This window comes from Winogradskyella sp. J14-2 (genome assembly GCF_001971725.1).
Lineage (GTDB): Bacteria > Bacteroidota > Bacteroidia > Flavobacteriales > Flavobacteriaceae > Winogradskyella.
Genome location: NZ_CP019388.1, coordinates 1,038,086 through 1,268,771 on the forward strand (window position 1 = coordinate 1,038,086; position 230,686 = coordinate 1,268,771).

Here is a 230,686-nt window from a genome sequence, read left to right on the forward strand (position 1 = left end):
CATTAACTCCGTCACCATTTGGTGAAAATTCATTATAGATTGTTAGACATATTGGATCTACCGTTGCTGTATCTTCATCATTTGAAGGATTAATGTCATTACCGCCATCTGCATTATTTACAAATGCTGTGTTGGCATAATCACCAATGCCTAATACCTCTACAGTTATTTCAAGAATTTCTACCTGATCAGGATCTAACTGACCAACTGTCCATTCGCCATCAAACTCTGAATATGTTCCTGCAGTCGTAATTGCAGAAACAAACATGTAACCCGTTGGAATTTCTTCACTTATAATGACGTTGGTAGCTGTTACGTTACCAATGTTAGCTACTTCTATAGTAAATGTAACTTCGTCTCCTACTACTGGTCTTACTTCATCTACAACTTTAGTTACTTCTAAATCAAATATTGAATTAACTGGTGTTACGGTTGGATCATCTGGTTCACCATCACCGTTATCATCATTATCATTAGCATCATTAGGATCATCACTAGTATCTCTTACATCATCTGTTGGATCACCTAAATCGCCACCTGGACTCTCAGCTGTTACGTTTGCAGAATTTATTACAAATCCTGTATCTAAATCAACTTGAGTAATCTCATAAGTCGCTGTAAATGTTGTACTGTCAACATCACCAGGAAGCAACTGTGCAATAGGTCCGCCAACTAAGTTTATACCTGGCAACAGGTCTTCAACTTCAATATTAGTTAATGTAACATTACCTGTATTCTCAACTATAAATACATATGAAATTTCGTCACCTAAACTTCCTTCAATACCATCGCCATTTGTATCTGCAAGTGGTAAGGTAGTTTTGATGAGACTTATCATAGGAACTTGGATAATCTCAGTATCGGTAGGATCATCCGTACCTGTTGGATCTGTTGGGTCATCACTATCATCAGCTACTCCGCCACCTAATGGATCAGAACCATTGGCTAGAGCCTGATTTGTTACTATACCTGCATCAATATCTGCCTGTGTAAGTGCATATGTTGCCGTAAATACAATTGGATTCTGAGGTGAAACAGCAAGATCATCTATTTGTGAATCTCCATCTTCGTCACTACCTCCACTTTGATAGACTGGTATTGGTAATATTCCTGTTCCAGTAAAGTCAGCTGCATCCTCAGTAACACTAACATCAAATACTGTTGTATTTCCTGTATTGGTAACTGTATAAGTATATGTTATTATATCACCAACAGTTGCTATACCATCTGCACCTAAGTCTAAGCTACTAGTCTTCTCAATAGCCAAACTAGGATCTTGTGGAATCGTCGTATCTGTTGGATCATCTGTACTAGTAGGATCTGCTGGATCATCACTATCATCAGTTACTCCTCCACCTAATGGATCAGTTCCATTGGTGCTAGCCTGGTTTGTTACTATACCTGCATCAATATCTGCCTGGGTGATTGCGTAGGTTGCAGTATAAACTATAGTTCCTGAACCAACAACCATATCTTCTAAGTCAGATTCACCATCTTCATCACTACCACCACTTTGATATACTGGTGTTGGTAATGTTCCTGTTCCAGTAAAGTCAGCTGCATCCTCAGTGACATTAACATCAAATACTGTTGTATTTCCTGTATTGGTCACTGTATAAGTATATGTTATTATATCACCAACAGTTGCAATTCCATCTGCACCTAAGTCTAAACTACTAGTTTTCTCAATTGCTAAACTAGGATCTTGTGGAATCGTCGTATCTGTTGGATCATCTGTACTAGTAGGATCTGTTGGATCATCACTATCATCAGTTACTCCTCCACCTAATGGATCGGTTCCATTAGCTATCGCCTGATTTGTTACGATGCCGGCATCAATATCTGCTTGTGTGATAGCGTAGGTTGCTGTATAAACTATTGTTCCTGAACCTACAATCATGTCTTCTAAGTCAGACTCACCATCTTCATCACTACCACCACTTTGATAAACTGGTGTTGGTAATGTTCCTGTTCCAGTAAAGTCAGCTGCATCCTCAGTAACATTAACATCAAATACTGTTGTATTTCCTGTATTTGTAACTGTATAAGTATATGTTATTATATCACCAACAGTTGCAATTCCATCTGCACCTAAGTCTAAACTACTAGTTTTCTCAATTGCTAAACTAGGAGCTTGAATAATAATGGTTTCCGTCGGATCGTCTTCCGTGTTGCCATCCGTGTCATCTCCATCATCACTCGTGTCATCGACATTGGTATCCGCAGGACTGTCTCCATCAGCTAATACACTGTTGCTAAAGCCTCCGGCATCTACGGCCGCCTGCTCGATAACATAGGTCGCTGTATACGTCGCTGTCTCGCCGACTAATAAGTCGCCTTCTAAACTGCCGGCATCTGCACTCACGAACGTTGGGCCGGTTAATAAGGTCAGTGGGTTGCCGTTGGCATCCTCGAACGTGTCCACAATACCGACTCCATCTAAGGTCACATTTCCTGTGTTGGTTACCGTGATCGTATATTCTACCGTATCTCCTAAACTTGCTCCTGCTGGTGCTACATCATTGGTGATCGCTACGGTCTTGACCGCCTCGATACTTGGGGCTTCCGCGATGGTCGTCTCTGTCGGATCGTCTTCCGTGTTCCCATCCGTGTCATCACCATCATCACTCGTGTCATCGACATTGGTATCCGCAGGACTGTCTCCATCGGCTAATACACTGTTGCTAAAGCCTCCGGCATCTACGGCCGCCTGCTCGATAACATAGGTCGCTGTATACGTCGCTGTCTCGCCGACTAATAAGTCGCCTTCTAAACTGCCGGCATCTGCACTCACGAACGTTGGGCCGGTTAATAAGGTCAGTGGGTTGCCGTTGGCATCCTCGAACGTGTCCACAATACCGACTCCATCTAAGGTCACATTTCCTGTGTTCGTTACCGTGATCGTATATTCTACCGTATCTCCTAAACTTGCTCCTGCTGGTGCTACATCATTGGTGATCGCTACGGTCTTGACCGCCTCGATACTTGGGGCTTCCGCGATGGTCGTCTCTGTCGGATCGTCTTCCGTGTTCCCATCCGTGTCATCACCATCATCACTCGTGTCATCGACATTGGTATCCGCAGGACTGTCTCCATCGGCTAATACACTGTTGCTAAAGCCTCCGGCATCTACGGCCGCCTGCTCGATAACATAGGTCGCTGTATACGTCGCTGTCTCGCCGACTAATAAGTCGCCTTCTAAACTGCCGGCATCTGCACTCACGAACGTTGGGCCGGTTAATAAGGTCAGTGGGTTGCCGTTGGCATCCTCGAACGTGTCCACAATACCGACTCCATCTAAGGTCACATTTCCTGTGTTGGTTACCGTGATCGTATATTCTACCGTATCTCCTAAACTTGCTCCTGCTGGTGCTACATCATTGGTGATCGCTACGGTCTTGACCGCCTCGATACTTGGGGCTTCCGCGATGGTCGTCTCTGTCGGATCGTCTTCCGTGTTCCCATCCGTGTCATCACCATCATCACTCGTGTCATCGACATTGGTATCCGCAGGACTGTCTCCATCGGCTAATACACTGTTGCTAAAGCCTCCGGCATCTACGGCCGCCTGCTCGATAACATAGGTCGCTGTATACGTCGCCGTCTCGCCGACTAATAAGTCGCCTTCTAAACTGCCGGCATCTGCACTCACGAACGTTGGGCCGGTTAATAAGGTCAGTGGGTTGCCGTTGGCATCCTCGAACGTGTCCACAATACCGACTCCATCTAAGGTCACATTTCCTGTGTTGGTTACCGTGATCGTATATTCTACCGTATCTCCTAAACTTGCTCCTGCTGGTGCTACATCATTGGTGATCGCTACGGTCTTGACCGCCTCGATACTTGGGGCTTCCGCGATGGTCGTCTCTGTCGGATCGTCTTCCGTGTTCCCATCCGTGTCATCACCATCATCACTCGTGTCATCGACATTGGTATCCGCAGGACTGTCTCCATCGGCTAATACACTGTTGCTAAAGCCTCCGGCATCTACGGCCGCCTGCTCGATAACATAGGTCGCTGTATACGTCGCTGTCTCGCCGACTAATAAGTCGCCTTCTAAACTGCCGGCATCTGCACTCACGAACGTTGGGCCGGTTAATAAGGTCAGTGGGTTGCCGTTGGCATCCTCGAACGTGTCCACAATACCGACTCCATCTAAGGTCACATTTCCTGTGTTGGTTACCGTGATCGTATATTCTACCGTATCTCCTAAACTTGCTCCTGCTGGTGCTACATCATTGGTGATCGCTACGGTCTTGACCGCCTCGATACTTGGGGCTTCCGCGATGGTCGTCTCTGTCGGATCGTCTTCCGTGTTCCCATCCGTGTCATCACCATCATCACTCGTGTCATCGACATTGGTATCCGCAGGACTGTCTCCATCGGCTAATACACTGTTGCTAAAGCCTCCGGCATCTACGGCCGCCTGCTCGATAACATAGGTCGCTGTATACGTCGCTGTCTCGCCGACTAATAAGTCGCCTTCTAAACTGCCGGCATCTGCACTCACGAACGTTGGGCCGGTTAATAAGGTCAGTGGGTTGCCGTTGGCATCCTCGAACGTGTCCACAATACCGACTCCATCTAAGGTCACATTTCCTGTGTTCGTTACCGTGATCGTATATTCTACCGTATCTCCTAAACTTGCTCCTGCTGGTGCTACATCATTGGTGATCGCTACGGTCTTGACCGCCTCGATACTTGGGGCTTCCGCGATGGTCGTCTCTGTCGGATCGTCTTCCGTGTTCCCATCCGTGTCATCACCATCATCACTCGTGTCATCGACATTGGTATCCGCAGGACTGTCTCCATCGGCTAATACACTGTTGCTAAAGCCTCCGGCATCTACGGCCGCCTGCTCGATAACATAGGTCGCTGTATACGTCGCTGTCTCGCCGACTAATAAGTCGCCTTCTAAACTGCCGGCATCTGCACTCACGAACGTTGGGCCGGTTAATAAGGTCAGTGGGTTGCCGTTGGCATCCTCGAACGTGTCCACAATACCGACTCCATCTAAGGTCACATTTCCTGTGTTCGTTACCGTGATCGTATATTCTACCGTATCTCCTAAACTTGCTCCTGCTGGTGCTACATCATTGGTGATCGCTACGGTCTTGACCGCCTCGATACTTGGGGCTTCCGCGATGGTCGTCTCTGTCGGATCGTCTTCCGTGTTCCCATCCGTGTCATCACCATCATCACTCGTGTCATCGACATTGGTATCCGCAGGACTGTCTCCATCGGCTAATACACTGTTGCTAAAGCCTCCGGCATCTACGGCCGCCTGCTCGATAACATAGGTCGCTGTATACGTCGCCGTCTCGCCGACTAATAAGTCGCCTTCTAAACTGCCGGCATCTGCACTCACGAACGTTGGGCCGGTTAATAAGGTCAGTGGGTTGCCGTTGGCATCCTCGAACGTGTCCACAATACCGACTCCATCTAAGGTCACATTTCCTGTGTTGGTTACCGTGATCGTATATTCTACCGTATCTCCTAAACTTGCTCCTGCTGGTGCTACATCATTGGTGATCGCTACGGTCTTGACCGCCTCGATACTTGGGGCTTCCGCGATGGTCGTCTCTGTCGGATCGTCTTCCGTGTTCCCATCCGTGTCATCACCATCATCACTCGTGTCATCGACATTGGTATCCGCAGGACTGTCTCCATCGGCTAATACACTGTTGCTAAAGCCTCCGGCATCTACGGCCGCCTGCTCGATAACATAGGTCGCTGTATACGTCGCCGTCTCGCCGACTAATAAGTCGCCTTCTAAACTGCCGGCATCTGCACTCACGAACGTTGGGCCGGTTAATAAGGTCAGTGGGTTGCCGTTGGCATCCTCGAACGTGTCCACAATACCGACTCCATCTAAGGTCACATTTCCTGTGTTGGTTACCGTGATCGTATATTCTACCGTATCTCCTAAACTTGCTCCTGCTGGTGCTACATCATTGGTGATCGCTACGGTCTTGACCGCCTCGATACTTGGGGCTTCCGCGATGGTCGTCTCTGTCGGATCGTCTTCCGTGTTCCCATCCGTGTCATCACCATCATCACTCGTGTCATCGACATTGGTATCCGCAGGACTGTCTCCATCGGCTAATACACTGTTGCTAAAGCCTCCGGCATCTACGGCCGCCTGCTCGATAACATAGGTCGCTGTATACGTCGCTGTCTCGCCGACTAATAAGTCGCCTTCTAAACTGCCGGCATCTGCACTCACGAACGTTGGGCCGGTTAATAAGGTCAGTGGGTTGCCGTTGGCATCCTCGAACGTGTCCACAATACCGACTCCATCTAAGGTCACATTTCCTGTGTTCGTTACCGTGATCGTATATTCTACCGTATCTCCTAAACTTGCTCCTGCTGGTGCTACATCATTGGTGATCGCTACGGTCTTGACCGCCTCGATACTTGGGGCTTCCGCGATGGTCGTCTCTGTCGGATCGTCTTCCGTGTTCCCATCCGTGTCATCACCATCATCACTCGTGTCATCGACATTGGTATCCGCAGGACTGTCTCCATCGGCTAATACACTGTTGCTAAAGCCTCCGGCATCTACGGCCGCCTGCTCGATAACATAGGTCGCTGTATACGTCGCCGTCTCGCCGACTAATAAGTCGCCTTCTAAACTGCCGGCATCTGCACTCACGAACGTTGGGCCGGTTAATAAGGTCAGTGGGTTGCCGTTGGCATCCTCGAACGTGTCCACAATACCGACTCCATCTAAGGTCACATTTCCTGTGTTGGTTACCGTGATCGTATATTCTACCGTATCTCCTAAACTTGCTCCTGCTGGTGCTACATCATTGGTGATCGCTACGGTCTTGACCGCCTCGATACTTGGGGCTTCCGCGATGGTCGTCTCTGTCGGATCGTCTTCCGTGTTCCCATCCGTGTCATCACCATCATCACTCGTGTCATCGACATTGGTATCCGCAGGACTGTCTCCATCGGCTAATACACTGTTGCTAAAGCCTCCGGCATCTACGGCCGCCTGCTCGATAACATAGGTCGCTGTATACGTCGCTGTCTCGCCGACTAATAAGTCGCCTTCTAAACTGCCGGCATCTGCACTCACGAACGTTGGGCCGGTTAATAAGGTCAGTGGGTTGCCGTTGGCATCCTCGAACGTGTCCACAATACCGACTCCATCTAAGGTCACATTTCCTGTGTTCGTTACCGTGATCGTATATTCTACCGTATCTCCTAAACTTGCTCCTGCTGGTGCTACATCATTGGTGATCGCTACGGTCTTGACCGCCTCGATACTTGGGGCTTCCGCGATGGTCGTCTCTGTCGGATCGTCTTCCGTGTTCCCATCCGTGTCATCACCATCATCACTCGTGTCATCGACATTGGTATCCGCAGGACTGTCTCCATCGGCTAATACACTGTTGCTAAAGCCTCCGGCATCTACGGCCGCCTGCTCGATAACATAGGTCGCTGTATACGTCGCCGTCTCGCCGACTAATAAGTCGCCTTCTAAACTGCCGGCATCTGCACTCACGAACGTTGGGCCGGTTAATAAGGTCAGTGGGTTGCCGTTGGCATCCTCGAACGTGTCCACAATACCGACTCCATCTAAGGTCACATTTCCTGTGTTGGTTACCGTGATCGTATATTCTACCGTATCTCCTAAACTTGCTCCTGCTGGTGCTACATCATTGGTGATCGCTACGGTCTTGACCGCCTCGATACTTGGGGCTTCCGCGATGGTCGTCTCTGTCGGATCGTCTTCCGTGTTCCCATCCGTGTCATCACCATCATCACTCGTGTCATCGACATTGGTATCCGCAGGACTGTCTCCATCGGCTAATACACTGTTGCTAAAGCCTCCGGCATCTACGGCCGCCTGCTCGATAACATAGGTCGCTGTATACGTCGCCGTCTCGCCGACTAATAAGTCGCCTTCTAAACTGCCGGCATCTGCACTCACGAACGTTGGGCCGGTTAATAAGGTCAGTGGGTTGCCGTTGGCATCCTCGAACGTGTCCACAATACCGACTCCATCTAAGGTCACATTTCCTGTGTTGGTTACCGTGATCGTATATTCTACCGTATCTCCTAAACTTGCTCCTGCTGGTGCTACATCATTGGTGATCGCTACGGTCTTGACCGCCTCGATACTTGGGGCTTCCGCGATGGTCGTCTCTGTCGGATCGTCTTCCGTGTTCCCATCCGTGTCATCACCATCATCACTCGTGTCATCGACATTGGTATCCGCAGGACTGTCTCCATCGGCTAATACACTGTTGCTAAAGCCTCCGGCATCTACGGCCGCCTGCTCGATAACATAGGTCGCTGTATACGTCGCCGTCTCGCCGACTAATAAGTCGCCTTCTAAACTGCCGGCATCTGCACTCACGAACGTTGGGCCGGTTAATAAGGTCAGTGGGTTGCCGTTGGCATCCTCGAACGTGTCCACAATACCGACTCCATCTAAGGTCACATTTCCTGTGTTCGTTACCGTGATCGTATATTCTACCGTATCTCCTAAACTTGCTCCTGCTGGTGCTACATCATTGGTGATCGCTACGGTCTTGACCGCCTCGATACTTGGGGCTTCCGCGATGGTCGTCTCTGTCGGATCGTCTTCCGTGTTCCCATCCGTGTCATCACCATCATCACTCGTGTCATCGACATTGGTATCCGCAGGACTGTCTCCATCGGCTAATACACTGTTGCTAAAGCCTCCGGCATCTACGGCCGCCTGCTCGATAACATAGGTCGCTGTATACGTCGCTGTCTCGCCGACTAATAAGTCGCCTTCTAAACTGCCGGCATCTGCACTCACGAACGTTGGGCCGGTTAATAAGGTCAGTGGGTTGCCGTTGGCATCCTCGAACGTGTCCACAATACCGACTCCATCTAAGGTCACATTTCCTGTGTTGGTTACCGTGATCGTATATTCTACCGTATCTCCTAAACTTGCTCCTGCTGGTGCTACATCATTGGTGATCGCTACGGTCTTGACCGCCTCGATACTTGGGGCTTCCGCGATGGTCGTCTCTGTCGGATCGTCTTCCGTGTTCCCATCCGTGTCATCACCATCATCACTCGTGTCATCGACATTGGTATCCGCAGGACTGTCTCCATCGGCTAATACACTGTTGCTAAAGCCTCCGGCATCTACGGCCGCCTGCTCGATAACATAGGTCGCTGTATACGTCGCCGTCTCGCCGACTAATAAGTCGCCTTCTAAACTGCCGGCATCTGCACTCACGAACGTTGGGCCGGTTAATAAGGTCAGTGGGTTGCCGTTGGCATCCTCGAACGTGTCCACAATACCGACTCCATCTAAGGTCACATTTCCTGTGTTGGTTACCGTGATCGTATATTCTACCGTATCTCCTAAACTTGCTCCTGCTGGTGCTACATCATTGGTGATCGCTACGGTCTTGACCGCCTCGATACTTGGGGCTTCCGCGATGGTCGTCTCTGTCGGATCGTCTTCCGTGTTCCCATCCGTGTCATCACCATCATCACTCGTGTCATCGACATTGGTATCCGCAGGACTGTCTCCATCGGCTAATACACTGTTGCTAAAGCCTCCGGCATCTACGGCCGCCTGCTCGATAACATAGGTCGCTGTATACGTCGCTGTCTCGCCGACTAATAAGTCGCCTTCTAAACTGCCGGCATCTGCACTCACGAACGTTGGGCCGGTTAATAAGGTCAGTGGGTTGCCGTTGGCATCCTCGAACGTGTCCACAATACCGACTCCATCTAAGGTCACATTTCCTGTGTTGGTTACCGTGATCGTATATTCTACCGTATCTCCTAAACTTGCTCCTGCTGGTGCTACATCATTGGTGATCGCTACGGTCTTGACCGCCTCGATAGCTGGCATCTCAATACCATTAACCGTTTCAATATCATCACTATCTACCGGTGTATCACCAGAAGCGTCATTTGTTGTATCTGCAGAACCATCAGCTTCAGCAGTATTAGTATAAGAGCCATTATCTAAATCTATTTGTGTAACCGTGTGAGAAACAGTGTATGTCCATACCTCATCTACTTCTAGAACTGCATCGTCATTACCTGGTGCATCAGCTCCTCTAACTGGCGCTGTATCTGCAGTGGTATCTACCATTGTTGGATTATAGACGTCAACATTTCCAGAGTTGGTTAATGTGATTGTGTAATTGATAACCTGATTAAGAGCACTGTACTCTGTAATTAAAGGATCACCATTTATATTTAGAAATGTTTTTACGGTAGTTATGCTAGGATTAATAACACAACTTGTTGCAACACTTGGATCAGTGACAGCTGCGTTGGTTCCTGTAGAGTAGTCCACACCTGTTTCTGTAACTAGACCTGTATTAGGATCAACTAATGCGGGATCTGGCTCCCCAAATTGTCCACCATCAGAACCTGAGACAAAAGGATTATCGTAGGCCTCATTTGCGTCTGGACAACTATCACCATCACTATCAGTATTTTGAAAATCGAAACTACCGTCACTACCTGTATCTATTGGTGTTGTTGCTTCTGCTGTATCATCTGCACCATTTCCATTTCCATCATTAAAAGTTGTGTCATTAGAATCCAAGACTCCATCATCGTTGGTATCTAAAGTGCCATTTCCTGCTTCATCAACATCATAAATACCATCATTATCGGAGTCTAAATCAAAAATATCATCAACTCCATCACCATCAGTATCTAATCCAAGACAATATTCGAATTCATAGAATTGTAATTCAACATTTCCTGCATTACCATTTTGTTTTCCGACCGTGACCACAATGTCAGTAACTGGTCCTAATATTTCTATTTGTATACTATTAAAAGGAGCGTTAGCGTTAGCCGAAGAACCGGTTACTGCACTTTGCCCATTGATAGTTAAATTAGCACCTACATTTATATCGGAAATATTTACTGGTATATTTTGTAAGCCATTTGTTGCCGTAAAATCTGCTCTATCAGAGTCGTCTAACCCACCAACTTTAAAGTTTACGTTGTAAACAGGTTCAGTAAATGTAAAATAATAGTTTACAACTTCACCATTTGGAAAATCTGTTCCGTCTGGTATTGTATTGATAAACGCACCATCCGGTAAAATTGCCCCATTATTTTGACTTGAAACTCCACCGTTCCAAGCAACACCTCCTCTTAACTCGTACCCAAAAGTAACACTAGCACCATTATAGGGGAACAAGTTTGGAATAAATTCTGGATTAAAGTTTGAACCTGTAGCGTCGGCAAAAGTCTGCCCTAAAGCTATTGGGCCTGCAGAACAATCTAGCTCATTAATGTCTAGAATACCATCATTATCATCATCTACATCACAAATATCTGAAACATTATCACCATCATTATCATCATTACCTGAAATCGTAGCATCACATGGGTTACATGCTGGAGAAAGCAATGGGTTTACAACTGCGGTATTTGTGCCAATACTATAATTAACATCTCCATCTATGACTAGGCCATTAGCATCGACATTGGCAGGGTCGGGTTCTCCAAACTGACCGTTGTCTGTACCTGCCGCATTTACGTTACCGTAGGCTTCGTTTGCATCGGCACATCCATCACCGTCACTATCTGTATTTTGATAATCGAAACTACCATCGTTTAACGTATCTATTGGTGTTATTCCAGTTCCGGCAGTTGATGGTATCCCTGTTACAGGATCTACAGCTCCATCTGCCATGCCATCGTTATTTACATCTATGCCACCTACTTCATCTACATCAAAAATACCATCATTATCTGAGTCTAGATCGACGATATCGTTAATACCATCTCCATCTGTATCTATTGCGACACAGTACTGCATTTCATAGAATTGTAATTCTACATTAGCAGTTTCATCCCCATTTTGTTTACCAACAGTAATAACGATTTCTGTTACAGGCCCTACAACTTGTATGGCTATACTATTTGCAGGTGCATTTGCGCTTGCAGACGCACCAGTGACTGCGCTCTGACCATTTATAGTGAGATTTGCACCTATATTTATATCTGATAAATTTACTGGTACATTATCTGAACCATTGGTTGCAAAAAAATCAGCTCTATCAAAATCATCAAGACCACCTAATTTGAAATTGACATTATAAACTGGCTCTGTAAAGGTAAAATAATACCTAACAACTTCATTTTCAGGAAAAGTTGTACCATCTGCTATTGTATTGATATATTCCCCATCTGGTAATATACCAGCGGTGTTTTGGTTGGAAACACCACCATTCCACGCTGACCCGCCAAATAACTCGTATCCAAATGTTGCGCTTACACCGTTATAAGCATAAACGTTTGTTATAAACTCAGCATTAAAATTGGATCCTGTATTATCAGAGAAAGTTTGACCTAGTGCTAATGGTCCAGAAGAACAGTCTATATCATTGACATCTAAAATACCGTCATTATCATCGTCTTGGTCACAATAATCGGTTATACCATCACCATCAGTATCTAAACCTCCAGAGGCCAAGGCATCACATGGGTCTATATTTGCTACAACAATAGTCGCAACTGCAGTATCACAAACTGTATTGTCTGCTTGTAAGCATATTGTGTATTCCACGAAATATGTACCATTTGGGGTATTTGGTGGTATAACTATAGTACCATTGTTATTAATAACAACACCTGTCATACCTCCATCATTACTTATACTAATATTATTTGAGATATTACCATTAGTAGCTGCAACACCGTTTGCTAAATCTGTACCACTGCTATTATCTGCAAACACACTAGCTGTTGTTGATCCAGGTATTAAACTATTTATTGGTGTCGCAGAGAAGTCATCATCGTTAGCAGTAATTGTAAGACAACCTCCATCTAAAAGTGTAAAAGCATCTGAACTAATATTTTGACATGAAGGAGAACCAATATATCTTACTGCAGCGTTGTATGTTCCAGGACCAACATTGTTAAACACATTGGAAGCTTGCCATGGACCTGCGGCTCCATTAATACTATATTCTAATGGACCACCACCATTATCTGTTGCATCTATGGTAATTGTACCTTCATTTGCTGGACACACTGGTTGTGTAAAAGACGTGGACAAAGAAATAGTAGGCGGAGGTGTTAAGAAAAATGGATCGTATACTATAAATACTTTACCATCACCACCATCACCACCACTAGCACCAGATTGGGTTAAACGTACACCATTGATTGGTACATTAGGACCCACAAAAGCCGTTAGAGGATATATAGTTGCAAAAACCTGCTGTCCGTTGTTATTATTAACTCCAGTACCAATATATGTAGTTGGCCCATCTGCTCCGCTAACCTGATTGATTGGTTGTGGCGTACCGATTACGTTTCCTGTTGCATCAATTGCCTGAACTTCCATAGTGTTATTACCACCACGCTCTGTAATAATAACATACCTATTAGAAGCAGCATTAATATCATAGTTAAACTCGAAATTCACATAATCTGTTGCAAAAATATTACCATCATTTCTGAAATAATGGTTTAAATTTCTATCTGTATTTGCTGCAATTAGAGCAGGATCGAAAATGGCTGATCCATCTGTAATATCGGCTCCATCTACACCATTTTCTATAATACTTTGGTTTGTTGCTGTGGGCGTAGAGTAAGAATACGAAATATTGTCTGGTACTAATAAATCCGTAAAAGGATTTGGTTCACCAGCGATTGATATAGAATTAAATATTTTTGGAGAGCTATTGCCCGCAGGATTAGTGATATTAAACGAAACATTACCCGCTACCAAAGGGGCCGCAGGGCTACCAGGTGGAATAACATCTGGACACTCATCGTCACTACACTCAAAAGGTGCATTAACAACCGAATTATTAGTTAGCGTACAAGCACCATCATTAGAAAACGTTGCTGTTAATGAAATTGCACTACCATTAGCAGGCAGAGTCACACCTGTAAATGTATGTGGTGAGGTTAAACCTACCACAGAAACAGAAGCAGTACCATCACCAGATAAATCTAGAGTACCGACTCCAGGTGCATTAGTAAAAGTTACTGTTATATCTGCCGTAAAGGTATCATCACTAATATTATCTGGTGTTAGGTTATCATTACAAACAGATTCATTAGAAGAACTTATTGCTGTGATATCACAATTTGCTACTAATTCGATGATTACATTTGCTGTAGTACATATAGTTTCATTTGGAGCATTTAAACAAATCTCATACGTTACTGTATAAGTTCCTGCAGTTGCGCCTGCTGGCACATCTATTGTTCCGTCTGTATTAATAGAAACACCTGTTAAGCCTCCATTGTTACTAATATTTATATTATCATTAATATTTGCGTCTGTTGCTGGTGAACCATCCGATTCATCAATACCATTCCCGTTGTCTGCAAAAACACTAGCGGTAGTACCGCCAGTAATCGCATCAAATGGTGAACCACTAAAATCATCATCTAAAGCTAAAATTGTTGGTTGAGATCCGCAAAGCTCTACTGTTGCAGGTATAACACATTCAAACACATTTCCAGATCCTGTGGTTAAACCACCGGTACTTCCACTTGTAATATGTCCCACAAAACAAATTGAACCACCACCAGCTCTATTGAAAAATGTCATTGCATGACCACCCACGCTCACGTAAACTGGATCGTCTACACCGACATTGAATGACGGAGGAATAGTTGGATTTTGAATAACAGCATTGCCACCTTGACCGATAGAGTTTTGATTATTCCAACCCCAACTATATATGATATAAGGATCAGAGGGTAACGCTGGTTCAACAAGTACTGCAGCTGCAGCCCATTCTTCCGAAGTATGTGTGGTTGATAATTGGATAACTCCTATAAGATCACTCATGCCCGAATTATCTTGTATTGCCGTCCATGAAGTAACAACACCAGAACCCGTAGTTATTAATTCTCCAAGTGTATTATCTCCTACACCATAAACTTTTGTATCAGTTGCCAACAATAATAGACCTGTATCACCATCATTGTGTGTAAACGAAGATATTTCTTTCACTGGTGCTGGTGGAGTAGCCATTAAAGTTGCAAAGTCTAGGTTTTGAGCGGGACTACCATCACCAATTACCACATTATCTCCCCATGTATAAATATCACCATTAGACAAAAGTGCATAACCAGCATATTTATTACCAGTTATATTGATTACTCCAGTAAGAGGAACTCCAGCAGATGTCTGTACCTGTTGCCAAATATTTCCATTGGTACTGTTATTACCACTTGGTGCTGTCGTGCCTGTTGTAGCAACCCAAACTTCTCCTGCAGCAATTACAAAAAGCACATCTGAACTGGCATGCATTTGTGTAATGTCAGCTGAATTAAAAGGTAGAGTCTGAGTAGCATCCATATCATTAAACCCTATTCCAGAGACAAAGTCACCATCAACAACTTCGCCAACACCACCCCAAGCATACAAACTAACAGTAGTAGCTAAGAAACCTTGCCCATCTGAATTACCAGAGAGTGCAAAGTGCAAGGGAGTTCCCGAGTAATTGTAACCATTTGCTGGTGTAACTTCCGTAATGACATTGGCATTACCTCCGTTTGCAGCCATATCTTCACCCCAAGCCACAATACCAGTAGTGGTTTTAGCCATCGATTGATGATAAGAGGTCATCAGTACATCTGTTTCAGGATTAAATATACCGTCTTCATTAATAGTTGGACAGCCTTGGGCTTTAATTGTAATAGAATGGAAAAAGACAAATCCTAAACATATGTAGGCTAAGCTTAAATTAGAGAATCGAGTAGAGATTTTCATATTATTATGTAGTTGATGTGTAATTCAAATTTTATTAAATCAATGTTTTGATTTGTCGATAAAATGCAAATATATCCGACAAAGTGTAAAAAACAAATTTTTTTTGTAAGATTTTTACATAAAAAACCTTTGAGTTATTCTTTTATATCTTTTAAGACACTAAAAATTGTCTTGATGTCACTAATAAAAACTAAATAAATCTAGGTGAAGAGATTCGCTATTAATCAACTTCGAAGCTTACTTAGTAAGAAAACTAATCTTAAAATTTTCTTAATGTAAAAGTACAAAAAGAAACCATTGTTTTTATGTCCGAAAGATAATTACAAAAATTACGAATTAATATACTTCCATTTCTCTTTTAGTTGAACGACAATTATTTAAGTTAAATGGAAACCGTATATCGATGAACTCACTTTTATTTGTTGCAGATCTCTTGTAATTATTATTTTTGCAACTGATAATTATTTATGAGTTTTAAAGAAGAAATAAATAGAAGACGAACATTTGGAATTATATCGCATCCAGATGCTGGTAAAACTACATTAACAGAAAAGCTATTACTTTTTGGTGGTGCTATACAAGAAGCCGGAGCCGTAAAAAGTAATAAAATAAAAAAAGGTGCTACGAGTGACTTTATGGAAATAGAGCGCCAACGTGGTATCTCTGTGGCTACCTCTGTCTTGGCTTTTGAATATAATGGTATTAAAATCAATATTTTAGATACTCCTGGGCACAAGGATTTTGCCGAGGATACTTTTAGAACCTTAACCGCTGTGGATAGCGTAATTGTAGTTATTGATGTAGCCAAAGGTGTCGAGGAACAAACCGAAAAACTGGTTGAAGTTTGTAGAATGCGTAACATCCCAATGATTGTTTTTATTAACAAACTAGACCGTGAGGGTAAGGACGCTTTTGACCTTTTGGATGAAGTTGAACAAAAACTTGGCCTAAAAGTTACACCTTTAAGTTTCCCTATTGGTATGGGTTACGAATTTAAAGGCATTTATAACATTTGGGAAAAGAACGTTAATCTTTTTAAAGGAGATAGTAAGCAGCATATTAACGATACTGTTGAAATTTCTGATTTAAATTCTAAAGAGTTAGATAAACTTGTTGGTGAAAAAGCAGCGCAAACTCTAAGAGATGAGATAGAATTGGTAGAGGGTATCTACCCTGATTTTGATAAAGAAGCCTATTTAAATGGTCATTTACAACCTGTATTTTTTGGTTCTGCATTGAATAATTTTGGTGTGCGTGAATTATTAGATTGTTTTGTTGAAATAGCGCCTAAGCCTAGAGCTAAAAAAAGTGAAGAACGTTTAGTACAACCCGAAGAAAAGGAATTTTCTGGTTTTGTTTTTAAAATTCATGCCAATATGGACCCAAACCACAGAAACAGATTGGCTTTTGTGAAGATTGTTTCTGGAGAGTTTAAACGAAATACTCCTTATTTACATGTAAGGCACGATAAAAAACTTAAATTCTCTAGTCCTAATGCTTTTTTTGCTGAAAAGAAAGAAATTGTAGACATTTCATATCCCGGTGATATTGTTGGTTTACAGGACTCTGGAAACTTTAAAATTGGAGATACTCTTACAGAAGGTGAGGTACTCAATTATAAGGGAATTCCAAGTTTTTCACCTGAACATTTTAGGTATATTAATAATGCAGACCCAATGAAAGCTAAGCAACTTTATAAGGGTATTGATCAATTAATGGACGAAGGTGTTGCTCAGTTGTTTACCTTAGATTATAACGGTCGTAAGGTCATTGGCACTGTTGGAGCGCTTCAATATGAAGTTATTCAATACAGATTAGAGCACGAATATGGTGCAAAATGTACTTACGAAAATCTTAATGTGCATAAAGCTTGTTGGGTACAAACTGATAATGATAAAAGTGATGAATTTAAAGATTTTTTAAGGGTGAAACAACGTTATTTAGCTAGAGATAAGCAAAATCAACTGGTTTTTTTAGCCGACTCAATGTTTACCCTACAAATGACACAACAAAAATATCCTAGTATAACATTTCATATGACGTCTGAGTTTGAATAAAACCATAGCTTTCATCGATTTTATTAAAAATTAAATGTGTTTTGTCGATGTTATTTGCTTTTTAACGGTATTTTAGTTATTCTTGATCATCACTATTTAATTAATAATAAGATTAACCCCAAACTAATCTGCTTATTATGGATGCAAAAGCAAACGTTTACAGCAATAAGGATATTACTGTAACATACGAACCGCGTTGTTGTGTAAATGCTGGTATTTGCGCTAAACAACTTTCAGAAGTATTTAGGAATTCTGTGATTCCATGGATTGATTTAGATGGCGCACACACTGATGTGATTGTAGACCAGATTAAGAAATGTCCATCAGGTGCATTAAAGTATCATCTAAACCAAAAAGATGTGGCCTAAAATATATGATCTACAAAAAAGATCCTTACAGTTATTAACTATAAGGATTTTTTATTTTCGACGAATTCTATCTAAAAATAGAAAATAATTTATTTTAAAAGATTTAAGAGTGTTTTATAAATTTTTGAAGGATATATATAAAAAAAACAAAAAATACATTTATACTTATCTAATTTAACCAATTACAATTACTCTTTTCAATAGAATGTTTTTTTTCTATTTACATTAACTATATCGGACCAATCTTGGCCTGTTGGTCCAAAATTCAATGGAATTGGTGGTTGCTCTCATAAAAAAATTTCGAGCAACTCAAATTCTAAATTTAGGCTTGGCCTGTTGGTCCAAAATTTAATGGAATTGGTGGTTGCTCGTAATCTTTGATTTCACCATGGGCTTTTTCAAATCGCGCTACATTATCACCTAATGCTTTTAGTAAACGTTTAGCATGTTGTGGTGTTAAAATTATTCTAGACTTTACCTTACTCTTAGGTGTACCAGGCATAATACTAACAAAATCAACAACAAATTCTGAAACCGAATGATTGATTATTGCTAGGTTAGAATAAGTACCCTCTGCAACCTTTTCATCTAACTCTATATTTATTTGTCCTTTTTTTGGATTCTTTTTTTCTTCTGACATAATATTAATTTTAAAATTAAAAAAGCCTTCGAACTATAATAGAATGAAGGCTTTTGTTTTATGGGCTCCTAAATGAAGCTTTAGGATAAATTCAACTTACAAGTTTATCTTTGCCTTAGGCTTAATAAACATGAGTCTCATTTAGTTAAAGTTCATTTCTTCTTTAGCCTTCATCATCTGGTCAAACTCTTCTTTAGAACCTACAATGATATTATCGTATTCTCTAACACCTGTACCAGCTGGTATTCTGTGTCCTACAATAACATTTTCCTTAAGTCCTTCTAAAGTATCAACTTTACCATTTACTGCAGCTTCGTTAAGAACCTTAGTTGTTTCTTGGAAAGATGCAGCAGAGATAAACGACTTAGTTTGTAGTGAAGCTCTGGTGATTCCTTGTAATATTGGTGTAGCAGTTGCAGGTTGCGCATCTCTAGCTGTTACAAGGTTTTTATCTTCTCTACGTAATATTGAGTTTTCATCTCTTAGCTGACGTACAGTTACGATTTGACCTGATTTTAGATTCTCGGAATCACCAGCATCTTCAACAACTTTCATCCCAAAAATCTTATCATTTTCTTCAATAAAATCTGATTTATGAACTAATTGATTTTCTAAGAAAATAGTGTCTCCTGAATCTATGATTCTTACCTTACGCATCATCTGCCTTACAACAACTTCAAAGTGTTTATCGTTAATTTTCACACCTTGTAATCGGTATACTTCTTGCACTTCGTTTACTAAGTACTGTTGTACAGCAGATGGCCCTTTGATATTGAGGATATCGTTTGGTGTTACAGAACCATCAGATAGCGGCATACCAGCTTTTACGTAATCATTTTCTTGAACAAGGATCTGGTTAGACAACTTAACCAAATATTTCTTCACCTCACCTAATTTAGACTCGATAATGATTTCACGGTTACCTCGCTTAATCTTACCAAAAGACACCACACCATCAATTTCACTTACTACAGCTGGGTTAGATGGATTACGCGCTTCGAATAACTCAGTTACACGCGGAAGACCACCTGTAATATCACCAGCTTTAGCAGATTTACGAGGTATCTTAACTAAGATTTTACCTACTTCAATCTTATCTCCATCGTCAATCATAATGTGAGCACCAACTGGTAAGTTGTATGAACGGATCGTTTCCCCTTTCTTATCTTCAATCAATAATGTTGGTATCAACTTCTTGTTTCTAGACTCTGAAATTACCTTTTCTTGGAAACCTGTTTGTTCATCAATCTCTACCTGGTAGGTGACGCCTTGCTCAATGTTTTCGTATTTTACTTTACCTGCAAATTCTGAAATAATTACACCGTTATATGGATCCCACTGACAGATAACATCACCTTTCTTCACTTTAGCACCTGGCTTAACAAAAATATGAGAGCCATAAGGAATGTTATTTGTACTTAAAACAATACCTGTTTTAGCATCTGTTAGCTTTAATTCTGAAGTTCTGGAAATAACGACATCTACTTCTTTTCCTTCACCATCCTTAGTTTTCACGGTTTTAAGATCATCTATTTCAGCAATTCCGTCAAACTTAACTGTTAACTTATTTTCTTCTGAGATGTTACCTGCAATACCACCAACGTGGAATGTACGCAGCGTAAGCTGTGTACCAGGCTCACCAATAGATTGAGCAGCCACAACACCGACAGCTTCGCCTCGTTGTACCATTTTACCAGTTGCTAGGTTACGTCCGTAACACTTTACACAAATACCTTGCTTCGCTTCACAAGTTAGTGGTGAGCGAACTTCTATGGTTTCTATGGCTGAATCTCCAATCTTTTTAGCGATATTATCATCAATATGCCCACCAGCTTCGATAATAAGTTCTTCAGTTAATGGATCGTAAACATCATTTAATGATGTTCTACCAACGATTCTAGCTTCTAACTTTTCTACGACTTCTTCATTCTTCTTAAGTGCAGAAACTTCAATACCTCTTAATGTACCACAATCTTCTTCATAAACGATAACATCTTGTGAAACATCCACTAAACGACGGGTTAAGTAACCAGCATCGGCAGTTTTAAGAGCTGTATCTGCAAGACCTTTACGAGCACCGTGAGTAGATATAAAGTATTCAAGAATTGAAAGACCTTCCTTAAAGTTAGAAAGAATAGGGTTTTCAATAATCTCTCCACCACCTGCGTTAGATTTCTTAGGCTTTGCCATTAATCCACGCATACCTGTTAACTGACGAATCTGTTCTTTAGATCCACGAGCTCCAGAGTCTAACATCATAAATACTGAGTTAAAGCCTTGTTGATCCTCACGGATACGCTTCATAGATAATTCAGTTAATTCAGCATTGGTAGATGTCCAGATATCAATAACTTGGTTGTAACGTTCGTTATTAGTGATTAGACCCATATTATAGTTACCCATAATACCATCAACTTGCTTGTTGGCAGCATCAATCATAGAGTGCTTTTCTTCTGGGATAATAATATCACCTAAACTGAATGATAATCCACCTTGGAAAGCAAACTTGTAACCTAATGTTTTTATCTCATCGAGGAACTCAGCCGTTTCAGGAACTGAAGTAACTTTTAAGATTTTACCAATAATATCCCTTAAAGACTTTTTTGTTAAAACTTCATTAACATAACCTGCTGCTTCTGGCACTTTTTCATTAAAAAGTACACGACCAACAGTAGTCTCAATGATTTGCGTTGTTAATTCACCTTCTTCGTTAAAATCTTTTGTTCTTACTTTAATACCTGCATTAAGATCTACCTTCTTCTCGTTGTAAGCAATAGTTACTTCTTCTGGTGAGTAGAATGTTAATCCTTCTCCTTTAACAGTGTATTCTTTATCAGTCTTACGCAACTTGGTCATATAGTAAAGACCAAGTACCATATCCTGAGAAGGTACGGTTACAGGCGAACCATTTGCTGGGTTTAATATATTATGAGAAGCCAACATTAATAATTGCGCTTCTAAGATTGCTTCTGGCCCTAAAGGTAAATGCACTGCCATCTGATCACCATCGAAATCCGCGTTAAATGCCGTACAGACTAACGGGTGTAACTGAATCGCTTTACCTTCGATAAGCTTTGGCTGGAATGCTTGGATACCAAGTCTATGAAGTGTAGGAGCACGGTTTAGTAATACTGGATGTCCTTTAAGAACATTCTCTAAGATATCCCAAACTACAGGCTCTTTTCTATCTATAATTTTCTTTGCAGATTTTACCGTTTTTACAATACCTCTTTCAATTAATTTTCTAATAATAAAAGGCTTGTAAAGCTCTGCTGCCATGTTCTTTGGCAATCCACATTCAAATAATTTTAATTCTGGTCCTACAACAATTACAGAACGTGCTGAATAATCTACACGCTTACCAAGTAAGTTTTGACGGAAACGTCCTTGCTTACCTTTAAGTGAATCTGATAATGATTTTAATGGTCTATTAGAATCCGTTTTTACTGCAGACGACTTACGTGTGTTATCAAATAATGAATCTACAGATTCTTGTAACATACGTTTCTCGTTACGCAGAATCACTTCTGGTGCTTTTATCTCAACCAAACGCTTCAAACGATTGTTACGGATAATTACACGACGGTATAAATCATTTAAATCTGAAGTTGCAAAACGACCACCGTCTAATGGCACTAAAGGTCTTAATTCTGGTGGAATTACAGGAATAGCTTTCATGATCATCCACTCTGGTCTATTCTCTCTATTTTCATTAGATTCTCTAAATGCTTCAACAACTTGAAGGCGCTTTAAAGCTTCTGTCTTACGTTGCTTAGATGTTTCGTTATTAGCTTTATGTCTTAAATCATATGATAACTGATCCAGGTCAATTCTTGCTAATAAATCGATAAGACACTCAGCACCCATCTTAGCGATAAATTTATTAGGGTCTGTGTCTTCTAAATATTGGTTTTCTTGTGGAAGCGATTCTAAAATATTAAGATATTCTTCTTCTGTTAAGAAATCCATTTTTTGTACTGGTTCACCTTCTGCATTCATGGCATTACCTGGTTGTATAACCACATAACGCTCATAATAAATGATCATATCTAATTTCTTAGATGGTAATCCAAGAAGGTAACCAATTTTGTTTGGTAATGAGCGGAAGTACCAGATATGCGCCACAGGGACTACAAGATTTATATGTCCTACGCGATCTCTACGTACTTTTTTCTCTGTTACTTCTACACCACAACGGTCACAAACGATACCCTTATAACGTATTCTTTTATATTTACCACAAGCACACTCAAAATCCTTTACAGGACCAAAAATACGCTCACAGAACAAACCATCACGCTCAGGTTTGTGCGTTCGATAATTGATAGTTTCTGGCTTTAATACTTCACCTCGAGAAGCTGCTAAAACAGATTCTGGAGACGCTAAACCAATAGAAATTTTGTTAAATTTCTGTACTGTATTCTTATCTTGTTTTCTTGCCATGTTTTTTATAGTCTTCAGTTTGCAGTTTGCAGTCTTCAGTCATTTGATTTGCAGCTTATCACTGCTTAATGACGACTGCATACTGCCGACATAATTTTTACTCTTCTAATCTAATATCTAATCCTAAACCTTTTAATTCATGCATTAATACATTAAACGATTCAGGTAGTCCTGGTTCTGGCATTGGCTCACCCTTAACGATTGCTTCGTAAGTTTTTGCTCTACCAATTACGTCATCTGATTTTACAGTTAAGATCTCACGTAGAGTACTTGATGCACCATATGCTTCGAGTGCCCATACCTCCATCTCACCAAAACGCTGACCACCGAACTGTGCTTTACCACCTAATGGTTGCTGCGTAATTAATGAATAAGGCCCTATAGAACGTGCGTGCATCTTATCGTCGATCATGTGACCTAGCTTAATCATATAGATTACACCTACAGTTGCAGGTTGGTCAAATCGATCACCTGTTCCTCCATCATATAAGTAAGTGTGTCCGAATCTCGGTACACCAGCTTCATCTGTAAAGCCATTAATCTGATCTAGAGTAGCACCATCGAAGATTGGAGTTGCATAAGTTCTATTTAACTTTTGACCTGCCCAACCTAAAACAGTTTCATAAATCTGACCAATGTTCATACGAGAAGGTACACCAAGTGGATTTAATACAATATCTACAGGTGTTCCGTCCTCAAGGAATGGCATATCTTCTTGACGAACAATACGTGCAACAATACCTTTGTTACCGTGACGACCTGCCATCTTATCACCTACTTTTAGTTTACGTTTCTTAGCAATGTAAACTTTAGCTAGCTTAATGATACCTGCTGGCAACTCATCACCAACAGATATTGTAAACTTCTCACGTCTTAATGAACCTTGAAGATCATTTTCTTTGATCTTGTAATTGTGAATTAAATCAGCAACGAGCTCGTTTGTATGATCATCAGTTGTCCATTTCCCAGAGGTTAAGTGCGTGTAATCATCAACAGCATTTAACATTTTTAAGGTATACTTCTTCCCTTTTGGTATAATTTCTTCACCTAGATCGTTATAGATACCTTGGGCGGTTTTGCCATTTACTATTGCAAATAGCTTTTCGACTAAAACTGCTTTTAAATCATCAAAATGCTTATCGTAAGCGTCCTCTAGCTTTTCGATGTCTTCTTTATCTTGGGCTCTCTTACGCTTATCTTTTACTGCTCTTGCAAATAATTTTTTATCTATAACAACACCATTTAATGAAGGAGATGCTTTTAAAGATGCATCTTTTACATCACCAGCTTTGTCGCCAAAAATGGCACGAAGTAATTTTTCTTCTGGAGTTGGGTCTGATTCCCCTTTAGGTGTAATCTTACCAATTAAGATATCGCCAGGCTTAATCTCTGCACCTACGCGAATCATACCATTTTCATCTAAATCTTTAGTTGCTTCTTCAGAAACGTTTGGTATATCATTAGTTAACTCTTCGTTACCTAATTTTGTGTCTCTAACTTCTAAAGAGTACTCATCGATATGGATAGATGTAAAAATATCATCGCGAACAACTTTTTCTGAAATTACAATAGCATCCTCAAAGTTATACCCTTTCCAAGGCATAAAGGCTACTTTCATGTTTCTACCAAGTGCTAACTCACCGTTTTGAGTTGCGTAACCTTCACATAAAACCTGACCTTTAGAAACTTTATCTCCTTTTCTAACAATTGGTTTTAAGTTAATAGAGGTACCTTGGTTTGTCTTTCTGAATTTTACTAATGGATATTCTTTAACATCACTGTCAAAACTAACCATTGCTTCTTCTTCAGTACGCTCATACTTTATAACTATTTTTTCTGCATCTACGTATTCTACAATACCTTCACCTTCTGCATTAATTAATACTCTAGAATCTGATGCTACTTGGCGCTCTAAACCAGTACCAACAATTGGTGCTTCTGGTCTTAATAAAGGAACAGCCTGACGCATCATGTTAGATCCCATTAAGGCACGGTTTGCATCATCGTGCTCTAAGAATGGAATTAAAGATGCAGATATAGAGGCGATCTGGTTTGGTGCCACATCTGTATAGTTTACGTTTGAAGGCTCTATTACAGGAAAATCACCTTCTTGACGCGCAATTACTTTATCATGCTGAATTTTACCTTTACCATCAACTTCTACTGTGGCTTGGGCAATCATCATTTCTTCTTCTTCCTCTGCACTAAGATATGTTGGTGCATTCTTTATATCCACAACACCATTTTCAACTTTTCTGTATGGAGTTTCAATGAATCCCATGGCGTTCACTTTGGCATATACCGAAAGTGAAGAAATAAGACCAATATTTGGCCCTTCAGGTGTTTCAATAGGACATAGGCGACCATAGTGCGTATAGTGAACGTCACGCACTTCGAAACCTGCTCTTTCTCTAGAAAGACCACCTGGCCCTAGTGCTGATAAACGACGCTTATGAGTAATCTCTGCTAATGGATTAGTTTGGTCCATAAACTGAGACAGCTGGTTAGTACCAAAGAACGAATTAATTACTGAAGATAATGTCTTAGCATTAATTAAATCTATAGGAGTAAACACTTCGTTATCACGAACGTTCATACGCTCGCGTATGGTACGTGCCATACGAGCTAAACCAACACCAAATTGAGACGATAATTGCTCACCTACTGTTCGTACACGACGGTTAGATAAGTGATCTATATCATCAATCTCTGCTTTAGAATTGATTAGCTCAATTAAATATTTTATAATAGTTATGATATCCTCTTTGGTAAGTACTTGTTTGTCCATACCAATATCTAAACCTAATTTCTTGTTCATTCTGTAACGACCTACTTCACCTAAAGAATAACGTTGGTCTGAGAAGAATAATTTGTCAATTATACCACGTGCAGTTTCCTCATCTGGCGGCTCTGCATTACGTAATTGACGATAGATATGTTCAACAGCTTCTTTTTCAGAGTTTGTTGGATCTTTTTGTAATGTATTGTGAATAATTGCGTAATCTCCTTGTTGTGCACTTTCTTTGTGTAAAAGAATTGTTTTTACACCTGCTTCAAGGATTTCTTCAATATTATCTTTGTCAACTATTGTGTCACGATCTAAAACAATTTCGTTACGCTCAATAGATACAACCTCACCTGTATCTTCGTCCACGAAATCTTCGTGCCATGTGTTAAGCACACGTGCAGCAAGTTTGCGACCAATAACTTTCTTTAATCCAGATTTAGAAACTTTCACTTCTTCTGCAAGATCAAAAATTTCTAAAATATCTTTATCACGCTCAAAACCGATAGCACGGAAAAGCGTAGTAACAGGTAATTTTTTCTTTCTATCAATGTAAGCGTACATCACACTATTGATATCTGTAGCAAATTCTATCCAAGATCCTTTAAAAGGAATAACTCTTGCAGAATATAGCTTAGTACCATTAGCATGAAATGACTGGCTAAAGAATACACCTGGTGAGCGGTGTAACTGAGATACAACCACGCGCTCAGCCCCATTGATACAAAAAGTACCACTAGGCGTCATGTAAGGGATTGTACCTAAATAAACATCTTGAACGATTGTTTCAAAATCTTCGTGTTCCGGATCTGTACAGTATAGCTTTAATCTAGCTTTTAAAGGAACACTGTATGTTAAACCTCTTTCTATACACTCTTCTATGGTATAGCGTGGTGGATCGATAAAGTAATCTAAAAATTCTAATACAAATTGATTACGAGTATCTGTAATTGGGAAGTTTTCCATGAAGGTATTGTACAATCCTTCATTTTCTCTTGCTTCTGACTTTGTTTCTAATTGGAAAAAATCCTGGAAGGATTTAATTTGAATATCCAAAAAGTCTGGGTAATCTGTTCTATTTACAATAGAAGAGAAATTAATTCTTTCAGCCTTTTTTGCTAACATTGATGAACGAGATTTTATTAAATAAAAACTAAAAATGTATATAACGTTTATATACACAAAAGGGTTTAGGTCTTAGAGGAACACTCCAGACCTAAACCATATGTTGTAGGTTAAGCTGAGCTTACTTAAGCTCAACCTCAGCTCCAGCTTCTTCCAAAGAAGATTTTAAGCCTTCTGCTTCATCTTTAGAAACACCTTCTTTAATTGTACTTGGTGCTTCATCAACTAAACCTTTAGCGTCTTTCAATCCTAAACCAGTTAATTCTTTAACTAATTTTACAACTGCTAATTTAGAAGCACCTGCTGATTTTAATACTACATCAAATTCTGATTTTTCTTCTGCGGCTTCACCACCACCTGCAGCTCCACCACCAGCAGCAACTGCAACTGCAGCAGCAGCCGGCTCAATACCGTACTCATCTTTTAATATAGTAGCTAATTCGTTAACTTCTTTTACCGTTAAGTTAACTAATTGTTCTGCGAAATCTTTTAAATCTGCCATTTTTCTATTGTTTTAATGTGTGTTTTTTATTTTAATTTCTAAGTGTGTTCTTTTTATTATCCTTCTCTTTCAGATAATGTCTTAACTAAACCAGCGATTGTACCTCCACCAGATTTAAGCGCCGAGATAACATTCTTAGCAGGCGATTGTAATAATGTAACAATCTCACCAAGTAATTCTTCTCTTGACTTAATTTCAACTAAAGTATCTAATAAATCATCGCCAATATAAATTGCTTCTTCAATGAAAGCTCCTTTTAACAGAGGTTTTTCAGATTTCTTACGAAACTCTTTTATAACCTTAGCAGGAGCATTTCCTGTTTCTGAATACATAACAGAAGTGTTTCCTTTTAAAGTAGATGGTAAGTCACCGAAATCTTTTTCAGAGGCTTCCATAGCTTTTTCTAAAAGTGTATTCTTTACTACAGCTAACTTGATGTTAGATTTAAAACAAGCTCTTCTTAAATTTGAAGTTGTTGCTGCATCTAATCCTGAGATATCTGCTAAATAGATATTAGTATTATCTGCTAATTGAGCAGTCAACTCTTCAATTACTACCGATTTTTCTTCTCTTGTCATAATATTCTTAGTTTAACTACTATCCTATTTTTGTGTCTATTGCAATACTCGGACTCATGGTACTAGACATGTATATACTTTTCATGTAAGTACCTTTTGCAGCAGTTGGTTTTAACTTCATTAATGTAGTTAACAACTCATTTGCATTGCCAACTAATTTTTCTGCGCTAAATGACGCCTTACCAATTGGTGCATGTACGATGCCTGTTTTATCTACTTTAAAATCAATTTTACCAGCTTTTACTTCACTTACAGCTTTTCCAATATCCATTGTTACTGTTCCTGTCTTAGGATTTGGCATAAGACCTCTTGGTCCTAAAACTCTACCTAATGGTCCTAACTTACCCATGACGCTTGGCATTGTAACGATAACGTCTACATCTGTCCAACCATCTTTTATTTTTTGTAAGTATTCATCTAATCCAACATAATCCGCACCAGCTTCTTTAGCTTCTGCTTCTTTATCTGGAGTAACTAATGCAAGAACCTTCATATCTTTACCTGTACCATGTGGTAGTGAAACTACACCACGAACCATTTGATTGGCTTTACGTGGATCTACACCTAATCTTACTGCTAAATCTACCGAAGCATCAAACTTAGTGTATGTGATTTCTTTTAGTAAAGCTGAAGCTTCTTCTAAAGAGTAAAGTTTATTTTTATCAACTTTAGCTCTTGCTTCTTTTTGCTTTCTTGTTAATCTTGCCATTTGTAAAAATTTAGTTTGGAGCTTCACCTCCTTTAACAGTGATACCCATCGATCTTGCAGTACCAGCTACCATTTTCATAGCTGATCCGATTTCGAATGCATTTAAATCTTGCATTTTATCTTCTGCAATTGCTTTAACTTGATCCCAAGTTACCTTTGCTACTTTGCGTCGGTTAGGTTCTCCAGATCCTTTCTTTACTTTGGCCGCTTCTAATAATTGCACTGCAGCTGGTGGTGTTTTGATTACAAACTCAAAAGATTTGTCTTTGTAAACAGAAATTACCACAGGTAATACTTTACCTGGCTTATCCTGAGTTCTAGCGTTAAACTGCTTACAGAACTCCATGATATTAACTCCAGCGGCACCTAAAGCGGGTCCAACCGGTGGCGATGGATTCGCAGCACCTCCCCGAACTTGTAACTTAACTACTTTGTCTAGTTCTTTTGCCATTTTTTAAAATTTAGTGCGTCTCGTCTATGTTGGAAGCTAAGACTAACGCTATCTTTATTGTAACAATTATTATAACTTTTCAACTTGCATATAACTTAATTCTAATGGTGTTTTTCTTCCGAAAATCTTAACCATTACCTCAAGCTTACGCTTTTCTTCAAATATTTTTTCGATAGTTCCATCAAAACCATTGAATGGCCCATCAATAACCTTAACAGTCTCTCCTTTTGTGAATGGAATCGCAATATTAGCATCTGCCTCAATTGCCAATTCATCAACTTTACCTAACATCCTATTAACTTCAGACTGTCGTAATGGCACAGGATCTCCACCCTTAGTTTCCCCCAAGAAACCAATTACATTGGTGATTGACTTAATAATGTGAGGTATCTCACCGCTTAAGTTAGCCTGTATCATTATATATCCGGGAAAATAAACTTTTTCCTTATTTATTTTTTTTCCGTTACGGATCTGAATAACTTTTTCTGTAGGAACTAAAACTTGATCTACATAATCTTCTAGACCCAATCTTGCAATTTCGTTTTCGATATAGGTCTTTATTTTATTTTCTTGACCACTTACTGCTCTAACAACATACCACTTTTTATCTGACATCTCCCTTGCTGTATTTTGTTAGTTTAATAAATCGAAATATGCTTTAACCGCTCTACTGAAAACAGTATCAACTCCCCAAATAGCTAAAGAAAAAATAATTGAAAATACTGCTACAATCACAGTCAATCTCTGAGCTTCTGGCCAAGGTGTCCAGGACACATTGTTTTTTAACTCGTCGAATGATTCTTTAATATATGTTATTAATCCTGCCATTTGTATATTATTTAGAGGTTATTTTAACCTGTTATCTAACTCTGCACGGGTTGAGAGACTCGAACTCCCGACACCTGGTTTTGGAGACCAGTGCTCTACCAACTGAGCTAAACCCGTAAATAATAATCAAGGCATCCTGAAATTTCAGGACACCTTAATTAATTTATTTCAACTATTTTGTTTAGTCTAAAATTTCAGTTACCTGACCTGCACCAACTGTTCTACCACCTTCACGGATAGCGAAACGTAAACCTACGTTCATTGCAATTGGTTGAATTAACTCGACAGTTATAGTTAAGTTATCGCCAGGCATTACCATCTCAACACCATCTGGAAGAGAAATATTTCCAGTTACATCAGTTGTACGCACGTAGAACTGAGGACGGTAATTATTGTGGAATGGAGTGTGACGCCCACCCTCTTCTTTCTTAAGAATATAAACCTCAGCTTTGAATTTTTGGTGAGGAGTTACAGAACCAGGCTTAACGATCACCATACCTCTAGAGATTTGAGTTTTCTCAATACCTCTTAATAAGATACCAGCGTTATCACCAGCTTCACCTCTATCTAAGATTTGACGGAACATTTCGATACCAGTAATAGTAGATGTTAATTTCTCAGCACCCATACCAATAATCTCAACAGGGTCACCTGTATTAGCTACACCAGTTTCAATACGACCAGTTGCTACAGTACCACGTCCAGTAATTGAGAATACATCTTCGATTGGCATTAAGAAAGGCTTATCCATATCACGTACCGGCTCTTCGATCCAGCTATCGCAAGCTTCCATAAGCTCCATTACAGTATCAACCCACTTTTGCTCACCGTTTAATGCACCTAATGCAGAACCAGCGATTACAGGACCATTATCACCATCATACTCGTAGAAAGATAATAAATCTCTAATTTCCATCTCGACTAATTCTAATAACTCTTCATCATCAACCATATCCACTTTGTTCATGAATACTACGATGCGAGGAATACCTACCTGACGACCAAGTAAGATATGCTCACGAGTTTGTGGCATTGGACCATCTGTTGCAGCAACAACTAAAATAGCACCATCCATTTGAGCAGCACCAGTAACCATGTTCTTTACGTAATCCGCGTGACCTGGACAGTCCACGTGAGCGTAGTGACGGTTTGCTGTTTGATATTCTACGTGAGAAGTATTAATTGTGATACCTCTTTCTTTTTCTTCTGGTGCATTATCGATTTGATCGAATGCTCTTGCTTCAGATAAACCTGCATCAGCTAATACTTTAGTAATAGCAGCAGTTAAAGTTGTTTTACCGTGATCTACGTGTCCAATAGTACCTATATTTAAGTGTGGTTTTGAACGATCGAAAGTTGCCTTTGCCATGTTTAATTTATTTAATCTTATTTAATATTAGTGTTCAATTGCTATTCTAAGTTTCTCTTAGAAAAAAGAGCCAATGACGAGATTTGAACTCGTGACCTCTTCCTTACCAAGGAAACGCTCTACCCCTGAGCTACACCGGCGTAAAGTATTTAACATCTCTAAAGAGACACCTGCCTTCGCAGGTTTTTTTTTAGAGCGGGAGACCGGGTTCGAACCGGCGACATTCAGCTTGGAAGGCTGACGCTCTACCAACTGAGCTACTCCCGCCTTTATAATTAAGCTTTCTTAATTAATGGTTTTCAATATTTCAAAGCTAGGATTACCTCGCCGTGCTCGGTGATCCGTGAAGGGAGACCCTTCACAAAATATTTTGAAGCACTATCTTACAAAAGCAAACTTTTGACGACAGCTTATTCAAAATATTTGTGGGGAGAGCAGGATTCGAACCTGCGAAGTCGAAAGACAACGGAGTTACAGTCCGTCCCATTTGGCCGCTCTGGAATCTCCCCAAATTTCATTTCATTATTTCAAAATAAAACACTTTAAAATCCTAGTGTTTTTGAGCCGATAGAGGGACTCGAACCCACGACCTGCTGATTACAAATCAGCTGCTCTAGCCAGCTGAGCTATATCGGCTTTTCTACCTCTTTATTAGGACAACTTCTTGCCATAAAAAAGTCCGCTATTTCTAACGGACTGCAAATGTAGTATTTTATTTTTTTATTCAAAACATTTTCTAAAAAATTTTATGCTTTTGTTCTGGCTCTTAACTTTTGCTTTCGCTTTTTAATTTGCCTCTCTAATGAGGCAATGGCTATATCTGCTCCTTCCTCGAAAGTTTTGCATTGTTTTTTAACTATAAAACTGTCGCCAGGAACACGTACTTTGGCTTCAAAAACTTTGTTTTCTTTATCGCTCGTATTTTCAACCTTTAAATAAACATCGGACTGTATTATTTTGTCATAAAACAAATCTAATTTATCCATTCTTTTCTGAATGAAATCAATCAACTTTCTGTCTGCTGTGAAATTAACGGATTGGGTGTTTACTTTCATACATTACTTTTTAGGTTAAACATTTGTATTGAATGGCATGAGTTTTCAATACTTTCTTTAATGTTAAGTTTGGCTCTTAACTTTTATTTCTTGGATGGGATTTAGCATATACTTTTTTTAACTCTGATATACTGTTGTGCGTATATACTTGCGTTGCTGCTAAACTGGTATGCCCAAGAAGTTCTTTTACTGCATTTAAATCTGCTCCTTTGTTTAATAAATGTGTTGCAAATGAGTGCCTTAATACATGAGGACTACATTTGGCCTTTGATGAAGCTAAACTAAAATACTTATTTATTATTCTATAAACAAGCATTTCGTAAATCTTAACACCCTTTTTTGTTAAAAATAAATTCTCCTTATCTGGTATTATGGATAAACTATTTCTGTAGGATGTGTAGGTATCAATGCTTTTAATTAATGAATTTAGCAGAGGTATATAGCGCTCTTTGTTTCTCTTGCCAAGAACCTTTATTTGTTTTTTACTAATATCTACATCGGCCATCTTCAAGTTAACCAATTCGATTCTTCTAATACCTGTTGTATATAACAACTCTATGATTAGTTTATCTCTTGCGCTTTCAAAATCTACTACTTCGATAGAATTTTCTAAAACCTGTTTTAGCTCTTGTTCAGAAAAAGGTAATTGCACCCTCTTACCCACCTTTAAAGCTTTATGCTTTCTTAAAGGGTTGGTTTCTATTTGTTGGGTTTTTTGTAAAAATTTATAATATGAATTGAGTGAAGATACTTTTCTATTTATAGTTCTATTTGAAACACCACTACTAACCAACTCTACAATCCATTGTCTTATTTCTGAATAATCTACTTTTTCAATGGGTTCTGAGTCGTGATTTTCATTTAAAAACTCTTGAAATATTTCCAAATCTCTAATGTATGCCAATACTGTATGCTTCGAATAATTCTTTTCTAATGCTAAATATTCTGAAAAGGCTTGTATGCTCATAATACTTCTTGACAACTAAATATACCTTTTTTGTTTTGATTGCTCTGATTGAAACATAAAAAATCCTGCTTAAAGCAGGATTTTAAAAATTTGTAATCACACTTTATGTTGCTGGCTTATAAGACTTTTTATCAATAATAATTTTTGAAAGAATTTCTTTTAGAATTTCTGATGTTCCTCCACCAATAGGTCCCAAACGGCTGTCTCTAAAGATTCTTGCCAGAGGATATTCTTCCATATAACCATAACCACCTAAAAACTGTAAGCAATTATACGCAACCTCATCTGCCATTTTAGTAGATTTTAACTTAGAAATAGTGGCTTCTTCCACAACGTATTCCCCTTTGTTTAAACGATCTGCGACCATGTAATTGTAGTATTTGCATAATTGCATGTCCGCATGCATATCTACATACCTATGACGCAAGGCTTGATATTTATCTAGGGACTGTCCAAAAGTTGTTCTTTCAGACATGTATTGTAATGTATATTCTAAAGCAAACTCTGCTCTGGCATGAGCGTTTATTCCCATTATAAGTCTTTCTAATGCGAAGTGTTGCATAATGTATGCAAACCCTTTACCTTCTTCTCCCATTAATTGATTTGCTGGAACTTTAACATTGTCAAAGGCAATTTCACCTGTATCTGATGCTCTCCAACCTAGCTTATCTAATTTTGTTGCTGAAATACCTTCAGATTTGCTATCTACTACCAATATGCTTATGCCTTTATTACCTGCCTCTGGATTTGTTTTAGCAGCAACAATCATATAATCACTGTAAACACCATTAGTTATGAATGTTTTAGAGCCATTTAAAATGTAATGATCGCCTTCCTTAATTGCCGTAGTTCTCATACCTGCCACATCGCTGCCACCAAAAGGTTCTGTAACGCAAAGACATCCTATTTTGTCGCCAGAAATGCTATCAGCTAAAAAAGTTGATTTTATTGCATCATCGCCTTCCGCGTTGAGGTGTGTCATTGCTAAATAAGCATGCGCCCAAATTGCAGCCGCAAATCCACCAGAATTGATTCGCTGTAATTCTTCTAAAAGAATTACGGTGTAAAACAAATCTAAATCTAGACCACCATAGGCCTCAGGATAAGCCAAACCAAAATAACCCATTTCTCCAAACTTTTTCCAAATAAAGCGCTCAATGGTTCCGGTCTTTTCCCACTTATCGATATGAGGTACCACCTCTTTTTGCAAAAAATCTCTTAAGCTTTCTCTAAATAAATTGTGTTCTTCGGTGAAGTATATATTTGACATATATTAGGTTTTTCTTTATAAACGCAAATATAATTTAATTATCTCTATTTTTTTTACAGGAAAATCTTCAATTTTTGTTAATTCTTCAAAAGAACTAAAACCTTCCCTTAGTGTTCGTTCTTCAATAATACTATTTGCTAATTCGTAATCTATGTATTTTATAAGCACAAGTTCATCTCGTGTAGCAGAATTAAGATTGTATGTTGTTATTGCTTTAGGGGTTTTAACCGTAAAGTCATTTTTTATTCTATCGACCACTTCTGGCATTAAACCATAGACCTCTGTTAACTCTACATCTGCTACAAAACCATTGTATTTGTTTCTATAGTTGATTATGCGTTCTGATAGTTTTTCTCCGACACCATAGACTGATTTAAGTTGACTTGCCGTTGCTGTATTTAGATCTATTTTTTCATCAAAGGTTTTTGGCTTGCTCTTACTAGAAAAAGAGTTGCTGTAACCATTTGACCTTGGCTTTGGATTGGTAACCCACTCTGGAAACTTAAAGTAAGGTGAAATTTTGTTCAATAATGAATCTGATACTTTTGTGACTTGCTGAAATTGTTTGGCTGAATTCACCCATTGATTCTTCTCTCTAAATTGGTGAAGCCTGTTAATCTCTTCATTAGACATACCCAAGGTATACCCTTTGTAGTCAGTAATATAATTAGGATTAAATGGATAAATCTTCGGTTTATTATTTTCTATTTCTATTAAGCGCAGAGAGTCGAGCTCTTTTCTAAAAGCCTCAATTTCTTCGGTTTCTACATAAGCGTTATCGTCAGAAAAATCTAAAAAAGTGTTTATACATTGTAAAGCTATGATAATGATGAGCAATGAAAAAATCCCATTCCGTTGTTGGTTAGAAAACTGGAAATGGGATTTCATATGTAAAGTGTTTTTGTGTTATAAAACCTCGTTTAAATCGTCGGCGCCTTCTTCAATGGCTTCCTCTTTAACGTTTATGGCTTTATAATACTTTTTCAATTCATTTCTAATAATTGGTGATAATAAGATAACACCAATTATGTTTGGCACCACCATAGCAAATATCATAGCGTCTGAGAAATCAATGACAGCACCCAGGCTTATTGAGGCACCAATTACCACGAAGATTAAAAATAAGATTTTATAAGCCAGATCTGAAACCTTTCCTTTTCCAAATAAGAATACCCAACCTTGCATACCATAGTAGGACCAAGAAATCATTGTGCTAAATGCAAATAATATTACCGCTATTGTTAATACTACTGAAAAATGTGGTATAACAGTATCAAAAGCTGTTGCTGTAATTTCAACACCTTCTTTAATCTCAACACCATATTCCATAAATGAACCATCAAAATTTGTGATAACAATAACCAAGGCAGTCATTGTACAAATTACAACAGTATCTACAAACGGCTCTAATAAGGCTACGATGCCTTCGCTTGCTGGATATTTTGTTCTAACAGCGGAGTGAGCAATAGCCGCAGAACCTACACCTGCCTCGTTTGAAAACGCACCTCTTCTAATGCCCTGAATCATTACACCAACAAGTCCACCTGCTATACCAAGACCAGAAAATGCACCTTCGAATATTAATCCAAAAGCATCATCGATAAGTGTGAAGTTAGCACCCAATATTATTAAAGCAGCTAATACATATATACCTGCCATGAATGGAACAATTTTTTCTGTTACCGAAGCAATACGCTTTATACCGCCAATTATAACTACTGCGACTAAAGCGGCCATTACCAAACCAAAATACATGCCAGCGTTATCACTTTCGAAATTAAAAAGTTTAGTAAACTGAGCGGCTGCTTGGTTAGCTTGAAACATGTTTCCACCACCGAATGAGCCACCAATAACAAAAATTGCAAATAATACTGCTAAGACCTTACCGAAGCCACCCATTCCCTTAGATCTTAATCCTTTTGTTAAGTAATACATTGGCCCACCGTAAACAGTACCATCCTCACCTACATCTCTATATTTTACGCCAAGTGTACATTCTGCAAATTTTGATGCCATACCCAAAAGACCAGCTATAATCATCCAAAAGGTTGCACCAGGACCACCAATAGATAATGCTACTGCAACACCTGCAATGTTACCTAGACCTACAGTAGCAGACAATGCAGCAGTTAATGCTTGAAAATGTGAGACTTCACCATCTGCGCCTTCATCTCTAATAGTTTCTATAATATCACCGGCTTCGTTTGGTGTACTATCGCCATACAAGGTATCAGCACCGTGCTTCTCTATATCTTCGTACTTTCCTTGAACAACCTTAATGGCCGTTCTAAAACCAGTAACATTGATGAACTTAAAATAGATAGTAAAGAACATTGCACCACCTACTAATACAATAAGAACCCATGGAATACTGGCGTAAGGCGATGTAGCCATTAGTGTTACGCTCTGATTGGATTTCAATTGTTTATTAGAAAGTACGATACTGTTTTTGTCTTTTACAAAAAGTTTAGTATCTGATAGTATATCTATTTCGGTAGCAATTCTATTGCTTGGAAGTCTTATTTCTGTAATATAAATTGAATCATTTTCAATTTTCTTGTTGTACTTAAAAGGATCTGTTTTTGTTAAATCTAAAGTAACCTCTTCATTTATTTCACCAAAAGGTATTTCTGCAAAGATTCCTTCTACAAACCATCCTGTGTATTTTTTAAAAGCATTATCAATCTTTTCGGATGTAGTTTCTTGGGCAAAATTTACAAACGGTAATATTAGCACAAAAAGTGACAGAAGATATTTCTTCATGAGTTTAGTATTAGTTAGTTTTATTAAATAAGGCTGACAAGATGCTAAAAAAAAATGAGTTTTTAAAGCATGTTGCGTTAAAAAGGCTATGTGTCTTGTTCTATATTAAACTCGGAGTTGAGTTTATTTATTTGCTCTGGGCGACCTAAAACAATAATTTTTGAACCTGGAACAAGTCTTGTATCTGCCTCAGGGTTAACAATATATTCGCCTTTTTCATCCTTAAAACCAATAACAGTACATCCTGTTTTTTTTCTTAGATCTAACTCTCTAATTGTTTTTACGGCATCTAGGCTATAAAGTTGTTCTACCTTAACCTCTTCAATATTTATATTACGCTCACCTACAATACCTAAATTATCAATAAACTCTACTAAATCTGGTATAACTACCAAAGATGCCATGTGATCGCCACCTATTTTATCTGGCAAAATAACGTTGTTGGCACCTGCTAATTTTAATTTGTTATACGAGGTTTCTTGAGAGGCTCTACTAATTATACATAGCGCTTTATTGATTTGCCTCGCAGAGAGCACAACAAATAAGTTATCTGCATCGCTTGGCAATGCTGTTATTAAAGTACTTGCACGCTCTATACCAGCTTGAATTAATGTTTCGTCTTCATTGGCGTTACCAAATACATAAGGTAATCCGTCTTCTTGTAAACGTTCTATAATATCCTTATTACGTTCAATGATAACAAAGGGTTTACCGTAATCTTGTAGTTTTATTGATGCTTGCTTTCCGTTGCGTCCAAAACCACAAATAATAATATGGTTGGACATGGCTTCAATTTCCTTTTGCATTTTACGTTGTTTTATGTCTTCAAAATTATTTCTACTTAAAATATATTCTGTAATTATAGATATGGCATAACCTACAATGACCACACTGGCTAATATTAAAAACACAGTAAATATTTTTGACTGCGTATCTAATGGGTTTACTTCTGCAAAACCTACCGTTGTTATTGTTATTACAGTCATGTAGATAGCATCAACCCAATCGTAGTCTGAAATGAACCTATACCCAACAATGCCAATAAACATAAGTATTAAAAGCAATATTAGTGCAGTATATATTTTAGACCTAAATAATCTTAACAATGGATTACTCATAAACTATAAATCAAAAACCGAAGAACGTTTTGTGTAAATTATATCTTTAATTCGCATCCAGAATGCTAAAAACAAATACAATGCAAAACCAAAACCCACGGTTACAAAGGTAAGATACATAAATGATGTTCTAACAATTTTAGCTCTAATACCTAACCGATCAGCGATGCGTTGGCATACATAGTATCCTCTTTTCTGAAAAAAATGAAGTAATTTATAAAACAAATTCATGGTAGCAATTTACTTAATTTTTAACTATTAAACTATTTCCAATAGCGCAATGAAGGCACCTATTTTTGTTGCAATAATTTTGTTTTAGTTGCAATAAACCTTGAGAACTTAGAGCATTTTTTTTTATTGGTTTGAGTTGCATGTATTTATTTACAATGCTGTTGGTTTCTTGCTTAATTTCACTGAGTAAATTAAATAAATCGTCGTTAATATTTCTACCTTGATGCTTGGCATAACTAAATTTTAAGGGGATAATAGTATTTATTACTACAAGATCTATAAGAGGTTTTGTAATTACTTTTTTTAATGCCTTTGACTCTTTACCAAAGGTATAGTGTGTCATCCAAAAGCTTGTAACTCCTTTACTTAAGAGATTATAAAATTCGTTTTTGGTTTCTGCAGACATAATTTTTGAAAACAATTGACGCTCTGAAACATAAAGGTTAACAAATTGCGATAAGCGAATTGTTGGAAAATTTGGAGGTCGCAATCTAAAAAATTGCAACGGCAAAACACCTTGGTTGTTAAGTTGAAATTTTTGAGCTAGAAATTGGTACCGCTGTTTTAAATCTAAAAAATAAGACTCCTGCGCATCACCATCTAGCAAACCTGACTGACCAAATAAAAGTGCTTCTAGATCTAAGACATTATGTTGCAATTTTCGTATAACAGCATAATCAACGGAATTTGCAAGACTCAAAAAAGCCTCACCATTTACTTTTAGCCCAAAGTTTTTTAACAGCATTTTAAACAAAACTGCCTCCCAGTCGTTTTTAGATTGCTTTAAAAGCTCTAAAATGTCATTCGATTTTCGTTCTAAGCGTTCTATGTATAATCTTTCAATCCAATTTTCTAATACAAAATCGTCTACTTCGGGATAATGTGTTTGGCAATTAATCCACGATTTAGAAGACATTAATGTATAATAATTAGTAATTAGATTTCGGTTAACAATTGGCTTTAACTCTAATGTGGGAACTACTGAATTATCACTTCTAAATACTTCTGTATCATGTTCCCAAACTACATGTAAAATTACATTATCATATGCCTTGTCTTTTTCATGACCATGCACATACCAATCTGAAGATTTTATATGAATTTCAACATTACCAGCCCATAACTGACCATCAATACTTAACTGGGCATTAAAAAAATCTGGACCTGAATTATGATTATGATGCCCTAATTTTAAGATAACAATAGATGCACCACTTGTAGTTTTAAGCGATGTTGAAGAAAAAGCTTTTTGCTTCCAAACGTAATGTAGAAAGTCTTCTTGCATGCTCTAAAATAGAAAATCCTGAGAAAAATTCAGGATATCTAGTCAATTTGTTATGTTCAAAAATACGGGAAGTATTTTTTTTAGTCAATATACCCTTTTTCGCGCATCCAATCGTCATTGAACATCTTACCCACATAGCGACTTCCGTGATCATGAAACAAGACAACCACGACGTCTTCAGGTTTAAAATGTTCTTTTAATTGAAGCACACCTTTTATAGCAGCACCAGCAGAATTACCCAAAAACATACCTTCTTCTTTTGCTAAACGTTGTGTGTACACCGCAGCATCTTTGTCAGTTACTTTTGTAAATCCATCAATAATACCAAAATTAACATTTGCCGGTAAAATGTCTTCACCAATACCTTCGGTTACGTAAGGATAGATTTCGTTTTCATCAAAAATGCCGGTTTCATGATATTTTTTAAACACAGAACCATAAGTATCCACACCCCAGACTTTAATGTTTGGGTTTTTCATTTTTAGATAACTTCCCACACCTGAAATCGTACCTCCTGTACCTACTCCAACTACAAAATGTGTTACTTTTCCGTCTGTTTGTTCCCAAATTTCTGGACCAGTAGTTTTAAAATGAGCTTTACAGTTACTTGGATTGTCGTATTGATTTACATACCATGAATTTGGCGTTTCTTCACCAAGTCTTTTGGACACTGAATAGTAACTTCGAGGATCATCTGGCTCTACGTCTGTAGGGCAGACAATAACTTCTGCACCTACAGCTCTTAAAACATCCATTTTTTCTTTAGACTGCTTATCGCTTATAACAAAAATACATTTATAGCCTTTAACTATGGCTGCTAGAGCGAGTCCCATACCTGTATTTCCTGATGTCCCTTCGATGATAGTTCCGCCAGGCTTTAAGCGTCCGTCTGCCTCTGCATCTTCAATCATTTGCAATGCCATACGATCCTTAACTGAGTTTCCTGGATTAAAGGTTTCATACTTGGCTAAAACCAAACATGGTAGCTCCTCTACTAATTTATTCATCTTTACCAAAGGTGTGTTACCAATGGTTCCTAATATGTTTTCTACGTACTCCATAGTTTTATTTTGCGATGCAAAATTAAGTATTAAGTGTTAAGTACAAAGTTAAAAGTGGGTATTAATTAGATTACAAAGAAAATTCAAAATATTAACCAAACCCATTCAATATTCATTCTCTTATGGTAAAAAACTCAAAAACATGGGTTATGTCACTAAAGATGCGAAGTCGCTTAATCAAACCGAATGGCTTTTACTGGCGATATCTTAGAAATTATAACCGATGGTATTAAAAGCATTAATAAACATGCAATAAAGGTTCCGATATTTAGAATCAAAATATAATCTAAACTTATGTATACTGGCGCTTCACTTACATAATAAGTATCTGGATTAAGCGGAAAAAGCTTGAAATACTTTTGAGCAAACAACAAGCCTAAACCTAGTAAATTTCCCCAAAGCAAACCTAAACCAATAAGATAGGATGCGTTGTACAAAAACACTTTTCTTATAGACCAGTTAGAACTACCTAAAGCCTTAAGAATACCTATCATTTGGGTACGCTCTAAAATTAAGACCAACAAGGCTGTAATCATGTTTATTCCGGCAACAATTATCATAATAGCTATAATGCCATAGGTATTGTTATCAAAAATTTTTATCCACTCAAATACGGTGTAATACTTTTGGTTTACTGGTGTAGCATTTAACAAGGAGGGGATTTCTTTAAACACAGCATTATAAGTTTCTTCTATGTTTGAAAAGTCATCAACAAACACCTCAAAACTTCCAATTTCATTAGCTTCCCATTTATTTAAACGTTGAATATGACGCAAATCTGCAATACAGAATTTTTCATCTAGTTCCTGAAAACCAGAATTATAAATACCTACAATTTCATAATTAATTATACGAGGCATTTTATTAAGATTTTCACCAAACAAGGTTTGAAATGTATCACCAACTTTAAAACCTAATCGGCTTGCTAAATAGCTTGAAATTAATATTTCCTCATTACGTTTTCCTGAAAAATCTGGTAATCGACCTTCTACCAAAAATTCTTTAAAATAATCCCATTTATAATCGGCTCCTACGCCTTTAATAACGACGCCTTCAAAATCAGTATCGGTTCTAATTACTGCGAATTTTGTAGCAATACCTTGTATGTGCGTTACTTCTTCTACAGCATTGAAGTTTGGATAAAAATCCTGATCTGAAGAGATTGGCACCTGAGATTCATCTGAAGCATTGGTATCATAATTTGTAATTTCTATATGACCATTAAAGGCAACTACCTTATCTCTAATTTTTTGCTGAAGCCCTAAACCGGTTGCAATAGCAATAAGCATTACTATAATACCGATAGCAATTGCCGCAATACCAATTTTAATTATTGGTGCCGAAACACTACTTTTATACGCTTTATTGCCAATAATGCGTTTAGCTATAAACAGTTCGAAATTCAAATTTTCTTTTATGCGTTTTAAGGTTTTCAAAAATACAGTTTTATTATTTGTCTTGGTAGTGATTTCTTGTGCAGGAAAAGGAGGAAGTGAAAAGCTCGAAGTTAGAAGTGAGAAGACAGAAGACACTTCGACTGCGCTTCGACAGGCTCAGCGTGACACGCTCAGTATGACAGAAGAAAAGGATGACAAAAGTATTGTAGTTGGCGCCAACCGAACTGAAGTTTACTTACCATTATTAAAAGGAAAGCGCGTTGGTGTTGTGGCTAATCAAACCTCTGTGATTTTTAGAAAAAAGATAAGAAAGTTCACAGTCTTAAATTATGTACATATTGTTGACTCTTTACTTGAAAGAAATATAAATATCAAAAAAGTATTTTCTCCTGAGCATGGTTTTAGAGGTACGGCTGATGCCGGTGAAAATGTAAAAGATGGTGTAGATGTAAAAACACAGTTACCAATTTTTTCGCTTCATGGTAAACACAAAAAACCAACAGCCGAGCAACTCGAAGATTTAGATATTATGGTTTTTGATATTCAAGATGTTGGTGTGCGTTTTTATACCTACATCTCCACCTTGCATTATGTGATGGAAGCTTGTGCTGAGAATAACGTAAAACTTCTCATATTAGATCGTCCTAATCCTAATGGAAATTATATTGATGGTCCAAAATTAGAAAAAAAACACAGTAGCTTTTTGGGCATGCACACTATTCCATTGGTGCACGGCATGACGATTGGCGAATATGCCGAAATGATTAATGGTGAAGGTTGGTTAAAAGACAATGCTAAATGTGATATTACTATTGTTGAGATGGAACATTATAACCATGAAAAAACCTATAGTTTACCGATAAGACCTTCTCCAAATTTACCTAATGACCAATCAATAACTTTATATCCTAGTTTAGGTTTGTTTGAAGGCACAAACATTAATGCTGGTCGTGGTACTGAGTTTCAGTTTCAACGTTATGGTGCGCCATTTTTAGATGCATCACATTATACCTTTACCTATACTCCAAAACCTAATTTTGGCTCTAAATATCCTAAGCATAAAGATGAACTCTGTTATGGTGAAGATTTATCAAATATAAAAGCTGAAAGACAATTTACTTTAAAGTATGTGATTGACGCTTACACTAATGCTACCGATAAAAGTAAAGTGTTTAATACTGCGAACTTCACCAAACATGCTGGTACAGAAAAACTACAACAGCAAATAGAATCTGGAATGAGCGAAGAAGCCATTAGGGCAACATGGAAAGAGGATTTGGAAACCTTTAAAGCAATTAGAGCGAAATATTTAGTCTATGATTAATTATTCTCAGTTACCACTACTTTTTTAGATTCGTTAGCGACTATAGCTTCAGAGGGTATTTCTATTGGTTCTTCTTTTGGGATTTCTTTTAAAATTCTAACGACAAAAACAATGCGTTTTGGTGATTGTACAGCTACCAACACATGTTTTCCTTTTGGCAATTTGTTTAATGGAAATTTATAAAATGTGGTGTCTACATAGACATCAAAATCCCTTCCGTAGTCTTTATTAATAGAATAAAGATAATTGATCTTTTTATCGCTTTGCAAGATTAATGTATCCTTGGTTTCATTCAACTTATGAATTAATCCCTTGGCTTGAACATTTGTGTTGGGTTCTAATTTGGCATATTGCTCTTGAGCCTTTAACGTAAAACTCAATAAAAAAACGAGGACAACAATGAGGAGAATTCGGATTAAATTTTTCACTACAGCAAAGCTTTACGTTTAACTTGGTTTGTTTAGCTCAACAGTATTTAATTAATTAATCCATCGCAAACATAAACGGATAATTGAATGAAAGGATAAAATATCCATCAACTACACAGAAATTAGAGGAATTACTAGTTTTTGTTGATAAGTTGTTAATAACCTTTATTAGAACGCATCTCTATAAGCCTGTCCGGATAGTCTGTAATAATACCATCTACATTCCATCTAAGCATCTTTAATAGGTCTTGCTCTTCGTTAACTGTCCAAGGAATAATCAGATAATTTTGAGCATGGTACTCATTAATAATTTCTGAAGTTAATAATTTAAAATATGGACTAATAATTTCTGGTTTGTAAGATAGTTTTTCAAGCTTTGTAGCAATAACTTCATCTTCATCTACCAGAAGTGCATCTGGCATCTTTGGGGATTGTTTTTTTATTTCCTCTAAAATCACTAAATCAAATGACTGCAAATTCACTAGAGAGAAAAGTCCACTTTCTTCAATTTCATCTAAGACTATTTTTACATATTCATCTGGCTGTGGTGTATAAATACCGTAATACTCAGGCTTAGATTTAATTTCAATATTGAATTTAATATCAGGATTTTTAGCTTTTGCCAATTCAAAAACTTCAGACAAAAGTGGTTTGTAGGTTTTTAGTTTCTTTTGGTCTGGATATGTAGGATGAAGTTTTGTACCACAATCAAATTGTTTAATCTCAGTGTGCGTCATTTTGTAAAGATTATACTTCATGTCCATGTCTTCAGGAATCTCATCTCCTTTTGGATTAAAACAAATAGTTCGGCTCATAAAAGGCTCATGAGACACTACAACTTCATTGTCTTTTGTAATGGCAATATCTAACTCTAAAGTCGTAACACCAAGCTCTATCGCTTTATCAAATGCTGGTAAGGAATTTTCGGGATATAGACCTCTACAACCTCTGTGACCTTGAATGTCTAATTGTTTTTCGGAGTTGCAGCTCATTAGAGAAATAACTAAGATAGGTATAATGCTATTCCTCAACATCAGCCGAGAGTGTCGGTTTTTCATATTTCTGAAAAGGTTGTTTTAGCAATTCACCAATATTGCTATTTTTCGTTTCATCTGGAAAAACATCTACTCCATAAACCAATTTTTCTCTATCCATGTACATGTAAGTACCCAATAAGCGATCCCAAATACTGAAAATATTACCATAATTAGAATCTGTATAAGGCAAGCGGTAATGATGATGAATTTTGTGCATGTCTGGTGAGATAATAAAATAACTTAAGGCTTTATCCAAACCTTTAGGCAATTTAATATTAGCATGAGTAAACTGCGTAAAAATTAAAGACATGGCTTGGTATAACATCACCAATGCAAAAGGTGTACCGACAGCAAAAACACCAAAAAGCGTAAACGCAAAGCGAATAACACTTTCAATAGGATGGTGCCTGTTGGCTGTTGTGGTATCTACTTTGTGGTCTGTGTGATGTACCAAATGTACCATCCAAAGTGGTTTTACTTTATGCTCTACATAATGCGCCAAATACGCTCCAAAAAAGTCTAATAACAAAACACCAAGAAACGCATAAAGCCAAAGCGGCTGAGCATCTGGAAACAACCAATTAATAACACCAAAATTATGTTCTATCACCCATTTTGAAGACCAATATAGTAATGATGCTAATGCGAAATTAACAATTACGGTTGTTAGTGTGAAGAATAAATTAGGCAACGCATGCTGCCACTTGTTATACTTAAATTTGAATAAAGGCAAACCACCTTCTAACAGCCAAAAAAAAGTTAATCCACCAATTAGAATAAGACTTCGGTGAGAGGAAGGAATCGTTTCAAAATAGTTAATAATCGTTTCCAAAGAATTATCTATTTAAATTTATAATCATTCGCGCTTTTTTCAAATTTACTGAAGAAATTTGAGATTTCCATTCTTCTGCATCTTCGGATTTACCTGTACTCATATAAGCGGTATAATACATAAATGCCATAAATGGTTTATTACTCTCTATAACCTCTTCATCTTTTATTTTTTTTAATTGTCTAATCACCTTTTTTGGCCGTTTTAGAAGTAGATATTCTTGAAGCTTCAACAACTCACAACGTTGTTTCAAAGCTGTATGCTCATTCTGCTCTTCTTTAGAAATAAGTCGTTCCGCCTCGTTAATGTAAATATTAGACAATTGAATAATATCATTTCTGGTTCGCGGTTTAGCGTACATGCTTAGATCTAAATATTTTGATGCTAAAAAATAGGCAGAATAGAAATTCTTATCCTGCTTATAATCCTGAAGTTCTTGAGCAATAAACTCCGTATTTAGAGAATAACGCTCTATTAGTGCGGTTATATTTTGAAAATCTTCTGTAGAGTAATCTACATTAAGAATATTGCCATTAATATCCATAATTTTAATACTATCGTCATTAAACTTATCTAAGTATTTTTGGCTGCGTTTGTCTTTAATCTTTTCGTATAAGTCTGCATAGCGGTATTCTGAAACTATAACAGGCACGAAATGTTCCCAAATTAAAGGGCTTACTTGTTCATCTTCGTACAAATTATTTATAAATATTGTTCTACCCTTAGTATCTTTTACTATCACAGGATATTCATAACTTGTAGTTTCCTCCCAAACCATAAGTACCATTTTATTCTGGACCGTTGCCAAGGCTTGCGCTACTTCGAGATTTTTCATCCATTCTTGAGCTGAAGCTGTGTTTACTATTAAAACAAGGAGCAATAATTTTAGTAGAACGTTTTTCATGTTTAGTTTTTTTCAAAGGTTATATCAAAAATTATTCCGAAGCTAACCCTATAATTTTATTTGTTTTTTCATTTCCTCAACAATATTATAAGCCGCAGGACAAATTGCTACATTTTTAAGTGTTAAGTTAGAAATTTGCTGAAACTTTTTTCGATCTGTATGCGGAAATTCTCTGCAAGCCTTTGGTCTTACATCATAAATCATACAGTAATTATCCGCATCTAAAAACGTGCAAGGCACTGATTGCAACACATAATCATTATCCTCATCTATACATAAATAGGCATCAATAAACTGCTGCTCTTTCATTTTGAAAGATTTAGATATGCGCTGAATATCCTTATCCGTAAACAAAGGTCCTGTGGTTTTACAGCAATTAGCACATTGTAAGCAATCCGTACGCTCAAACTCTTCCTCGTGCAACTCTTGCATAATGTAGTCTAATTGTTTTGGTGGCTTTTTTCTAAGTTTGGCAAAGAAAGTTTTGTTTTCCTTATGCTTATCTTTGGCCAGCTTTGGCAGATTATTGATTTGGTTTTGCATATTGTAAATATAATCAGAATGAGATGCTGAATCAAGTTCAGCATGGCAAAAATATTATGACAAAAGACATCTTTGGAAAAGCACTATTAGACTATCAGAATGGTAATTATTCTGAAGATATTATTACCTGGACCAACATATCTGATAAGGACGAATTACCACTTCCCTATTTATTCAGAACTTACTCTGAAATGCCAAAACTAGAACAAAAAGCTTTACAACTAAGCAAAGGTAAAGTCCTCGATGTTGGTTGTGGTACTGGCAACCATGCACTTTGGTTACAAGAAAAAGGATTTGATGTAAAAGTAATTGACAGTTCTAAAGGTGCTATTGAAGTCTGCAAATTACGAGGTATAAAAAATGCCGAACACATTGCGTTATTAGAAGAAACAGATATGTTTGACACCATTCTACTTTTAATGAATGGTACTGGTATTTTTCAGGAAATAATACAGGTTGCTAAATATTTAAACTATCTAAAATCTTTATTAAAACCTAGCGGACAAATTTTAATCGACTCATCTGATATTTCATATATGTACGAAGATGAAGATGGTGGCACTTGGTTAGATTTAAACAGTGGTTATATTGGCGAACTTGATTATTTCTTTAGCTATAAAGGTGAAGAAGCAACTCCAATGAAATGGCTCTACTTAGATTTTGAAACGCTAAACACAGCTTGCCAAACCGTAGGTCTTCAATGCGAAAAAGTTATGGATGGCGAGCATTTTGATTATTTGGCGAGGATTATTCATGCATAATTTACTTCCTGAATTTGGTTAGCTATCCATAGTGATTCTGAAACAACACTTCGACAAGCTCAGTATGACAGTTCAGAATGACAATAAAAAGATTCCTGCTTTCGCAGGAACTTTAGAAATCAAACTGATACGTAGCTCCCGCTAAAATCTGAATGCCTTGAACAGGGAAGTTTAAATAACGCTCGTAATCCTGGTTAAGGATATTATTTACCTTTCCAAATACAGATAATTGATCGTTGATTTTATAACCTACATGTGCATTAGCATCAAAATAACTATCTAAACTCATAACAGGACTGGGATCTTGCGGAAACAGTGTCGCTACTAAGCCTTGCTGATCTTTTCGTTCGCCAACATAAATGGCACTAGCACCTGCATACCATTGTTCAGATATTTGTAAATCCATAAAGATAGAACCTGTTACGTTTGGCAAATTCCATGCTTCAGCTTCATTATCCATGTCATAGTTGAAGTATTCTCCTTTAAAACCCAGCGTAAAATTTCTATTGACATCAATATTTAATTCGCCAGCAACCGAAAAGGTAGTAACATCATCATACACCACACCAAAAGAATTACCATATTGGTAATCTGCTGTTGCATCACCTCTGGCATCATTTGCTTTAAAAAGTGCTTTATTCTCTTCTGCGTAATAATTTCCTTTAACGTTATAACTTACACTATTAGACAGCTTTCCTTTTAGTCCTAAAAACCCTTTATAGCGCTGGTCTGTTGGCGCTACATAAAGTGTTGGAGATACAAATGGATTCTCAGTCGCAAAATCGTAGTAAGAGTTTTGTTGTAACTGCCCTGTGATTCCACCATAAGCAATTAAGATTTCATCTACTAAACGGTAAGAAGCATCAATATTAGGATAGATAAAAAACTTATTATCGCTAAGTTCGGTATCATTAAGATAGACTAAACTTAAGCCTAAATTAACCGTTAAATCATCTTGGGTTAATTGATACGAAGGAGATAAACCAACTGTAACATTTCCGTAATTAATGTCACCTAAATTCTCGTAATCACTATCAAAACTTCCACCAATGTAATCTACATATAATTGTGTTTTTATAGCTTCTCCTTGCACAGGAATATCAAAACCTGCTTTAGCTACAAAGCGGTTTTCACCAGAATCTTGATTATCACCAAAACGTCTAAAACGTACACTACCATCGTTGATAATAGCATCTTCAAAATTAATTTTTCCTCCTAAATAAAAACTATTAAACGTGTGGCTAGGGTCTATCATATCTGCTTCGGCTTGTCCAAAGAAATTCTGAGGCAAACCATACCAATTGTATGTCATTAAGTCAAAACCTCCATCTACTTTCCATGATAAATCTCTATGTCTTTGAGAATAATGTGCGTTTAAATGCGTGGTAGAAAAATCGTCATCTAACAATAAATCTTCAATACCACCTTGAGAAGAATGGTGACTGAAATAACCACCAACATTTTCAGAATTACTAAGCTCATGGTTAAGATACACTTCACCCAAAACTGTTGTATATGTACCTACTCCTAGCGATGCATAATTATCGTATAATTTCACAGCTTTTGCTTTATCAACGGTTGCTGCTTTACCTTTTGCTGGCGTAAACGTTGAAGCTACTGGAATTGAAAAAATATTGTACTTAACCTCTTTTTTCTTCACCAAATTAGAGTCTTGCAATTTTGGAGTATCCTTAATTTTAAAGGCATCTGAAATTGTAGGTTTGTATGGTGTTACCACATTTACGACTTGGTCATCAATAGTGTCTTTTGCTCGTTCTTGAGCTACCATTGATACACTGCTTGATATGGTGATTATAAAAATTAAAAACTTGATTTTCATTTGTAATGTTTTGATTGAATCTTATGCTATATTAATTTCCTGTAAGAGTTGGGTCGAATTGAGAACTAGGGGTGCAATCACTAAAATTTTGTTCGTCTAAAGCCGAGAAATTTCCAAATAAGCAAAATGTACCAGATTTCATATAAACCTGTTCATTTTCAACAACTATTTTGTACTTATACGTCCCATCTGGAACACCTTCTACGCCAAACTCACCTTGAGGTTCTGTTGGAAAAGACTCATCTGAACTTGAGCCATAATCAGTACTTTCAAAAATAAGCTCGTCATCAATGTTATATATAGATACAATATGATTTTCATATAGCTGAATATTCTCAATACCAAATCTATCATTGTAGGCATCATTGTTTGGTGTAAATAAATTATATACAATTATTTCTCCTTGAGATTGGTCTAAATTATCAACATTCGGTCCAAATACTGGCTCCTCTGAGCAACAACCAGCAAATACATCTTCCTCTTGTTCATTATTACTGTCATCACAAGACATGAAAGAAAACGCAGCTGTTAATAGGATTAAAAATGATTTATAATTCTTAAAGCTTTTCATGGCTAAAATATTGGTTTTGGAAATCTGATTTTGAAATTACTTCCTGCGCAGGAATTTAGTTATCGTCGGTTTCGATTGATGAATTTGTTTTAGCTTCTTCGGTTTTAATCTTGTTAAGTTCTTGCTGTGCCTCTTGTACCACATCATCAAACTCTGGGAAATTAGAAATCACACTTTCTAAAATATAATTGGCCTGAAACGCATCTCCCAAAGCATAGAAATTCTTCGCCATAACTACCAAACCTTTAGCACTGTAATATTTGTAACTGCTGTAATCCTTGGCCAATTTTTGAATGGTTGTGTTTGAGGCTTCATACTTACCTTCCTTATTTTTAAAATACGCATTGTAATATAGAGCTTCTGCCGCAACACTTCCTGTAGCTATTTTTTCTACATCAGCATAGGCTGTTTTTGCTTTGTCTTCGTTTCCTGTTTTTATGGCAGAACGTGCAATGATGATTTTAGCATCACTCTTCACTTTTACATCTAAGTTAGAATTTGCCAATACCTTTTCGGCATAATTTTCAGCACTAGAATATTCTTCTGTTTGGTAGTACGCATTCATTAAGTTAGACTGCGCATACAATACATTCTGTGGATAGTCTGCTTCAGCTTCTAAAGTTTTTAAAACCGGAATCGCCTGAGACCAGTTAGACTCTTTCAAATAAATTTCGCAAAGCTTTACTGTTGCCTGCTCTGTATATTCACTTCTTGAAGCATCAACAACATATTTGTAATGTGGTTGAGCGGTTTCAAATAAATCCTTTTTGTAATACAATTGCGCAATGTAGAAATGTGATTTTAACGCATGAATACCATTAGGAAACTGATTTAAATATTTATTAAACTGACGAATGGCATTCTCTGTATCGTTTTCTAAATATGGCTTTTCGGCTGCTAAATACATGGTATTATCTAGCTCTACATCAGACACCTCAACATAATCTAAAGACTTTACCCAAGCTGCGTAATCGTCTACTCGACCTAAATCGATATAAATTAAACGCGCTGTAGATACTGCCTGAACAGCCTCACCAGAATTCGGAAAATCGGATGCAACTTTTTTAAACTTGGTTAATGCACGCTCATTATCATTGGCATTGTAGTATACCAAACCTTGACGTAACAACGCTTTTGATGTGAAAGCACCACGTTTGTATTCCGAATTTAATCGGTCGTACATCTGCATTGCTTTGTCTGTCTCGTTAGACTTAACATAAGAGTTTGCCAGCTCGTACATGGCATCGTCTCGTAATGCTGACTTAGAATACGTATCTATAAACGTATTAAGCTCAGAAATTTTTGTAGATGCTTTGCCTAAATACCCATTACTCATCGCTTTTTGAAATGCTGCATAATCGGTTTCAATTTCATTAATCTGAATGGCTTTATCGTAAGCATTGATGGCATTTTGGTATTTACTAGACACAAAATAGCCATCTGCCAACCTTAAATAAGCATCGTTTCGTCGTAGTCTGTCACCAGAATTATTATCAATAAATTTTTGAAAATATTTTGAAGCGTTGGTATAATCTTTCAACTTGAAATAGGTGTAAGCCAAATTGTAATCTAAGTTTTCATTCTCAGATAATCCTGAAGCTTCAGACATACCAACAAATTGTTTAAATCCAATTAAGGCATCGTTATAGTTGGTTAAATTATATTCGGTTTCGGCTTTCCAAAAAGTAGCTTTTGCTACAAAAATTGGATCTCTAGGTTCTTTTAATGAGTTATTAAATAGCTTTAATGCCTCACTATAATTGGTGTCATTATACAATTCAATTCCTCTGAAAAAAGCTACCTTTTGGTAAGCTACTTTGTTTTCAAAACTGTTTTTACCTTTTAATAATTCTAAGGCTTCCTTGTAATTTTTTGATGTGATGTAAGAATCAATCAGTAAGGTCTCAACTTCTTCTCTGTAGCTTGTATCTGGATATTTATCTAAATAACCTGATAACACTTGCGGTACAGACTGGTAAGGGTTACCTATTTCGTAACTGATTTTAGCATAGTTTAACCAAGCATCTTCCTGAATTTTTAAATCGTAATCCATTTCAGATGCATTTCTAAAGGCGTTTAATGCTTCTTGTTTTTTCTCTAGGTTGATGTAGCTTTCACCCAAATGATAATAAGCATTCTGTGCCACAGCGTTGTTACCATCTATAATTTTATTGAATTCTGAAATGGCTTTTTCAAAATCGTTTTGCTTGTAATAAGCGTAACCTATTTGGTAATAATCTGTATTGCTCCACTTTCCTTTTTTGCCTTCATAAGCTTGAAGATAAGGAATAGCCTCTTCGTATTTTTCGAGGTTAAAATAACTTTCACCTATAATTTTATTAAGTTCAGATGCTTCCACACCTCTACTGCTTGGTAGTTGCTCTAAGGCAAGTTCTATGGCTTTTTCAAACTTTCCTAATTTAAAGTTTAAATCGGCTTGATAATACGATAACTTTTCCTTGTACTTTTCATTATCACTCACCTGATCGAAATACTCATTCGCAGTATCGTAATCATCACCTTCGTAAGCCATGTAACCTATGTAATACTTGGCTTGCGAGCCGTATTCCTTAGAATCTGCAACACGGTTAAGATACTTTGTTGCTTCTTTTTTACTATTTGTAGAATATAAAGTGTAACCGTAATTAAAATTGAAACGCTCGCGCTCAGTACGTGCTATACTAGACTCATCTACTTTTTGATACCATTTGCGAGCATAAGCGTATTTACCATTTTCAAAATAGTAATCTGCCACATCTAAAAAGGCCGTGTTTCGCTTTGTGCTTGTTGGGTATTCTTCAACAAATTTTTCGATTAAGTCGTCTGCGTTTCGTTGGTTTAATCTTACAGCACAATTGGCAATGTAATACGAACAGTCAGACTTTAAAACAGCATCATCTGTATTGTACTTAATATCGTCAAACAAGGATTGTGCAGCCTTGTACTGTTTGTTATTGTATAAGGTTAATGCCTTTTGGTAATCTTTTAAAGCACTGGTATAGATAGCGGATTTTTGAGCAAATCCAAGCATTGCAAACGTAAGAAAAAGGATAAGAAATTGTCTTTTTAACAGTAGCATCAGCGTCGTTTTTTGATTAATATCTATTGATGATAAACTATCACAATTCAAATATAAATGAATACAAAATGTATAACGACAGAAAAGATGTATAATTATAAACTAGAGTCTGGTTTTACGTTTTCTTTAACGCTTTTGTACTTAAACAATTTGTTTAGCGTTTGATTATTGAGCGAATTAATAATACATTTACCAAGACAAAAATTTTGAATTTTAACTATGTCCGAAACTGTTTTACAACTTAAAAACGCAACGATTTATCAAGGTGGCAGCATGATTTTGAATAATGTTAACTTTGAAATGCAGAAAGGTGATTTTGTTTATCTCATTGGTAAAACAGGAAGTGGAAAAAGTAGTTTTATGAAAACGCTCTATGGCGATTTAGAATTGACCGAAGGAGAAGGCACTATTGTAGACTTCAATCTTAGAACAATGAAAGAGCGAGACATTCCTTTTCTAAGAAGAAAACTGGGTATTGTGTTTCAGGATTTTAAACTATTACCAGATCGCACTATACATGGAAATCTTGAATTTGTACTTAAAGCTACCGGCTGGAAAGATAAAGACAAAATAAAAGAACGTATTGAAGAGGTTTTGGATAAAGTAGCCATGAAGACCAAAGGTTTTAAGTTTCCTCATGAGCTTTCTGGTGGAGAACAACAGCGTATTGCCATTGCTAGAGCGCTGCTTAATGATCCGGAGTTAATCCTAGCCGATGAGCCTACAGGTAACCTAGACCCACAAACAAGTATTGAGGTAATGGAAGTGCTACAAGACATTAATAAAAACGGAAACACCATCTTAATGGCTACGCACGATTACGCATTACTTTTAAAATACCCGAGCAAAACGCTTAAGTGTGATGAAAATAAAGTATTTGAGGTAGTGCAGCGAAAGAGTTAATTCTGCTATAAATCTTATTTATCTTAATTCTTTTGATAAGAAACTATGCTTTCTATCCTAATCCCAACATATAACTACAATATTAACCCACTTGTTAAAGAGCTGTACAAGCAGGCAAATGCTTGCAACCTAACGTTTGAAATTATTATTGTAGATGATGCTTCGCCCCAAATAAAATATAATTCGCAAGAATTAAGGCACTTAAAGCATGTAAGTTTAAAAGTGCTAGATAAGAATATTGGTAGAAGTGCTATTAGAAATGTATTGGCTAATTTAGCCACTTACCAGAATCTTCTTTTTGTTGATGCAGGTACATTTCCAAAATCTAAACAATTCATAAATAACTATTTAGAAGTATTAGAAAAAGATAGTGTTATAGGTGGGATGACACACTACAAAACCAAACCTAAAAAACCTTACACTTTAAGATGGTTGTACACCAAAAAACGAGAAACGAGTCTAAAGAACACTTATACCTCTGCTAATTTTTTTATTAAAAAGTCTATCATAGTATCTCATCCATTTGATAGTGGGATAAAAACTTACGGCTACGAAGATTTATTGTTCTTTAAAACATTAGAATCTAATAATGTTACGTTACAATTTATAAATAATCCTGTTATCCATGATTGTGATGAAGATGCTATAACGTTTATAAAAAAAACCGAAGATGCTCTAAAAAACTTGCACTACTTCTCTGTAAGCCACCCAGACCTTTTACATGACAATAAAATTTTAAGAGCTTTTACAAGGCTAAAGCGTTTATGTTTAGATAGAGTTTTTGGAATGGTGATTGCAACAACAAAACCTATATTATTGAATAACCTAAATTCTTCTCGACCATCGCTTTTTGTATTCGATTTGTATAAGTTAGGCTACTTTTGTAATCTAAAACAAAAAAGCTAGTGCCATACTTTTCTGTAGTCATAACGGTTTATAACAAAGCGGAGTTTATAAAAAGCACAATAAACAGTGTCTTAAACCAGACATTTCAAGATTTTGAGGTCATTGTTATTAACGATGGCTCAACTGATGAAAGTGAACATATCATCGCCTCTTTTACCGATAAACGCATTACACTTATTACAACATTAAACCAAGGTGCCTCAGTAGCTAGAAACACAGGTATTAAAGCGTCTAATTGCAACTACATTGCACTGCTTGATGGTGACGATTTATGGGATCGGGATTTTCTTAAGTACATTAAGGACGCAATAACAACTTTTCCGAAAGAAAAAATCTATGCCACTGCTTTATCCCAAAAATACCCTAGCAAAACTGTGCCTGTTTCATACAGTTTCAAACAAAAGAAACTCTATGCTATTCGTGATTATTTTAGGTCCAGTAAAAAATATGCTATTTTATCTAGCTCTAGTACTGTCTTTGAAAAATCAATTATAAATAAAACAGGAAACTTTGATCCTAGCATTGTTTCTGGGCAAGACATAGATCTTTGGATAAGGTTTGCTTTAAAGCACAAAGTTGTGTTCATCAATAAACCATTAGCAATATATAATCACGTAACATCAAGCTTATCGAATACAGCTTATACGTTAAAAAACAAATCAAAATTTGATAAATACCTTAATGAAGAAAAAGAAAACGAAGATTTAAAAGCTTACTTAGATCTCAACAGATACTCTATGGCTTTATTGAGTAAGTTTCTTAACGATAAGACTTGCTATAATTACTATACTTCTTTTATAGATTTTAAAAACCTTACAGCGAGACAAACTGTTTTATTAAAGAGCCCTAAATGGCTATTGAAACTCTTACTAAAGCTAAAATCTTTTAAAGGAGAAAAGCTTTACTATCCTGTTACGTAATTTTTAAAGTCATCGTAGTCTCTTATGTATTCTGCTTCATTGTAATTGGTAGACGCTAAGACTAAGCATACAGATCCTGATGAGAAATTTTCTATTTCTCTCCAAATATAAGTAGAAATAAACAAGCCCTGCGTTGGCTTATAAAGCCTTATTCTTTTTTTTGTTTCACCATCATCTACCACAACCTCAAAGCTACCGCTAAGCGCTATGATTACAGATTGTTGCTCTTTATGTGCGTGGCCGCCTCTAAAACTATCATTAGGTACGTCATATAAATAATAAACACGTTTTAGTACAAACGGTACTGTGTCTTTTTCTACAACAGCTAGAGCCCCTCTTTCGTCATGCACCTTGGGTATATCTAAAAGTTTAACATTGTTTAGAAAACTACTCATTTAATAATATATTTATCTTAATAATGCCTGCCATTGTTTACCAATTGCTTCTTTTGATAAATGTGCCACACTAGATCTAGCATTCAATTTGCAATGTAAATATAAATTTTTATCCATTACCATTCTGTTCATTGCGTTTGCTAAAGCTTGTACATCGTGATTTTCTACCAACAATCCATTATGTTCATTCATAACAATTTCACTTGGACCAGATTTACAGTCTACAGAAACAACAGGAATACCCAGAGCCAAAGACTCTACTATTACTCTCGGAAAACCTTCATATCTACTCGTTAAAACTGTAAAAAAAGAGGCTTTTACATCACTATAGGGATTGGACTTAAAACCAATAAACTCAACAAAATCTCTTAATTCTAGATCATTAACTTTTTTCAAAAGTATAGCCCTATCCTTTCCATCACCTAAAATTCTTAGTTTAACATTATTTTTTGGAAGTATGGATTTTGAATAGGAGTTTAACAATAAACTAATGTTTTTAATTTCATCATCTAGTCGCCCAAAAAAGAGAATATACTTCTCATTTACATCTTTGATATCATCCTTACAATCAAAATTTTCTGATGCAGGATTATAAATTACCTCTAGATTCTCAAGATCATATTTATTTTTTAGCTTTTTTGAAATGGCTTGGGACACAGCAACTATTTTATAAGCAGATTTGTAAAGCAATCTACCCAACAAAATATTTGGATTAATATAGCTACTGGTTTTGTAACTTCTAACACAATAAATGGTTTGAGGTGCGCTATAAATTAACTTAGAGATTATAAATTCCTTTAAAAACCCAATCCTTGTTCTATTATCTATTACATAGTCAAAATTATGCGCTTTTAGGTATTTTCTAAAAACGTTAAGCCTTTGAAATCTTCCAAAAATTGAGTTATTCTTTTCCTTTAATTCTCCTAAGTTTAAGAGTTTTCCCTTATAAGGGTATTCAATGATATTTAATACAGAAATGATATGAACATCACACCCTAAATCGAACAAAATTTCAGATAAATATGCCGATGACCGTTCCGCACCACCACCACCAAGTGAAGAAACCACAATACAAATCTTTTTGGTGTTGGTTTTAATCATTTACAATTATATTTGAAAAGCAAATGTAACGATATAAATGAAGATTTTACTTGTTGGAGAATATAGCAGGCTTCATAATTCTTTAAAAGAGGGTTTAGAAAAACTGGGACATAATGTTACTATAGTTGCACCTTTTGATGGATTTAAGGCCTATGATGTAGATATACTTATTAAAAAAAAATACCAAAAAGGCTTTAAACAAAAAGTAAAGAATCTGGTTTATCGTCTATTTGGTTACGATCTTGAATCTCATAACGTTAAACAACAAATTTTAAATCTTAAACCCAAACTTAACAACTTTGACGTAGTCCAATTTATAAATGAAGCACCCTTTGGCTGCACCGCAAGTGTTGAAAATGATATTTTTACATCAATTTCTTCATGGAACAATAATGTATATTTATTGTCTTGTGGAACGGACCACATCAGTATTTCTTATGCTAATAAAGACAACTTCAGGTACTCTATTTTAACACCTTATAAAAATGGAAAAGATACATCTTTTGTTGAAGCTTATGGATTAAAATTTTTAACTACAGAGTTTGTTAAGCTTCACCAAAACATTTACAAAAGGATTAATGGAGTTATTGCTTCGGACATAGACTATCATTTACCATTAAAGAATCATCCTAAATATTTAGGCTTAATTCCAAACCCTGTTAATACAGGTATATTAAAATTCAAAAAGCCAGTGATAAAGGACCAGATTGTAATTTTCCACGGTATTAACACTCATAATTATTACAAAAAAGGTAATGATATCTTTGAAGAAGCATTAACTAGCATAAAACAGAAGTATAGTACTCGCATAAAAATTATAACAGCTAAAAGCTTACCTTACAAAGATTATATTAATACCTATGATGAGGCACATATTCTATTAGACCAAGTGTACGCCTATGACCAAGGGTATAATGCCTTAGAAGCCATGGCAAAAGGCAAAGTGGTTTTTACTGGTGCAGAACAAGAATGGTTAGACTATTATAATTTAGAGGCAGATACAATTGCCATAAATGCTCTACCAAATGCAAAAGATATTGCAGAGAAGCTTGCATGGCTAATAGATAATCCTGAAAAAATTATTGAAATATCGGTTAATGCCAGACAATTTATAGAAGAAAATCACGACTACATCATTTCTGCAAAAAAATACTTACATATATGGGAGGAGAATAAAAAATGATCCCTACACCCTATTTCTGTGTTTTGAAGTCTTATTAAAGTAATTGATAACTACAACCAGTACAATAACAAAATAAATAGCATACCTTACTAAATGGGCTATAACAACACCTTCCGTACTAAAATAATCGATAAACCAAGTGGTAAGCACATAAAACAAAATAAGGGAGATGATCTCTGTGATTACAAAGCTCTTAACCATTCGTTTTGCTAAAAATTGATGTGCTAAAATAAGACTGCACAATCTAATAAAATCGCCCAGCAATTGCCATTTAAACAAGGGTTCCATACCTTTAAAATCTGGGTATATAATATCTATAATTACATTGCGTAATAGATAGACCAAAATCATACCCAATCCAAAAATGGGTAAGATGGTTTTGTAAATATTAACCACTTCAGTTTTAAATGCTTCCTTGGTATAAATATTAGCAAATCTCGGAATGACATAAAGCGTAAATAAACCCGAAGCAAAAACCATATAGTTTTTTGATATAAAACTCACCGCTGTCCAATAGCCTGCCTCATTAATATTTATCTTATTCTCTATAAGACCTATGATACTCAATTCAATATAATTTAGCAGAAATGTAGATACAAACGACATTAAAGTAAAGGCTAGCAAACTATTTTTATAACCTAACCCAAAACCCAATTTTCTAAAATCAACAAAGCGTTTTATAACTTTTCCAAATACAACAATGATGACTATTAATTGAATGACTGGTGCTAAAGCTATCGCTAAAATGACGGCTTCTAAATTAGTATTATAAATTGCCAATAATAGAAGTATTGCTGCCAGCACATAGCTTATCAATTCTATTTTAGCGTAATTTTTATATTCAGACAACCCATTAACAATGCCATATAATGTTCTATTCAAAGCTATAAAGGGCACTATAAAAGCAATAACTTTAAACACATAAGTAAAATCATTAGATTTAAACAGAACTTTAGAAAAATAGTCAGCCCCAAAAAAAAGCACAGTTCCTGAAATAAAAGAGCCTACAAGAACAAAAACAGTAGCAGTAGAGAAGAGTTTATTTACTTCTGACGTATTGTCTTTATGCTCAGCCACATACTTAACGATACCATTAAAGATTCCTAGAGATGAAATACTGGTCAGCATTCCCATAATATTTCTAACCTGACCTATTCTGGCAATACCAACTTCGCCAAAAGTCGTTGCTAAAAGCCATTGAGTAAAACCCGAAACAACAAGTCTAAAGGTAACAACAACAGCATTAAGCGATGTAATCTTAAGCACAATGTTATCTCTAATAAATCTAGGAATTTTCATGCTTAATGTATTAATACTCGTCTATACCATCGTCATTTATAACACCAAATAAGGAACTTCCAAAAATAAGCAAGATAATGCCAAAATGCATGAGATAGCTAAGACAGTGACCCATCACTGCACCTTTTAATCCAAAAGCATCAATAAGATAAATGCTTGAAAAATACATAATCACAAATAAAAATACCTCGATAATAATAAAATGTGTAAACATCTTTTTGGCTAAGAACTTATAGGCTATAACCATAGACATCACACGCATAAAATCGCCTAGAATTTGATAACCCATTAAATCTTCTATGGGTCTAAATTCTTCAGTAAATAATAGAGTAACCAACAAACTTCTACTGAGGTAAATGACACCTAATATTATTGCGAAAACAGGAAGAACCGTTTTATAAAAACTAAACACTTCTTTTCTAAACTCAGTTTGAGTTTTTAATTCAGCAAATCTTGGCAAAATGTATAATGCCATTAATGAGTTAATAAACATAAGGTAATAGTCCGAAACTCTCGTAACTGCAGTCCAATATCCTGCTTCTTTAATTCCTATTTCTGCTATAATGTAATTTCTAATTATTATATACACAATAGGTAATGCTATTGTGGATACCAATGCCATAACCATGTTGGGACTTAGTTTTCTAAGCACAGAAATTTGAATATTAGTGATATTTATAATGGACATAAAGTTTTTTCTAAACGCAATGCCTACTATGGTAATAAGGAGGTTGAGCGCTGGTGTAATTACAACAGCGATTAATGCACCATCGATATTTTCTTGTTTAATTAAAAGAAGCGTAACGAGTAAACCTAAAATTTGCCCAGTTATATTTATAACCAGTAAAATTCTGTACTTAGAGAAGCCATTCATTATGGCAAAAACATACATGTTTAAGGCATAAAACGGAAGCACAATGGACATAGTCTCTATAACATACACATAGTTATTATTGAAAAAAATAAGATCATTAATATATTCAGCATTGTAATAACACAAAAAGGCCAATAACAAGGAAGAGAAAAAACCAAAATAAAACACTGTAGATAGTGTATTGGTTAACTTTACCAAATTATTTTTGTGTTTGCTTATAAGCTTAACAAAACCATTGTAAAGACCAGCTATTGATATGGATTGTATGGTACTAAGGAAGTTTCTTAAATTGCCAATAAGTGCCATGCCTTCTGGCCCTATAAATAAGGCTATAAACTTTGATATTAGAATACCCGCAAGAATCTTAATACTAATATTAGCGGTATTAAGACTTGCCGCTTTTACTAAAACTTCATTATTTATATAGTGAAAAAACTTTTTCAATTAATAAGCATTTAGTACCTCTATCACCCTATTAACTTCTTTACTGGTTAATACTGGACTTATTGGCAAACTTATAATTCTTTTATGAATTTCTTCGGTTATAGGTAGTATTAAATGTGAAAATCTTTGTAATGCCTTTTGTTTATGTGGTGGAATTGGATAGTGAATCAACCATCCTATTTTGTTTTGATTTAAATACTTTATAATATCCTCCCTATCATCCACTTCAATTACAAAGGTGTGAAATACATGATTTTCAGAATCGTCATAAAAAGGAAGACCTATTTTGGAGTTTCTAATCTTTTGAAGATAGCATCTAGCTACCTCTCGCCTTTTTGCATTATCCGAATCTAAATATTTTAACTTAACCCTTAAAAAAGCAGCTTGTAAATCATCTAACCGGCTATTGTAACCCATTATTTTATTTTCATATTTTACGCTACTTCCATAATTCCTCAAAAGCAAAATCGTCTCGTACAATTCTTTATCATTAGTTGTTACTGCTCCTCCGTCTCCCAAAGCACCCAAATTCTTACTTGGGTAAAAGCTAAATGCGGCTGCATGGCTCAAATTGCCGGCTTTTGGGTATTGATTATTAGGTGTTAGGTGTTTTGAACTCACAGCACCATGTGCTTGGGCAGCATCCTCAATCAACAATAAATTATGCTCATCTGCGATGGATTTTAGGCGTTCCATATCTGCTAATTGTCCATAAAGATGTACCGCAAGGATTGCTTTAACATCCTTATTCAATTTCATCTCCACCTCTTCAGCAGAAATATTATATGTTTTTGGATTAGGCTCTACAAACACTGGCTCTAAATCAGCGTGTAAAACAGACAGAATAGATGCGATGTAGGTATTGGCAGGCACAATAACCTTATCGCCTTTTTTAAGTCTTCCAATTTCTATATAGCCTTTTAAAATTAAAGTTAGTGCATCCAGACCATTCGCAGTTCCGATACAATAATCTGTACCGCAATAGTTAGCAAATTCAGTTTCAAAGGTCTTAACGTTTGGGCCAAGAATGTAATACGAAGTTTCTAACGACTTAGCAAATGATGTTTCAAGCTCTTTTCTGAATCTATTATTAATTTTATGTAGGTCTAAAAAAGGGATCATACCTGTTTTGCATTTTTAATAAAATTCGTCAATTCGAGTGGTTTTTCAGAATGAAATGATGAAAAATTGTATCGAGAATCGAATTTTATGATAAAAAACCTTGTTCTCAATAGTTCCTTTGGGTGAGATTGAAGTACTCTTTCTTGCAGAAAAAACTCGAACTGACGGTTGTTTGAATAATAATCAATTAAAACTCTCAACGGATTAATCATATAAAAAGATTCTCTAATAGCTTATAGTTTTCCGTGTCAATCTTGTAGAATCCTTGAGCGATAGAACGCGCTCCAAAGCCTTCCTTCCAATACTGCAACCCTTCATTTATACTTTGACCGTCATTTTCATTAGAAATACCAAAGTTAAAATACGATTTATCAGCAAAAACCTCCTCTAAAAGATAATGATGTAAAAAATCTAAACTTCCTAGTGTATTTTTATCTGCATTCCCGGAAATATACTGGCTATGTGCTACATGTTTTGTTTCAAAAATTGTAGTACCTGCTACAATTATATCATTGTGGTATACATTGAATTGTCTTATTTTATCTGGAAATCTGGATTTTAAAAGCTGTATTTCTTCTAAGCTATGTACTGGTTTTACATCATGCTTGTTATCTAAATTGGGCATTAATATTTCATTCCAAAACTCTTTAAATTCATTGACTTCTTTAACTATGAGATTATTTTTCTGACCTCTTTTGCAACCATTTTTTCTGCTTCTATTATAAGATTTAAATTTGAGGTCTAAAGTAGAATGCATATCCATGCGTTGTAGTTGTGCCTTTAGTTTAAAACACAAATAAGCTAATGGATTATTGGTTTGGTTATCCAAAAAAACAAAGGGTAACTCTTTTATGACAAGATTTTTTATTCCATTTTCTGCCAAATACTCTAAAACTGTTTTTAAAATAGGTATAGCATCCTGGCTCTTTAAACTCGATTTGTATATCAATCCGCCATAAGTCAAACCTTGATGAGAATACACAGTATTTTTGTCCTTATTTGCTGGCAACAATGCTATCAATTCATCATCCTTAAATAACATTAAGGAATAATCTTGAAATCTATCGCTATGATAGTCCATAAAATCTCTTAGGAATAGAAATGTTTGTTGGTTGCTATCTAAAGCAAATCCATTCCATTCATTTTTAAGAGATGGTTTATATTGTAAAACCTTGAAGTTTTGCATCTATCAAAAATAAACTAAAAGGTTGAAAAATAAGATTTTTTAATTATTCTCGATTTTTTCAAGTATATAAAAATTACAATTCTTTTATTTTATAAATAAATCTATTGCTTCTTTTAACATAAGCAAACTCAATTATTCTATATTAGCTAAAAAATACATACTGTTGTTTACCGATATAAAAAACAATCCTTTTAAATATATCTTCATTTTGGTTCTCATTTTCTATATGGTTTGTTATGGACTATATGGAATTGAAGAAGGAGATATGGGCTCTATTTTTGGTATATCGTGGAGTATATACAATGGGTACTTTCCTCACAGAGACTTTGTTTATATAAAACCAGCCTTTTCACCTTTTTTTCATTCCTTACCTTTATATATTTCAGAGGACTATGCTTATTTAATAAATAGGTATTTTTATTTTATACAAGTGTTTACATACTCTTACTTGTCAACTCTTATAGTATTTAATTACTTAAAGCTTTCAAAAAAACACCTCTTTTTTATAGCCACAATTGGAGCTATTGTATCTGTTCATAATTATCCTCCAATGCCTTGGAATACTGTTGATGGTATCTTCTTTAGCGTAGTTGGTCTTTATTTCATTATTAAAAACAAAGAAAAATGGTGGTCCATTTCAGTTGGAGCCCTTTTCCTTTTCTTAGGTGCACTTTGCAAACAATCTTTTTATTTCTTTCCCATCATTATTGCTTTGTTTTTGATTTACCATAAACAAATTAGAGCGTTTATAATTCTAGCTATTAGTGGTATAATATATACCTTGCTGTACCTCTTGTTATTTTGGTGGCAAGGAGCTCTTGAGCCTTTTATAAATCAGATGTTTAGTTTCACAACAGGTTCAAGTTTAATTGGCACAGGAATTAAATCTTATTATCTGGCAGTAAAATTTAACCTCATAGCTGTTATTATAGCGGTTTTAGGTGTATGGTTTTCAAAAAAGTATTTGAAAGGTCACACTTCTTACTTTCTTGCTAACATCATTATTGTTATTGTTTTTCTATGGCTATATTATAAAAATCAAAGTTTATATTATTCTGCAAAGTATGGCATAGTGCACCTTTTGTGGCTTTTTGGTTCATTATACGTTTTAATAAAGAGCTTAAAAAATTCTAAATACACCATTATGGTGGTATTATTTTCATTAGCATGGTGCGCCTCCATAAGTAATGGTTATAATACTCCGATTGATTTTTCTACACCAACAGTTATCACTTTAGCATTGTTTTTTCTCGGTGAATTACGGTCAATAAAACAATGGAGTGCATTAATTATTACTACTCTTTATATCGGCACTTTTTTTTATGGATATCAATATCCATATAGAGAGAAACACAGAAGTGAACTTAATTATAATTTAGGAGAAATATTCCCTAGATTAAAAGGAATACATACTAACAAAGATAGATATGATAAGTTCGATGAGTTAAAAGAGTTATCTAGTCGTTATAACAACTTTACAATTCTACCATCAATGACCTTGGGTCACTATATTACGGACACAACTAATCCAATAGGCGTAGATTGGGTTTTTAATCATCATCTTGCTGACCAACTTGAAGATTACAAACATATGCTAAATGACAAAGACCTGACTATCTTTTTAGAGAATTTTGAGAATCATATAGACAATTACGAAGAAAGTTCTCTACTAACTATGTATGTAGCTAAAAATTGGAAACTTATTGAGAAGAAAAATCATTTCAGAGTATACCAAAAACCATAAGTAAATAAAACAATAATTTTGTAGTATGAACTTTCAAAAAGATTTACTCTCTCTAGTAATCCCTCTATATAATGAGGAAGAAAACATAAAACCACTACTTTCGAATATAGATAACGCACTAAATGAATATAATATAGAAGTTATTCTAGTTAATGATTTTTCTACAGACAAAACGGTTAATATTATTAAAAATTTATACCACCCAAAAGTAAAGCTAATCGAACTCCGAAAAAATTATGGTCAGAGTTCGGCTTTGGCTGCTGGCATAGACAATGCTGAAGGTAAACACATAGTAACCCTAGATGGAGATTTGCAAAATGACCCTAATAATATACCTGCTATGCTTCAAAAGTTGCATAGTGAAAATTGGGATGTCATAGTAGGCATTAGAAATCACAGAAAAGATAGTTTTTTAAAAAAACTACCGTCTAAAATTGCGAACTTCTTAATAAGAAAAGCTACAAAACTTAACATAAAAGATCATGGGTGCGCCTTAAAGGTTTTTAAAAAGAATATTGCTAAAGAATTAAATCTTTATGGTGAAATGCACCGTTTTATAGGGTTATTAGCGTATCTTAATGGTGCTCGAGTAGGTGAAATAAATGTAAATCACAACAGAAGAATACATGGAAAATCTAAGTATGGCTTGGGACGAACTTTTAAAGTGATAAATGATATTCTTTTAATCTTATTTCAACGTAATTACTTACAAAAACCATTATATCTTCTTGGAAATCTAGGGATACTCTTTTTTTGTATTGGAGCTATAATTAATATATACTTGCTAATCGAAAAAATATTAGGCAATGATATTGGAGACAGACCACTTCTAATATTAGGTGTTTTAATTTTGCTTGTTGGCGTACAACTCTTTACAACAGGTATAGCTATAGATTTACAAATGCGCACCTATTACGAAACACAAAATACGAGACCTTATAAAATTAGGGAAATTACAGATTTTAAACAAAAGGAAGAAACACTCTAAAATGATTTTATCTTACTCTTTCCTCTTAACCAAATAATTCCATAGCCTTTAAAAAAATAAAAGAGAAACACCCTAAAGCATTTCTCTTTTAAATATTACCTAATTATATAACTATATTCTGAAACTACACTTCGATGCTTCGACTCCGCTCAGCACAGGCTAGCTCAGTGTGACAGTTCAGAATGACAGGTCTTTTTCTACAAACTCTTATTTCGCTTACGATCTACCTCTTTTAATAAAATTTTACGCAATCTTAAATGATTTGGTGTTACCTCAACGTATTCGTCTTTTTGTATGTACTCTAAAGCTTCTTCTAAAGAAAACTTAATTGCTGGTACAATTTTAGCTTTATCATCCGCACCTGCTGAACGTACGTTACTTAATTTTTTAGTTTTGGTAACATTAACCGTCATATCATCTCCACGAGAGTTTTCACCAATGACTTGTCCTTCATAGATATCTTCTCCTGGATCTATAAAAAACTTTCCTCTTTCTTGTAATTTATCAATGGAATAAGGAATTGCAGTACCATTCTCCATAGATACTAAAGAACCATTTAAGCGTTCAGGAATTCCACCTTTTAATGGTTGATACTCTTTAAAACGATGCGCCATAATAGCTTCACCTGCTGTTGCTGTTAGTAATTGATTACGTAATCCTATAATACCACGAGAAGGTACTATAAATTCACACACCATACGGTCGCCTTTGGCTTCCATACTTAGCATTTCACCTTTACGCATCGTTACCATTTCAATGGCTTTACCAGATACATTTTCTGGTAAATCAATCGTCATTTCTTCAAAAGGCTCGCACTTAACACCATCAATTTCCTTAATGATTACTTGTGGCTGACCAATTTGCAGCTCGTAACCTTCGCGACGCATGGTCTCTATCAATACAGATAGGTGCAATACACCACGACCAAACACCATAAACTTATCAGCACTATCAGTCTCCTCTACTCTTAGTGCTAAGTTCTTTTCTAGCTCTTTAGTAAGGCGTTCTTTTATATGTCGAGAGGTTACATATTTACCATCTTTACCAAAAAATGGCGAATCGTTAATGGTAAATAACATACTCATTGTAGGCTCATCGATGGCAATGGTTTTTAAACCTTCAGGATTTTCAAAATCAGCAACTGTATCACCAATTTCAAAACCTTCTAAACCAACAATGGCACAAATATCTCCCGTTTGTACTTGATCTACTTTTAAACGGCCTAAACCTTCAAAAGTATGCAATTCTTTAATCTTACTTTTTACGATAGAACCATCTCTCTTTACCAAAGAAATTGGTTGACCAGCCTTTAACGTTCCTCTAGTTAAACGACCAATAGCGATACGTCCTGTAAAGCTTGAAAAGTCTAAAGACGTAATCAGCATTTGGGTAGTACCTTCTTCAATTTTTGGCTCAGGAATATGCTCTATCACCATATCTAACAAGGGTTCAATATTTTCAGTTGGCTTTTGCCAGTCTTCACTCATCCAGTTGTTCTTAGCAGAACCATAAACTGTTGGGAAGTCTAATTGCCACTCTTCTGCACCAAGTTCAAACATTAGATCAAAAACTTTTTCGTGCACTTCATCTGGCGTACAGTTTTCCTTGTCCACTTTATTTACCACAACGCAAGGCTTCAACCCTAAATCGATAGCTTTTTGTAACACAAAACGTGTTTGAGGCATTGGGCCTTCAAAAGCATCTACCAAAAGTAATACACCATCAGCCATATTTAATACACGTTCTACCTCGCCGCCAAAATCGGCGTGACCAGGTGTATCAATGATATTGATTTTAGTGTCTTTGTAAACCACAGAAACGTTCTTAGAGGTGATTGTTATACCTCTCTCGCGTTCTAAATCATTGTTATCGAGAATTAAATCTCCAGTGTTTTCGTTTTCACGAAACAACTGACAATGGTACATAATCTTGTCTACCAAGGTGGTTTTTCCGTGGTCAACGTGCGCAATAATTGCAATGTTTTTAATCTTCGTCATAACTGATGCTGATTTTAAGCGCGCAAAGGTACGTCTTATTCTTATCAATTCGTTAATTATATGTTATATTTTAAAAATGAGACAATTTGAGTTTGTAACTTGTCGTTGTAGAAATTGATTAATAGTAAAAGCCTTAAAAATCAACCGCTAATTGGGCTGTTTACGCCTGCCTATCGGCAGACAAGTCTGAACCCTTAATTTTTAAAACAGATGAATGCAATTAGCAAGTACACCAAGTTTATTCCATATCTTTATTTTATTAGCATAGTAGCATATTGGTTTACTACAGTTAATAGAAGCGAAGGTATTTCTGCATATCCTATTTTATTGTTTGCTATTCCTTTTTTGTGGCAGTTAATTAAACCAAATAGAAACCTTAACTTCTCGCTAGGTATTGTATTTGTTTGCTTGTCCTCTTATTTAATCCTTGCCTATATATTTAACTTACTGAATATTATGAATTGGTCAGAATCTGCCAAGCGCTTGCTCTTTTATGGTGGTGTATTGGTTTTTGGAAACTTTATAATGTCGCTTTGGATAATAAGAAATAGCATAAAAAAGGAGTTTTAAAATGTTATCTTTGTGACCTAACATTAAAGTCTTAAGCCTTGATAACTATTCCACAATTAAAACACACAGATTCTGATAACTTCTTTTTGCTTTGTGGCCCTTGCGCTATTGAAGGTGAAGATATGGCATTGCGTATTGCTGAAAAGGTAGTTTCGATTACTGACAAACTAGAAATACCTTACGTATTTAAAGGTAGTTTTAAAAAAGCTAATCGTAGTAGGATTGATAGTTTTACAGGTATTGGAGATGAAAAAGCCTTAAAAATATTGAAGAAAGTTTCGGAAACTTTCAATATCCCAACTGTAACAGACATCCATGAAGTTTCTGATGCTGCTAAAGCTGCTGAATATGTTGATGTTTTACAAATTCCTGCTTTTTTAGTGAGACAAACAGATTTAGTTGTTGCGGCTGCTAAAACAGGTAAGGTTGTAAACCTTAAGAAAGGGCAGTTTATGAGTCCTGAGTCTATGAAACACGCTGTACAAAAAGTAAAAGATTCTGGCAGCGATAAAGCTTGGATTACCGATAGAGGCACTATGTTTGGGTACCAAGATATGATTGTAGATTTTAGAGGTATACCAACAATGCGTCAGTACGCACCCACGGTTTTGGATGTAACACATTCTCTACAGCAACCTAACCAAACTGTTGGAGTTACTGGTGGACGACCAGATATGATAGAGACCATTGCAAGAGCTGGTGTGGTAAATAATGTAGATGGATTATTTATAGAAACACATTTTGATCCTGCTAATGCTAAAAGTGATGGTGCTAATATGTTACATTTAGATAATCTTGAAGGGTTGCTGACAAATTTAGTAGCTATAAGAAAATTAGTTTCTAGTTTTTAAGTTACTTTTTTTCTTACCCAGAATAAGCTTGAAGGGATTCGTATTAATCTCTAATTGTTTTTCCAGCACATAGACTATTACCTCATCATTAATATCGTCTACAGATTTGTAACGCAATGAACGAACAGATTTTCTATTAGTATCAATAAAATATTCGGTATATTTTTCTAATTTTTCAAAATGCCAAAAGGCTAAATCTACATAGTCTTTGGACTGGTTCAAAAAACAAATAGGAATACCGTTATTATAGTAAAACGGAATGCGCCATTTGTACAATAACTCTGCACTGGGTGCAACAGCTCCTATAATGGCCTGAAGTTGTAACAAGATAGATTTATAAGGTTCTTCTTGTTTTAGAATGTAGGCTTCTGCTGGATTCAAAATTGGAATAATTTTTGTCTAATTTAGCAATATGAAAACATATTTACTAATCTTATTTCTGCTTTCAGTGCAACTTAGCTTAGCTCAGGACTTTGCTAAAATTGATTCTGTAGTAGCCACGTATCCAAATAATTTTGACTCTATTGAAACATTTACGAGCAAAATAGAGTTAGACTTTAAAACCGATTTAGAGAAGGTAAGAGCTGCTTATTTCTGGATAGCTAATAATATTATGTACGACTACGATAGCGCTAATAGCGTTAGGGTTAGCGGGTATCATTATAATGATGATAGTGAACTTGAAAAAATTCAGATGAAATACGCAGCTAATGTTCTTAAGGATAAAAAAGCTGTCTGCGAGGGTTATGCGCAATTATTAAAATACACTTTAAAAGCATTAGAAATAAAGTGCGAAGTCATTGATGGCTATGCCAAAACAGATATTAAGGAAATTGGCAAGGTAAAAAATGAAGAAAACCATGCTTGGAATGCAGTATATCTAAACAAGAAATGGCAACTTATTGATGCCACGTGGTCAACGGGAAACGAAGAAAATAAACCAAATCATTTTGATTTTAACGATGTATATTTTCTCATAGAGCCAGAGCATTTAGTGTGGAGTCATTTTCCCGACGATAAAAAATGGCAACTAATAAAGAAGCCTATATCAATCCTAGCTTTTTTTTATTCACCAATCATCCATTCAGGATTTTACAACTCTGATTTAAAATTATCAAAGATGGTAGGTACACTAAAGTCTAGCAAAACCCTCAAAATCGTATTTGATTCAATAAATTCCGATAAACTTTATTATTATCAATATACAGAAGCTTCTTTAAACCTAGAGCCAATTACTTTAATTAAAAAAGGAGACAAACATATTGCCGAAATACCATACAACTATGATAATGGTAAGGAGCTAATTATTTATGCTGATAGCCACGCCTGTTTAGCTTTTAAAATCATTTAAAACAATTGAATTAAACCAATTACAATTAAACCGATACCAATTACAGCCTTAAACGGCATTAGTTTTTCCGATAATTTTCTAAGACTGGTTTCCAAAGATGGTACTTTTCCAAAAGCTTGGGTTAACAATAGTATACCACCCAAGATGCTCACAATGTTAAATAATAAACCATCCCAGAATTCTAATATGGCCAAAATGACTAATCCAAGCCCTATAGCTGTTTGAAATGGAGCTAAAAACCCAGCGATTTTATTAAAAAAATTGCTCTCACCATCCCATTTATCTAACGTCGCTAGTCCAAGTAGTATACCACCTGAAATATTGGCTATTGCTAAAAGCAGTTCTATCATAACGCTTTAATTATAAGTGCTTAAAATATAAATTTAGTTAATATCTTCTAAAATTGTTTTGTTAAAACCAAATAAATTTAATTACTTTGTATTTCAAAGTACTTTTAATTATGAGCAACGAAGACTATCTAAAAGACATTAGCGAGATTAAAGATTTAATGAATAAATCGTCTCGCTTCATATCATTAAGTGGCTTATCTGGTATTTTAGCAGGAATATACGCTTTAATTGGTGCTGCTGTTGCCTATTGGTTAGTTATAAATCATAGCGGAGGTCTTCTTTATATTTTTCATGGTTGGGTATTTTGGACCTGTATGGCAGTACTGGCAATGATTGCAATTTTGAGTGTTATAACTGGTGTTATACTTACAACACGCAAAGCGAGACAAAACAATGAAAAAATTTGGGATAACTCATCGCGTAGGCTCCTACTCAACTTTTTAATACCGCTTGTAGTTGGTGGTATATATTGCCTCATTATTTTAGACCAAGGACGTTATGGACAAACTGGTGGTTTAATGCTCATATTTTATGGTTTAGCTTTGGTAAGTGCCTCAAAGTATAGTTTGGGAGATATTAGATATTTGGGATATATTCAAATCGCACTTGGGTTAATTGCAAGTTATTATCCTGGTTATGGATTTTGGCTTTGGGTAATAGGATTTGGAATAATGCATATTGTCTACGGCACTTGGATGCATTTTAAGTATGATAGGAAGTAGTTTACAGTTGCCATTCACAGTTTTCAGTAACTTTACATTAAATCTTGTACCTTGAATATTATTTCAAACATAAATAAGCTTTTTGACCATAGAATCCGGCTAGGTATTATGTCCATTCTCATGGTTAATGAGTATGCTGATTTTAATACATTAAAAGAATTACTAGGTGCTACGGATGGTAACTTGGCAAGTCATACAAAAGCATTAGAAAATGCAGAATACATATTAGTTGAAAAACAATTTATTGGTCGTAAACCAAATACCAGATACAGTGCCACTAAACTCGGCAAAGCCGAATTTAAAAAACATATTGAAGCTTTAGAAAAGCTTATAAAAAAGACATAATATTTCGACTGCGCTCAATACGACGCATATTTTTTTATCATTTTACTTTGTTTTTCAAAGTACTTTTAATTAATCAAAACTATGAAACAATTTATTCTAATCGCCTCAGCACTATGCTTTAGCATTTTGTTTTACGATAAGCAAATTGGGCTTAACCTTTTTTTATTCAGCTTGCTATCTGTCATTATTCTTGCCATAAATAATACTGACGATTTTAAGAGCAAAAAGAACATAGGCTATGCTGGCATTTATCTTGCTACAGGACTTGCAGTCTTTTTTCATGACTCTGCGCTTGCTATTATCGCAAATAGTATATCGTTCTTTACACTCATTGGATTATTGTCTCAACATAAATCATCTATTTATGTCAACTGGCTCAATGGATTATACACAACTATTGCAGGATTATTTCACCGAAATTTCACAGTAAACGAGGCCAAGCAAACAGTAGAATCACAAAAAGAAATTGATTATGTTCATTTAGCTAAAATCGTTTTAATTCCTGCAGCGATTGTCATCATATTCATTGGTTTGTACCAAAACGGAAACCCAATTTTTAATGAACTTATTGAAAAGATTGATTTTGGTTTCATCAACATTCAATGGTTGTTATTTGCAGGTCTTGGCTACTATTTATTTTTAAACATTCACAACCCAATTGTAGTAGAGCCTGCTACATCACAGGACTTAAAAACTGGTAACCTTCTATTTAAAACAAAAGATTTTTCAATTCCAATTTTAAAACAAGAAAACCAGCTAGGCATCATTCTAATAGCCTTACTCAACGTGCTTATTGTAATTTTTCTAATAACAGATATCACTTTTATCTTAACAAACGAAGAAGTTCGCGGTTCGGTTTTCTCAAATCAGGTGCATAGCGGCATTAATGCTTTAATTGCATCTATAGTTATTGCAATAATTATTCTGCTTTATGTTTTTAGAGGTAATCTTAATTTTTACAAAGAGAATAAGACGGTAAAAAACTTAGCCTTCACATGGATCATTCTTAACGTAATATTGGTGCTAAGCATTGCAGTAAAAAATAGTCAATATATCTATTATTTTGGGTTAACCTATAAACGTATTGGTGTTTTAGTCTACCTTATTTTAACCTTAACAGGACTTGTTACTACACTTATAAAAATCGACAAAACAAAAAACATTTGGTATTTGTTTCGATTAAATACTAAGGCTGCATTTGTTGTATTGGTTATCGCAGCAATGATTAATTGGGATTACCATATTACCAACTACAATTTTAATTATGCTAAATCCATGGATATTAATTATCTGATTGACTTGTCCGACAACAACACCTTACTATTAAAAGAAAAAATAGAAACTAAAGGAATTGAAAACAAAAGTATTTATCGCATTGAGGAAAAGTATAAAAACTACACTATGGAACTATATACTAATTCTTGGCAAGAGCTTCAATACGATAACTTAAAACTAAACCGCAGGTAACATGATTGTATTACTAATTTTTGGTATATCATTTATTTTGTTGGCAACTTATACAATAATAAGAATCAGTATTGCTTGTGTGTTTTGGTCCTTCAGTACATCAACTGATGCTATGCAAATATTTAAACGCTGTTTCCCTTACTACATCATTACCTTAACATCGATTTGTTTGGCATTCATTGTTGCTTTCAACAAAGAACCAATTGTTATATACTATGTCTCATCAGTCTATTTTTTAGCCCTATTTCTCTGGAGAAGAAAAATTAAAACTTATAAAAAAACTTTTGCCGTTGAACCAAATCAAACCCATCTACCATGAACAACCTATTTAAAACAATAAAGTACCTCAGAAAACAACTCATCATTTGGTTGTTTGAAAATTCCCAACGCATCTATACAAGGCTATTTAAGCATCACGAATCATGGCATATCTCAAAATCCGATTTATTAAAAATGCCCAAACCATCTTTTGGAAGGCACTTAGGAGATTTTTTAAATAAAAATAATTTTGAACTGATTCCTAAAGTAGAACGTCATGATTGCTACCATGTACTATGCGGTTACAGTACAAATGTTGAAGATGAAATTGCACTACAATGTCTGTGCTATGGCAATGGAAAGCGAAGTCTTTATTTATATGGAGCCATTATACTTGGTGTTACTATCCTACCAGATTATTATGCATACTATTACAAATCTTATAAAACTGGTAAGAGCGCTAATCCTTTTCATCATTTCGATTATAAAAAACTATTACATGTTTCTATTGAAGATTTTAGAAAAACTATTTTTTCTAAACCTGAATTGTACAATTTAAACCTCATCCAATCATGACAAATCATCTATTCGTGAAATTTAATACTATGATAAATATTGAAGAATACTCCTTCAAGTCCCATCAAGGGGACAGTCCTAAAATAAACATGGGAAAATGTCCCTTTGAGGGGACTTTAGGAGTGTAGAATTAAAAGTAATAAATCAATATGAAAACGTTCAGAATAATAGTACTAATTATAATAACTATCTGCTTAGGAATTTTTGGCACTTATCACTGGATGAGTTTTAAAACCAGACATCAAGTTTATGATAGTGTAAACGACATACCGAAAAACAAAGTTGGGTTGTTACTTGGCACTGGAAAATATGCAGCAAGCGGAACTATTAATCTATTCTATAAATATCGAATTGATGCCGCAGTAATGCTTTATAAGTCAGGAAAAATCGAATACATTTTGGTAAGTGGCGATAATAGCAGAAAAGATTACAACGAGCCTTCCGATTTTAAGAATGATTTAATAGCCAAAGGTATTCCTGAAGATAGAATCTTTTTGGACTATGCAGGTTTTAGAACTTTAGATTCTGTTGTGAGAGCCAAAGAAATTTTTGGGCAAACCAATTTCACTGTTATTTCACAGAAATTCCACAATCAACGTGCTGTATACATTGCAAAACATTTTGGTATTGATGCTGTAGGTTTTAATGCCAAAGATGTTTACAAGGCAAGTTTTCGAGAATACTTAGCACGCTCTAAAGCTAGTTTAGACTTAGTTTTTAACGTACAACCCAAATTTTTAGGAGAAAAAATCTCAATTCAATGAAAGTAACTGTCTCAAAAACATAAATCATGGACTGTCACATTGAGCAATGGTTAAAAAATGTCTTTAACAAAATGATGAGATTTCTCGACTACGCTCGAAATGACAGTTGAGGCATTTTTAGTCAATTCCATTAATTATGCAAGTAATATTATCTATGAAACTTCAATTCAACAAATACTATTTAGCATTGGCACACGCACTATTTTTAATTGAGCTCGCCATAGCCTTTATTATAAAAACCGGATTTATTCGCTACACCTTTGGCGACTATCTCGTGGTTATTTTACTATACGCAATATTTAGAGGATGTACCAATATGAGTGTGAGGGCCTCAGCTTTGGTCGTCCTCTTTATTGCTTATGGTATAGAGTTGCTTCAACTCACTTCATTCTTAGCCTACTTTAATTTAGAAAACAGTACAGCTGCAAATCTCATATTTGGAAGCACGTTTCAATTTGGAGACTTAGTAGCTTACACCTTAGGAATTTCAACAGTTTTAATCATAGAATACTATTTACAATTAAAAAAAAGTGTCACTTCGAGTGAATGTTATGATTGCTAATGAATAAAATTAGCACTTCGACAAGTGTCACACTGAGTATAGCAGAAGTGCTCAGTAGAACTATCGAGAAGTAAATTCTACCAAACTTGTTCTCGATACAATTTTAATCACGAATATCTTCGAGATTAAAACCACTCGAACTGACGTGTAAACAATAACATATGGAACTAATAAAAATACTCATACCATTAAAGTTTAAAACGCTGTAGAAGACAATAATTAAGAGGCAGATCTGTTAAAGCACATTACATTTTAACATTTAATGACTAAGACAATAAATCGTTTTAACTAACTTTATCTGTAATAATCTTTTAAGCTTTAAGCATTTAGACTTCAATCTAACAACTAAAACCAATTTCATTATGAAAAAAATAATTTTAGTACTATCAGTAATCGTCACTTTTGTATCATGTAAAAGTGAAAAAAAAGTTGAAAATGGTATCACTATTGGTGACTTTAACTTCTCTTCAAAAGAAATCACTCAAAATGAACCTTTTACTATAACATATGTTGGCACCGGAAACTTAGAAAATAGTTTTTACCATAAAATACAGCACAACAAAGCGTTTCCAGATGACTTAACATTTGTAGAAAACAAAGCAACCATAACTATTGCAGATAGTATTTCTGGAGTTGCATTTAATTTCAAAATTGATAATAAATATAATCATAACAATAAAAAAGGCTTTTTGTTTAAGGTGAAAGATAAAAGCGGAAATCTCATTTCAGATTCTCAGGCTTCTTTAGCGTATTACACCATGACCTACGGTGAGCAATTTGGTTTAGAAAGTGACCCAAAAGAAATATTAAACACCTTAGATGAAACTCTAGAAACCAATCCTAGGTTAATTGATAATTGGTATCAAAATCATATTTATTTAGCCAATGAAGTTGATATAGACAAAGGTAAAACTATTGGTAACAACTACATTTCTCATTATTCATCTAAAACAGAAATGACACTCAAAGATTATGAAGCTCTATCTAATACCTATAGAGCTTTAAGAGACAAAGCTAAAGCAGATAGTATTATTAGTTTTGTTTCTAAAAAGTATCCAGAAAGCGATTTGGCCCTAAGATCAAAAATTGATGCGTTTTTCGAGGCCAAAGAACTAAGCACCAAAGAAGCCCTCTTTGCGTCTAATAAGGACAGAATATTAAATTCTGATTATGCAAATTATATTGTTAGAGCATTAGCTATGGAACATTTCAATAAAGGGAATACCGAAGCTTTTTACAACTATACCGCCTTAATGAAAAACAATACGGACAAAGCTTCATTGTTCAATTCCATTGCATGGCCCAATGCAGAAAAGGGCCAAAATCTTGAAATTGCATCAGAGCTATCTCTAAAATCTCTTAGCTTAATCGAAGCAGAACAAAAAGAACTCAAAGAAAAACCAGATTATTACAGCCCTAACCAATACAAAAATAGCCTAGAAAACAGCTATAATATGTATGCAGATACATACGCCTTGTTAGCTTTTAAAAAAGGAGATCTTAAAGCGGCTATCAAATATCAAGCTAAAGCTGTAAGCAAAAATTCTAATCCCGAAATGAATGAGCGTTATATTGAATTTTTAGTAGCAGATCAACAATACGATAAAGCCATAGAAATTGCTAAAACGTACATAGAAGAGGGCAATAGTACAGCTAAACTCAAAACTTATTTTAAGGAGGCCCTATCAAAATCTGACAATAAAACTAATCCCGAAACTCTTATTGCCGACTTAGAGGCAAAAGCCAAACAAAAGGAACTTGATAACTTAAGAAAAACATTATTAGACGAGGACGCTATTGATTTTACATTAAAAAATTTAGATGGTGAAGAGATAACCCTATCATCTCTTGTAGGAAAAACTGTAGTGCTCGATTTTTGGGCAACATGGTGTGGCCCTTGTATACAGTCCTTTCCAGGTATGCAAAAAGTAGTGGATAAATACAAAGACAACGAAAATGTAGAATTTTTCTTCGTTGACACCTTTGAAGATGGTGAAACAAGGCTTAAAGATGTTGCCAAATTCATTGAGGATAATGATTATAATTTTAATGTTCTCATTGACCCTAAGGAAGAAAACAGCACTAAATATAAGGTGGCCAATGCTTATAAAATTTCTGGGATACCAACCAAAATTATAATTGGCCCTAGTGGAAAGATAAAATTTAAATCTGTTGGCTATAGTGGCTCAGCAGAAAAAATTGTGAGCGAGATAGATGCCATGGTAGCGTTACTAAAAACTAACCCTTAATTTAGTTAGAGATAAATAACAAAAGTGAGTTTATATAAAAAAGCTCACTTTTGTTATTTTCCATCCACATAATCCTGTAGATATTTAAAACGCTCTGTCAACTTACCATCTGCAGTTGTAATTTTTGCACGCTTTAAAATACCTCGTTCGTCATTATTAAAAAAAGCTGGTATAACATGCTCTACAAAGGTTTCTCCAAAACCTTCGCTGGCATCTTTTGGCAATTCACAAGGCAAGTTATCTACTGCCATAACCGTAATAGCACCTTTAGCATCAAAAGCAACTTCTTGTTCGGTTTGAGGATTGTAACCATAAAATGGGTCTGCTATGGTCGAAGGACGAATGGTTGAAGCCACAGGACCATCAATATCGCAAGACACATCAGCTACTAAATTAATTCTAAAATCTGGATGCTTGGCGTCTTCTCTTGTAAACAAATAAGGTGCATTATTACCATAAAAATGACCAGCTATAAAATAATCCGTTTGTTTAGCGTAAGGCATAAAATTACTCTCGTAACCTGTTGGGTCTTTGTAGAACTGTTGCTTATTTCCAACTTTACCATCCTTACGTTTGGCGTATTCCATTACATCTGCCATGACGTAAACAGGCTCTGTAAATTCAGATGTTAGATATAAAGCATCGCTTACTTCTTTTATTCCCAAATGATCTAAAATTTCTTTAGCTCCATACGCTACTTTTCCGGTTCCAGTGAGTAATATTTTTATATTTGGAATTGTGATTTTATCCAATTCAGCTTTTACTTCTTCCAAGTCAGCAAGTGTTTCAACTTTTGGCAGATTAAATAATCCGTCTCTAAGTCCTAAAGCTCTAAAACCGTTGTATGCACCAACCAAACCAGCATAACGCCCAAAACCAATTAAACGCGCTCCACTCTGCTTAACTATGGTTTCGTGGTCGTACATTTCTATATTTTTCTCTAGCATTGCTTTTAGCAACTTTCGGTTGTATGGCTGCTTTTTAATGGTATGTGAAAAATAGAAGTACTTTTTATTCGGAATTAAATTCTCAACTGGGACTTCCTTTACACCAATCATCACATCTGCATCAGACACATCATCTGTTACTGTAAATCCTAATTTGGCATAAGCCTCATCTGGAAACACACGTATATCTGAAGATTCTACAACAAACTCAGCTTCTGGAAACTTTTCTCTGGCTTCTGCTAAGGTTTCTGGTGAGAATACAACACGTCTGTCTGGTGGATTTTTACGTTCTTTTATAATCGCGAATTTCATACTTATTATAACTTTAAAGTTGTCACATTGAGCACAGTTGAAATGTATTTAATTATTAACTAAAGATTTCTCGACTACGCTCGAAATGACAGAAATATAATATTTTGTCCAAATTCTAAATCTGGGATAATTTTGCACGAAAATAAGTTTATTTAAAGGTGTTTACAAATCAATCTGCGCGTTCTACTTCACTTTCACTTTTTAGTACGTAATCGCCATCATCTTGCTTAATGTACAGTGCTTTATCGCCAGTTTTACCATCTCGCGTTACTTTGCTACCCTTAATGGTTTTTGTTACTTTTTCTGTGTAGGTTTCTTGCACCTCGCCTTTGGCTGTTCCGTTTCCCCATTTCCACTTTACTGTTGCTCCTTTTTGTATCATTATAATCTGTTTTGTTTGAAAATAGATATTAATACTGACATTTTTTCTTAATGCTTTGATAAAATAGTCTTGGTATGGCTTTTGATTTAATAATTTTAGTAATTTCGCACACCTTTGGGCAATGGTTACTGTTCATTGGTAGGTGCGTTAGGGATGGAAGCGGCATCCTTTTTTACGTCAGTTCGAGTGTTTCGCTTTTGAGTGAAATGTATCGAGAACAAGTAAAAAAGATACAGCGGACAGCCCGACTCTATGAAGTTTAACGTAGTAGAGTAACGCCCAAATTATTTTATCATTTAACGATGAGTCCCTGAAACAAGTTCAGGGTTAATTCGATAACGCAAAACATAGTTTTGCTATCTCATTAAGGGGTCGACTGGTTTTGACAGCGAGATTAATTAAATGGTAAGCACGTCGTGTAATGGTTTTGATACACGTAAAAGGCTAGACCAAATTTTAAACGGCGAGAATAACTACGCTTTAGCTGCTTAATCTGAATTATAGTAAGATTTTAAGCTACATTCCTACAAGGTAGGAAGGCTAAATGTCTCCAGAAAGCCTTGGTTAATGGCGTTCTTTTTAGAGGCATCGTAAAAATTGACCAAGATTGGGTAGTGCTTTGATGCCCTTTTGAGATTAAAAAGCTAAGTGTAAAGTAGGCTGTCTTTAGCCAGCTTTGCATCGAAAAAATAAGAAAAGACTAAACGTGTAGAAAGCCCTTTGGTTACTTGTTTGGACGAGAGTTCGATTCTCTCCGACTCCACATTAAAGTCCAACTTTGTTGGGTTTTTAAACATAATAAGCTCATCAAGTTATATTTGATTGAGCTTTGTTGTTTAAAAGCGTTGGACTGAAGGCATAAAAAGTTGCATTTGGAGGATGGAAGACATTAGAGGCTAATAGAGTTAATCTCTCCGAATCCATTATGCTCCCTATCAGTGATGTGTATTAAGACATTTGTTTTGCAAATGCAAGCTATTGATCGATAGCTTTAAAGCTATTAGCCAAAATAAAATTAACAACTCTAGCTCCTTTAAAAAGAAATCTTGTTACGGCTATAAATTAAAAAAACTCAGTAGTTACAACTTACTGAGTTTTTTTAATTATGTTTTTGTATAATTTTTAATTCTGTTTTTGAATTAGTGTTCTTATTGGGAAAGGTATGTCGATGCCATGCTTATCAAAAGCCTCTTTTAATGTCATTATAGCTTCACTTTTTACCTGTATTGCTGTTAAATTTTTTGTAGCATCAACCCAAAAGCGCAACATAAAATTTATAGAGCTATCGCCAAACTCATTAAAGTACATTTCTATTTCTTCGTCTTTGTTGGGTGGAAACGTTGCTTCTATAGCATCAATGGCAATTTTCTTTACTTCTCTTAGGTTAGAGTCGTACGCTACACCACAGGTGATGGTAGTTCTAATACGAGAAGTAAGTGCGTAATTTTTAAAAGGATTCTCTACAATTTGTTTGTTTGGTATTACAACTATGTTGTTATCGGCTTCTTTTACTTTAGTGTTTCTAAGCGTTATTTCCATAACTTCTCCGCTAAATCCGTTGGTTTCTACCCAGTTACCTACCTTAATGACGTCGTTTAACGCTAAATAAAATCCTGATAATGTATTAGACAGCGTGCCTTGCAGCGCTAAGCTTACAGCAAGACCTGCAACACCTGCACTTGCTAATATTGTATTGAGTGCATCGTCTAAATTCATGACAGATAAGCCAAGAATAAGACCTAAAAACAAAATAATTACTGATAGTATTTTGGCAACAAGTCCTCTAATTGAAGGCTGTTTAATTCGTTTTTTTAATAACCTATTTATAAAATTATCGGTCTGGCCAGATAGCCAGTAAAATATAATAAAAACTACAATAGCAATGAGTAGATTTGGTAAATTTAAAACTACAGTATCTACCCAACTCGAAAGTTTTTCTGAAAGTTTATCCCATGAGGACTCTAAGGTGTCTTGTATTTGCATAATGGAAAAATAAAATATTTACTGGAAATGAGTTTTGTTGCCAACTTATTGCGTTAGATTAGTTGCAGCAACTTTTAAATAAATTGAGTGTGTTGATTTTTTTTAAGATAACAACTCTTAAAAAATATTAGGGTGTCACCAAACATAATGTTGACACCCTAGATTAATTATATAATTATGCCTATTAGCTGTTAAATTTAGATTTTAAATCGTTAAAACTATTCTTAACGCCATCCGCTGCTGATGAAAATGCATCTTTAGCATTTTCCCAATTATCCTCTGCCGAGTTCTCTAGTTCGTTCCATTTTTTTTCCAGATCTGCTTTTTTAGATTCTAAGCTTTTTATGGTTTCGTCCATTTGATCTTTAGCCTCTTCTTGGGCTGACTCTTTTTGCGCTTTTAACTCATTTATCTTTGCAGAGACTTCATCCATAGATTTTTTGGCATGGGCTTTAAATTCTTCTTTAGTCATGTTGAAATATTTAGTGTTAAAAAATTATTGCAAATTGTATTAAAATTCTTGTACGAAAATAAGTGTTAAATTTTATTTATCATATTAATAAACAGTTAATTAGTGTTAACAGTTGTTAAATATAAAAATTTAGATTCTTATACATTACCTGAAGTTTATTAAGATCTTGTTTAAGTTTAAAGTGATGCTCTGCCGTTTGAAGAATACGACGAGCATATTCTTTTAAAACCGTATGGTGTAGTTTAGAATCATCGGACTTTATGAGTTTATCGATAGACGCCATGAGTCTATAAATTATTGCAGGTGTGTTAGCGCCAAATTGGAGTATATCATTAAATGCAGTTTCCAAAAACCCTTTAAAATCTGTACGAGGTACTATAAGGCGCAGCTCATCTGGGTTATTTGTTACAAAGCGCTGTGGCACATCTGCATTTGCCAATACGCTTAGCGAAGCTGTTAACTGATCTATACAGTTTATGGCAGTATAAGGGTCGTTAATACCAGGAGATAAAGCTCTAGAAGCAATTTCAACAATTTGAAGAATAGCAAATTCTGTATCTTGAAACAGTGACTTACTTCTAAAAACCTCGTAGCAACTGTTCAGCGTTTCTATTTTATCTTGGCTTAATAACATTTCAGTCTTACTTAACACCTCTAAAACAGCTTGATGTTTTATGGTATACGCACCTGGTTTTTCTAAAATTTTAATAATACAGTTATTAGCTTCTGAAAATTTTACAAGTGCTTCTAAATCAAAATATTGAATATAGCCATGCTTTAATGTTTTTATAGATTGTGTATAATAAAGACCTTCATTAAACGTTTTTGTAAAGCTTTCTTCTATTCCTGAGTTTAAATCTGGATACAGTTGATCAGATTTTAATTTCAAATTCTTACCCAGCCGATCAATAACTTTACTTGGTTGAATATTTGTACTTACACTATGAATGTAAAGAATAAGTAAAAATACATTCATAATGGTAAATATAATTGCTACGAGTATAGATTGGTTTGGAATAAAAGAGAACTCACTTCCATCCCTAATAGCGTTAATTACTATTATACAATACATATATAATCCTAAATATTGACCAAGGACAACCTGATTGATGCGTTGGTACATAAAGTTTTTCAGTAATCGAGGTCCTAACTGCGATGTAGCTAATTGTAACACAACAAGTGTTATAGAAAATACAGTGCCTGCTATACCAGCCATACTACCAGATATTAACGATAACACGTTGCGACCAGACTCTGGGTTTTCTGAGAATATGAGGTTTAAGATACCTTCTGGTTTTAAAGGGTATTCCCTATCAATATAGATAAATAAAATAGCCATTAAAATGTTAGCCAAAAGGATACTACATGGTAAAAACCAAAAAGTAGATATTAGTTTTTTGTAAAAATATTTTAGTTTAATAAGCATAGTCTTATAATCTTTTGCTCAACATCCTTTTTAAATAAACGCGTTTAACCATGTAGATAAATGAGCACTCAATTTGTAAGAAATTTACAAAAATTACGTCTACCTTTATAGAGTTTTAAAGAAAGAAATTTATGCTTACTTGGAAAGACATTATAAGTTTTGCAGTTAACGGTAACCCAATACCAGATCAACGTGTTGAAAAATCGGATACAGAGTGGAAAGACCAATTAACACCAGAACAATACAGAATTACAAGACAAAAGGGCACAGAACGACCTCACAGTGGCGCGCTTTGCACTACCTATGATGCTGGTAAATATAATTGTGTATGCTGTGGTACACCATTATTCGACTCAACCATAAAGTTTAGCTCTGGCACTGGTTGGCCAAGTTTTACACAACCTATTAAGGAAAATGCTATTAAGTATGAAAAAGACGCGTCTTTTGGAATGGTACGTGTAGAGGTAATGTGCAATACTTGTGATGCGCATTTAGGTCATGTGTTTCCGGATGGTCCAGAACCAAGTGGTTTACGCTATTGTATTAATTCGGAGTCCATGGTTTTAGAAAAAGAAAATGTAAATGAATAAGAATATTAAAATTGCTACAGTTGGCGGAGGCTGCTTTTGGTGTACAGAAGCTGTTTTTGAAGAAGTAAAAGGTGTAGAAAAAGTAGTTTCGGGTTACATGGGAGGAACTGTTCCTGGCAGACCAACCTACAGAGAAGTTTGTTCAGGTTTAACAGGGCATGCTGAAGTAGTACAAATTACATTTGATGCTAATGTAATTACGTATCAAGATATTCTTGTCATTTTTATGACAACGCATGACCCAACAACGTTAAATCAGCAAGGTGCCGATAGAGGTACACAATACCGTTCTGTGATTTTTTATCATAATGAAGAACAGAAAAAAACCGCAAAGCTCGTTCTTGATGAATTAGCGGTTTATTTTGAAAAGCCCATAGTAACGGAAATTACTGAAGCTCAAATATTTTTTGAAGCCGAAAAAGAACATCAGGATTTCTATAAAAACAATCCAGATTATGGCTATTGTACCTTTGTCATAGACCCTAAATTATCTAAATTACGTAAATTACATTCAGATAAATTAAAAGATGTTTAGAATATATATTATAGGAATTGCCATACTTGTAATTGCTATTTTGGCTAATGGTATTGTCTTGAAACTGGGTATAAAATCATGGTACGACTTTATTGGTTTAATTTCAAATGATGGGTTTTCAGCCTTTAAATCCTTAACATTTATAGACGTATTATGGTTGTTCTTAGGCTACCCAATGGTTTTGGGCTTTGGCTACTGGCTTGGTGACAAACTTTATAATTTTATTTTTTAATATAGACTGTTTTAGCATTCACAAATTCCATAATGCCTTCTTTAGAAAGCTCTCTTCCATAACCAGAAGCTTTAGTTCCGCCAAAAGGTAATCTAGGGTCGGATTTTACAAGTTCGTTAATAAAGAATGCACCATCAGCGATGTCTCCTATTCGTTTTTTGGATTTATCTGTGTTCTTCGTAAATACCATACTACCCAGACCAAATCTAGATTTTGATGCCATCTCGAATGCCTCATCTTCATCTTTAACTTTTATAATTGCAGCCACAGGACCAAAAACCTCTTCTTTAAAGACTGGCATTTCTGCAGTTACGTTTTCTAAAATTGTAGGATAGTAGCGTGCATCTTCTCGTTTATTCCCATAAACAACTTTAGCACCTTTGTCTAGAGATTTTTTCACTTGTTCTTCTACATCTTCAGCCAAACCAACAGAAGCCATTGTTGCTATTTCTGTTTTTTTATCCATTGGGTTTCCTACGACATACGATTCTACTTTAGCTTTAAATTTAGATAAGAACTCGCCATAAATATCCTCAACAACTATAAAGCGCTTGGCTGCAATACAACTCTGACCAGCGTTTTGCATACGTGCCCAAGCCATAGTCTCTATATGCTTATCTAAATCTGCATCCTTAAGAACGATGCAGGCATTGTTTCCACCAAGTTCTAAAACTACTTTCTTTAGATTTTTACCTGCTATTTCAGCAATTTTGCGACCTACTCCTTCGCTTCCGGTAAGACTTACAGCCTTTACAATATCATCGCTTATAATAGTTTCAATTTGATTGTGCGAAGCCAATAAGGTTTGGAAACAACCTTCAGGAAAACCTGCATCTTCAAACAGCTTTTGAATTTCTAAAGCACACTGCGTGGTACTTGACGCGTGTTTTAACAGCGCTGTGTTACCAGCCATTAGTGTTGGTGCTGCAAAACGCATAACTTGCCAAAACGGATAATTCCAAGGCATAATTGCTAAAATAACTCCCAACGGATCGTAACTAATAAAGCTTTCTTCAGCTTCTGTTTCTATTAATTGATCAGCTAAAAAGTCTTCGGCATTTTTAGCATAAAAGTCACACACCCAAGCGCACTTTTCGATTTCAGCGATGCCTTGAGTTATCGGTTTGCCCATTTCCTCAGTCATTAGTTTGGCATAGGTTTCTTTTCGTTCTATTAAAAGTTCTGCAACTTTATACATTAGGCTGCACCTATCTTTAATTTCAGTTGTTTTCCAACTTTGAAATTGCTTATCTGCAAGATTTAACTTCTGTTTTAAATCGGCATCACTAATTAGATTATAGGTTTTTAATTCTTCTTGAGTGTATGGATTTATGGTTGTTATCGTGCTCATAATTTTTCTTTTTAAAATAAGAGATTTTTGAAATCTTAAAGCACAAACTCTGACATTTAGTATAACTTTAGTATTTTGAAAGCTAAATGTTAATTAAATGGAAAAAACGGTTTCTGAAGCTATAGCGTATAGAAGATCTACACGTGTATATAAAGATGAAGTTATTGATACAAACAAGGTAAAACAGTGCTTGGTTAATGCTTCTTTAGCACCTACAAGCAGTAATCTTCAACTTTGGGAATTTTATCATATCACCGATAAAGATGTATTAGAAAAAGTAGCTAAAGCGTGTTTTAGTCAAAGTGCAGCAAAAACAGCGCAGCAATTAGTTGTTGTGGTTACCAGAAAAGATCTATGGAGACAACGCGCTAAGGCCAATATTGCTTTTTTAAATAAGGTATATGATAAAGAAAATCTAACTGAACGAGAAGCAAAACGAAAAAAGATGGCTGCCAACTATTACAAAAAATTAATACCAACAGTTTATGCTGACTTTTTTGGTGTTCTTGGAATTCTAAAATATATCATCTTTCAGATTGTTGGACTTTTTAAACCTATTTACAGGCAAGTTAGACAAAGCGATATGCGTATTGTAGCACATAAAAGTGCTGGTTTAGCTGCTCAAAATTTTATGACTAGTATGGCTGCTATCGGCTATGATACTTGCCCTATGGAAGGTAGTGATACACTTAGAGTAAAACGTATCTTAAATCTTCCTAGAGGCGCTGAGATCAACATGATTATTGGCTGCGGCATTAGAGACGAAAAAGGCATCTACGGTCCTCGTTTTAGAGTTCCTTTTGAAGATGTCTATTTTGAAGTATAATTACTACTTCTTAAAATTCTCTAAACCGGTTTTTAACCATTCGTAATAAGCATCTGCATCTGGCTCGTATGCTTTTGTAGAATTTAGCAATTCAAAATTATGATCTAATAATGCATAATATGGCTGAGAGTTATTCTTAAAATTAATAGTTTGTAGTGTTTGCCACTTGTCACCAACAGTTTCTATCTCTTTTACAGTGCCATTACTTCTTAAGTATTTAAATTGCTCATCTTCTGGTAGTTTCTTTTTATCATCCACATAAAGTGAAATTATAACATAATCTTCCATTAAAATATCATACACTTGGGATGTACTCCAAACTTGTTCTTCCATTTTACGGCAATTTACACAAGCCCAACCTGTAAAGTCTAATAAAATAGGCTTATTTTCAGCCTTAGCTAATGCCAAACCACTTTCTAAATCTTTATCGCAATTAAGGTCTAGAGGACACTCTGATGTTTTTTCATAAATACTGTAAAACATTGGTGGAGGAAAACCACTGAGCAATTTTAAATTCGCCCATTTTGTGTTGGTTAATCCTGGTATTAAGTAAATGACAAAAGCTATTACTAAAAACGCTGTAGTTAATCTTCCTTTACTCAACTTTTGCAAAGGACCATCATGCGGAAACTTAATTTTTCCGAATAAATACAAGGCTAAACCAACACCTATAATTATCCAAATTCCTATGAATATTTCGCGTTTTAAAAGTCCCCAATGCTGCACTAAATCTGCATTAGATAAAAATTTAAGTGCTAATGCTAATTCTATAAACCCTAAAACAACTTTAACCGTGTTTAGCCAGCCGCCTGATTTTGGTAAAGAATTTAACCATTTTGGAAACATAGCAAAAAGCGTAAACGGTAAGGCTAAGGCTAAACCAAAACCACTCATTCCCATGGTAAGTTGCGTTGCTCCTCCATCTGCTGTTAAAGAGCTACCCAAAAGCGTTCCTAAGATTGGACCTGTACACGAAAATGACACAATTGCAAGTGTTAAAGCCATAAAAAAGATACCGATAAAACCTCCAATTTTATTGGCTCTACTATCCATAGCAGCACTCCACGATTGTGGTAAGGTTAATTCGTAATACCCAAAAAAGGAAAACGCAAATCCGATAAAAATAGCAAAGAATATAAGGTTAAGCGTCACATTTGTTGAAATGTTATTTAAAATTCCAGGATCTAAAGTATCTAAGAGATGAAATGGAATACTTAATAATGCATAGATTAAAAAGATGAAGAATCCGTATAACAAAGAGTTGAACAAGCCTTTCTTTGGGTCACCTGCACTTTTTGTAAAAAATGAAACCGTTAAAGGAATCATAGGAAATACACATGGAGTCAACAAGGCTATTAAACCACCTATAAAACCAAGAAAGAAAATTGATAAATTACTTTTCTCTTCAATAACTTCCGCTTCGTAATTATCCCAACCGGTTACGTTTAGGTTAAGACCTTCTGATAGTTGTTTACTTTTTTCGTCAATTACAATGTCTTCTTTAACGATTTCTGAACCATCTAAAGAAAAATTAAAGAGGAAATCACTTGGTATACATTTAGAGTCATCACAAGTTTGGTAGTCTACGGTAACATCAATCTGTTTTAGCTCTTTATTTATAAGGGTAATATTTTGTTTGAAGATTGCCTGATCCTTAAATTTTTTAACATCCTCCTGAAAAATCTTATCATAAATTGTTGGTACGTCTGGCTCTGAAGTTTTACCCTTCAATTGATAATTACCTTCTATATTTTGAAATTCGAAATAGGTTGTTGGCGCAAAACTGTCTTCAGACTGTTGCTCTTGTGAGTAGATATACCATCCTTTATCTACATTGGCTTTGAAAATTAATACAAACTCGGTATCGGAAATTTTTTCTACTTCGTACTGCCATGTAACTGGTTGTAATTCTTGAGAACTTAAATTGAACGTAAAGAACAAAGAGAGTAAGCAGTATATAAAGACTTTTTTTGCTGTCATAGATTTGGCGTTAGTACACAAATATGCTTTTTTGGAAATTTTACTATTTCTTAAAAGTCGTCTAAGTTATAAAAACCTAAATAAATATTTGTGGGTAATAAAAAAAAACCGAACGGATGTTCGGTTTTAAGTTTTTACGACTTTACTTCGATTTTGAGTTTATCAGAATGTTTCCATTTAGAAATACCTCCATCTAAATCATAAACTTTCTCGAAACCAGCTTCTTTAAGTTTTTTAGCACATTTAGCACTTCTTTTTCCCCCTTTGCAATATAAAATTACAGGTTTTGCTTTATCTAATTTAGAAATATCTTCATCAAAAGTAGGAGAATTATAATCTATATTTTGAGAATTAGCTATGCGCTCTTTATTATGCTCTTTAGGTGTACGAACATCTACCAATTGCACATCTTCTAGCTCAAGAATAGATTGCATCTCTTCTGCTGTTACAAGCTTAACTTCGGTATCTTGTATTTTGCTGTCTACGCAGCTCGTCCCAAAATTAATAGCTATTAATAAACAGCTAATTATTAATAATTTTTTCATGTGTAAACAGCGTTATTGATTAATTATTTTTTAGTCTTTAAAGGCTATATCGCCTTGCCACTCGCTAAAGCCACCGACCAAATTATAAGTGTTTTTAAAACCCAACTGATTCATAATAGCACAAGCTTGACCGCTGCGACCGCCAGCTTTACAATAAACATAGTAATTTTTGGCTTTGTCTAGTTGTTCTACTTCATATATAAATCCCTGCCCTTTAAATATGTCAATATGAATTGCATTTGGAATAATGCCTTCATTAACTTCGTCTTGGGTTCTAACATCTAAAACAACAGAATTATTGTCTTCCTCTAGTTGTTTTATCCAGTCTTTTTGTGATAAATCCACGTTCTTAAACAATTCTTTTTAAAGGCAAAATTAACATTTCTTTATGATATAGACGCAAAAAAATCCGCAGTGTTACACTTCGGATTTAATTTTAACATATTTTCTGTTTTTTTACAGTGCTGTTATCTCTAAACTTTTATGGTACAACCAATTGCGCGTGTTTCTTTAACTTCAATTTCTTTACCTTGTAATAAGGCGTCTACAGCATTTTCTACATACTTAGTTTTTACTGCATTGGCATCTTTATAATTGTCATCTATAGCACCAATGTACTTAACAATATTTCCTTTTTTAGTTTTTTCTAATAAATAGACATGTGGTGTTTTTGTAGCACCATATTGTGGATATATTTTTTGACCCTTATCCATTAAGTACGGAAAGGTAAATCCTTTTGCTTTTGCTCTTGCCTTCATAGCTTCCATATTGTCACCAGGCTTAACGTCTGTGTTGTTTGGCATAATTGCAATTACAGGATAACCTTTAGATGCATATTTCTTATTTAAGGCCTCTACCCTATCTTCATATGCTACAGCATATGGACAAGTATTACAAGTAAAAACTACAATAAAACCTTTTGCGTCTTTATAATTTGATAAAGACACCATTTTACCGTCAATGTTTTCTAAACTAAAATCGGTGGCCACATCACCAATTTTATAACCACCTTCTTCTGTGGTTATTGATAAAGCAGATAGTGTAACCGTTAACACCATTACTGCAAGTAATTTTAGTGTATTCATAGTCTTATTAATTTAAAAATTGTTTAAGTTCTGTTTCTAATTCTTCTTTAGTGAACGACCTTTCGTAAAACTGTCGTTTTTCTTTATTGTAGATAATTGTAGCCGGTATAGCACCAGACCAATCTTTATGAATTGCAGTTATCCACCTATTTTGATCTACATCATCAAAGGCTACAACTTCTGACTGTAAATTTCTTTTAGCGACAAATGGTATCAATTTAGATTCATAATTCCTTGGAAAGTCTAAGCTTACTAAAAGCACCTCTACATTTTTATCTTTATACTCTTGGTTAATTTCTTCAAAATATGGTAACTCTTTTACACAAGGAGCACACCAAGTTGCCCAAAAGTTGACCACATGTACTTTATTGTCGTTTTTATTGATTAGAGGCTCTAAACCATCGTAATCATAAATTTCTAAATCAAAATCTACAGTGTTTTCGGTTTTCTTTTCTGTACTTAAAACACTTTTAGATTTATCAGATACACTTACATCTTTGTCCTTGTTATTACAAGAACAAATAATTAAAAGAGATAATATAATTAATCGCTTCATCATATAAAGTTATCAATAGAATTATTTAAGATTGAATAATTAACAAAATATTAATTGTATTTATAAAACAAGATTATATATTTGTATATACAATTGTTGTATATGAAAGAGATAAAAAAATTATTAAAATCTAATGCAGATATACCACTGGCTAAAGCGAGTATTATTAACATTTTTCATACAGCTATGTGGGTTAAAGACGAAATTCTACTACAATTAAAACCTTACGATTTATCTATAGAACAATTTAATGTTTTAAGGATACTCAGAGGTCAAAAGGGAAATCCTATCAATCTTCAAGACATTCAAGAACGCATGGTTAGTAAAATGAGTAATACAACACGATTGGTAGATAAGCTTATAAAAAAGGGATTTGTAGATCGTAATATATGCCCAACAAATCGTAGAAAGGTTGAAATAATAATTACAAAAAAAGGCCTAAATGCTTTAAAAGAAGTAGATCCAATTGTAGAAGCTACTGAAAACAGCTTAACCAATAACTTAACACATGAAGAATTAGAACAATTAAATAAACTTTTAATAACACTTAAAAACAAATAATTATCATGAAAAACAGAAATTCAAAATTCGCTATGCTATTTATCTTAGCATTATCTTTTATGTCATTTACAATCTTAAAAGACAAAAAAGTAGATGTATCTACAAGTAAAGTAACATGGAAAGGTTACAAAGTTGGTGGTGAGCACGAAGGAACAATTAAACTAAAAGAAGGTTCTTTATCATTTAATGGAGAGGCTTTAGAAGGTGGTTCATTTACTATTGATATGACTTCCATCAATACAACAGATTTATCTGGTGACTATAAAGCGAAGTTAGATGGTCATTTAAAATCTGATGATTTCTTTGGCGTAGAAGAATACCCAACAGCAACTTTAAAGATAACATCTGTTAGTGGTAAAGACGGCAAATACAACGTAAAAGGAGACATTACCATAAAAGGAATAACAGAATCTATTTCTTTTCCTATGACTGTTACTGAAAATTCTGCAACTGCAAATTTAAAAATCGACAGAACAAAGCACAAAATCACTTACAAATCGCCTTCATTATTAGAAACGCTAAAAGATAAAGCTATCTATGATGAATTTGATATTAACGTAGAATTAAAGTTTTAATTCCCTAAGGATTAATAGCAATCCATTTTATAAAGATTCTTGTCCAAGTATATAATTTACATGAAGACAAGAATCTTTTTTATGATATAGTTTGAAATAAAAATTTTCATTTCTATATTTGATGCATCAATGAAAACAATAACAAATCATACTTGGTGGTGGAATTTTGCAAACGCGCGTTCGTGAAAGAAACCTTGTATGTAATATTATAGAAAAAGGCTTGTCATTCACGACAAGCCTTTTTTAATTTTAAATCATAAATGAAAACATTCAGTCTATACACACATTACAAAAAAATACTTGCAGATACCATTACTCCCGTAAGCATTTATCTTAAGATTAGAGATAAATTTCCTAATAGCATTTTGCTAGAGAGTAGCGACTATCATGCCAATGACAATAGTTTTTCTTATATCTGTTGCAACCCAATTGCTTCAATAAAAGTTAAGGATGGTTTAATTTCACAAACTTATCCAGACGGAAGTTCTAAAAACAACTTTGCAGAATCTATAGGTGTGGTAGAAGAAATCAACAAATTTACCCGACGATTTAAGGTAGATTCTAATGAAGACTTCAAATTTATAAATAACGGCATCTTTGGCTATACCGCTTACGATGCCGTAAAGTATTTTGAAGATATTGAAATTTCTAAAAAAGAAAACTCTATTGATATTCCAGACATTTATTATGCTGTATATCAAAACATCATTGCCATTAACCATTTTAAAAACGAAGCTTACATTTTTGCACATTGTTTTGATACTGATAATAATATTGATGAGATACATCAAATTATTCAGACAAGGCAATATGCATCTTACAACTTCAATGAAAAAGGAGATATTCAATCTAACCTAACCGATGAAGAATATAAACACCACGTTGAGCTTGCCAAAAAACATTGTGCCAGAGGAGATGTCTTTCAACTGGTATTGTCTAAGCAATTCTCACAAGAATTTAGTGGAGATGAATTTAATGTGTACAGAGCTTTAAGAAGCATTAACCCTTCCCCTTACCTATTCTATTTTGATTACGGAAGTTTTAAAATCTTCGGAAGCTCACCAGAAGCTCAACTCATCGTTAAAGAAGGGAAAGCCGAAATACATCCTATCGCAGGTACCTTTAAACGAACAGGAAATGACCTTAAAGACGCAGAACTCGCAGAAAAGCTAATTAACGACGACAAAGAAAACAGTGAACATGTAATGCTTGTTGACCTAGCAAGAAACGATCTTAGTAGGCATGGTTCTAATGTTAAAGTAGAAAATTACAGAGAGGTGCAATTCTTTTCGCACGTTATTCACTTAGTAAGCAAGGTTACTGGAACCAAACATAAGGAAACCGACACCATGCAAATCGTAGCGGATACGTTTCCTGCAGGAACATTAAGTGGAGCGCCAAAACATATGGCCATGCAACTCATAGAAAAATACGAAAAAACAAGCCGTAGTTTTTATGGAGGTGCTATTGGTTTTATGGATTTTCAAGGCAATTTTAACCATGCCATTATGATTAGAACATTTTTAAGTAAAAATCACAAACTATTCTGGCAAGCAGGTGCCGGATTGGTCGCAAAATCTAGCCCAGAAAATGAACTACAGGAAGTCTATAATAAGTTAGGTGCTTTAACAAAAGCTATTGAACTTGCTAAAGAAATATGATTAGTGATTAGTGAAAAATTGATTAAGGATGACAATAAAAACAAATTTTAATATATCAAAAAACAAATTCCCTTTCCTCTGGAAAGGGTTAGGGATAGGCTTATGAAAAAGGTTTTAGTAATCGACAATTACGATAGTTTCACTTACAATTTAGTTCATTATTTAGAAGACTTAAATTGTGAAGTCACCGTAAAACGAAATGACAAATTAACACTTGAAGACGTAGATGCATTTGATAAAATAGTGCTCTCACCTGGTCCTGGAATACCAGAAGAAGCCGGACTTCTAAAAGACATTATTACTAAATACGCACCAACAAAAAGTATACTCGGTGTTTGTTTAGGACAACAAGCTATTGGTGAAGTTTTTGGTGGCACACTAGAAAATCTAGATACGGTGTATCATGGTGTTGCAACACATGTAACGCTTTCTGTTGATGATGAGCCATTATTTAAGGGTATAGATAAAACCTTTGAAGTTGGCAGATATCACTCTTGGGTAGTGAGCAACAATTTACCAGAGGTATTAGAAGCTACTTCATTTGATACCAATGGGCAAATTATGTCATTAAGGCACAAAGTTTATGATGTAAAGGGTGTACAATATCATCCCGAATCTGTATTAACACCTGATGGGAAAAAGATTTTAGAAAACTGGGTGAATAATTAGACTTTAGACACTAGAAAATAGACTTTAGATATGAATAATTATAAAGAATTAAAGGTTTGGCAAAAATCTATGGATTTGGTTGAACTAGTCTACAAGTTGACCTCATTGTTTCCGAAAGAAGAAAAATATGGTCTTATTAGTCAAATTCAGAGATGTGCTGTCTCAATACCTTCTAATATTGCAGAAGGTGCTGGCAGATATTCAAATAAAGAGTTCAAACATTTCATTAGTATTGCTAACGGATCTTCAAATGAATTAAGCACTCAATTACATCTAAGTATTCGTGTAGGATACATTAATGAAAATGAAGTAACGGAAATTTTCAAACTACTAACTGAAATTCAGAAAATTAACTATACATTAATTAAAAAGTTCTCAAATCTATAGTCTTATATCTCAAATCTAACACATGAAAGAAATTTTAAACAGACTAATAAATCAAGAAAGTATCTCAGCAGAAGAAGCTAAAAGTGTTTTAGTGAATATCTCAAATGGTGTATACAATCAAAGCCAGATTGCTTCTTTTTTAACAGTCTATATGATGCGAAGTATTACTACAGAAGAACTTCGCGGTTTTAGAGATGCCTTGTTAGAGCTTTGTATTCCTGTTGAGCTAGACGGTTATAATACTATTGATTTATGTGGTACAGGTGGTGATGGAAAAAATACGTTTAATATATCAACCCTATCCTCGTTTGTTACTGCTGGTGCTGGAGTACATGTAACAAAACATGGTAATTATGGCGTCTCATCTGCATCAGGATCCTCTAACGTTATGGAGCATTTAGGTATAAAATTTTCTAATGACATCGATTTTTTAAAACGCAGTTTAGATAAAGCAGGCATTTGTGTTTTACACGCACCGCTTTTTCATCCTGCCATGAAAAATGTGGCACCAATACGTAAGGAACTAGGTGTAAAAACCTTTTTCAATATGCTGGGTCCTATGGTTAATCCAGCATTTCCTAAAAATCAGATGGTTGGAGTTTTTAATTTAGAATTACTCAGACTATATGGTTATTTATATCAAGAAACTGATAAAAATTACGCTATAGTGCATGCTTTAGATGGTTATGATGAAATATCGCTAACGGGAAAAACCAAAACAATTACCAATACTTCCGAAACTTTATTTGAAGCTCAAGACATTGGCTTAGAACAAATCGATGCTTCAGATATTTATGGTGGATCTACTGTAAAAGAAGCAGCTAAAATTTTCAAAAAAATTATTAACGGAAAGGGAACCGAAGCTCAAAATAACGTAGTCTGCGCCAATGCTGGATTGGCCATAGCGACGGTAAAACAGATTTCGCACAAAGACGGTATTGCAATGGCTGAAGAATCCTTAAAAAGTGGTTTAGCAAAATCTAGCCTTGAAAAATTGATTACGTTGAGCGATAAATAAGAAATCTGTGTATAGTAAGCAATAAAAACATAATACACTGATTACTAAATACTTAGTACCGAACACTGAACACTGAATACTGAATACTGAATACTGAAACATGAACATCCTAGATAAAATAGTAATTGACAAACGCAAAGAAGTTGCACTTCGAAAAAGCCTTATTCCTTTAAAACAATTGGAAACTTCAGTGCTTTTTGAAAGATCAACAATCTCGCTCTCTGAGCGTTTAAAAAACAGCACTTCAGGCATCATTGCAGAGCACAAGAGACGTTCACCATCAAAATCTACAATCAACCAAAACTTGAATGTGCAAGATGTTGCTAAGGGTTATGAAGATGCTGGTGTTTGTGGCATGTCTGTGCTTACAGATGGAAAATATTTTGGTGGTTCTTTAGACGATTTATTATTAGCTAGAGCCAGTTGCAATTTGTCACTATTACGCAAAGAATTTATTATTGACACCTATCAAATCTTAGAAGCTAAAGCTTATGGAGCTGATGTCATTTTGTTGATTGCGGCAATCCTAACTAAGGAAGAAATAAAGCAATTTTCAGAATTAGCTAAAAGCCTAGATCTAGATGTTTTGCTTGAGGTTCATAATTTAGAAGAGCTTCAAAAGTCCATTATGCCAACCATTGACATGCTAGGTGTTAATAACAGAAATTTAAAAACTTTTGAAGTAAGCCTAGAAACATCAAAAACATTGAGCAATCACATTCCTGATGATTTTGTAAAAGTTTCAGAAAGTGGTATCAGTTCTATTGAAGCCATAAAGGAATTGCAACCTTATGGATACAAAGGTTTTTTAATTGGTGAAAATTTTATGAAAACTGATAATCCTGGAGAGAGTGCAACAAAATTTATAAAAGACCTAGCAGGTTTTTAAAACCTAGCAGGTCTAAAACAAAACACAGATTCCTGCCTTTGCAGTAATGACAGAAATTATGAAAATCAAAATCTGCGGAATGAAATATAACACAGCCGAAGTTGCAAAATTGCAACCAAACTATCTTGGCTTTATATTTTACAAAAAATCATCTCGTAATTTTGAAGGTGACATTCCAGAGTTACCAAAAACCATCAAAAAAGTTGGTGTTTTTGTTGATGAGGCAATTGAAGTCATTATGCAAAAAATTGAAAAATACGACCTTGATGCAATTCAGCTACATGGTAATGAATCTCCTGATTATTGTAAAGTCCTGAAGCGTCATTACGAGAAGCGGAGCGACGAAGTAATCTCATCAAAAGAGACAAATTGCCACGCCCTGACAAAAAGCATCAGGACTCGCAATGACAAATTAATTGAAATCATCAAAGTCTTCAGCATCAAAGATAAATTCGACTTTAGTCAACTGCAACCTTATGAAGACTATGTAGATTATTTTCTATTCGACACCAAAGGAAAGTTACCAGGCGGAAATGGCTACACCTTTAATTGGGATGTATTAAAAGACTATCCATCAACAAAACCTTACTTTTTAAGTGGTGGTATTGGGTTAGAAGAAATGGACAATGTTTTGTCATTCATGCAGAGAGAGGAATCTAAATATTGCCATGCCATTGATATCAACAGTAAATTTGAAATAAAACCTGGTTTGAAGGCTATTGAAAAACTAGAAGAATTTATAACCAATTTGTCATTCCGCACTTGATGCGGAATCCACAATTAAAACTTTGAGATTCCTGCCTTCGCAGGAACAAGACTATGAAAAACACATACAACATCAACGACAAAGGCTACTACGGTGAATTTGGTGGAGCCTTTATTCCAGAAATGCTCTACCCAAATGTAGAAGAACTACGCCAAAACTATCTAAAAGTAATGGCAGAACCGTCTTTTCAAGAAGAGTTTAATCAACTGCTTAAGGATTATGTTGGTCGTCCTTCTCCGCTCTATTTTGCCAAGCGCCTTTCAGAAAAATACAACACTAAAGTATATTTAAAACGTGAAGATTTAAATCATACTGGTGCGCATAAGGTTAATAACACCATTGGGCAAATCCTTATGGCAAAACGTTTAGGTAAAAACAGAATCATTGCCGAAACTGGTGCAGGACAACATGGAGTTGCTACAGCGACAGTTTGTGCACTTATGGGAATGGAATGCATTGTTTACATGGGAGAAATTGATATTGCCAGGCAAGCACCAAACGTTGCTCGTATGAAAATGTTAGGTGCGGAAGTGAGACCAGCATTGTCAGGAAGTAGAACACTAAAAGATGCAACCAACGAAGCGATTAGGGATTGGATTAATAATCCAGTTGACACACATTACATTATTGGCTCAGCTATTGGGCCTCATCCTTATCCTGATATGGTGACGCGATTTCAGTCTGTTATTTCAGAAGAAATAAAATGGCAACTCAAAGAAAAAGAAGGTAAAGAAAATCCTGATTATGTGGTGGCTTGTATTGGTGGTGGTAGTAACGCAGCTGGAACGTATTATCACTTTTTAGAAAATGAAAGCGTTGGTATTATTGCTGTAGAAGCTGCAGGTAAAGGTATTCATTCTGGTGAAAGCGCTGCGACTTCAGCATTAGGCAAAGAAGGTATAATTCATGGTTGTAAAACCTTATTAATGCAAACTGACGATGGTCAAATCACAGAACCTTACTCAATTTCGGCAGGTCTAGATTATCCTGGTGTTGGTCCATTACATTCGCATTTGTACAAGTCTGGTCGTGGTGAATTTTACTCTGCCACAGATGATGAAGCTATGCAAGCTGGTTTAGAATTAACCAAATTGGAAGGTATTATTCCTGCAATAGAAACAAGCCACGCTTTAGCTGTTTTTAAGCACAAAACCTTTAAACCAGATGATATTGTTGTCATTAGTTTATCTGGTCGTGGCGACAAAGATTTACAGAATTATATTGATTATTTTAAACTTTAGCAGTATTCAGAAATGAGATATTAGATATGAGATCTCTCAAACTAATTTCTCAATACTCAATACTCAATACTCAATACTCAATACTCAATACTATAATATGAACAGAATAAACCAAAAGCTAAAAGAAGATAAAAAACTACTGTCTATATACTTTACAGCAGGTTACCCAAATATAGATGACACTGTGTCAATTATTCAGAATTTAGAACAAAGTGGTGTGGATATGATAGAAATTGGCCTGCCTTTTAGCGATCCACTTGCTGATGGACCTACCATACAAGCCAGTTCTACAGCTGCACTAAAAAATGGTATGACTACCGAAAAACTATTCGAACAACTTAAAGATATTCGGAAATCGGTTTCACTTCCTTTAATCATAATGGGCTATTTTAATCCTGTGTTGCAATATGGTGTCGAAGCCTTTTGTAAAAAGTGTCAAGAGATCGGTATCGATGGACTAATTCTTCCTGATTTACCTGCAGATGTTTATGACGAGGCATACAAAGCTATCTTTGAAAAATATGGTCTTATCAATGTGTTTTTAATTACACCTCAAACTTCAGAAGAACGCATTAGATATATCGATTCTATTTCAAACGGATTTATATACATGGTAAGTTCTGCGAGTACAACTGGTGCGCAATCTGGTTTTGGAGAAACACAAACCAATTATTTTGAACGTATTTCAAAAATGAACTTAAACAATCCGCAAATTGTTGGGTTTGGCATTTCTAATAACGACACATTTACAAAAGCAACCGCTTATGCTAAAGGTGCTATTATTGGGAGTGCTTTTATAAAATATATTACACAAAGAGGCACGCACGCTATCCATGATTTTGTGAATTCAGTTATAAAGTAGATATTTACGCCTTTCAACAATTTAACTTTTAAACAAAATACTATGGAATGGTACCTCACGGTAGTAAAAGAGAACTATGCTAATTTTTCTGGAAGAGCACGTCGTAAAGAATATTGGATGTTTACATTAATAAATACCTTAATCATCTTTGGCCTTGGTATTTTTACGAGTCTTCTTGCTGATACTACTGCGGTTTTCATACCTGCTGTAACCCTTGGGCTTTATATTTTAGCCATGTTTATACCCAACTTAGCGGTTACTGTTAGAAGGTTTCACGACACAGGCAAAAGCGGTTGGTATTATTTATTATCGCTTATTCCTTATGTAGGAGGTCTCATCTTAATCATTATGATGGCTCAAAATGGCGATAATGGCACCAACAAATATGGTCCGGACCCTAAAGCTCCTAATAGCGATGAGATTGAAGACATCGGAAAACCTCTCTTAGATTAGTTTTCTTATATGAAGCAGCCTATAGTAGATAAAATAAGTCTTTTATAAATGAAAGTCTTAAATAATCTGCCAATAGTAATACTACTCTGCTCAACCCTTGGCTTAGCTCCATTTTTCCCAATGCCACATATTGTTGGTAAGCTAAGATGGATTGCTGGAGGTGCTAATGGTATGACTATAATGGATTATTTTGATGTATTGCTCCATGGATTTCCTTTTGTATTATTGTTGAGATTGATAATCGTTAAACTTAAAAAGTAAGGTTCTGAAACAACACTCCGACTGCGCTCAGTGTGACAGTTCAGAATGACAATTATTATGGCATTAAACATTGTCCTTATAGAACCCGAAATACCAAACAACACGGGTAATATTGGTCGTTTAGCTTTGGCTACAGGATCTCGACTGCACTTGGTAAAACCTTTTGGTTTTGAAATTGATGACAAACGTCTAAAACGTGCTGGACTTGATTATTGGCAACATCTTGAAGTTATTTATTACGAAAACAAAGATGAATTCTTCAACCAAAATGAAGATAAAAAGATGGCTTTTCTGAGCAGTCATGGTACTAAATCGTATTGGGATATTAATTTTGAAGATGATATGTTTCTTGTTTTTGGTAAAGAATCTGTTGGTCTTCCAAAACCTTTAATTAAAGAACGAAAAGAAGACTTGTTTAAAATACCAATGTACAGTGAAAACATTAGAAGTCTTAATCTATCAAATGCCGTGAGCATTATCGTATACGAAGGTCTAAGGCAACTTCGTTAAAAATATCACAAAACAGAAATAGCAGTTAAACATTTTTAAAATTTAGAAGTCATAGAGATGTTCATTAACATATACTGAACGTGTTTCAGTATTAAAACACACAAAAAATATGATTTCAAAAACATTAAAATTAGGCGTATTAGTTATCGCAATTTGCGCTGTATCATTTACAGAGGCACAAGAAAGACAACGTAAACACAAACCAAGTCCTGAGGAGTTATTTCAAAAATTAGACGCTAATGATGATGGAGCATTATCGTTAGATGAATTTAAAGACAAACGTCAGCGAGAGGAAATAAAGGAAGAAACAATTAGCGAACACTTTAAAGACTTAGATACCGATTCTAATGGCTCATTATCAGAAGAAGAATTTACAGCCAGAAAAGAAGTAATGAAGCAAAAACGCATTGAAGAACGTTTTTCAGAAATGGACAAGGATGGTAACGGAACTATTGATTTAGACGAATATAAAGCCTTTGTAGAAAACCGCAAAAAAGAAAGACCAAAGCGCAAACATGGTAAACACTAAATATATTTTTAAGAGGCTATCTAAAAAGTAGGAGAATCTGTTATTCTGAATTTATTTCAGAATCTCAACAAGCTGATTTTTTAAGAATCTAAAACGAGTTTAGATTGACAAAAACATTAACTTTTTAGATAGCTTCTTTCTTTTTTAACCAATTAATTGTTTTGATTTTGTACCTTTTAGTTTTAATAAAAACAGGAATTATTGAAACACGCAAAATCCATGAAAATTATTTCAGAGTATGTTCAAATTATTTTTGGTATCATATTAGCAAGTATTGGTTTAAAAGCTTTTTTATTGCCTAATGGTTTTTTAGATGGTGGTGTTACTGGTATCGCACTTTTAATAAGTTCTGTTTTAGATATTAATATTTCTATACTTCTGATACTTTTCAGCATACCTTTTTTAATCTTAGGTTTTTATACGGTTTCAAAACGAATTGTCATAAAATCCATAATTAGTATTCTCGGTTTAGCGCTGTTTATTCAATTTGAAAACTTTAGTACAATTACAGAAGATAAGCTATTAATATCCATTTTTGGTGGTTTATTTCTTGGAGCTGGTATCGGGATTGCCATAAGAAATGGTTCTGTTTTAGACGGTTCTGAAATTTTGGGTATTTATCTAAATGATAAATTTGGTATTAGTATTGGCCAAATTATCTTAATTTTCAATATAGTTCTATTTAGTATTACCGCGTTAGTACTTTCAGTAGAAGTTGCGCTCTATTCTATATTAACTTACATCGTGACTGCAAAAGTAACAGATCTAATTATAGAAGGATTTGAAGATTTTATTGGTGTTACTATTGTTTCAAAAAAATTTGAAGCAATTGAAGTTGCTATAACAGAAGAATTGGGTACTGGTATGACACTTTATAAAGGAACAAGAGGTTTGGGCAGTTCTGGAAAAACAGAAGACTTTGACATTATACATACTATTGTTAATCGTATAGATATAAAAAAATTGTATCGTGTTGTCGATAAGATAGATCCAAAAGCTTTTATTGTTGAGTTTGATGTTAATACTGTAAAAGGAGGTGTTCTACGCCATTATCTTGATAAGAAAAAGAACAAAGTACTACCTAAGTTATAAATACTCAGAGTACTGCATCACTCTAAAATCAAACGTATTAAACTCTGGATTACTGGCTTTTAACTGTCTGTATAATGGTAATCTACTTATTGATATATTGGCTGCTCCAGATGCTGAAGTTAGTGAGACGGTTTTTATAGTTCTCTCATGCTCTTTATGAGATCCTGAAGCGAGTTCAGGATGACATAGCGTAAATTTATGAATTCTTGGCAGTTCATTAGTTACTAATTCTAGTTTCAACTTGTAGTCTCTTAGATGCTTTCTAAAGAAATATTCTGGTCCATTTTTACTATTTCCTCCTGTGAATAAAATGGTTTTAATATTAGGATACTGTTTAAGATAACCAACAATGTCTCTCAATTTCACATTTCTCATTCCTAGATCTGAGGGATCAATTTTTTCACGTTCGCATGATGCTACAATATCGCAAACACCTATTTTGTTTTTAATCAAAAACTGTTTGCGTTGTGTTATGGCTTTTTCAGAATTGTCGTATCTAAAATTAAGGTTATGAATCTTCTCTATAAACAGCCATAACGAATTGTAATAACTTCCATAACAAAAATCAACATCTTGTTCTAATAAATCTCCTGTAGAAAATCTTGGAGGTGGTAAAGTGCCAACAATTAGTTTTTCGGTATCATGCTTTATAAATGGTGAATATGGATGTTTGTGAAGAAACACTATCTCGTAAACACCAGCTCTTTTTCAGAGGATAATTCTTCGCTATAACCATAGTTTTCATAGTTAAACCCTTTAACGTCGTCTAATGTTTTTGCATCTGTGTCAATAATGTACCTTGTCATTAATCCACGCGCTAATTTTGCAAAAATGGCAATGGTTTTGTATTTACCATCTTTAAACTCTTTAAAGTTTACATCAACTACAGGTACTTTCAATGCTTTTTTATCCACGGCTTTTGAGTACTCGTTACTAGCAAGATTTAAAAACAGTTCGTCTTCGTCCAACTCGTCATTAAGTGCTTTAGTCACTTTCTTTTGCCAAAAATCGTAAAGATTTTTATTCTTACCTACAGGCATTTTTGTTCCCATTTCTAATCGGTATGGCTGTATTAAATCCAAAGGTTTTAAAATACCATACAAACCAGAAATTATACGAACCGTATCCTGCACCTTATCCAACTTTTTAGTATCAATGGTATAAGCGTCTAAACCTCTGTACACATCGCCATTAAAAGCATAAATAGCTTGCCTGGCATTATCCTTGGTAAATGGCAATTCCCATTCTTGGTTACGCTCATAATTAAGCTGACCTAGATTGTCTGATATATGCATGAGTTTAGACAAACTTTTTGCAGACTTCTTTTTTAGTAACTTATTAAGTCTTTCTGCTTCTGCTAAAAAACAACCTTCAGAAGTTTTTGTAGTTGGCAATTTGCTTTCGTAATCTAAAGATTTTGCAGGTGATAGTATTAGTTTCATCGACACTATTTTGTCGTTCCCATAACAACTGGAAACGCATTAATTAAACAATTTCATTTAAGAGTAAAAATACGATGTAAAGCATAGAGTTTCAAGTATCAATAAAAACTTATTTTAATAGTGTTATAAGTAGCTTCTATTTGATATTTAGTAGATGTTGAGATACTGAAACAAGTTCAGCACAAGTAAATTCAGCATGATAAAAAACTTACGTTCTTACTGACTTTGATGCTTGGCATAGCTTCTCCACTTCTCTATGCATTGCTGCATATCTTCAGGAATTTCGGTTGAAAAGCTTAACCATTCGCCAGTTGTTGGATGCTCAAAACCAAGAGTTTTAGCGTGGAGTGCTTGTCGCGGCAACACTTTAAATGCGTTTTCTACAAACTGCTTATACTTGGTAAAGGTTGTGCCTTTTAAGATTTTTTCACCACCATAACGCTCGTCATTAAAAAGCGTATGCCCAATATGTTTCATGTGTACACGGATTTGGTGTGTACGGCCAGTTTCGAGTTTACAACTTACTAAAGTGACATAGCCTAAGCGTTCTAAAACTTTATAATGTGTTACTGCTGGTTTTCCTTTATAAGCTTCGTCTCCTTCATAAACAGTATTTTGAAGTCTATTTTTAGGATGACGTCCAATATTGCCTTCAACTGTGCCTTCTTCTGCTTCAATATTTCCCCAAACTATAGCCACGTATTCGCGTTCGCTAGTTTTTTCAGCAAACTGATTGGACAAATGTGTCATGGCTTGTTCGGTTTTAGCAACAACTAAAAGTCCGCTGGTATCTTTATCTATACGATGTACTAAACCTGGTCGGTTACTTGAATTGTTTGGGAGGTTTTCAAAATGATAGATTAATCCATTAATCAATGTGCCCGAGTAATTACCATGACCAGGATGCACTACCATACCCGCAGGTTTATTCACCACCAACAACTCGTCATCTTCGTAAACGATATCAATAGGAATATCCTCTGCAACCAATAAATATTCATGTGGTGGATGCTCAAATTTTACGGTAATGTGGTCATTAGGTTTAACCTTGTAATTAGATTTTACGGGTGTTCCGTTTACAAAAATACTACCATCTTTTGCTGCTTGTTGAATTTTGTTTCGCGTGGCATTTTCAACAAAATTCATTAGGTATTTATCAATACGAAGTGGTTGCTGTCCTTTCTCAACCTTAAAAGCATAATGCTCATAAAGCTCGTCTTCTTCCTCAGACATGTCTATGATATCTGCCATGTAACTAACGATTTCCGTTTCCTAAAACGACGTCTATTGTAGATGTTAGTGGTAATAATGTTCCTGGTTTTAGGGTTTTACCTTTGTGTTTCATTCCTAATACCACATCCTTTCCAATATTATCGATATATGTAATTTCACCTATTTTAAATTCTAAAGCTTCCAATTGTGGTTTGGCTTGTCTAAAGGTACGTTTTAAAACATTTGGAACCTCGACTTTACGGTAACCAGAAGGATTAAGGATTAAATATATTTTTCTATTTTCCTTTACCTGAGCACCTGCTACTGGGTTTTGTTCTATAACAGAATATTTAGGATAATTAGGATTGTAATTGGCAGAATCTTGAATCTCCATTCTTAAATCGTTATCATTCAACTCTATTTCTACAGTTGCCAGAGATTTACCTTTTAAGTCAGGGACAGTTACAAATTCGCCATGATTGGTTGTTATATCTAACCATTTTAGAATTAAAAAACTAATAACAACAATGGCAACAATGGCCAATGCTAATTGCTTAAAAAACACCTTGCTGGTTAAAAATTTTACAATACTCATATACGGCTTACTTGTTGACAAATCTAAATAAATAATCTAACGTTAAAAAATTAATATACGTATGCTACCTTTCATTTAGATTATTGAAAATAAATGATACTTTTACGTATAGTATAATATTGAAGTTATCATAAGCTAAAGCTTAGTATAGATACTGAAACAAGTTCAGCATAAATGAAAAAAAATATTGCCATAATTATGGGAGGTTACTCTAGCGAATATAAAATTTCGCTTAAGAGTGGCAACGTTGTATACAATAATTTAAACGCCGATAAGTATAATGCTTATCGTATTCATATTTTTAAAAATAAATGGGTTTATGTTGATGAAAATGATAACGAATTCCCTGTAGACAAGAATGATTTTTCGATTACGGTAAAGGGTCGTAAGGTAATATTTGATTGTGTTTTTAATGCTATCCATGGCTCGCCTGGTGAGGATGGCTACATGCAGGCATACTTTAAATTATGGGGCTTGCCACAAACAAGTTGTAATATGTACCAAGCCGCCTTAACATATAATAAACGAGATTTGTTAGCAACACTTAAGCCCTATGGGATAAAGACTGCTGAGAACTATTATCTTAACCTTGGTGATGCGATTAATGAAGATGCCATAATATCTAAGGTAAGCTTACCATGCTTTGTAAAAGCCAACAAAGCTGGCAGCAGTTTTGGTATAACTAAGGTTTATAAAAAAGAAGATCTTAAAGCTGCTATAGAAGAATCCTTTAAAGAAGATAATGAAATTATAATTGAGCAGTTTTTAGACGGTGTAGAGGTTTCTGTTGGTGTTATTTCGTACAAAGGCAAAATTACTGTATTACCCATTACAGAGATTGTATCGGAAAACGACTTCTTTGATTATGCTGCAAAATATGAAGGAAAATCACAAGAAATAACTCCTGCAAGAATTTCTGAAGATGACGCTAATAAAGTGAGGACACAAGCAAAAAAGATCTACGAAGTATTAGGAATGACTGGCTTTTCTCGTAGTGAATTTATTTTTAAAAATGGTGAGCCACATCTATTAGAAATGAATACGGTACCAGGACTTACCAAAGAAAGTATCTTACCTCAGCAAGCTGCTGCTGCAGGTATAAGCATACAAGATTTGTTTAGTAATGCTATTGAGGAAGCCATGAAGAATTAATAAGTATCTTTGAAGCAACAAACGGAAATATTATAAATGAAACGTGCACTTTTTCCAGGATCTTTTGATCCTATTACCAACGGACATTACGACATTATAAAACGTGGCGTAAAGCTTTTTGATGAAGTTGTTGTTGCAATTGGTATTAATGCCGATAAAAAATATATGTTTTCTATTGAGGAACGTAAAGCTTTTATTGAAGACGCTTTTAAAAACCAACCAAAAGTTAAGGTTACGACCTATGAGGGTTTAACTGTGGACTACTGTAAAGACATTAATGCAAAATTTATTTTAAGAGGCTTACGTAATCCTGCAGATTTTGAGTTTGAAAAAGCCATTGCCCATACCAACAGAAAGCTCTCAAAAATTGAAACGGTCTTTCTATTAACAGCAGCTAAAACCTCTTATATTTCCTCTTCGATTGTACGCGATGTAATACGGAATAATGGAGACTACACGGTTTTGGTACCTGAGAGTGTAAGGGTAAAATCTTAAGTATTTAAACTTATATTGTCACGAGAATCCTAAACCAAGTTTAGGACACCAACAATTAATCTTTGTTGTTAGATAATATTATTGCGTTTAGCCTTTTCTACTGCTTCAAGCTTATTATGCACCTGTAGTTTGCGGTAGATATTTTCAATGTGTTTTCTAATTGTTCCTGTGGAGAGAATTAAATTTTCTGCAACAGCATTATAACTTAGACCTTTACTTAATTGCTCTAAAACATCTATTTCTCTACCTGTGAGTTTTATTTCTTCCCTTTCTTTTTCTTCTACAAAGGGATTTCTAAGTAATTTTAAGGTTTTTAATGCAATTGAAGGATTCATGGCTGCACCACCATTTAAAGTTTCTAAAATACCACAATGTAAATCGCCAGCGTTGATTTCTTTTAGCAAATAGCCATCAGCACCAGCCTTAATGGCATTAAAGATATTCTCGTCATTATCAAAAACCGTAAGCATTATAATTTTTATGTGAGGATACTTTTGCTTTACTAGATATGTTGCTTCAATACCATCCATTATAGGCATTTCTATATCCATTAAAATAAGATCAATATTATGATTCTCTTCTAACTTTTCTAGTAAGTTCTCACCATCTGTAGCGGTAAATCTTACCTGTAAATCTTCAAAAAAAGAAAGCTTTTCTTCTACTGCTTTTATTAGAAACGTGTTATCGTCTACTATGGCTATTCTGGTTTTCATAAGCTAAATTTTAAATGATGAGATCTATTGATGTGCCTTTACCCAAGGCTGCATCTATTTTTAATGTTCCATTAATTTCAGAAGCTCTCTTTTCCATATTAGTTAATCCATTTCCTCTTGTTATGGAAGACATATCAAAACCGTTTCCATTATCTGAGATTTTAAACAATAAGTTTGAAACATTTTTAGATACCTGCACTGTAATCTTTGATGCCTTAGCATATTTTAAGCTGTTGTGTATAGCTTCTTGTATAATCCTTAAAATATTCATGCCTTCAACAGATGAAAATCGCTTTAAGGTATCTACACTATCTGCTACGTTAAATTGAAATTCTATATCGTTTGCAGAGATATTTGCTTTATCTATAAAATTTGAAATCCGAGTTTGAAGATCTTCAAAGGTAACCTCACTTTTGTTCATAGCCCAAATTGTATCTCGTAACTCATTGATGGTGCATGATGTAAACTCACTAATGGTTTCTAATTTGTGTGTTAGTTTATGGTTCTTTATATCAAACCTATATTTTAAATTATCTATAGATGAAATTATAAAGGTAAGTTGAGCACCTATATTGTCGTGTAAATCTCTGCTGATACGCAAGCGCTGTTCTTGTAACTTATTCTGAGTTTCGATTTTTAGCAATGCATCTTTAAGTTCATTTTCTTTCTGTAATTGTTCATTTTTTAGCTTTTGTTGGTTATAAAATAGAAACCCTAATACGCTGAGTATTATGATTAAAAAAACCAACCCATAAAGCTGGTAGTTTCGTTTTTGAATTACTAAGTTCTGCTCGGCAAGTTCTGCACGTTGTATGAGAATTTCCTTTTCTTTTTTTTCGGTTTCGTACTTTACTTCTAGATCTGCTATTTTTAGGGCATTTTTTTCTGAGAAGATGGAGTCTTTTAGTTTTATATACGTTTGTTTTTGTTCTCTGGCCTTGTTGTAGTTTCCGAGCATATAATTACTTTCTGCTGCAGTTAAATGTAGATCTGCAGAAACCATTTCTATTTCGGGATATTTTTTAACCAAATTAAAACCTTCATCTGTATAGCGCTTGGCTACTTTGGGCAGATTTTTTTCGTTGTAGAGTGTTGCTATATTATTGTATGTAGAGAGCATTCCTCGTTCATCACCTTGGTAATTTTCTTTCTTTTTTAAAGCCTCTAAGTAAGTATTTAATGCTAAGTCTTTATTGCCTTTTTCGTAATATGCATTTGCCAGATTGTCTAGTATTCTATAATAGTCTATACGGTTGTCTAGTTGTTTTGCCAGCGTTAATCCTTTTGTAAAAGACACGATAGCTTCATCTAATCTACCTAAGTCTTTTAAATTTATACCAATATTATTGTGTGATGCTATTTGCTCGTTTTTAAGATTGTATTTTTCTCTAACTCTTAATGCTTTTTTGTGGTATTCTAGAGCTTTGTCATTAAGATTCATTTCTTGGTAAATGAGGCCAATATTGTTTAATGAAGATGATGTGGATTTTTCGCTTTTTAAGGCCTCATCCATTTGTAAAGATTGAAAGAAGTAATCTAAAGCTTCATCGTAGTGGCCTTTATTCCAATTAAACATTCCTAAATTATTTAGGCACATTGACTCTATATTTTTAAAGCCATACGCTCTGCTCATACTTAAAGCTTCTTTAAAATAGAATGATGCCGAGTCTGACTTGCCTATGATATCCATATATATGCCATGAGTGTTTACTAACTCGGTTAGACCAAAATTAAAATTAGTCTTCTTTGCAGACATCTTTCCTTCCTTAATAACCGCTAGCGCTTTGTCCGTATTATTAAAAATATAACCAAATGCAACTTTATTAAACATTCTAATTCTTACCGAGTCATTTTTGGTGCTGCGGGCAACGGTGAGTAAGCTATCAAGGTTCTGAGAGTGGGTTGCTATATTTACAAACATACTTAAGAATACAAGTAGGCTTAGCTTTAAAGTGCTAAAAGAAAAAAGCATCAGGTATATGCCGCGTAATGTGGCTTTTATAACTGATGCTTTTTGGAAAAAATTGATTAATAGCATTTTCAATTTAATAGTTTTTATTAGTAATTTGGTTTTTATTCGATTAAGATACAATTTAAGAAGATTAAGCGTAACTAAGGTTGCTACGCCTAATCTCAATAAAGCTTATCGACGATTTCTATTTCTTAAGGCTATAAGCATCAATAGTACTATCATTAGCCTTATAGTAGAGATAACCTGCATATTCATCTACTTTATACTCTGGTTTTTTATCTTTTAATAAAATTTCTTTTTCTATTTTACCTGAGTCCTTATTTACTTTAACCAGGCCTACTCCGTTATCTAATTTTGTTAAGATAAATTGTGAATCTTCTGTGGCAGCAGACGCTTTAAAGCGTTGAGACATCATATCAAAAGATGCACCTGCAATAGAGGCAAACATATCTGATGCACGCTTGGCTTCCTTACCGTAGTCGTTATAGTTTCTTAGATTATTCATACTTATGCCGTTATTATTCATTCCGGCAGCATATGCTGTTGATACCGTTGCAACCATGGATGCCGCTGCTACAACACCACCAACTATCTTCATAAAGCCACTTTTACCTGGTGATTTATAATATTCGTGATATATTTCTGAGCCATTGCCATCTAATGCCATCATGTTTTGAGAAGAACTTAAAAATATATTTCCATTTCTTATCTCCATTGTGCTTGGAGATTCTTTTTCTTCAAATTTCAGTTTTGAAAATTCTGAAACTTCACCAGAATTAGCATTTACTGCATATACTATATCCTCTGTTGCAATGAGGTATCTATTATTAGTGCTATCGTAAGTGGAAGCTACAGAAGCAGTATTCTTATATTTTAATGGTTTATCCCAGATCTGTTCTCCTGTTTCCAGATTTACAATGTTTGCATCTTCACCTGTAATATAAATGAGTCCTTGTGGTGTATGTGCCATTATCATAATATTTTCGCCCGTTTTTAAAGGTTTTTTAAACAGTGTTTTACCATCGAACGAAATTTTATTGATTCCGCCTGAGTATATTCCGAATAAAATACCATCTTCCATGGTGTAAAAATGCTGCACATAGCCCTTTGTTTTTGGGGCCTTTTCCCAAAGATCTTCTCCTGTTGCTGCACTAAACATGGTTATTTTAGACTCGGATTTGGCGGCAAATGCTCCATCTCCACCTGCAACATCACTTACAACAGCCAAGCCTTGCGGTAAAATTTCGAATTTAGATACAATACCTTTTACTTTTCGGTCGTCTTCCCATAGTTCTTCACCTTTAACACCTATTTTGTGTATTCTTGTGTTTTTGCCGTTGGTGGTAGTTTCAAAACCATAAATTTCTTGTTCGGTTTTATCTGCTACTAGCCAAGTAATACGTTTAATTTTATTGGTCCAAAGCTCTTCACCTGAGTGTGTCTTTGCAATGAGGCCTTGAGCGGTTGGTATAATTAAGAAATCCTTTAACAGTAAAGGTGTTCCGGTAACACTAAAGTCTTTTCCAACACCTATACGTCCTGGTGTGTCCAAAAAGAAACTATAATCTAATTTTGATGTGTTAAGGTCATAGACTGCAACTTTTGGTGTTATCTTGTCGGCTTTGCTTCCTGTTTTTTGAATACCACTTACAATAAGTTTATTCTGAGGTAGCACAACGTCGCAGGTGTAAATTTGATTCCAGCTGTCATCGTCAGAATTAAAAATCACTTTACCTTGCATATAATCTATAACAGCGCGCTTAGTCTTTGCTATACCAGCAAATTTAGAGCCTGCGCCTTGAGAAACAACAATATAAGGTGATCCTGAAATAAATTCGGTTTCTTCTGGTTTCAGTTTTCCAAAATTATTGAAGGTAAACACAGGCTGGCTCTGCTCTGGTTTTATACCTGTAAGACCATTGTTAGTAGCAACAACAAGTACACCTCCAACTGTTAATGTCATCTCATTTATCTTTGCCCCAAGATCATAGCTTTGGTATGAATTTTCTTGAGCCAGTAATGATGTAGCGCTTACAAAAAGTACTAGCATCATTAACGTTTTAATTTGAGTGGATAGCGTTTTCATAATATAACCTGTTACTGCACTTGTTTATTAAGATTAAACGAACCATTTGTGATTGTTTTTACAGACTGATCACCATTGAGGTTTTTACAGGTAAACTCAAAGGTTCCTATTAGTTTATTATCAGTTTCTTCAGAAATACTCAAAGAGCCAACCATAGAATTATCGTATGGTGCTTGCCAAATTTCTGTAGTTGAATTTTGTGGATTATTAAGATCTACGTCTGTTTCTGTGTAAGACGCCACGTTGACGTTACCAATGACAGAACCGTCTAGATCATACGTTCCCACTCCTTGATAACCCCAAATTGTAAACGAAAACGCATTGCCATCACTATTAGAGGCTATAATTATTAAGTTATTTCCATTGTTTGCTATTGTTGCGGAAGAAGATATCTCCCAAGATTCGTAGTTTGTACCATCTACTTTTGCGACTAAAGTGCCAGAAGGAGCATTACCACCACTTCCACCATCGTCATCACTACTACACGATGTTAATGTTGCTAAAGAAAATGCCATTACTAATAACATAACGTTTTTTAAAGTTCTCATTGTTGATTTAATTTATTGGTTAATACTGAGGCAAATCTCAACAATAAGAAGATGGCAAAACATACGATAAATTGCGTATATTTATTTAAAATATTGTTTTTCAAATACTTAGATGTATTCTAAAACAGAATATGTGGGTATTTTCTCTGTAAATCAGTAATTTCTAAATGAAGTTTTGTTAAAAATTTTTGATGTGCTTCTGAATTTTGATTAAACGGACGATGCGCTTTCTTAGTTTGAATACTAGCTATCTTTTCTGAGATTTCTTCAGCATCTTCTGATAACCAAACGGTTTTAAACGTTTCCCAAATGTAGTCTATCGCTAAATGATTTGGGTGTATCATATCTTGATTATAAAACCTGTAGTCTCTTAATTCGTCCATCATAATTTCATAAGATGGAAAATAGAATAGTTGCTTTCTGGGCTCTACAACCTGATGAATTGCTGACAATAAATGGGCCTTACTCCTATTGTTTTCTATAAAACCATCTTTGAGATGCCTTACCGGAGATACCGTAAAAATGAAATTAACTTTAGGGTTTACACGTCGTACTAAAGCAATTATAGATTCTAATGACGCAACAACATCTTCAACAAATAACAACTCTTTTAGAAATTGTTTTTGAGGTATTTTATGGCAATTAGCAACAATCTTATCAGTTGTAATATGTCTATAAACCCAAGCTGTACCGAGTGTAATAATGATGTGCGATGCAGACTTAACCTTATTTAATGTTTTAGTTAATTGCGCATTTAAACGCTCTAGTAATTGTGTTTTAGAAAGCGCATTTAATTTTGAATGCGCATCAAAACAGCAATAAATTTCATTGTGATGTAAAATCTCTTCTTCACTATAGAAATCTTCATTTATACTTCTAGTGATTAGGTTTTCTATAGCTACAGGATGAAATAAAATTCCGAATGGATTTACCTCAGATTGAAACTTATGATACTCAAACTTACTACCAATATTCTCAGAAAAACATGATCCTAATAAGATCATTTTAGACGTGTAATCTATTTGATGATGTGGTTGTTTTTGTAGTTTTATGTTGGTTTGTAGCTTCATTATTTCTCGCTAAGGCGCAGAGGCGTAAAATTTTTATAAGATTTATAACCCGTTAACAATTCTTGTAATTCCTGTTTTAATTAAAGGGCTATTAAAGTTTATGAGTAGCCCAAGTTTTAATCCTGACAACTTTAAATAGGTTAATAATTGTTTTGGATGAACAGGATGAATCTCTTGAACGGATTTTATTTCAACAATAACTTTATGTTCTACAATTAAATCAGTTCTGTAACTCAAATCTAATGCTTTACCTCTCCAAATTACAGGCAAAGGTTTTTGCCTTTCAACAATTAAACCTTCATTTTTAAGTTCTTGAAACAAAATCTCCTCATAAACAGATTCTAATAAACCTGGACCAAGCTCTACATGAATTTTATAACAAACGTCAACTATGATTCTAGAAATATCATTTTCGGTCATATCATGTATTTTTTCTCAGCATTAAATTTACTTCTTGCTAAAAGAAACTTAAACTTATAACGTATTAGTCTAAAAAATCTTAGCGACTCTGCGTCTTTGCGAGAAGCATCAACTAAAGATAATTCTTTGCATCTTCCAAAGCTTCCTCAATGCCTGCTGGATTTTTACCACCTGCTGTTGCAAAGAAAGGCTGACCTCCGCCTCCACCTTGAATGTGCTTACCTAATTCTCTAACAATCTGACCTGCGTTTAAGTCTTTTTCTGCAACCAGATTTTTAGAAATATAGCAAGACAATAACGCCTTACCATTATTATCTGCACCAAACAGAGCAAAAAGATTATCAACTTCACCGCCTAACTCAAAACATAAGTCTTTAATACCAGAAGCATCTAAATCTACTTTTTTGGCAATGAAATTCACGCCATTAAGCGCTGTGATTTCATTTTTAAGATCGCCTTTTAAGTTCTTAGCTTTATCCTTTAATAGTTGTTCTATCTGCTTTTTTAAACTCGCATTTTCGTCTTGTAAATTTTGAAGTGCTTTTACAGGTTCTTGAGCATTGTTTAATAGGTCTTTCATTTCAAAATACGCTCTGTTATTTTCAAAATAAAAGTCTTTAACAGCATCATAAGTAATGGCTTCTATACGACGAATTCCGGCTGCAACTGCACCTTCAGATACAATTTTAAAATGCCAAATATCTCCTGTATTCTTCACATGTGTTCCACCACAAAGTTCTATAGATTGTCCAAATCTCACAGTTCGAACTGTGTCTCCATATTTTTCACCAAACAAAGCCATAGCACCATCAGAAATCGCCTTGTCCATAGGTACGTTTCTTTGCTCTTCTAATGGTAATTTTCCGTCGATACGTGCATTTACAAAATTTTCAACATCTCTTAATTCTTCAACTGTTAGTTTAGAAAAATGAGAAAAATCGAATCGTAAATATTTAGAATGCACTGCAGACCCTTTTTGCTCTACATGTGTCCCTAACACTTCGCGTAGAGCTTGGTGCAACAAGTGTGTTGCTGTGTGGTTACACTCGGTTCTAAAGCGTTGTTTTTGATCCACAACAGCTTTAAACGTATCGTTAAGATCGTCTGGTAAATTTTTAGTAAAATGAATAATGACGTTATTCTCTTTCTTGGTGTCAATGATGTAAACCGTATCTCCATGATTGTCTTGCAAGTATCCTTTATCACCAACTTGTCCTCCACCTTCAGCATAAAAGGGTGTAAGATTAAACACCAACTGAAACATGTCACCTTCTTTTTTTGAAGTGACTTTTCTGTAGCGTGTAATTTTTACGTTGGCTTCAAGCGCGTCGTAACCGATAAATTCTTGCTCTGCATCATCAACTAAAATCGTCCAATCTTCAGTAGAAGTTTCACTTGCTTTACGCGAACGATTTTTTTGAATTTGAAGTTGTTCTTCAAATCCTTTTTCATCTAATTTTAAATTCTTTTCGGACAGAATTAAAGCTGTTAAATCTATAGGGAAACCATAAGTATCATACAGTTCAAATGCCTTTTCACCCGAAACTGTATCTCCTTTTGTGTCGCTAACAATACCATTTAGCAAAATTAGACCTTGCTCTAATGTTCTTAAGAAAGAGGCTTCTTCTTCCTTAATGACGTTTTCTATCAATTGTTTTTGCGCTTTAATCTCAGGAAAAGCGGTTCCCATTTTTTTGCTCAACACATCTACCAAACGGTAGATAAATGGTTCTTTTTTATCTAAAAATGTAAAACCATATCGCACGGCTCTACGTAAAATTCGACGTATAACGTAACCTGCACCAGTGTTACTTGGCAACTGACCATCTGCTATAGAAAACGCTACAGCTCTAACATGATCTGAGATGACTCTAATGGCTACATCTATTTTTTCATCTTTACCATAATCCTTATTGGTAATGGTTTCAATCTCACGAATTATTGGTGTAAACACATCTGTATCGTAATTAGATTGCACGCCTTGAAGCACCATACACAAACGCTCAAAGCCCATTCCTGTATCGATATGCTTGTTTGGCAATACGTCTAGAGACCCATTGGCTTTGCGGTTGTATTGCATAAATACCAAGTTCCAGATTTCTACAACCTGAGGATGGTCCATGTTTACCAAAGACTTACCATCAACTTTAGCCTTTTCTTCAGCCGAACGAATATCTACGTGGATTTCACTACATGGTCCACAAGGACCTTGGTCTCCCATTTCCCAGAAATTGTCCTTCTTATTTCCCATAAGAATACGATCTTCAGAAATGTATTGTTTCCAAATATCGTAAGCCTCTTGGTCCATTTTTAGTTTATCGTTATCATCGCTACCTTCAAAAACGGTAACGTAAAGAATATCTTTATCGATTCCGTATACTTCAGTTAACAGTTCCCAAGCCCAAGCAATGGCTTCCTTCTTAAAATAATCTCCAAAACTCCAATTACCAAGCATTTCAAAAAGCGTATGATGATACGTATCGTAGCCTACTTCTTCTAAGTCATTATGCTTACCAGAAACTCTTAAACATTTTTGAGTATCTGCAATTCTGTTATTTTTTGGTTCACTATTACCAAGAAAAAATTCTTTAAAAGGTGCCATACCAGAATTGACAAACATTAAGGTAGGGTCATTTTTTAAGACCATTGGTGCAGAGGGCACTACAAGGTGTTTTTTACCTTCAAAAAAACTCAAAAACTTAGAACGAATATCTTGAGACGTCATATACTGAAATTATAGCTTGTTTCGTTAATATTACCACAATTGCAAAACAATCTTTATATTTGAAAGTTCGCAAAGTTTGCAGAACATTTAATGTGCATTATTGCTGCAAAAATAGTATAAATTAGAACATGGCTAAGGTAAAATATTATTATGATGCTGAGACACTTTCTTATCGTAAGATAAAGCGAAAAAAGCGCACAACTTTTAAGTATGCGTTTGTCTTTTTACTAGCCGCTGCCCTTTTTGCTTTTTTATTTGTCTTTATTGCAGGCCAATACATTGAATCTCCTAAAGAGCGTCAGTTGGCGCGAGAGCTTCAAAACATGCAAATTCAATACGAATTATTGAACAAACGTATGGACGATGCTATTGCAGCTTTAGAAAATGTTGAAGAACGCGATAATGCCATCTACAGATTATATTTTGAAGCTAATCCTATTCCTGAAGAACAGCGACGTGCAGGGTTTGGTGGTGTAAACCGTTATAAAAAATTTGAAGGCTATGACAACTCTCAACTAATTGCAGAAAGCAACAAACGCCTCGATATTTTAGAAAAAGCTATTGTGGTACAATCGAAATCACTAGACGAAATTGCGAAATTGGCCGAAGACAAGGAAAAATTTTTAGAAGCTATACCAGCTATACAACCTGTAAGAAATGAAAACCTTACGCGTATGGCTTCTGGTTATGGTTACAGAACCGATCCTTTTACAAAAGCCAGGAAATTTCATTTTGGAATGGACTTTACAGCACCAAGAGGCACTCCAATTTACGCTACCGGAAACGGAATTGTAACACGCGCAGACAATACGGCATCTGGTTATGGCAAACACATTCGTATAGATCATGGTTATGGTTACATATCTTTATATGCACATTTATATAAGTATAACGTACGTGTTAATCAGCGCGTAAAACGTGGTGATCTTATCGGTTATGTTGGCAGTACAGGTCGATCAGAAGCTCCACATTTGCATTACGAAGTTTTTAAAGATGGTGAGCGCATAAATCCTATTAACTTTTATTACGGCAACCTATCGGCTTCTGAGTTTAATGAATTATTAAGAAAAGCCTCTCTAGAAAACCAATCTCTCGATTAATATGCATATAGATCTCCCAGAAAAACGCTATTACGGTATTGGTGAAGTGGCTAAAGCTTTTAAAGTGAATGCCTCCTTAATTCGGTTTTGGGAAAAGGAATTTGATATTATTAAGCCAAAAAAAAATGCTAAGGGTAACAGAAAGTTTACACCAGAAGACATCAAAAACCTTAAATTTATTTATCATCTTGTTAAAGAAAGAGGCTTTACGCTTGAAGGTGCTAAAATTCATCTAAAAGAAGAAAAGAAGCAATCGCTCGAAAAATTTGAAATCATTGAAAAGTTAGAGAGCATAAAAGCGCAACTTATTAAAATAAAAACACAACTTTAAAACTTATCAATTATGAAAAAATGGTTAATCCCTCTAATTGTTATTACTATAATTGGATTTGGCATCTACCAATGGGCAGTTGGCATTAACAATACATCAGTAGAGCTAGAAGCAAATGCTAAAACAGCTTGGTCTAATGTAGAAAGTACTTACCAAAGAAGAAATGATCTTTATAGTACAGTAATTAAAACAGTACAAGGTGCTGCCGATTTTGAAAGAAAAACATTGAATGAAGTTATAGAAGCGAGATCCAAGGCTACCTCGATGAATATTAATGTTGATGATTTAACACCAGAAAATTTAGAGAAATTTCAACAAGCCCAAAGTCAATTAAGCGGTTCTTTTAGCCGATTGATAGCTTCTTTTGAACGTTATCCAGACTTAAAAGCTTCTCAGCAATTTAGAGATTTTCAAGCGCAACAAGAAGGCACAGAAAACCGAATCAACATTGCAAGAGATCGTTATAATGAAGCTGTAAATAAGTATGATATATACACAACTAAATTCCCAAATAAACTTTTAGCAAGTTGGTTTGGTTTTAAAGAAATGGCGAGATATAAAGCAGATCCTGGAAGTGAAAAAGTTCCAGATGTAGAATTTAACTTTTAACCTTTCATAACATGCCACACATTGAGGACTTCCTAACACAACAAGAAGAGCAGGAGATCATTGAAGCTATTCGTATTGCAGAACGCGAAACTTCTGGTGAAATCCGTGTGCACATAGAACAAAAGTGCAACATGGATATCTACGAGCATGCCTTGGAAGTTTTTCATTACTTAAAAATGGACAACACAAAGGAACAAAATGGTGTGCTTATTTATGTGGCAGTAGATAATAAGGCTTTTGTTATTTATGGTGATAAAGGTATTAATGATATTGTCGGAACAGATTTTTGGAATTCTACAAGAGATAAGATTGTTTTTCAATTTAAAAATGGCAATTTTAAACAAGGTCTTATAGATGGTATTATTGAAGCTGGTAAAGTGCTTGCTTTACATTTTCCTTGGAAACATGGAGATCATAACGAACTAGATAATTCAATTTCTAAAGGGTAAAATTCAGTATGCAGTTTTCAGTAAGCAGTAATCGGTTAAAAACGCAAACAAAAGCGCTGTTATTTATTGCGTTTCTTTGTGTTTTACAATCTGTTAATGCTCAATTTAAAATTCCGCCAAAACCAAAAGATGCTAAGCAACATTTTGTTTACGATTACTCTAATTTATTAACTAAACAAGATAGCTCTGCACTTAATGTGAAGCTCAGGAGGTATGCAGATACAACCTCAACACAAATTGTAGTAGCCATTATTAATTCTACCGAAGGCGAATACATAAATTATCTTGGCGCGCAATGGGGCGAAAAATGGGGAATCGGACAAGAAAAGGAAGATAATGGTGTGCTGATTCTATTAGCAAAAAACGATAAAAAAATAGCTATTAACACTGGTAAAGGTGTAGAACACTTACTTACAGATGCTTTAAGTAAACGTATAATCGATAGAGAAATTATCCCTTACTTTAAACGTAATGACTATTACGGTGGACTGAACAGAGGTGTTGATGTCATTTTTGAAGTCATGAAAGGTGAATACAAAAGCTCTAGAAAAAGTAACAATAGCGAGTTTCCGGTTGCTTTTTTCATCATACTACTTATCTTTTTTATAATTTTTATTATAGCTATCTCAAAAACACGAGGTGGTGGACGAGGTGGCAATAAAGGCAACCGAAGAGATGACGATGCCAGAAGTATACTTGAAGCGATAATACTAAGCAATATGGGACGTGGCAGCTATTCTAGAGGATCATCTGGAGGAGGTATTTTTGGAGGCTCTTCATCTGGCGGAAGCTTTGGCGGAGGTTTCGGTGGAGGCTTTGGTGGAGGTAGCTTTGGTGGCGGAGGTGCTTCAGGTGGCTGGTAAAATAAAGCTACAGCAAACACTATAAAATCCATAATGAAGTATTATTTAAACTTCCAATAAAAAAGGTAACTTAAAAAAAGAAGAAATCATCATCACCAGTTTCCCCTTTAGAACCTAAGCTGTTGAACTTATAACTAAAGCCTAGCATAAAGTATTGTCTTAATACTGTACTTTGCGAATCTTGTATATAATCTTGCGTTGCTACACGTCTTGCATTGGTGTTTTGGTTAAGTAAATCATATACCTTTAAAGAAATTAAACCTTTATCTTTAAGAATGCTATAGGTTAGGGATGAGTTCCAAAACCAAGCACTTTTTTGAAATCCTTCAGCAACATTGGGATTATAATTAAATCTAATATCGTTTTCCCATTCGAGCTTTTTGGGTAAGAATGTTGCTGTTCTTAATCCTGCGTTATGGCGTGTAAAGTTTCTGTCTTCAAAAGCATCAATATCATAGGCGTTGTTTGAAATTACTAATTCGTAATATGGTTTTATATCCATAACCTTATTCCATATAAAATCAATACCCAAACGCGGCGTAATATTATTTATAGTACTTGCATATTGCACATCGTTATTAAAATTAATGTTTCTACTTCTATTATAGCGTGCTCTTAAATTAAACTTTACAGATTTTAGAGTATCCATTTTTACTTCTTTACTATACGTAGCAGATACACCAAAGTTATAATTACCATCTACATTTTCGTAAGTAGTAGTCCTTACGAGTGTCTCAGGATCTATTATTGTTTTAGATATTACCTGATTGTTTGTGAAGTTAGCATTGAAGTTTGTATAAAAGCCTGTTCGTTTTTGCCAATCAAAACCATTATAACCTCCATAAAAACTGTGCCTGTTAGATGGCTCTAAATTAGGGTTACCAATTACAATACTCAATGGATTAGACACATCTGTAAAGGCCTGTAACTGACGTATAGCAGGCGGATTATTTCTTAAAGTATAGCCGCCATACAGAGACGCTTTTGGGCTAAATCTATAATTTACTCTGTAACTTGCCTCTAGGTTTTTAAATTGGCGTTCTACATTAAACTGTGGACGCAGTAAATCATTATTTTCTAAGGTTCTAATGTTATAGCCTACATCTAATCTAGAATAGAATTTTTCTCCATTGTAAGTCGCTCCTATTGTGGGTATACTTCTAGTATCTCTGTATTCAAAATCCGTGCTTAGCTCTGTATTAAAGTCTGTAAAATCTTGCTCTACATCATTAAAATCAAAAGTACTTTGTCTATTTTTATCCTTGTCTACCGAAAACTGATATTCAAAATTTAAGAAAAACTTCTTATCAATTATTGGTAATCGATACGTAAACTCCGCAGAAAGACCATAACTATTATTATCTCCTTCTGTAAACTGATCTCTAATTATTGTCTCTGATTGGGCACCAAAAATCTCCGCAACAGAATTGAGCATATCTTCGCGTTCTTGCTTACTAACATCTGTATTTATTGCCGCTCTTACAAAGCCGCCTTTGCTACCAAAACGCTTTGTAGCAGATATATCAGTAGAAAAATCCCTCGCATAACTTTCTACATCAGAATTAACCAAAGATTGGTTTGTTAACAATAAATCTTCGTCTAAAGTCTCATCGTTACTATTAAAAAGTGTTCTGCTCTTAGAATACCGGAATGAAGGCTCTATGTTGAGTTGAAATGTTGAATCTGTTTCAATCTCAAATTCGAGATTTGCAGAATGGCTATTGGTATCGCTATTTGATGTTGAACGTGAATTTGTAAAAAATCTTGAATCCGCCAATATGGTTTCGCGTTCGGTAATGGTTTCATTTTCAGAGTTACTTGATGAATTAAAGTAATCTGCGGCAATATCTACTGTTTCTCCTATAATATCAGCATAGTTTAAACCTGTACTTCTAGATGTTGTAATTCCTTGTCCGCCGCCAAAAGACCTCCCGTCAAAATTAAATGAGCCATTGCTATTAATTGAAATCATACTTGCTCCACCAAACATTTTATTTAGCTCGCCAAAACTAAATCCTGGTGAATTAATATTATTTCCTCCTGCAAGGGCACTAATGCGTCTATCGTTATCAAACAAATTTACCATTCCAGCATATTCATAACGCTCATCTGTTCCATACCCTCCTGCAACACGTCCAAAAACACCTCTATTGTTTTCTTCCTTTATAGTAAGGTTTATAGTTTTATTATCTTTATCACCTGCTTCACCAGTAAATGCTTCAGACTTGGTTTTAGTATCTACAATCTGAATTTTCTCAACAATGTCCTTAGTTAAATTTTTGGTTGTTATGGTTGGATCGTCACCAAAAAAAGGCTTACCGTTTACTAAAATTTTATTGACTGCTCTACCATTTACCGTTATTTTACCCTCTTCATCCACCTCTACACCTGGTAGCTGCTTCAATAGATCCTCTACGGTTGCGTCTTTTTTTGTTTTAAAAGACTTTACATTAAATTCTAAGGTATCCCGCTTTATGGTTATTGGAGCTGTAGATTTTATCACTACTTCTTTGAGCTGATTGTCTAGCTTCATGGTAATGGTGTTTAAATCTATTTTTTCGTTATCAATATCTATTTTTTTTAGATATGACCCATAGCCCACGTAAGATGCATAAAAGTTTAGACTTTCGTCGAAGGTTCTCCCTTCCATTTTAAAAAATCCGTTTTCATCAGAAATGGTGTAAGTAACAATACTGCTATCCTTTACACGCTCTAAGTATACTGTTGCAGATTCTATAGGCAGATTAGAATCTTCTGCAATGAGTTTACCGGTAATTGTGAAGGTTTTTTCTTGAGAAAACGCAAAAAGGGAGAAACATAATGTAAAAACTAAGCTTAGTTTTTTCATAGAGATTGATTGATGATGGTTAACATAATAGCTAATACTACAAACGCAAGAAAAGTGTAAATCGTATGAATTTTCTTTAAAATACTGCGACGTTTGTATTATCGTTTTAAAGTAAAGTGCCCTTTAAAAACTCTTCCATCAGCCAGTGTTGCTTCAAACCAGTAGTCATCAGATGGTAACAGTTTTCCATTATAATTACCATCCCATTGCGAGTTAGACGGATTAAGGATTGTGAGGAGTTTTCCGTATCGATTAAAAATTTTAATTGTTGCGGCTGCAGGAAACTGAGAGCTAAATCCCTTTATCTGCCACGTATCATTTATTGTGTCACCATTTGGTGTAAAAAACTTTGGAAATCCTAAAACTGAGATATCCTCAGAAACAATACCGCAATCTGCCTTTATATCTTTTACATAAACGGTATGAATGCCTGCAGATACGTCCTCGAAAATATTAGAGACTTGATATGGTCCGTTTTGGTTATCTAGAGCATATACGTATTCGCCCTCACCAGACACTAAAACGGTTACTGTATTATTTTCTGATATATCGGTTACCTCAATAGTTTCAATAACCGCTGCGCTGGAAGGAAGGACCCTAACAGTTCTTCTATTGGTACATCCAGCGGGTCTGGTTACCAATACTTGGTAATCACCTATTTCATTAACGTCAATATTTATAGTGGTTTCTCCTGTTGACCAATCATAGGCATAGTTATTTGGGATGTCATCCAGTATACCTCCTGAGATAGTAATGGTATCTGGATATGTATTTAAACAATAATACACTTCTTCATATTGTGTAATATTTGGCAGGTCTTTAACTGTAAGGGTTACTTCATTAATAGCATAACATGTATCATCTATATCTACTCTAGCATAAATGGTTTGGCTATAGGCTACTTCGTTAAAATAATTAGCAACAATTTCATTAACTTTTAGCAGTGCGTCATTATAGGTTAAATAATAGCCTATAGTCGCATTTACCGGTGAATTTTCTAAAATCTGACTATCAGCTTCTGTTACATCAAAAAAATTAAAACCATCTACAATGAAATCATCGCACACTTCAATGTTTGCTGCTATTCCGTCTGAAGAGTTGACTTGCAATGTAACTTCAGAGCTATTAAAACAACCCGTAAACTCATCGCTAACCCTAGCGTATACCATTTGATTATTTGAAGTATTCGTATAACTCGTTCCATCTATAGGAATTGTTAAATCCTCATCTGCAAAAAAAGAAATATCCCAAATAGGGATTACCTGACCTTGTTCATTTCTAACGATATCATCTGTATAAGTACTGAGGTTAAAGTTAGATAGACCATCAGCAATTTCATCATCACATTGTATTATAGTAATATCATTGGCTATAGGCGTTGTAAAAGCGTTTACAGTAATTGGTATTCTAACACCATTAGTACAGCCGTTAAATAAAGGCAGTACATAATATGTAGTATTGGTGTCGATAAAAATCTCATAGCTAAAACCTGTATTTATAATTTCAGCAGATGTTTCGGTAGCATACCAAAATACCTCATCTACATTTGTGGTAAGATTAATTTGTGCCAAACCCTCACCACAAACGTCTGTAGTAGAAATTGATGTCTTTGGCATTACAATTACAGAATTACCAGATACATTTATTTCTGGGTCTCCTTCCATGCCACCAAACTCTACAACATAGCCTTGCGGATAATATGGACTTGAAGGGTCATCGCCTTGATTAGCAAGGTCATTCCAGGATCCCAAGATTCCGATATCAGGATCTGTTATATGCGCATAATCTTCTTCACCTAAATTATTTGGTTCACCATTATTCCAAAATGAAAACATGCCCTCTGGTGCGCTACCACTTACGGCACCGTTCCAAAAAACCTGACCGGCTTCTGGCCCAGTTTCCCAGCGCCAAACTCCTTCTTGAGTTTGGTCTGAACCGCCTATCCATCCGGTGCCTTGTGCTTGCTCACCTGTTAATTGCACCTCTTCTGGTGTGGTTATGGTTGCTAAATACCCTTGTAAACCAAAATATGTTTGCTCAGATGCTGCTTGTCTGGCCGCAGTCCAGCTTATTCCAAGGTCAGATACATAAAAATAATAATGGCCAGTAGCAGGTAGAAAATTAGCTTCGCCCAAATTAACAGAGAAAAACTTATCTTGTGTAAAATTACTTTCAGTAGTTTGAAAACGTATATCTCGTATAGCATTTTCAAACGCTGCCAATGGAGCTGGGCCTGTAAGCGTGAGCAATCCTGTTGCGATAGACCATGACGCTGAAATTTGAGGATGATTACCCATTAAAAAAAGCTCGTCAGATCCAAGACTATATCCAGTAGCAATCTGAACAAAAACCTCATCTAATGTTCCTTCGCCTCCACTAATATTAACATCCGTAACTATTGGCATTGGCTCCTCACCGCAATAGAGTTGATTCCCGTCAACAAAAATTTGCGGTGGACTCTGTGACATACTTATATAACAGCATGCAAAGCAAAATAAAAATATTAAGTTTTGCGATAACTTTTTCATAGCTGCATAAAGATACTATTTTTTACGCATGTATACACTTACTGGCACACCTGTAAAATCGAAATGATCTCTTAATTGATTTTCTAAAAAACGTCTGTATGGATCTTTGATGTATTGTGGTAAATTACAGAAAAAAGCAAACTGAGGTTGTGGAGTTGGCAGTTGCATAATGTACTTTATCTTTACGTACTTTCCTTTGAAAGCAGGTGGAGGGTTGTGCTCTATGATCGGTAAAAGTATCTCGTTTAAAACACTAGTCTTTATGCGCTTAGCTCGGTTTTTATAGACCTCAACAGCCATTTCAATCGCTTTAAATATGCGTTGTTTATTTAATACCGAAATAAACACTATTGGGACATCTGTAAATGGTGCTATTTCTTGTCTGATGTGTTTTTCAAATTCTTTGGCAGTTTTATTATCTTTTTCAACCAAATCCCACTTATTTACAAGGATTACAATTCCTTTCCTGTTGCGTTCAGCTAACCAAAAAATATTTTGTACTTGGCCATCAAACCCTCGTGTTGCATCTAAAATCAGTAAACACACATCACAATGTTCAATAGCTCTAACACTGCGCATTACAGAATAAAACTCTAAATCTTCTTTTACTTTTGATTTACGACGAATACCTGCTGTATCTACTAAATTAAACTCAAATCCAAAACGATTATACTTGGTATCTATAGAATCTCTTGTGGTACCTGCAATATCTGTAACGATATAACGATCTTCACCTATTAGAGCATTTATAAAGGACGATTTACCAGCATTGGGACGACCAACTACAGCAAACCTTGGCAGTTGCTCTTCTTCTACCTCTTCTTTTTCTGGTAAGGCTTCTACAACAGCATCTAATAAATCTCCTGTACCGCTACCATTAATGCTCGCAATGGTATAGTAGTCTCCTAAACCAAGCGAATAAAATTCAACAGCATCCTCTGCGCGTTTATTATTATCTACTTTATTTACAACAAGGAAAACAGGTTTTTCCACTTTTCGCAATAGTTTAGCCACATCCTCATCCATACCAGTAACACCAGTTTCTACATCGACCATAAAAATGATAGCATCAGCTTCATCTATTGCTAGCTCTACCTGCTTATCAATTTCGGCCTCAAAGATATCATCACTTCCAACTACGTATCCACCTGTATCGATAACAGAAAATTCTCTTCCATTCCAATCGGTTTTACCATAATGGCGATCTCTTGTTACACCACTAACGGCATCAACTATAGCTTCGCGTCTTTTAATTAAGCGATTAAAAAATGTTGATTTACCAACGTTTGGCCTTCCTACTATTGCAACTATATTTCCCATAAATTTTTATTTAATCTGCATTACATATCCTGTAAGCGGTAGCAAAGGTAGGGTTTAATTTTAGATATACGTTTTATCAAATTAGAATTTAAGCCTTGAGTTTCAATAAGAAAATATGTACATTGGTTCTTATATCTTTTTGCAATGGAACTTTCTAACGACATAGTTTTAAGGCCTCGATTTAAATTCAATGTTAGTCATAGCAATGAAAGCCTGCTTTCTTTATTTGAAACTACAAGTAAAAATCAGTCTGACTTTATTGTAACACGCGTGGATGACCATGTCTTTATTAAAATACCAAAAGCGAAGCAGCACTTTTGGTCTCCACAGTTACATCTTGAAATTAATGAGGATTACGACAATAAACAGCTAAGTACCATTTATGGTCTATTTGGTCCTAACCCAACGGTTTGGACCATGTTTATGTTTCTTCATTTTGCCGTTGCTGGTTTCTTTATTGGCTTTGGGATTTGGGCTTACGTTAATTGGTCTTTAGGAAGTAGTTTTGCCATACAACTTTTTGTCACCTTACTTATGATAATCGTATGGTTTGCTCTCTACTTTAGTGGGAGACTTGGTAAAAAAGCTGGTATGGAGCAAATGCATCAATTACATCACTTTATGCGAGATACGTTGCGAAGTAAAGATATACACGCTATAACCTAAACTACTTTTGGTTATACCCAAATCGTTTTAACTGTTTTTGATTAGATCGCCAATTTTTGTTCACCTTAACGTACAATTCTAAGTGAATTTGCTTACCAAAAAACTTTTCTAAATCTTTTCTGGCTTCTACTCCAACACGTTTTAAAGCAGTACCTTTATGACCAATAATAATTCCTTTTTGCGTTTCGCGCTCTACCATAATAACAGAACGGATTCTAATGATATTTTCTTCTTCGAAAAACTCTTCAGTATCTACCTCAACAGAATATGGGATTTCCTTTTTGTAATGAAGTAATATCTTTTCTCTAATAGCCTCATTAACAAAAAAACGTTCTGGCTTATCCGTTAACTGGTCTTTAGGATAAAATGGTGGAGACTCTGGCAATAACTCTACAATTCTTTGAAATACGTTCTTAACATTAAATCCGTTAAGCGCAGAAATTGGATAAAACTCAGCATTGGGCACCTTACTTTGCCAAAGCTCTGCTTGTTCTTCTAGTTGTTCTTGATTAGAAGTATCAATTTTATTCAGTAGTAATAATACTGGTATTTTAGAGTTGGTAATTTTCTTAAAAAAGGCTTCATCCTTAAGTTCCTTCTCACCTATTTCTACCATGTAAATCAATACATCAGCATCTTCAAAAGCAGATTTTACAAAATCCATCATAGAGGCTTGCAACTCATAAGCTGGTTTTATGATTCCTGGTGTATCACTTAACACAACTTGGAAGTCTTCACCATTAACAATTCCCAAAATTCGGTGTCTTGTCGTTTGTGCTTTAGAGGTTATAATGGACAGCTTTTCTCCAACAAAAGCATTCATCAAGGTAGATTTACCAACGTTTGGATTACCAATAATATTTACAAAACCAGCTTTATGCATGTATTAAAATTTTAACAAAGGTAATATTATTAATGATGACATTTTAAAATAACGACGATTCATAAGAAATGAACTAAAAAACCATTTCTTATGTATCGCTTTAAAACCCTAATCTTATTAATTTTAATATGTGCTCTAACAGCCTGCTCATCGGATGATAACAACAATCAAAACATTAACAACCGCGAATCTTCTTGTATCAATGCTATAGGTTACACAGGCTTATACTGGGATTTTGCCAATGCCAGACCAACAGGTTTATCTCAAGTACCCGTAATTCAAAATCCAGGTCAGCAATTTATCCATAGCCTACAACCACTCTTAGGTTTTACAATTCCACAAGGCTTTACGGCTTTTGAGTTAACAGATCCGCAAACCCAAACCATTGGTGTTAATGTATTTAGAAATGATAATGAAGTTCTCTTTCGTTGGGTACCTTCTAGTTCCGTGATTGGACAACAAATTCCTTCTCAAAATTTTATTGCCAATGAGATTAATACCCTATTCAACTTTTATGGCTTTAATGGCACACCAGAAGTCCTTTGCTCAGAATTTAAACAACAGGTTTTTGCTACAATTCCCATGGAATTTAATGCAAGACTGCTTCGCTTTGATGGTCGTATAGCACAAGTTTGGGTTATTACAACTTATGCTGCAAGCTCAACTTACATTACAGTTTCTGTAGTTACTGCACCAGAAGCTGAATACGATGCTCAAGTTGCCAATACATTTTTACCTATAAATTATCAACTCTACGTCAACGAGAGTGGTGGTATTGTAGATAATGACATGGATGGATTTGATATTCTAAGAGATCCTGATGATAACGATCCTAACGTACCGTAAACCGTGTTAGTCAATTAATGTTATACAAGTATCATAAAACCAAACATATTATGAAAGTTAGCGTCATTAAAATATTAAGTGCATTACTCCTTTTATGCTTTTCTTGTAAAGGCGAACAGCAAAATCCAAACATAAATGATTTAGCAAATGGAGATACTATTGAAGTTGAAAACGACCTTACAGAACCACAAAACCAACAGCAGGATGTAACAGAGCAAAAGAATCATACAGGTAATTATCAATATTTTGAAAATTTCGACCCTACTGTAAATATGGTCTCTGGAAGAATTGCATTACCAAAAGGCTGGAAACGACTAAAAAACGATAAACAATACCAATATGAAGGTCCAAACGACATGAAGATTGGCAGGATACAAATATCTAATCTGTACTCTTACACTGAAGATTATGCAATGCTACAAACCTACCAAATGTCAGGAACTCCTAACCAATATCCAATGTCTATAAATCAAATCGTTGAAACGTTCTTTATGCCTTATGCTAATGAAAACAATCTAAAATTTATAGGATCATTTTCACTTCCAAAAGTTGCAGAAAAGTCTAAAGCCTTTTTAGACTTAAATTTTAAATCACAACCAACACAAATAGAAACTCAGAGTGCTGGCTTAGAATGGCAGGATGATAAGGGCAGAAAATACCTCACCATCTTAAGAAAGACCATTTACAAAACATACAATCAGCTCTCTTGGGGATTTTTAAATCAACATATTGAATCGCCAGCATCAAAATTTGAAGATGCCAAGAAGATATTAATAGACATGACCTTAAGCGAACAGCACAATACAGATTGGTTATATCGTAAAAATCAAATTGCAGCCCAAAAGGCAAATCAACAATTCAGGGCACACCAAGCAAGGATGGATGCAATAAAGCTCAACAGTTCTAATTCTGGTTTCTCATCTAGTGTTGCCAATACATATAGCGACATATTAGATATTAGCCATTCAGGTTACCTAAAGCGTAGCGATATGACATCTCACGGCCAATCTAAAACTGTAAATATGATTGGTGAACGCAACATCATATCCAATCACAACACAGGTGAACATTATAACGTACAAGCTGGTAGCAAATATTATTGGGTTAATAATAATGGAAAATATTTTGGAACGGATAACCCAAATTACGATCCACGAGCAGACCAGAGAATCAACCAAACAGAATGGTCGCAATTCAATATTGAAAATTAATTTGATGACAAAAAGCACCATTTACGATTTAAAACAAAAACCACTTATAACAATTTATTATGAAAAAAATTATCTACACCACAGTAATTGCATTACTCTTGTTCAACTGTTCATCTGAAGACAGTGACAATGAAAACAATATGGATCCGGGTATTTTTTCCGCAAACACCATAGACATAAGATTTGATGGAGCAACAATTGAATGGACCGAATCTCTAGATCCTGATGGAGATGACGTCACTTATGCTATTATTTTAGATGGACAAGAAATAGCATCCGGAGGAACGACTTTATCCTATAGTTTTTCGGGCTTGGAACCTGAAACATTATACGAAGGCTATGTAGAAGCAAGAGACGGCAATGGTGGCACTTCTCAGGCAACGTATTTTTTCACCACAGAACCAGAAGTTATCATCTTTGAAGTAGATATTGAATGCAGATGGTGGGAAGGTGCAGGCGGTTATGGCATAGTTAATTATTTTGAAATAAATGCTGTTGAAGATGCCATAAGTTATCATGTAGAAATTTTAGATTACGCTCCAGACCCTATACCATCTAATGTAGGAAGAACATATTCTTGGACACCAGAATCTAACTTGCCAACAGGAAATAATGTAGGTTCTGGATCTAGCCATCTAACAGAATATACACCAGGAGTTTACCATGCTAATACAAGTACAGGTAGCGGTTCGCTAGTTTACTTAGAAAGTGCAATAGCCAATTGTGAAGCCGTTGATGCCACAGCCAGAGTAACCATAATTGTTGGCCAACAATAATGATTAAAACTAAGATTTGATAACACTTTAATCAGATAAGATTCTTTTATCTGATTAAAGTGTTGTTTCACCTCATAACTATTTGTGTTAAAATGAAATAATCGTATCTTACTCATGATTAGCTATTAACATGAGGGAAGCATACAAAACCAACAATACACTACAAATGGTTGATGCGATAAAGCGTAATGACGCTATTACACTAAAACGCATATACAATAACAACTACCCAAAAATTGAAATTTTAGTTCTAAAAAACAACGGTACCAAAGCGTATGCTAAAGATATTTACCAAGAGGCCTTTTTGGCCGTTTGGCAAAATGTAAAACAAGATAAATTTATTCCTCAAAGTGAAGCATCTATTAATGGCTATTTGTACACCATAGCTAAGAATAAATGGATGGATGTTCTGCGCTCGCAAGGCTATAAAAAAACTATTGTGGCGTCTCAAATGTCCTATTTTGAAATAAAAGATGAAGAAAACAATGGTATAGATGATGACATTTTAAAAGATAAACGATTAGAAGATGTAATGCATGCCTTTAAAAATTTAGGTGATGCCTGCAAAAGCTTACTGCGTAAGTTTTATTTCGAAAAGAAATCTATGAAAAATATTGCCAAGGAATTGCAATTGGATGCTGCCTCAACACGAAATAAAAAATACCGTTGTATGCAAAAATTGAGACAAATAGCCCTAAATAATAATTAATAGCAATGAACTTAAATAATATAACACAAGACGAATTTGAGCGCATTGAAGCCTATTTAAATAATTCGCTTTCAAAAGAAGACTTGCAAATTTTTAAAAACCGATTACAGAACGAAGAAGGATTCGCCACAAAAGTTGACAATATCAAAACCGTTTTAACAGGTATTGAAACCCAAGCGCTAAAAGAACAGCTCGATAGATTTCATAATGATCTCACAGCTAACGATAAAGACACCATTTCGTTTAACCCAAAAGTAAAATCCCTGCAATGGAAAAAAATTGCAGTAGCCGCTGCTTTCATTATAGCAGCAGGTAGTTTTTGGTTCTTAAACAGAAAATCTAACGCGCAATTATATGCTGATTTTTATACACCAGATCCTGGCTTACCAACAACTATGGGTACTAATGACAATTATGCATTTTATGAAGCCATGGTGTCTTACAAACAAGGACATTACAGAGAAGCTCTAAAAACATGGACCAATGGACTTAAGACCAAAATTAATAATGACACACTAAATTATTTTGTAGGTTCGGCTTTATTAGCAGATAAAAAGGAAAACGAAGCTGTTTCTTATTTTCAAAATGTTACCAAACAAGAGCATTCAATATTTAAAAGTGAAGCATATTATTATCTCGGATTAATCTATTTAAAAAACAACAACATAGAAAACGCCAGAGAATATTTGGGCAAATCTAATTTTACCAAGGCAAAAGACCTACTCAAAAAATTAAATTAAAGATGTACAAACCTAAATATATAACGCTTCTACTTTTGGTATTAGTGGGTGTTTTTAATGGCTTAAATTCTCAAAATTTTCATCAAAACAATCTAAGAACATTAGACGGATTTTTAAAAAATGATGCGTATAACGTCGCAAAAATATTCACAAAAAATCAGATGGATTCGCTCATTGATGCAAATCAATTTTATGAGCTTATGGACTATGTTTATTATTTAGGTCAGATAGAATCTAAAATCAATAATACAACCTCAGCAATAAAAGTTATTGAAGATTTTGAAACTAGAATTGAAGCATTAACCAACAACCAAAAAGCACTTAGGCAATTAGCATTAGAAACAGGATCGTTTTATGAATCTATTGGTGATTCTGAAACTGCAAAAGATTATAATCTAAAAGCTTTGAGGATTACCAAGAAAATGCCCGAAGCAACGGGTAAAGATTTAGCTATGATTGAAAGTAACCTAGGTGTGTTTTATTCGCGGTTGGGTGATTTAACAACGGCCACAAAATATCACAAAAAAGCTTTGAGTTCATTAAAAAGCGACGCTACCTCAACCCAAGACAGCTATTATATAACCTACAATTCCTTGGGTGCTATGATGTGGTATACCTCTAAATTTGATAGCGCTATCTATTATTACAAAAATGCAGATAAGACATTAAAATCTCTAGAGCAAACACCTTGGAACAAGTACTATAGATCAGCATCATTAAATAATAACATTGCCGGTATTTATAGTATAAAAGGGGATTTAGATGCTTCTATTAATGCTATGCGTACAACAGTTAATAATCTTAATGCGTTTTTAAAAGAAGATATTAGCGATGCAAGACGAACACATGCCCAAGAATTCTTGTTTCAGGCCATAGAGAACTACGCTGGTTTATATAAAGATATTGGAGATTACAAAAAGGCTAAACAATTACTTAACTATGCATTTCGATTAAAACGTAAGAACCTAACACCCGAAAGTTCAGAAATAGCCAAAGGAAAAGTTCTTTTAGGAAAAATAGAAGTAGCTCTTAAAAATTTTGAAGAAGCCGAACACCTATTAAACGAAGGCATAGAAAAACTCAACAATACTAACGGAGATTATAACTTTTGGTTGGCCGATGCTTATTATGGCAAAGCATTAATTCACTCAGAACTAAATCACAAAGACAAAGCCCAAACCTACTTCAATAAAAGCGAAGAATACTTTAAGGTCTCGCTCGGAAACTATTACGACGAACAATACTTAAATTTTACAATTAATGCTTCTAATTTCTTTTCAAAAATCAATAACAAGGAAAAAGCTCTCTCTATGGCAAACGAAGCCTTAGAATACATTAAAACCAATCAAGGCGAAAAAACACTTTTAGAGTATTATCAGGTATTGAATTTAGCAGACATCTATTACCAAAACAAAGATTACAACAACGCTCTGCTCTATAGTAACAAAGCGTTAGACTTAATCAATTCTAAAGAATTTATAAAAAACAGTAAACTAAATACCTTAAAGTTAGAAAGCAGTAAAGTAAGTGCTATTATGACCAAAGTGAAAATCAATTTAAAATTGAATACCACAGAAAATGAAGCCTTTTTAAAAGCCCAACTATTAGAAATTGAAAATGCTATACAACTTTTAGAAAACCAAAAATCTTTGATCTCAGGAGATAATACTGCAGCCATCTTAATACAAGATAACCTAGATGTTTTTATGGTTGCTAAAATATTAAACTTAAAACTCTACAAACTTACCAAAAACAAGGATTACCTCAAAGCACTATTAAGCTACCATGAGTCTATGATTTATCATAAAATTAGAAATCGGCTTAATTCAAAATCTACGGAGTTAACGGCAAATTTACCGAGTGAAATCTTAGAAAAGGAAAGACAATTAAAAGAGAACCTCAATACATTTTTAGACGATAACTCATCAATTAGTAGTTATATAAATAATGAAAAAAAATGGTTAAATTTTTTAGATGAGCTAAAGACAGATTACCCGAAATATTATAGCTTAAAATATGCATCAATCTCGCAAACTTTAAACAACCTAAACCAAAACATTTCTGAATCGTCAACTCTGGTAAGGTATATGTTTATTGAAGATAGACTTTATGCATTTGTAGTAAATGCTTTTTCTGTTGCTATGGCAGAATTAGAATCAAAAAATATTAAGTCATTAGTAGCTCAACTTAATGGCAAAACTGAGGCACTTCAACCCACCTTTCAACTTCAATCAGAATTATATAACATCCTCTGGAAACCAATTAAAAATCAAATTAAAACAGAAAAAGTAATAATTATCCCAGACAAAGAACTTTTTAATCTAAGCTTTGAGTTACTAACCTCAAAAAAATGTAAGGATTATAAAGATTTTAGTATGCATAGTTTATTGGCTAAGCATACTATTTCCTATAATTATAGCTTGTTTCTTATAGATAAAAATAGCCAACCTATTGGCTACGATTCTAATTTTATTGGGTTTGCACCAGAGTTTAACGAAGCTATGAAAACCAATTATAAAATTGCCATAAAGGATACGGTAGAGTTAGATTATAGCTATTTAAAACTACTATCTCAACCCTTTGCTAAAAATTTAACTAAAAGTTATTCAAGGTTATTTAATGGCAATTCATTTTTAAACGAACAAGCCTCAAAACGTATTTTTACAGAAAATGCGAGAGAACATAAAATCATTCATATTGGCACTCACGCCGAGTCAGATAATATTTCGCCCGAGTTTTCGAGATTAATCTTTGCAAAAAATACAGATGAAGATGATAACTCATTATACACCTACGAAATTTACAATCAAAACTTAGCCTCTAATCTTGCCATTTTAACAGCCTGTGAAACTGGGAAACCAAGCTACCAACCCGGAGAAGGCATGATATCATTAGCACATGCCTTTAATTATGCTGGTAGCGAAAGTATTTTAACAAGTCTATGGAAAATTGACGAACAATCTAGTAGTAAAATTCTCGAATATTTTTATGACAATATCTCAAAAGGTTTAGAAAAAGATAAAGCCCTAAAAGCTGCAAAGCTCACATATATTTCTACTGCAGAAGGCAGAACTGTTGCGCCTCAATATTGGGCTGGTTTAGTTTTAATAGGCGATACTACAGCAATTGATTTAGAGGTTAGCAACAACTGGTGGGTTTGGATAATTTTGATTATTGCTATTGTCTTTATTCTTTATTTTATGTTGAGAAACAGAAGTGCTAAGACCTAGGCTTATCTATACCTCTATCATACATTACAATACTACCAGCAACCGATACATTTAGGCTTAGTTGCGATTTAAATTTTACTAAAAAATGACTCTTATCTATGGCTTGCTTAGAGAGCCCATGGTCTTCTGCTCCCAAAAGATATACACATCGTCTTGGATGATGAAACGTCTCTAATTCTACTGCTTCATCCGTTAATTCTACACCTACTAACCTGGCACCTTTAGGCAAATTATTAAAAAACTCATCAAACGTGTCGTAATGAAAATAAGGCATGGATTTTACAGCATTGTGTGTATCACACGCTTGCTTAGCATATCTATTACCAATGGTAAAAATAAAACTGGCACCTAAGTTTTGTGCTGAGCGCCATAGTACGCCAAGATTCTCTGGGGTTTTGCCATTTTGTATGCCAATACCAAAAAATTCGTTTACAAAATTGTCTGTCATAGTCGCAAAAATAAGACATACTGACAAAATGTAAGTTCATACTGAAATGGCATTTTCTTTGATTTTAAGAAGAGCGAAGTCTAATTTAAAATTGATAGAAATGAAAAAAGTAATGCTCTTTTTATTTGTAGCAATTTTAGCTACAAGCTGTAATGCACAAGACACTGAGAATTCTTCCAAAAATCCTTCAGATTTAGAAATTCAAAGAGACAGCCTTCAAAAACCAAAAGCTAATTGGGAAGTAAATAAAGAAGTAGATGAAAACGGGAATATTATTCGTTACGATTCTATTTATAGTTGGTCCTCTTCCGGAAACATAAAAGGTATGGAGAATGATAGCATTTTTAACCAAATGCACACCATGATGCAAAAGCGTTTTTCTATGCTACAGTCTCCTAACCTAAATGATTTCGCAGAACACGACTCGATTATGAAACAGTTTTTTTATGATGACTTTTTTAAAGACGATTTCTTTTCTAATCGTATGCCTACTGGATTCCTAAATATGGATGAAATAATGAAGCAAATGGAAGCGATGCGACAAAACTTTTTTAACAACGAGAACAGATACATTATCCCACCAGAACCTAAAGAAAATAAAACTAAGACCATCGAAAAAAAGCAGGTGTAATAATTTTTATGGTTTAATTTTTAAAACAATTAGATTATGAAGAAACAACCTATTGAAGTTAGATTAGTTAGTAAAAAAGGAAATGCTTACCTTATTAAATTCCCTAATCTAGAAATCCCAGTTAAGGTAAACGAACATCTTTACTACAAAATGCTTCACAGTCCAGAATATCAATTTAGATTTTCTAATGCCGTGGCCAAACAACCGCATTTAGCTTAGCTTTTTTTACAATTAAAAATGATTGCTCAAAAGTGAGCAATCATTTTTAACTTCAACAAAATTTAACACTAACCTTCTGTTAATTAATTTTTTAGCTGACAAATATCATAAGAGGTTTTAAATCTTAGTGATAACTTTAAATACTACGAACCATAAAATCCTCTGATTATGTTATCTGTCTTATTACCTACCGATTTTTCAAAAAATTCTGAAAATGCTATTATCTATGCCTTAGAATTGTATAAAAATGAAGACTGTAAATTTCACTTTTTACACTGCTACCCTCCAGTCATTTTTTCATATGAATATCAAATAGAAAAAGGATTAATAGGAAAGGATGTTCACAAACTTCTCCAAGAAGAATCTAAAGAGCGGCTTTATGAATTTGCATTGTCTTTAATGCACAAACACGGTAAAAACCAAGAGTTTGAAGTAGAAGTCGTAAGTGGTTTTTTGCCAGATCGTATCTCTAACACAGTATTAAACAACAATATTGATATTATCGTTATGGGAACCAAAGGTGCAACAGACTCTGACCGCGTGGTTTTTGGTAGCAACACCATACAGGTTATAAACAAACGTTGTTGCCCAGTCATAGCTATACCAGATGACTATAAGCTTGTAGGCTTGGAGAATATATTATTCCCATCAGATTTAAACATTACGTTTAGAAATAAGCATTTTCTACCTATACTAAACATATTAAAATTACATAAAAGCAGTATCAATCTTCTGCATGTTTCAATATTAGGGCTTACATCCAAACAAAAAGTACATAAAGAATTCATCAAAGAAACATTTACAGATTACAATACCTCATTCGAGATATTAAAAGAAAAAGACATTACAGAGGTTGTCTATAATTACCAGCAAAAATATAAGTCTGAACTTCTGGTAATGATAAATAATAAACATACATTTTTTGAAAATCTTTTCTTTAAACCAACAATTTCAAAAATTGCTATGCACCTAAACACACCATTTATGGTGATACCAGCATAAGGCTCCTAATCCAAAAACTTTATAGAATTAATGCGTAAATTTTCTGTAGTATCTACAACACTTAGAGCATTACATCTTAAAAAAGGCTTAACCTCTAAAAGTAAAATGATAAAGTCTTAAATTATAACTATGGTGTGTTTAAACATGAAAGACTAACAAAGGAGCTCTTAGTTTTTTACTAATCTCTGTTGTTGATGAACCAGTAAAGAATCTTTCGAAAAGACTTTCTCTCTGCACCAGCAAAGCAATTAAATCTATACTATGCGTTTGCACATAAGCGTTTACGACATGATGCATAGACGCGTTGTTAACAACATGATACTTGTAGTTAAAACCGATCAAATATGTTTCTAAATATTGTTGGTCTTTAAGTTCCTCTGTTGAAACTTCATTGTTTGGTTTTATCCTTAAAATATGGAGCTTTTTAGAGTGTGTTTTTGCAAAGGTTAGTAGATTCGAAAACGCATTACCATTAATAGAATTATTTAAATCCAATGGTAATAAAATTTCTTCTGCAGGCCTATACTCAAAATTCTCAGGGATTACGAGTGTTGGGCAAGCAACCTTTCTAATAACGTTTATAGTATTACTGCCAAATATAACCTCTTTAGCTCCAGTAGCACCATTGGTTCCCATAACGATTAGATCGATGGCTCTAGAGGCTACCACCTGATTAATTGAATCTACAAACACATCATGGTCTATAAGCATTTCAAAATTATAAGCTTCATAACGAGATAACGCTTCTAAATCTGTAACGATATTTTTTAATTTGTTCTTGGGCGTTTTAACTAGTGAATCGTAAATGCTTTTATTACCTGTGGTCATTAAATCATCCGTTAAAAATGAATTGGCAACTTCAACATGCAATACGATAAAATTACAATTAGTGCCACTGAACAACTTTAAAGCAAAGTGTAGAGCATTTATAGAATTTTTTGAAAAATCAGTAAGCAAAAGTATATTTTTCATACATTAAAAGTAGTAATCATTATCTAGACTAAGCATGATTTTAGTCATCCTTTTGGTTATCTTTTTAGTATTAGAAACTTCTCATTTTTATTAAAATGGAAGTCATCTTAACAAACCAAATTAACAATACCATTAGTTTTCATTTTATTTAATGTTTAAAATCACTAATTGTTTTTTTACTTGTGATTAAATAAAAAAATAAAGCTCCAAAATTGGAGCTTTATAACTAACACAAAAATTAAAATTGCAATGAAGAATTTTAATGTGCTTTTTGAAGCTTAAATAAGCTTAAAACGATTTACTTAATAGTTAAGTTTAACGAAAATACAGTTATGGATGTTGTTCCTGATCCTGTTAGCCGTTGTCCCCAAATTTCAATATAATCATTTGGTGCAAGCTCAACAGTTCCTGATATTGAGTTACTAGATATGTCTGATGTATTGTTTACACGCATAAGCGTATTTGTTTCTGTCAATGTTGTAGAGCCGTTTTTTCTAATAAAAAAGGCGTAAAAATCGCCAACGCCAGAGTTGCCTCTAATAGATAATGCTGCATTGAGCTGAAATGTTCTCGTTTTTTTTCCGGTATACGTTATTCTATTGTCTTGAGTTGACATTGTTCTTAAAGCATTTACTAAAGTTGTGGTATTAGAATTACTGTTTCCTCTTAAGTTTAACGGACTGTTATTAGTAACCGATTGAACAAAACCTGTTGTGATAGTGCCATCGTAGTAGATGTTACCACCACTAACCTCGTCTGATTCTACTGGTATTCCTGGGCAATTCACATTCCACGAATTATTAAAATTATATCCTGTATATGTACCTACCGTATATCCATCTACATACTGGCTACTGGTACCAGAAAAACTCACGCCAGTAAGAACAGCATTTAGTACTGTTGGGCTATTACTAACATCGATACCTTTTGCAGATCCATTGACAACCATAAACCCACCTTGTTTTTGTATAAACTCAAAAGTACCTGTGTACGTTTCGTAAGTACCAGAGTTATTGGATTGCCATCCTGTATTGCTAATTAAAAGATCAGTAATATCTGTATATGTAAGGCCATTAGCGTTATTTAAAAATTGTACGATACTAAAAAACACCAATTTATAGCCTGCAATAGCACCAACTGCATTAGAGTTTGCAATAACAGCATCTCTTACAATAAGATTTTGGGAAGTTGTACCGTTAAGTCCAAAAACAGTACCTCCTGGAGCAGAAAGCGTTACATTTTTTAGCACACCTCCTTTTGTACTAGAAAACATGGTGCCACCTGTTTTAATTAAAACATCCTCGTAGGTGTCCATACCAGAAACAATGGCATTATTAAGATTAATAGGATAAGCTAGGTTTATAGTTCCGTTAATTTCATAAAAAGTGTTTTCATCTAAAAGATACTCTGCACCACCACCATTGGTTAGCTCATCGCTTAAGTCGGTTACAGATTTAATTAATTTATGATTATTTCTGACTTTAGAATCAATCTTAGTCCATTGACTGGCATCATAGAAATAGAAGGCATTATCTGTTGTATCAAATACCAATAAGCCGTTTGCAGGGCTTGTAATGGCCAATCGTTGAACACTAGTCATTCTTGGTGCTAGTAATCCTTTTGATGTAGAATTAATATCGAGCATCGAAGATGCATCTGGTGTTAAAGTTCCGATACCAACTTGTGCCATAGCACTATAGCTGGTTAACATCAAAACTAAACATGTAATTAAAATTAGTTTAGAATTAAGCTTTTTCATAATTAGTAGGTTAAAATTTTTGTAGTTATTTGGGTGTTTTCTGTTTTTAATAAAATGATATATACGCCTTCTTTTTCTGCAAATGGAATACTGATTCTTTCACTATCATTTATACCATTTACCTTTGTTAAAAGCAATTGTCCTAACGCATTATAAATTTCTATTTTATCGATAGTTGCGCGTTGGTAGTTATAAATTTCAATAGCATCTACACCATTATAGTACACCTTGGGTTTAGACATAGTATTCTCTTCTACATCTAAAGTATTCATTGGCAGAAACGCTAGTGTATAGCGATCATAGAAATCCCCTTGTTGTGGATTAAATTCATAATTAGCGACTGTTAAATCGTACTCAGTATTCGTATAATTGTCTCGCAGAAATATAGGATGATCAAAGTTCTCAAAGGTATCTATCATTATACTGTGAGTACCTGTTTCGGAAACTTTTAGTGCAAGATCAAATTCCATTTGCTCGTTAAAATCTCCAACACCTTGAATGGCAAATGGACTGTTGATATCATCTTCTATTACAAAGAATAAATCATCTTCCCTTAATCCATTTATTAGAGCATCATAACCATGGTTGTAATTCTCGTTTGCCTGTGAGTTGGGCATGAAGCCCAATAATAACTGTCTATGAAAACCTTCAGGATCTTCGTAACCAATTCTTATGTATTTATTTGTATTGGTCATACTCTCGCTATTTCTATAGAATGTGGTTTCTGAAGCGCTTTCGGTTTTAAAAATTCTTTGGGCATTATTAAACTGAATTGTACCAGAGTTTGAAGCTTGAACAAAAAAGCCCTGACCTACGGATACGTATTGAGAAGGGGCTGTTACTGTCCCTGAATTACCGATTCCGCTTATTAAAGACGATGCTACAGATGGTGTTACACCGCCTGTGAGGTTTCTTACGGCATAACCACCCAGATAATCTGTTAAATAGTGTGAGTTAGACCCTCCATCTACCCAAAAGTAAAGCGCATTAACAACACTAGCATTGTCAGTTAAAAATTGCTGAGCATCTAATGCTGATGGATACGGATTACCTAATAAAGCACTTTCACCAGAGTTTATACTAAAACTGTAATCACCATTGTTTGCATCACCATAGAATACGTAATTCTGTTGAGATGCAGATGCACCAGTACCTTTCATTGTAAACCCTTGTCCTGGGCTGAGGACTGAATTTTCATCTATAGACAACCAATCTGCATACGTTCCGTTACCCATAGCATATGTGTAAAGCCAATATTTGTTAATGGTAAGTGGTGTAGTAACATTTCCGCTGCCATCGGTAACAGATGGTAAACCATTGTAAGGAAATCCATTGTTAAAACCTACAGGTTGCGGACTGAATGGATTAAGGCTGGCATCTGTACCATCAAAAACACACGTAGAAATAGAGAAATCTCCTGTGCGATTTACTGGTGAAGACCAATAATTAAATCTGTGAACCGAACTATCACCTTGTTGATCTATAAGTAATTTTCCAGATCCAATGGTGTTGATGTCTAATCCTGAGTTAGCCTGAATTAGTTGTGACTCACCCAAAAGTCTTAGATCACCATTTTTAATATGTAGAGAATTCCCAAGATGTAATCCTATTGCATCTGCAATAGACAATCCTTTTGCTGATGGTGATGTTATATCAACCTCTAAATTGTAAAAGTTGATTTGATTTGTTGACCCTGTAATTTCTTGATTATCGTTGGTAATACTCTTAAAAAATGTTGTCCCACCATTGGAAGTCGTAGTACCATTATTTACAAAATTTGAACTGAGATAAAGATTACCATCAGAATTATGATTCCCTGAATTCTCATAATTAGACGTGAAGCTTACTTCTGTACCTGAAACAATTTTAAAATCGCCGAGATTACTTATTTGCGCCAAAACCTGCTCTTGAAATAATAGCAAGAGCATTATTACTATAGTAGTTTTTTTTGTCATATCTAAAGTTTTCTTCAAGATGTTTTCTTATACTGCATGTTGCTCAAGTGTTCTTCGTACACCTTAGCAAACTTTTCTACTGTTAACGGTTTACACAAATAACCAGCACATAGCGTATTATTTTTAGCTTTGGATATGTCTTCTGCATACAGTGATGAGGTTAACATATAAATTTTAAATTTTGTGCTTTGTCCATTAAAATGTCTTTCTACCTTTTTTAAAAATTCAAAACCATCCATTTGTGGCATATTTATATCTACCAGTATCAGTTCTGGTACAGCCAATACATCGGACCCACAGTCTTTATGGCATAATTGAAGAAAGTAAAGTGCAGAATCACCATTAGTAAAACTTCTGGTTTTTATCTCTGGATTATATTTTTCAATAATCTTTTTTGTAACAAATAGATCGATCTTATTGTCGTCTACGATCATAACGTTTTTAATCATTTTGTTTATGTTTTTGTTGATTTGGGATTGCTATTTTAAAGGTGGTGCCAACACCTAATTGGCTATCTACCGTAATAGAGCCTTGCAAGTCTTCTACAATACATTTTACGATATATAGGCCAAGTCCGGTGCCTTGTTTACCTTCGTTACTTGCTCTATGGTAGATGTCAAAAACTTTATCTTTATTTTTATCACTTATACCAACACCATTGTCTGATACGATTAGTTGTACCTGATTATTTATCTGTTTTACATCGATATTAATTTTGGGACAAAAATCATCACTTGGTGCTTTACTGTAAATGATGGCATTTTGAATGAGGTTCTGTAATATTGAACAAAACAATTCTCTGTTTGATAAAAATCTTTTGGTCTGCTCAATTTCAATGTGAAAATCGATATGCTCGTAATTATCTAGCCCACTTAACATTTTTAATACTTTGTTAATTTCCTTTTCAAAGTCTATGATGTTAAGTTCATTTTTCTTTTCAGAAATAGAGGCAGCAAAGGCGAGATTATTAAATAGAAGTTTTCCTTGGTCTAATGTAGTACTGAGCATTTCTAAAAGCTCTTTGGTAATGTCATCTATATCTTCATGTTTTATTAACTCAATAAGGCCTTCTGCAGAGGATATAGGAGCTTTTAAATCGTGTGCAGAACGGTATAAAAATAACTCTAGATCTTTGGTTTTTTGTATTAAACGTTTTTCTAGCTTTTTTCGCTTAGAAACATCAAGCATTATAGCCGAGAAATAACGATCCTTGCCACAATACCATTCGTGAATCGTCAGTTCTACCGGAAACTCTTCACCATTTTTTTTAAACCCAACTAGTTCAGTGGTTTCACCTCTTGTATGACCACCTGTAGTTTCTTTAATTTTTAAGAGTTCTTTTATGCCTTCTTCTAGATACTTTTTGGAAATGAGCATAGTCAAAGACCTGCCTATAACCTCAGACTCCGTATAACCAAATGCTAGCTGTGCTCCCTTATTCCATTCTTTTATAGTACCATCTTCATCAGTGACAATGATGATACCAAACTCACACGACTTTAAAACAGCTTTATATTTGGTTTCGATGTCCTTAAGTCGCTTCAAAATTCTTACATCTTTTGTTTTTACCTCTGTAGTTATATTAGCATGCGTAACTTCGCCAGACTTGTTAAATACGGGTTCTATATATGAAATGTAAAGCTGATTACCAGAACTACTGGCACATGATGTAAATTGAAAATCTAAAGGCATTTTATTAGAAAAGACTTCCTTTATTTTAGACCTGATAGCATCGTGATAATCCTTATCCAAGAAATCATATACGTAAGATCCCACAATACTATCGTAGTCTTTACTTATTTCGTTATCCGTTGCTCTTAAGATTTTTGCTCTACTATTGATGGCTATAGTTATGTCACTAATATTTTTAATTGCAACTTTATTTTCCCTTACTCTTGTGTCAGAAATATTTTGAAGCTCGTAATAGTCTGTAATGTTTTCGTAAATAGAAATATATTTCTGATTATCGTTTTGGGATTGCATAGGGTATATTGCCGTTTCTAACCAAAGATTCTTACAATCCTTAGATTTATGGCACAAAACACCCTTCCAAGAATGACCGTTATTTATGGCACTCCACAATTCTTTATATACCTTATCAGTACTTAGATGAGACTTTAAAATATCGTTTCCGTACCCAAGGATAGAATTTTTTGGTTTACCGATAAGATTGCAGTAATTATCGTTTGCATAAATTACACGACCCACATTATCTGTAATGGTAAATGTTAGATGCATCCCTAGCACCTTTAAAACCTCAAGACTAATTTCTTCGAATTTTATTTTTTCAAGTTTTTGTACTTTCATTTTCCTGTATCGTTATCCTCTGCACAATACTCCATTGCTTTATTTACATCTTCAAAAATTCTAAATGGTTTGTGAGGTTCATAAATTCTTTTAAAAGCGAGCACGAGCAGTTTACTTTGTAATGTATTTATTACAAATGCTTGGCGTGTTGTATTTTGTTGAAAGGCTTCATTATTGCTGATTAATTTAACCGCCTCTACGGAAAAACTTCCTACTACGTTTCTCAGATCTACGACCATAGGAACACTTCTACCCTCAGTAAGTTGTTTTATGGTTTTTAGATAATTGACAACATCCTTTTCCATCAATTTATAGCTCATACTTGTATTCAAAAATTGACAAAACAGAATCCCTTCATCGATCCATAGTCTTACGGTTTCAAAATCATAAATTGTTGTAATTGGCACGTGTAAATTATTTGTTGCACTTTCCTTTACCAATGCTATGCCAAGGACAAATTTTTAATACAAAAGAGATGTAATACATTGATTCTCTTATATTTATTTTTTTATCTAAAAAAAAGAAGCCCACGATTTAGCGTGGGCTTATAGTTTTGAAAAGTATTATTTACGAAATACCGTGATTAGGATTTGGCGACTCCTAGCTTTTTCATCCTGTCTCTTAGCGTACTTGGTTTTATATCTAAAGCTTCGGCTGCACCATTAGAGCCTTCAATTTTCCAATTACACTTTTTTAATACTTGCTTAATATGTAAGCGTTGTACCTCGTTTAGACTTAATGTTGACAAATCAACTGGGTTTTCTTTATTGGACGTGGCAAATCCTGGAACAACCAGAGCGTTTTTATTACTTAAAATTACAGCGCGTTCAATAAGGTTTTCTAGCTCGCGTATGTTGCCAGGCCAATCGTAGTTGTAGAGTGCATCTCTGGTTTCTTGTGATATAAATTTAATAGTCTTTCCATATTTTTTACAAAATTTATTGACGAAATGTTCGATTAAAATAGGTATATCCTCCTGCCGTTCTCTAAGAGGTGGTACATGAATAGGAAATACATTAATTCTGTAATATAAGTCTTCTCTAAACCGTTTAAGCTTAACATCTTCTTTTAAGTTTCTGTTCGTGGCCGAAATTATTCTAATATCTACCTTATGCACTTTTGAGTCTCCAATAGGCTCAATCTCAAACTCTTGTATTGCTCTAAGTAGTTTAGGTTGCATTTCTAATGGTAATTCTCCTATTTCGTCTAAAAAGAGTGTGCCACCATCTGCAAGCTTGAATTTTCCGTCCTTATCACTAAATGCTCCTGTAAATGATCCTTTTTTATGCCCAAATAGTTCACTCTCTATTAACTCTCTTGGTATTGCAGCGCAATTTACCTTTATAAGTGGTTTCTCTTTTCTATCACTATTGTTATGAATAGCTCTGGCAATTAATTCTTTACCTGTACCTGTTTCGCCATAAATAAAGACTGTAGCGTCGGTATCAGCTACGCGCTCTACATCGGTTAATACATTACTAAATAGTGCACTGCCATAAACCATATCTTCATAATTAAATACCAGATCAATCTCTTCTCTCAGATATACATTTTGACGTTCTAAATCGTTCTTTAAACTATTTAGTTCTGCTAGTGATGATTTTAATTTTTTGTTAGTATGCTCTAGTTCTTCTTGTACTTTTCTACGATGGTTATGTTCTAAGGCTAAGGAAATAACACTTGCTACTGTGGTTACAAATTGTTCTTCTTCTGGTGTCCAGTGACGCTTTTGCTCCATTTGCTCAAAACATATAACTCCAAAGGGTTGTTCTGATCCCATTATAAAAGCATCTAGCATGGAGCGTATATTAAACTTATTTAAATAATTTTTTTTGTAATCTTCGTTAATGGCATCATTAGTTGCGACGTCAACTACCATTACTATTTTTTGTTCATATAACTTATCAAAATAATTGGGATAATTTTCTGTCTTTAGTACGGCATTATTTAAGAATTCTTCTTGCTCTGAATGGTATGCTTTTATGCATTCTATTTTTGTTTGATTATCGCTAAATTTCCAAACGCTCACGCGGTTTACCTCAAGTACATTTGAAGAGATCAATGTGACCTCTTTTAAAAACTCGTCAATATTTTCGTCCTTTAGATTGATTAACTTTAAAATGGAGTTTTTCTTTTCTGTGGCTTTTTTTGATTTGGCAATCAATGAGTTTTGATACTTTACTTGTTCTGAAATATCGACAGCCGTAGATGCATAGCCAAGTAACTTATTATTCTCGTCCAAAATTTCTGTTGTAGAAATACGAACTTGTAAGCGCTCACCATTAACTCTTTTAAAGGTAAGTTGGCCTCTACTAGATCCACCAGATAAAAACGCTGTAAAGTATTGCTTAATGTTGTCGTATTCTTCGAGTGGCCAGTGCGGAAAAGGTGCTTTCTTACCAATAACATCTTTTTCTACATAACCTGTTAATTCCTTAAAGGCTTTATTAATTCTTATACACTTTAGGTCTTTGTCGAGTATAAAAACGGCCTCATAAACGCTTTCTAAGAGACGGTTAGAAAAATTTGTTAATACTTTGAGCTCTTTGGTTAATTTTACAAGGTCACCAATATCTACAATTGATGTAAGTACTAGTTTGGTATTTTCATTTTCTAATAATTGAAATGTAGCAAGCCCGTATGCTTTATTTCCATTTTTATTATAAATTTCTATTTTGCGAGATCTTATTAAAGCAGACTCACTGAGCATCTCTTGTAAGTTCTCTAAATTAGAGGGGTTAATAATATTTAATTCTACACCTGTCTTACCTAAAACTTCTGAGCGTTTGTAACCTGTAAAGTTCTCCCATGATTCATTGACATCTACTATGGCACCACTATCAAACTCAGATAATGCCTTGGCGGCTGGACTAGACTTAAATATCTCTAAAAAATAGTCCTCTTCTAAATCTTGCGGTTTTACTTTAGGTGGCTTATTTTTTTGTAGATCTTTCATGTTAGGTTGGTTTAATGGGCAAAAAATTTTTTGGTACAATTAATATCTAATAACTGTAGAATTTATATCCTATTTAATTTACAAATTTTTTTTTAATTGGATGTTTTACAGGCTAGTAATTACAATTGCAAGTGAAAAATTTGGCGACATTTAGCAGTTCGCATATGGAATATATACTCTAACTTTTGTTACTTGTGGCATCATAAAATTGCCGAAAGAAATAATTGAATACTGGCCCGATAATATATAATAAAGAAAAACGCATGTCTTTCTCATTTATTAATTTACAGGATTAGATATTATAAATCATGGTATTATTTTGAATGCTAACATACAGAATAAGACAGCAAAAAAGCCAAACACAAAAAGTGTTTGGCCTTAGTAGCGGGAACTGGACTCGAACCAGTGACCTTCGGGTTATGAGCCCGACGAGCTACCTACTGCTCTATCCCGCGATATTGGACTGCAAATATACAACGCTTTTTAGTTTTAGCAAGTTTTTATACTAAAAAAAAAGTGCTCATTTTATTTGAACACTTTTTCTAACTCATTTATCTGGCAAAAAATAATATTAATCGTCATCCTCTTCAGAATCTAATGTTGCTAGCGCACCTTTCATGTTTACTTCGTCTAAATCAAAGTCAACAATATTTGGCAATTTATCTTTTAAAGCCGCATAATTTCCTTTAAAACCATTGTTGCTAAGCAACAGTGTTTTAAGGTTAGTCAATTGAGCCAATTCGTTTGGTAAATTGCCATAAAATGCATTATTAGATAATACTAACTCTTCTAACTGAGTTAACTCCCCTATTGAGCTCGGTAAGGTTCCTAAAAAACTATTATCAAACAAACTTAATATTCTTAGAGATTTTAGATTAGTAATGCCGTTGGGTAGCGTTCCTATAAGTTGGTTGCTACTTAAAATTAGAATTTCAAGTTTGCTAAGGTTTCCTATTGAATTTGGGATTTCTCCAGAAAAATTATTATTGTAAAGCTCTAAAATTCTTAAATTTTTTAAATGACCGATATCTGTTGGAATGGATCCTGATAAATTATTAGAGAACAACTGAAGCGTCTCTAAATTAATCATATCCGTTAGTGCTTCTGGTAGGACGCCTTCTAACTTATTAAAGGCTAAGTTTAATTTTTTAAGAGAAGATAAACCAGCTATTTCACTCGGCAGATTACCTTTTAGATTATTAAAGCTTAGATCAATAGCAACTATTTCATCATTCTCAATAGTGACACCATACCACTCTGTTACTGGCTGGTCCAAATCCCAAGACGTATTCCAAGAATCGCCATTAGTTGAATTGTAAAGTGCTACTAATGCATCTTTTTGACTTTGAGAAACGTTGGCAAACGTAAAAACAGGAAGCAAACAACATAGCAGCGTTAATTTTAAAGTTTTCATAATAGCTAGATTTTGTGGAGGGGCACATAAACTATTCAAATGTAGACACTTATACTTTAAACTGCAAATTTTTTCGACGAACTGCATATTCAGATTCGTAAAACACTAATTTATAGCGTGTTAAAAATATCTACTGTTCTAAGTTTTCGGCCTGAAAATCAACTATTTGTTGTGCTTCTGTAACTACAGAAATTTGTATTGGATTACAGCAAATTTCGCAATCTTCAACGTAGCTCTGCTGTTTTTGAGACACATCTACAAGCATAGATATTTGTTCCCAACAATAAGGACATTGAAAAAAATATTCTTCCATTTGTATACGGTTTTTAAAACTGAACGTTGAGTAATTCTCCGCTAATTTGAAGTAAAGTTAGCTCTGCCAATTTAGCGTCGTACTTAGCTTGGCTTCTGCTTAATTCTGAATTTAATAAATTAATTTGCGCTTGCCTAAACTCTATTGAATTAACTTGACCTATTTTGAATTTTTCTTGAGTTCTCTCAAAGTTGTTCTGTGCAGTAATGATGTTCTTCTCTTGAATGTTATAAATATTTAACTTGTTCATATAATCATCCCAAGCGTTATTGAAGTCGCGCTCAATACTCAATAATATATTTTCTTTTTGAAGCTGTTGCGTTTCAAGGTTAATTTTAGCATTTCTTACCCTATTAATCGTTGCACCACCATCAAAGAGATTCCAACTTAAATTTAACCCGCCAGATAATCCTGTGTTTGTTAATACAGCTACGAAGGCAGCTGCATTATTATTGTTGGTATTCCATCCATATGTGCCAGTGAGACCAATTGTTGGTAAATAAGCAGACTTACCAGAACTAATATCTAACTTACTAATTTCAATATTCTTTTCTGTTTGAAGTAAAGCGGTATTACGTTTTTTTGCTTGTTGGTACAAACTATCTTTTTGAAACTGTAATGTAAAATCTACTTTTGTTTCTACGTTATAATCTTCTGTGAATGTTTCACCTAAAACCAATTTTAAATCTCGCTTGGCATTTTTTAGTTGTTGCTTTATGTTGATGATATTTATGCTGTCATTATTAATGTCTACTTCAGCATTTAATACTTCGAGTTTGGTATTTTGTCCATACTCAAACTGATATTCTGCCCTTACTAATCTGTCTTTGGTAACTTTTAGAGTTTCTTGTAGAGTTTTTAAGTTATCAGACAATTGTGCCACATTATAATAGACCGAGAACATCTGAATAATTGTATTTTCAATAGTTTCTCTTGCTTGTAACTCTGTTAATTGATATTGCTCTTTTAAACGCTTGTAATTATAACGTCTTCCTAAGCCATCAAACAACGTGTAATTAACGGTAACACCTGCATTATACCGAGAACTTTCGGCACCATTTAAAATGGTGCTTTCTCCGTTGGCAAATTCAGCTTCCGTATTATCTAAATTGTATGTAGCACCTGCATTACCCGTTACTGTTGGTAAATACCCAGAATTTAAAATACTTGTATTATTTTCTGCTATGGTAACCTCATTTTTGGCAATCTGTACTCCATAATTATGCTCTAAAGCCTTAGAAACTGCTTCCTCTTTTGTTAAAATATTTTGAGCCTGTAGATTTACACTACATAAAACTGCCAAGATTATATAGACTTTTTTAGTGCTCATTACCTTCTTTTTGTTCTTTTATTGCTCGTTCTACTTCTTCTTTTGTAATGGCTTTACCTGTTGCCAACCATTTTGTGTTTTTCTTGATATTATTACTGAATGACAAGAATAGTGGCAATACTAATAATGTTAAAATAGTAGCATAGGCAATACCAAACGAAATAGAAATTGCCATGGGTTTTAAAAATTGTGCTTGCCTACTCTTTTCTAATAACAGTGGTGCCAAACCGGCAATTGTTGTTAATGATGTTAGAAAAATTGCTCTAAAACGCGATTTACCAGCTTCGGAAAGTGCATCGTCAAAACACATTCCTTCTTTTAGATTGCTGTTAAATTTTCCAATAAGTACCAATCCGTCGTTGACCATAATTCCTATTAAAGCTATAATTCCTAAAAGGGATAATATGTTAACCGGAAAACCTAACAACCAATGTCCCCAAGCCACAGCTGTGAGACTAAAGGGAATTAGAAGTATTAACAATAAAGGTTGAGAGTAACTTCTAAAGGTGAATGCAATTGTAATATAGATTAAGATTAAAATAGGGATTCCGGCAGCTTTTAAAGAAGTATTCAATTTATTAGCTTCTCTACTTTGTCCTTCAAAAGACGCATTAATGGTTGGATATTTAGATTGTAACTCTGGTATAAAATTCTCTTGAATATCTTCTAAAATATCTGTATTACTTGTACTTGGGTCTTTTAAATCAGCGTAGACTTGGATTTCGCGTTTACCTTCTAAGTGATTAATGGCTACGTCACCACGCTCAATACTATAGGTGGCTATATCTTTTAGCGTTACACGCTCACCTGTTGGTGTTACAATGCGCATATCATCTAAATCGTTTATGGAGCTGCGGTTGTTTTTATCGTAGCGTACCCAAACTCTAATTTCGTCTTGTCCGCGTTGGAAACGTTGCGCCTGAACACCAAAAAACCCTGAACGTACCTGTGCCATAACGGTTCTTAAATCTAGACCCAATAAGTAGGCACTTTCCTTAAGCTGTAATCGTATTTCTTTAATTCCTGCAGGATCGTTATCTCCAATATCCTTCAATAAAGGGTTAGACTGTAAATAGTTTTTTAAAGCGTCCTTAGATGCTTTTAACTCTTCAATATTGTTACTTAATAACGATACTGAAACCGGATTACCACCAAAGTTTCCTCCACTACCATAAATCAAACGTTCTGTACCAATAACTGGACCAACCAATTCTTCTAATCGTTTTGTAATTAAAAAAGATTGTATTTCATCTGGGCGTTCCTCACCTGGTAATAAATTGATTCTTAGGTTGGCAGAAGAACTACTGTTTATAGATACAATAGTATTTTCAAACAATTGTTTTCCTGTGCCTTTTAGATACTTTTCGGTAAGTTCTTCATTAACGATAAATGATTTTTCTTCAATCATAGAAATGATAGAATCCGTAACTCTAACATTTGTACCTGCAGGCATTACCAATTCTATGTTTGCAGAATCACTAGCTATTCTCGGAAAAAGCGTTACACCAATAATACCACCACCAAGGGAGCCAAATGTAAGTACTAAAAGCGCCACAAAAATACCTAGTGCCAATAACTTAAATTCCATTACAAACCGTAATGTTGGCGCATAAACTCTATCTCTTAAATAAGACATAAAACGATCGCCAGATCTATTTAACCCTCTCATAAAAGCAAAAAAACCATTAGACGATTTTTTGCTGTGCAACTCTTCTTTTTTAATTCGTAATGCTTTTGAATGTGCTAAATGGGCAGGAAGAATAATTAACGCTTCAATAAGCGATACCACCAACGTTAAAATTACAATAACCGACACCTCACTAAAGAACTCTCCAATTCTACTTTCTAAAAAGAAAAATAATGAAAACGCTAAAACCGTTGTTGTAATTGCAGAAACCACAGGTGGAATAACTTCTAAAGTACCATCTATTGCGGCTTGTATAGGTTTCTTTCCTTTTTCGTAATGCTGGTAGATATTCTCCGCAATAACAATACCATCATCTACCAAAATACCAATAACGATAATCATACCAAAGAGTGATAATACGTTGATAGTCACATCGAACTGACCTGCAAAGATGAACATGCCCAAAAATGAAATAGGCAAACCAAAGGCTACCCACAATGCCAGCCTGGTATTAAGAAAAATGGATAAAAACACTAAAACCAACAACATACCTACAATGGCGTTTTCTGTAAGTAATTGCGTTCTTTGATTTAGTGTAATTGATAAATCCCTAACAACACTAAGATGTACGTTAGAGTATTTTTGATTGTATTCTTCAATATACTCTTTTACTTTATCCGCAGAACTTATTAAATCCTCGTTATTAGTACTAGTTATGGAGATGTTAACTGCTAATTCCTGATTGAAATAAGTTGCATTTGGTGTTTCAGAAAAACGATCTCTTATAATTGCTACATCTTTAAGACGAACCACCCTACCATCTGTAGACGCTTTTACTATAATATTAGATAGTTCCTTTCCGTAGTACTCTCTATTATTGGCTCTAATTAGATATTCTTCGGCAACGGTCTTGACATTGCCACCAGTTACCAGAATGTTTGAATTGCCTACTGCAGTAGCAACATCATTAAATGTGAGGTTATAAGCCAGCAAATCGATTTCATTAACTGCAATTTCTATTTCTTCATCTGGAAATCCAGAAATTTCAATTTGAGAAATTCCATCTATGGCTCTTAAATCGGTTTCTACTTGCCTAGCCAATTGCTTTAATGTAGATAAAGGGATATTCTTTCCGCTAATAGCAAAAGAAATGGTTTCTCTTATGGCTTCTTGTTTAGACACAACTAAAGGCTCCATACCTGTTGGGAATGATGGTACACGATCTACAGCATTCTTAACTTCGAGCAACATAAAATCTAGATTTTCACCTTTTTCGATTTCAACGGTTATTGTTCCGCTGTTTTCTCTAGATGTTGAAGTTACTCTATCAATGCCTTTAAGGCCTTTTAGGTTATCTTCAATTTGAAGCACAATGCCTTCTTCTATTTCTTGTGGCGAAGCACCAGGATAGGTAATAGCAACATTGATTATTTTTGATTCTACAAGTGGGAAAAACGAAGATTTTAGAGATAATGCGCCAATAATACCAAAAACAAAAAACGCAAGAATGAAAACGTTTACAGCAACGTGATAACTTATAAAATATTCAATAATCTTTCTCATTACTTATCAGTATCGGTTGCTGCGGCTTTAACTTGCATACCAGCATAGGCTCCAGGTACTGGCTTTTTTAGTATAACCGTTCCGTTTGGTACGTTTTTTAAGACCACCTTTTTATCAGAAAAATGTGCTGGCTTTACAGCAATTACATCTAAAATACTGTCTTTTATAACATAGATTTCTTCACTATCTAAAAGTAAATTTCTATCAACCTCAATAGCGTCCTCAACGTTTTCAGCATCTAGTCTGGCTTCCAGATACATGCCTTCTTTTAGATCTTTATGCTCAACATCGACAAACGCAGTAATGGTTTGGGTTGTTGCATCAATACTTCCGTTAACTCGAGCTACGACTCCTTTATAGGTTTTTGTATTTTCTAAATTACTTAACTCTACTTTAGCGCCTTCTTTTATAACGTCTGCATACGATTTACTTACAGCGACCTGCATCTCATAAACCGATGGATTAATAAATTCTCCAAGCTTTTGACCACTTCTAATGAGCGTCCCCTCTGTTACTAAGGCTTCTGTTAAAATCCCTGTAAAAGGTGCTGTTATTCTATATTTAGCTAAGCGTTGTTCTAGATTTTTAACGTTGTAATAAGCGCTTACGATACCACGACCTGTGATAAAGTAGTTTTCTTTTTCGCTAGATATTTTAGGTAATTGCGGTGTACTTTTGTTTAAATCGAAGTTATTAAGATAGGTTTGCCATTTAAGATATACGTCTTTAAAATCTAGTCTTAAATCTGGCATAATAGCAGCAATACTGTTGTACAAATTACTTTTTGCCGATTGTACGCTTGCATAATACTCTGAGGCATCTAGGCTAATAAGTGTTTCACCTCTGTAAAATTTTTGGCCTGGTTTAAAAAGCTTAGCTCCAGATTTAAAAACACCTTGCACTTCAGAATACAATTCTACACGCTCCTTGGCGATGAGATTACCGTTAGCAGAAATTATTATTGGGACTGTAGTATTTTTAACGGTATCTACCAAAACGGTTTTAACCACTTTTGGCACTACAGGTTTTGGTTTATTTTTATTGGCTATAAGATAGTTTGCAGAAAGAAATGCGCCTACAATTAAAGCAACGCCTAAAATTGAAAGAATTATTTTTCTGGTCATAATAATGATGGTGGTAAATAATCTACAAATTTACTTTTATGTTATGCGTTAAGTCGTTAAAATAATCTTAATGTTAACTCAAAAGCTTACAACAACATCTTTTTATGAGAGAAGCGTTTTTGGTAATAAGGTTTAAGTTTAAGCTAGTGCCTCTATTTGAAGTGTTATATCTTCCCAATCTTCCATTAACTGAGCTAATTCCTTTTTATTGCTTTGATAAGTATCGAAGAATTTTGGATCTGACGCTGTTTTATCATAGTCGGTTTCTAGTTTAAAGTCATCTTCTTTAATGGCATTTTCTAGTTGGTTGATTTTAGCTTCAATATTACTAAGTTTATTGTTTAGTGCTTTTATTTTTTTCTGGTCTTTATAGCTTTTTTTATTGCTTTCCTTAGGCTTATCTTCAATAATGGTGCGTTTTTCGGCTTCTCTAAGGTTTTCGATATTACGTTGTTCTAAATAATAATCGATATCGCCAAGGTATTCTTTTATGTTTTGGTCTTTAAACTCGTAAACGGTTTGTGTTAACCCTTGAAGAAAATCTCTATCGTGAGAGACCAAAATTAGCGTGCCTTCGAACTTTTTGAGTGCCTCTTTTAATACGTTTTTAGACTTAATATCCAAGTGGTTGGTAGGCTCGTCCATTATTAAGACATTTAATGGTTGAAGCAATAATTTTGCTAATGCCAAGCGGTTACGCTCACCACCAGATAAAACTCTAACGTATTTTTCTACCTCTTCACCCCTAAACAAGAATGCACCCAAAATATCTCGTACTTTAGAACGATTGGTTTCATTAGCAGCATCAATCATGGTATCTAAAACGGTTTTATTTCCGTCTAAATATTCTGCTTGGTTCTGCGCAAAATAGCCTATCTGCACGTTATGACCTATATTCACCTTGCCATCGTGGTTTAATTCACCAACGATGATTTTTGCTAATGTAGATTTTCCTTGACCATTCTGGCCGACAAATGCTGTTTTTACATCTCTCGGTATAGTTAGATTCACATTATTTAAAACCTGTAGGTCGCCATAATGCTTTGATACATTTTCAATCTCAACAACGACCTTTCCTGGTGCTATAGACACAGGGAAATTTAAAGTCATTACACTGTTATCATCCTCATCAACCTCAATACGTTCAATTCTATCAAGCTTTTTAATTAACGATTGTGCCATTGTTGCCTTTGAGGCTTTGGCTCTAAACTTTTCAATTAGTTTTTCGGTTTGCTGTATTTGCTTTTCCTGATTTTTTTGTGCTGCCAATTGCTGCACTTTCATTTCCTTTCTTAACTCAAGGAATTTTGTGTAAGGTTTGTTGTAATCGTAGATTCTTCCTAATGAAATTTCAATTGTTCTGTTGGTTACATTATCTAAAAACATTTTATCATGCGATACAATTACAACTGCACCTGGGTATGTTTTTAGGAAGTTTTCTAACCAGATAATAGATTCTATATCTAAGTGGTTTGTAGGCTCATCTAACAGTAGTAAATCGTTATTTTGAAGCAATAGTTTAGCAAGTTCAATACGCATTCTCCAACCGCCAGAAAAGGTATCTGTTAACTTATTGAAATCTTCACGCTTAAAACCTAAACCTTGAAGAATTTTTTCGGTTTCGCCTTGATAATTATAACCACCTAATATTTCGTATTGGTGTTGAATGTCATTCAAATCAATCATTAATTGGTTATAAGCTTCGCTTTCGTAATCTGTGCGCTCTGCTAATTGAGTATTAATGTTTTCTAGCTTCGCTTCACACGCTTTAATCTGTTTAAAAGCTTCATAAGATTCTTCTAAAACGGTTTTACCAAAATCGAAATCGATGTCTTGTTTAAGGAAGCCAATTTTTAAGTCTTTATCTGCTGCAATTTGTCCAGAATCTGATTCTTGTTCTTTGGCTAAAATTCTTAGCATTGTAGATTTACCAGCTCCATTTTTACCAATTAAACCAATGCGATCTCCAGCGCCAAGTTTAAATGTAATATCTTCAAACAAGTATTCTCCTTGAAATGATATGGATAGATTATGGATGTTTAACATAATTAAATTTCATAAGAACAACTGTGTTAAATGTTACAATTGTTACAATGGTTGAAAGGCAATAATTTATCTTTGTAAGCCTTAAAAAACGTAAAAGTAAAGGATTTAGTCATGATACGAAAAGGAATGAAATTATATAGTATACTTTTTGGTGTTTGCCCAAAATGTCATCAAGAATCTATGTATGTAAATACAAATCCTTATGTGATTTCTAAGGTTATAAAAATGCATGATCACTGTTCTCATTGCAATACTAAATACCAGATGGAACCTTCTTTTTTTTATGGATCTATGTATGTGAGTTATGGTGTAGGTATTGCTTTTGCGGTTGCTGCGTTTATAACAACTTACATAATCTTTGAAACCTCAATTACAACAGCATTTATTAGTATTGTACTAACCTTAGCGCTCTTATTTCCTGTGATTATGAGACTTTCTAGAAATATTTGGATTAATATTTTTATGAAATACGATAAAGAGTTGGCTCACAATGTTGCAAAGTCGCAAAGCAAAGATTAGTTATCTAGCCGCGATTAATCACGAAAGCAGCGTACTGTCTACTGTCTACTGTCTACTAAGCAAACCTATCGATGTTAATCTCTAAATCTAAAGGCTCGTTATTTTCTATAAAATGGTAAAGCTTATCGGCCACATAAGGTGCGATCATAACACCTCTAGTACCCAATCCGTTTAATACGTATAAATTTTGATGTTCAGGATGTCTTCCGACCAAAGGCCTTCTATCTCTTACCGTTGGACGTATACCTGCTAAGTGTTGAACGACTTCAAAATCACATCTTAAAAACGTCTTAAGTTTAGAAATAAGTTCTTGTTTACCCTCTTCTGTAGGTTGGTTGGTTTTATCTGCCCAATTATAGGTTGCTCCAACAGCATATAAGTCATTTTCTATAGGAATAATGAAGACCGAAGACTTTACTCCGTAGTCAATATTAAGTTTTGGTGCTTTAATAATTAAAACTTCACCTTTTGTGCCATTTAAAGGAATTTGATTGAAGTAAGGGTTTTTCTTTACACCAAAACCTTCTGCAAAAACTATTTGTTGAGTTTCTATATCACCATATATCAGACTATAAGGTAAAACTTGTAGTTTTTCATAGATAAAACTAGATTCATTAAGACTTTTAATTTGTTTTAGATAATCCTTGTAAGCGTCTATGAGTGCATTAGTATCTAAGCGACCTGCGTGTAGCACCTCACCAAATCCAAATGGTGCGTCTATAGCGTCATTATTATTTTTAACTAATTCTGTTGAAAGAAATGGTTCTAGTTTCGGTTTGTCGGAAGCACTAAACCATAGGTTTTGCTCTTCAATTGAAGAAAATCTTCTAAGAATTCTAAGTTTATAGTCAATTTTTATACTTAAATCTTGTTCAATTTTATTGTAAACAGGCAATGCAATATCTAACTGCTCTTTTGCCTTCCAAACCTCTGAAAACCGTTTTAAAATTACAGGGTTATATAAACCTGCAGCCACAATAGATGACTGCTGTGAACCATCATCAAAAACAATAAATGATTTATTGTTAGTTCGTAGCTGCTCACAAAAGGCGATACTAGCTAAACCACAACCTACTATGATATAATCAACTTGTTTCACATTTGCGAAATTATCAAAAAGATCCTTGCCCACGCAGTAATGATAGAAATAAAAAACGCCCACTTAATAAGTGAGCGTTTTCTTTTATATTTTAGAGTTATTAGTAACTCCACATATCTTGTTCAAAATCTCTGATCTTATCTTTGATACGCTCAGATTCTAATAATTGCATTAACGCATTATCTGCAACATACTCCTTAACTTCTCTGTCTCCATAAACATTCTCTTCCTTATAGATGATTCCGTGGAAACGTCTACTATTGAGTAAGTGGTCGAAAGAAATTGGAGAAGCACTATTATCATTGTTGAATGCTTTAGCTTCGTGTAAAATATCTCTTACCTCTGGGAAGAATACCCAAAACATAGGAATTGGTGCTTTTTGACTTTCGTCTTCAGAATCTATAAAGTTAACATCTGGTGCTGCTGGTGCAATACCAAGAATACGATATTTCAACTCTCCTTGACGCTTATCAAAATACCATAGCCCTTTAATTAAATAAGAACTGATATCTGCTGGTTCAATGTTTCTTTCTATAACATATTCTTCTGGGACTTCGTCTTCGCCTACACCATAGGTATTCATGTATTCAATACCTGCATCTGTTATTTTTCTCATTTTTAGAGCAGCTTCAATATCCTTAAGCGTACGCTCCTCTGTAAAATAAGAATCACCATAAATCCTGGAAATCATACCACTTTCGATATTTTCCATTAAAACCTTATATAAAGACTTACGATCATCCCCAAGATTTCCTTCTACAGGGAAGTATAACGGGAAATTTACACGCTCGTCTAGTACAACTTTTTCCCAAATCATTTTTGAGAATAAGATGTCTCTATCACCTACATAACCATACTCTAGAGGCTCATCGTTATCTAAAAGCAATTCAGCTTCAGTCTTCATACCTATTTCTTCAGGTATTTTTGCGTTTAGGATATTAGCCTGAGCTATAGCACTATTTGCAGCTAAAACCATTAATCCAGTATATATAAAGCTTTTAAATTTCATCTTATTGTTATTTGGGTTTCTTTCTTTTTTAACGTTGCTAAAACTAATTAATTGTTTCTGCTAGTTACTTGTAACTTCAACAATTACTGGTGAAACGTTTTTTAGCCTGTACGTTGTGTTACCTTGGATTCTTGCCTTAATATCAAAAATTGTAATATTATCGCCTCGTCTCGCTTTTTGAATAGCAGACTTAGCTTGAGCATTCATTTTTGTACCCACAACACTAATTGTAGGCTGACCAGGAACTCTCATTTTAAACGAAGTTACCTCGATTGGTAAATCGAATACAAAATCGTCTAATTTTGCAGCAACAGTACCTATCTCTACATTACGCTTTGGTAACTTTACTACACCTGTTTGCCCTGCTATTACACCTGTTGGCGCAGGAATATCTTTAATTCTAAAGGTTTTTCGATCGCTTACTTTTGAGCCATCATCTAAAGTACCTGTAACGTTTATAGTTACCTCACTACCAGTTCCCGGATTCATAACATACTTACCTGCACCACTTACTGGTTTTAATCCTATACCACTAGCTTGTACTTTGTTATCTGCAATACCAGCGAATGAAATAGTCATTGGATTGGCAACTCCACGATAGACAACATTCATCTTATCTGCAGAAATTGTAGCAGAATTTGGTCTTGGTACGACTACGTACTTTCCACTAAAGTTAATCGGCAATTCTTCACCTTTTTCTAAGAAAGTAAATTGTCCATTAATATCATGCTCACCAACGTTACCTACTGTAAATTCTATTCTAGCAGCTCCGGTTGAGTCTATTGCACCTTCTCTGTTCATATCTAAATCAGTATCACCAACCTTAAGCTTTGTTGGAGTTACGTTAGCATACTTACCTAAAACTACAGATCCAGTAAACTTTTCACCAGCAAAAAATGCATTCTTATCTGGTATAACGATAGCTGTATAGTTTTTTAAAGATGTAGCTTCATCAACTGTATTTCCTAAAAACACATTGTATAAATTTGCTTCAGTTGCTTTGATATCGTTTTGCATTGCTGTAAGCTTAGTGTAAGAAGCTACAGCTGGAAATCCTTTAAAATTATAATCTAACCAGGTTTGTTTTTTACCGTCATTATTTTGAACGTCTGCAGTACTAAAACGACGCTCTAAGTTTTCTTTTGCTGGATTGTAAGCTACATCATCGCCTAACAGCTGCTTAATATCTGCTTTGTACTTATTAATTCTGTCTACGAATGCTTGTCCTTCTTTAGTCATACGATCTCCTGTAAACCAATACTCGTCTAAAGCATCGCCTTTGTCCATTTCTTCGGCCGGTAATTCGCCTTCTTCTTTAAATTTCTCAGCGTAATTTCCCTTATTTAAAATCATTGCCTTTTGGGACTCTAAATAGCTGAAAAACTCGTTGGATATAGAGCTCACTTTCTGAGCATTATTGTAAGCCACTCCAAAGTCTTTTGGCTTCTCACTAGCTTGTTTCTCTAAGCCTTTTAAAAGGGTCGTGTTTGATGCAACCGCTAGTTCATTTGCATTTTCAAATTTTGTATTAAATAAACTGAAAGCAGATAATATCTCTTTACTTGTTGTCATCGCAATCATAGCGATAAACACCAAGTACATTAAGTTAATCATTTTCTGTCTTGCAGATAATTTTCCTCCTGCCATTGTAAATTAGTTTTTAAATGTTAATTAATTAAATTGGTTATAAAAACTAATTAGTTTTTGTTCATTGCAGATAGCATTCCGCCATACACACCATTTAATGATGAAAGGTTTGATGCTAAAGAGGCCATTTGCTCTTTTAACTTTTGCGCATTCTCTACAGCTTCTTCATTTATTGCAGCTTGACGATTTGCACTTTCCATTTGCACTTTGTACAGACTGTTTAAAGACTCCATTTGAGCTGCTGCTAGAGATAATTCTTCGCCATATTTCTTTTGCGCTGCAATAGAATCTACTGTTGGGCTAATACCTTTGGCTGCACCTTCAAAGTTTTTAATGCTATTTCCCAAACTTGCCATTAATTCACCATCAATTTTAGCTTCTTTTAATAAGTTATCTAATTTTTTTGATAATAATCCTTCAGCATCTTTTGGCTCTTCTTTTTTCTTTTTCCCTAAAGATTGACCACCTGCTAATTCTGGGTATACTAAAGACCAATCTAAATCAGCTTGTTGTCTTTCAAAAGCTGAGTAAGTAAATACCAAGGCTTCAACAACCATACCAATCGTTAGGATTAAAGAGCCGTAAGGCCAGTGCTGGATTTTAAATAATGCTCCAACAATTACAATTGCTGCTCCCAATCCGTAGACCATGTTTGTTACTGTGATTTTACCTTTCTGTGCCATAATTTGTTTAGTTTTTTTAGTTTAAGTTAATGGATGATAACTTAAGTAGGTTAATTTAATTTGGGTTATTGTTTTTTAGTTTAGTTTAGTTCGTCGCTGCATTTTTAGTTACTTCAGTACCCATGTAGTCTTGTACTGTTCTAAAACCGATATAACTTCGAGCTGAGTCCGCATACTCATAATCTCTAGAACTTACCTGTAAGAAATAAGCAACATCTTTCCAAGATCCACCTCTTACAACCTTACGAGAATTTTGAGGATCATTTACATTTGGATTTATAGTTGACATGTATTCGTATGAAGCAGGATCGTAAGAACCATTTACCCACTCTGACACATTGCCCGCCATGTTGTACAAATTAAAGTCATTTGGATCATAAGCATCTGCTTCTACAGTATATAATGCTTGGTCAGCTGCATAATCACCTCTTAATGGTTTAAAGTTTGCCATAAAGCAACCTCTATCATTTTTAGTGTAAGGTCCACCCCACGGATATGAAGCTCCTTGTAAACCTCCACGAGCAGCATATTCCCATTCCGCTTCGGATGGTAATCTATAAGAATTTACTGGCTGCTTTCCTTTGCTCTTTTGATAACTATTATGCTTTAAGGTTCTCCATTGGCAAAATGCTTGGGCTTGTTTCCAAGACACACCTACAACTGGATATCCGTCGTATGCAGAGTGCCAGAAATAGTCATTATGCATCGGCTCATTGTAAGAATAAGCAAAATCTCTAATCCAAGCTGTAGTATCTGGATACACCTCAACCTCTTCTTGTTCTATTACTTCAGAGCGTTTAAGGCTTCTATCTTTTGCAGCCTTGGCAATGTCCATATATGTATATTGAAATTTAAACTGTTTTACATCCCAAGTTCTCTGTCCGTTATAAGACTCTTCTAATGGCAAATACATACCATCCATAACCTCGGCATATAGCTCATCTGGATATTCATCAGTATCGTAAATCAATTCTACATCATGGTTTATCTTTCGTTGTTCGTTACCATAAGTATTTAGCATATAGCTTTCATAGGCATTAAGATTGGCTGGATCTGAATCTAAATATGCAAACTCGCCAATATCTCCATTACCTGGTGTTTTACCTTCTAAATCTGCCATTTCAGCAAGTTTAAGCCTCAAAATAGAATCTCTTACCCAAAATACAAATTGTCTGTACTCGCTATTTGTAATCTCAGTTTCGTCCATGTAAAATGCACGTACAGTAGCAGTTTTTGTAGGAGCATCTTGAACACCGGCAATATCGTCATCTGATTTACCCATTATAAAAGCCCCTCCAGGAACTAAAGTCATACCATAAGGCTTTTCTGGGTGCCATTTTTTACCACTAACACCTACTAATTGTCCGCGGTCTCCAGAATTACAACTGGCAACCAAAACCAATACAGTGGTAAGTAAAATAAATCTCTTAATATTCATAGTAACTCGAGGTTAAATTAGTCGTCTTAAAATTTAAGGTCGTAAACATATTTATATATTTTCTAAAAAACAACTTTTTTCGATTTTTTTTTGCATTTCGTCCTTAAAAAATGCATTTCGTCGATATATAAAATGTTAAATTATCGATTAAGTGTTCTTTTTAAAAGCTGTTCTTCCTATAGGCTTTATACCAACGTTCTGGTAGTTCACCCTGAGTAGCAAGCAGATAATCAGCATGCATGCATGGTAATAACGTATGCTTTTTTAATTTATTATTAACATCTGGTAAAAAAGGAATTTCTATCCACCAACGCCCTGTTTTTAAACTTTTAAAGAATATGAGTTCATCATCTTCTACTAAGACATTATACTTCTGAAACTCTTTTTCATTATTAAAATTATCATCTTTAACCCTACAGTTAACGCCTTCTACAAAATACCAAATCATTTGCGCAATTAGCATTGAGGAAGATGAGTCGTTTTTGGAGTTGCTGTATTCATAAATACCAAAAGAAGAGACCTTGTTACTTATGCCTGCATAGCGTGTAATGGCACAAATTTCCTTTCCAGAAAACCCATTGGGTGAATATTTTAGGTTATCACTTACCTCAGCAGCTCTTATAGACTTTAGATCAATAGAAACTATATGAGCATCTCTTAATAATGGTTCTACTTTGTGTATATCAGCAGATATTTCGCCTAAACGATACGACTCAAAGTATAACTTCTCCATAAGGTCTATTTCTTCTTGTGAATTAAAGTAGGTTTGATATCCTATAGTAGAATAGTTAAAGAGGTTATATGGCTCTTCTACAATAATTTTACCAACATAACTATTATTTCTTATAGGCAGATTTGCATCGCCCAGATCAAAATTGGTATCTACATTAACAACGTTAACCATTGGCATTAAACTATCGTAAGCGCGGTAATTGGCATAAGTTAAGTCTTGGCTTCCACCGAGTATAATTGGTATGATATTTTTTTCAACTAAAACCGAAATCGCAGTGCGGATGGCATAATAGGTATCTTCTACAGATTCGCCAGGTAATATATCTCCCAGGTCTGCAATAGCTGTACTCCAATTTCCGGGAAATAGAGTGTAGAGGGTTTTTCTTATTGAATCGAAATTAATATGCGCTCCTATATAATTAACATCGTTTCGATTTTCTAAAACTCCGATGAGGGCTAATTGTACATCGTCTAAATCGGGAATACCATTTTGCTTTGAATGAATTTTGATTTTTTTTCCGAGCGCTTGCTGCGCTAGTAGTTCTGAGTGAGCTAAAACCGCGTCTGAAACAGGCGTTAAAAAATTAAAATTCATACAGTATTACTTCTTTTTAGTGGTCGTTTTTTTCTTTGTGGTTTTTTTGGTTTTCTTTTTTGGCGCATTTTTCTCTAGAATAGCTTTTGCCTCTTCTAAGGTCATATCAGAAACATCTACGGTCTTAGCTAATTCTACTTTTTGCTTACCTTTTATAACATTGTGTCTTCCCCAACGTGCTTTTTCTACTCTAATGCCTTCCTCTTCCCAAACATGAATAAGTTTATCTTTTTCTTTTTGGATTTTATCCTCAATCAAAGTTACAATGTCTTGTTCAGATAAATTATCCCAATCGTATTTTTTATTCACATTTATAAACATGTTGTTCCATTTAATAAATGGACCAAAACGCCCTTTGCCTTTTGTAACTTCTAAACCTTCATACGTGTAGATAGGAGCGTCTGCCTTTTCTTTCTCTTTAATATATACTAGGGCTTCATCTAATTCTACACTTAATGGATCGACTCCCTGAGGTAAGGATACAAACTTTTTACCATATCTTACATATGGACCATAACGGCCGACATTAACCTCAACTTCATCGTCTTTATAGTGCCCTAAAGCCTTTGGAAGCTTAAATAAATCCATAGCCTCTTCGTAGGTAATGGTATTAAGCTGCTGATCTGGCAATAAGCTTGCAAACTGTGGTTTCTCTTCTTCATCTACTGTACCTATTTGAACCATAGGACCAAATTTACCTAAACGCACACTTACTTGGCGTCCTGTTTTGGGATCTGTACCAAGAATACGTTCGCCTGTTTCGCGCTCAGCATTTTCCCTAACATCTTCAACCTGAGGATGAAAACCTTTATAAAAATCTTTCATCATTGCTTTCCAGTCTTCTTTACCTTCTGCAATGTCATCAAAACTCTCTTCTACTCTTGCTGTAAAATTGTAATCTAAAATACTTTCAAAATGATTTACCAAAAAGTCAGTAACAATAAAACCAACATCTGTTGGCACTAATTTACCTTTGTTAGAACCTACTTTTTCTGTAAGCTCCTTTTCTTTAATATTTTGGTCTGAAAGGACTAATTGTTTGTAGGCTCTTTCATCTCCTTCGTGAGTCCCTTTTTCTATGTAATTTCTATTCTGAATTGTAGAAATTGTTGGTGCGTATGTGGATGGTCTACCAATACCTAATTCTTCTAATTGCTTAACCAAAGATGCTTCTGTAAATCTTGAAGGAGGTCTGGTAAAACGTTGTGTTGCTGTTATATAGTTGTTAGCTAATTCCTCGCCTACTTTTAAATCTGGCAAAATACCATCTTGTTCAGCGTCTTCATCATCAGTACCTTCTAGGTATACTTTTAAAAATCCATCAAAGGTTATGATTTCTCCATTAGCAGAGAATTGCTCACTTACTTTATTAGAACTATTAATTTGAATTTTTAAGTTAGTGCGCTCTAGTTTAGCTTCACTCATTTGCGATGCAATGGCACGTTTCCAAATTAAATCGTAAAGTCGTGCTTGATCACGTTCTACATTTACTGAATGGTTAGAAAAATCTGTTGGCCTTATTGCTTCGTGAGCCTCTTGAGCACCCTTAGATTTTCCTTTGTAATTTCTTGGTTTGCTATATTCAGATCCATAAGCCGATGTAATCTCTTTCTCAGCGCCTTGTCTTGCCTCATCAGACAGATTAACACTATCTGTTCTCATATAAGTTATAAGACCGGCTTCGTATAAACGCTGTGCATTGCTCATGGTTCTACTTACTGAGAAGCCCAATTTTCTGGATGCTTCCTGCTGCAAGGTAGATGTTGTAAAAGGTGCAGCTGGTGATTTTTTTGCTGGTTTTTTTTGTAGGTCGGCTACTTGATAAGTCGCTGCTTTATTATTATTTAAAAATTCTAAAGCCTCTTCTTCTGAACCAAAATTCTTAGGCAATTTAGCTTTAAATGATTTTCCATCTTCTGATGTAAACTCTGCATCTACTCTGTAGGATGCTTCAGCATTAAAGTTTTGTATTTCGCGCTCGCGCTCAACGATAAGCCTTACAGATACAGATTGTACTCTACCTGCAGATAAACCTCCTTTAACTTTTCGCCATAAAACTGGCGACAACTCGTAACCTACAATACGGTCTAAAACACGCCTTGCTTGCTGCGCATCTACTAAGTTATAATCAATAGCTCTAGGGTTTTCAATAGCTTTATTTATTGCACTTTTTGTAATCTCATGAAAAACAATACGCTTCGTTTTTTCCTTATCTAAATCTAGTGCTTCTGCCAAATGCCATGCTATGGCTTCTCCTTCTCGATCTTCATCACTTGCTAGCCAAACTGTTTCTGCTTTTTTTGCTAAGGCTTTTAGTTTTTTTACAACATCGCGCTTGTCTTTTGAGACCTTGTAGTTCGGTTCAAAATCTCCATCTACATCGACTCCTAGTTCTTTGGACGGTAAATCTGAAATATGCCCAAAACTTGACTCAACCTTATAATCTTTTCCTAAAAATTTCTCTATTGTTTTTGCCTTTGCAGGTGACTCGACAATGACTAGATTCTTCGACATTCTTTATTTTTTTGAGGTTACAAATGTATGCGAAAATAAATTTACAATCCTAATTTGGCATTAAATAGCCCTATTTTTCGTGTGCTTGTTTGGCACACAAAACTAAAAAAGCCTTGTGAGAACAAGACTTTAATTTTCTAATCTATTTTTCTAATAACTATAAGTAATAGGATCTGGGTAATTATCTATATTTATTATTATTTCATTCTCGCCTTCAATCTGTAATGTAGATAAATCAAAAGAGGTTGTTCTGCTGATCTCAGCGAGACAAGATTCATCGTTAATTAAAAAGAATTTAACAAACCGCTCTGGCGGATTAGATTCTTCTATCTCACCAGAATCCATTAATTGCATGGTCCACGTACTGCCGTCACATGCCGTAGCTGTTGCACTAACTATTAAACAATCCTCGTTAAGGGTAACATTATTAATTACATGAGGGCTGGTTGCAGCATTTTCGTACGAAAAACCATCAATCAATGCAAAACTTACACAGTCAGACTGCGGAAGAGATGTAGAATCATCATCTTCACATTGCATGTTTAAGAATAAGGTGACTACTAATAACAACATTATTAATTTAGTAAATTTCATATGTTTGATTTTTAGATAAGATGACATTAATAAAAAGGGTTGCGTTAAAAAATAGAAAATTTCGTAAAAATAATAATTTGAAGCAATTATAAATTACTTTTTACAACTGCCACTTTGTCATAATCTATAAAATAATACTATCTTTGCATGTTTGTTGACTTCTAAAAGTATCCCTAGCAAGGGTTTTAAAAAGTATGGAGAAAATAATTGATGAAAATAAACAAGGTGATGCCTTGATTTTAGAACACAAAGATGGCAACACAAAAAAGCTTTTTATTGAAAGTTATGGCTGCCAAATGAATTTTAGCGATAGCGAAATCGTAGCTTCTATCTTGTCTGAACAAGGATATAATACAACGCAAAACCTCGAGGATGCAGATTTAGTCTTGGTAAACACGTGCTCAATTAGAGACAAAGCCGAGCAAACTGTTAGAAAACGCCTTAAATATTACGACAGAATTAAGGGCAAAAACCCAAAGATGAAAGTTGGCGTTTTGGGTTGTATGGCTGAGCGTCTAAAAACAAAATTCTTAGAAGAAGAAAAAATTGTTGATTTGGTGGTTGGGCCTGATGCTTACAAGGATATACCTAATTTACTTAGCGAAGTAGAAGAAGGTAGAGAAGCCATTAATGTTATTTTATCTAAGGAGGAAACTTATGGAGATATTTCGCCTGTGCGTCTTAACAGTAATGGTGTTAGTGCGTTTGTGTCAATTACACGTGGTTGCGATAACATGTGTACATTTTGCGTAGTCCCTTTTACCAGAGGAAGAGAGCGTAGTAGAGACCCTCAAAGCATCATTGAAGAAGTAAACGATTTATGGAATAAAGGCTATAAAGAAGTTACGCTTTTAGGACAAAACGTTGATAGCTATTTATGGTACGGAGGTGGACTTAAAAAGGATTTTGAGAAAGCTTCAGAATTACAAAAAGCTACAGCTGTAAATTTTGCCAATCTTCTTGAACTTTGTGCCAAAGCACAGCCAAAGATGCGTTTTAGATTCTCTACATCTAATCCTCAGGATATGACATTAGATGTTATTGAAACTATGGCCAAGTATGAAAACATTTGTAATTACATACACTTACCTGTACAGAGCGGAAGCAACCGTATTCTTAAAGAAATGAATCGTTTGCACACGCGCGAAGAATATTTTGAACTCATCGATAATATTCGACGCATCATACCAGATGTAGCCATTAGTCAAGATATGATTGCTGGTTTCCCAACCGAAACAGAAGAAGATCATCAAGATACTTTAACCTTAATGGACTATGTAAAATACGATTACGGTTTTATGTTTGCGTACTCTGAGCGTCCTGGCACACTTGCGGGCAGAAAAATGGAAGATGACGTACCTGCTGATGTTAAACAAAGACGCCTTAACGAAATACAAGCCTTACAACGTAGACATAGCTTATACAGAACCCAGCAGCATGTTGGTAAAGTAGAAGAAATTCTTATTGAAAAGTCTTCTAAAAAATCAGACCAACACTGGTCTGGTAGAAACAGTCAGAATATGGTTGCAGTGTTTCCAAAAGAACATTATAAACCTGGTGATTTCGTAATGGTGAAAATTTTAGACTGTACAAGCGCTACACTTATTGGTGAAGCTGTAGGCTATTCAAAAAACAACTCTTAATCAATCTAAAAATGAAGAAAATCTTATTACTATTTTGTGCATTTACCTTAGTAACAGCCTGTGAAAACGAGCCATTAGATCCTGCCTTCAGTGGAGGTGAAAATAATGGTGGCGGAAATGGCAGCTCTAATGATCTAACATTAAGTAAATACGAATTAGATATTACACTTAATACGTCTTTATTTGGATTCCCTTTTGAAACCATAGTAAAAACAGATTACTTCTTAGAAGAAAACTCTTTAGGTTATGGTGAAATCGAAACAACAGCTACAGTTTTAGGTGAAACACAAACTGTTACAGAAACACAAACTGTTGAAACAAATTCTGACGGACAAGTAATAAGTTTTTTGTCTATAAATAGTTTAGGACAGACTACTAATACTACTTCAATAACATATGATGGCAACAATATTTCAAATATTACTTACAATTATTTTGAAGATGATGAAGAGGACTACGAATACAACTTTTCTTATAATGGTAACACCATAACAAGAACAGAAGTTGGTACTACAATAAGCACTGTTTTTACATTGGATGAGAACAATAGATTTTTCAAAAAAGAGTCTTTTGACGATGACAACCTTATATTATCAGAAACCGTAACGTTTAATGAAGATGGTAATTGCGCAACTAGTATTACCACAGGCGATAACAATCTAAACATCACATATAGTTACGACAATTTTGAAAATCCGATACCAAACCAGATATATAACCTAGGGAATATGCTTTCTATTTTAAATGACGATTATGAGGATACTTTAGGAGATGCTCTATCTCATGATTTCGCTTCTAAAAATTGTATAGCAACAAGCATTAACGGAGAACTTTACAATTTCGATGTAACTTATGACAACTCTAATAGAATAAGTACAAGAGCCTATGAAATTTCAATAGAAGAAGATGGGGTTTCACTCACGACTGGGTTCAATGAAATTTTTACATACGCTAATTAAAATATCATGTTATAATAATTGACAATGAAGTCCTTTTGTGCTCTGTTTTTTTTAGTAATTTTTCAAAATATTTCATCTCAAAATTTTGATAAGCTTACCAATCTCAAAATTTATGAATCATTAAGTTATGATGAATTCATCATTGATGGAGGAAAAGTTACTTCTAGTTCAAATCTCTCTCATTTTAAAGATAGTTTAAACCCTGAATTAACTAATCAAACGAATTATAAATACAATAATCACGGAAAAATTTCCCATCTAGAATTTAAAGAGTTTAATATTTATCAAAACACAAAATATGATGCTTCTTTCCATTATAAAAAAGACAAGATAAATCTAATAAAACTCTATTATTCTCATCGAGAGAACGAGGAAAGTTATTACAGAATGGATATAGACTATAATAAAAATAGCATTATTGTTAATATATCTGAATACCCAGATACTACATCAAGAAGAAAAATAAAATTTCAAATTGAGCTAGACCATAAGAAGCAAATTAAACAGATTAAAAAAACTTATAGTTCAAAACATAGTAATTACGACACTGAAAATGTCTGGATACAAATTTGGAATTTTGAATATAATCTTGGTAATATAAAAACACAAGAAAGGATAAATTATAGATTTTCAGAAGGGAGTAATAATGTTACTTTTTCTTATGATCAATCAAATTATGAGTATGATAAAAATAAAAATGTATTAAATCATTTATTCAACAATAACAAAATTGAGATATTACTCTATAATATTTTGTTTGATGAATTAGCATCTTTCAACGTATTTGGATATAATCTTAATTCATATAATTTAAATCTCGAAAGATACCCTTATTACTTAAGTCAAAACAACATAGTCAAACATCACTATAACAATAGCTTTAGAAAAGGATTAAACGATTATCTTAATGATGAAGATTTAGCTTTAATATCAAATTTGTCAACTAAACAACTAATAAATTACAATACAAATTATAATAAAGACAAAAGTGTTGAATCTAAAGAAGTATCTGTAGAGAATTTCAACTCAACTTCAGATTGGCCTGAAGATTTAGGCTCTTCTAACAATATTATTCGTTATAAGTATGAATACAAAAATTAAAACTTACTTAAACGCAATAAATTTAAGGTTTAGCAAAAACATTTTAATGAATTTTTTATTTATAAATAACAAAATATTAAATTAAAGGATATAAAAAACTAATGGAATCCATACAAGCCATAAAACAACGCTTCGGCATTATAGGAAACGATCCTAAGCTTAATCGTGCCATAGAAAAAGCAATTCAAGTGGCAGCTACAGATATTTCTGTGCTTGTCACTGGAGAAAGTGGTGTTGGTAAAGAAAGTATTCCTAAAATTATACATCAACTCTCTCACAGAAAACACGGCAAATACATTGCAGTAAACTGTGGTGCTATACCAGAAGGTACGATTGACAGTGAGTTGTTTGGTCACGAAAAAGGTGCGTTTACAGGTGCCACACAAACACGTTCTGGTTATTTTGAAGTCGCTGATGGTGGAACCATCTTTTTAGATGAAGTTGGTGAATTACCATTAACAACCCAAGTACGTTTGCTTCGTGTTTTAGAAAATGGTGAGTTTATTAAAGTAGGTTCTAGTAAAGTTCAAAAAACCAATGTAAGAATCGTAGCGGCTACAAACGTTAACATGTTTGAAGCCATTAAAAAAGAAAAATTTAGAGAAGACCTTTACTATCGTTTAAGCACCATAGAAATTAATCTTCCAGCCTTACGAGAGCGTAAGGAGGACATTCATATTCTTTTTAGAAAATTTGCCAGCGATTTTGCACTAAAATATAAAATGCCAACTGTGAAGTTAACGGATGATGCCGTAGCATTGCTCTTAAAATACCGTTGGAATGGTAACATTCGTCAATTACGAAATGTTGCTGAGCAGGTTTCAGTTTTAGAACACAATCGTACTATCGATGCTGTAACACTTCAAAATTATTTACCAAATACAGGAAGCACACTTCCGGCAGTGGTAAACTCTTCAAAGTCCGACAGCGATTTTAGTAGCGAAAGAGAAATACTTTATAAGGTATTATTCGATATGAAAAGCGATTTGAATGATCTTAAAAAGCTAACCATGGAGCTAATGAAATCGGGAAGCGTTTCTGATGTGCAAAAAGATAACGAGCATCTCATCCAAAAAATCTATGGCAACGACACAGATGATGATTTTGAGAATGCTATTGAAGATTTAGAAGTGCTATCCATACCCGAACACGCAGAGATTAACGAGCCAGCGTCTACGGATCTTGAGGATAAGTATCATTTTGCCGAAGAGATTGAAGAAGAAGAAACCTTATCTTTACAAGATAAGGAATTGGAGCTCATTAAAAAATCTCTGGAGCGCCATAATGGTAAGCGCAAATTGGCTGCTGCCGAATTGGGAATAAGCGAGCGTACACTTTATAGAAAAATAAAGCAATACGATCTTTAAGAAAAGATTAAGATAACAAAAGCACTATTTAATTAGGTTAAGGCGTTCAGACAAAAAACACTACATGAAATTATTTAAATACATAAGCACCTTGTTTCTTATAATATCCCTATTTGGTTGTGGTATATATTCATTTACGGGAGCAGATACTGGAGACGCAAAGACATTTCAGGTCAACTTTTTTCAGAATAATGCTGAACTTGTTGAGCCAGGTTTAGACATAGACTTCACAAATGCTTTGCAAGACTTAATTCAAAATCAAACAAGTCTAAATCTTGTAAATACGGGTGGAGATTTACTATTTGAAGGTGAAATTGTAGAATACAGAATTGCACCAATGACCGCTACCTCAGATAGTAGAGCAGCCCAAAACCGTTTAACCATTAGTGTCAACGTTCGCTACTTTAATAGCTTAGATTCAGAAAAAGATTTTGAAACACGTTTTTCTTTTTTTAGAGATTATGGTGCCGACGAACAATTAATAGGTGCATTTAAAGACGAAGTACATGCCTTTATTTTTGAGCGCCTTACACAAGACATTTTTAATGCGTCTTTAGCCAATTGGTAACATATGCAAATTAATGAATTAACATATCTACTTCAGCATCCTGAAGCTGTTACAGCTGCGCAAACCGATGCGCTTATGGCTAAAATTAATGAGCATCCTTACTTTCAACCACTACGTGCCCTATACTTAAAAGGCCTTAAACAAAAAGAAAGCTACAAGTATAATAATGCACTTAAGGTCACTGCCGCACATACCGCAGACAGAAGTGTTTTGTTCGATTATATCACTTCAGAAGTGTTTAACCAAAATGAAATTTCTAATCAAATCAAACAAAACTTAGAATACATTAAATCTATAGACGTTAATGAAGTTGACGATATTTCAGTTAACAAAAGCGTGACTATTGATGATGCATTAAAAGAACACATTAAAGCAACCGAAGGTGTTTTAGATCCAAACCTATTTGAAGCTAAACCGACTAAGATCTTAAAAGTAGAAACTCCTAAAATTGAAGATTCCATCATTGCGGTTGACGTTAAAAACATAACACCAGAAGAAAAACTAAATATTGGCAAACCACTAGAGTTTGATAAAAACGAAAGCCACTCTTTTACCGAGTGGCTAAAAATCACAAGTTTTAAACCTATTGAAAGAACAACCAAAGCTAAAATTTTAAATACTCAGAAAGAGGATACAACACAACCATTAGCCAATAAACTAGATCTTATTGATAAGTTTATTAGCGAAAATCCTAAGATAAAACCCGTTACAAGTAACACACCAAAACCCAAGTTGGTAAACAATGATAATGACGTTTCTGACAGCTTAATGACAGAAACTTTAGCAAGAATTTATCTAGAACAAAAAAACTATGATAAGGCCATTCAATCTTATAAAATTTTAAGTTTGAAATATCCAGAAAAAAGTAGTTTCTTTGCAGACCAAATAAAATTGGTAGAAGAATTAAAAGATAATAACACAATATAAAATGAGTGCATTTACAATATTTTTAGTTTTAATAGTAATCGTTGCATTTTTATTAGTCGTAGTAATTATGGTACAAAACCCTAAAGGCGGAGGTTTGTCATCTTCTTTTGGTGGTGGTGGCACACAACAATTAGGTGGTGTTAAGAAAACAGGAGACTTCTTAGACAAGAGTACGTGGTTTTTAGGAGCGGCATTAATTGTATTAATCCTTGCCTCTAACCTTACTATTGATTCTGGTAACAATGTAGATTCTAAAGCTTTAGATGAAACCGAAGCTACAGAAATGCCAATTTCTAATCCGTCTAGTACAGAAGATGCTTCTACAACAAACGATACTGAAGGGAAGTAATACTTCTCTCGTACAATAATGAAAAGCCAACTTTAAAAGTTGGCTTTTTTTATATCTGTAAATTCCAACAGTAATATCTGAAAGTTTGTCAGTCTTATTGTATTGGCATAATTTTCGAATAATAGGATAGCATATTAACAAATTTTAAATAACTAAAACATATAACAAATGGGCTTAAACATTAAACCTTTAGCAGACCGCGTTCTTGTAGAACCGATGGAAGCTGAAACCAAAACAGCTTCTGGTATTATTATTCCAGATAACGCCAAAGAAAAACCGCAAAAGGGAACTGTTGTTGCTATTGGCAATGGCAAAAAAGATGAACCTTTAACTGTAAAAGTTGGTGATACTGTACTTTACGGAAAGTATGGTGGTACAGACCTTAAACTTGAAGGAAAAGACTATTTAATGATGCGCGAAAGCGACATATTGGCGATTATTTAATTCGCCTTTAGCAATAGGCTCGTAACCTCTTGCTAATTCATCAAAAGAAAAAATAAAAACTAACATTTTAGCTCATAGCCAATGGCTAACAGCTAATAACAAAATTTATAAAAATGGCAAAAGATATAAAATTCGATATTGACGCACGCGACGGGTTAAAACGTGGTGTAGATGCTTTAGCAAATGCAGTAAAAGTAACTTTAGGGCCAAAAGGTCGTAACGTTATTATTGGCAAATCCTTTGGTGCACCTCAAGTCACCAAAGATGGTGTTTCTGTAGCAAAAGAAATTGAGCTCGAAAACGAGCTTGAAAACATGGGAGCGCAAATGGTAAAAGAAGTCGCTTCTAAAACCAACGATTTAGCAGGTGATGGTACCACAACCGCTACCGTTTTGGCACAAGCCATTGTTAAGGAAGGTCTTAAAAACGTAGCTGCTGGTGCCAATCCTATGGATTTAAAACGTGGTATTGACAAAGCTGTTGAAGCCATTGTAAAAGATTTGGACAAGCAGTCTCAAAAAGTTGGAAGCTCGTCTGATAAAATTAAACAAGTGGCTGCCATCTCTGCAAATAACGACGATACTATTGGCGAATTAATCGCCAAAGCTTTTGGTAAAGTGGGTAAGGAAGGTGTTATTACGGTTGAAGAAGCCAAAGGTATGGACACTTATGTAGATGTTGTAGAAGGTATGCAGTTTGATCGTGGTTACCTGTCTCCTTACTTTGTTACAGATTCTGATAAAATGGTAGCAGATTTAGAAAATCCGTACATTTTATTATTCGATAAGAAGATTTCTAACTTACAGGAAATTCTTCCAATCTTAGAGCCTGTAGCACAATCTGGACGTCCGTTATTAATTATTGCCGAAGATGTTGAAGGCCAAGCCTTAGCAACCTTAGTCGTCAACAAATTACGTGGTGGCTTAAAAATCGCTGCAGTAAAAGCACCAGGATTTGGCGACAGACGTAAAGCCATGTTAGAAGATATCGCTATCCTTACTGGTGGTGTGGTAATTTCTGAAGAACGTGGTTTCTCTTTAGAGAATGCTGACCTTTCTATGTTAGGTTCTGCAGAAACGGTGACTATTGACAAAGACAACACAACGATTGTTAATGGTGCAGGCAAAGCAGCTGACATTAAGGCCAGAGTAAACCAAATTAAAGCACAGATTGAAACAACCACGTCTGATTATGATAAGGAGAAACTTCAAGAACGTTTAGCAAAACTTGCTGGAGGTGTTGCCGTACTTTACGTAGGTGCTGCCTCTGAAGTTGAAATGAAAGAGAAGAAAGACCGTGTGGACGATGCATTACATGCTACACGTGCTGCCGTTGAAGAAGGTATTGTTGCTGGTGGTGGTGTTGCTTTAGTACGTGCTAAAAAAGTACTTGAGAAACTTACAACCGATAACTTAGACGAAACTACGGGAGTTCAAATTGTTAACAAAGCCATTGAGTCTCCACTACGTACCATTGTTGAAAATGCAGGTGGTGAAGGTTCTGTTGTTATCAATAAAGTACTAGAAGGCAAAAAAGACTTTGGTTACGATGCCAAATCTGAGGAATACGTAGATATGCTTAAAGCAGGAATTATTGATCCTAAAAAAGTAACACGTATTGCTTTAGAAAATGCCGCTTCAGTTGCTGGCATGATCTTAACTACGGAATGTGCTTTAGTTGATATTAAAGAAGATGCTCCTGCAATGCCACCAATGGGTGGAGGCGGAATGCCAGGCATGATGTAGTCGGTAGCATAGATGAACTACAACTCAACTTTCTGCATATAACTTTTGCGGTAAAGTGTATTAGAAATAAAGCCTTTGATTTTCATCAAAGGCTTTTATTTTGTGGAAACCTAATGAGTAAGCTAAACTCTAAGACTTAGTTTTAGGCATATCTAATTGCTAAATACAACCGATCCGTTTTTGCTGAGTTCAAACGTTTCGCCTTTACCACGTAATTCGTAAGTATCGTTTTTGTACCACATTCCTGAAGCAGGACGCTGATCTTTTAACTGAAATGTTTCAGAATCAAAGGTTACGGTTACCATGCCTTCTTCATTGTTAAATTCTAAATGCATCGTATTGCCATTGGCGTCTTTGTAGGTCTTTTTTACGGTTTCATTTGTAGTAACGGTTTCGGTTGTAGCATTAGCATCCTTTTGCGTTTCGGATGATTCTTTACAAGAAAACGATGCTGTAATCAATATCACAGCTGTAATTTTTAAGAGGATTGATTTCATTGGTTGTTATGTTATGATTTTACTTTTTTTAAATAAATGCGTTATAGTGGTTTAATATGATATGTTTAATGCGTGTTGTGTTAAGGGACGTTATTCACGTTCAAAAATCAGCTTACCTTCTTTTATAGTTTTAAGCACTTCAATATCCTTAATGGCATCAACCTCAACTTTTAAAGGGTTGTCTGTAAGCACCACCAAATCTGCCAATTTACCTTCTTCTAAGGTTCCTTTTTTATCGTCTTCCCAATGCTGGTAAGCACTCCATTCGGTAAGGCATTTCATGGCTTCGTAAGGTGTTAAGCGCTCATCTGCACCAATCGTTTTACCACTTCGAGACGTGCGGCTTACGGCTGTCCAAACCATGCGCATTAAATTTGGAAGCGCCACAGGTGCATCGGTATGGATGGTGATTTTTAGGCCTTTATCTAAAGCAGTCCGTGTAGGGCTTATGCCTTGTACCAAGTCTTCACCAATGAGCTGCGTATGCCAATCTCCCCAATAAAACGTATGCAAAGGAAACAATGACGCTATGACATTAAGTGGTTTTAAGGAATCTAATTGATCTTTCCTAACATACTGGCCATGAATAAGTACGTTTCGTAAATCTTTTGAGCCATATTCTTTTTCGGCCATTTGTAAGCCTTTTATCATTTGGTCCACAGCAGCATCACCATTGGCATGGCTTAAAATTTGCCAATCATTTTTATAAGCCATTTTATAGACGTCTGCTACATCATTATCGTCCGGGATTGCCGGATAGCCTTTATAATCTTTTGATGCTCCATCTGGAGGTAATAAATACGGAGTTGTTCTCCAAGCAGTTCTACCTTGAGGCGAACCGTCTAATGTCATTTTTATGCCACCAATTCTGTAATGGTTATTATAAGATTTAGAATACCATTTACTGTTAAGATAGTCTGATTTGGTATGATCTACATAAGAAACAATATCAATATCAAACAAACCCTTTTCAGCAAAAGCGGCTAAAAGCTCGTGCTGTTCCATGGCTTTTCCTTCTTGGGCTGTGGTGTAGCCGTAGCTTTTTGCCATTTCTAAACCAGCCTTGGCTTGCATGGCCATTTTTTCGGGTGTTTTTGGAGTTATGGCTTGTGCCATATATGGAATTGCTGCCATTTCCTCTAATACACCATTTGGTTCCCTGCTATTTGGCATACGTCTAACTACACCTCCTTCAGGATCTGGCATATCTGCTGTAATACCAACCATTTCTAGCCCTTTACTGTTCATAACACAAAAATGACCCGAAATGTGTAATATTAATATAGGATGCGTTGTTGATACTTTATCTAAATCTTCTTTGGTAGGAAATCGTTGTTCTTCTAGTTGCGAGTCGTCAAAACCCAAACCGTAAATCCAACCTGTTAACTCAATATTTTCGGGTGTTGCCCAAGTTTTTAGTTCGTTTATTAAACCTTCTATATTTTTAACCTTTCCGTCTGGCGGAGGCAAAAGGTTAGCTCCAGAAGCTTGAGGCCCAAAACCGAAGAAATGCGCATGGGCATCAATAAAGCCAGGAAACATCGTTTTTCCCTTAAGATCTATCACCTTAGTACTATCGCCTTGCAATTCTAAAACGGCATCTTTTTTCCCAACCTTTTGAATAAGGCCATCTTTTACTGCTATGGCTTCTACATACTGAGGTTTTTCACCTACCATAGTTATGATATCTCCATTATAGTAAATGGTATTTGCAGCACTATCTGAGGCTGCTTTTTCTGCATTTGGCTTGCAACTTACTAAAGCCAAAAGTGAACTAACAAAAATGAAATAAATTGAATTTTTAAACATTGAATTTTAATTTTTATTAAAAATAGTCAAAACTGCCGTAACAGCAACTTTAGAACCGTAAGGTATTGCTGCTAAATCTATTTCAAAATTTCCGTTGTGGTTTGCAAATGGCAATGTTCCTTTTTTCATGGCCTCCTCAAAACGCTTCGGTTCTGCAACACCAACGTTTATAAAAACACAATCGTTTTTTTCGTTTTCTATAACCAAGTGATGCAAATCTTCAGATCCCATTACAGATGGTAGAACAGTTTCATCCAAAACCATTTTTTTATCCTTCACTAAAGGGTAAAGTGCTTCCCTAACAGTTTCGGTTAATTTTGGTTCGTTTTCTAGTGGATATGACCAACCCTTCATGGTCATTGTTGGCATTTTATCTTCGGGTAAACCATAGGCAACAGCAATACTTTTGTTTATGCGTTTTATACCTTCAATCATAAGGTTTCTGTCCTTTTCGCTAAACCATCTCAAATTAATTTTTAAAAGTGCCTCTTCTGGGATAACATTATTATCTTTTCCTGCTTCAATAGCACCTACGGTTAATACTGCCGAATTTTTTGGATCAATAGCTCTACTAACAATAGCTTGGTATTGCATAATAGCCGATGCTGCCATAAGGATGGGATCTTTGGTGAGTTGTGGATTAGATCCGTGACCACCAACACCATAAAAAGTAACATCGAGCTGATCTGTCCCTGCCATTCTTATACCTGAGGCTGCTGCAACAACACCTACAGGAAATGGCATGGCATGAATACCAAATAAGTAATCTGGTTTTGGAATACCATGTTTAGTGTAAAGGCCATCCTTAACCATGGCTTGAGCTCCCAAAATCAGTTCTTCTGCTGGTTGTGCAATAAATATAATCGTGCCTTTCCACATGGTTTTATGCTCTGCCATAAACTTGGCCGTTGACATTAACCAAGTGGTGTGAGAGTCGTGTCCGCAAGCATGCGCTACTGGTGTTTCGCTTCCATCCTCTTTTTTTGCAATAACCGTGCTTTTGTATGGTAAATCTGTTAATTCCTTTACTGCATTAGCATCCATATCTGCCCTATACATAACTATTGGACCTTCTCCATTTTTCATTACACCTGCAACTCCTGTTTTAGCGATGCCTTCTGTAACTTTATAACCATAAGATTTTAGCTCTTTAGCTACAATAGCTGCGGTTTTTACTTCAGAAAAACCAAGCTCAGGGTTTTGATGGATCTCTTTAAAAATTTTTACAAATTTTTCGTTATTTTTTTCTACTGCCTCAGAGATAACCTCAGAATTTATTTGAGCAGTTAATAACATGGATTGCGTAAAAATAGCGATAACGATAAGTACGACATTCTTTTTCATAAATAGTTAAAGTTGTTATAGTTTATAATTTTTTTTTAACAATCTGTAATAGAGACAAATGTCGAAGAAAATTTTTACAATGACAAGTTCACAAAAAAAGGTTTTCGCAAAAATTTACATTCTTGAACGAAAAACCTTTTTAATATTCAGTTTCAACTTTTGAAAACAAATTAATAGAATATATGTAGCGTAATTATATTGGCTTAACTCACCATGTTAATTGTTTCCACTAGTTGTTTTCTCCCCTTCATGATCCTTAACCACATCCTTATCGCGATATTTGCAGCATGGATGTACGGAATTATAAGCTTCTTCCGTTGCTTTAATCGCTTTGGTATCATGACCCACGGACGCAATTTTTTTAGCAATTTTTTCTAAATCGGTTTTGCGCTCATCGTAAATGAGTTTTAGCTCGTGCGTATCAACATTCCAAACGGCAGATTTTACTCCTTTGGTTCTAATGGCTGCTTTTTCTATGCGTTCTTTGCACATACCGCAAACTCCATCTACTTCCATAGAGGCTTTAGCATTTTTGTTTTGGGCAAAGGTTGCTGTGGTCAGCACTACTGTAAAAATTAAAATTAGTTTTTTCATTCTATTCATAACCCTTTTTAAAGGAAAGGGGATTCATTTTTTAATAATTAAACTTCGTTTTATTTTTATTTGTTTGTTTTTAGTTTTTATCTATCAGATTCCTGATTTTACCAGAATTGGTTATTTTATTTTATAACGCAACCCAGCATAATACATGCTTCCAAAAATTGGCCCATATACAAAGTTACTATCAAAATTTGAACCAAATGGATTTTCTGCACTTAATATTGGACGCGATTGTCTCACATTGGTCACGTTTTCTCCACCTAAATACATTTCGAATTTAGGCGAAAACACTTTAGTGACCTGTAAATTTAAAGTAGCCAATGTTGGCGAATAGGCATCTAACTGAAATTCTGGCGGACTTAATGCCGTATTTGGAAAACGTTGCGAATCTAGCCAGTTGTACGTGGCATCAAATTTCCATTGCGCTCCGTTTTCCTGTACATCAGTTTCGTACGATGCGTTGGCAAACACACGATGTTGTGGAATAAATGGTTTTTCTAACAAACCCGATCGGTATTGCGTTTTTACATCGTAATATTTGTAAGCTGTACGTAAATCGAAGCCTTCAAAAGCATTATAATTAAATTCAAACTGAAAACTATTCGCATAACTATCGCCTTCAAGATTGTAAAAATTAATTTCAAAAGGGTTTTCCCAATCTACCACTACCTGATTTTGAAAATCGGTACGGTAAAAATCGAACGTAATGTCTGCTTTTCGTCCAAATAAATTGAAACCTTGCAGATAACTAATGCCGTAATTCCAGGCAATTTCAGGATCTAGGCCGTAAATTTTTCCACCAGCATTGGCAATATTAATTTGTCTTGAGCTGGCAAACAGGTTCTGGGTTTCGGCAAAAATATTGGCACTTCGCTTACCTCTTCCAACAGAAAAACGCCATGCCGACTTTTCCCAAGGCGTATAACGCACGTGCAATCTTGGTGTTATAAAAAAGCCAAATCTATTGTGCTGATCGGCACGCAAACCTGCTGTTAAAGTGAGTTTGTCTAAATTATCGTAAGCATATTCAAAAAAAGCACCGACAGAGTTTTCGGTACGCTCATAAATGTCGGTGTTTACTAGCTCATCGTAATGGTCGTAAGTGAAACTCATTCCGGTTTTAATTTTGTGGCGCGAATCTGAAATAATACTATTGTATACCAAATTAGAATAAAAACTATTATGCTCAATATCATAAAGATTAAGACCAAAATAAGAATCTTGCTTGTGGTGGCTAAACGAGGTTTGAAACCCTAAACTTTGATACGGAATCTCAGGATTTACATAGCCCAATTTTGTATTGACTTCGAAACGCTCTGTATTAATTTCGCTGCCCCAAGCATTGGTGGTAAATTTATCAGTATCTGGATTAAAGTTTACCTGTCCTGACTGTTTTTCGTCATTCAAATAGCGCAGATTAATAAAGCTCACAATTCCTTTTTCGCCATTGGTATATTGCCAACGGTTCATTACATTAATTTGATTATACAAAGGCATATCCAAAAAGCCATCATCATTTACATCGTGTTTTTGCTGGTGCGTGTTGCCATGAATGTACAAACCTGTGCTCCACTTGTCCGATACTTTTGTATTGAGATGTGTATTGAGCTCAAAGCGCTCGTTAGAAGCAGCATACAAATTAACATAAACTTTATTGTCTGTGGTAGGCTTTACCAACTCTGTGTTAATTTGGCCAGCAATACTCTCAAAACCGTTAACTACACTACCAGATCCTTTGGTAATTTGAATACTTTCTACCCAAGTACCAGGAATAAAACTGAGTCCATAAGCTTGAGATGCACCACGTATGGCAGGAATATTTTCGGTCGTAATTAAAATATAGGGCGAATCTAAACCGAGCATTTTAATCTGTCTCGTACCCGAAACGGCATCGGCAAAATTGACGTCGATGGACGGATTGGTTTCAAAACTCTCGGATAGATTACAGCATGCTGCTTTTAGCAATTCCTCACTACTTACTGTCATGGTATTGGTAGCCTTTAAAAACGACCTTGATGTTGCTTGTTTTCTTACTGTAACAGTAACCGCATCTAACTCGTCTGAAGGCTGTAAGACATGCCTTATATAACTATTTTTTGTTACAATTAATGTATCTGTTTTAAAACCAACATAACTAATAACCAATTTATTGAAGGAAAATTTATATGGTAAGGAAAAGGTACCGTCATCATTAGTTATTGACCCTACTGATGAGCCCAACCAATACACATTGGCGCCTGGCAAAGGCATTTCCTTACCTGTACTTGTTTCTAAAACCACACCCTCTAACGTGTCTTGCGAAAACAAAAACAACGGGCCAACCATAAAAATTATAAATAACTTCTTCATAATTATATGGTTTTAAACAGCATTATAAAAGCCATTATAATCATTATGCTGTTTTCTATAAATGTAGCCTTGGTCATTGGTAATTTTAAGGCAGTTCCTAAACATGCACACTGAATCGATTTTTTATCGAGTAGGGTTTTGGTTACTCCAAACGTAGTAATGCCCAAAACGATTAAGGTGCTTATAAGAGCTATGTTAACTTGAAATCGCATTAAAAACATAAGTCCCAAGGCGACCTCTATAAACGGATACACCCAACCATAAGCTGGCAGTGCTTTGGCCAAAGGATCGTACATTTTAAAACTTTGCGGAAAACCTTTTAAGTCTAACAGCTTAAAAAAACTAAAGATAATATAGAAAAGGCCCATAAAATCTAGCATAAAACCATCGGTATTCCATGGTTTTATGTTTAGCAATATTGAGGCGATAATAATATAAACAAAAATTAGAAATAGCGGAAATAATTGTTTTAATTCACTCTTCTTTTCATTATAAGGCTGAGTAGTGCCAATAACATTTTTAGTATTTTGCTCTGTAATAGTGTATTTCTCTGAAAGCGCATTTTGAAGTGTACTTTCCTCAATGTAGTTTTTCATTGTTATGGTTGCGGTGCTGTTGCTGAGGTCTACATCGACCTTATCCACATCTTGCAATGCAGATAAGGCTTTTTTAACAGAAACCTTACAACCGTTACAGGTCATTCCTGTAACATTATATGTATGTATCATGATTTATTTAATTTAAAATTATCGTCAGTTAGTATTCTCAACGAATACAAAATCTTAAAAATTTTAAATTATTTAAATAAGGAAAGTTTCGTCCAAAAGGTGTATGTCTTTCACTATTTCGGGAGGCGAATAACCACTGTTTGGTATGGTTTTTTTAGATGAACCTTTAAGAAGACTGATATAACTGCAACAATACGCAACTAGTATTTTCTTTTGTATGTTAGGCAAATCATCGGATGTACTTCTTTTTAGTTCATCTTGTCCCTTAATAACGTCCGTTTCATCCTTACAGCATGATTTTTTTGCAATTTCTGATTGATGCGTGCTTTGCATCTCCATATTACATTTTTTTACTTTGGTAAAAACTGCAACGTCTATTAAAGTATCTCCACAAAAATGTTTTTCTATGGCCAAAGAAAGCGTAGAAAATAACACTAAAAAAGATAGTGTTACGGCTATGGTTCTATTTAGAAATAAACATTTCATGCTACAAAGTTACAAAATCGATACAAACAGAAATAATTTTATAAAAGTCTTAACGGTTAAGGTTATGATAATAAAATGCCGGTAATAGAAAAATTAAGCCAATTGGTTGAATTAAGAATCGCCTGATATTAAAAAACAAATAGTAGTCTTCTTGTTTTGGGTTAATCACAAAATATAAAAAGGGAACTATCAGCAACACATAAGCGACTATGTATAACATGGCTGAAAATTTTATCATCACTTTATCATAAAAAATTAGGTACAAAATCCCTAGTGATACCAACGTATTGAGTAAAAACCTAAGACTAGTAAAAACTACCAATTTAGCAACTTCGCGTCTTGGATTGTCTAAGTAAAGATAATCGTTTTCAAAAAAGGTAAGGTAAGGGTCGTAAAACAAGTAATCTTCAAAAGCTCTTATTGCTACTAAAACCAAGAACAACAAAACAACGCATATGTACCGAGTTAATTTAGGCATTGGCTTTTACAGATTTAGAAAAACGATTAACCCAAAACATCCAAAGCAAGAACACTGTTCCATAAATTAGCATAGGAAAAATTATATTATGCAACACTTCTTTCCTCCAAGGATAATGGTACAAGCCTGCAGATAAAATAACAATTCGTATTAGATTAAAAGCATACACAATAATACTGCCTGCAAAGCAGTAAAAAAATGTTGATTTAAATTTTCCTGCAAAGGCAACAATAAACGATAAAAACAAAATAATAATGCTCACTGCATTACAGCCTTCTATAACTCTGGCTACAAATTTTCCGTCAATAATTACCTTCATCGAAGCCTCATGAGGATGCGGTATAACTTTAGCCTCATAACCAATACTATTCAGCAAGGAGTTTGTCTGTCTAGCGACCAAGTTTGTCATATAATCTGGATAGTATTTAGAACCATCAGATAAATTAAGGTATAAATAATAACCTACTGTTAATACTCCATAAACCACTAAAAAGGTAATAATGAATCTTATAACCAGTTTATATTTCGTTAAGAGTTCTTTCAAATGAAAATTATTTATTAGAGTGCTGTTAAATTTATGAAAACCCTAATTTAAAATTCAAGCTTTTAGATATTTTTGCCAAAAATTTGCAATTATGACTTTTGAAACCCTAAAACCCGAAGTAAAATCAATAGTATCTAATACTAACTTTACTAAAAACGAGCGTCTATTAAAAATTTGCGAGCTTCTCGAAGCCAATGTAAACTATTACAATTGGGTTGGTTTCTATTTTAAAAATGGTGATAAACACGAATTAAAACTAGGGCCTTATGTTGGTGAGCCAACAGATCACACCATAATCCCTTTTGGAAAAGGCATTTGCGGACAAGTTGCTGTAAGTAATAAAAACTTTGTAGTGCCAGATGTGTCTGCGCAAGACAATTATATAGCTTGTAGCATTACTGTAAAAGCTGAAATTGTAATTCCAATTTTTGTGAATGGAGAAAATATTGGGCAAATAGATATAGACTCTAATACTCCAGATCCTTTTACAGAGGATGATGAGCGTTTTTTAGAGTTTGTTTGCAAAGAAGTGGCTCGTCTAATCAATGATACCACTAACTACTAACTTCTAACTTCTAACTTCTAACTTCTAACTTCTAACTTCTAACTAAAATACTACATTCCTGTTCTAATGGCCTCAACAGGATCTAGTCGAGATGCCGAAATCGCAGGTATTACTCCAGATATTAATCCTATAAACGTAGAAAGGGCAAAACCAAGGAACATGTTGCCAAAAGACAGCACAAACTCAAAGTCTTCACCTACTACTCCATTCATAATTAAGGAGGTGATATAAACAAGAAAAAGACCAATTAAACCACCTACAACCGCTAAAATTACAGCTTCGAATAAAAATTGAAATAAAATAAAACGGTTTTTGGCTCCTAAAGATTTTTGAATTCCAATTAGGTTTGTTCGCTCTTTTACGCTTACAAACATAATATTTGCAATACCAAAACCACCAACTAAAAGTGAAAACCCGCTTATTACCCATCCAACAAGATTAAGCGTACCAATAATAGCATCTACAAAAGACACCAAACCAGATAATTTGTTAATAAAAAAATCATCATCTTCATCGGCTTTTAGCCCTCTGTAGGCTCTAAATTTTTGCTTTAATACACTCTCAAAAGCACCAATGTCAACACCTTTTTTTGGTTTTATAACTACTGCGCCTGGTAAACCATCTACACCTCCATTTCTAAATTGTCTCACAAAATTTGCAGGCACAAAACCTTTTACATCTGGCGAGTCACCGAATCCAGAGCCATATTTTTCTAGCACACCTATAACCGTTAATTTTCTACCGTAAACTCGCACCACTTTTCCAATTGGGTTAGACTGGCCAAACAGATTCTCAGCTAATTCGTAACCAATAACAATAACAGGTGCACCTGTATCTGACTCTAGTTCTGAATAAAAACGTCCTTTGTCAATTTTTAAATCATCTATAGTATATATACCATGAGAGATGGGTGTAATTTCAATATTAGTCAGTGTTTCTGCTTGATATCGTATGGTTTCTCTTCCTCCAAAAATCACATAGGCAGACTCTTCAATGTCTGGTATATTACGTCTTACAAACTCATAATCATCATACTCTGTTTGCGGAAAGTTATCACGTTTCCAACGTGGCACATCAGTCGGCCCAAACGAATACTTAGTGAGGTACATGGTGTTTTTATCAAGACCAGATAGGTTTTCCTTAATGTTTTTATCTAATGAATCTACGGCAGCTAAAACAGCAATAATAGAGAAGATACCAACTGTAACGCCCAAAAGTGACAAAAAGGTACGCAACTTATTATTTCTGAGAGCATTTAACGCGAACGAAAAACTCTCTTTAAAAACTCTAAAATAGACAAGCATGTGTTGGTTGTTTTAAAACAATTTAAAGATAGGACGTTTTCAACAATTTATTGTTACAAAAAACTTAAAGAAACTAATATAACCTCTAAGTTTATACTATTGTTTATTTTATTTTTGCAGCATCAAAATCACATCACAACATTATGAGCAACAAAACCATAGCTTCGGCACTAATTTCGGTATTTAGTAAAGACGGATTAGAACCCATTGTAAAAAAATTAAACGATCTCAACGTAACCATTTATTCAACTGGTGGAACGGAAAAATTCATCAAAGATTTAGGTGTCAATGTAGTACCTGTAGAAGATGTTACGTCTTACCCTTCAATTTTGGGTGGTCGTGTTAAAACATTACATCCAAAAGTTTTTGGTGGTATTTTAAATCGTCAAAATCACGAAGGTGACGTTGCCGAACTTGCAGAATTTGAAATACCGCAAATAGATTTGGTCATTGTTGACTTATACCCTTTTGAAAAAACGGTAGCATCTGGAGCAAGCAATCAAGATATTATTGAAAAAATTGATATTGGAGGTATTTCACTTATAAGAGCTGCCGCTAAAAACTATGCAGACGTTACTTGTGTTTCTTCTGTTAATGATTATGCCGAATTTTTAGAGTTGTTAGAAACTAAAAATGGAGAAACATCTGAAGAAGACCGTAAGCGTTTTGCAACGAAAGCGTTTAATATATCTTCACATTATGACTCGGCTATTTTTAACTATTTCAATACAGATGAAAAAGAAACCGTTTTAAAAATCAGTGAAACAAAAGGAAAAGCACTACGCTATGGCGAAAACCCACACCAAAAAGGATTTTTCTTTGGTGATTTTGATGCGATGTTTACAAAACTTCATGGTAAAGAATTAAGCTACAACAACCTTTTAGACGTTGATGCTGCTGTAAATCTTATCTTAGAATTTAAAGATGAAGATCCTACTTTCGCTATTTTAAAACACAATAATGCTTGTGGTTTTGCGCAAAGAGACACCATTTATAAAGCCTATGTAGATGCTCTGGCTGGTGACCCTGTTTCTGCTTTTGGAGGTATTTTAATCTCAAATACAGAAATTGATAAAGCAACTGCAGAAGAAATTCATAAGTTATTCTGTGAGGTTGTTATTGCACCTTCATTTAGTGACGATGCTTTAGAGATTTTAAAAGGAAAGAAAAACAGAATTCTTTTAGTATTAAATGATACAGAGCTATCTGAAAAAACTGTTAGAACATGTTTAAATGGTATTTTAGTTCAAGACAAGGATAACAAAACTGACAGTTTTGAAGACTTAAAAACAGCGACAACAAAAGCACCATCAGCAGCAGAACAAGAAGACTTAATTTTTGCTTCTAAACTTTGTAAGCATACTAAATCTAACACCATAGTTCTTGCTAAAAACAAACAACTGCTAGCAAGTGGAACTGGGCAAACCAGTCGTGTAGATGCCTTAAATCAAGCCATTCATAAAGCAAAATCTTTCAACTTTGATTTAGAAGGTGCCGTTATGGCAAGTGATGCATTTTTTCCTTTTCCAGATTGTGTAGAGATTGCAGACAACGCTGGTATTACTGCTGTAATTCAACCTGGAGGTTCAATAAAAGACGAATTAAGTATCAATTATTGCAACAAAAATAATATTGCTATGGTCTTTACCGGAACACGTCATTTTAAACATTAAAAAATATATTGAGTTAAAACATCTATAAGGGCAGAAATACCGTATAATTTATTACATTTACGCATGGTCATAAGCTTATGACAAGAATAACCCAAATAATATTATAAACGCGCATGGGATTTTTTGATTTCCTAACGGAAGAAATAGCCATAGATTTAGGAACCGCAAACACACTAATTATACACAATGACAAAGTTGTTGTAGATAACCCTTCTATAGTAGCAAGAGACCGTATTAGCAATAAGATAATTGCTGTTGGTAAAGAAGCCAACATGATGCAAGGTAAAACACACGAAAACATTAAAACAATTAGACCGCTAAAAGACGGAGTAATTGCAGATTTTGATGCCTCTGAGCAAATGATAAGTATGTTTATAAAAAACATACCTGCGCTTAAGAAAAAGTTTTTTAATCCTGCATTACGTATGGTTGTTTGTATACCTTCTGGTATTACTGAGGTTGAAATGCGAGCGGTAAAAGAATCTTGTGAGCGTGTTAATGGTAAAGAAGTATATCTTATCCATGAACCTATGGCAGCAGCAATTGGTATTGGTGTAGACATTATGCAACCAAAAGGTAATATGATTGTAGATATTGGTGGTGGTACTACCGAAATTGCAGTTATAGCATTAGGCGGTATCGTCTGCGATAAATCTGTAAAAGTCGCTGGTGATGTATTTACCAATGATATTATCTATTACATGCGTACGCAGCATAACTTGTATGTTGGAGATAGAACTGCTGAAAAAATTAAAATTCAAATTGGTGCTGCTACCGAAGATTTAGAATTACCACCAGAAGACATGAGTGTGCAAGGGCGTGACCTTTTAACAGGTAAGCCAAAACAGGTTCAAATTTCATATAGAGAGATTGCTAAAGCATTAGATAAATCCATCTTAAGAATAGAAGATTCTGTAATGGAAACGCTATCACAAACACCTCCCGAATTGGCAGCTGATATATACAACACAGGTATTTATCTTGCTGGTGGAGGTTCTATGTTACGAGGATTAGACAAGCGTCTATCACAAAAAACAGACTTACCAGTTTATATCGCAGAAGATCCCTTAAGAGCAGTAGTAAGAGGTACAGGTATTGTACTAAAAAACTTAGCTAAATACAAAAGCGTATTGATAAAGTAAAAGGCAAATAAATGCAACAAATCATTAATTTTGTTATTAGAAACAAAACCTTTCTGTTGTTTTTATTGCTTTTTAGTATAGGTTTAGCACTTACTATCCAATCACATTCTTACCATAGAAGCAAATTTATAAACTCTGCGAACGCTTTATCTGGTGGTGTTTACGGCACTGTAAATTCAATAGACAAATACTTTGATTTAGAGCAAGAAAATAAAATCCTAGCAGAAGAGAATAGACGTTTAAGAGAACAACTTTTTAATTCTGTAAACTCGGAAAGCAATACCGTTATTGACACTTTAATTTATAAGGAAAATTACAGAATAACTATAGCAGATGTTTATAAAAACAGTTACTCCTTAACTAATAACTATCTCACAATTAATAAAGGCAAGAATGATAGCATAAAGCAAGATCTTGGAGTAATCACATCAAGAGGAATAGTAGGCATTATTAATAATACTTCAAAAAATTATGCCACTGTCCTTTCTATTTTAAGCAAAAAAAGTAGAATTAACGCTAAATTAAAAAACTCAAACCACATAGGCTCATTAACCTGGAACGGAAAGTCCCCAGAATTTGTGCAACTCATAGACGTATCTAAGTTTGCACCTGTAAAAAAAGGTGACACCATTGTTACAGGTGGGCAATCTTCTATTTTCCCAAAAGGAATCAATATAGGACGTATTGAAAATTTTGAAACTGACATTAGCGGAGACACTTACACCATACAAGTAAAATTGTTCAATGACATGACTAATATAGGAACAATTTATATTCTAGAAAACCGAGATAGAAATGAAATTTTAAACCTGCAAAACAACAGTAATGAGTAGTGTTCTTGGTGTAAATAGTATTCGTTTTGTTGTATTGCTTTTAGTACAGGTCATTATATGTAGTCATATAAATTTTTTAGGTTACATCAATCCTTATGTATATATTATTTTCATCTTTCTATTTCCTATAAGAGAAGAACGCCTCATATTGCTCATAACCAGTTTTCTTTTAGGCATGTTAGTAGACATGTTCTTAGATTCTGGTGGTGTACATGCTGCTGCATCAGTGCTTTTAGCATATGCAAGACCGATTTTCTTAAAAACCTCATTTGGTATGCTCTACGAACATCAAAGCATTAAATTTAGCAATACCGAACTTGGAAGTTTAATCACGTACATCACACTTGGTACTTTAACCCATCACCTCATTCTATTTTCGCTTGAAGTTTTTAACATCTCTAGCACACTTTTAATCTTGAAAAAAACGTTATTCTCTAGTATTTTTACTATAATACTTTGTATCCTGATTGTAATGCTATTTAGTCGAAACAAAAAATGAGAAAACTTTTACTCCTAACAGCTGTTATCCTTGTTGGTCTTATTTTTATAGCGCGTCTATTTTATCTACAAGTGTATGGCGGCTACGACTATAATATTTTTGAAGATACGGCTATTAAGCCAGAATACACCTACCCAAAACGCGGTTACGTCTACGATAGAAATGGAAAATTGCTAGTGGCCAATCAACCATCCTACGATGTTATGGTTATTCCGCGTGAGGTAGAGCCGCTAGATTCTCTCGAACTTATCGAGTTTTGTAATCTCTTAAAAATAACCAAAGAAGATTATGATAAAAAATTAGAACGTGCCAAAAACTACTCGCCGAGACTACCATCTCCTTTTGTACCACAGCTATCAAAGTCCGACTATGCTGTATTACAAGAAAAAATGAGAAAATATGTAGGTTTTTATATCCAAAAACGATCCCTAAGGTCTTATCAAACCACAATCGGCGCCAACGTTTTAGGTGACATTGGTGAAGTTAATAGAAGTATTATAAAACAACAACCTTATTACAGATTAGGAGATTTAATCGGTAAACAAGGAGTTGAGCAATCTTACGAAGAAATACTTCGTGGAACAAAAGGGATAAAATTTATTCAAAAAGACAGATTCAATAAAAATATTGGAGCTTTTCGAGAAGGACAATTAGACACCTTACCAGTACCAGGCAAAGACATTACAATTACTATAGATTCAGAATTACAGGCTTATGGTGAACTTCTCATGAAACATAAGCGAGGTGGTATTGTTGCTATAGAACCCAGTAGTGGCGAAATTTTGGCCATGGTTACAGGGCCTAGTTATAACCCAAATCTTTTGGTTGGAAGAAACCGATCTAAAAATTATACAAAACTGCACTATGACAGTATTGCAAAGCCTTTGTTTGATAGAGGCCTACTAGCGCAGTATCCTCCTGGTTCGCCGTTTAAGGTTATTAATGCACTTATAGGCTTACAAGAGGGTGTAGTGGATGAGCACGATAAATTTAGCTGTAGAATGGGCTATTATTATGGTGGCAGACGTTTAACGGGCTGCCATCACCATAGAAGTCCGGTTGACATGAATATGGGAATAGCTCAATCTTGCAATGCCTATTTTGTAAATGTATACAGACGTATTATTGATAAATACGATGATGCAGGTGAGGGTATGAATAAATGGGCAAAACACGCAAAAAGTTTTGGCCTAGGTGATTTTTTAAATAACGACTTATCAGTGGGTAGACCAGGCCGAATACCAGATGGTAATTATTACGACAGAGCTTATGGTGATAATCGTTGGGGTTCTACATATATAGTATCTAATGCTATTGGTCAAGGTGAAGTTGAAGCTACACCAATTCAGTTAGCCAATATGGCTGCTGCTATAGGAAATCGTGGCTATTATTACACGCCACACATTATTAAAAGTATTGAAGGTGATACTATTCCTTCAAAATTTACAACTCCTAAGTACACCTCTGTAGATAAAAAACATTTTGAACCTGTAATTGAAGGCATGTTCGATGTTTATAACGATGGCACTGCCAAAGCTTTAAAAGTTGATGGAATTGAAATCTGTGGAAAAACTGGTACTGCCGAAAATTTTGCGATAATTGATGGTAAAAAAACCCAATTAACGGATCATTCTATTTTTGTTGCTTTTGCCCCTAAAGATAATCCTAAAATCGCCATTGCTGTTTTTGTTGAAAACGGATATTGGGGAAGTCGTTTTGCAGGGCGAATGGCCAGTTTAATGATTGAAAAATATATTAAAGGCAATATCACAAGAACCGATTTAGAAAATTGGATACTAACACATAGTCTTGAGAATGAATATGCAAAGCCTTTGTCTGGTAAGCCCTTTAAAATAAATGGAGAAACAACACTTCAGGTTATAGATAATTATGCTATGGAGTCCGAGAACGATGAGACCTTAAAAAGTAATTAATGCTAAGAGAAAACCAAAGACGTTTTAAATTTGATTGGATAACCATAATCCTTTTTCTTCTATTGGTTGGCTTTGGCTATGTTAATATTTTATCAGCTTCTCATGATGGTGAGGTAACGAGTTACTTCAACATGTCAGAACTGTATGGAAAACAACTGATTTTTATTGGGTTAACTTTTGTTATCATCCTTCTAATTTTATCGCTTGAGGCTAAGTTTTATGAACGGTTCTCTAGTATCATCTATTTGGCAGCTATTTTATCGTTACTTGGTCTTTTTGTGTTTGGCAAAGATGTTAATGGTGCACGTTCTTGGTATGGTATAGGCAGTATGACCATCCAACCCAGTGAATTTGCCAAATTTGCTACGGCCCTAGCCGTTGCAAAGTACATAAGCGATATACAAACTAACATGAAAACCTTAAAGGATCAAATTCGTGTTGCTGCTATAATATTTATTCCCGCTTTACTAATTTTATTGCAAAATGATGCAGGTAGCACTATAGTTTATTTAGCTTTTTTCTTTGTGTTTTACAGAGAGGGCCTACAGCAAATCTATTTGGTAATTGTTATTTCACTTATCGTATTAGCTGTGCTTTCTTTAAAATTTGGTATTATAGCCACCACCATAGTGGCATTAATCGTACTCACAATACGTTATTTTTTTAGAAAAAAGAAACGCGCTTCAAAACTTCAATATGTCCTTGTTTTATGTATTGCTGTTGCATTTGCCTATGGTGTAAAACTATTTTATGAGCACGGATTACAAACACATCAACAAAACAGAATTAGTCTTTGGTTACGTCTAGAAAAAGATCCTGTAAAGCTCGAACGAATGAGAAAAGCTGAGGCTTATAACCTCATTCAATCAGAAGAGGCTATAAGCTCTGGTGGGTTAACGGGAAAAGGATTTTTTGAAGGTACTCGAACTACTGGGAAGTTTGTTCCTGAACAAGAAACAGATTATATATTTAGTACTGTTGGCGAAGAATGGGGTTTTTTGGGCAGTAGCGCTGTTGTACTTTTATTTGTTTTTCTGATCGTACGAGTTTTATATCTGGCCGAAGCTCAAAAATCGCAATTTAGTCGTGTATACGGTTACAGTGTTGCTTCAATCCTCTTTATTCATTTTACCATAAACATTGGTATGGTAATGGGCTTAATACCAACAGTTGGCATACCACTTCCTTTCTTTAGTTATGGCGGCTCTGGCCTTTGGGGATTTACTATATTATTGTTTATTTTTATTAAACTTGATAGCAATAAAATAAACGAGTGGTAAAAAAGACACCTAGTAAAGATAAACTACTATAATACTAACCAAATTTTACGCTCTATTTTTCTGTAATCTAAGCACAATAATCACAGAAACTATTTAGTTAGTATGTAACAACCTATGAAAAAATTTACCAATATAGTGTATCTGTTACTGGTGTCTTTAACTTTTATTACATCCTCGTTGCAACTGGCTGACTCTATTACCTGGGCAACCGTTCCTTTTTTGTAAAACAACTAGAAGACAAAAATCTTTTACTTATTGCCCTTGACCTAAAGAATAGCCTCTTATACCATCAAACGTATATAAGTTCTCTGTTTTGATAGCATCTATACCATGATCTATAGCTGACTGTAAAATGTCTACAATTTTTATTTTAGGCAATTCTTCCCCTTCTTTTGCAATATATCTACATCGCCAATGATCCGTACAAAATGTTTCCTTAAAACCATTAGGCCAAACCTTAATACCTCTATTGGTAATCATAGATAACTCTAACGCATCGTTATTAAGTTTTTGGAGTTTCTCTGCGAGAATGTCTGCGTCATATCCATGCCAATCTACAAACAAGTCTACACCAACAACCTTTTTGTTTTTAGAAGGCTTTCTTTGATACTTTGGTAATATTAGTGGTGTATTGTCTTTAAAAGAAACCTCTGGTAATTGCGTTGGTTTATTACCTAAATTATCAATAACCGCTTCTGCAAATGCTTTTGTACCTACACGTTTTGTACTCATTACAGAGTCGTAAATATCGTTAGTATGCACACCGTCTTCTATAGTACGTAACCAAGCATTCTGAATTTTCTCGGCTACTGAATTTTGCCCTACATGATTTAACATCATTACGGCACCATTTATTAACCCAGAAGGGTTTGCAATATCTTTGCCTGCAATATCTGGTGCAGAGCCATGGATAGCTTCAAACATGGCACATTCTTGTCCTATGTTTGCAGAGCCTGCTAAACCAACTGAACCTGTTATTTGCGCTGCAATGTCTGACATGACATCTCCATAAAGATTAGGCATCACAATAACATCAAAATCTTCTGGTGAGTCTGCTAGCAATGCTGCTCCTATATCTACGATCCAGTGTTCATTTATGATATCTGGATATCGTGCTGCTACCTCATCGAAAACTTTATGAAATAAACCGTCGGTTTGCTTCATAATATTATCTTTTGTAAAACAGGTTACTTTTTTTCTGCCGTATTTTTTTGCATACTCAAATGCGTAGGTTACGATTTTCTCGCAACCTGGGCGGCTAATGAGCTTTAAACACTGCACAACTTCATCTGTTTGCTGGTGTTCTATACCAGCATATAAATCTTCTTCGTTCTCTCTTATAATAACTACATCCATTTCTGGGTGTTTTGTAGTTACAAATGGATGCAAACTACGACACGGTCTTACATTAGAATACAATCCTAAGGTCTTACGCATGGTTACATTTAAGCTTTTATAACCACCGCCTTGAGGTGTTGTTATTGGCGCTTTTAACAACACTTTGTTTTTTCTAATAGACTCCCAAGCTTCGTTTGATATCCCAGTAGAATTACCAGATAAATATACTTTTTCTCCTACTTCAATTTCCTCGAAAGTTAGATCTGCTCCCGCAGCGTTTAGGATATTGAGGGTTGCATCCATAATTTCAGGACCAATACCATCACCTTTTGCTAGTGCTATTTTTATCATAATTGTGTTTAGTTATTAATACACTGCAAAGATGACATTCCTTTTTTATATATTTTTATATATGTTTAATATAGTATACATAAAAATTATTTATGTATTCTTTCGTAAAAAAGACCCATACTACATAAATTGAATTTTTGCAGACATAGGTCTTTATCTTTTTTAAGAAACTTTAACTATTTGAAACTGTCTAAACTCGCTTTAATCGTTTCAATTTTAGCAAGAGCATCAGCTTCTTTTTTCTTTTCTGAGACCACAACTTGCTCTGGCGCATTGTTTACGAAGCGCTCATTTGATAGCTTCTTTTGTACGGATTTTAAGAATCCTTCTGTATAATTTAACTCTTCGGTTAACTTTTTAATTTCAGCCTCAACATCTATACTACCTTCCATTGGAATGAAGTATTCATTAGATTTTACTCTAAAAGTCAACGCGCCATCAATAGGTTTGTTTACATAATCAAAGCTACATAGATTACCCATTTTAGCAATAACCTCATCGAACGAGGTCTCGGCGTTTTCATTATTTACAACTGAGAATCCAATAGCGTCTTTAAAAGCAATATTCTTTTGTTTTCTAATGTTTCTGATACCAGAAATTACATCAGATGCAAAATCGAACTGAGAAATTAATGCTTCATTCGCCTCTTTTTGAGCTGGCCATTTTGCTATGATTAAGGCTTCTTCTGGTGTTCTTGATTTTATAGATTGCCATATTTCTTCAGTGATAAATGGCATAAATGGATGCATAATTTTTAAGTTGTCTTCAAATAGTGCGATTAACTTATAGTATGTTTTTGCATCAATTGGCTCACCATAAGCTGGTTTTACAATCTCTAGTAACCATCCGCAGAAATCATCAAAAATCAATTTGTAAATGGCCATTAATGCATCGCTAAGGCGGTATTTACTAAAATGGTCCTCAATCTCTACTAATACTTTTTGGAATTTAGCCTGGTACCACTCTAAACCAATTTTGCTAGATTGTGGTTGCTCTATTTTATCGGACACTTCCCAAAGTGTTGTTAGATAAAAGGCATTCCAAACTTTATTTCCGAAACCTTTACCTTGTTGGCATAAAGCTTCGTCAAACAACAAATCGTTACCTGCTGCGGAACTCAATAGCAAGCCCACTCTCACACCATCTGCACCATATTCTTCAATAAGTTTTAAAGCATCTGGTGAGTTGCCAAGCGACTTTGACATTTTTCGTCTTTGCTTGTCTCTTACCAATCCTGTGAGGTAGACGTTTTCAAATGGTCTCTGATCTTTGTACTCGTAACCAGCAATAATCATACGCGCTACCCAAAAGAATAGAATGTCTGGACCTGTTACCAAATCATTGGTTGGGTAATAGTATTTTATATCTTGGTTTTCTGGATTTCGTATTCCATCAAAAACACTTATTGGCCATAACCAAGATGAAAACCATGTGTCTAGTGCGTCAGTTTCTTGCTTTAAGTCTGAAGTTTGAAGCTCGAAGTTTGAAGTTCTTTCCTTGGCCAACTCAAGCGCTTCTTCAATGCTTTCGGCAACTACAAAATCTTCTTTCCCGTCGCCATAGTAATACGCAGGAATTTGTTGTCCCCAAAGCAATTGGCGCGAAATATTCCAATCTCTGATATTCTCCATCCAGTGACGGTACGTATTTTCAAACTTCTTTGGAAATAATTTCACCTCACCATTGGTAAGAACAGCATCTAAAGCTGGTTTTGCTAGGTCTTCCATTTTTAAGAACCATTGGTCGCTTAAACGCGGCTCTATAATCGCTTTTGTACGCTCAGAAATGCCAACACGATTTGTGTAATCTTCAATTTTTTCAATTTGCCCTAGAGATTCTAGCTCCTTAACAATAGCTTTTCGAACAGCGAAACGATCCTGTCCTTCGTAATGCATTCCATAACTGTTCAAGGTAGCATCTTCGTTAAAGATATCTATGACTTCTAGATTATGCTTATCGCCTAAGACTTTATCATTCTCATCGTGTGCTGGTGTTACTTTTAAACAACCCGTACCAAATTCTACATCTACATAATCATCTTCAATAATTGGAATTACACGTTTACAAATCGGTACAATTGCTTTTTTACCTTTAAGATTTTGATGTCTTGGATCGTTTGGGTTAATACAAATTGCTGAGTCACCTAAAATAGTTTCTGGTCGTGTTGTTGCAATCGTTAAAGTTTCATCGGAACCTTCAATTTTATAGTTTACATAGTAAAGCTTTCCTTGTTTTTCAACATACTCTACTTCTTCATCAGACAATGTTGTTTTAGCTTCTGGATCCCAATTTACCATTCTGTAACCACGGTAAATTAAGCCTTTGTTGTACAAATCTACAAACACCTTTATTACGGCTTCAGACATATCATCATCCATTGTAAATTTGGTTCTATCCCAATCGCAAGAACATCCTAATTTCTTTAATTGCTCAAGGATAACTCCGCCATATTCATGCGTCCAATCCCATGCATGTTTTAGAAATTCGTCACGTGTTAAATCATTTTTATCTATGCCTTGCTCTTTTAACTTGGCAACAACTTTAGCTTCTGTAGCAATAGATGCGTGATCTGTACCAGGAACCCAACATGCATTTTTACCCAACAAACGCGCACGACGAATTAGCACATCTTGAATGGTATTATTGAGCATGTGTCCCATATGTAAAACGCCTGTAACGTTTGGTGGCGGAATTACTATGGTGTAAGGCTCCCTATTATCTGGAGTAGAATGAAAATACTTGTGCTGCATCCAGTAGTTGTACCATTTTTTTTCTACTGACAATGCATTATATTTTGATGAAATTTCCATATTTGGTATCGTTTTTGCTAAGTAACTGACAAAAGTACTTATATTTATTTTTTTGAAAAATTATTACCTTGGTTAATATATATGTAATGCTTTAAATTCTGTTAAATAGCGTGCATTATATCTAATTAATTTTGATGGGAATTAAAAAGTAAGTAGTTTTGATAGTATCAATTTAAAAATTTAAATGATGAAAAATTTTATAGCCATTCTATTTGTAGGTTTAATAAGTTTTGGATCTTTTGGCCAGGAGAAGAAAGTAGCTAAGATAGAATTTAAAACCACAGTCATTGATTACGGAACTATTGAAAAAGGTGCCGACGGTGTAAGAACATTTGAGTTTACCAACACAGGAAATGCTCCTTTAGTAATATCTAATGTAAAATCTACTTGCGGTTGTACAGTACCTAAAAAACCTAAAGAACCAATTATGCCAGGCGAAACAGGTGAAATTGAAGTAAAGTATGACACAAAGAGAGTTAATCCAATTAGAAAAACCATTACAGTGTTTTCTAACGCTGAAACTCCAACAGTTGCTTTAAAAATAAAAGGTCTCGTTGTAGATCCTGACAAGACGAGTGTTTTAGAAAAAAAAGAAAAAAGTATGATTGAGCAATAAACTCAACTTTCTATAAATTTAATAAGCCCTCAATTTGAGGGCTTATTTCTTTTTAAAGCGTTATCTAGCTTAAACCTATAGTTCTTCACAGCTCCATAACGCTCAACTTTTAGCCTTACAAGTTTACCTGTTTCGCCAAACAAAATTTCGTTTATTTGGTTTAGCTTCATGTTGTAGACTTCCTTACCATTAATACCTAATACAATATCACCAACCCTTAGACCAGATGCGTATGCATTAGAAGATTGGCGTAATTCTACTATTCTATACATTGGCTTTAGCAACATTCTATGACTTATAGATACATCTATCTTTACAACATTAGGATTGTATGTATCACTATAACCATCTGTTGAAGGAAGCTCTACGCGTTCATTTACAAACATGCTACCATTATACTCTAACACAATACCACTGTTATTGTAGACAAATGGTTTTTTAAAATAACTATTCTTTTTAAAATGCATCTTTTTATTAGTATAGTCTATATACATATTAAAACGCTTTAAGATATCACCACCTACGCTACCATTTCTATCTTTATAAACTTTGGTAATATCTACAGATGCAGAATCTGGGTAAGCAACATTTACATTATCGAGATGAGTATCACTCAATAAAAACTTATTAATCTTAGACCTTTTACCATACACTGATCCGCTTAACCCCTTACCCAAATAGTCTCTAAAAAAAAGTGAATCATAGGTTTGTAACCCTTTCGCTTTATCTTCAAATAGCCATAGCGCATCGCTGCTTCCTGTATCAATGAGAAGTTTCACCTTTTTCTCAGTACCGTTTTGGTTAATCTTTGCATCTAAATAAGGCCTTTTATCGTAAATCTCTATTGGAATGGTTTGCCACCTTTTTGATGCTTTTGGTTTAAAAAACTCAGGCTTATGTAGTCGAATATATTTTGAATTGTAATTAATCTCTACCACAAAATCCTTAAACACATCAAACCCAATTATGCCATGAACAGCAACACCAAGCCTTGACGTAAAATTTATATCTGCATCAAAAACCACGTACAGATCTTGACTACTACCAATAGCATCTCCGATTTTAAACCTATTGTAGGTCGATTTTAGCGCTTCAATTTTTCCGTCTGCACCTAAGCCATGTAAGTAAAAAGTTTTAGTGTTTTTTAAATCGATAGAATCATTGGGTGAAAGATTAAACAGTATTGGTTTACTAACTCCTGTATCTAAAACAAAAGATAATTCGATACCATTAATCTCTACAGGCACCACAATAAGATTAGCTGCAAATTCGAAATTAATTTTCTGGCTTACCTTCTCTTTTAAGAAGAACTGACCTTGAGCGCCAATAAACCAGACGTTTACACAAATTTGCAGCACTAGTAAATGTAAACAGGATCTTTTCAAGACATGTTAGATTTTATGGAATTTACAAATCTTTAACCAACCACATATTTTTGACGTTATTTTTTGTAGAAACTTTAAGAAATTTCGGAACTTAGCACTCTAATTATTTTATCATGCCAAAAATTTCCGAGAAAGGTATTAATATGCCAGAGTCGCCCATTAGAAAATTGGTGCCATATGCTGAAGAAGCGCACAAACAAGGAAAAACCGTTTACTATTTAAATATAGGACAACCAGATATTAAAACGCCTACTATTGCCTTAGATGCTGTTAAAGTGCACTCTTTAGATATCCTAGCCTATTCTAGATCTGAAGGCTCTGAGGAGTACAGAAAGAAAATTGCAAAGTACTATCTACGCAATAATATTAATGTTACTCATAGTGATATAATTGTAACCACAGGTGGTAGTGAAGCTTTATTATTTGCTTTTGGTAGTATTATGGATGAGGATGATGAAATTATAATACCAGAACCATTTTACGCAAACTACAATGGCTTCTCAACTGCTTCTAGTGTAAAGGTAGTTCCTGTTATTTCAAAAATTGAAAATAATTTTGCTCTACCTCCAATTGAAGAGTTTGAAAAACTAATTACTCCCAAAACTAAAGCTATTCTAATCTGCAATCCGGGCAACCCAACAGGCTATTTATATTCTAAAGAAGAAATAAGTAAGCTAGCTGCCATTGTTAAAAAACACGATCTATTCTTAATCGCCGACGAAGTCTACAGAGAATTCGTTTACGATGGTATTGAGCATTATTCAATTTTACAAGAAGCTGGGTTAGATGAGCATGCCATAGTTATAGACTCTGTTTCTAAACGTTACAGTATGTGTGGCGCCCGTATTGGTTACTTAGTTTCAAAAAACAAAGAGGTTATAACAACAGCCCTAAAATTTGCGCAGGCCAGATTAAGTCCACCAACATTGGCCCAAATTGCTAGCGAAGCAGCTTTAGATACACCTCAAAGTTATTTTGATGATGTTAAGCAAGAATACGTAAAGCGCAGAAACCTTTTAATTAAAGGTTTAGAAAACATCCCAGGTGTTAAAGTAGCAAAACCCAATGGTGCTTTTTATTGTATTGCAGAGTTACCAGTAAAAAACTCAGATGATTTTGCACGTTGGCTATTAGAATCTTTTGAATATAATAACAGTACTATTATGGTAGCGCCTGCCGCTGGCTTCTACTCTACACCTGGTGTTGGGCGAAATCAGATTAGAATTGCCTACGTATTAAATGAGGACAGCCTTAAAACAGCTGTAAAAATACTTGAAGAAGCGCTTAAAGCATACAAAGACTAATGGTCATAGAGCACAATGTTTCATTACAACCTTTTAATACCTTTGGCATAGACGCTAAGGCAAAACAGTACTGCAACATTACCAATACAACTGTGCTTTCAGAAATTTTAAAGACTAAAAACGACCAATCTTTTTTTATTCTGGGCGGCGGAAGTAATATGCTGCTCACTAAAGATATTGAAGCCTTAGTGTTACACATTAATTTAAAAGGCATTGAAGTCGTTAATGAAACCGATGACTCTGTATTTGTTAAAGCCATGGCTGGCGAAAACTGGCACCAATTTGTACTCTGGTGTTTAAAGCACAACTATGGTGGCATTGAGAATTTATCCCTAATTCCAGGTAATGTTGGCACCTCACCTATCCAAAATATAGGCGCCTATGGTGTAGAACTTAAAGATGTTTTTGAAAGTTGTGAGGCTATTAATATCAAAAACCAAGACAGCAGAATATTTTATAAGGATGACTGCGGTTTTGACTACAGAGAATCTGTCTTTAAACAAGAACTAAAGGGCAAATACATTATTACTAGTGTTACATTTAAGCTAAGCAAACACCATCACAAGCTGCATACAGCTTATGGAGCAATTAAGCAACAACTCCAAGATTTACAAATTAATAACCCAACGATTAAAGATGTGTCTAATGCCGTAATAGCTATAAGACAAAGCAAATTACCAGACCCAAAAGATATAGGCAACAGCGGAAGTTTTTTTAAAAACCCTGTCATTTCAAAAAGACAATTCAATAAATTACAAGCTAATTTTCCCGATGTGCCTTCATATATAGTGTCCGATAGTATGGTAAAAGTACCAGCTGGATGGCTTATAGAACGAGCCGGTTTTAAAGGTAAACGATTTACTGATTATGGAGTACACAATAAGCAAGCTCTTGTTTTAGTTAATCATGGTAATGCTAAAGGAATTGATATTTACAACCTCTCACAATTAATTCAGAAAACCATAAAGCGAATTTTTGATATCTCTATTGAAACCGAAGTAAACATTATATAAAGACAAAAGCCGCAATTAAAATTACGACTTTTAAATTTAGAATAACCTTTTGCGCTATTAACCAATCTCTAAGAAAAATGATTACTCTAACTTTATATAGCAAATACTTATATTACTGTATTTAATTATATTTACGTTAGCAAATCCATTTTGGATGTTTTAAAAATCTAAAAACTAAGGTTTTAACATTTTGAGCGTTACACCAACCGAACAGAAAATAATCGATTTACTAGGCAAAAGTGATAAGCGTGCCTTAGACTTGTTATACGAAAACTATTCTAGCAGCCTCTACGGAGTTATTTTAAAGGTAACTATAAACGAAGAGATTGCACAAGATGCTTTGCAAGAAACTTTTATTAAAGTCTGGAAAAATGCTCACAAATACGATCCCAAAAAGGCTAAACTATTTACTTGGCTTTTTAGAATTGCTAGAAATACAGCTATTGATAAACTAAGAAGTTTTAATAATAGATATCACAAAGAAGTCCAAATCGATACTTCAAACGTATATATCTTACCATCAAGTAATTTAAACCAAGATGTTTTGGACATTAAAGAGCATGTTGGGCGACTCGAGGAAAAGTACCAAATTGTTTTAGATGCCTTGTTTTTTCAAGGTATGACACAACAAGAAGCCAGTGACGAATTAAACATTCCGCTTGGTACTATAAAATCGAGATTAAAAATAGGGCTGCGTGAACTTAAAAAAGTTTATGACCCACAATAATAAAATTATGGAAACAAAATTACATACCTTTTTAAATTCTAACTTACTAAATAAATACTTAGTAGGTGAGGCTACCCACGAAGAAACAAAGGAGGTAGAATTTTTTATTAGTAATTACCCAGAAGCTGCAGCAGCTTATGAAAAACTTCAGAATAACTTAGAGATTATTGCAAAAGCTGGTGCTGTTGACGTTCCTAATCATATTTTGGGAAACATCTTAGACGCTTTAGACGAAACCAACGAAACCAAGGTAATTCAGTTAGTACAAAACAAAAGAACCCCTTGGTATAGTTTAGCAGCAACTGCTGCTGCAGTATTATTTGCTGTGTCTTCATTTTTCTTATACCAGAAAAATAAAACCCTTTTAGACGAAAACAATGTGGTTATTGATGAAATTTATGATTTAAGAAGCGACATAGAAAAAAACAACGCTATGTTGTCTGAATTGTCATCTGAACTAAATAAACTTAATGACCCTGATGCAAGAAAATATATAATTAGCGGTAACGATAGAGCTAAAGACCTTAAAACTGTTGCTTACATAAATCCCGTTGAAAAAACCTCGATGATAGATGTAATTAAGCTCCCAGAATTACCAGAAGATCAGCATTACCAAATTTGGGCAGAACTGCAAGACAGAATGGTAAACTTAGGTATATTAAACGCGTCTGACCGGAAGATGAAACAAATACCATACATGGAAGACGCCTTAGCCTTAAGTATTAAAATAGGCAAGGACGGTGATGACACAAATGAAAACAATACTGAGGTTGCAGAAATCTCGTTAAAAGAAAAATAATAAAATTTAAGACAATAAACTCAACAAAAAAAGAGAAGCAAACTGCTTCTCTTTTTGTTTTAAATAACGCAATGACTTATTGTAAATATCATAAATGATAGAGCACAAAAAGACGTGATTTTACATTAAAGCATTATCTTTGCAGTAAATGTTTTAAACACAATGAAATTATTACTTCTTACTTTAGGAATGTTAGCATTAGCTGTTGCCGGAATTGCCATTAAAATCTGGGCCAAGAAAGATGGCAAATTTGCAGGTACATGCGCAAGTCAAAACCCAATGCTTAATAAAGAAGGAGAATCATGTGGTTTTTGCGGAAAAACTCCAGACCAGTTCAAAGACTGTAACGAACCTCAACATTCTTAAACTTCAATGAACTTTTCGGCTATACTATTTATACTATTTGTAGTTATAGTTGTCATTCAGCTTATTTATTATTTAGCGTTTCTTTTTTCTTTTTCAGTCTTACGTCCAGAAAAAAAAATAAAAAAGCATATACCTATATCCATAATTATTTGCGCTAAAAATGAAGCCAAAAATCTTAAAAAACACCTTCCTTCTATTTTAGATCAAGACTACTTAAACTTTGAAGTTGTTTTGGTTAACGATAGTTCTACAGACAAAACCCTAAAGGTCATGAAGCTGTTTAAGGCTACTAATAGCAATATTAAGATAGTTGATGTAAAGTCTAACGAAGCATTTTGGGGAAATAAAAAATACGCACTTACTTTGGGTATTAAGGCCTCAACCAACGATTTTCTTGTTTTTACTGATGCCGATTGTAAACCAAACTCCAATAAGTGGCTTGCGGAAATAAGCAGTAAATTCTCAAACCAAAAAGCCATTGTGCTCGGTTATAGTGCTTACGCTAAAAAAAAGAATTCTTTTTTAAATGCACTTATAAGATTTGAGACTATAATAACAGCCCAACAATACTTCTCTTATGCTAAATTAGGAATGCCTTACATGGGAGTAGGCAGAAATATGGCCTACAGAAAAGAACTATTTTTTAACAATAACGGCTTTAATGGGCACATGTCCATAAAATCTGGGGACGATGATTTGTTCATAAATGAAGTTGCCAACTCAAATAACACCGAAATCTCTTTCTCTAAGGAAAGTTTTACCATTTCAGCACCTAAAACAACTTATAAGGACTGGATATTACAAAAACGTAGACATGTTAGCACAGCCAAGTTCTACAAGCCCAAGCACAAGCTACTATTAGGTCTATTTTATATATCTCAACTCTTTTTCTGGGTTTTTGGTATTACCCTTGTAATCCTCGGTTATAACATTTATTGGGTATTGGCTCTAATTGCGTTGCGTTTTGTAACTCAACTTTTGTGTTTTGGATTTACTGCTAAAAAACTAGACGACACCTATTTGGTTATTTTTTCACCCATCCTAGAATTGTTTTTAGTTACAACACAATTAATTATCTTTATTGCTAATCTTATATCTACACCAAAACATTGGAAATAAAAGACGCAATTAACAAAGCCAAACAAAATGACCAGATTGCGTTTAATTTTTTACTAGATACATTCTGGAATGATGTCTATTCATTTCAACTTATGAGAACACAAAATGAAAATGACGCAGAAGATATTACTATTCAAACGTTTTCTAAGGCTTTTGATAAAATAAGCACTTATGATAAAAACTATAAGTTTAAAACATGGCTTATTACCATATCTAAAAACATTCATATTGATTTAGTACGAAAACAAAAAAAGACCATACATAACACATCCAAAGACAATGAAGATAATTACTTAGACATTATTGATGATTCACCAACTCCTGAAGACAAAATTATTACTGAACAAAACCTTGCTAAACTGCTTAGAGATATAAAAAAGCTAAAACCGCATTATCAAAAAGTTATCAATTTAAGATACTTTCAAGAACTTAGCTACAAAGAAATTTCTGAAGAACTTAATGAACCTATGAATAATGTAAAAGTAAAACTATTACGAGCTAAGAAACTGTTAGCAGCAATTATTACTAAAACGTAATGCTATCTTATTTAAAGAAATTAGGTCCTGGTTTATTATTTGCTGGTGCAGCAATTGGTGTTTCTCACTTGGTGCAATCTACAAGGGCTGGTGCTGATTTTGGATTAGGATTATTATGGGCACTGTTGCTTGTTCATCTATTTAAATACCCTTTCTTTCAATTTGGCCCAAGATATGCGGTAGCAACAGGAGAGAGTTTATTAGAAGGTTATCATAAATTGGGTAGGCCAATTTTAATAACTTATTTTATTTTAAACTTAGCTACAATGTTTACAATTCAAGCTGCTGTAACCATTGTTACGGCTGGCTTGGCCAATTCCTTATTTGGTGATATTTCCTTTTTAAACTTCGGTATTGAAAACATAAGCAGTGTAGAAATCTGGACGATTATCTTACTCTTTATTTGTCTTTTTATTCTATTAATTGGAAAATACAACACCTTAGACAAACTCATTAAAGTGATAATTATAACACTTACCATAAGCACCTTAATTGCTGTCTGTTTTGCTTTTATTGAATTTGATAAGAGTATAGACTTCAATCAGGTATTACCAAACAATAAAATTGAAATTGCTTTTTTAATTGCCTTTATGGGATGGATGCCAGCACCTTTAGACATCTCTGTTTGGCATTCTATTTGGGCATTAGAAAAGAAAAAAAACGAAGGCTCATTTACTCCAAAAAATGCGTTGTTAGATTTTAATATCGGTTTTTTTGGTGCAATTGTTTTAGGAATTGCTTTTGTCAGTTTGGGCTATTTTGTGATGTACAATTCTGGTGATAGCTTTAGTAATGAAGCTGGTGTATTTTCTAATCAGCTTATAGAATTATACACCAAAAGTTTAGGTGATTGGGCTAAAATTCTTATTGGTATTGCTGCCTTTACAACGATGTTTAGTACTACAATTACCACACTAGATGCATCTCCCAGAGCCATGAACAAAAGTTTAGAAATTCTAAATAATAAAAGCTACAGAAAAGGTTACCTTAACTGGATACTAATCTTAACCTTCGGCACCATAATTATCTTTTTAGTTCTGGCCTCTGAGATGGGATTATTGATTAAAGTAGCTACAATTCTATCGTTTGTAACAGCACCTTTCTATGCTATAATAAATTACAAACTACTCTGTAGTAAACATACACCAAGAATTTGGCGACCAAGTTTAGCCGTGCACATCTTATCTTGGTTGGGAATTGGTTTTCTATTGGGCTTTAGTATTTGGTATCTAAGCACTCTGTAATTTAAGTTGCTCTTTAATTTCATAATCGAAAAGAGCACCACAATTCATAACATTTTTAACGCCATCCAACTCACATAAAGTTGCAACAACGGCATTTAATCCATTAAATAATATATCTTGGCTTTTATAAAAATCAGGTTTGTGACAATAGGTTTTACCCAAACGATATCCGCAACCTTCTAAAAAAGAAGCTTCAATTTTTAACAACTCTATTGGTGTATAACCATTAAATCGTCTACCTAAATTTTGATGTACTAAACCAACGTAGTTTAATTTAATAGAACCGTGCAGATTGGTCATATGTTTCCAGATATCACTTTTATCTAGAATATTCCCTACGGCACATTGTTTACAGTCTTCGGGATTGAGTGTTTTGTTATGAAAGGCTGTGTAGAGTTTTTTTAAAGCTTCATCAAAACGTTTGCTGGTAGTTTTCATAGTCTTTCTTTTTCGAAATAAAAGATACTAATTATTTAATTTATTTATATTCTACAATCAAAAAAACCGCTGTAGTTTTACCAATATTTAACACTTTATGCGTTGTTTTAACATCATTAGAAAAGCTATAGCCTTTAGGTACATCTACCTCTCTAGTACCTGTTGTATCTGTAATTCTAAATTTACCTCCAGATAAGGTATAACCAAAATGTGGGTTGTGATAGTGTTTCTCGTGACCTACATTTGGCGGAAACTTACATTTTAAGATACGTACAGATTTGTTCTCCTCAACAACTTCACAAACGTTCTTTCCTTTCCAACCTGCTTGTAGTGGGTCTGGCAATTTTTCTACCGACTTACAGTTAAAAAACAGTAGATTTAAAATCAAAAGATTTACAATAAATATTGGTTTTACGGTTTTAAAATTCATAATTGAATTTTTAAAAAATTAATGGTAATACATACCGAAACATTAAAATTAACAAGAGTACGGAGATAAGGTTTAATATCACTCCTACCCTTGCCATTTGATGTACTTTCACAAAACCACTGGCAAATACAATTGCATTTGGCGGTGTCGCCATTGGTAACATAAATGCACAACTACTTGCCATGGTAACAGGTATAAGCAAATATAATATTGGCACTTCTAGTCCTATGGCAATACCAGCCACAACTGGCGCTAACACAGCTGTTAATGCTACGTTGCTCATCAACTCCGTCATGAACAACATTAAGAAGATAAGTAACGAAGCTGTGAATAAAACACTTATTTCACTTTTAGAAATTGTTTCTGCCACAATATCTACAATACCACTTGCAGACATGCCTTTTGCTAATGCTAAACCACCACCAAAAAGTATTAAAATTCCCCAAGCTAACTTCTGTGTGTCTTTCCACTCTAAAATAAACGCGCCTTTATTAAACTTATGTGGTACTGTAAACAATGCTAAAGCTCCCAAAATACTAATCATGGTATCTGTTAGGCCAAGTTTTGGAAATATACCATTAATGACTGTTCTAAAAACCCAAAGTGATACTATTACGGCAAATGTTATCAGTACCTGTCTTTCCTTTGGTGAGAGCTTACCCAACTTCTTTAATTCACCTTCAATTACTGTTTTTGAAGCTCTAAATTCTAATCCCTTATTCGGAAATAATTTGAGCAGTACAAAATAGATTATAGTAATTAAAATGACCGAAAAAGGTAAGCCAACAATTAACCAATTCAAAAAGGATATCTCCGTGTTGTATTCATTCTCTAGTAAACCGATTAGAATAGAGTTTGGTGGTGTGCCAATTATTGTTGCAATGCCACCAGCATTAGCAGAAAACGCAATACCAAGCATTACACTTAATGCAAAATTTTGATCTGGCTTAGTAAAACCGTCAGTATCATTTATAAGTAAGTTTATTACAGACATGGCTATTGGCAACATTACCACGGCACTAGCCGTATTGCTTATCCACATGCTCATAAAAGCTGTAGCCAGCATAAAACCTAGTATAACTTTATTGGGAGTTGTACCTGTAAGTCTTATTATGTTTAGTGCAATACGTCTATGAAGATTTACTTTCTCCAAAGCTAACGCCAAAACAAAACCACCAAAAAAGAGAAATACAATGGGACTTCCGTAATTGGCACCAACCTCATCCATTGGCATCACTTTAAACAAAGGAAATAAGAACAAAGGCAACAAGGCAGTTACCGAAATAGAAACTGCTTCTGTTATCCACCAGATAATCATCCAAAATGCAACCGCAATAACAACATCAGCTTTTTCTGAAATTAAGCTAAACTGAAACACTTGAAGGAGGATAAACAATAAAGGACCTAAGATTAAACCCAAACGTTTTGATAGTGGATACATAGTGATGTTAAATAAAAGCAGGAATATAATACGAAATCTTTAAAAAATAACGTTTATCGGTTATGAAGAAACTAATACTGCTCTTGTTTATAATTAGTTTGGTTTTTATTGCATTTCAATTTAAACCTGTTGAGAATGCTTACGATACGGTAAAAGCCATTGTTGAAACTCCAAGTTTAGTCAATAAGGATAGCTTAACTATTAAAACTAGAGTTAACATATCCGAAGGCTACAAACGTGTTGCATATCCTAAAAGTAGTTTTGAAGAATACCTTAGAAATTATAAACTCAAAGCCTTTGGCAGCAAAATTATAAACTACTATAAGACAGAGTACTTTTGGCAACGTGGACACATCGGTATTTTAGAAGTACCTGTGCCAAAAAATGGTTTACAACAATGCGCAGATGCCCTTATTAGAATAAGAAGCGAATACCTTTGGGATAATAACAGAAAGGATGAAATTGGTTTCAACTTTACATCTGGTCATTATTGCTCTTGGACAAAATATGCTGAAGGTTACCGACCAAAAATTAGTGGAAACAAGGTCTCTTTTCATAAAACAGCAAGAGCTAATCATAGTAAAGAAAATTTTTACAATTATTTAAATCTTATATACACTTACTCAGGTACATTGTCGCTTTACAATGAACTAAAATCTATTAAATCTAAAGATTTGAAAATTGGAGATATGCTCATAAAAGGTGGTAGTCCAGGACATATTGTAATGCTTTGCGACGAAGCCATTAATAACAAAGGCGAAAAATTATTTCTTTTGTTTCAAGGTAATACACCTGCGCAAAGTGTACATCTTGTTAAAAATCTCGAAGACAAATCAATCTCACCTTGGTACCGATTAAAAGACAATTGCAAGATTAACGTTTCTAATTATACATTTCAAAATTCAGAGTATGTAAGATTTAAATAGAACTACTTGCTCACATTCTTTCAGCTTTTCGATGTAGAGGTATAATCAACTTTTTAACTCTTTACATATGAAACGATTTTTACTTTTTTTTATTCTTGTCACCATAATGACAAATTTTTCTTGGTCACAAGCCGAGTGGACAGGTGCTGGTGACGGCTACTCTTGGGACGACCCATATAATTGGTTAGATGAGTATGTACCTACTACAGGTGATGATATATACATCGATGGAGGATCACCGAATTATATTAGTGAACCAGAAACCTACGGAACTTTAGAACTGGCCAATGGAAGCAATTTATTAATTCAAGGAGACCTATACCTCTCTGGCGATATTATAATTGACGCCACAAGTGTATTGTCTGCAGATGTTTATCACCTAAATGATATGTCTAAAATCTTTGCAAGTAGTTATGTAATAACTGGAGACATAGATATTTTATTTTCGGGCTATGTACCGCAAATCGGCAACGCGTTTCAAATCATAAACGCCTCTCTAGGCGGCTGTGGTTTAGCAACTACAGATCTAGTCGAAGAAGGGCAAGCCACGGGTTTTAATGTTCTGCTTGGTGTGCAATGTCAAAATGATGGTGTGGTACATACCGTAATCGATATAAATTATACAACAGCAATAGCATGGGACGGAGAAGGTGGAGACAATCAATGGACCAATGCTGCCAATTGGGATCCCAACGGTGTGCCAGCCATTGACGATGTTGTAATTATCAACCTTCCTGGATCTGGAGGCATTGTTAATACTCAAGGGGCCGGAATCACACAGGCAAATCAAATACTAATTGGAGATAACAATACGCTTATTATAAATAGTGACTTAAGAATGTTTTCGGTTATACAAATGTCTGATGCAGCATCAATCATTTGGAATGCTGGGGAACTTTCAAAATCAAACCCTAGCGTTACTTCGGCAATCATCAATTACGGCACTATTATCTTAGATAGTCCAGGCTTAAAATCAATAGATGATAATTTTGAAATATGGAATTATAGCGTAATAGACCATAACCAAGGCAACTTAAATATAAATAACGGTAATATTATAAACTACAACGACAGTGAATATAATATCAATGGAGACAATATAAATATAGCTTACACGCTGGGCACAAACCATAGTTTAGAAAATTATGGCGCATCAACCATATCCAAAACATCTGGTAGCGGTACATCATCCATAAACCTTAGTAATTTTTTAAACTATGCAAATGTGCGTTCGCAATCTGGTGTACTATCCTTTGGCGAAGATTTAAATTCTGAATTTGGGTCTGTAGGTGGTGCTGGCGCAACTCAATTTCCATCAGGTTACATTTACGACGGTGTTTTATCTCCTGGCAACTCACCAGGTGTTTTAATATTTGTAGGAGATTTAGAAACATCAACCTCAGCAATATTTAATATTGAAATTGATGGCCCAAATGCTGGCACTGAATACGACCAGATTATAGTAACAAACAATGCAGATTTAAACGGTGATATTCAAATTACCCTAGGGTATTTACCAGCAAATGATGCTAGCTTTGAAATCGTATCTGCTGGTACATTAACCAGTTGCAGCTTTCCACAACAAATCACAGCAAATTTTAATGGTATGGACTACACTTTTAATGTAGTCTGCCAAAACAATAGTCTTTATCTTAACGGTCCAGGTGCAGTATTATCTACCTCTAACATTAATATTTCTGAAGTCATTCTGTATCCAAACCCTGTTTTGGATGCGTTTAATATTGAACTAAAATTCCCCTATTTTGGAAACTGGCAGTTACACAATACGTTTGGTCAGCACGTATTAGAGGGAAAGCTCAATGGTCTTAAAACAAAAGTTAGTACAAAAGAATTAGAGTCTGGCATATATCTACTGCAAATCACGGATGATAATCATCGCAATTCACTCGTAAAAAAAATAATTAAAATATAAGGTATTACTAGCTCAAGAAAAGGCTGCTTAAGATGAGCAGCTTTTTGTTTTGTTAAAATTCGTGTTTGTCTCATTGAGCCATTATCTTTGTATTTTAAAGCAATGGTAAAAAATGGGAAAGGCACTAACAGCACAAGAACTTCATAACCTGGCCATGAACCATGTAGGTAAAGATTTAGAATCTCGTGGTTTTGAATTTATTGCGGTAAATAGCAAGCTAAAACGACATCCACAATTTGTTTGTATCGATAAGAACAGTCAGTACTATTTTGTTGTTGTAAGAGCGGTAATACTACCTGAGAATCCTAATAATTACGATGTAGTTTGGATGGAAACTTTCAAAAAATATGCTTATGACAAAGATGCAAAAGTTTTATATGCAGGAGTTGGGCTTGGAAACCCTAATGGCGAAAATTTACCAATCTACCTTAACGAAGAATACCTTATAGAATACAATGGTATCCAAGTCATAGAAATGAATTTAAATTAATCATGAAAAAAATAATCCTTTTACTCGCTATTCTTGTTAGTTTTTCTTGTAAAGAAGAGCAACAAAAAAAAGACAGTATGTTGGTAAAATTATCAGGACCTGTTTTCGGAACAGGTTTTAATATTCAGTATGCTGATAATGAGAATACAGATTTTTCAAAAGAAATAGATAGCTTGTTTAATGAGGTAAACAATTCACTATCAACATATATTCCTGATTCTGATATTTCTAAATTAAACCGAAATGAAATAAGTGAAGTAGATCATTATTTCGTTGAAGTTTTTAATACTTCGAAATCTATTTACGAAAAAACTGAAGGTGTTTTTGACCCAACTATAGGCAATGTTGTTAACGCATGGAATTTTGGTGCTGAAACCAATAAATTTTTAACCGATAGCACTACAATTGATAGTTTGATGCAGTTTGTAGGTTTTAACAAAATAAAACTTACAAACAATATCATTAGCAAACCTCCCTCTACTTATTTAGAGTTTAATGCCATTGCTAAAGGTTACGGTGTAGATGTAATCGCAGAGTTTTTAGAATCGAAAAATATGGTAAATTACCTAGTTGAAATAGGTGGAGAAATACGAGCAAAAGGTAAAAATATTGAAAAAGATTCTCCATGGAAAGTTGGCTTAGACGAACCTCGCTTTGATGGAGAACAATCTGTATTTAAAGCCATTGAATTAAGAGATGAAGCTATGGCTACTTCTGGTACATACCGAAAATTTAAAATCGATGAAAACGGAAACAAATACGCACATATTATTGATACCAAAACAGGCTATCCTACAAAAACCAATATTTTAAGCGTATCTGTAATTGCAGCAGATTGCATGACGGCAGACGGTTATGCAACGGCTTTTCAGGCGATGGGAATTAAAAGAGTTGAGGAGTTTTTAAAATCACACTCAGAACTTAAAGCCTATGTTATCTATGAAGGCACTGATAAAACATTGAAAACTCTAAATCTTAATAATTTTCCAGAATAATACATGTGACCTTAAAATTATAAGCGTGTCTTATAATTGCTATTAATCATTAACTATATAAACTAGCCGTACCTTTTTATGTTTTTGGTGCGGCTTTTTATTATTACAAAGCTCTTAATAATATAAGCAACCAACCTATTACAAAAAGCAACCCACCAATTGGTGTAATTGGCCCTAAAAAGCGTAGTTTCTTTCCTTTAGCATCGCTCAAAACCAAACCATATATACTAAAAGAAAAAAGGACAATACCTAAAGTAAAACACCAATACATAGTATACGTAGAGAATTCTTGATTAAAACCAAGTATTAACAAAACAATAGCGTGATACATTTGATATTTTACACCAGTTTCAAAACTTTTAAGTTGATCTTCAGAGAGTTTTTTCTTCAATGCATGAGCGCCAAAAGCACCTAATATTATAGCTAACATTCCGAATACTGATCCAGTAATTATAAATAGTTGTTGACTCATTTGTACTAATTCTTAAAAACCACTGGTATGATTTCGCCATTGGCTAAACGATACTTGTTAATGTCTTTTGCAGAAAGATTTTTGGTATAGTCTACTGCTTTTACTGTAAAACCAACTTCTCGGAGTTTGTCAAAATAGTCCCTACCGTAAACACGTACATGGTCGTATTGTCCAAATATTTTGGTACGTTCTGATTTATCGGTTATGGTATCATCTTCAAAAGTAATATCACGATTTAAATCTTGTGGAATTTGAAAAATTCCGAAACCACCTGGTTTCATAACACGATAAAGTTCTTGCATGGCTTTTATATCATCTGGTATATGCTCTAACACATGATTACAAAAAATAACATCATAACTATTATCCTTAAAAGGAAGATTACAGATATCTGCCTTTACATCTGCAATAGGAGATCGTAAATCTGTAGTGGTGTAATCTATATTCTTAAGTTTTCTAAATCGTTTTAAAAAACATTGCTCGGGTGCAAAATGGAGTACTTTAAATTCTTTTAAAAAAAAATCGGTTTCATTTTTAAGATACAACCAAAATAATCGGTGCCTCTCTAAAGATAATGTTGATGGTGATAAAACATTGGGCCGTTGCTCTGCATACCCATAGGGTAAGAATGTTTTAAATCCTTTGCCATCTATTGGGTCTACGTACCTGTTTCCTTTCAAAAAAAAGATCAAAAGCGGTCTAATAAGATAGCTTAACCTTATTAGTAGAGGCCTTGGTAAAAGATTTAGAAAAAACTTGAAAATTGTTTTCATTAGCTATGAGACCTCTTCGATAGCTTTGTGTTGTATTATCGTGTTATAAATACCATCCCAAAGTGCAATTCTGTACTGCAATGCCAATTTAGAAACCTCTGATACTTCTCTTATTTTTTTGGAATCGTTACCACATAATGCTTCAATCATCTTTAGGGCTAGAGGGCCATGCTCGTCTCCGTCTAATTCTATATGCCTATTAAGATAATAGCTTAGTTTACTGAATATGTCTTCTTTAGTTTTAGATTGATTTATAATTTGAAAGAACATATCTGGTATAACATCTTCTCTACCAAATGTAAAAGCAGCAGCTATTTTATGAGCTTCTTTCGAGGCTATTATTGAAAAAGTAAACTTTACAAAATCAACTGTTTCAGCATTTAAGTCTAATGCATCTAAAGCTGTTGTAATAGCTTCACCATTTGCTATTTTAATTAAAAACGACTCTATACTATTGGTATCTGCACCAATTTGGCGCATTGCGTCTAAGTACATTTCAAAATGACTCATTGGTTCGCCCAATTCATTAACATCACTTTCTTCATCTAAAACAATTTCATTTATAAAGCGTGCTATATGAGGATTAGCAACAGGAAGCCATGGTAGAGAGGTATGTGTTAAGTTATTTTGCAATGCTTTTAGTAGCGACATAAAGTCCCAAACTGCAAAAACATGTTGTTGCATAAAGGTCTTTATGTCATCTACCGTAGATAAAGCACCATATAGCTTGTGGTTGTTTAACTCTTCTCTTAATAAACTTAAATCTTGTTCTATGTTTTTTAGGTCCATAATGTTTTAAAATATGATAGCGTTTTGTCTAAATCGATGTTCCTCATCGGATGTAATCCCTAATGCTTCATGCACGTATGCAAACGTGGATAAAATCTCAGGTTTACCGTCTACAATTGCTACATCATGTTCAAAATGTACACTTGGTTTGCCATCTTGTGTTACAATAGTCCAACCATCTTTTAACTGTTTTACTTTATGAGTGCCCATATTAATCATGGGCTCTATAGCTACAACCATACCTTCTACAAACTTCTTGCCTCGGCCTCTTCTGCCATAATTTGGCATCTCAGGGTCTTCATGCATTTTGCGACCAATACCATGGCCAACAAGTTCTCTTACAACACCATAGCCTTCGGCCTCGCAATACTGCTGTATGGCATAGCCAACATCTCCAACACGATTTCCTAATATCAATTGCTCTATACCTACGTATAAAGACGCCTTGGTGGTTTTAATTAATTTTTTGGTGTCTTCAGCAACCTCGCCAATCTCAAATGTGTAAGCATGATCTCCATAAAAACCATTCATTAGTGCGCCACAATCTACAGATACAATATCACCGTTTTTTAAAGGTATGTCTGTTGGTAATCCATGAACTACTGCTTCATTAACACTACATAATAATGTTGAGGGGCAATCATACAATCCTTTAAAACCTGGTAGAGCACCATGATCTCTTATAAAGTCTTCGGCAATTGTATCTAAGTAATTAGTTGTAACACCTTCTTTTATCTCCTTAGCCAACATGCCTAAAGTTTTGGATACAATAAGTGCACTTTGACGCATTAACTCAATTTCTTCTCTGGTTTTTACTATAATCATAGGACTGTAAATTAGTGTGCAAAGATAGGTATTTATAACGATTTAATAATTTTTGAAAAATATGATAAAAGACAGTTTTTTTCTATATTTTGAATAGTAAGTTTGTAACCTAAAATTTAAAAAATGTTTAAAACAGTAAGTGCAGAAGAGGCCGTAAAAGTTATCAAATCTAATCAAAGAGTATATATACAAGCAGCGGCAGCTGTTCCTCAAAAATTAATAAATGCCATGACTGCAAGGCATGAAGAACTTCGCAATGTAGAGGTTTGCCATTTACATATCGAAGGTGAAGCACCTTATGCTAACCCAGAGCTAAGAGATAGCTTTCATGTTAATTCGTTCTTTTTAGGTAAAAACGTAAGACATACACTACATGCTGGCAATGGGTCTTATACACCTGTATTTTTGAGTGAACTACCTCGTTTATTTCAAAAAAACATTATAGATCTTGATGTTGTATTAATACATGTTTCTGAACCAGATAAGCATGGTTATTTATCATTAGGTGTTTCGGTCGAAGCTACATTGGCAGCTATAGATAACGCTACTACTGTAATTGCACAGGTCAACAAAAATATGCCCAGAACCCATGGTGCAGGTATTATACACTATACTGAAATAGATTATTTTGTAGAATGCGATGACGAGATACCAACAATGCATGCCTCTGAGCCCTCTAAAATTGAGAGTAAAATAGGCGACTATGTGGCAAGTTTAATTGAAGACAGAAGTACGCTTCAAATGGGCATTGGAAATATTCCAAACGCAGTATTAACAAGATTAACAAACCACAAAGATCTAGGGCTTCATACAGAAATGTTTTCTGATGGAGTAATAGATTTAATCTTAAGCGATGTTATTAATGGTAATTACAAAAAGATAAATAGAGGACGTGCCCTGACAACGTTTTTAATGGGCTCTAAACGTTTATATGATTATGTTGATGACAATCCTTTTGTAGAAATGAGAGCCTCTAACTACACCAACAATACCTCTTACATAAAGCAAAATCCTAAAATGGTAGCTATAAACTCTGCAATTGAAGTTGATGTTACAGGACAAGTTTGTGCAGATTCTATTGGCTCTAAAATGTATTCTGGTGTTGGTGGTCAAATGGATTTTATAAGAGGCGCATCTCTTAGTGATGGTGGAAAAGCTATTATTGCTCTACCATCTGTAACTCGCAAAGGCGTAAGTAGAATTGTACCTACATTAAAACCTGGTGCTGGTGTTGTTACTACAAGGGCACATGTACATTATGTAGTGACAGAATATGGTATTGCAAATCTATTTGGAAAAACAATTAAACAGCGCGTAAAGGCATTAGTAGATATTGCACATCCTATGCACAGAGAGGAAATCGATAAAGCATATTTTGAATTGATGTAAACCACATTTATTTAAACCATCTAAAAATGCCTCCTTTATTTTTAGATTGTTTAATGTTTGGCTCTTCATTGGTGATCATTTGGTAGATTTCTCCCCAACCTAATATACCTCCAATGTTTCTGTCATCGATGAATAAATCTGCATGGATCTTGCGGCTTCTGCTGTAATCAAATTTTTCTTCAGGAAAACTTGCATTAACAGCATAGAATTCTATACCATTATCTTTACAAAAATCTACAGCTTCTTGTAGCTTCGTACCATTTCTGTAGGTCCATAGTATTAATCTATGACCATCTTGCTGAAGGCGTTTTAGAGTTTCAAAAGCGAAGATTCTTGTTTTTCCTATTTTTGGATAGGCATCTTCTACTATGGTACCATCAAAATCTACTGCTATTATTAATCTATCCTGAAAATTCATGCCATCAAATCAATTAGGCGACAAAGTTACAACAATGTGCCATTTATACAAGACTATGTTGTGTCATGGCTTTTGGTTGTTCTACACCCAACAACTTTAAAATAGTTGGTGCAATATCGCCTAAAATACCGTCTTTAATGTCTTTTAGCTCTTTATCGATTAAGATTATTGGTACTGGATTGGTAGTATGCGCTGTATGCGGCGTTCCATCAGGGTTTAACATGGTTTCGCAATTACCATGATCTGCAATTAAAATAGTGGTATAATCATTTTCTAATGCTGTGGTTACTACGTCCTTTACACACTCATCTACAGCTTCGCAAGCTTTAATTGCAGCATCCATAACACCAGTATGACCTACCATATCTCCATTGGCAAAGTTAAGACATACAAAATCTACTTCTGCTTTTTTAAGTTCTGGCACTAGTGCATCTCGCAATTCGTACGCACTCATTTCTGGCTTAAGATCGTAAGTTGCAACTTTTGGTGAATTTCTTAAAATTCTTGTTTCACCATCATAAGGTTCTTCTCGTCCTCCGGAAAAGAAAAACGTAACATGAGGATATTTTTCGGTTTCGGCAATTCTAATTTGTTTTTTGCCGTGTTTTTCTAAAACCTCTCCTAAGGTATCTGCTAGATTATCTTTATTAAATACAACGTTTATGCCTTTAAAGTTGTCGTCGTAATTAGTCATGGTTACATAGTGCAAATTCATCTTGTGCATATTATACTCATGGAAATCTTCTTGAGATAGTGCTTGTGTTAGTTGACGTCCGCGATCTGTTCTAAAATTGAAGAAAATGACAACATCTCCTTCTTTTATCGTTGCAACAGGCTCATCATTTTTATTAACTACAAGTGGTTTAATAAACTCATCTGTAACATTTTCTTCATAGCTTTGTTGAATAGACTTTAAAACATTAGTTGTTTGGGTTCCTTGTCCATGTACTATGGCATCATAAGCTATTTTAACACGCTCCCAACGTTTATCTCTATCCATGGCATAATAACGCCCAGTAACTGTTGCTAACTTTCCTGTAGTCTTAGCGAAATGATCTTCTAGTTCTGATATAAAACCATAACCAGATTTAGGATCTACGTCTCTACCATCTGTAAAAGCGTGTACATAAACATTTTCTAGGTCATTTTCTTTCGCGGCATCTAGTAGTCCAAACAGATGATTTATATGAGAGTGCACACCACCATCGCTTACCAGACCTAATAGGTGAAGATCTTTTCCCTTAGCTTTAGCGTAATTAAAAGCGTCTTTTAGAACCTGTTCTTCCTGAAGTGTTTTGTTTTTTACTGCAAGGTTTATCTTTACTAAATCCTGATATACAATTCTACCAGCTCCAAGATTCATATGTCCTACTTCGCTATTGCCCATCTGCCCCTCTGGCAAACCTACATGCAAACCATCGGTACGCAAGCTTGCATTAGGATAGTTTTCGTATAACGAATCTATAAAAAAAGTCTTTGCGTTATCTATGGCAGAAACCTCTGGATCTGGCGATTTTCCCCAACCGTCTAATATCATTAAAATGACTTTCTTATTCATGTTGTTAAGTTTATTAATTTCAAATATAAGATATAGTATAAGACTAAAAATCTGTATTCAAAAAATTTTAAATGTTATTTAATTTTAAAACTATAGAATACTGATTGTTATACTATTGCATGTTTTTATGAAAGCCTTAACAGATTTGTTTTCAAAACGTTAAATGTATGTTATTTAAAATTTTTGATTGTAACATAAAGAAAAATATATCGTCTCTTTAGTATAATCAAAAAACAAATCAATTAAATTTTTAAATCTTTCATCATGAAAAAAACAGCAGTATTTTTAGCCTTAGCCATAGGCTTTTCGATCACAAGTTTAAATGCAACGAGTAATTCTTTGACTTCAACCAAGGAAATAACGATTAAAACTTACGAGGTGAGTCCTCTGTGTAAGGCTGTTGCAACAGGAAATATTGACCTTGCAAAAACATTAATAGAACAAGGAGCCGACGTTAACGCCAAGTCTAATGGTATGAGTCCTATACACTACGCTGCAAAATATAATAGAGTAGAGATAATTAAAGTATTATTAAAGGCAGGTGCCGATGTACACAAATCTTGCGACTTGGGCTATACCGCACTTAATCATGCAGAACTGTCTAAAGCTACAGAAGCAGAACAGTTTTTAAAACGTTTTAAAAAGAAAGTGTCTAATTAAGGACAATTATTTGAGTTAGTTAATTAAAAGTGTGTCTTAGTTGTTAAGACGCACTTTTGTATTTTTTAATAGCCTCTCTAATTTTTTCGATCCGATTTTCTGGATCTGGATGTGTGCTTTGAAACTCCGGAACGCGATTAGGACCAGCAGCCGCTTTTAATATTTTCATTACACCTATCAATTCTTCCGGGTTATAACCAGCATCAATCATAAATTTAACGCCTAACTCATCACTTTCTAATTCGTCATCTCTACCATTTTTTAACAGTTCGCCTTGCCCAATTTGCTGTGCTACACTTCCCATATCAATTGCACCTGCGCCCATAACAATGGTTTGCCATTTTTTTGAATCGGTAATACGTTCGTTAGAGTGTTTACCTAACACGTGGCCTATCTCATGGCCTAGAACACCAGCTAACTGATCTTGGTTTTCTAGTTTAGAAAACAAGGCATAAGTAATAAAAATTTGCCCTCCAGGCAAGGCAAAAGCATTTATAGTGCTCTCATCTGCTAGTAAGTGAAACTCGTATTTGTACGGTGTATCTTTTGCCACACTACTATTTACAAGCTTATTACCAACATTATCAACCAAGGCTTGATATTGATTATTTGAATGTAAACCGCCATGTTGTTTAGCCATACCTGGTGCACTTTGTAACCCAATGGCTATTTCTTGGTCGGGAGATAATGAAATAGCCTGTACTCGCCCTGTGTAAGGATTAGTTTCTCGCTGACTCCAGTTTCTTATAAACGCAAATGCCACTACAGCTAATGCAATAATTATTCTGACTTTAAAATTACGTCTTCTCATTTTAATTGTCTAAGTGCTAAATTTACAAAAGTTTGACACATATTTCTTTAAAAGTCATTATCCAGAATTTCAAATTTTCAAAAACCTTAATTTTACACTAGAAAAAAATTGAAATGACATACAGTTTTAAAATCCTAGATAGTTCTGAGTTAGACTCTATAGTACCTTTGGTATTTGATCTTAACCAAGGTAAAATAAGCAAATCAGTTCTTATAGCGCGGTTTAATGAGATGAAGAACCAGAATTATGAATGTGCTATCATTTTATCAGAAGGTAAAATTATTGGCGTAACAGGTCTTTGGTTTTGCACAAGACATTATTCAGGAAAATCTGTAGAGATAGACCATGTTTACATTACGCCTAAGTATAGAAAAAAAGGATTAGGCAAGTTGTTTATGAATTGGATTCAGAAGTACTGTAAAACAAAAGGCTATGAATCTTTAGAATTAAACACGTATGTTCAAAATTACCCATCTCATAAATTTTATTACAACGAAGGTTTTAAAATATTAGGTTACCATTTTGTAAAAAAGATATAGGTTATTTTAAAAACCCTAAATCAGAGTCTGTTGAGATTTCATAAGGCACTTTACCGTATTCAAAAATTCTTGCATCTAAGCTTCCTTTAAGTGTTAACCTTTCTCCTCTAACCTCAACCCAACTCCCCTCTCTAAGGCCAATAACTGGCTGCGTATTGAAAACTTGAAACTCTTTAATACGGGTTTCTCTAGTCTCGCCCATATGTGTGCTATTCGGATTAGGATCTAGATAGTGCGGATTAATGTTAAAAGGCACCAACCCTAAAGTTTTAAAACTTGGAGGATACACTATTGGCATATCGTTGGTAGTGTTCATGGTAAGCCCGCAAATATTACTTCCTGCACTTGTACCTAAATAAGGTGTTCCTTCATTTACAGCTTCTTTTATAATGGTCAGTATATCGTTCTTATAAAGCTTATGTACCAAAACAAACGTGTTTCCACCTCCTGTAAAAATGCCTTGAGCGTCTTTAATGGCTTTTTTGGGATTGTTAAAGGTATGTAGACCTCTTAAAGTCTTGCCAATTAATTTAAAAGGCTCAGCAACCTTAGCTGTGTATTCATCATGCGATATACCACCTGGTCTTGCGTAAGGGATAAATAAAATTTCGTTGGCAGATTTAAAATGAATTTTTAATTCGTCTAAAAGGTACTCTAAAGGTCCGCTACCATGTAATGTTGATGTGCTTGCTATAATCATTGATTTCATAGTACAAAGTTAAGATTTAGAAGGTAAATTCAGCCAAATATACTTTAACAAAGATTTATTAAGCTTTTTTTATGAAAATTGACGAATAAGCACGAAATTTATATATCAATAAAACCAACATGAAATACACTATATTCCTAATAAGTACGCTTTTATCATTTACAATATTTGGGCAAGAGATAGAAAGAACCACTGTAAATGGAAGAATTTCAGTAGCCAGTGAGGACAAAGAAGGTGTTACAGTCTATAATTCATCATCAAACAAAGGTACAGTTACAGACGAGAACGGCGACTTTCAAATTAACGTTGCCTTAAACGATATTTTAGAAATCAGCGCACTACAATTTAAAGATTTTACCGTTACCATCACTAAAGATATCATTAAATCAAAAAAGCTAACTGTTATACTTGTAGAAGAAGTCAACAAATTAGACGAAGTGGTTATTCTTCCTTTTGGACTAACTGGTAATATCAACACTGATTTAGAAAACGTAAGAACTTATAACGTAAGCTTAGATTACGTCTACTTTGGTCTAGACCATCTTGAGGATTTTGAGTTTTCACCAGACTACAAAACGGAAGCTGAAAACGTAGCCTTTAACGAAAATAATCCTCGAGTTGACAATATGCTCAATATTGTAAATCTTGCTGGGTTTATAGTAAGCCAAGTCGTAGATATTGAAAAAGAGGATGAAACAGGTGCTGAAAAAGCAATTAATAAAACACCATTTAAGGAAACTCTAGATAATTACAGCATTAACTACATCCACACCAATTTTAATATTCCGTTACAACAAGTAGGCGCCTTTATAGATTACGTAGAAAAAGAAGGAGTTGATGAAGCATTACTGGCAAAGGATAAAGAAATGCAATTTTTAGAACGTATTACACAATTAAGTAAATCTTTCCTTAAACAAACAAGTGAAAAAGACTAAACTATTTTGTAGTCTTGTAGCATTAGCATGCGTTTTTTTGTTGCAAGCCCAGCGCACAGAAATTAAGGGTACGTTAATTGCCAATGACGATGTAGAAGGCATTCATATACAAAATAAAACAGCTTCAAAATATGCAATCTCAGACGAAAAAGGAGAATTTTCTATTGCCGCTAAGGCCAAAGACACTTTATTTATTTCGAGCTTAATTTATCAGGAGAGAACACTTATTGTTACATCTGAAGATGAAAAATCTAAATCCATTAAAATTAAACTCGAAGAAAAAGTTAGCGCCTTAGACAAAGTCGTAGTTGGCAAAATACTTACAGGGAGTTTGCAATCTGATCTCGAAAACTCGGATGCAAAAACAGAAATTAACTTTTATGACCTAGGCATACCAGGCAATACCAAACTACCTCTTACCCAAAACGAAAAAAAACTTCATGATGCCGATGGTGGTTCTTGGGGACATTTAGGTCTTGGTTTTGGTGTTAACTTCCACAAACTCCTTAACAAAATAAGTGGAAGAACAAAAAAACTAAAAAATATTGTTGAACTGGACGACAGAGATAAATGCATTAACAAACTAAGAGTTTATTATGAATCGATAATTTTTGAAAAAGACACACTAGCCAAAAACTTAAGAGACGAATATTTTTTGTTTTCCCAAGAGGATAAAAACTTTTTAAATTTATGCCAAGAAGACAATGATATTAAACTGTTAGAATTTTTACAACAAAAATTAAAAGCTTACCGAGAAAACCTAGATAGTACCACTAATAACTAATTTTGGAATACTTTTTGGTTTGATGAAAAAAAATCAGAACCTTATTTATGAAATCAATACACCTTATTTTCTCCCTATTGGTTGGCATAGCACTAACCTCTAGCAATACTAAACACGAGTACTATGTTAGCGTTACCAATATAGAGTATGCCAAAGCACAACAATCCCTTCAAATCATTAGTCAAATATTTATAGATGATTTTGAAAGTTTAATACGCCAACGCTATGACGAAACTATTACGCTTGCAGAAGATGATGAACCAGAAATAGTTGAAGAATACATGAAACGGTACCTAGAAGACAAACTCAAAATTTCCATAAATGGTAAAGCCTATAATTTTAGCTTTATAGGTAAAGAATATAAAGAAGATATTACATATTGTTATCTTGAAATTGAAAATATAAAATCCATCAAATCTATTCGCGTTACCAACCGTACACTTTTTGATATTCTACCTGAACAACAAAACATAGTAAGATTAAAACTATTAGACAGAAATAAAAGTTTCTTACTTATACCAGAAAATGATGAGTGCATGTTAAACTTTAACTAAAAATTCTGTTAAAACACGTTATTTTTCTATTTTCGACATCATTTTTAAATAACACTAATTCTAATGAAACTTTTTAAGTACGTATTTAGTGCAATGCTTTTTGTTTGTGCTGGTGCTTATGCACAAAACGACATTAAGCCAGAGCGCAAACCTGGACACACCAACCAAAACAAATTCAAACAACTATACGATGAATTTGCAACTCCAAACATGTTTAGAACAGGTTCTGGAGCACCTGGCCCTGCTTATTACCAACAACAAGCAGACTACAAAATGGACATAGAAATCGATGATGTCAATGCTAAACTATACGGTAAAGAGACTATCACTTATACTAACAACTCACCAGACGAGCTTACTTACTTATGGGTGCAATTAGATCAAAACATGAGAGCTAAGGACTCTAAAACACCTTTAATAAATAGTTCTGGCATTGGTCCTGCAACTTCAGCTTCTAGAGCCACGAGTACTTATTTAAAGGAGCGTTTTGACGGAGGTTTTAATATTGAATACGTAAAAGATACTAACGATAAAGATCTACCTCACACCATTAACCGTACCATGATGCGTGTAGAATTACCAAAACCTATGAAAACCGGAGATCAGTTTTCATTTAAAATAAAATGGTGGTACAACATTAACGACCATGTAAAAGATGGTGGGCGCTCTGGTTACGAATATTTTGAAGAAAACGACAACAGAATCTACGTCATGGCTCAGTTTTATCCTCGTATGGCTGTTTATAATGATGTAGAAGGTTGGCAAAACTCTCAATTTTGGGGACGCGACGAGTTTGCGCTGCCTTTTGGTGATTTTGATGTAAACATTACAGTACCTGCAGACCATATCTTAGACGGAACAGGGTATTTAACCAACAGAGAAGAAGTGTTTTCAAAAGAGATGATGAACCGTTACAACAAAGCCAAAAAATCTTTTGACAAGCCTGTAATGATAGTAACCGAAGAAGAAGCTCGAAAAACTGAAAAAACAAAAAGCAATAAGAAAAAGACGTGGAAACTCTCTGCACAAATGGTTAGAGACTTTGGTTTTGCAACTTCCCGTAAATTTATTTGGGATATGATGGCTGTTAAAATAGGTAACAAAGACGTTATGGCTGTTTCTTTATATTCTAAAGAAGGTAATCCCCTTTGGGAACAGTGGTCTACTAGAACTGTAGCTAGCACATTAAAATCTTACTCTCGCATGACCTTTGATTATCCTTACCACAAAGCAATCTCAGTCCATGCACCAATGGGAATGGAATACCCAATGATTTGCTACAATTTTGGTCGCCCTGATGAGAATGGAAACTACTCAGACAGAACTAAATATGGTATGATTAGTGTAATTATCCATGAAGTAGGTCATAACTTTTTCCCTATGATCGTTAACAGCGACGAGCGTCAATGGACATGGATGGACGAGGGTTTAAATACATTTGTTCAGTACGTAGCAGAACAAGATTTTGGAGAATGGAATCCAAAGGCCCTGTCACCAGGTCACGATAAGTATCCATCTCGCAGAGGACCTGCTAAAAATATTGTGAGATATATGGGAGGTGATCAAGATTTTATTGCGCCTATTATGACTAAGGGTTTAAATACTTACCAATTTGGAAGTAACGCTTATAGTAAACCAGCAACAGGATTAAATATTCTTCGTGAAACCATTATGGGACGTGAATTATTTGATTATTCCTTTAGAGAATATGCAAGACGCTGGAAATTTAAACACCCAACACCCGAAGATTTTTTTAGAACTATGGAAGATGCATCAGCCGTAGATTTAGATTGGTTTTGGAGAGGCTGGTTCTACACTACAGACTATACTGACATTGGCATTAAGGACGTAAAAAAGTATGCTGTTACAAACAATCCAAATAAGGAAGGCAAACAGCTTGCAGAACGTTATAATATAGACCCAAACGCACTAGTCTATTTTATTGGTGAAGGCGATGAAGGTTACGAAGACGCTGTAAAAAATGGGCAATCCATAGAAGACCTCCCAACAGTTAAAGAATACATAATGGACAATTTTACACCAGAGGAGCAAAAAAACATGAAGAAATCACCAAAGTATTTCTATCAAGTAACATTCGATAAACCTGGTGGTCTCGTAATGCCACTAATTGTAGAATATCA

204 protein-coding genes, 6 tRNA genes and 1 other RNA gene (2 of these 211 cut by a window edge) are annotated in these 230,686 nt (G+C 34.8%); 95 read left to right on the top strand and 116 right to left on the bottom strand.

The genetic code is table 11. The features are described from left to right. A protein-coding gene (locus BWZ20_RS15255; protein WP_076617110.1) for a gliding motility-associated C-terminal domain-containing protein crosses the window boundary here: on the bottom strand, nucleotides 1-15,721 show its 5' portion. Its footprint begins 236 nt before the window's first position; the window shows 15,721 of its 15,957 coding nt (coding positions 1-15,721); its start codon is at nucleotides 15,719-15,721; its stop codon lies off the left edge, out of view. Between the two features lie 467 nt (nucleotides 15,722-16,188). Here BWZ20_RS15255 and BWZ20_RS04880 point away from each other — a divergent pair, with 467 nt between their 5' ends. Together BWZ20_RS04880 and BWZ20_RS04885 are read left to right on the top strand one after the other, a co-directional pair. After that, nucleotides 16,189-17,778: a peptide chain release factor 3 gene (locus BWZ20_RS04880; RefSeq protein WP_076617113.1), complete on the top strand. Its 1,590-nt coding sequence runs from the start codon at nucleotides 16,189-16,191 to the stop codon at nucleotides 17,776-17,778. A gap of 137 nt (nucleotides 17,779-17,915) precedes the next feature. Continuing rightward, entirely contained in the window at nucleotides 17,916-18,146 is a 231-nt protein-coding gene (locus tag BWZ20_RS04885; protein ID WP_076617116.1) for a (4Fe-4S)-binding protein, read from the top strand. Between the two features lie 322 nt (nucleotides 18,147-18,468). Here the strand turns inward: BWZ20_RS04885 and BWZ20_RS04890 are convergent, their stop codons facing one another. From BWZ20_RS04890 to BWZ20_RS05010, 25 genes are all read right to left on the bottom strand, one after another. Beyond that, nucleotides 18,469-18,786 carry a DUF3467 domain-containing protein gene (locus BWZ20_RS04890; protein WP_076617118.1) on the bottom strand — a complete coding sequence of 106 codons (318 nt, stop codon included), beginning with the start codon at nucleotides 18,784-18,786 and terminating at the stop codon, nucleotides 18,469-18,471. Nucleotides 18,787-18,927: 141 nt separating this feature from the next. Next, nucleotides 18,928-23,229 (bottom strand): DNA-directed RNA polymerase subunit beta', encoded by a 4,302-nt coding sequence (gene rpoC, locus BWZ20_RS04895; RefSeq protein ID WP_076617121.1) that lies wholly within the window; start codon nucleotides 23,227-23,229, stop codon nucleotides 18,928-18,930. A gap of 97 nt (nucleotides 23,230-23,326) precedes the next feature. Continuing rightward, nucleotides 23,327-27,139, bottom strand: coding sequence for a DNA-directed RNA polymerase subunit beta (rpoB, locus tag BWZ20_RS04900; protein WP_076617124.1), 3,813 nt, complete (start codon nucleotides 27,137-27,139; stop codon nucleotides 23,327-23,329). A gap of 121 nt (nucleotides 27,140-27,260) precedes the next feature. Then, entirely contained in the window at nucleotides 27,261-27,641 is a 381-nt protein-coding gene (rplL, locus tag BWZ20_RS04905) for a 50S ribosomal protein L7/L12 (protein ID WP_076617127.1), read from the bottom strand. Nucleotides 27,642-27,697: 56 nt separating this feature from the next. Continuing rightward, nucleotides 27,698-28,219 (bottom strand): 50S ribosomal protein L10, encoded by a 522-nt coding sequence (gene rplJ, locus BWZ20_RS04910; protein WP_076617129.1) that lies wholly within the window; start codon nucleotides 28,217-28,219, stop codon nucleotides 27,698-27,700. A 19-nt stretch (nucleotides 28,220-28,238) separates the two neighbouring features. Then, nucleotides 28,239-28,928, bottom strand: a complete 690-nt coding sequence (rplA, locus tag BWZ20_RS04915) for a 50S ribosomal protein L1 (protein WP_076617132.1) — start codon at nucleotides 28,926-28,928, stop codon at nucleotides 28,239-28,241. A gap of 10 nt (nucleotides 28,929-28,938) precedes the next feature. Beyond that, nucleotides 28,939-29,379, bottom strand: a complete 441-nt coding sequence (gene rplK, locus BWZ20_RS04920; protein WP_076617134.1) for a 50S ribosomal protein L11 — start codon at nucleotides 29,377-29,379, stop codon at nucleotides 28,939-28,941. Between the two features lie 69 nt (nucleotides 29,380-29,448). After that, nucleotides 29,449-29,994 carry a transcription termination/antitermination protein NusG gene (nusG, locus tag BWZ20_RS04925; RefSeq protein WP_076617136.1) on the bottom strand — a complete coding sequence of 182 codons (546 nt, stop codon included), beginning with the start codon at nucleotides 29,992-29,994 and terminating at the stop codon, nucleotides 29,449-29,451. A gap of 18 nt (nucleotides 29,995-30,012) precedes the next feature. Then, complete coding sequence (gene secE / locus BWZ20_RS04930; protein ID WP_076617139.1) at nucleotides 30,013-30,207, bottom strand: preprotein translocase subunit SecE; 195 nt, start codon at nucleotides 30,205-30,207, stop codon at nucleotides 30,013-30,015. A 44-nt stretch (nucleotides 30,208-30,251) separates the two neighbouring features. After that, a tRNA-Trp gene (locus BWZ20_RS04935) sits at nucleotides 30,252-30,324 on the bottom strand. 64 nt (nucleotides 30,325-30,388) lie between these two features. Beyond that, nucleotides 30,389-31,576, bottom strand: a complete 1,188-nt coding sequence (gene tuf / locus BWZ20_RS04940; RefSeq protein WP_076617142.1) for an elongation factor Tu — start codon at nucleotides 31,574-31,576, stop codon at nucleotides 30,389-30,391. A gap of 68 nt (nucleotides 31,577-31,644) precedes the next feature. Next, nucleotides 31,645-31,716, bottom strand: a tRNA-Thr gene (locus BWZ20_RS04945). A gap of 54 nt (nucleotides 31,717-31,770) precedes the next feature. Next, nucleotides 31,771-31,843 (bottom strand) — tRNA-Gly (locus tag BWZ20_RS04950). Nucleotides 31,844-32,002: 159 nt separating this feature from the next. Beyond that, nucleotides 32,003-32,085 (bottom strand) — tRNA-Tyr (locus BWZ20_RS04955). Between the two features lie 53 nt (nucleotides 32,086-32,138). Beyond that, a tRNA-Thr gene (locus tag BWZ20_RS04960) sits at nucleotides 32,139-32,212 on the bottom strand. Nucleotides 32,213-32,322: 110 nt separating this feature from the next. Further along, nucleotides 32,323-32,631, bottom strand: coding sequence for an HPF/RaiA family ribosome-associated protein (locus BWZ20_RS04965; protein WP_076617145.1), 309 nt, complete (start codon nucleotides 32,629-32,631; stop codon nucleotides 32,323-32,325). Between the two features lie 76 nt (nucleotides 32,632-32,707). After that, nucleotides 32,708-33,598: a tyrosine-type recombinase/integrase gene (locus BWZ20_RS04970; protein WP_076617148.1), complete on the bottom strand. Its 891-nt coding sequence runs from the start codon at nucleotides 33,596-33,598 to the stop codon at nucleotides 32,708-32,710. 103 nt (nucleotides 33,599-33,701) lie between these two features. Next, a complete protein-coding gene (locus tag BWZ20_RS04975) occupies nucleotides 33,702-34,868 on the bottom strand; it encodes an acyl-CoA dehydrogenase family protein (RefSeq protein WP_076617149.1) in 1,167 nt (388 codons plus the stop codon). A gap of 15 nt (nucleotides 34,869-34,883) precedes the next feature. After that, nucleotides 34,884-35,756 carry a ComEA family DNA-binding protein gene (locus BWZ20_RS04980; protein WP_076617152.1) on the bottom strand — a complete coding sequence of 291 codons (873 nt, stop codon included), beginning with the start codon at nucleotides 35,754-35,756 and terminating at the stop codon, nucleotides 34,884-34,886. 18 nt (nucleotides 35,757-35,774) lie between these two features. Beyond that, on the bottom strand, nucleotides 35,775-37,631 hold the full coding sequence (locus BWZ20_RS04985) for an alanine/glycine:cation symporter family protein (RefSeq protein ID WP_076617154.1): 1,857 nt from the start codon (nucleotides 37,629-37,631) through the stop codon (nucleotides 35,775-35,777). An 86-nt stretch (nucleotides 37,632-37,717) separates the two neighbouring features. After that, nucleotides 37,718-38,749 carry a potassium channel family protein gene (locus tag BWZ20_RS04990; RefSeq protein ID WP_076617157.1) on the bottom strand — a complete coding sequence of 344 codons (1,032 nt, stop codon included), beginning with the start codon at nucleotides 38,747-38,749 and terminating at the stop codon, nucleotides 37,718-37,720. Between the two features lie 3 nt (nucleotides 38,750-38,752). Further along, nucleotides 38,753-38,980, bottom strand: a complete 228-nt coding sequence (locus tag BWZ20_RS04995; protein WP_076617160.1) for a PspC domain-containing protein — start codon at nucleotides 38,978-38,980, stop codon at nucleotides 38,753-38,755. A gap of 13 nt (nucleotides 38,981-38,993) precedes the next feature. After that, nucleotides 38,994-40,265, bottom strand: coding sequence for a DUF2851 family protein (locus BWZ20_RS05000; protein WP_076617163.1), 1,272 nt, complete (start codon nucleotides 40,263-40,265; stop codon nucleotides 38,994-38,996). 80 nt (nucleotides 40,266-40,345) lie between these two features. Further along, the gene (locus BWZ20_RS05005) at nucleotides 40,346-41,326 is read right to left on the bottom strand and encodes a PLP-dependent cysteine synthase family protein (protein WP_076617165.1); all 981 of its coding nucleotides are present in this window, start codon (nucleotides 41,324-41,326) and stop codon (nucleotides 40,346-40,348) included. A 173-nt stretch (nucleotides 41,327-41,499) separates the two neighbouring features. After that, nucleotides 41,500-42,732 carry an ABC transporter permease gene (locus BWZ20_RS05010; protein WP_076617168.1) on the bottom strand — a complete coding sequence of 411 codons (1,233 nt, stop codon included), beginning with the start codon at nucleotides 42,730-42,732 and terminating at the stop codon, nucleotides 41,500-41,502. 10 nt (nucleotides 42,733-42,742) lie between these two features. Between BWZ20_RS05010 and BWZ20_RS05015 the strand changes: the two genes are divergently transcribed. Then, the gene (locus BWZ20_RS05015; RefSeq protein WP_076621263.1) at nucleotides 42,743-44,047 is read left to right on the top strand and encodes an exo-beta-N-acetylmuramidase NamZ domain-containing protein; all 1,305 of its coding nucleotides are present in this window, start codon (nucleotides 42,743-42,745) and stop codon (nucleotides 44,045-44,047) included. Here BWZ20_RS05015 and BWZ20_RS05020 read toward each other — a convergent pair. The 5 genes from BWZ20_RS05020 to BWZ20_RS05040 all read right to left on the bottom strand — a co-directional run bounded on the left by BWZ20_RS05020 (nucleotide 44,044) and on the right by BWZ20_RS05040 (nucleotide 47,791). Then, nucleotides 44,044-44,475 carry a hypothetical protein gene (locus BWZ20_RS05020; protein WP_157358324.1) on the bottom strand — a complete coding sequence of 144 codons (432 nt, stop codon included), beginning with the start codon at nucleotides 44,473-44,475 and terminating at the stop codon, nucleotides 44,044-44,046. The two genes, BWZ20_RS05015 and BWZ20_RS05020, sit on opposite strands and share 4 nt — an antisense overlap. A gap of 155 nt (nucleotides 44,476-44,630) precedes the next feature. Then, the gene (locus tag BWZ20_RS05025) at nucleotides 44,631-45,467 is read right to left on the bottom strand and encodes a glycerophosphodiester phosphodiesterase family protein (RefSeq protein WP_076617174.1); all 837 of its coding nucleotides are present in this window, start codon (nucleotides 45,465-45,467) and stop codon (nucleotides 44,631-44,633) included. Between the two features lie 28 nt (nucleotides 45,468-45,495). Then, nucleotides 45,496-46,344, bottom strand: coding sequence for a sterol desaturase family protein (locus BWZ20_RS05030; RefSeq protein WP_076617177.1), 849 nt, complete (start codon nucleotides 46,342-46,344; stop codon nucleotides 45,496-45,498). 4 nt (nucleotides 46,345-46,348) lie between these two features. Further along, nucleotides 46,349-47,248, bottom strand: a complete 900-nt coding sequence (locus BWZ20_RS05035) for a hypothetical protein (RefSeq protein ID WP_076617179.1) — start codon at nucleotides 47,246-47,248, stop codon at nucleotides 46,349-46,351. 48 nt (nucleotides 47,249-47,296) lie between these two features. Beyond that, nucleotides 47,297-47,791 carry a YkgJ family cysteine cluster protein gene (locus tag BWZ20_RS05040; protein WP_076617181.1) on the bottom strand — a complete coding sequence of 165 codons (495 nt, stop codon included), beginning with the start codon at nucleotides 47,789-47,791 and terminating at the stop codon, nucleotides 47,297-47,299. Between the two features lie 56 nt (nucleotides 47,792-47,847). Here BWZ20_RS05040 and BWZ20_RS05045 point away from each other — a divergent pair, with 56 nt between their 5' ends. Then, nucleotides 47,848-48,552: a class I SAM-dependent methyltransferase gene (locus BWZ20_RS05045; RefSeq protein ID WP_076621264.1), complete on the top strand. Its 705-nt coding sequence runs from the start codon at nucleotides 47,848-47,850 to the stop codon at nucleotides 48,550-48,552. 112 nt (nucleotides 48,553-48,664) lie between these two features. On the opposite strand, the gene BWZ20_RS05050 is transcribed toward BWZ20_RS05045, so the two are convergent. Genes BWZ20_RS05050 through BWZ20_RS05060 form a run of 3 tightly spaced genes read right to left on the bottom strand, consistent with a single transcriptional unit; the run spans nucleotide 48,665 to nucleotide 54,042 of the window. Beyond that, on the bottom strand, nucleotides 48,665-50,392 hold the full coding sequence (locus BWZ20_RS05050; protein WP_076617183.1) for a TonB-dependent receptor: 1,728 nt from the start codon (nucleotides 50,390-50,392) through the stop codon (nucleotides 48,665-48,667). A 31-nt stretch (nucleotides 50,393-50,423) separates the two neighbouring features. Beyond that, nucleotides 50,424-50,963 carry a gliding motility-associated C-terminal domain-containing protein gene (locus BWZ20_RS05055; RefSeq protein WP_076617185.1) on the bottom strand — a complete coding sequence of 180 codons (540 nt, stop codon included), beginning with the start codon at nucleotides 50,961-50,963 and terminating at the stop codon, nucleotides 50,424-50,426. 55 nt (nucleotides 50,964-51,018) lie between these two features. Continuing rightward, a complete protein-coding gene (locus BWZ20_RS05060; protein WP_076621265.1) occupies nucleotides 51,019-54,042 on the bottom strand; it encodes a tetratricopeptide repeat protein in 3,024 nt (1,007 codons plus the stop codon). Nucleotides 54,043-54,261: 219 nt separating this feature from the next. Here BWZ20_RS05060 and BWZ20_RS05065 point away from each other — a divergent pair, with 219 nt between their 5' ends. The 3 genes from BWZ20_RS05065 to BWZ20_RS05075 are packed head-to-tail and all read left to right on the top strand — an operon-like array spanning nucleotide 54,262 to nucleotide 56,771. Next, complete coding sequence (locus tag BWZ20_RS05065; RefSeq protein WP_076617188.1) at nucleotides 54,262-54,945, top strand: cell division ATP-binding protein FtsE; 684 nt, start codon at nucleotides 54,262-54,264, stop codon at nucleotides 54,943-54,945. 45 nt (nucleotides 54,946-54,990) lie between these two features. Continuing rightward, on the top strand, nucleotides 54,991-55,851 hold the full coding sequence (locus tag BWZ20_RS05070; protein ID WP_076617190.1) for a glycosyltransferase family 2 protein: 861 nt from the start codon (nucleotides 54,991-54,993) through the stop codon (nucleotides 55,849-55,851). Continuing rightward, complete coding sequence (locus tag BWZ20_RS05075) at nucleotides 55,851-56,771, top strand: glycosyltransferase family 2 protein (protein ID WP_076617193.1); 921 nt, start codon at nucleotides 55,851-55,853, stop codon at nucleotides 56,769-56,771. The genes BWZ20_RS05070 and BWZ20_RS05075 overlap by 1 nt, the downstream gene beginning before the upstream one ends. Here the strand turns inward: BWZ20_RS05075 and BWZ20_RS05080 are convergent. Both BWZ20_RS05080 and BWZ20_RS05085 read right to left on the bottom strand, forming a co-directional pair. Further along, the gene (locus BWZ20_RS05080) at nucleotides 56,756-57,166 is read right to left on the bottom strand and encodes a sugar 3,4-ketoisomerase (RefSeq protein ID WP_076617195.1); all 411 of its coding nucleotides are present in this window, start codon (nucleotides 57,164-57,166) and stop codon (nucleotides 56,756-56,758) included. The two genes, BWZ20_RS05075 and BWZ20_RS05080, sit on opposite strands and share 16 nt — an antisense overlap. 12 nt (nucleotides 57,167-57,178) lie before the next feature. After that, nucleotides 57,179-58,267 (bottom strand): glycosyltransferase, encoded by a 1,089-nt coding sequence (locus BWZ20_RS05085; RefSeq protein WP_076617197.1) that lies wholly within the window; start codon nucleotides 58,265-58,267, stop codon nucleotides 57,179-57,181. Nucleotides 58,268-58,304: 37 nt separating this feature from the next. On the opposite strand from BWZ20_RS05085, the gene BWZ20_RS05090 reads away from it, so the two are divergent. Next, on the top strand, nucleotides 58,305-59,450 hold the full coding sequence (locus BWZ20_RS05090) for a glycosyltransferase (protein WP_076617200.1): 1,146 nt from the start codon (nucleotides 58,305-58,307) through the stop codon (nucleotides 59,448-59,450). Between the two features lie 3 nt (nucleotides 59,451-59,453). On the opposite strand, the gene BWZ20_RS05095 is transcribed toward BWZ20_RS05090, so the two are convergent. The 4 genes from BWZ20_RS05095 to BWZ20_RS05115 all read right to left on the bottom strand — a co-directional run bounded on the left by BWZ20_RS05095 (nucleotide 59,454) and on the right by BWZ20_RS05115 (nucleotide 64,375). Continuing rightward, nucleotides 59,454-60,749, bottom strand: coding sequence for an O-antigen translocase (locus BWZ20_RS05095; protein ID WP_076617203.1), 1,296 nt, complete (start codon nucleotides 60,747-60,749; stop codon nucleotides 59,454-59,456). Nucleotides 60,750-60,759: 10 nt separating this feature from the next. After that, the gene (locus BWZ20_RS05100) at nucleotides 60,760-62,067 is read right to left on the bottom strand and encodes an O-antigen translocase (RefSeq protein ID WP_076617206.1); all 1,308 of its coding nucleotides are present in this window, start codon (nucleotides 62,065-62,067) and stop codon (nucleotides 60,760-60,762) included. After that, nucleotides 62,068-63,189 carry a DegT/DnrJ/EryC1/StrS family aminotransferase gene (locus BWZ20_RS05105; RefSeq protein ID WP_076617208.1) on the bottom strand — a complete coding sequence of 374 codons (1,122 nt, stop codon included), beginning with the start codon at nucleotides 63,187-63,189 and terminating at the stop codon, nucleotides 62,068-62,070. 208 nt (nucleotides 63,190-63,397) lie between these two features. Then, the gene (locus tag BWZ20_RS05115) at nucleotides 63,398-64,375 is read right to left on the bottom strand and encodes a GNAT family N-acetyltransferase (RefSeq protein WP_076617213.1); all 978 of its coding nucleotides are present in this window, start codon (nucleotides 64,373-64,375) and stop codon (nucleotides 63,398-63,400) included. Nucleotides 64,376-64,538: 163 nt separating this feature from the next. Between BWZ20_RS05115 and BWZ20_RS05120 the strand changes: the two genes are divergently transcribed. Beyond that, nucleotides 64,539-66,119, top strand: a complete 1,581-nt coding sequence (locus BWZ20_RS05120) for a hypothetical protein (protein ID WP_157358325.1) — start codon at nucleotides 64,539-64,541, stop codon at nucleotides 66,117-66,119. Nucleotides 66,120-66,144: 25 nt separating this feature from the next. Beyond that, nucleotides 66,145-67,107 (top strand): glycosyltransferase family 2 protein, encoded by a 963-nt coding sequence (locus BWZ20_RS05125; protein WP_076617219.1) that lies wholly within the window; start codon nucleotides 66,145-66,147, stop codon nucleotides 67,105-67,107. Between the two features lie 197 nt (nucleotides 67,108-67,304). Here BWZ20_RS05125 and typA read toward each other — a convergent pair whose 3' ends face one another. Next, on the bottom strand, nucleotides 67,305-69,104 hold the full coding sequence (gene typA / locus BWZ20_RS05130) for a translational GTPase TypA (RefSeq protein WP_076617222.1): 1,800 nt from the start codon (nucleotides 69,102-69,104) through the stop codon (nucleotides 67,305-67,307). Between the two features lie 210 nt (nucleotides 69,105-69,314). Here typA and BWZ20_RS05135 point away from each other — a divergent pair, with 210 nt between their 5' ends. Next, entirely contained in the window at nucleotides 69,315-69,674 is a 360-nt protein-coding gene (locus tag BWZ20_RS05135; RefSeq protein ID WP_076617225.1) for a hypothetical protein, read from the top strand. A 47-nt stretch (nucleotides 69,675-69,721) separates the two neighbouring features. Next, on the top strand, nucleotides 69,722-70,525 hold the full coding sequence (gene kdsA, locus BWZ20_RS05140; RefSeq protein WP_198034980.1) for a 3-deoxy-8-phosphooctulonate synthase: 804 nt from the start codon (nucleotides 69,722-69,724) through the stop codon (nucleotides 70,523-70,525). Here the strand turns inward: kdsA and BWZ20_RS05145 are convergent. After that, nucleotides 70,508-70,906, bottom strand: coding sequence for a DUF1801 domain-containing protein (locus BWZ20_RS05145; RefSeq protein ID WP_076617232.1), 399 nt, complete (start codon nucleotides 70,904-70,906; stop codon nucleotides 70,508-70,510). The genes kdsA and BWZ20_RS05145 overlap by 18 nt on opposite strands. 31 nt (nucleotides 70,907-70,937) lie before the next feature. Between BWZ20_RS05145 and BWZ20_RS05150 the strand changes: the two genes are divergently transcribed. Beyond that, entirely contained in the window at nucleotides 70,938-71,876 is a 939-nt protein-coding gene (locus BWZ20_RS05150; RefSeq protein ID WP_076617234.1) for a transglutaminase domain-containing protein, read from the top strand. Here BWZ20_RS05150 and BWZ20_RS05155 read toward each other — a convergent pair. Next, on the bottom strand, nucleotides 71,873-72,226 hold the full coding sequence (locus tag BWZ20_RS05155; RefSeq protein ID WP_083677153.1) for a hypothetical protein: 354 nt from the start codon (nucleotides 72,224-72,226) through the stop codon (nucleotides 71,873-71,875). The two genes, BWZ20_RS05150 and BWZ20_RS05155, sit on opposite strands and share 4 nt — an antisense overlap. 110 nt (nucleotides 72,227-72,336) lie before the next feature. Between BWZ20_RS05155 and BWZ20_RS05160 the strand changes: the two genes are divergently transcribed. The 8 genes from BWZ20_RS05160 (at nucleotide 72,337) to BWZ20_RS05195 (ending at nucleotide 79,169) form a co-directional block, all read left to right on the top strand. Next, complete coding sequence (locus BWZ20_RS05160) at nucleotides 72,337-72,948, top strand: hypothetical protein (RefSeq protein WP_076617237.1); 612 nt, start codon at nucleotides 72,337-72,339, stop codon at nucleotides 72,946-72,948. A 51-nt stretch (nucleotides 72,949-72,999) separates the two neighbouring features. Beyond that, nucleotides 73,000-73,293, top strand: a complete 294-nt coding sequence (locus BWZ20_RS05165; protein WP_076617240.1) for a winged helix-turn-helix domain-containing protein — start codon at nucleotides 73,000-73,002, stop codon at nucleotides 73,291-73,293. An 81-nt stretch (nucleotides 73,294-73,374) separates the two neighbouring features. Continuing rightward, entirely contained in the window at nucleotides 73,375-74,760 is a 1,386-nt protein-coding gene (locus tag BWZ20_RS05170) for a DUF4153 domain-containing protein (RefSeq protein WP_076617243.1), read from the top strand. 1 nt (nucleotide 74,761) lies between these two features. Beyond that, nucleotides 74,762-75,079 (top strand): hypothetical protein, encoded by a 318-nt coding sequence (locus BWZ20_RS05175; RefSeq protein ID WP_076617246.1) that lies wholly within the window; start codon nucleotides 74,762-74,764, stop codon nucleotides 75,077-75,079. After that, complete coding sequence (locus tag BWZ20_RS05180) at nucleotides 75,076-75,594, top strand: Coq4 family protein (protein WP_076617249.1); 519 nt, start codon at nucleotides 75,076-75,078, stop codon at nucleotides 75,592-75,594. The genes BWZ20_RS05175 and BWZ20_RS05180 overlap by 4 nt, the downstream gene beginning before the upstream one ends. Nucleotides 75,595-75,743: 149 nt before the next feature. Beyond that, a complete protein-coding gene (locus BWZ20_RS05185) occupies nucleotides 75,744-76,358 on the top strand; it encodes a vancomycin high temperature exclusion protein (RefSeq protein WP_076617251.1) in 615 nt (204 codons plus the stop codon). Between the two features lie 136 nt (nucleotides 76,359-76,494). Beyond that, nucleotides 76,495-76,920 (top strand): DUF2809 domain-containing protein, encoded by a 426-nt coding sequence (locus tag BWZ20_RS05190; RefSeq protein ID WP_083677155.1) that lies wholly within the window; start codon nucleotides 76,495-76,497, stop codon nucleotides 76,918-76,920. Nucleotides 76,921-77,282: 362 nt separating this feature from the next. Further along, nucleotides 77,283-79,169, top strand: a complete 1,887-nt coding sequence (locus tag BWZ20_RS05195; protein ID WP_076617256.1) for a TlpA disulfide reductase family protein — start codon at nucleotides 77,283-77,285, stop codon at nucleotides 79,167-79,169. Nucleotides 79,170-79,222: 53 nt separating this feature from the next. Here BWZ20_RS05195 and BWZ20_RS05200 read toward each other — a convergent pair whose 3' ends face one another. Then, a complete protein-coding gene (locus tag BWZ20_RS05200; RefSeq protein WP_076617259.1) occupies nucleotides 79,223-80,428 on the bottom strand; it encodes an NAD(P)-dependent oxidoreductase in 1,206 nt (401 codons plus the stop codon). A gap of 169 nt (nucleotides 80,429-80,597) precedes the next feature. Further along, on the bottom strand, nucleotides 80,598-80,810 hold the full coding sequence (locus BWZ20_RS05205; protein ID WP_076617262.1) for a DUF2945 domain-containing protein: 213 nt from the start codon (nucleotides 80,808-80,810) through the stop codon (nucleotides 80,598-80,600). Between the two features lie 368 nt (nucleotides 80,811-81,178). On the opposite strand from BWZ20_RS05205, the gene ssrA reads away from it, so the two are divergent. Beyond that, nucleotides 81,179-81,576: a transfer-messenger RNA gene (ssrA, locus tag BWZ20_RS05210) on the top strand. Nucleotides 81,577-81,932: 356 nt separating this feature from the next. Here ssrA and BWZ20_RS05215 read toward each other — a convergent pair. The 3 genes from BWZ20_RS05215 to BWZ20_RS05225 all read right to left on the bottom strand — a co-directional run bounded on the left by BWZ20_RS05215 (nucleotide 81,933) and on the right by BWZ20_RS05225 (nucleotide 84,604). Next, complete coding sequence (locus BWZ20_RS05215; protein ID WP_076617265.1) at nucleotides 81,933-82,793, bottom strand: mechanosensitive ion channel family protein; 861 nt, start codon at nucleotides 82,791-82,793, stop codon at nucleotides 81,933-81,935. A gap of 184 nt (nucleotides 82,794-82,977) precedes the next feature. Next, nucleotides 82,978-83,265 carry a hypothetical protein gene (locus BWZ20_RS05220; protein ID WP_076617267.1) on the bottom strand — a complete coding sequence of 96 codons (288 nt, stop codon included), beginning with the start codon at nucleotides 83,263-83,265 and terminating at the stop codon, nucleotides 82,978-82,980. A 115-nt stretch (nucleotides 83,266-83,380) separates the two neighbouring features. Next, nucleotides 83,381-84,604, bottom strand: a complete 1,224-nt coding sequence (locus BWZ20_RS05225; RefSeq protein ID WP_232217143.1) for a DUF2254 domain-containing protein — start codon at nucleotides 84,602-84,604, stop codon at nucleotides 83,381-83,383. 218 nt (nucleotides 84,605-84,822) lie between these two features. Here BWZ20_RS05225 and msrB point away from each other — a divergent pair, with 218 nt between their 5' ends. The 3 genes from msrB to BWZ20_RS05240 are packed head-to-tail and all read left to right on the top strand — an operon-like array spanning nucleotide 84,823 to nucleotide 86,048. Beyond that, nucleotides 84,823-85,281, top strand: coding sequence for a peptide-methionine (R)-S-oxide reductase MsrB (msrB, locus tag BWZ20_RS05230; protein WP_076617273.1), 459 nt, complete (start codon nucleotides 84,823-84,825; stop codon nucleotides 85,279-85,281). After that, complete coding sequence (gene msrA / locus BWZ20_RS05235) at nucleotides 85,274-85,816, top strand: peptide-methionine (S)-S-oxide reductase MsrA (RefSeq protein ID WP_076617275.1); 543 nt, start codon at nucleotides 85,274-85,276, stop codon at nucleotides 85,814-85,816. Before msrB ends, msrA begins: the two co-directional genes overlap by 8 nt. After that, the gene (locus BWZ20_RS05240) at nucleotides 85,809-86,048 is read left to right on the top strand and encodes a hypothetical protein (RefSeq protein WP_076617278.1); all 240 of its coding nucleotides are present in this window, start codon (nucleotides 85,809-85,811) and stop codon (nucleotides 86,046-86,048) included. The genes msrA and BWZ20_RS05240 overlap by 8 nt, the downstream gene beginning before the upstream one ends. On the opposite strand, the gene BWZ20_RS05245 is transcribed toward BWZ20_RS05240, so the two are convergent. Next, nucleotides 86,038-87,399, bottom strand: coding sequence for an NAD-dependent succinate-semialdehyde dehydrogenase (locus BWZ20_RS05245; protein WP_076617281.1), 1,362 nt, complete (start codon nucleotides 87,397-87,399; stop codon nucleotides 86,038-86,040). The genes BWZ20_RS05240 and BWZ20_RS05245 overlap by 11 nt on opposite strands. Before the next feature lie 97 nt (nucleotides 87,400-87,496). On the opposite strand from BWZ20_RS05245, the gene BWZ20_RS05250 reads away from it, so the two are divergent. Further along, the gene (locus BWZ20_RS05250; RefSeq protein WP_076617283.1) at nucleotides 87,497-88,225 is read left to right on the top strand and encodes a nitroreductase family protein; all 729 of its coding nucleotides are present in this window, start codon (nucleotides 87,497-87,499) and stop codon (nucleotides 88,223-88,225) included. 3 nt (nucleotides 88,226-88,228) lie between these two features. Here BWZ20_RS05250 and BWZ20_RS05255 read toward each other — a convergent pair whose 3' ends face one another. The 5 genes from BWZ20_RS05255 to BWZ20_RS05275 form a co-directional block, all read right to left on the bottom strand. Then, nucleotides 88,229-90,205 (bottom strand): protein-disulfide reductase DsbD family protein, encoded by a 1,977-nt coding sequence (locus BWZ20_RS05255; protein ID WP_076617285.1) that lies wholly within the window; start codon nucleotides 90,203-90,205, stop codon nucleotides 88,229-88,231. Between the two features lie 134 nt (nucleotides 90,206-90,339). Beyond that, a complete protein-coding gene (locus BWZ20_RS05260) occupies nucleotides 90,340-90,750 on the bottom strand; it encodes a rhodanese-like domain-containing protein (protein WP_076617288.1) in 411 nt (136 codons plus the stop codon). A gap of 30 nt (nucleotides 90,751-90,780) precedes the next feature. Next, nucleotides 90,781-91,095 (bottom strand): rhodanese-like domain-containing protein, encoded by a 315-nt coding sequence (locus BWZ20_RS05265; RefSeq protein WP_076617290.1) that lies wholly within the window; start codon nucleotides 91,093-91,095, stop codon nucleotides 90,781-90,783. 128 nt (nucleotides 91,096-91,223) lie between these two features. Continuing rightward, nucleotides 91,224-91,835, bottom strand: a complete 612-nt coding sequence (locus BWZ20_RS05270) for a thioredoxin family protein (protein WP_076617293.1) — start codon at nucleotides 91,833-91,835, stop codon at nucleotides 91,224-91,226. Nucleotides 91,836-91,842: 7 nt separating this feature from the next. Continuing rightward, nucleotides 91,843-92,391: a TlpA family protein disulfide reductase gene (locus BWZ20_RS05275; protein ID WP_076617295.1), complete on the bottom strand. Its 549-nt coding sequence runs from the start codon at nucleotides 92,389-92,391 to the stop codon at nucleotides 91,843-91,845. Nucleotides 92,392-92,493: 102 nt separating this feature from the next. Here BWZ20_RS05275 and BWZ20_RS05280 point away from each other — a divergent pair, with 102 nt between their 5' ends. The 15 genes from BWZ20_RS05280 to BWZ20_RS05350 all read left to right on the top strand — a co-directional run bounded on the left by BWZ20_RS05280 (nucleotide 92,494) and on the right by BWZ20_RS05350 (nucleotide 103,865). Further along, nucleotides 92,494-92,952 carry a MarR family winged helix-turn-helix transcriptional regulator gene (locus tag BWZ20_RS05280; RefSeq protein ID WP_076617297.1) on the top strand — a complete coding sequence of 153 codons (459 nt, stop codon included), beginning with the start codon at nucleotides 92,494-92,496 and terminating at the stop codon, nucleotides 92,950-92,952. Between the two features lie 5 nt (nucleotides 92,953-92,957). Beyond that, nucleotides 92,958-93,527: a YceI family protein gene (locus BWZ20_RS05285; protein WP_076617300.1), complete on the top strand. Its 570-nt coding sequence runs from the start codon at nucleotides 92,958-92,960 to the stop codon at nucleotides 93,525-93,527. A gap of 260 nt (nucleotides 93,528-93,787) precedes the next feature. Next, complete coding sequence (locus tag BWZ20_RS05290) at nucleotides 93,788-95,188, top strand: anthranilate synthase component I family protein (RefSeq protein ID WP_076617303.1); 1,401 nt, start codon at nucleotides 93,788-93,790, stop codon at nucleotides 95,186-95,188. A 102-nt stretch (nucleotides 95,189-95,290) separates the two neighbouring features. Then, the gene (locus BWZ20_RS05295) at nucleotides 95,291-95,857 is read left to right on the top strand and encodes an anthranilate synthase component II (RefSeq protein ID WP_076617305.1); all 567 of its coding nucleotides are present in this window, start codon (nucleotides 95,291-95,293) and stop codon (nucleotides 95,855-95,857) included. A gap of 69 nt (nucleotides 95,858-95,926) precedes the next feature. After that, complete coding sequence (locus BWZ20_RS05300; protein ID WP_317041696.1) at nucleotides 95,927-96,244, top strand: four helix bundle protein; 318 nt, start codon at nucleotides 95,927-95,929, stop codon at nucleotides 96,242-96,244. A gap of 22 nt (nucleotides 96,245-96,266) precedes the next feature. Further along, entirely contained in the window at nucleotides 96,267-97,262 is a 996-nt protein-coding gene (gene trpD, locus BWZ20_RS05305) for an anthranilate phosphoribosyltransferase (protein WP_076617310.1), read from the top strand. A gap of 100 nt (nucleotides 97,263-97,362) precedes the next feature. After that, nucleotides 97,363-98,151 (top strand): indole-3-glycerol phosphate synthase TrpC, encoded by a 789-nt coding sequence (gene trpC, locus BWZ20_RS05310; protein WP_076617312.1) that lies wholly within the window; start codon nucleotides 97,363-97,365, stop codon nucleotides 98,149-98,151. A gap of 58 nt (nucleotides 98,152-98,209) precedes the next feature. Continuing rightward, a complete protein-coding gene (locus BWZ20_RS05315) occupies nucleotides 98,210-98,917 on the top strand; it encodes a phosphoribosylanthranilate isomerase (RefSeq protein WP_076621267.1) in 708 nt (235 codons plus the stop codon). A gap of 53 nt (nucleotides 98,918-98,970) precedes the next feature. After that, nucleotides 98,971-100,158 carry a tryptophan synthase subunit beta gene (trpB, locus tag BWZ20_RS05320; protein ID WP_076617314.1) on the top strand — a complete coding sequence of 396 codons (1,188 nt, stop codon included), beginning with the start codon at nucleotides 98,971-98,973 and terminating at the stop codon, nucleotides 100,156-100,158. Nucleotides 100,159-100,255: 97 nt separating this feature from the next. Beyond that, nucleotides 100,256-101,020: a tryptophan synthase subunit alpha gene (trpA, locus tag BWZ20_RS05325; RefSeq protein WP_076617316.1), complete on the top strand. Its 765-nt coding sequence runs from the start codon at nucleotides 100,256-100,258 to the stop codon at nucleotides 101,018-101,020. A gap of 42 nt (nucleotides 101,021-101,062) precedes the next feature. Continuing rightward, nucleotides 101,063-101,473: a DUF805 domain-containing protein gene (locus tag BWZ20_RS05330; protein ID WP_076617318.1), complete on the top strand. Its 411-nt coding sequence runs from the start codon at nucleotides 101,063-101,065 to the stop codon at nucleotides 101,471-101,473. Between the two features lie 48 nt (nucleotides 101,474-101,521). Then, entirely contained in the window at nucleotides 101,522-101,734 is a 213-nt protein-coding gene (locus tag BWZ20_RS05335) for a hypothetical protein (protein WP_076617321.1), read from the top strand. 57 nt (nucleotides 101,735-101,791) lie between these two features. Further along, complete coding sequence (locus tag BWZ20_RS05340) at nucleotides 101,792-102,244, top strand: tRNA (cytidine(34)-2'-O)-methyltransferase (RefSeq protein WP_076621268.1); 453 nt, start codon at nucleotides 101,792-101,794, stop codon at nucleotides 102,242-102,244. Nucleotides 102,245-102,353: 109 nt separating this feature from the next. Next, the gene (locus BWZ20_RS05345; RefSeq protein ID WP_076617323.1) at nucleotides 102,354-102,773 is read left to right on the top strand and encodes an EF-hand domain-containing protein; all 420 of its coding nucleotides are present in this window, start codon (nucleotides 102,354-102,356) and stop codon (nucleotides 102,771-102,773) included. Nucleotides 102,774-102,992: 219 nt separating this feature from the next. Next, entirely contained in the window at nucleotides 102,993-103,865 is an 873-nt protein-coding gene (locus BWZ20_RS05350) for a YitT family protein (RefSeq protein WP_076617325.1), read from the top strand. Here BWZ20_RS05350 and BWZ20_RS05355 read toward each other — a convergent pair. The 4 genes from BWZ20_RS05355 to BWZ20_RS05370 form a co-directional block, all read right to left on the bottom strand. Beyond that, the gene (locus BWZ20_RS05355) at nucleotides 103,860-104,549 is read right to left on the bottom strand and encodes a uracil-DNA glycosylase family protein (RefSeq protein ID WP_076617327.1); all 690 of its coding nucleotides are present in this window, start codon (nucleotides 104,547-104,549) and stop codon (nucleotides 103,860-103,862) included. The genes BWZ20_RS05350 and BWZ20_RS05355 overlap by 6 nt on opposite strands. Next, nucleotides 104,549-105,307 carry a peroxide stress protein YaaA gene (yaaA, locus tag BWZ20_RS05360; protein ID WP_076617330.1) on the bottom strand — a complete coding sequence of 253 codons (759 nt, stop codon included), beginning with the start codon at nucleotides 105,305-105,307 and terminating at the stop codon, nucleotides 104,549-104,551. The genes BWZ20_RS05355 and yaaA overlap by 1 nt, the downstream gene beginning before the upstream one ends. A gap of 216 nt (nucleotides 105,308-105,523) precedes the next feature. Then, on the bottom strand, nucleotides 105,524-106,558 hold the full coding sequence (locus tag BWZ20_RS05365; protein WP_076617333.1) for an RluA family pseudouridine synthase: 1,035 nt from the start codon (nucleotides 106,556-106,558) through the stop codon (nucleotides 105,524-105,526). A gap of 4 nt (nucleotides 106,559-106,562) precedes the next feature. Continuing rightward, nucleotides 106,563-107,114, bottom strand: a complete 552-nt coding sequence (locus tag BWZ20_RS05370) for a PASTA domain-containing protein (protein WP_076617335.1) — start codon at nucleotides 107,112-107,114, stop codon at nucleotides 106,563-106,565. A 174-nt stretch (nucleotides 107,115-107,288) separates the two neighbouring features. Between BWZ20_RS05370 and BWZ20_RS05375 the strand changes: the two genes are divergently transcribed. Further along, the gene (locus tag BWZ20_RS05375; protein ID WP_076617338.1) at nucleotides 107,289-108,266 is read left to right on the top strand and encodes a D-alanine--D-alanine ligase; all 978 of its coding nucleotides are present in this window, start codon (nucleotides 107,289-107,291) and stop codon (nucleotides 108,264-108,266) included. A 36-nt stretch (nucleotides 108,267-108,302) separates the two neighbouring features. Then, entirely contained in the window at nucleotides 108,303-108,761 is a 459-nt protein-coding gene (gene coaD, locus BWZ20_RS05380; RefSeq protein WP_076617341.1) for a pantetheine-phosphate adenylyltransferase, read from the top strand. A gap of 68 nt (nucleotides 108,762-108,829) precedes the next feature. Here the strand turns inward: coaD and BWZ20_RS05385 are convergent, their stop codons facing one another. The 7 genes from BWZ20_RS05385 to alaS form a co-directional block, all read right to left on the bottom strand. Further along, a complete protein-coding gene (locus BWZ20_RS05385) occupies nucleotides 108,830-109,474 on the bottom strand; it encodes a response regulator (protein WP_076617343.1) in 645 nt (214 codons plus the stop codon). Between the two features lie 10 nt (nucleotides 109,475-109,484). Beyond that, complete coding sequence (locus BWZ20_RS05390) at nucleotides 109,485-111,305, bottom strand: tetratricopeptide repeat protein (protein WP_198034974.1); 1,821 nt, start codon at nucleotides 111,303-111,305, stop codon at nucleotides 109,485-109,487. Between the two features lie 325 nt (nucleotides 111,306-111,630). Beyond that, complete coding sequence (locus tag BWZ20_RS05395; RefSeq protein ID WP_076617348.1) at nucleotides 111,631-113,532, bottom strand: PQQ-binding-like beta-propeller repeat protein; 1,902 nt, start codon at nucleotides 113,530-113,532, stop codon at nucleotides 111,631-111,633. An 11-nt stretch (nucleotides 113,533-113,543) separates the two neighbouring features. Further along, nucleotides 113,544-114,080 carry a DUF6252 family protein gene (locus BWZ20_RS05400; protein ID WP_076617351.1) on the bottom strand — a complete coding sequence of 179 codons (537 nt, stop codon included), beginning with the start codon at nucleotides 114,078-114,080 and terminating at the stop codon, nucleotides 113,544-113,546. A 119-nt stretch (nucleotides 114,081-114,199) separates the two neighbouring features. Continuing rightward, nucleotides 114,200-115,150 (bottom strand): GSCFA domain-containing protein, encoded by a 951-nt coding sequence (locus tag BWZ20_RS05405; RefSeq protein ID WP_076617355.1) that lies wholly within the window; start codon nucleotides 115,148-115,150, stop codon nucleotides 114,200-114,202. A 42-nt stretch (nucleotides 115,151-115,192) separates the two neighbouring features. Further along, nucleotides 115,193-115,570, bottom strand: a complete 378-nt coding sequence (locus tag BWZ20_RS05410) for a GxxExxY protein (protein ID WP_076617357.1) — start codon at nucleotides 115,568-115,570, stop codon at nucleotides 115,193-115,195. Nucleotides 115,571-115,682: 112 nt separating this feature from the next. Next, nucleotides 115,683-118,295 carry an alanine--tRNA ligase gene (alaS, locus tag BWZ20_RS05415; RefSeq protein WP_076617360.1) on the bottom strand — a complete coding sequence of 871 codons (2,613 nt, stop codon included), beginning with the start codon at nucleotides 118,293-118,295 and terminating at the stop codon, nucleotides 115,683-115,685. A 128-nt stretch (nucleotides 118,296-118,423) separates the two neighbouring features. Here alaS and BWZ20_RS05420 point away from each other — a divergent pair, with 128 nt between their 5' ends. Genes BWZ20_RS05420 through BWZ20_RS05440 form a run of 5 tightly spaced genes read left to right on the top strand, consistent with a single transcriptional unit; the run spans nucleotide 118,424 to nucleotide 121,647 of the window. Beyond that, nucleotides 118,424-119,395, top strand: coding sequence for a M23 family metallopeptidase (locus tag BWZ20_RS05420; protein ID WP_076617364.1), 972 nt, complete (start codon nucleotides 118,424-118,426; stop codon nucleotides 119,393-119,395). A 1-nt stretch (nucleotide 119,396) separates the two neighbouring features. Further along, nucleotides 119,397-119,726, top strand: coding sequence for a MerR family transcriptional regulator (locus BWZ20_RS05425; protein WP_076617367.1), 330 nt, complete (start codon nucleotides 119,397-119,399; stop codon nucleotides 119,724-119,726). A 12-nt stretch (nucleotides 119,727-119,738) separates the two neighbouring features. Then, the gene (locus tag BWZ20_RS05430) at nucleotides 119,739-120,335 is read left to right on the top strand and encodes a LemA family protein (RefSeq protein WP_076617370.1); all 597 of its coding nucleotides are present in this window, start codon (nucleotides 119,739-119,741) and stop codon (nucleotides 120,333-120,335) included. 11 nt (nucleotides 120,336-120,346) lie between these two features. Further along, on the top strand, nucleotides 120,347-120,784 hold the full coding sequence (locus BWZ20_RS05435) for a TPM domain-containing protein (RefSeq protein ID WP_076617373.1): 438 nt from the start codon (nucleotides 120,347-120,349) through the stop codon (nucleotides 120,782-120,784). 8 nt (nucleotides 120,785-120,792) lie between these two features. Further along, nucleotides 120,793-121,647: a TPM domain-containing protein gene (locus BWZ20_RS05440; protein ID WP_076617375.1), complete on the top strand. Its 855-nt coding sequence runs from the start codon at nucleotides 120,793-120,795 to the stop codon at nucleotides 121,645-121,647. A 70-nt stretch (nucleotides 121,648-121,717) separates the two neighbouring features. Here the strand turns inward: BWZ20_RS05440 and BWZ20_RS05445 are convergent, their stop codons facing one another. The 3 genes from BWZ20_RS05445 to der form a co-directional block, all read right to left on the bottom strand. Then, on the bottom strand, nucleotides 121,718-124,495 hold the full coding sequence (locus BWZ20_RS05445) for an outer membrane beta-barrel protein (protein ID WP_076617378.1): 2,778 nt from the start codon (nucleotides 124,493-124,495) through the stop codon (nucleotides 121,718-121,720). A 98-nt stretch (nucleotides 124,496-124,593) separates the two neighbouring features. Next, complete coding sequence (locus BWZ20_RS05450; protein WP_076617381.1) at nucleotides 124,594-126,963, bottom strand: T9SS type B sorting domain-containing protein; 2,370 nt, start codon at nucleotides 126,961-126,963, stop codon at nucleotides 124,594-124,596. 75 nt (nucleotides 126,964-127,038) lie between these two features. After that, nucleotides 127,039-128,343: a ribosome biogenesis GTPase Der gene (gene der, locus BWZ20_RS05455; protein ID WP_076617383.1), complete on the bottom strand. Its 1,305-nt coding sequence runs from the start codon at nucleotides 128,341-128,343 to the stop codon at nucleotides 127,039-127,041. A 144-nt stretch (nucleotides 128,344-128,487) separates the two neighbouring features. Here der and BWZ20_RS05460 point away from each other — a divergent pair, with 144 nt between their 5' ends. Beyond that, nucleotides 128,488-129,009 carry a GTP-binding protein gene (locus tag BWZ20_RS05460; protein ID WP_076617386.1) on the top strand — a complete coding sequence of 174 codons (522 nt, stop codon included), beginning with the start codon at nucleotides 128,488-128,490 and terminating at the stop codon, nucleotides 129,007-129,009. Nucleotide 129,010: 1 nt separating this feature from the next. Here BWZ20_RS05460 and era read toward each other — a convergent pair whose 3' ends face one another. Beyond that, nucleotides 129,011-129,892 (bottom strand): GTPase Era, encoded by an 882-nt coding sequence (era, locus tag BWZ20_RS05465; RefSeq protein WP_076617390.1) that lies wholly within the window; start codon nucleotides 129,890-129,892, stop codon nucleotides 129,011-129,013. Nucleotides 129,893-129,982: 90 nt separating this feature from the next. Here era and BWZ20_RS05470 point away from each other — a divergent pair, with 90 nt between their 5' ends. The 6 genes from BWZ20_RS05470 (at nucleotide 129,983) to BWZ20_RS05495 (ending at nucleotide 137,404) form a co-directional block, all read left to right on the top strand. Further along, complete coding sequence (locus BWZ20_RS05470; RefSeq protein ID WP_076617393.1) at nucleotides 129,983-130,738, top strand: hypothetical protein; 756 nt, start codon at nucleotides 129,983-129,985, stop codon at nucleotides 130,736-130,738. A 50-nt stretch (nucleotides 130,739-130,788) separates the two neighbouring features. Continuing rightward, on the top strand, nucleotides 130,789-131,949 hold the full coding sequence (locus BWZ20_RS05475) for a hypothetical protein (protein WP_076617395.1): 1,161 nt from the start codon (nucleotides 130,789-130,791) through the stop codon (nucleotides 131,947-131,949). Nucleotides 131,950-132,008: 59 nt separating this feature from the next. Further along, entirely contained in the window at nucleotides 132,009-132,725 is a 717-nt protein-coding gene (locus BWZ20_RS05480; RefSeq protein ID WP_076617398.1) for a fibronectin type III domain-containing protein, read from the top strand. Nucleotides 132,726-132,855: 130 nt separating this feature from the next. Further along, nucleotides 132,856-133,434 carry an RNA polymerase sigma factor gene (locus BWZ20_RS05485; RefSeq protein ID WP_076617401.1) on the top strand — a complete coding sequence of 193 codons (579 nt, stop codon included), beginning with the start codon at nucleotides 132,856-132,858 and terminating at the stop codon, nucleotides 133,432-133,434. 5 nt (nucleotides 133,435-133,439) lie between these two features. Continuing rightward, nucleotides 133,440-134,174, top strand: coding sequence for a tetratricopeptide repeat protein (locus tag BWZ20_RS05490; protein WP_076617403.1), 735 nt, complete (start codon nucleotides 133,440-133,442; stop codon nucleotides 134,172-134,174). A gap of 2 nt (nucleotides 134,175-134,176) precedes the next feature. Then, nucleotides 134,177-137,404 (top strand): CHAT domain-containing protein, encoded by a 3,228-nt coding sequence (locus BWZ20_RS05495; protein WP_076617407.1) that lies wholly within the window; start codon nucleotides 134,177-134,179, stop codon nucleotides 137,402-137,404. Here BWZ20_RS05495 and BWZ20_RS05500 read toward each other — a convergent pair. Continuing rightward, nucleotides 137,394-137,852 carry an RNA methyltransferase gene (locus BWZ20_RS05500; protein WP_076617410.1) on the bottom strand — a complete coding sequence of 153 codons (459 nt, stop codon included), beginning with the start codon at nucleotides 137,850-137,852 and terminating at the stop codon, nucleotides 137,394-137,396. The two genes, BWZ20_RS05495 and BWZ20_RS05500, sit on opposite strands and share 11 nt — an antisense overlap. Nucleotides 137,853-137,952: 100 nt before the next feature. Here BWZ20_RS05500 and BWZ20_RS05505 point away from each other — a divergent pair, with 100 nt between their 5' ends. The 3 genes from BWZ20_RS05505 to BWZ20_RS05515 all read left to right on the top strand — a co-directional run bounded on the left by BWZ20_RS05505 (nucleotide 137,953) and on the right by BWZ20_RS05515 (nucleotide 139,704). Then, nucleotides 137,953-138,483, top strand: a complete 531-nt coding sequence (locus BWZ20_RS05505; RefSeq protein WP_157358327.1) for a hypothetical protein — start codon at nucleotides 137,953-137,955, stop codon at nucleotides 138,481-138,483. 36 nt (nucleotides 138,484-138,519) lie between these two features. Then, nucleotides 138,520-138,702: a hypothetical protein gene (locus BWZ20_RS05510; protein WP_076617416.1), complete on the top strand. Its 183-nt coding sequence runs from the start codon at nucleotides 138,520-138,522 to the stop codon at nucleotides 138,700-138,702. A gap of 168 nt (nucleotides 138,703-138,870) precedes the next feature. Then, nucleotides 138,871-139,704 carry a universal stress protein gene (locus tag BWZ20_RS05515; RefSeq protein WP_076617419.1) on the top strand — a complete coding sequence of 278 codons (834 nt, stop codon included), beginning with the start codon at nucleotides 138,871-138,873 and terminating at the stop codon, nucleotides 139,702-139,704. Nucleotides 139,705-139,842: 138 nt separating this feature from the next. On the opposite strand, the gene BWZ20_RS05520 is transcribed toward BWZ20_RS05515, so the two are convergent. From BWZ20_RS05520 to abc-f, 14 genes are all read right to left on the bottom strand, one after another. Then, nucleotides 139,843-140,676 (bottom strand): universal stress protein, encoded by an 834-nt coding sequence (locus BWZ20_RS05520; protein ID WP_076617422.1) that lies wholly within the window; start codon nucleotides 140,674-140,676, stop codon nucleotides 139,843-139,845. Between the two features lie 298 nt (nucleotides 140,677-140,974). Next, a complete protein-coding gene (locus BWZ20_RS05525) occupies nucleotides 140,975-142,435 on the bottom strand; it encodes a hypothetical protein (protein ID WP_076617426.1) in 1,461 nt (486 codons plus the stop codon). 2 nt (nucleotides 142,436-142,437) lie between these two features. Continuing rightward, nucleotides 142,438-144,390 (bottom strand): T9SS type A sorting domain-containing protein, encoded by a 1,953-nt coding sequence (locus tag BWZ20_RS05530; protein ID WP_076617430.1) that lies wholly within the window; start codon nucleotides 144,388-144,390, stop codon nucleotides 142,438-142,440. 14 nt (nucleotides 144,391-144,404) lie between these two features. Continuing rightward, nucleotides 144,405-144,839 carry a response regulator gene (locus BWZ20_RS05535; RefSeq protein WP_083677159.1) on the bottom strand — a complete coding sequence of 145 codons (435 nt, stop codon included), beginning with the start codon at nucleotides 144,837-144,839 and terminating at the stop codon, nucleotides 144,405-144,407. Beyond that, nucleotides 144,832-146,697 carry a PAS domain-containing sensor histidine kinase gene (locus tag BWZ20_RS05540; RefSeq protein WP_083677160.1) on the bottom strand — a complete coding sequence of 622 codons (1,866 nt, stop codon included), beginning with the start codon at nucleotides 146,695-146,697 and terminating at the stop codon, nucleotides 144,832-144,834. Before BWZ20_RS05540 ends, BWZ20_RS05535 begins: the two co-directional genes overlap by 8 nt. After that, nucleotides 146,694-147,104 (bottom strand): hypothetical protein, encoded by a 411-nt coding sequence (locus BWZ20_RS05545; RefSeq protein WP_157358328.1) that lies wholly within the window; start codon nucleotides 147,102-147,104, stop codon nucleotides 146,694-146,696. The genes BWZ20_RS05540 and BWZ20_RS05545 overlap by 4 nt, the downstream gene beginning before the upstream one ends. Nucleotides 147,105-147,280: 176 nt before the next feature. Continuing rightward, the gene (locus BWZ20_RS05550; protein ID WP_076617435.1) at nucleotides 147,281-149,653 is read right to left on the bottom strand and encodes a sigma 54-interacting transcriptional regulator; all 2,373 of its coding nucleotides are present in this window, start codon (nucleotides 149,651-149,653) and stop codon (nucleotides 147,281-147,283) included. 382 nt (nucleotides 149,654-150,035) lie between these two features. Further along, nucleotides 150,036-150,108: transfer RNA gene (locus BWZ20_RS05555), tRNA-Met, on the bottom strand. A gap of 116 nt (nucleotides 150,109-150,224) precedes the next feature. Then, a complete protein-coding gene (locus tag BWZ20_RS05560; protein ID WP_076621271.1) occupies nucleotides 150,225-151,067 on the bottom strand; it encodes a Two component regulator three Y domain protein in 843 nt (280 codons plus the stop codon). 130 nt (nucleotides 151,068-151,197) lie between these two features. Further along, the gene (locus BWZ20_RS05565; protein WP_076617438.1) at nucleotides 151,198-151,380 is read right to left on the bottom strand and encodes a CPXCG motif-containing cysteine-rich protein; all 183 of its coding nucleotides are present in this window, start codon (nucleotides 151,378-151,380) and stop codon (nucleotides 151,198-151,200) included. Nucleotides 151,381-151,393: 13 nt separating this feature from the next. Beyond that, nucleotides 151,394-152,710, bottom strand: coding sequence for a TolC family protein (locus tag BWZ20_RS05570; protein ID WP_076617441.1), 1,317 nt, complete (start codon nucleotides 152,708-152,710; stop codon nucleotides 151,394-151,396). After that, complete coding sequence (locus BWZ20_RS05575) at nucleotides 152,700-155,900, bottom strand: efflux RND transporter permease subunit (protein ID WP_076617445.1); 3,201 nt, start codon at nucleotides 155,898-155,900, stop codon at nucleotides 152,700-152,702. The genes BWZ20_RS05570 and BWZ20_RS05575 overlap by 11 nt, the downstream gene beginning before the upstream one ends. Further along, entirely contained in the window at nucleotides 155,900-157,024 is a 1,125-nt protein-coding gene (locus tag BWZ20_RS05580; protein WP_076617448.1) for an efflux RND transporter periplasmic adaptor subunit, read from the bottom strand. The genes BWZ20_RS05575 and BWZ20_RS05580 overlap by 1 nt, the downstream gene beginning before the upstream one ends. Before the next feature lie 138 nt (nucleotides 157,025-157,162). Continuing rightward, nucleotides 157,163-159,070 (bottom strand): ribosomal protection-like ABC-F family protein, encoded by a 1,908-nt coding sequence (abc-f, locus tag BWZ20_RS05585; protein ID WP_076617451.1) that lies wholly within the window; start codon nucleotides 159,068-159,070, stop codon nucleotides 157,163-157,165. A 111-nt stretch (nucleotides 159,071-159,181) separates the two neighbouring features. Here abc-f and BWZ20_RS05590 point away from each other — a divergent pair, with 111 nt between their 5' ends. Beyond that, nucleotides 159,182-159,589, top strand: coding sequence for a DUF983 domain-containing protein (locus BWZ20_RS05590; protein ID WP_076617453.1), 408 nt, complete (start codon nucleotides 159,182-159,184; stop codon nucleotides 159,587-159,589). 55 nt (nucleotides 159,590-159,644) lie between these two features. Here BWZ20_RS05590 and BWZ20_RS05595 read toward each other — a convergent pair whose 3' ends face one another. The 8 genes from BWZ20_RS05595 to BWZ20_RS05630 all read right to left on the bottom strand — a co-directional run bounded on the left by BWZ20_RS05595 (nucleotide 159,645) and on the right by BWZ20_RS05630 (nucleotide 169,900). Next, nucleotides 159,645-160,688 (bottom strand): NAD(P)/FAD-dependent oxidoreductase, encoded by a 1,044-nt coding sequence (locus BWZ20_RS05595; protein WP_076621272.1) that lies wholly within the window; start codon nucleotides 160,686-160,688, stop codon nucleotides 159,645-159,647. A gap of 100 nt (nucleotides 160,689-160,788) precedes the next feature. Beyond that, a complete protein-coding gene (gene gldN / locus BWZ20_RS05600; protein WP_076617456.1) occupies nucleotides 160,789-161,697 on the bottom strand; it encodes a gliding motility protein GldN in 909 nt (302 codons plus the stop codon). Between the two features lie 60 nt (nucleotides 161,698-161,757). Continuing rightward, the gene (gldM, locus tag BWZ20_RS05605; protein ID WP_076617459.1) at nucleotides 161,758-163,344 is read right to left on the bottom strand and encodes a gliding motility protein GldM; all 1,587 of its coding nucleotides are present in this window, start codon (nucleotides 163,342-163,344) and stop codon (nucleotides 161,758-161,760) included. 50 nt (nucleotides 163,345-163,394) lie between these two features. Next, on the bottom strand, nucleotides 163,395-164,027 hold the full coding sequence (gene gldL / locus BWZ20_RS05610) for a gliding motility protein GldL (protein WP_076617463.1): 633 nt from the start codon (nucleotides 164,025-164,027) through the stop codon (nucleotides 163,395-163,397). A gap of 85 nt (nucleotides 164,028-164,112) precedes the next feature. Continuing rightward, on the bottom strand, nucleotides 164,113-165,465 hold the full coding sequence (gene gldK / locus BWZ20_RS05615) for a gliding motility lipoprotein GldK (protein ID WP_076617466.1): 1,353 nt from the start codon (nucleotides 165,463-165,465) through the stop codon (nucleotides 164,113-164,115). A gap of 160 nt (nucleotides 165,466-165,625) precedes the next feature. Continuing rightward, nucleotides 165,626-166,792 (bottom strand): formimidoylglutamase, encoded by a 1,167-nt coding sequence (locus BWZ20_RS05620; RefSeq protein WP_076617468.1) that lies wholly within the window; start codon nucleotides 166,790-166,792, stop codon nucleotides 165,626-165,628. 6 nt (nucleotides 166,793-166,798) lie between these two features. Continuing rightward, nucleotides 166,799-169,306 (bottom strand): type I DNA topoisomerase, encoded by a 2,508-nt coding sequence (gene topA / locus BWZ20_RS05625; protein WP_076617471.1) that lies wholly within the window; start codon nucleotides 169,304-169,306, stop codon nucleotides 166,799-166,801. Nucleotides 169,307-169,456: 150 nt separating this feature from the next. Beyond that, nucleotides 169,457-169,900: a hypothetical protein gene (locus BWZ20_RS05630; protein WP_076617474.1), complete on the bottom strand. Its 444-nt coding sequence runs from the start codon at nucleotides 169,898-169,900 to the stop codon at nucleotides 169,457-169,459. A 194-nt stretch (nucleotides 169,901-170,094) separates the two neighbouring features. Here BWZ20_RS05630 and miaB point away from each other — a divergent pair, with 194 nt between their 5' ends. The 9 genes from miaB to groL all read left to right on the top strand — a co-directional run bounded on the left by miaB (nucleotide 170,095) and on the right by groL (nucleotide 179,003). Next, complete coding sequence (gene miaB, locus BWZ20_RS05635; RefSeq protein WP_076617477.1) at nucleotides 170,095-171,543, top strand: tRNA (N6-isopentenyl adenosine(37)-C2)-methylthiotransferase MiaB; 1,449 nt, start codon at nucleotides 170,095-170,097, stop codon at nucleotides 171,541-171,543. Nucleotides 171,544-171,554: 11 nt separating this feature from the next. After that, nucleotides 171,555-172,502, top strand: coding sequence for a hypothetical protein (locus tag BWZ20_RS05640; RefSeq protein WP_076617481.1), 948 nt, complete (start codon nucleotides 171,555-171,557; stop codon nucleotides 172,500-172,502). Nucleotides 172,503-172,526: 24 nt separating this feature from the next. Next, nucleotides 172,527-173,603, top strand: coding sequence for a hypothetical protein (locus tag BWZ20_RS05645; RefSeq protein WP_076617485.1), 1,077 nt, complete (start codon nucleotides 172,527-172,529; stop codon nucleotides 173,601-173,603). A gap of 101 nt (nucleotides 173,604-173,704) precedes the next feature. Then, the gene (locus BWZ20_RS05650) at nucleotides 173,705-174,970 is read left to right on the top strand and encodes a sigma-54 interaction domain-containing protein (protein ID WP_076617488.1); all 1,266 of its coding nucleotides are present in this window, start codon (nucleotides 173,705-173,707) and stop codon (nucleotides 174,968-174,970) included. Between the two features lie 64 nt (nucleotides 174,971-175,034). Next, nucleotides 175,035-175,538 (top strand): LptE family protein, encoded by a 504-nt coding sequence (locus tag BWZ20_RS05655; RefSeq protein WP_076617491.1) that lies wholly within the window; start codon nucleotides 175,035-175,037, stop codon nucleotides 175,536-175,538. Nucleotides 175,539-175,541: 3 nt separating this feature from the next. After that, entirely contained in the window at nucleotides 175,542-176,465 is a 924-nt protein-coding gene (locus BWZ20_RS05660; protein WP_076617495.1) for a hypothetical protein, read from the top strand. A 1-nt stretch (nucleotide 176,466) separates the two neighbouring features. Beyond that, the gene (gene secG / locus BWZ20_RS05665) at nucleotides 176,467-176,814 is read left to right on the top strand and encodes a preprotein translocase subunit SecG (RefSeq protein WP_076617499.1); all 348 of its coding nucleotides are present in this window, start codon (nucleotides 176,467-176,469) and stop codon (nucleotides 176,812-176,814) included. A gap of 168 nt (nucleotides 176,815-176,982) precedes the next feature. Continuing rightward, entirely contained in the window at nucleotides 176,983-177,258 is a 276-nt protein-coding gene (groES, locus tag BWZ20_RS05670; protein ID WP_076617502.1) for a co-chaperone GroES, read from the top strand. A gap of 113 nt (nucleotides 177,259-177,371) precedes the next feature. Then, complete coding sequence (groL, locus tag BWZ20_RS05675; protein ID WP_076617506.1) at nucleotides 177,372-179,003, top strand: chaperonin GroEL; 1,632 nt, start codon at nucleotides 177,372-177,374, stop codon at nucleotides 179,001-179,003. A 152-nt stretch (nucleotides 179,004-179,155) separates the two neighbouring features. Here groL and BWZ20_RS05680 read toward each other — a convergent pair whose 3' ends face one another. The 9 genes from BWZ20_RS05680 to xrtF all read right to left on the bottom strand — a co-directional run bounded on the left by BWZ20_RS05680 (nucleotide 179,156) and on the right by xrtF (nucleotide 187,838). After that, nucleotides 179,156-179,500 (bottom strand): MliC family protein, encoded by a 345-nt coding sequence (locus BWZ20_RS05680; RefSeq protein ID WP_076617509.1) that lies wholly within the window; start codon nucleotides 179,498-179,500, stop codon nucleotides 179,156-179,158. Nucleotides 179,501-179,590: 90 nt separating this feature from the next. Continuing rightward, nucleotides 179,591-181,309, bottom strand: coding sequence for an amidohydrolase (locus BWZ20_RS05685; RefSeq protein ID WP_076617512.1), 1,719 nt, complete (start codon nucleotides 181,307-181,309; stop codon nucleotides 179,591-179,593). A gap of 6 nt (nucleotides 181,310-181,315) precedes the next feature. Beyond that, entirely contained in the window at nucleotides 181,316-182,653 is a 1,338-nt protein-coding gene (locus tag BWZ20_RS05690; RefSeq protein ID WP_076617515.1) for an amidohydrolase, read from the bottom strand. Between the two features lie 216 nt (nucleotides 182,654-182,869). Continuing rightward, complete coding sequence (locus BWZ20_RS05695) at nucleotides 182,870-183,247, bottom strand: heavy-metal-associated domain-containing protein (RefSeq protein ID WP_076617518.1); 378 nt, start codon at nucleotides 183,245-183,247, stop codon at nucleotides 182,870-182,872. 120 nt (nucleotides 183,248-183,367) lie between these two features. Next, complete coding sequence (locus tag BWZ20_RS05700) at nucleotides 183,368-185,602, bottom strand: TonB-dependent receptor (RefSeq protein ID WP_076617520.1); 2,235 nt, start codon at nucleotides 185,600-185,602, stop codon at nucleotides 183,368-183,370. Nucleotides 185,603-185,604: 2 nt separating this feature from the next. Next, nucleotides 185,605-186,330, bottom strand: coding sequence for a heavy metal translocating P-type ATPase (locus BWZ20_RS05705; protein WP_076617524.1), 726 nt, complete (start codon nucleotides 186,328-186,330; stop codon nucleotides 185,605-185,607). 72 nt (nucleotides 186,331-186,402) lie between these two features. Beyond that, nucleotides 186,403-186,816: an HYC_CC_PP family protein gene (locus tag BWZ20_RS05710; protein ID WP_076617527.1), complete on the bottom strand. Its 414-nt coding sequence runs from the start codon at nucleotides 186,814-186,816 to the stop codon at nucleotides 186,403-186,405. A gap of 49 nt (nucleotides 186,817-186,865) precedes the next feature. After that, entirely contained in the window at nucleotides 186,866-187,294 is a 429-nt protein-coding gene (locus BWZ20_RS05715) for an exosortase F system-associated membrane protein (RefSeq protein WP_076617531.1), read from the bottom strand. Further along, nucleotides 187,287-187,838 (bottom strand): exosortase family protein XrtF, encoded by a 552-nt coding sequence (xrtF, locus tag BWZ20_RS05720; RefSeq protein WP_076617534.1) that lies wholly within the window; start codon nucleotides 187,836-187,838, stop codon nucleotides 187,287-187,289. Before xrtF ends, BWZ20_RS05715 begins: the two co-directional genes overlap by 8 nt. 91 nt (nucleotides 187,839-187,929) lie before the next feature. Between xrtF and BWZ20_RS05725 the strand changes: the two genes are divergently transcribed. Beyond that, on the top strand, nucleotides 187,930-188,403 hold the full coding sequence (locus tag BWZ20_RS05725; protein WP_076617537.1) for a GAF domain-containing protein: 474 nt from the start codon (nucleotides 187,930-187,932) through the stop codon (nucleotides 188,401-188,403). Nucleotides 188,404-188,453: 50 nt separating this feature from the next. Here the strand turns inward: BWZ20_RS05725 and BWZ20_RS05730 are convergent, their stop codons facing one another. Further along, entirely contained in the window at nucleotides 188,454-189,707 is a 1,254-nt protein-coding gene (locus BWZ20_RS05730; protein WP_076617539.1) for an ABC transporter permease, read from the bottom strand. Between the two features lie 143 nt (nucleotides 189,708-189,850). Here BWZ20_RS05730 and purH point away from each other — a divergent pair, with 143 nt between their 5' ends. The 6 genes from purH (at nucleotide 189,851) to rodA (ending at nucleotide 197,068) form a co-directional block, all read left to right on the top strand. Then, nucleotides 189,851-191,380: a bifunctional phosphoribosylaminoimidazolecarboxamide formyltransferase/IMP cyclohydrolase gene (gene purH, locus BWZ20_RS05735; protein ID WP_076617542.1), complete on the top strand. Its 1,530-nt coding sequence runs from the start codon at nucleotides 189,851-189,853 to the stop codon at nucleotides 191,378-191,380. Nucleotides 191,381-191,493: 113 nt separating this feature from the next. After that, nucleotides 191,494-192,522, top strand: a complete 1,029-nt coding sequence (locus BWZ20_RS05740) for a rod shape-determining protein (protein ID WP_076617544.1) — start codon at nucleotides 191,494-191,496, stop codon at nucleotides 192,520-192,522. An 11-nt stretch (nucleotides 192,523-192,533) separates the two neighbouring features. Next, nucleotides 192,534-193,355: a rod shape-determining protein MreC gene (gene mreC / locus BWZ20_RS05745; RefSeq protein WP_076617547.1), complete on the top strand. Its 822-nt coding sequence runs from the start codon at nucleotides 192,534-192,536 to the stop codon at nucleotides 193,353-193,355. Continuing rightward, nucleotides 193,348-193,854: a rod shape-determining protein MreD gene (gene mreD, locus BWZ20_RS05750; RefSeq protein WP_076617550.1), complete on the top strand. Its 507-nt coding sequence runs from the start codon at nucleotides 193,348-193,350 to the stop codon at nucleotides 193,852-193,854. The genes mreC and mreD overlap by 8 nt, the downstream gene beginning before the upstream one ends. Continuing rightward, nucleotides 193,851-195,788 (top strand): penicillin-binding protein 2, encoded by a 1,938-nt coding sequence (gene mrdA / locus BWZ20_RS05755; protein ID WP_076617552.1) that lies wholly within the window; start codon nucleotides 193,851-193,853, stop codon nucleotides 195,786-195,788. The genes mreD and mrdA overlap by 4 nt, the downstream gene beginning before the upstream one ends. Next, nucleotides 195,788-197,068, top strand: a complete 1,281-nt coding sequence (rodA, locus tag BWZ20_RS05760; RefSeq protein WP_076617555.1) for a rod shape-determining protein RodA — start codon at nucleotides 195,788-195,790, stop codon at nucleotides 197,066-197,068. Before mrdA ends, rodA begins: the two co-directional genes overlap by 1 nt. Nucleotides 197,069-197,320: 252 nt before the next feature. Here rodA and BWZ20_RS05765 read toward each other — a convergent pair whose 3' ends face one another. Both BWZ20_RS05765 and BWZ20_RS05770 read right to left on the bottom strand, forming a co-directional pair. Beyond that, entirely contained in the window at nucleotides 197,321-198,757 is a 1,437-nt protein-coding gene (locus tag BWZ20_RS05765) for an NADP-dependent isocitrate dehydrogenase (protein WP_076617558.1), read from the bottom strand. A 176-nt stretch (nucleotides 198,758-198,933) separates the two neighbouring features. After that, a complete protein-coding gene (locus tag BWZ20_RS05770; protein WP_076617560.1) occupies nucleotides 198,934-201,567 on the bottom strand; it encodes a valine--tRNA ligase in 2,634 nt (877 codons plus the stop codon). Between the two features lie 187 nt (nucleotides 201,568-201,754). Here BWZ20_RS05770 and BWZ20_RS05775 point away from each other — a divergent pair, with 187 nt between their 5' ends. Beyond that, nucleotides 201,755-202,183 (top strand): DUF1573 domain-containing protein, encoded by a 429-nt coding sequence (locus BWZ20_RS05775; protein ID WP_076617563.1) that lies wholly within the window; start codon nucleotides 201,755-201,757, stop codon nucleotides 202,181-202,183. Nucleotides 202,184-202,212: 29 nt separating this feature from the next. On the opposite strand, the gene BWZ20_RS05780 is transcribed toward BWZ20_RS05775, so the two are convergent. Beyond that, a complete protein-coding gene (locus BWZ20_RS05780; RefSeq protein ID WP_076617566.1) occupies nucleotides 202,213-203,568 on the bottom strand; it encodes a retropepsin-like aspartic protease in 1,356 nt (451 codons plus the stop codon). A gap of 113 nt (nucleotides 203,569-203,681) precedes the next feature. On the opposite strand from BWZ20_RS05780, the gene BWZ20_RS05785 reads away from it, so the two are divergent. The 8 genes from BWZ20_RS05785 to BWZ20_RS05820 all read left to right on the top strand — a co-directional run bounded on the left by BWZ20_RS05785 (nucleotide 203,682) and on the right by BWZ20_RS05820 (nucleotide 210,676). Further along, nucleotides 203,682-204,872 (top strand): pyridoxal phosphate-dependent aminotransferase, encoded by a 1,191-nt coding sequence (locus BWZ20_RS05785; protein ID WP_076617570.1) that lies wholly within the window; start codon nucleotides 203,682-203,684, stop codon nucleotides 204,870-204,872. Beyond that, nucleotides 204,872-205,885, top strand: coding sequence for a UDP-N-acetylmuramate dehydrogenase (gene murB / locus BWZ20_RS05790; RefSeq protein WP_076617573.1), 1,014 nt, complete (start codon nucleotides 204,872-204,874; stop codon nucleotides 205,883-205,885). The genes BWZ20_RS05785 and murB overlap by 1 nt, the downstream gene beginning before the upstream one ends. A gap of 190 nt (nucleotides 205,886-206,075) precedes the next feature. Continuing rightward, entirely contained in the window at nucleotides 206,076-206,612 is a 537-nt protein-coding gene (locus BWZ20_RS05795) for an RNA polymerase sigma factor (RefSeq protein ID WP_076617575.1), read from the top strand. Between the two features lie 7 nt (nucleotides 206,613-206,619). After that, nucleotides 206,620-207,411 (top strand): anti-sigma factor domain-containing protein, encoded by a 792-nt coding sequence (locus BWZ20_RS05800; RefSeq protein ID WP_076621273.1) that lies wholly within the window; start codon nucleotides 206,620-206,622, stop codon nucleotides 207,409-207,411. Between the two features lie 162 nt (nucleotides 207,412-207,573). Further along, nucleotides 207,574-207,777 carry a membrane or secreted protein gene (locus BWZ20_RS05805; protein ID WP_076617578.1) on the top strand — a complete coding sequence of 68 codons (204 nt, stop codon included), beginning with the start codon at nucleotides 207,574-207,576 and terminating at the stop codon, nucleotides 207,775-207,777. A 6-nt stretch (nucleotides 207,778-207,783) separates the two neighbouring features. Further along, a complete protein-coding gene (locus BWZ20_RS05810) occupies nucleotides 207,784-208,896 on the top strand; it encodes a glycosyltransferase (RefSeq protein WP_076617580.1) in 1,113 nt (370 codons plus the stop codon). Beyond that, nucleotides 208,887-209,432: an RNA polymerase sigma factor gene (locus tag BWZ20_RS05815; protein ID WP_076617583.1), complete on the top strand. Its 546-nt coding sequence runs from the start codon at nucleotides 208,887-208,889 to the stop codon at nucleotides 209,430-209,432. The genes BWZ20_RS05810 and BWZ20_RS05815 overlap by 10 nt, the downstream gene beginning before the upstream one ends. Then, nucleotides 209,432-210,676, top strand: a complete 1,245-nt coding sequence (locus BWZ20_RS05820; RefSeq protein WP_076617586.1) for an Nramp family divalent metal transporter — start codon at nucleotides 209,432-209,434, stop codon at nucleotides 210,674-210,676. The genes BWZ20_RS05815 and BWZ20_RS05820 overlap by 1 nt, the downstream gene beginning before the upstream one ends. On the opposite strand, the gene BWZ20_RS05825 is transcribed toward BWZ20_RS05820, so the two are convergent. The 3 genes from BWZ20_RS05825 to BWZ20_RS05835 are packed head-to-tail and all read right to left on the bottom strand — an operon-like array spanning nucleotide 210,662 to nucleotide 212,985. Then, complete coding sequence (locus tag BWZ20_RS05825; RefSeq protein ID WP_076617588.1) at nucleotides 210,662-211,114, bottom strand: Na(+)-translocating NADH-quinone reductase subunit F; 453 nt, start codon at nucleotides 211,112-211,114, stop codon at nucleotides 210,662-210,664. The genes BWZ20_RS05820 and BWZ20_RS05825 overlap by 15 nt on opposite strands. A 40-nt stretch (nucleotides 211,115-211,154) precedes the next feature. Next, the gene (locus tag BWZ20_RS05830) at nucleotides 211,155-211,544 is read right to left on the bottom strand and encodes a hypothetical protein (protein WP_076617591.1); all 390 of its coding nucleotides are present in this window, start codon (nucleotides 211,542-211,544) and stop codon (nucleotides 211,155-211,157) included. Nucleotides 211,545-211,554: 10 nt separating this feature from the next. Beyond that, entirely contained in the window at nucleotides 211,555-212,985 is a 1,431-nt protein-coding gene (locus BWZ20_RS05835) for an SLC13 family permease (protein ID WP_076617593.1), read from the bottom strand. A 62-nt stretch (nucleotides 212,986-213,047) separates the two neighbouring features. On the opposite strand from BWZ20_RS05835, the gene BWZ20_RS05840 reads away from it, so the two are divergent. From BWZ20_RS05840 to BWZ20_RS05855, 4 genes are all read left to right on the top strand, one after another. Further along, complete coding sequence (locus tag BWZ20_RS05840) at nucleotides 213,048-213,911, top strand: DUF4846 domain-containing protein (protein ID WP_076617596.1); 864 nt, start codon at nucleotides 213,048-213,050, stop codon at nucleotides 213,909-213,911. Between the two features lie 67 nt (nucleotides 213,912-213,978). Beyond that, complete coding sequence (locus BWZ20_RS05845; protein WP_083677161.1) at nucleotides 213,979-215,844, top strand: T9SS type A sorting domain-containing protein; 1,866 nt, start codon at nucleotides 213,979-213,981, stop codon at nucleotides 215,842-215,844. A 112-nt stretch (nucleotides 215,845-215,956) separates the two neighbouring features. Further along, nucleotides 215,957-216,334: a Na(+)-translocating NADH-quinone reductase subunit F gene (locus tag BWZ20_RS05850; RefSeq protein WP_076617602.1), complete on the top strand. Its 378-nt coding sequence runs from the start codon at nucleotides 215,957-215,959 to the stop codon at nucleotides 216,332-216,334. Nucleotides 216,335-216,336: 2 nt separating this feature from the next. Continuing rightward, nucleotides 216,337-217,329, top strand: coding sequence for an FAD:protein FMN transferase (locus tag BWZ20_RS05855; protein WP_076617605.1), 993 nt, complete (start codon nucleotides 216,337-216,339; stop codon nucleotides 217,327-217,329). A 103-nt stretch (nucleotides 217,330-217,432) separates the two neighbouring features. On the opposite strand, the gene BWZ20_RS05860 is transcribed toward BWZ20_RS05855, so the two are convergent. Genes BWZ20_RS05860 through map form a run of 4 tightly spaced genes read right to left on the bottom strand, consistent with a single transcriptional unit; the run spans nucleotide 217,433 to nucleotide 220,188 of the window. Further along, entirely contained in the window at nucleotides 217,433-217,801 is a 369-nt protein-coding gene (locus tag BWZ20_RS05860) for a DUF423 domain-containing protein (RefSeq protein ID WP_076617607.1), read from the bottom strand. A 5-nt stretch (nucleotides 217,802-217,806) separates the two neighbouring features. Next, nucleotides 217,807-218,574, bottom strand: a complete 768-nt coding sequence (locus BWZ20_RS05865; RefSeq protein ID WP_076617610.1) for a class I SAM-dependent methyltransferase — start codon at nucleotides 218,572-218,574, stop codon at nucleotides 217,807-217,809. 3 nt (nucleotides 218,575-218,577) lie between these two features. Continuing rightward, complete coding sequence (locus BWZ20_RS05870; RefSeq protein ID WP_076617612.1) at nucleotides 218,578-219,363, bottom strand: DUF3050 domain-containing protein; 786 nt, start codon at nucleotides 219,361-219,363, stop codon at nucleotides 218,578-218,580. A 6-nt stretch (nucleotides 219,364-219,369) separates the two neighbouring features. After that, a complete protein-coding gene (map, locus tag BWZ20_RS05875; protein WP_076617614.1) occupies nucleotides 219,370-220,188 on the bottom strand; it encodes a type I methionyl aminopeptidase in 819 nt (272 codons plus the stop codon). Between the two features lie 123 nt (nucleotides 220,189-220,311). Here map and BWZ20_RS05880 point away from each other — a divergent pair, with 123 nt between their 5' ends. After that, nucleotides 220,312-221,577, top strand: a complete 1,266-nt coding sequence (locus tag BWZ20_RS05880) for an acetyl-CoA hydrolase/transferase family protein (RefSeq protein ID WP_076617616.1) — start codon at nucleotides 220,312-220,314, stop codon at nucleotides 221,575-221,577. 7 nt (nucleotides 221,578-221,584) lie between these two features. On the opposite strand, the gene BWZ20_RS05885 is transcribed toward BWZ20_RS05880, so the two are convergent. Continuing rightward, entirely contained in the window at nucleotides 221,585-221,995 is a 411-nt protein-coding gene (locus tag BWZ20_RS05885) for a BT0820 family HAD-type phosphatase (protein WP_076617620.1), read from the bottom strand. 43 nt (nucleotides 221,996-222,038) lie between these two features. After that, complete coding sequence (gpmI, locus tag BWZ20_RS05890) at nucleotides 222,039-223,553, bottom strand: 2,3-bisphosphoglycerate-independent phosphoglycerate mutase (RefSeq protein WP_076617623.1); 1,515 nt, start codon at nucleotides 223,551-223,553, stop codon at nucleotides 222,039-222,041. A 264-nt stretch (nucleotides 223,554-223,817) separates the two neighbouring features. On the opposite strand from gpmI, the gene BWZ20_RS05895 reads away from it, so the two are divergent. Beyond that, nucleotides 223,818-224,213, top strand: coding sequence for an ankyrin repeat domain-containing protein (locus BWZ20_RS05895; RefSeq protein WP_076617625.1), 396 nt, complete (start codon nucleotides 223,818-223,820; stop codon nucleotides 224,211-224,213). A 43-nt stretch (nucleotides 224,214-224,256) separates the two neighbouring features. Here the strand turns inward: BWZ20_RS05895 and BWZ20_RS05900 are convergent, their stop codons facing one another. Continuing rightward, nucleotides 224,257-225,024 carry a M48 family metalloprotease gene (locus BWZ20_RS05900; RefSeq protein WP_076617628.1) on the bottom strand — a complete coding sequence of 256 codons (768 nt, stop codon included), beginning with the start codon at nucleotides 225,022-225,024 and terminating at the stop codon, nucleotides 224,257-224,259. A gap of 113 nt (nucleotides 225,025-225,137) precedes the next feature. Between BWZ20_RS05900 and BWZ20_RS05905 the strand changes: the two genes are divergently transcribed. Then, nucleotides 225,138-225,563, top strand: a complete 426-nt coding sequence (locus tag BWZ20_RS05905) for a GNAT family N-acetyltransferase (RefSeq protein ID WP_076617631.1) — start codon at nucleotides 225,138-225,140, stop codon at nucleotides 225,561-225,563. A 1-nt stretch (nucleotide 225,564) separates the two neighbouring features. Here the strand turns inward: BWZ20_RS05905 and pepE are convergent, their stop codons facing one another. Beyond that, complete coding sequence (gene pepE, locus BWZ20_RS05910) at nucleotides 225,565-226,272, bottom strand: dipeptidase PepE (protein WP_076617635.1); 708 nt, start codon at nucleotides 226,270-226,272, stop codon at nucleotides 225,565-225,567. Nucleotides 226,273-226,391: 119 nt separating this feature from the next. Between pepE and BWZ20_RS05915 the strand changes: the two genes are divergently transcribed. The 4 genes from BWZ20_RS05915 to BWZ20_RS05930 form a co-directional block, all read left to right on the top strand. Then, nucleotides 226,392-227,207, top strand: coding sequence for a carboxypeptidase-like regulatory domain-containing protein (locus BWZ20_RS05915; protein ID WP_076617637.1), 816 nt, complete (start codon nucleotides 226,392-226,394; stop codon nucleotides 227,205-227,207). Then, nucleotides 227,194-227,991, top strand: coding sequence for a carboxypeptidase-like regulatory domain-containing protein (locus BWZ20_RS05920; RefSeq protein WP_083677162.1), 798 nt, complete (start codon nucleotides 227,194-227,196; stop codon nucleotides 227,989-227,991). The genes BWZ20_RS05915 and BWZ20_RS05920 overlap by 14 nt, the downstream gene beginning before the upstream one ends. 47 nt (nucleotides 227,992-228,038) lie before the next feature. Beyond that, the gene (locus BWZ20_RS05925; RefSeq protein ID WP_076617642.1) at nucleotides 228,039-228,545 is read left to right on the top strand and encodes a DUF6702 family protein; all 507 of its coding nucleotides are present in this window, start codon (nucleotides 228,039-228,041) and stop codon (nucleotides 228,543-228,545) included. Between the two features lie 63 nt (nucleotides 228,546-228,608). After that, nucleotides 228,609-230,686, top strand: the 5' portion of a protein-coding gene (locus BWZ20_RS05930; protein WP_076617644.1) for a M1 family metallopeptidase. It continues 220 nt past the right edge of the window; only the first 2,078 of its 2,298 coding nucleotides appear in the window; the start codon lies at nucleotides 228,609-228,611; its stop codon lies beyond the right edge, outside the window.

Bases quoted from the DNA above. Each gene is read 5' to 3' on its own strand.
- rpoC (WP_076617121.1), bottom strand. From the start codon at position 23,229: ATGGCAAGAAAACAAGATAAGAATACAGTACAGAAATTTAACAAAATT.
- BWZ20_RS05505 (WP_157358327.1), top strand. From the start codon at position 137,953: ATGAAAAAAGTAATGCTCTTTTTATTTGTAGCAATTTTAGCTACAAGC.
- typA (WP_076617222.1), bottom strand. From the start codon at position 69,104: ATGACGAAGATTAAAAACATTGCAATTATTGCGCACGTTGACCACGGA.
- miaB (WP_076617477.1), top strand. From the start codon at position 170,095: ATGGAGAAAATAATTGATGAAAATAAACAAGGTGATGCCTTGATTTTA.
- pepE (WP_076617635.1), bottom strand. From the start codon at position 226,272: ATGAAATCAATGATTATAGCAAGCACATCAACATTACATGGTAGCGGA.
- BWZ20_RS05270 (WP_076617293.1), bottom strand. From the start codon at position 91,835: ATGAATACACTAAAATTACTTGCAGTAATGGTGTTAACGGTTACACTA.
- BWZ20_RS05855 (WP_076617605.1), top strand. From the start codon at position 216,337: ATGAAAAAAATAATCCTTTTACTCGCTATTCTTGTTAGTTTTTCTTGT.
- BWZ20_RS05900 (WP_076617628.1), bottom strand. From the start codon at position 225,024: ATGAGAAGACGTAATTTTAAAGTCAGAATAATTATTGCATTAGCTGTA.
- BWZ20_RS05015 (WP_076621263.1), top strand. From the start codon at position 42,743: ATGCGTTTTAAGGTTTTCAAAAATACAGTTTTATTATTTGTCTTGGTA.
- BWZ20_RS04965 (WP_076617145.1), bottom strand. From the start codon at position 32,631: ATGAAAGTAAACACCCAATCCGTTAATTTCACAGCAGACAGAAAGTTG.
- mrdA (WP_076617552.1), top strand. From the start codon at position 193,851: ATGAGAAAACTTTTACTCCTAACAGCTGTTATCCTTGTTGGTCTTATT.
- BWZ20_RS05660 (WP_076617495.1), top strand. From the start codon at position 175,542: ATGCAAATTAATGAATTAACATATCTACTTCAGCATCCTGAAGCTGTT.
- BWZ20_RS05885 (WP_076617620.1), bottom strand. From the start codon at position 221,995: ATGAATTTTCAGGATAGATTAATAATAGCAGTAGATTTTGATGGTACC.
- BWZ20_RS05645 (WP_076617485.1), top strand. From the start codon at position 172,527: ATGAAGTCCTTTTGTGCTCTGTTTTTTTTAGTAATTTTTCAAAATATT.
- rplA (WP_076617132.1), bottom strand. From the start codon at position 28,928: ATGGCAAGATTAACAAGAAAGCAAAAAGAAGCAAGAGCTAAAGTTGAT.
- BWZ20_RS05260 (WP_076617288.1), bottom strand. From the start codon at position 90,750: ATGAAAAAATTATTAATAATTAGCTGTTTATTAATAGCTATTAATTTT.
- murB (WP_076617573.1), top strand. From the start codon at position 204,872: ATGGTCATAGAGCACAATGTTTCATTACAACCTTTTAATACCTTTGGC.
- BWZ20_RS05685 (WP_076617512.1), bottom strand. From the start codon at position 181,309: ATGTTTAAAAATTCAATTTATTTCATTTTTGTTAGTTCACTTTTGGCT.
- rodA (WP_076617555.1), top strand. From the start codon at position 195,788: ATGCTAAGAGAAAACCAAAGACGTTTTAAATTTGATTGGATAACCATA.
- BWZ20_RS05775 (WP_076617563.1), top strand. From the start codon at position 201,755: ATGAAAAATTTTATAGCCATTCTATTTGTAGGTTTAATAAGTTTTGGA.
- BWZ20_RS05375 (WP_076617338.1), top strand. From the start codon at position 107,289: ATGAAAAAAAATATTGCCATAATTATGGGAGGTTACTCTAGCGAATAT.
- trpA (WP_076617316.1), top strand. From the start codon at position 100,256: ATGAACAGAATAAACCAAAAGCTAAAAGAAGATAAAAAACTACTGTCT.
- BWZ20_RS05560 (WP_076621271.1), bottom strand. From the start codon at position 151,067: ATGAAAACTTTAAAATTAACGCTGCTATGTTGTTTGCTTCCTGTTTTT.
- BWZ20_RS04995 (WP_076617160.1), bottom strand. From the start codon at position 38,980: ATGAATTTGTTTTATAAATTACTTCATTTTTTTCAGAAAAGAGGATAC.
- BWZ20_RS05860 (WP_076617607.1), bottom strand. From the start codon at position 217,801: ATGAGTCAACAACTATTTATAATTACTGGATCAGTATTCGGAATGTTA.
- BWZ20_RS05880 (WP_076617616.1), top strand. From the start codon at position 220,312: ATGTTTAAAACAGTAAGTGCAGAAGAGGCCGTAAAAGTTATCAAATCT.
- BWZ20_RS05240 (WP_076617278.1), top strand. From the start codon at position 85,809: ATGTTTAGAATATATATTATAGGAATTGCCATACTTGTAATTGCTATT.
- BWZ20_RS05175 (WP_076617246.1), top strand. From the start codon at position 74,762: ATGATTGTATTACTAATTTTTGGTATATCATTTATTTTGTTGGCAACT.
- BWZ20_RS05080 (WP_076617195.1), bottom strand. From the start codon at position 57,166: ATGAGTAGTTTTCTAAACAATGTTAAACTTTTAGATATACCCAAGGTG.
- BWZ20_RS05475 (WP_076617395.1), top strand. From the start codon at position 130,789: ATGAAAGTTAGCGTCATTAAAATATTAAGTGCATTACTCCTTTTATGC.
- BWZ20_RS05740 (WP_076617544.1), top strand. From the start codon at position 191,494: ATGGGATTTTTTGATTTCCTAACGGAAGAAATAGCCATAGATTTAGGA.
- BWZ20_RS05295 (WP_076617305.1), top strand. From the start codon at position 95,291: ATGAAAAAGGTTTTAGTAATCGACAATTACGATAGTTTCACTTACAAT.
- secG (WP_076617499.1), top strand. From the start codon at position 176,467: ATGAGTGCATTTACAATATTTTTAGTTTTAATAGTAATCGTTGCATTT.
- BWZ20_RS05150 (WP_076617234.1), top strand. From the start codon at position 70,938: ATGAAAACATATTTACTAATCTTATTTCTGCTTTCAGTGCAACTTAGC.
- BWZ20_RS05620 (WP_076617468.1), bottom strand. From the start codon at position 166,792: ATGAATTTTAATTTTTTAACGCCTGTTTCAGACGCGGTTTTAGCTCAC.
- BWZ20_RS05280 (WP_076617297.1), top strand. From the start codon at position 92,494: ATGAAAGAGATAAAAAAATTATTAAAATCTAATGCAGATATACCACTG.
- BWZ20_RS05135 (WP_076617225.1), top strand. From the start codon at position 69,315: ATGAATGCAATTAGCAAGTACACCAAGTTTATTCCATATCTTTATTTT.
- BWZ20_RS05655 (WP_076617491.1), top strand. From the start codon at position 175,035: ATGAAATTATTTAAATACATAAGCACCTTGTTTCTTATAATATCCCTA.
- BWZ20_RS05340 (WP_076621268.1), top strand. From the start codon at position 101,792: ATGGCATTAAACATTGTCCTTATAGAACCCGAAATACCAAACAACACG.
- BWZ20_RS05065 (WP_076617188.1), top strand. From the start codon at position 54,262: ATGTCCGAAACTGTTTTACAACTTAAAAACGCAACGATTTATCAAGGT.
- trpC (WP_076617312.1), top strand. From the start codon at position 97,363: ATGAACATCCTAGATAAAATAGTAATTGACAAACGCAAAGAAGTTGCA.
- BWZ20_RS05035 (WP_076617179.1), bottom strand. From the start codon at position 47,248: ATGAAAAACGTTCTACTAAAATTATTGCTCCTTGTTTTAATAGTAAAC.
- BWZ20_RS05185 (WP_076617251.1), top strand. From the start codon at position 75,744: ATGAAAACGTTCAGAATAATAGTACTAATTATAATAACTATCTGCTTA.
- BWZ20_RS05425 (WP_076617367.1), top strand. From the start codon at position 119,397: ATGCATATAGATCTCCCAGAAAAACGCTATTACGGTATTGGTGAAGTG.
- BWZ20_RS05450 (WP_076617381.1), bottom strand. From the start codon at position 126,963: ATGTCACAGAGTCCACCGCAAATTTTTGTTGACGGGAATCAACTCTAT.
- BWZ20_RS05345 (WP_076617323.1), top strand. From the start codon at position 102,354: ATGATTTCAAAAACATTAAAATTAGGCGTATTAGTTATCGCAATTTGC.
- BWZ20_RS05825 (WP_076617588.1), bottom strand. From the start codon at position 211,114: ATGAAAACTACCAGCAAACGTTTTGATGAAGCTTTAAAAAAACTCTAC.
- BWZ20_RS05525 (WP_076617426.1), bottom strand. From the start codon at position 142,435: ATGAAAAAGCTTAATTCTAAACTAATTTTAATTACATGTTTAGTTTTG.
- BWZ20_RS05160 (WP_076617237.1), top strand. From the start codon at position 72,337: ATGAGCAACGAAGACTATCTAAAAGACATTAGCGAGATTAAAGATTTA.
- rplL (WP_076617127.1), bottom strand. From the start codon at position 27,641: ATGGCAGATTTAAAAGATTTCGCAGAACAATTAGTTAACTTAACGGTA.
- BWZ20_RS05225 (WP_232217143.1), bottom strand. From the start codon at position 84,604: ATGGCTATTTTATTTATCTATATTGATAGGGAATACCCTTTAAAACCA.
- BWZ20_RS05125 (WP_076617219.1), top strand. From the start codon at position 66,145: ATGAACTTTCAAAAAGATTTACTCTCTCTAGTAATCCCTCTATATAAT.
- BWZ20_RS05550 (WP_076617435.1), bottom strand. From the start codon at position 149,653: ATGAAAGATCTACAAAAAAATAAGCCACCTAAAGTAAAACCGCAAGAT.
- BWZ20_RS05520 (WP_076617422.1), bottom strand. From the start codon at position 140,676: ATGAAAAATATACTTTTGCTTACTGATTTTTCAAAAAATTCTATAAAT.
- BWZ20_RS05530 (WP_076617430.1), bottom strand. From the start codon at position 144,390: ATGACAAAAAAAACTACTATAGTAATAATGCTCTTGCTATTATTTCAA.
- BWZ20_RS05390 (WP_198034974.1), bottom strand. From the start codon at position 111,305: ATGTTTAATAAAGTTGCATTTGGTTATATTTTTAATAATACGGACAAA.
- BWZ20_RS05215 (WP_076617265.1), bottom strand. From the start codon at position 82,793: ATGCAAATACAAGACACCTTAGAGTCCTCATGGGATAAACTTTCAGAA.
- BWZ20_RS05805 (WP_076617578.1), top strand. From the start codon at position 207,574: ATGAAATTATTACTTCTTACTTTAGGAATGTTAGCATTAGCTGTTGCC.
- BWZ20_RS05765 (WP_076617558.1), bottom strand. From the start codon at position 198,757: ATGATAAAAATAGCACTAGCAAAAGGTGATGGTATTGGTCCTGAAATT.
- BWZ20_RS05330 (WP_076617318.1), top strand. From the start codon at position 101,063: ATGGAATGGTACCTCACGGTAGTAAAAGAGAACTATGCTAATTTTTCT.
- BWZ20_RS05535 (WP_083677159.1), bottom strand. From the start codon at position 144,839: ATGATTAAAAACGTTATGATCGTAGACGACAATAAGATCGATCTATTT.
- BWZ20_RS05575 (WP_076617445.1), bottom strand. From the start codon at position 155,900: ATGAGAAAGATTATTGAATATTTTATAAGTTATCACGTTGCTGTAAAC.
- mreD (WP_076617550.1), top strand. From the start codon at position 193,348: ATGAGTAGTGTTCTTGGTGTAAATAGTATTCGTTTTGTTGTATTGCTT.
- BWZ20_RS05460 (WP_076617386.1), top strand. From the start codon at position 128,488: ATGGAACTTTCTAACGACATAGTTTTAAGGCCTCGATTTAAATTCAAT.
- BWZ20_RS04885 (WP_076617116.1), top strand. From the start codon at position 17,916: ATGGATGCAAAAGCAAACGTTTACAGCAATAAGGATATTACTGTAACA.
- BWZ20_RS05590 (WP_076617453.1), top strand. From the start codon at position 159,182: ATGATACGAAAAGGAATGAAATTATATAGTATACTTTTTGGTGTTTGC.
- BWZ20_RS05405 (WP_076617355.1), bottom strand. From the start codon at position 115,150: ATGAAGCTACAAACCAACATAAAACTACAAAAACAACCACATCATCAA.
- msrB (WP_076617273.1), top strand. From the start codon at position 84,823: ATGCTTACTTGGAAAGACATTATAAGTTTTGCAGTTAACGGTAACCCA.
- BWZ20_RS05105 (WP_076617208.1), bottom strand. From the start codon at position 63,189: ATGATCCCTTTTTTAGACCTACATAAAATTAATAATAGATTCAGAAAA.
- BWZ20_RS05170 (WP_076617243.1), top strand. From the start codon at position 73,375: ATGAAACAATTTATTCTAATCGCCTCAGCACTATGCTTTAGCATTTTG.
- BWZ20_RS05335 (WP_076617321.1), top strand. From the start codon at position 101,522: ATGAAAGTCTTAAATAATCTGCCAATAGTAATACTACTCTGCTCAACC.
- topA (WP_076617471.1), bottom strand. From the start codon at position 169,306: ATGTCGAAGAATCTAGTCATTGTCGAGTCACCTGCAAAGGCAAAAACA.
- BWZ20_RS05420 (WP_076617364.1), top strand. From the start codon at position 118,424: ATGGCTAAGGTAAAATATTATTATGATGCTGAGACACTTTCTTATCGT.
- BWZ20_RS05050 (WP_076617183.1), bottom strand. From the start codon at position 50,392: ATGAAAATCAAGTTTTTAATTTTTATAATCACCATATCAAGCAGTGTA.
- BWZ20_RS05835 (WP_076617593.1), bottom strand. From the start codon at position 212,985: ATGTATCCACTATCAAAACGTTTGGGTTTAATCTTAGGTCCTTTATTG.
- BWZ20_RS05540 (WP_083677160.1), bottom strand. From the start codon at position 146,697: ATGAAAGTACAAAAACTTGAAAAAATAAAATTCGAAGAAATTAGTCTT.
- era (WP_076617390.1), bottom strand. From the start codon at position 129,892: ATGCATAAAGCTGGTTTTGTAAATATTATTGGTAATCCAAACGTTGGT.
- BWZ20_RS05045 (WP_076621264.1), top strand. From the start codon at position 47,848: ATGACAAAAGACATCTTTGGAAAAGCACTATTAGACTATCAGAATGGT.
- msrA (WP_076617275.1), top strand. From the start codon at position 85,274: ATGAATAAGAATATTAAAATTGCTACAGTTGGCGGAGGCTGCTTTTGG.
- BWZ20_RS05055 (WP_076617185.1), bottom strand. From the start codon at position 50,963: ATGAAAAGCTTTAAGAATTATAAATCATTTTTAATCCTATTAACAGCT.
- BWZ20_RS05385 (WP_076617343.1), bottom strand. From the start codon at position 109,474: ATGAAAACCAGAATAGCCATAGTAGACGATAACACGTTTCTAATAAAA.
- BWZ20_RS05870 (WP_076617612.1), bottom strand. From the start codon at position 219,363: ATGGACCTAAAAAACATAGAACAAGATTTAAGTTTATTAAGAGAAGAG.
- BWZ20_RS05200 (WP_076617259.1), bottom strand. From the start codon at position 80,428: ATGAAATTCGCGATTATAAAAGAACGTAAAAATCCACCAGACAGACGT.
- abc-f (WP_076617451.1), bottom strand. From the start codon at position 159,070: ATGTTAAACATCCATAATCTATCCATATCATTTCAAGGAGAATACTTG.
- BWZ20_RS05470 (WP_076617393.1), top strand. From the start codon at position 129,983: ATGTATCGCTTTAAAACCCTAATCTTATTAATTTTAATATGTGCTCTA.
- BWZ20_RS05915 (WP_076617637.1), top strand. From the start codon at position 226,392: ATGAAATACACTATATTCCTAATAAGTACGCTTTTATCATTTACAATA.
- secE (WP_076617139.1), bottom strand. From the start codon at position 30,207: ATGGCAGGATTAATAACATATATTAAAGAATCATTCGACGAGTTAAAA.
- BWZ20_RS05840 (WP_076617596.1), top strand. From the start codon at position 213,048: ATGAAGAAACTAATACTGCTCTTGTTTATAATTAGTTTGGTTTTTATT.
- groES (WP_076617502.1), top strand. From the start codon at position 176,983: ATGGGCTTAAACATTAAACCTTTAGCAGACCGCGTTCTTGTAGAACCG.
- yaaA (WP_076617330.1), bottom strand. From the start codon at position 105,307: ATGAAACTAATACTATCACCTGCAAAATCTTTAGATTACGAAAGCAAA.
- BWZ20_RS05650 (WP_076617488.1), top strand. From the start codon at position 173,705: ATGGAATCCATACAAGCCATAAAACAACGCTTCGGCATTATAGGAAAC.
- gldN (WP_076617456.1), bottom strand. From the start codon at position 161,697: ATGAAATTTAAAAGCTTTATATATACTGGATTAATGGTTTTAGCTGCA.
- groL (WP_076617506.1), top strand. From the start codon at position 177,372: ATGGCAAAAGATATAAAATTCGATATTGACGCACGCGACGGGTTAAAA.
- BWZ20_RS05925 (WP_076617642.1), top strand. From the start codon at position 228,039: ATGAAATCAATACACCTTATTTTCTCCCTATTGGTTGGCATAGCACTA.
- BWZ20_RS05640 (WP_076617481.1), top strand. From the start codon at position 171,555: ATGAAGAAAATCTTATTACTATTTTGTGCATTTACCTTAGTAACAGCC.
- BWZ20_RS05190 (WP_083677155.1), top strand. From the start codon at position 76,495: ATGCAAGTAATATTATCTATGAAACTTCAATTCAACAAATACTATTTA.
- BWZ20_RS05490 (WP_076617403.1), top strand. From the start codon at position 133,440: ATGAACTTAAATAATATAACACAAGACGAATTTGAGCGCATTGAAGCC.
- BWZ20_RS05800 (WP_076621273.1), top strand. From the start codon at position 206,620: ATGGAAACAAAATTACATACCTTTTTAAATTCTAACTTACTAAATAAA.
- BWZ20_RS05040 (WP_076617181.1), bottom strand. From the start codon at position 47,791: ATGCAAAACCAAATCAATAATCTGCCAAAGCTGGCCAAAGATAAGCAT.
- BWZ20_RS05085 (WP_076617197.1), bottom strand. From the start codon at position 58,267: ATGATTAAAACCAACACCAAAAAGATTTGTATTGTGGTTTCTTCACTT.
- BWZ20_RS05865 (WP_076617610.1), bottom strand. From the start codon at position 218,574: ATGAAAACAATTTTCAAGTTTTTTCTAAATCTTTTACCAAGGCCTCTA.
- rpoB (WP_076617124.1), bottom strand. From the start codon at position 27,139: ATGTTAGCAAAAAAGGCTGAAAGAATTAATTTCTCTTCTATTGTAAAT.
- BWZ20_RS04990 (WP_076617157.1), bottom strand. From the start codon at position 38,749: ATGAGTAATCCATTGTTAAGATTATTTAGGTCTAAAATATATACTGCA.
- BWZ20_RS05315 (WP_076621267.1), top strand. From the start codon at position 98,210: ATGAAAATCAAAATCTGCGGAATGAAATATAACACAGCCGAAGTTGCA.
- BWZ20_RS05565 (WP_076617438.1), bottom strand. From the start codon at position 151,380: ATGGAAGAATATTTTTTTCAATGTCCTTATTGTTGGGAACAAATATCT.
- BWZ20_RS05695 (WP_076617518.1), bottom strand. From the start codon at position 183,247: ATGAAAAAACTAATTTTAATTTTTACAGTAGTGCTGACCACAGCAACC.
- BWZ20_RS05285 (WP_076617300.1), top strand. From the start codon at position 92,958: ATGAAAAACAGAAATTCAAAATTCGCTATGCTATTTATCTTAGCATTA.
- BWZ20_RS04985 (WP_076617154.1), bottom strand. From the start codon at position 37,631: ATGAAGAAATATCTTCTGTCACTTTTTGTGCTAATATTACCGTTTGTA.
- BWZ20_RS05820 (WP_076617586.1), top strand. From the start codon at position 209,432: ATGCTATCTTATTTAAAGAAATTAGGTCCTGGTTTATTATTTGCTGGT.
- BWZ20_RS04980 (WP_076617152.1), bottom strand. From the start codon at position 35,756: ATGAAATCCCATTTCCAGTTTTCTAACCAACAACGGAATGGGATTTTT.
- BWZ20_RS05725 (WP_076617537.1), top strand. From the start codon at position 187,930: ATGACTTTTGAAACCCTAAAACCCGAAGTAAAATCAATAGTATCTAAT.
- BWZ20_RS05480 (WP_076617398.1), top strand. From the start codon at position 132,009: ATGAAAAAAATTATCTACACCACAGTAATTGCATTACTCTTGTTCAAC.
- BWZ20_RS05195 (WP_076617256.1), top strand. From the start codon at position 77,283: ATGAAAAAAATAATTTTAGTACTATCAGTAATCGTCACTTTTGTATCA.
- BWZ20_RS05060 (WP_076621265.1), bottom strand. From the start codon at position 54,042: ATGCTACTGTTAAAAAGACAATTTCTTATCCTTTTTCTTACGTTTGCA.
- BWZ20_RS05580 (WP_076617448.1), bottom strand. From the start codon at position 157,024: ATGACCAGAAAAATAATTCTTTCAATTTTAGGCGTTGCTTTAATTGTA.
- BWZ20_RS05510 (WP_076617416.1), top strand. From the start codon at position 138,520: ATGAAGAAACAACCTATTGAAGTTAGATTAGTTAGTAAAAAAGGAAAT.
- BWZ20_RS05730 (WP_076617539.1), bottom strand. From the start codon at position 189,707: ATGCTTGTCTATTTTAGAGTTTTTAAAGAGAGTTTTTCGTTCGCGTTA.
- BWZ20_RS05680 (WP_076617509.1), bottom strand. From the start codon at position 179,500: ATGAAATCAATCCTCTTAAAAATTACAGCTGTGATATTGATTACAGCA.
- BWZ20_RS05000 (WP_076617163.1), bottom strand. From the start codon at position 40,265: ATGCAAGAAGACTTTCTACATTACGTTTGGAAGCAAAAAGCTTTTTCT.
- BWZ20_RS05810 (WP_076617580.1), top strand. From the start codon at position 207,784: ATGAACTTTTCGGCTATACTATTTATACTATTTGTAGTTATAGTTGTC.
- BWZ20_RS05690 (WP_076617515.1), bottom strand. From the start codon at position 182,653: ATGAAAAAGAATGTCGTACTTATCGTTATCGCTATTTTTACGCAATCC.
- purH (WP_076617542.1), top strand. From the start codon at position 189,851: ATGAGCAACAAAACCATAGCTTCGGCACTAATTTCGGTATTTAGTAAA.
- BWZ20_RS05715 (WP_076617531.1), bottom strand. From the start codon at position 187,294: ATGCCTAAATTAACTCGGTACATATGCGTTGTTTTGTTGTTCTTGGTT.
- BWZ20_RS05025 (WP_076617174.1), bottom strand. From the start codon at position 45,467: ATGAGCTGCAACTCCGAAAAACAATTAGACATTCAAGGTCACAGAGGT.
- BWZ20_RS05300 (WP_317041696.1), top strand. From the start codon at position 95,927: ATGGATTTGGTTGAACTAGTCTACAAGTTGACCTCATTGTTTCCGAAA.
- BWZ20_RS05365 (WP_076617333.1), bottom strand. From the start codon at position 106,558: ATGGCAGATATCATAGACATGTCTGAGGAAGAAGACGAGCTTTATGAG.
- BWZ20_RS05845 (WP_083677161.1), top strand. From the start codon at position 213,979: ATGAAACGATTTTTACTTTTTTTTATTCTTGTCACCATAATGACAAAT.
- BWZ20_RS04890 (WP_076617118.1), bottom strand. From the start codon at position 18,786: ATGTCAGAAGAAAAAAAGAATCCAAAAAAAGGACAAATAAATATAGAG.
- BWZ20_RS05435 (WP_076617373.1), top strand. From the start codon at position 120,347: ATGCCACACATTGAGGACTTCCTAACACAACAAGAAGAGCAGGAGATC.
- rplK (WP_076617134.1), bottom strand. From the start codon at position 29,379: ATGGCAAAAGAACTAGACAAAGTAGTTAAGTTACAAGTTCGGGGAGGT.
- mreC (WP_076617547.1), top strand. From the start codon at position 192,534: ATGCAACAAATCATTAATTTTGTTATTAGAAACAAAACCTTTCTGTTG.
- BWZ20_RS04880 (WP_076617113.1), top strand. From the start codon at position 16,189: ATGAGTTTTAAAGAAGAAATAAATAGAAGACGAACATTTGGAATTATA.
- BWZ20_RS05180 (WP_076617249.1), top strand. From the start codon at position 75,076: ATGAACAACCTATTTAAAACAATAAAGTACCTCAGAAAACAACTCATC.
- gldK (WP_076617466.1), bottom strand. From the start codon at position 165,465: ATGAATATTAAGAGATTTATTTTACTTACCACTGTATTGGTTTTGGTT.
- map (WP_076617614.1), bottom strand. From the start codon at position 220,188: ATGATTATAGTAAAAACCAGAGAAGAAATTGAGTTAATGCGTCAAAGT.
- BWZ20_RS05485 (WP_076617401.1), top strand. From the start codon at position 132,856: ATGAGGGAAGCATACAAAACCAACAATACACTACAAATGGTTGATGCG.
- BWZ20_RS05115 (WP_076617213.1), bottom strand. From the start codon at position 64,375: ATGCAAAACTTCAAGGTTTTACAATATAAACCATCTCTTAAAAATGAA.
- BWZ20_RS05785 (WP_076617570.1), top strand. From the start codon at position 203,682: ATGCCAAAAATTTCCGAGAAAGGTATTAATATGCCAGAGTCGCCCATT.
- BWZ20_RS04975 (WP_076617149.1), bottom strand. From the start codon at position 34,868: ATGTCAAATATATACTTCACCGAAGAACACAATTTATTTAGAGAAAGC.
- der (WP_076617383.1), bottom strand. From the start codon at position 128,343: ATGGGAAATATAGTTGCAATAGTAGGAAGGCCAAACGTTGGTAAATCA.
- BWZ20_RS05440 (WP_076617375.1), top strand. From the start codon at position 120,793: ATGCAGTTTTCAGTAAGCAGTAATCGGTTAAAAACGCAAACAAAAGCG.
- BWZ20_RS05290 (WP_076617303.1), top strand. From the start codon at position 93,788: ATGAAAACATTCAGTCTATACACACATTACAAAAAAATACTTGCAGAT.
- BWZ20_RS05205 (WP_076617262.1), bottom strand. From the start codon at position 80,810: ATGATACAAAAAGGAGCAACAGTAAAGTGGAAATGGGGAAACGGAACA.
- BWZ20_RS05495 (WP_076617407.1), top strand. From the start codon at position 134,177: ATGTACAAACCTAAATATATAACGCTTCTACTTTTGGTATTAGTGGGT.
- BWZ20_RS05090 (WP_076617200.1), top strand. From the start codon at position 58,305: ATGAAGATTTTACTTGTTGGAGAATATAGCAGGCTTCATAATTCTTTA.
- BWZ20_RS05895 (WP_076617625.1), top strand. From the start codon at position 223,818: ATGAAAAAAACAGCAGTATTTTTAGCCTTAGCCATAGGCTTTTCGATC.
- BWZ20_RS05395 (WP_076617348.1), bottom strand. From the start codon at position 113,532: ATGAAAACGCTATCCACTCAAATTAAAACGTTAATGATGCTAGTACTT.
- BWZ20_RS05850 (WP_076617602.1), top strand. From the start codon at position 215,957: ATGGGAAAGGCACTAACAGCACAAGAACTTCATAACCTGGCCATGAAC.
- BWZ20_RS05410 (WP_076617357.1), bottom strand. From the start codon at position 115,570: ATGACCGAAAATGATATTTCTAGAATCATAGTTGACGTTTGTTATAAA.
- BWZ20_RS05705 (WP_076617524.1), bottom strand. From the start codon at position 186,330: ATGATACATACATATAATGTTACAGGAATGACCTGTAACGGTTGTAAG.
- BWZ20_RS05515 (WP_076617419.1), top strand. From the start codon at position 138,871: ATGTTATCTGTCTTATTACCTACCGATTTTTCAAAAAATTCTGAAAAT.
- trpB (WP_076617314.1), top strand. From the start codon at position 98,971: ATGAAAAACACATACAACATCAACGACAAAGGCTACTACGGTGAATTT.
- nusG (WP_076617136.1), bottom strand. From the start codon at position 29,994: ATGTCAGATAAAAAGTGGTATGTTGTTAGAGCAGTAAGTGGTCAAGAA.
- BWZ20_RS05370 (WP_076617335.1), bottom strand. From the start codon at position 107,114: ATGAGTATTGTAAAATTTTTAACCAGCAAGGTGTTTTTTAAGCAATTA.
- BWZ20_RS05070 (WP_076617190.1), top strand. From the start codon at position 54,991: ATGCTTTCTATCCTAATCCCAACATATAACTACAATATTAACCCACTT.
- BWZ20_RS05400 (WP_076617351.1), bottom strand. From the start codon at position 114,080: ATGAGAACTTTAAAAAACGTTATGTTATTAGTAATGGCATTTTCTTTA.
- coaD (WP_076617341.1), top strand. From the start codon at position 108,303: ATGAAACGTGCACTTTTTCCAGGATCTTTTGATCCTATTACCAACGGA.
- BWZ20_RS05245 (WP_076617281.1), bottom strand. From the start codon at position 87,399: ATGAGCACGATAACAACCATAAATCCATACACTCAAGAAGAATTAAAA.
- BWZ20_RS05570 (WP_076617441.1), bottom strand. From the start codon at position 152,710: ATGAGCACTAAAAAAGTCTATATAATCTTGGCAGTTTTATGTAGTGTA.
- BWZ20_RS05250 (WP_076617283.1), top strand. From the start codon at position 87,497: ATGGAAAAAACGGTTTCTGAAGCTATAGCGTATAGAAGATCTACACGT.
- BWZ20_RS05005 (WP_076617165.1), bottom strand. From the start codon at position 41,326: ATGGAGTACGTAGAAAACATATTAGGAACCATTGGTAACACACCTTTG.
- BWZ20_RS05905 (WP_076617631.1), top strand. From the start codon at position 225,138: ATGACATACAGTTTTAAAATCCTAGATAGTTCTGAGTTAGACTCTATA.
- BWZ20_RS05830 (WP_076617591.1), bottom strand. From the start codon at position 211,544: ATGAATTTTAAAACCGTAAAACCAATATTTATTGTAAATCTTTTGATT.
- rplJ (WP_076617129.1), bottom strand. From the start codon at position 28,219: ATGACAAGAGAAGAAAAATCGGTAGTAATTGAAGAGTTGACTGCTCAA.
- gldM (WP_076617459.1), bottom strand. From the start codon at position 163,344: ATGGCAGGAGGAAAATTATCTGCAAGACAGAAAATGATTAACTTAATG.
- BWZ20_RS05445 (WP_076617378.1), bottom strand. From the start codon at position 124,495: ATGAAAAAACTAAGCTTAGTTTTTACATTATGTTTCTCCCTTTTTGCG.
- BWZ20_RS05630 (WP_076617474.1), bottom strand. From the start codon at position 169,900: ATGAAATTTACTAAATTAATAATGTTGTTATTAGTAGTCACCTTATTC.
- gldL (WP_076617463.1), bottom strand. From the start codon at position 164,027: ATGGCACAGAAAGGTAAAATCACAGTAACAAACATGGTCTACGGATTG.
- BWZ20_RS05275 (WP_076617295.1), bottom strand. From the start codon at position 92,391: ATGAAGCGATTAATTATATTATCTCTTTTAATTATTTGTTCTTGTAAT.
- BWZ20_RS05770 (WP_076617560.1), bottom strand. From the start codon at position 201,567: ATGGAAATTTCATCAAAATATAATGCATTGTCAGTAGAAAAAAAATGG.
- alaS (WP_076617360.1), bottom strand. From the start codon at position 118,295: ATGACGTCTCAAGATATTCGTTCTAAGTTTTTGAGTTTTTTTGAAGGT.
- BWZ20_RS05430 (WP_076617370.1), top strand. From the start codon at position 119,739: ATGAAAAAATGGTTAATCCCTCTAATTGTTATTACTATAATTGGATTT.
- BWZ20_RS05155 (WP_083677153.1), bottom strand. From the start codon at position 72,226: ATGATAGAACTGCTTTTAGCAATAGCCAATATTTCAGGTGGTATACTA.
- BWZ20_RS04970 (WP_076617148.1), bottom strand. From the start codon at position 33,598: ATGAGCATACAAGCCTTTTCAGAATATTTAGCATTAGAAAAGAATTAT.
- BWZ20_RS05220 (WP_076617267.1), bottom strand. From the start codon at position 83,265: ATGACTAAAGAAGAATTTAAAGCCCATGCCAAAAAATCTATGGATGAA.
- BWZ20_RS05255 (WP_076617285.1), bottom strand. From the start codon at position 90,205: ATGACAGCAAAAAAAGTCTTTATATACTGCTTACTCTCTTTGTTCTTT.
- BWZ20_RS05350 (WP_076617325.1), top strand. From the start codon at position 102,993: ATGAAAATTATTTCAGAGTATGTTCAAATTATTTTTGGTATCATATTA.
- gpmI (WP_076617623.1), bottom strand. From the start codon at position 223,553: ATGAATAAGAAAGTCATTTTAATGATATTAGACGGTTGGGGAAAATCG.
- BWZ20_RS05095 (WP_076617203.1), bottom strand. From the start codon at position 60,749: ATGAAAATTCCTAGATTTATTAGAGATAACATTGTGCTTAAGATTACA.
- BWZ20_RS05500 (WP_076617410.1), bottom strand. From the start codon at position 137,852: ATGACAGACAATTTTGTAAACGAATTTTTTGGTATTGGCATACAAAAT.
- tuf (WP_076617142.1), bottom strand. From the start codon at position 31,576: ATGGCAAAGGCAACTTTCGATCGTTCAAAACCACACTTAAATATAGGT.
- BWZ20_RS05710 (WP_076617527.1), bottom strand. From the start codon at position 186,816: ATGAAATGTTTATTTCTAAATAGAACCATAGCCGTAACACTATCTTTT.
- trpD (WP_076617310.1), top strand. From the start codon at position 96,267: ATGAAAGAAATTTTAAACAGACTAATAAATCAAGAAAGTATCTCAGCA.
- BWZ20_RS05700 (WP_076617520.1), bottom strand. From the start codon at position 185,602: ATGAAGAAGTTATTTATAATTTTTATGGTTGGCCCGTTGTTTTTGTTT.